Here is a 225,681-nt window from a genome sequence, read left to right as displayed (position 1 = left end):
CGGACGCGGTGACATGACAACCACCTTGTCCGACAGGATGATCGCTTCCGAAATCGAATGCGTGACGAGCAGCAGGGTTGCCTTCGTCTCGTTCAGAATGCGGAGAAGTTCGAAATTGAGCCGGTCGCGCAGCAATTCGTCCAGCGCGCCGAAGGGCTCGTCCATCAGCAGATAGGCGGGTTTGAGCGTCAGGGCGCGGGCAATGGCCGCGCGCTGACGCATGCCGCCCGAGAGTTCGGACGGATAGGCTTTCTCGAAGCCGCGCAGCCCCACCATGTCGATCGCTTCTTCCGCGCGGCGGCGGCGCTCGGCCTTCGGCACGCGGGCCACTTCCAGCCCCAGTTCGACATTGGCCAGAACGCGGCGCCAGGGCAGCATAACGGCGTGCTGGGAGACGAGGGCGAAGCGCCGCTGGGCGCGGGCCTCCGCTGGCGTCAATCCGCCCAGCAAAGCCTGGCCGGATGTCGGCTGCACGATATCGGACAGAATGCGCAGCAGGGTGGATTTGCCGCAGCCCGAAGCACCGATCAGCGACACCCAAGACCCGGCAGGGATATCCAGATCGCAGCCGGCCAGCGCCGTCGTCGTCTGGGCGCCACGCCGATAGACCATCTGCACGTCGCGGATGGAAATACCGTCGGCGCGGGCCCGCAGCGACGGCTGGGCGGCCAGCACCGCGCTCATGCCGCTGGGCGCAGATCGAAGGAGAGGCCGAAGCTTTTCACCAGATCGCAGGTCTCGTGATCGACGACATTGGTATCGTCCAGTTCCAGATTGAAGAAGCTCATCTGGTCAGATTCGAAATAGGGACCGGCATGCCAGGCACCCCGGTTAAGCAGCACCGCGACATGGCCGGGGATGGCGAAGGCGCGGATGGCGGTGGGGTCCGGCTTGACGCTGGCCGCATTGGCGGGGGCGACGGCGATGAACCAGGGCAGGCCGCCGACGGCGGCCAGAACCTGCGTCACCTGGGCGTGGCGGGTGATGCCGGCCACGGTCAGCGGCCGATGCTCCAGCGCCATGATATAGAAGCGGGGGCGGCCGCCGGAGAGGTCCAGCGCCTGGTCCACAACGCCGGCCGGCGTGCCGTCGGCAGTCGGTTCGATCAGCTTGCCGAAGGGCAGGAAATTCTCGGCCGTGATCGGTTCGGCAATGAGTGCGAGTGGTGCATTTGATGAAATAATGGGCATATTAACCGGTTCGGCTGTCGCCTGCATCACGCTATCCCCATATTTCTGCCTAACTCAGTGGCAGCAATTGGCATGCTGGCCCAGCGTGCTGAAAAAAGGAACAACCTTTTTGCGTGCGATGTGATGCCTATTTGGCAGCGGTCATAGCGGAAAAAGCATCGTATGGAGGTGCGGTCGCGGGCCTGTCGCCCGCCTGAGATGGAAGGCCTGATCGATGACCTTGCTCCCTTCGCATTGGTGGTGGGATCTCTCCACCCGGGACTTCGCCGGCCTCGACATGAGCGAAATCGTCGCCATCCTGCCTGTGGGCGCGGTGGAGCAGCACGGGCCGCATCTGCCGGTGCGCGTGGATGCCGCGATCAATGCCGGCATCGTCGCCCGCGCGGTGGAACTGATGGCACCCGATTTCCCGGCGCTGGTTCTTCCCATGATGCCGGTCGGCAAATCGAACGAGCATACGGCCTTTCCCGGCACGCTGACGCTGCCCTATGACCTGCTGACGCGGCTGTGGTTCGAGATTGCCAAAAGCGCCTGGCGCGCGGGCGTGCGCAAGATCATCCTGCTCAATTCCCATGGCGGCCAGCCGCAGGTGATGGAAATCGTCTGCCGCGAATTGCGCGTCGAACTGGGCATGTTCGCCGTCGGCGCCAGCTGGTTCCGCACCATCGATAGCAGCGATCTGTACTCGGCTGGTGAGTTGAAGCACGGCATCCATGGCGGCGAGTCCGAAACCTCCGTCATGCTGCATCTGCACCCGGACCTCGTGCATATGGAACACGCGCAGGATTTCGTCTCGCGCTCGGTTGCCATGGAAACCACGAACAAGCTGCTGGTGCCGGAAGGCGGTGTGGGTTTCGGCTGGCAGGCGCAGGATCTGCATCCTGCCGGCGCCTGCGGCAATGCGGCGGCGGCGGATGCCGCGCGCGGTGCGATACAGGTGGAACGCGCGGCGCAGGCCTTGATCGGCCTGATCGCGGAAGTGGCGGCCTATCCGATGGAGGCCGTCACGCAAAAGACGGCCTTCAACGGTTAGCGGCAGCCGAGACGCCGGGGCTTAGTCCCCGGTGGCCAGCGCCGGGCCATGTGTGGTCGGCGTGCTGGTCAGTGTCAGGCGGCGGCGCAGCCAGGCGCGTACCGGCTGGTCGTAAAGTCGGCGCGCGGCATAGGCGATGCCATAGACGGAAAGATACATCACCAGCCCGAAGACGATGTCGCCTTTCAGCGACAGATGATGGCGGCGCTGGAATTCCTCGCCCAGGCGCAGAATCGGATCCTGCAAAATGAAGACCGGATAGGACATGGCGCCCAGAAATTTGCAGATGCGCATCAGCGCTGTGCCGCCGATCCTGGCCGAGCCGACATAGATCCAGACAGGGAAGAACACGAACAGATAAGGCAGGCAGATCAGCCCATGATAGCCGAGCGGCAGGAACAAAGGCAGGGGGAAGAGCAGGGCCATCACCCAGGCCTGTTTCGGCATGACCCGCTGCGTCGCCGGGCGGATGCGGCACAGCATCACGCCTGCGAAGAAGGGGAATAGCACGCGGACAAAACCGCCGAAGAAATTGTCCTGATCATAGCCGGAATCAATGCCGTGATGGACGACGGCGAGGATCACGAGGCCGATGGCGAAAACGCCGACGCAGACGGCCAGCTTGCGCAGGCTGATGCGAAAGATGATGGCGGCGAAAACGACATTGGTGAAAAGCTCGAAGGTCAGCGACCAGCTCGCCATATTGAAGGGATAGGCGGTCGACCATTGCGGAAAGACGTAGGACGGCAACAGAAGCAGGCCGAGAATGCCGGCTTTGGTCACGTCGACGGCTGAGACATCGCCCTTCATCACCACGGCCAGGAAGCCGAGTGCAATTCCGGCCGATATGCCCAGGAAGGCAAGCGGATAAAGGCGCACGAGGCGCACGCGCATGAAGCCGCGAAAGCTCATGTCGCCGGCCCGCAACCGGTCTTCATAGGCGAAGGAAATGACAAAGCCGCTCAGCATGAAAAAGAAATCGACGGCGAGCGACGTGTAGGGAATGCCGTTATAGCCAAGATGCTGAAGGACATGGAACAGCAGCACGATAGCCGAGGCTGTACCGCGAAAGCCGTCGAGCAAAGTGAAGCGATGGCGCTGGACGCTGGTCATTTTTTATCGTTGCCGTTTAAGAATATGAACTAAATCCTCAGTCCAGGATCTAGATCAAAACGGCAATTATGTCCTTGGATTTGCGTCTCGGAAGATAGGCTGAGGCAGCGCCGCCCAATTGGGTTAGTGCTCATACGAAAAGATAGATCCTAACTGGCGGCCAGCCCGATAGGCTTAACCTTGCCTACCCGCCGGCCGTCGTCGTGATCGCGGCCTTGATCTGCTCGGCCATCAGACTGGTCAGCGCATCGACGCCACGATCCCGCCCGATCAGCATCAGCGTCTGCACGCGGCCGCGCAGTTCATGCACCGGCACATAAGCCAGCCTTCCGGCGCGCTTTTCCCATTCCATGTCGAAGGGCGTGAGGAAGGTGATGGCCTGGTCCAGCATCGCCGCGTGGCGCATCACCTCGATGGAATTGGTCTCCAGCGCCGGTTCCACCTGCAATTGCGTGGCGGCGAAAGCCTCGTTCAGATAAGGGCGGATGGCCATGCCTTCCTCCGCGATGATGAGCGGGTAATCCGCGCAATCGCTCAGGCGCAATTGGTTATGGCTCGCCAGCGGATGGTCCGGCGCCATCACCGCACCCAGCCGCCCGACGCCGGAGGCCAGCACGCGCAGGCTGGGGTCACGCGGAAAATCGAAGCCGAGGCCCAGATCGGCCTCGCCGGCCGAAACGGCGGCCATGATATCCTGGCCCGAGGGCAGCAGCCGCATCGTCAGCTTCACGCGGGGGGAGTTGCGGCGGAAATCGACCGCGATGCGCGGCACCATATTGGCGGCAAGCCCGCTCATGATGGCCAGCGTAATTTCGCCGCGCCGCAGGCCCTTCAATTCCTCGATGCGGCTCTGCACGCGCTCCATATCCTTCAGCACCTGCCGCACATGACGGATGACAATCTCGCCGGCCGTCGTCGGCATCAGCTTGCGCGGCAGGCGCAGAAACAGCGGCGTGCCAAGCTCGGCTTCCAACGCCAGAATCTGCCGGTTGATGGCGGAGGAGGCGACATTCAGCCGGGCGGAGGCTTTGCGCATCGATCCGGTGCGCGCCACCTCGTCCAGATAATGCAGCAGCCGATTATGCAGCATGGCGCGAACGATCCCCGGATTGGTTCACGGCTTGGCTGCGGCCATGGCCTGATGCAGCCCGTCCCAGTCGGGCGCCCAGTGCAGCGCTTCATGGTAGCGGGCGAGGGCCGCCTCCGGCCGATGCTCGGCCATCAGCGCATCGCCCCAATCCTTCAAGGGGTCAGCCCAATGCGGTGACTTTTCATGCGCCAGCCTCTCCCGCGCGATGGCGGTTGCCGGGTCGCCATGCCGCAGATAGGCGCGGCCCTCGCGCTCGAAGGCGAAGGAGAGATCGGGCGCCACAGCTTCGGCCGTGCGATAGGCGCGCTGTGCCACCGGCCAATTGCCGCTGGCATCCATGGCATCCGCCCAATAGGCGCGGCAGCGGACATAGCGCTGGCCCTGAAACAAGGGCCAGGCCTGGGCAAATCGCCCGTTCGCGGCATAGGCATGGCCGAGGTCGCACTCAAAGTCCGGGAAGAAGGCCTGCAATTCGCTGGATTTGTGCCAGAGCGCGTCGGCGGCAACATAATGGGTCAGGGCAGAATAGGTATCGCCGTCCTCCAGCGCGTGGGCGCCGGCCAGGGCCAATTGATCAAAACCGGTGGTCGGGTCATCCGCCGGGGATTCGGCCAGGAACAAGGCGACAGACGGCCAGTCATGCTGCACGGCCCGCTGCTCCGCGACCCAGGAACTGTCGTCGAACTCTGCCCCTTCGGCCTGCCCATAGTCGCGGTGCCATAGCAGGGCCGCGATCACCTTGGCCGGGTCCATCGTTAATTGCGCGAAATCGGCCTGTTCATAGAGCGACGGGCGATCGAAGCGGAACCAGGACTTGCCGATCCGGTCCATGGCGACGCCCAGGCGATAGGCCTCTTCCTCGTTCTCCGTGATGGGCAGATTGCTGATGAGATTGTTCCAGGCCGCCCAGTAATTCGGCTTGATCTGTAGGGCGAGGCGGAAACGGTCGATAGCGCCGGCCGGGTCATTGGTGATCAGCAGGGCCTCGCCCCAAAGATTGGCCAGCGCCGCACGCTGGCTGTCGGGGAATTTCGGGAAATTGGACTGAATGAAATGAATGGCGTGGTCCGTGCGCCCCTCGTCGATCAGATAGGTCGCATACAGCAGGGGCTGCGCTTCGCTGAAGACATATTCGGCGGCTTTGCGAAACATGCGGTCGAGGTCGGCCTGTTTGCCGGTGAAATTCGCGGGGGGAATGTCGTCGCCCCGGATGGACAGGTCGTAACCGTCGCCGTTTTGCACCAGCGTCCCGTCCAGATGCACGTCATGGCCGAAGAGGCGATGCAGCAGGTCACCGAGCTGGCTGATGGTGACGCCGGTTTCCGGCACGCCGACTTCGATGGAATCGGTCCAGGCATCGGTAATCTGCTCGGCCGCCGCCGCGCTGCGTGTGGCACTTTGGATATTGAGAAGGACATCCAGGATTTTGGTCGCCGCCACCTTGCCGGTCAGCCCTTCCGCCACCAGCGCCGTGGGCGCGCTGAATTCCCGCACCACGACCGAGCGGGAGGTCAGGGCGCTCCACCACATCGCGATGACGCCGCTGGCGACGGCGAGGCCAATGGTGAAGAAGGCGACTTGCGTCACGACGCGCAGCATGTCGCTTTTGCGCTTGAGCTTCGCGGCGCGTGTCGATTGTGCCTTTTCTTCGGGCAGATAGGCGATCTGCAGGTCAACCAGACGCTTGTGACTGAGGAGGAAGGCCGCCGCCGCCTTCTGTCCCTCCGGGTCGTTCAATGCATGATCAAGCGCATGGCTTGCGGCAAGGTCGGCCGAAAGCTGGCCGGTATCGCCGGCCTCCTCCTCAATGCCCTGCGGAAGAACCGATTCGGCCATGCCCTGCCCCTGGGGAGAAAACGAAATGCCCTGTTACGGGCATTAGGCTGGCAGGGCAGGGCAGTGCAAGCCGTCTCAGACGCGGTTGGCGCGAACCTGCACGGGCATGATATCGGTGAAATTGCCGACATCGGCGGCAAGGCCGGGCATGCCGGCCGAGGTGAAGCAGGCTTTCAGCGCGTCTTCGTCCTGATAGCGGCATTCGCAGATGGCGATGGTGCCGGTCTCCGTCACCGGTGGAAAGAAAGCCTGCGCGCTGGTCATGCCCAGCGGCCCGAACAGCCGCCGCAGCATGGGTACATGCCGTTCCACGTAATAGGTCCGGTCGAAGCGTGAGTCCGCATTGCCCTGATAGGTGACAAACATGATCACCTCGCCGTTACGGCCGTATTCCGTCATCTCTTGGTCCTCTGGGCTTATATCGCGCCTTAGCCTGGGCCAGTTGTGCGGCGCTTTGAAGGCATCGGCGAAGCGCAGCTGATACCGCCCGAACGCGGCCTTGCCGCCGCACGGCCGCGCTTGTGTCGTCTGCGCGCCCTCACTCTGTCGTGAACAGACAAAGACGCGCCCGGCAGAGATCGCTAGGCTTCGTAAATCAGATATGCGTTTGCCTCATGGCTCTGGTTTGGGCATGAAGCGTGCATGAGCTTATCCGCCCACCGCCTTTGAACGTCCAAATGACATCTCATCTCGGGAGCTGACTATGAGCAAGCCACAGTCCATGATCGATCGGCGTCAGTTTCTGGGTGCGACCGCCATGATAGGCGCGGCGGCGGGCCTGTCCTCCCTGCCGCTGATCGGGCAGGCGCGGGCGGCCGATATGCCGGTCTCCGGCGGCCATCTGCGCCTCGGCATGGGCGGCGGCAGCACCACGGACAGCCTGGACCCCACAACCTATCTGCAATGGGTGCCGGTCAATCTCGGCTACCAGATCATGAACGGTCTGATCGAAATCGATGAGCACAACAAGGCGACGCCCGAACTGCTCATGAACTGGGAATCGAAGCCCGGCGCGGCGGAATGGGTTTTCGATGTCCGCAAGGACATCACCTTCTCCAACGGCAAGACGTTGGACGCCGACGACATCATCTATTCCATCAATCTGCATCGCGGAAAATCGGCCTCGCCCGCCAAGCCCTTCCTGGCCGCGATCACCGATATCAAGAAGCTCAGCGCGAACCAGATCGGTATCACGATGAGCGCTGGCAACGCCGATCTGCCCTTCCTGCTCTCGGACTATCACATCCTGGTCGTGCCGAACGGTTTCACGGACTGGAAGAATCCCATCGGCACGGCGGGCTACGTGCTGGAGCATTACGAAGCCGGCGTGCGCTGCATCACCAAGAAGACGCGCCCCTATTGGAAGACCGGCTGCGGCAATGTCGACAGTATCGAAACGCTGGTCATCAACGACGTCTCGGCCCGTACGGCCGCTCTGCTCTCCGGTCAGGTGGATGCCATCAACCGTCTGGACGCGCGCACGGTTGACCTATTGAAGAAGCGCCCGAAGGTGCATGTCGTGCAAAGTGCGGCCGGCCAGCACGGCGTCTTCGTCATGAACTGCACCGATGCGCCCTTCAAGGACAATAATGTCCGCATGGCGCTGAAATACGCCATCAACCGCCAGCAGATCGTCGATACCGTGCTGCGCGGCTATGGCCGCGTCGGCAATGACCAGCCGATCCCGGTGACGAATGAATTCTACGATGCCTCCATCCCCCAGCACACTTACGACCCGGACAAGGCGAAATACTATCTGAAGCAGGCGGGACAGAGCGCGCTGTCGGTGGACCTCAACGTCTCCGACGTCGCCTTCACCGGTGCCACCGATTCCGCGCAGTTGTTCCAGCAATCCGCCGCTGCGTCAGGCATCACTGTCAATATCAAGCAGCAGCCGGCTGACGGGTATTGGGACAATATCTGGATGAAGCAGCCCTTCTGCGCCTCCTATTGGGGTGGCCGTCCGACGGCGGACCAGATGCTGACCATCGCCTATAAATCCGACGCGCCCTGGAACGATACCTTCTGGAAGAACGCCGATTTCGACAAGCTGCTGCTGGAAGCCCGCGTCGAGCTTGATCACAGCAAGCGCGCCGAAATGTATGGCCAGATGCAGAGCATGATTTCCTCCACCGGCGGCGCGCTCATCCCCATGTTCATCGACTATCTGGAAGCCGGATCGAACAAGGTGCACGGCCAGAAGCCCAATCCGATGTTCGACTTCATGGGCCAGCGCATCGGCGAAAAGGTCTGGCTGAGCTGACGGCCGGGCGGGTTCGGGGTTTTGGGCATTCTTCGCTTTGTCGCGGCACGGGCGGCCTTGGGGGTTCTCACCCTCATCGCCGTCTCCATTCTTCTCTATCTCGGCACGCAGCTTCTGCCCGGTGACGTGGCGAGCGCCTTGCTCGGTCAATCCGCGACGCCGGAGGCCTTGGCCGTGCTGCGGGCGAAGCTGGGCCTGAACGAACCCGCCTATCTGCGTTACCTGCATTGGCTGTGGGGCGTGGTGCACGGCAATCTTGGCAATTCGCTGACGACGGGCACGCCCATCGCCAGCGCGCTGATGCCGCGCCTGGGCAATACGCTGTTCCTGGCCGGCTATGCGGCGATTATCGCCGTGCCGCTGGCCGTGGGCCTGGGCATTCTGTCGGCCATCCGCGAGGGCAGCCTCATGGACCGGCTGGCGAGCATCCTCAGCCTCGCCACCATTTCCTTCCCTGAGTTTTTCGTGAGCTACATCCTCATCGTCGTCTTCGCCTCTGAACTCGGCTGGCTGCCGAGCCTCGCGACAGTCTATGGCGGCATGGACTTCTGGGACCGGGTGGATGCCACAACCTTGCCGGCGATCACGCTGACGCTGGTCGTCGTCGCCCATATGCTGCGCATGACCCGCACATCGACGCTGGCGGTGATGTCCGCGCCCTATGTCGAAACCGCCTTCCTGAAGGGCCTGTCGCGCAGCCGCGTGGTGCTGAGCCATGCGCTGCCCAATGCGCTGGGACCGATCATCAATGTCGTCGCCATCAACCTCGCCTATCTCGTCGTCGGCGTCGTCGTCGTCGAAGTCGTCTTCGTCTATCCCGGCGTCGGACAATTGATGGTCGATGCCGTCACCAAGCGCGATTTGCCCGTGGTGCAGGCCTGCGGCCTCGTCTTCGCCATCGTCTTCATCGGTCTCAACACCATCGCCGATATCTGCGCGGCACTCGCCAATCCGCGGCTGCGCAGCCGTAAGCGGCAATAGGGAGGAGCGGACCATGACAATCGCCGGTCGCAAAGTCCCTGTCACCGCCTATATCGGCGGCATCATCGTGCTTCTCGCGGTGATCATGATCCTGTTTGCGCCCTGGATCGCGCCCTATCCGCAAACCAAGATCGTCGGCGGGGTCTGGGATCTGCCCAATGCGAAGGATTGGCTGGGTACCGACAGTATCGGGCGCGACATGCTGTCCCGCCTCATCTATGGCGGCCGCACCTCGGTCAGCATCGCGCTGATCGCGACCTGTCTCACCATGATCATCGGCGTGGGGCTCGGGTTTGTCGCCGCCTCCACCAACAAGCTTGTCGACAATGTCATCTCCCGCATCGTCGATGTCCTGCTGGCCATGCCTATTCTGATCTTCGGCCTGATGGTCTTCGCGGTGCTCGGCACCTCCATCCCCATCATGATCATCACCATCGCTGTTCTGGAATCGACGCGGGTGTTTCGCCTTGCCCGCGCGGTCGCCATGAACATCACGGTGATGGATTACGTGCAGGTCGCGCGCCTGCGCGGCGAAGGCATCGGCTGGGTAATTTTCCGCGAAATTTTGCCCAATGCCTTGCCGCCGCTGGTGGCCGAATTCGGCCTGCGCTTCTGCTTCACCTTCCTCTTCATCGCCTCGCTGAGCTTCCTGGGCTTAGGCATCCAGCCGCCGGCGGCCGATTGGGGCAGCATGGTGCATGACAATGCCCAGGCCATCAGCTTCGGCGGCTTCGCGCCGCTGTTCCCGGCCGGCGCCATCGCCGTCGTCACCATCGGCGTCAATCTGGTGGTCGATTGGCTGCTCTCCATCCACGCCTTGCCGGCCGGCGCCGGCGCGGAGATTTGAGCATGAGCGCTGCCGCACAGGATATGCTGCTGCAAATCCGGGGATTGCGCATCGAGGCCAGCAATGGCGCGGTGCTGACCAATGGCATTGATCTGGACCTGCGCCGGGGCGAGGTTCTGGGGCTGATCGGTGAATCGGGCGCCGGCAAATCCACCCTCGGCCTGGCACCCCTGGTCTATGCCCGCGCCGGTTGCAGCATCACTGGTGGTGAGATTCTTCTAGCAGGGCAGGATTTGCGCAAGCTGGACGCCAATGGCCGCCGCAGCTTGCGCGGCGTGCGCGTGGCCTATGTCGCGCAAAGTGCCGCTGCGGCCTTCAACCCGTCGATGACGCTCATGGCGCAGGTCTGCGAAGGGCCGATCCGCCACGGGTTGATGGGACGGCGCGAGGCGGAAGCGAAAGCAGTGGAACTCTTCCGCGCACTGGATCTGCCGACCCCCGAAACCTTCGGCCAGCGCTATCCGCATGAAGCCTCGGGCGGGCAGTTGCAGCGCGCCATGGCGGCCATGGCCATGTCCTGCCAGCCGGATTTGCTGGTGCTGGATGAGCCGACGACGGCGCTGGACGTCACGACGCAGATCGAGGTTCTGGCCAAGCTGCGGGAGCTGATCCGCGAGCATAATACGGCAGCCCTTTACGTGACGCATGATCTCTCGGTGGTGGCGCAGATCGCCGACCGCATTATGGTTCTGCGCCACGGCAAGATGGTCGAGACCGGCACCACGAACGAGATTCTGCTCTCCCCGCGCGAAGCCTATACGACCGCGCTGGTGGCCGAGCGTCAGGCCGCCATGAGCGGCCATGGCGTGGCTGAGGCCGCGCGTGGAGAGACCGTGCTGACGGTCGATGACGTCACCGTCAAATACGGGCCGGTCGTGGCCGTGAAGGGCATTTCCTTCACCGTCAGCCGGGGTGAGACGGTGGCGGTTGTCGGCGAATCGGGCTCCGGCAAATCGACGCTCGCCTATGCCGCCATCGGGCAGATCGAAGCCGCGGGCGGCGCTTTCCGCTTCGGGCCGGCGGCCCTGCCGCCCTCCTTCAAAAACCGCAGCCTGGAACAGCGCCAGCGTATTCAGCTGATTTATCAGCTGCCCGATATCGCGCTCAATCCGCGCCAGAAGATCGGCGATATCCTGGGCCGCCCGGTCGCTTTCTTTGAAAAGACCTCGGCGGCCGCCACCAAGGCGCGCGTCGCGGAATTGCTGACCCTTGTCGGCCTGCCTTTGGATTACATCGGCCGCTTTCCCGGCCAGCTCTCGGGCGGGCAGAAGCAGCGCATCTGCATCGCCCGTGCGCTGGCCGCCCGGCCGGAACTCGTCATCTGCGATGAGGTGACGTCCGCGCTTGATCCCTTGGTGGCCGAGGACATTCTGAAACTGCTCAAGAAGCTTCAGGATGAGCTGGGGGTGTCCTACCTTTTCATCACCCATGACCTCGGCACCGTGAAGCGCATCGCCCATCGCGTCGTCGTCATGCTCAAGGGGCAGATGGTGGCCGAAGGTCCGACCGCCGATATTTTCGACACGCCGCCGGACGACTATACCCGCAAGCTGCTGCTGTCGGTGCCGGAAATGCGGACGGACTGGCTGGATGAAGCGCTCGCCCGGCGCGATATCTGGCGCGGCGGCATAGCTGCGGTCCCCGCCTAAGGCAGCCGTTCTTTTTTGAAAAAAGAACCAAAAAACTTTCTTCCATGAGTGAGTGCGGATCATGACTGTGACGGTGACCGAGCAAATCTGGGTGCCGATGACCGACGGCACGCGGCTCGCCGCGCGCCTCTGGCTGCCGGATGGGGCCGAGGCCAAGCCGGTGCCGGCCATCCTGGAATATATTCCCTATCGCAAGCGCGACGGCACCCGCGCGCGGGACGAGCCCATGCACGGCTATTTCGCGACCCAGGGCTACGGCGTGCTGCGCGTCGATATGCGCGGCTCTGGCGAGTCCGATGGTCTGCTGGAAGACGAATACGTCAAACAGGAACAGGATGACGCGCTGGAGGTGATCGCCTGGATGGCGGAGCAGGCGTGGTGTGACGGCGCTGTCGGCATGATGGGCAAAAGCTGGGGCGGCTTCAATTGCCTGCAAGTCGCCATGCGCCGCCCGCCCGCGCTGAAGGCCATCCTGACGGTCTGTTCCACGACAGACCGTTTCGCCAATGACATCCATTATATGGGCGGCGGCCTGCTCAACGACAATCACTGGTGGGGCGCGATCATGCTCGCCTTCCAGGCAAGGCCGGCCGACCCGCTGATGCGCGGCGCGGACTGGCGCAGCGAGTGGATCAAGCGGCTGAACCATATGCCCTTCTGGCCGGCGCTATGGCTGGCGCATCAGCGGCGTGACGCGTACTGGCAGCACGGCTCGGTCTGCGAGGACTGGAGCGCCATCCAATGCCCGGTCATGGCGGTCGGCGGCTGGGCCGATAGCTATACCAATGCCGTGCCGGAATTGCTGGAACATCTGAACGTGCCGCGTCTGGGCCTGCTCGGTCCCTGGGCGCATATCTATCCGCAGGACGGCGTACCGACGCCCGCCATCGGGTTTTTGCAGGAAGCGACGCGCTGGTGGGACCATTGGCTGAAGGGGCAGGATCGCGGTATCATGGCCGAGCCCATGCTGCGCGCCTTCGTGGAAGACGGGCAAAACCCGGTCTCCACCACCAAACCCGCCGTCACCGGAAACTGGCGTGGCGAGTCCGCTTGGCCCAGCAGGGCGATTGCGGAGACATCCTTCTACCCGCAGATGTCCAAAACCCTGTCGACGCAGCCGGGCAGCGGCACGGCCGCCATCCGCTCGCCGCTTTATACCGGCACGGCCTGCGGCGAATGGATGGGCACCGGCGTCATCGGCGATATGCCGGGCGACCAGCGCGGCGATGACGGGTTTTCACTGGTTTTCGACAGTGAGCCGTTAACCGAGGATGTCGAAATCCTCGGCAATCCCGTCATCGAACTGCTGCTTGCCAGCGACAAGCTGCTGGGCCAGATGGCGGTGCGCCTGTGTGACGTGTCACCCACAGGCGCCAGCCAGCGCGTCAGCTACGCCGTGCTCAACCTCGCCCATCGCGATGGTTCGGAAGACCCGCAGCCGATGGTGCCGGGCAAACCCACGCCCATGCGCCTGAAACTGAAGATGTGCGGTCATCGCTTTGCCGCCGGCCATCGCATCCGCTTCGCGATTTCCACGGCCTATTGGCCGATCCTGTGGCCGGCGCCGGAAGCCGCGACATTGTCGATAGACCTGGCCGGCAGCCGCTTCACGCTGCCGGTGCGCAACCTTGGCATCGCGCAGACGCCGGTGGCATTCCAGCCGCCCGCGCATGGTCCCTTCGCGCCGATCACGCAAACCAGCCAAAGCCGGCTGGGGCGCAGCGTCACCATCGACACGCTGACCGATACGGCCACCTATGTGACGGTGGGCGAGGGTGGTTTGTTCGGTGAAGGCGTCTTCCGTTTCGATGAGATCGATCTCACGCTCGACCACGGCCTCACCCGCAGGCTGACGGTGCAGGCGGATGACCCGCTCTCGGCGCGCTCCGCCATTTCCCAGTATTTCGATCTGGGCCGCGAGGGCTGGCGCATCCGCATCGAGACGGAGACGGAGATGACCGGCTCAGCCACGGATTTCCGTATGACAGGTCAAGTGCGCGCCTATGAGAATGGGGAGCTGGTCGTCGAACGCCTCTACGACCAGTCTTTCCCGAGGGATTGTTTGTAGGTGCAGGAATTTTGCACTGTCATCCCCGGCACAAGGCCGGGGATGACTTATAAGAAGCTACTACCTTAGCCGGCCCGAGGCGATGAGATCGGCCAGCGGCGCGGGCAATTCGCAATTGGCCGGCAGTTCCGGCGCCGGTTGGGCCGCGCCGAGCGTGGTCTGCATGGGAATGACGCCGGCCCAGACAGGCACGTCGCTCTCATCCCCGTCACCGGGCGGGGCGGCGCGCACCTTCACCGCCGCGTCCTCGATCTCCATCCACAGCACCGATGTCGCCTTCAGCTCCTGCGCCGTCATCGGGCGCAGGCTGTCCCAGCGGCCGGGAAACAGCCCGTCGGTGAAGTGCCGCAGCGCGTCCGCTGCCTCATCCGCGTCCTCGATCAGATGCGCCGTGCCGAAGGCCATGACGGAGCGGTAATTCACCGAATGGTTGAAGGCCGAGCGCGCCAGCACATAGCCGTCCATCAGGCTGACGGTCAGGCAGACCGGCCTGTCCTCCGAGGCGCGCAGGAAGCGGCTGGCGGAAGACCCGTGCCAGTAGATGCGGTTGCCGACGCGCCAATGGATGGTCGGCGTCACATAGGGCGCACCGTCGATGACATAGCCGACATGGCAAAGCGGCGCCGCGTCCAGCACCGCATAGGCGGCTTCCTTGTCGTAGCTGCCGCGTTTCGGGGACCGGCGCACACGGTTGCGCTCGGTGACGGGAAAGCTGGCATCGGCGGTGCTGTCGGGCATGGGCAGGCTCCTTGATCCCTCGCATCCTGGCGGATTTCCGGTATGGTAAACACTGCCAGTTCCAACAAAGTGGGCAGACCAGTTGGCAGCAGATACCAAGACGGCCCTTGTCGCCATCGACCGTGCGGCGGGCGATCTGGAAGGCCAGATCTATCGCGCCTTGCGAACGCGCATCATGAGCGGCGCCCTGGCACCGCAAGCGCGTCTGCCCTCCACGCGGCAACTGGCCCTCTCGCTGGGCCTCGCGCGGTCCACCATCGTCAGCGCCTATGACCGGCTGAAGGCGGAAGGCTTTGTCACCAGCACGGCGGGCGGGGCCAGTCGGGTCGCGTCCATCGCCGCCGCGATGGGGGCGCCGGGCGTCATTGTCGCGCCGCGCAAGGCCAGCCCGCTACCCGTGCCGCTGCTGCCTTTGACGCCGGGCGTGCCGGATCTGGCCTCCTTTCCCTCTGCGATCTGGGGAAGGCTGCTGGCCACCCGCGCGCGTAGACTCTCGGCCGCCGATCTCGGCTATGGCGCGCCGCTGGGCCTGCCGGCTTTGGCCGAGGCCATCCTGTCCCATATTGCCGTCAGTCGCGGCGTGTTGGCCGAACCCGATCAGGTGATCCTGTTTCCCTCAACCCGCGCGGCCATCGGCCTGCTAGCACGTCTCGTTTTGCATGACGCTGGTCCAGGCCAAAGAACAGCGTGGATGGAGGAGCCCGGCTATCTCAGCGCCCGGCAGATATTGCTCGATGCCGGGGCCGCGCTTGTGCCGGTGCCGGTTGACGACGCGGGCATGGATGTTGACCAGGCATCGGGGACGCCCAGGCTGATCTATGTCACGCCGTCCCATCAATACCCGACCGGCATGACCATGACCCTGGCGCGCCGCCTGGCGCTTCTGAGCGTCGCGCAAAAGACCGGCGCGCTGATCCTGGAAGATGACTACGACAGCGAGTTTCAGTTTGACGGGCGGCCCATCGCGGCGCTGCAAGGGATCGATCAGGCAGGCCATGTCGCCTATCTCGGCACGCTGTCCAAGGTTCTGGCGCCCGGTATGCGGCTGGCTTATGCGGTGGTGCCGCGCCGTCTATTGGGCGCGGTGCAGCAGGCAGTACGGATGCGGGGCCTGTCGGTGCCCATTCATATCCAGGCGGCCTTTCTGGACTTTCTGCGCGAAGGCCATTTCCGCGCCCATATCCGGCGCATGACGCCCATCTATGCTGGCCGCATGGCGGCCTTCCGCGCGGCCGTGCAGACCGCATGCGGTGCCGCCGTCGCCACCGGTCCCGGCAGCGGCGGGCTGCAACTGGCTGTATGGTTCAAGGATCAGTCGCGAGACGATCGGGCCTTAACGCAGGCTTTGCGCGCGCAGGGCTACGGCCCGCAGCCGCTGTCTTCCATGCATCTGGCAGCATCGCGCGCCGGTCTTCTTTGCGGCATCGCCGGGCTGGCGGAGGATCAGGCGGAAGCTGCCGCGCGCGTCATCGCGGCGGCGATTACGGCAATTTATGAACTGCGGATATAGGTTCATGCGATTTATGGGCGCTTATGGATTTATCCCGCTGTCCCTATCTTAGCCTGCGACAATGCCCATTACAGGCCACAGGACAATCATGACAAAGCGTAAGCTCGGAAACAGCGGCCTTGAAGTCTCCGCCATCGGCTTCGGCTGCATGGGGCTGAATTTCAGCTATACCCACGCGCTCAGCACCGAGGACAGCATCACCCTTATCCGCCAGGCGGTCGAACGTGGCGAGACCTTCTTCGACACGGCGGAAGTCTATGGTCCCTATACCAATGAAGAGATCGTCGGGCAGGCGCTGAAACCCGTCCGCGACCAGGTGGTGATCGCCACCAAATTCGGCTTCAATATCGCCGACGGAAAAATGGCGGGCATGAACAGCAGGCCGGAGCATATCCGCGCGGTCTGCGAAGCCTCGCTGGAGCGTCTGGGCATTGAGGTCATCGACCTGTTCTACCAGCATCGCGTCGACCCCGAAGTGCCGATCGAGGATGTCGCCGGCGCAGTCAAGGATTTGATCGCCGCCGGCAAGGTGAAGCATTTCGGCCTGTCAGAGCCCGGCGCCCAGACCGTCCGCCGCGCCCATGCCGTGCAGCCGGTCACCGCGCTGCAAAACGAATATTCGCTGTGGACGCGCGGACCCGAGACCAACGGCATCCTGCAAGCCTGCGAGGAACTCGGCATCGGCCTTGTCGCCTATAGCCCATTGGGTAAAGGCTTTCTGACGGGCGCGATGTCCAAGGATACCAAGATCGGCGAAAATGATTTCCGCCGCCTGCTGCCCCGCTTCACGCCGGAAGCGATGGAGCGCAACCAGGCGCTGATCGACCTGCTGGTCGGGATCGCGCGGGAGAAGAACGCGACACCCGCGCAGATCGCCCTGGCCTGGCTGCTGGCCCAAAAACCCTGGATCGTCCCGATCCCCGGCACCACCAAACTGTCCCGCCTGGAAGAAAATCTCGGCGCGGCCCAGATCACGCTCACGGCGGATGATCTGGCAAAGATCGGGGCCGCGCTCGCCCAAATCGATATCGAAGGGGACCGTTACCCCGCGCATCTGATGGCGACGACGGGCCGATAAGCATCTTGCCCCAGCATGACCACGGCCAGCCGACGCGCTGGTGGACCTTGGCGATCCTCAGCCTGCTGATGGGCTTCGCCTCGATTTCGACTGATCTCTACCTGCCGGCGATGCCGGCCATGGGGCGCTCTCTGGGCGCCTCTCCCGGCGTGATCGAATGGACGGTGTCCGGCTATCTGATCGGCTTCAGCCTGGGCCAGCTCTTCTGGGGGCCGTTCAGCGACCGCTACGGGCGACGGCTGCCGGTGGCGATCGGGCTTGTGCTCTTCGCCATCGGCTCGGCCGGCTGTGCGCTATCCCTGACGACCACGCAGATCATCGTCTGGCGTGTCGTCCAGGCGCTCGGCGCCTCGGCCGGCGTGGTTCTGTCGCGGGCCATGGTGCGCGATCTCTACACGGGGCATCGCGCGGCCCAGATGCTGTCCACCCTCATCACCGTCATGGCCATTGCACCATTGCTCGGCCCTCTGGTCGGCGGCCAGATCCTGGTGCTGACGGGCTGGCGCGCGATTTTCTGGACATTGGTGGGCGTGGGCTTCCTGACGCTTCTGGCCCTGACGACCCTGCCGGAGACGCTGCCGCCCGCGCGCCGCAGCCAGGACAGTCTCGGCCGCGCCATGCTGCGCTATGGCGAGCTGTTCCGCCATCGGCGGCTGCTGGGCTATACGGGGGCCGGTGCCTTCTTTTATGGCGGCATGTTCGCCTATGTTGCGGGCACACCTTTCGCCTATATCACCTACCATCACCTGTCGCCGCAATATTACGGCCTGCTCTTCGCGGTCGGCATTATCGGCATCATGGGGGCGAACCAGATCAATGCGCGTCTGGTGAAGCGCTTCGGCAGCGACCGCCTGCTGCATTTCGGCGCCGCTCTGGCCGCAACCGCTGCCATCCTCGTCGCTGTTGCGGCCGCAACCGATACGGGGGGTCTGCTCGGTCTTGTCCTGCCCTTGCTGGCCTTCATCGCCGCGACCGGATTTATCGTCGCGAATACGATCGTCGGCGCCATGGCGGATTTCCCTGAACGCGCGGGCGCGGTTTCCGCCCTGGTCGGCGCGTCGCAATATGGTTGCGGCATTATCGGGTCGGGCCTCGTCGGCGCCTTCGCGGATGGCACGCCCTGGCCAATGGGCTGGGTCATCGCCGCCGGAGGAATCGCGAGCTTGCTTTGTGCAAAACTGCTGGTCCCTGTCAGGCCCGCGATCCGTCCGGTGGCCAAGCCGGGCCGCTGATGGCGCCACCGTCACGCAACCCATGACGGGTCTGCGTGACGGGAGCGCCCGCTGGCAGGTCAGACCAGCAGCAGCGTCTTGATGGCGCGGCGCTCGTCCATGGCCTTATAGCCTTCGGCCACGTCCGCCAGCGGCAGAGCGAGGTCGAAGACCTTACCGGGATTGATTTCCCGCGACAGCACCTTGTCCATCAGATCCGGCAGCCAGCGCCGCACCGGGGCCGGGCCGCCGAACAGGCTTTTCTGCTGGAAGAACAGATGGGCGCCGTCGAAGTCCACGCCATGCGGCACGCCGACGAAGCCGATGGCGCCACCCGGCCGTGCGCAGCTCATGGCCTGGTCCATGGCCTCTTTGGTGCCCACGCATTCCAGCACCGATTCCGCGCCGACGCCGCCGGTCAGTTCCTTGACGCGCGCGATGCCCGCCGCACCGCGTTCGGACACGATATGCGTCGCACCATATTCCAGCGCCAGATCCTGGCGGGTCTTGTGGCGGCTCATGGCGATGATCCTGGCAGCGCCCATCTGCTTGGCCGCCAGCACGGCCATCAGCCCCACCGCGCCGTCACCGACCACGACCGCTGTGGAGCCCGTCTGCAAGCGCGCGGCATAGGCCGCATACCAGCCGGTGCCGAGGACGTCCGAGACGGCCAGCATGCTGGGAATGAGATCGTCGGCGGGAATTTCGGCTGTCGCGACCAGCGTGCCGTCGGCAAGCGGCACGCGCGCACGGGGCGCCTGCGCGCCGACCATGAATTCGCGATTTTCGCAGGAGGATTGGAAGCCGAAGCGGCAATGCGGGCAGGTATTGTCCGACAGGCAGAAGGAGCCGACGACGAACTGGCCCGGTCTGACGGTCGTGACCGCGTTGCCGACCTGCTCGACGATGCCGCAATATTCATGGCCCATCGCCTTCGGCGGGCCGGCCTCGTTCAGACCGCGATAGGGCCAAAGATCCGAGCCGCAGATGCAGGTCGCGGACAGCCGGATGATGGCATCGGTGGGGTGGAGGATTTCAGGCTCGGCGACGTCTTCGTATCGAACGTCGCCGGGCCCATGAAGCACTGTCGCTAGCATCGCACTATTCCTGGTTTGATGGGCGGCGTGGGGATGATGTCGCCTTGCTCAGCGCCGTCCGCATCGGGAACCGTCCGCTGACATGCGGCGGAACCTAGGCCGAAGCCAGTAATATGATTACACGCTATAAATCGCATGTAGTCATGAATTGAGGCCATTAATGCTGCGCGAAGACCTGGCCGACCTCAATGCCTTTCTGACAGTGGCCGAGGAGCAGAGTTTTACCCGTGCCGCCACCAGGCTTGGCACATCCCAGTCGACCCTCAGCCACACCATCCGGCGGCTGGAAACGCGCCTGGGTGTGCGCCTGCTGACCCGCACCACCCGCAATGTCGCGCCGACGGAGGCCGGGGACCGGCTGCTCGGCACCTTGCGGCCGGCGCTGGACAGTATCGGCGATGAGCTGGACCAGCTGACCGAGTTGCGGGACAAGGCGGCCGGAACCATCAGGATCACGGCCTCCGAACATGCGGTGCTGACCGTGCTTTGGCCGGCGCTTGCGCCGCTGCTGCCGCGCTATCCGGACGTGCATGTGGAATTGAGCCTCGATTCCGGTTTCACCGATATCGTCCATGACAAGTTCGATGCCGGCGTGCGGCTGGGTGAGTCACTCGCGAAAGACATGATCGCCGTTCGCATCGGCCCCGACCTGCGCATGGCGGTTGTCGGGTCACCGGGCTATTTCGCGAAAAACACACCGCCGGTTGTGCCCGGCGACCTGGCGGCGCATCGCTGCATCAATCTCCGTTTCCAGAGCAGCGGCGGATTATACGTGTGGGATTTGTCGAAGGACGGGCGTGAGGTGCGGGTGCGTGTGGAGGGCCAGCTCACCTTCAACAACACGACTATGATCATCCGTGCCGCCGCTGCCGGTTTCGGCCTCGGCTATGTCACGGAAGATCAGGTTCAGGCGCAATTGGCGACGGGAGAGCTGGTGCGGGTTCTGGAAGACTGGTGCCCGCCCTTTGCCGGCTATCACCTCTATTACCCCAGCCGCCGCCAGCCGACGGCGGCCTTTTCGCTGGTCGTCGAAGCCCTGCGGCAGCAGGCGCGGTCGGAATAAGTCTTCAGGCGTCAGACAGGCTGCCAGATGAAGCCTTCAGCACCGCGCGCCACACGGCCCGCGCCGCTGCCTGGAAAATGCGAAGGCAACAGCGTCACGGGCCGGTCCGCGGCATAGTCCAGCAGGCGGCGGCGCGTGGTCACGGCCGTTGCGGGGTCGACGCAGAAGACGGAACTCAGGTCAGGCCGCCCCACCTGAATGGGATTGTGCAAAGCGTCGGCGCAGAACAGTGCTTCCTGCCCCTCGCTCGTCAGCGAAATCGTCATCTGCCCGGCCGTATGGCCCGGGGCGGGCGCGAAGCTGAAAAGCCCCTCCACCGTGCCGCCTTCGGGCGGTATGGTTTCCCCCTGACCGGCGGCGATGATCGGCAGAATACTGTCCTCCAGCAGCGCCCGGCGCGGGCGTCCGGCTTCGGTCTCGAAGAAGGCCATTTCCGTCGCCGGAAAGACGTAACGGGCGCGGGGGAAGGTCGGCACCCATGCGGCACCCTCCAGCCGCGTGTTCCAGCCGATGTGATCGACATGCAGATGCGTCAGCAGCACGCAGTCCACATCCTCAGGCCTGATACCGGCCAAGGCGAGACGCTCGAGGAAGGGATTGTCCAGATTCTCGAAGAATTTCGAGAAGGGGCGGCTTTTGCCGTTTCCGGCCCCGGTATCAATCAGGATAACGCGGCCGTCCCATTCCACCAGCCAGGGATGAACGGGCAGGGGCACCGTGTTGCTGTCCGGCTTGGCACCGGTCATCAGCTTGCGTTCGGCGTCCGAAAGCGATGCCGGATCCAGACCCGGAAAGAGCCGTTCCGGTGCCATGACATCCAGAACGAATTCCGGGATGCGGGTTATCCGCGCGCTGCCCAGGGTAAGGGATGTCGGGATAGTTTCAGTCATCGTCTTTATTCCTTCGCCGGCGGATTGGTGCGCTGCAACCCATCCACCAGAACATCGACCAGCCGGGTCGCACTCGCCTGCCAGTCCGGCAGGTTGAACCCATAGGCAAGACCCAGCAGCGCATTCACCAGATCGAGCGGCTCGACATCCTCACGAATATCGGTCGTCGCGCGGGCGCGTTCCACCAGCAGCGTCACCGCATTGATGATCAGCGGACCGGATGCCGCATAAAGCTCGTCGGTGCCGCCCGGCAAGGCGTTCAGCGCCGGGGCGATGAGCTTTTTGGTCGCGATATAATCCACGAACAGGCGCATCCAGGCGCGCAGCGCCTCCAACGGCGGCTGGCGCTCCAACAGGTCGGCGGCGGCCTCGGCCAATTGCCCGACCTCGCGGCGATAGACATCGGCGATGATCGCATCGCGGTTGGGGAAATGCCGGTACAGCGTGCCGATACCGACCTCGGCGCGGCGCGCGATCTCTTCCAGGCTGACATCCGGCCCCTGCTCGGCAAAGGCCGTTTTGGCGACCGAAAGCAGCTTTTCCCGGTTGCGCAGGCTGTCGGCGCGCGGCTTGCGGATGGGGGCAGGGGGCGTCACGGCAAAATCTCTCTTGATAAACGGAGGGTTCCTCCGTATATAAATCGGAGACATCCTCCGTTTATATCATGCGTGCCAGCGCGGCAAAGGTTTTGCGCGTCATCGGGCGTATGCGGCGGGTGCATCAACCGGGTCTCAATGAGACCGGATAATGACAGGAGGCCAGAATGGCTCAGAATTTCGGGGCGACCTCGACGACGGAAGACGTGCTTGCGGGCGTCGATCTGGCGGGCAAGCGCGTGCTGGTAACGGGCGTGTCTGCCGGGCTCGGCGTCGAGACGGCGCGGGCCTGGGCGGCTCATGGCGCCGAGGTCATCGGCACGGTGCGCGATGTGGAGAAGGGTCAGCGGGCGACGGCGGGCATTCCCAATCTGACCCTGGTGCAGATGGATCTCGCGTCGCTGGCCAGCGTGCGCGCGGCGGCCGACAGGCTGTTGGCAGAGGGCAAGCCGCTTGACCTTATCATCGCCAATGCCGGTGTCATGGCCTGCCCCAAAAGCTTCACCACGGATGGGTTTGAGACGCAGTTCGGCACCAATCACCTGGGGCATTTCGTCTTCGTCAATCGCATTGCCTCTCTGCTGCAACCGGGGGGCCGCCTGGTTAATCTGTCGTCCTCCGGTCATCGCTTTTCCGACGTGAATCTCGACGACCCGAATTTCGAGCATACCGAATACACGGAATTTGGCGCCTATGGGCGATCCAAAACCGCCAATATTCTCTTCGCGGTGGAATTCGACCGCCGCCATAAGGCGCGCGGCGTGCGGGCGACGGCGGTGCATCCCGGCGGCATTCAGACCGAACTCGGCCGCCATCTGGGCTATGAGGTGATCGAGGGGCTGATCAAGCAGATGAATGAGTCCAACGCCGCTGCCGGCCTGCCGCCCTTCGAATGGAAGACGATCCCGCAGGGGGCGGCGACCTCCGTCTGGGCCGGTGTCGTCGCCCGCGCCGATGACGTCGGCGGGCTGTTCTGCGAGGATTGCCATGTGGCGGAATTTTCTGAAGGCGAGCAGCTCAGGAGCGGCGTTCGTGCCTATGCTCTGAATGCCGACAATGCAAAGGCGCTCTGGGCAAAAAGCGAAGAGATGGTCGGCGAGACTTTCTGATGCGATAGCCAGTTTTACTCAGAACCACCCCAACCGTCATGCCCGCGAAAGCGGGCATCTTCTATTCGCAGCCTATAGCAAAGAAGATTCCCGCTTTCGCGGGAATGACGCTGATTCAGTGAAAATGAGAAAATTTAGTTATACCGCGCAATCGCGTAATCCTCGGCCGCCAGATCGGTCGTCTGGCCGCCGATCACTTGCGTGATATGCCGTGCCGAGCCGCAACTCATCGTCCAGCCCAGGGTGCCATGGCCGGTATTGAGATAAAGCCCCTTGATCGGCGTCGCGCCGATCACCGGCGTGCCGTCCGGCGTCATCGGCCGCAGGCCGGACCAGAAACTCGCCTTTGACAGATCACCGCCCGGGAAAAGGTCGCTGACCGAATGTTCCAGCGTGCGGCGGCGGGCGGCCGGCAGATCGGTCGTAAAGCCGGAAATTTCCGCCATGCCGCCGACGCGAATGCGGTCACCCAGGCGGGTGATGGCAATCTTGTAGCTCTCATCCATCACCGTCGAAACCGGCGCGCGCGACGGGTCGGTGATGGGAATGGTGAGCGAGTAACCCTTCACCGGATAGACCGGCAGTTTCATCCCCAGGCGCTTGAGCAGGAAGGGGGAAAAGCTGCCCAGGCAATGCACCACGGCATCGGCCTGCTGCTGGCCCTTATCGGTCACAACCGCTTCCAGCTTGCCGGCGCTGATGATGAAATCCTTCACCACCGTGCCGTATTGGAAGACCACGCCCAGCGCCTGCGCCTTTTCGGCCAGGGCATTGGTGAATTTGAAGCAGTCGCCGGTTTCGTCCGTCGGCGTCAGCAAGCCGCCCTTGATCTTGTGGCGGACATGGGCCAGCGCCGGCTCGATGCGAATGCAACCATCGGCGTCCAGAACCTCATAGGGTACGCCGTCGGCGGCCAGCGCCTTGACGTCCTTCGCCATGGCCTCGACCTGCTCCTCCTTGCGGAAAAGCTGCACGGTGCCTTTCATGCCGGAATCATAGGCGATGCCGGTTTCGGCTCGCACCTCGGCCAGCGCCGTGCGGCTGAAATCGGACAGGCGCAGCATGCGGCCCTTATTGACGGCGTAGCGCTCGGTCGAGCAATTGGCCAGCATCTTGATCAGCCAGCTCAGCATGGCCCAATCGGGCTTCGGCCGAATGATCAGCGGCGCATGTTCCTCGAACAGCCATTTCAGCGCCTTCATCGGAATGCCGGGCGCGGCCCAGGGGCCGCAATAGCCGAAGGAAACCTGGCCCGCATTGGCGAAGCTGGTTTCCAGAGCCGGGCCCGCCTGCCGGTCGATCACCGTCACCGCGTGCCCGGCTTTCGCCAGCTGATAGGCGGTTGTCACGCCAACAACGCCTGCGCCGAGAACGGTAATTTTCATGCCAGATTCCAATGTCAGACGATCAGCGATAGTCCCGGCGATAGCGATGGCCGAGGCTGGTGAGAATTTCATAGGCAATGGTGCCGGCATCCGCCGCCAGCGCTTCCAGCGTCTGGTGCGGGCCGATGACCTCAGCCAGTGCGCCAAGTGTCAGCGCATCGGCGGGCAGGGCAGAAATATCGACCGTCATGCTGTCCATGGAGACCCGGCCGACGATGGGCAAGCGCTGGCCCTGAAAATAGACGGCGCCACGGCTGCTGAGTGCGCGGTGCAACCCATCCGCATAGCCGGCGGCGAGTGTGGCCAGGCGCGTCTCACCGGTCGTCACATGCGTGCCGCTATAGCCGATCGCGGTGCTGGCCGGCACGGTATGGGTCTGCACCACGGCGATGGACAGGCTGACGACAGGCTCCATCGGGTTGGCCGCGCCGGCATGGGGTGCGCCGCCGTAGAGTGCGATGCCGGGCCGGGCAAGGGCGCCGTGATAATCGGCGCCCATCAGCACGCCGCCGGAATTCGCGAAGCATAGCGGCAGCGGCGCGAATTCTTCTGCGACTTTGCGCATCTCACTGAGTTGGGATGCGTTCTGCGCGCTGTCGGGCTCATCGGCCGAGGCCAGATGGCTCATGACATACAGGATCTCGATATCCGGGCTGTTCTGGATTTCCGCATGCAGGGCGGCGCGGTCAGCGGGAGAAAAACCGAGTCGGGACATGCCGGTATCGAATTGCAGCAGCGCCTGAAGACGGCGACCTTCGATTTTCGCCTGTGCGCGCCAGCGGGCAAGCTGAGCGAAGGAATTGATGACGGGCGTGCAATGGGCGGCGGCGACAGCGGCTTCCGCGCCCGGCAGTAGCCCGTTCAGCACGCCGAGCATCGCGTCCTCGGGCAGATGCGGGCGCAGCGCGATGGCCTCGCCGGCATGGGCGACAAAGAAATGGCGGCAGCCGGCTTCGGCCAAAGCCTCGGCCACCCGCGTGGCACCCAGGCCATAGGCATCGGCCTTGACGACGGCGGAGACCGTGGCGGGCGCGGCCATGGCGACCAGCTTGCGGTAATTGCGGACAAGGGCGCCGAGATCGATCGTCAGATAGCCCGGATAGCCTGTGGTTTCGGCATTCATCAGCGTGCGCCAGTCAATGCTGTCCATGGCAGTTCCGGTTCGGGCTCTGTGTGGAAGAAGGTTAGGACAAGAATCACGGAAATTCCCACGAATTTGTGCTTGAAACTGCGAAGAAACCGTGCCGATTAGAAGAAACGATGACAGTTTGGAATATTCTGCATGACATCGGTGGATGCCATCGACCGCAACATTCTGCGGCTGCTGCGCGTGAATGCCCGCATGAGCAATGCCGCCCTGGCGCAGGAGGTCGGGCTGTCGCCCTCCGCCTGCCTGCGACGGATCAAATTGCTGGAAAATGCCGGCGTCATTCGCGGCTATACGGCGCTGGTCGAGACCGGCGCCAGCGAGCAGGGCATCGCCGTGCTGATCAATATCACGCTGGATCGGCAGACCGAGGAATATCTCAACCGTTTCGAAGCGGCGGTGCGCAAGCATCCCGAAATCCAGGAATGCTATTTGATGACCGGCGGGTCTGACTACTTCCTGCGCGTGGAAGTGGCCAGCGCCGGGGCTTTCGAGCGCATCCATAAGGAAGTGCTGTCAACCTTGCCCGGCGTGTCTCGCATCCATTCCAGTTTTTCGATCAAGAACGTGCTGGCGACACGGCCGAAGGGGCGGCGGTAGTGTCTGTTCGGTTTTGATTGCTGCACCGTCATTCCCGCGAAAGCGGGAATCTACTTTGCTGTGGTCCGCGATAAGCAGATGCCCGCTTTCGCGGGCATGACGGTTAAGCTGATTCCAACTGAATCCGACAACCTGCAGCAATTCAACCCGCCTGATAGATATCCGGTCGCAGGATTTCCATGAAGCGTTCCGGCCAGGCCAGCGGCTGAAAGCCGAACTGGCTGTAAAGGCCATGGGCATCGGCGGTCATCAGCAGATGCCGCCGCATGCCTTGCAAGTCGGGATGCGCCATCACGCTCTGCATCAGGCATTTGGACAAGCCAAGCCCACGATGGCCTTCCAGCACGAAAACATCCGAGACGAGCACGAACGTCGCCTTGTCCGTCACCACGCGGGCGAGCCCGGCCTGCGCCATGCCGTGATAGAGGCCGAAGCAAAGGGAATTCGCCACCGCGCGTTCGATGACCGCGCGCGGCGCGCCCCGCGCCCAATAGCTGTCCTCGGATAGAAAGCGATGGATGGCGTCGAGATCAAGGCGCGCAGCATCGGTCGAGATGTCATAGCCCGACGGTAGTGTCACGGTATTCATGAATGATCGGTCCATCGGACCGGCCGCAGCGCGGCCGGCCCTGGGTGGCAGCAATCAGGCAGCGCGCTTCAGCGCGTCACCCAGGATGGAGACGAGGGTCGCGATTTCCGCGCGCTCGATGATCAGCGGCGGGGACAGCGCGATGATATCGCCGGTCACGCGGATCAGAAGGCCCTTGTTGAAGCAATCGACGAAGACGTCATAGGCGCGGGCCCCCGGCGCGCCGGCGCGGGGCGCCAGCTCGATCGCGCCGACCAGGCCCAGATTGCGGATATCCACCACATTCGGCAGACCCTTGAGGGAGTGCAGCGCCGCTTCCCATTCCGGGGCGATTTCGGCGGCGCGGGTCAGCAGGCCTTCTTCCTCGTAGATTTCCATCGTCGCCAGACCGGCGGCGCAGGCCACCGGATGACCCGAATAGGTATAGCCGTGGAACAGCTCGATGGCGTTTTCCGGCCCGGTCATCATGCCGTCATAGACATGGCGGCCGGCAAAGACCGCGCCCATGGGCAGGCTGCCATTGGTGATGCCCTTGGCGGTGGTGATCAGGTCCGGCACGACGCCGAAGAAATCGGTGGCGAAGGGCGTGCCAAGACGGCCGAAACCGGTAATGACCTCATCGAAAATCAGCAGGATGCCGTGCTTGGTGGCAATGGCGCGCAGACGCTCCAGATAGCCTTTCGGCGGCAGGATGACGCCGGCGGAGCCCGACATCGGCTCCACCACAACGGCGGCGATGGTTTCGGCGCCATGCAGGGCGACCAGACGTTCCAGGTCATCGGCGAGGTCGGCACCCTGTTCCGGCATGCCTTTGGTGAAGGCGTTGCGCTCCACATCCAGCGTATGGCGCATATGGTCGGCCGGAATTTGCGGGAACATGCGGCGGTTGTTGACGAGTCCGCCGACCGAAATGCCGCCGAAGCCGACGCCGTGATAGCCCTTCTCGCGGCCGATGACGCGGGTGCGGGTGCCCTGGCCGATGGCGCGCTGATAGGCGATGGCGATCTTCAGCGCGGTATCGATCGATTCCGAACCCGAGCCGGTAAAGAAGATGCGGTCCAGCTTCGCATCCGGCCCGCCCGGCGCCATGGAGGCGAGCTTGGCCGCGAAATCGAATACGATGGGGTGGCCCATCTGGAAGGTGGGGGCGAAATCCAGGCTCATGAGCTGGCGCTGCACGGCATCCGCGATCTTGCGGCGGCCGTGGCCGGCATTGCAGCACCACAGGCCGGCGGTGCCGTCCATGACCTTATTGCCGTCGACATCGGTGTAATACATGCCTTCCGCACCGGCGAGCAGGCGGGGCGCCGCCTTGAACTGCCGATTGGCGGTGAAGGGCATCCAGAAATTGTCGAGGACAGGGGCGTTGGGGGTGATGTGGCTCATGGCGCGCTCCGATACAGATGATCAGACTTCGCGCATTTCGCTCCGTCAAAACAAGTCCCTTTCTTGCCTCTCGTAAGGCATTGAAATAATAGGATCAGATTGCCGATATGTTCGAAATATCGAACAGATGAAACGGGAGCTATGCGGTGGAAGTCGATATCGGCGGCAGGCTTCGCTACCTGCGCATGGCGCACAATCTGTCGCAGCGCGAACTCGCCCGAAAGGCGGGGGTTACGAACTCGACCATATCGCTGATCGAGAGCAATGCCACCAACCCCTCGGTCGGTGCCTTGAAGCGCATTACGGACGCGATCCCCATCGGCCTCGCGGAGTTCTTTTCCTTCGAACCGGACCGGCCGAAACAGGCCTTCTATACGGCGGAAGACCTCACCGAGATCGGCAAGGGGCCAATCTCCTACCGGCAGGTGGGGCATAATCTGTTCGGACGCGCTCTACAGATCCTGAAGGAGCGCTATCAGCCGGGCGCGGATACGGGAAAAATTCCTCTGACCCATGAGGGAGAGGAAGGCGGCATCGTGCTGTCCGGCCGGCTGGAAGTGACGGTGGAGGACGAGCGACGCATTCTGGGACCGGGCGACGCTTATTACTTCGACAGCCGCCGCCCGCACCGCTTCCGCTGCATCGGCACGGCAACTTGCGAAGTCATTAGCGCGTGCACGCCGCCGAGTTTTTGAGGCGCGTCCCGAATTCAGCGCTGACAGAGCAAGCTAACGCTTAAGGGTTACTTCATTCGAGGGGTAGATTTATACGTAAGCTTTTGCCCAGCTAGGTCTTAAAGCTTAGACTAACAGAGTTGATGGTGTAATTATCAAATTATTGCTAATGGACCACGAGTTCTTGGAGCGCGGGCATCCGTCGGTATGTCGATCGAATAGGCCTGTCGCGCGCGGGAGCAGGGTGACGCCTGAAGGAGGCCCGCGCAAGCCTCGCTGCGGCTGTCTGCGCGGCTAAATTTGTACGGTCGATTTGAGTTGTTAGCGTTTTTAGGTCTGTGTTCGTCGCGTCCGCGTCAGAATTTAGTTTGTCCCTGTACTCTAGACTGCAATTGAGAGATTGTAAGATGAAGGTGTGTTTCGTTTACGTCACTGACGAGCGGGGTTTTGACCTGACCACGCTTTCGGCCCTGTCATTGGGGCTGTCGCAGTCACGGCCTGACGTTCACATCCTGGGCCACAAGTTTTTGCCCCAAGCCAGTAAAGAATTCAAAGAAGCCGCTGCGAAGCTTGATATGCGCGTCACCTTTGGTTCGGTGGAGGATGCGGCGGCAGAGCGGCACGAAACATTTGACCATATCACGACGCCATCGCTGCTCAAGCTGGCCGCCGTCACGAGCCTCGTGTCCGACTATGACCGTATTGTCTATATCGACTATGATTTTCTGGTCTTTAAAAAGCTGGACATCGAAGGTTTGAATTTCGACGGCCGTCCCATTGCGGCCGTCGCGGACCTGGATCTGAATTATATCAACGGAGTGAAAAAGCTGGATTGGCGAGATCAATCCTCGCTCAGCGCCAGCCTTGGAACATATTTTAATTCAGGATTCATGATCTTCGATGCTGCCACCTGGCGCGTAGACTTTTTGCGCCAGTATCAAGCGGCGCTGGACGCCCATGCGCTGTCCTGTGATTATGTGGTGGATTGCACAACGCCCGATCAGTGCGCGTTGAACAAAGTGTTTTCCGACAACTGGCGGGAATTGCCGGCGGACTATAACATGCAGGCGGCCGGCAAGTTTACAAAAAGCTGGCAGACGGCAGCAACGCGCCATTACTGCGGTGCCCGCAAATTTTTGCCGCTGTCGCCTCTGCGGAGCGACTATCGCGACACGGGCCACATCAATGCGATCCATGACTTACTGGGCCGCCCGACGTCTCGGCTTGCCTTGGCCTACTGGGTTTTGTTCAAGCTGAATTGCATTCGTAAGTATCGGGCCAGTGAACCAGTCCGACATATTTTTTCTGCGCTCACATTAAGGCTCGGCGCTGACAGAAGATCCGAAATAAATCCAGTGAAAACTCCGGAGCCAATTCAGTTGGGAGATGTGTTATCATCTATTCCTGTTTTGGGTGATGTTTCGGCTCTCGAAAAGCAAGCATAGGCAAAATGGCGTCTTAGGCGGCCGGTTCAGAAAGACCAGCTGACAGGTCTACCCCCTTCGCACCGCCATCGCCGTCACCTCGACCTTCATCGCGGGGTCAGCCAGGGCGCTGACGCCGACCGCGCAACGGACGGGATAGGGTTTGCCGAAATACCGGCAATAGACCGCGTTGAAGGCCGGGCGTTCCGCCATATCGGTCATATAGATCGTGAGGTGAATGACGTCGGCAAGGCTGCTGCCGCATTTCTCCAGCGAGGTCTTGAGGCATTCCAAAGTGAGTTCGCTCTGGGCGGTAATATCCCCGTCCAGGCCCATTGTGCCGTCGGCATGCATCGGCACCTGGGTGGTGACCAGCAGGTTTCCGACGCCTGCGACATCGGCGGAGATGGCATCCTCATCCGTATCGGGCAGAAAGAACGGGGCGGTGTCTGTCGTCATGATCTGTCTCGGTTCGTGAAAATCGTCTTCGTGTGATGAGGGATAGAAGTGTCGCCTCTATAGATGCGATGCCAACCGGTCGCGGATGACATAGGCATGGGCGGCGGGCGGATAGACCAGAACGAAGGGCGCGGCCTGCGACGGCTGGCAGAAGGAGGCCGGCCTGGTCCAGAAGCAGACGGCAGGGCCCCTGGATTTGAAGGGTATCCAGCTTTGCTTGGCGCAAGACCCCAAAGTGAAGCCGGGCGGAATGGCGGTGCTGCCACGGCGGGCGACGACAGCGTCTGCCGCGTTTATGCCGGTCTCGTCCGTGAACTGCGTTCCGGCGCCGAAGACCGAGACGATGGGCCAGAAGCCCCGGTCGCGCGTCGCGATGGCGACAAGGCAAGGCTTATGGGCGGCCAATTCCGTATAGAAGGTTGAGGCGTTCTGCTGCCAGCCGAGAAACCTGAAAAAGGGCGGGCTGAGATATGGTCCGCTGAGCAGGGCGGCCAGAATGAGCGCATGGCGGCGCGTGGCGCCGGCCTGCCAGACGCAAGCAAGGCCGATGCCCGCCAATGGCACCAGCAGGGCCACGGCGGGAAAGACGAAGCGGAAGTCCTTATGCGAAATCAGGCTGTGTTCCGCAATAATAACGACGGCAACCCATCCCGCGATGGGCAGCATCCGGGCGCCGCGCCATGCCAGATAGGCGAGCGGAATGGTGCCCCATAGCCAGACATAGAAAAACTCGCCGAAGTAATAGAAGGGCGGGGATGACCCGAAAGACCCTCTGGCGATGCCGACAACGAGATTGAGATAGGGATCGAGCCAGAAACTGCGGAAGGGCTGGCCCCAGGTCACCCAGTCCAGCGCACCGGCGGCGATGACCGGCACCAGCGCCATGCCAACGGCCCAAACCCAGTTCCTGATCGGTCGGCCGCAGAGATAGATGCCGATGATGGCGATGGCCGGGGCCATCTGCTCGCGCAGAACGAAGGCCAGGCCGAGCAGGAAGCCCGACGCGAGAAGATGGGATCGCTGGGGCGACCGGCGATGCAGGATCGCCAGATACAGCGCCGGCACCATTGTATAGGCGGCGAAGGTCTCTTCCAACGGATGCGGCGCCAGCAGCCAGAAATCGGGCCATAGTGCCGCCAGAAGACCGGCAAGCCATGCGCCGCGCTGGCCTTGCGAAAGCGCCCCCAAGCGCACGGCGCACCAGACCAGCGACAGGGAGGCGATGCCGCACAGCACGCGGATCAGCACAAGGCCCAGCAGCGGCGTGGGCGTCAGCCAATGGCCGATTGCCATCGGCAGCGCGAGCACCAGGGGAATCAGCCAGGAGCGCAGCCCGACTTGAAATTCCCAAGGGATGACGCCCTGGTGAAAGACCAGCCGGTGGGCCTGCTCGATATACTGGAACAGTTCATCGGCCGTGTAATAGGTCTGCAGGCCAATGGCCGCGCCCAGGCGTGGGATCAGCGCGATGACAAGACAGCAGAGCAGCGGATGCGGTGCCAGCCGCGCGCGCCAGACCGCCATCCTCTCCGACAAGCTCGGTTTGGCTAGGGGGACGGTCGTTACGCTAGAGATCTTTGGCAAAGCGCAATCCATCATAAATCGCGGCATGGATATTGCGGCTGGCCACGGCGTCGCCGATGCGGAACAGGCGAAATTGCCCGTCCGGATGGCGCTGGATATCCTGCTTTCGCCCGGCCACCAAGGCCTCGTAATCGACCGCCCCCAGATTGCGGGAAAGAGGCTTCAGAGCCTCATACAAGCTCTCATCCGGCAGGGTGCCGTGATCGACGACGATCTGATCGACGCGCCTGTCCTGAAGGCTCTCGCCGTAATCGCTGCCGAGGCTGGCCACCAGTTCATTGCCCTCGCGCCGGGCCGAGAGCAGGCGGCTATTGATGGTGACGCGCACGCCATGCTGCTGAAAGCGTCGGGCGAAGGCGGCGTGGTTCAGCCCGCCCATTTCCGGCGCGAAGAAGCGTTCCGGCGTCACGATTTCAACGGCCGATCCGGCCTCGGCCATCATCTCGGCGGCCTGCATGGCGGGATAGGCGCCGTTATCGTCAAAGACCAGAACGCGCTCGGCCGGCTTCACCTGGCCTGACAGGATATCCCAGGCCGAAACGACGAGGTCATTGCCTGCGCGCAGGATGTCGGTATTGGGCATGCCGCCGGTCGCCAGGAAGACGATATCTGGCGTCAGGCTCAGCACATCCTCCGCCTCGGCATAGATGCCGAAGCGGATATCGACGCCCAGCCGCGCCAGTTCCTGCACGCGCCAGTCGATGATGCCGATGAGGTCGCGGCGGCGGCTGTGGCGCGCGGCCAGCAGCACCTGCCCGCCGGGCCTCTCGGTCGCTTCCAGCACGGTTACGGCATGGCCGCGTTCGGCCGCGACGCGGGCCGCCTCCAGCCCGGCCGGGCCGGCGCCGATCACCAGAACGCGCTGCGCGCAGGCTGTATCGCGCGCGATGACATGCGGCATAAACGCCTCGCGCCCCGTCGCGGCGTTGTGGACGCAAAGCGCATCATGCCCTTCATAGATGCGGTCCAGGCAATAGGTGGCGCCGACGCAGGGGCGGATGCGGTCTTCCTGCCCGGCCAGGATTTTGCGCATGATATGCGGGTCGGCGATATGGGCGCGCGTCATCCCCGCCATATCCAGCTTGCCTTCAGCGATGGCATGGCGCGCAGTCGCGACATCGCCGATACGGGCCGCGTGGAAGACCGGAATCTCTGCCGCGGCGCGAACTTCCCCGGCGAAATCCAGGCTGGGGGCCGAGCGCATGCCCATGACGGGAATGACGTCCATCAGCGCATTGTCGCTGTCGATATGGCCGCGAATGATATTGAGGAAATCGACCATACCGCTGGCCTTGAAGCGCCGCGCGATTGCGATCCCTTCGGCGCGGGACAGGCCGGTTGTCCAATCCTCGTCCGCCACCATGCGCAGGCCGATGATGAAATCCGGTCCCACGGCATCGCGCATGGCCTGCAGCACGCGCATGGAAAAACGCATGCGGTTGTCCAGCGATCCGCCGTATTCGTCATCGCGGCTGTTGGTGGCGGGGGACCAGAATTGGTCCATCAAATGCCCATAGGCCTCGATCTCGATCCCATCCAGCCCGGCCGCCTGCATGCGTTGGGCGCCGGCCGCGTAATCGGCAATGATGCGCTCGATATCCCAGTCCTCGGCGGCCTTCGGGAAGGCGCGATGGGCGGGCTCCCGCACGCGGGACGGCGCCAGCACCGGCAGCCAGTCCGCCTTGTTCCAGCCCGTGCGCCGGCCCAGATGCGTCAGTTGGATCATCACCGCCGTGCCATGCGCGTGGCATTCATCGGTCAGTTGACGCATCCAGGGTACGATCTCATCGCGCCAGGCGAGAAGATTTCCGAAGGCGGCCGGGGAATCGCGGCTGACGACGGCCGAGCCCGCCGTCATGGTCATCGCGATGCCGCCCTTGGCCTTTTCGACATGATACAGCCGGTAACGGTCCTTCGGCATGCCGTCTTCGGAATAGGCCGGCTCATGCGCCGTGCTCATCACGCGGTTGCGCAGTGTCAGATGTTTGAGCTGAAAGGGACGCAGCAGCGGGTCACGGGCGATGTCGGGCAAGGTTCTGTCCAGTTCCAAAGCAGCCACACTGCGATGATGACAGGTTTTAAAACCGCGTCACGCTGCCTCGATGTCGGTCCTAGAAAAATCGGTGCCGACGAACAGCAAAGGGCATCCGCGCGTCTTTGCCAGAACATAGGCGAAGCAATCGCCGAAATTCAGCCCCGCCGGGTGAAGGCCTTTGCCCCATTGCCGATAAGCTGCCCCCATCTGCCGCGCATCCTCCGCCGTCACCGGCACGATTTCAGCCTGCAAGCCGGCCAGAAGGTCATCGACGGCGGCGGCCACACCCAGCCTTTCGCTGACGATGATAATTTCGCTGAGCGTTCCGGCTGAAATCAAGATTGTCTCGGTCGCGGACAGGGCCGCCAGGCAGCGACCCGCCTCAGGCTCATCCTTCAGGATTGCGATCAGGGCCGATGTATCAAGGACGATCAAGCCGGCAGGCCGTGATCGTCATACAGGTCTGCCGCATCCTCGGCATGCGGGGCGGCTTTCGCGATGCCACGGGCCTTGGCCAGAGCGGCCAGTCGCCGGTCACGATCCGGTGCCAGGCTGACAAGCCGGGCGACGGCTTCGCCGCGCCGCGTGAGGATGACGTCTTCCCCCTTTTCGGCGCGCCGGACGAGATCGAGCAATTGCGCTTTGGCCTCGCTGACCGCGATCTTCATGGCTGTCTCCTGACACGTTCTGAAATTGGACCATGAGGATGGACCAAGTCAAACCCTATCCGGCCATCCGCCCGGTCGCGGGCGGCACGGCCAGACGCATGGCCGCGCGGGCGGCCAGCGGGCTCATCTGAAAGCGCTGGCGAAAGGCGCGGGCGAAGCCCGAAGGGGAGGTGAAGCCATGGGCGGCGGCCACCGCCGCCACGCTCATGGCACTCTGTTCCAGCATCCGCTTGGCCGAGGCCAGCCGCAGGTCTAGGTAATAGTCATACGGGGACTGGCCCAGTTGGGCGCGGAAGCGCATTTCCAGCGTGCGCCGCAGCACGCCGGACTGGGTGGCGATGCCGTCAATGCTCAAAGGCTCTTCCAGATGGCGTTGCATGAGCGTGATGGCGCGGGCCAGCGCCGGGTCGTCCCCCAGCAGACGGCCGAGGGAGACGACGGGCTGCGGGGTCGAACCCGGCAGCGTCTGGTCATAGACGAAGACGCTCGCGACATTCAGCGCCAGCGGCAGCCCGTGATCCTGCCGCAGCAGCGTCAGCATCATGTCCAGCGCCGGGGTGGCGCCGCCCGCCGTCCAGCGCTTGCGGTCCATGACAAAACGATCGTTGCGGACGGTGACTTTGGGGAAGCCCGCAGCGAATTCCTCCAGATCCTCCCAATGCGTGGTCGCGGCATAGCCGTCCAGCAGGCCGGCGCGGGCCAGTTCCCAGGATCCGGCCTCGACGGCGGCCATGACAGCGCCGGCGCGCGCTGCCTGGCGCAGACCAGCGCGCAGGCTCGGGTCCGTCACGCGGGTATTGAAGGAGCCGAGCAGGAACAGCACGTCCCGGCGGTCTGCTAGGGTGAAGACGCCGTCCATGCCGATGGAGAGGCCCGAGGTGCTCACCGCCGCCTGGCCGGTGCGGGACAGCAGCCGCCAGCGATACAGCGGCTGCACGGCCACGCGATTGGCGGCGCGCAGCGGCTCTATCACGGCGGCCAGGCACAGCAGCGAAAATTGGTCCTGCAACAGCACATCCACAAGCAGGGGGGCAGGGGCGGGCGGCCGCATGACAGCTCTTTCTCAAAACGGATGGAAAACTTCGTAAAATGTATAGCACGGTGCGAATGCCGGTAGCACCCTTTCGACCGACAGATCTCTACCGGAGCCTTCGCCCATGAATTGGGATGCCTTCATTACCTGCGCCGTCACCGGCGTCGGCGACAGCGCCGGCAAGAATCCGCATGTGCCAATCACGCCGGAACAGATTGCCGGTGCCGCCATCGAGGCGGCCAAGGCCGGGGCCGCCATCGCCCATATCCATGTGCGTGACACAGCGACGGGCAAGGGCGCGCGGGATGTGGCGCTTTATGCCGAAGTGGTGCGCCGCATCCGGGAATCGGATACCGATGTCATCATCAACCTGACGGCCGGCATGGGCGGCGATATCGTTTTCGGTAGCGTGGAACAGCCGCTGCCGCTGAACATGAAGGCGACGGATATGGTGGGCGCGGAGGAGCGTCTGGCCCATGTCACGGCCCTGCTGCCAGAAATCTGCACGCTGGATTGCGGGTCCATGAACTTCGCCGAGGGCGATTACGTCATGACCAATACGCCGGGCACGCTGCGGGCCATGGCCAAGCGCGTGCAGGCTTTGGGCGTGCGGCCGGAGATTGAGGTTTTCGACACCGGCCATCTCGTGCTCTGCAAGCAGTTGATCAAGGAAGGCCTGATCGATGACCCGGTGATGATCCAGCTTTGCATGGGCATCCCTTACGGCGCGCCGGATGACCCGCAGACGCTGATGGCCATGGTCAACAACCTGCCGCCGGGTGCCGTGCATTCGGCCTTTTCCATCGGCCGCATGCAATTGCCCTTCGCCGCCATGGCGCTGCTTTCGGGCGGCAATATCCGCGTCGGTCTCGAAGACAATATCTGGCTGTCGCGCGGTGTGCCGGCAACCAACGGCCAATTGGTGGAACGCGCCGTCGGCATTACGCAGGGCATGGGTGCGCGCATCATGGGCGCGGCGGAGGTTCGCGCCAAGCTGAAGCTGGAAAAACGCGTGGGAGCGATGGCATGACCGACATTCGTCATTGCGCCATCATCGGTGGCGGTGTCATCGGTGGCGGCTGGGCCGCGCGCTTCCTGCTGGCCGGGCTGGACGTCACGGTCTTTGATCCGCATCCCGAAGCCGAGCGGCGCTTGCGGGAAATGGTCGCACTCGCCGGCCGTGCCTGGGCGAAGCTGATATCGGCGCCCTTGCCGCCGTTGGGGAACCTGCATTTCGCCGTCAGCCTGCAAGAGGCGGTGCGCCATGCCGATCTCATTCAGGAATCCGCGCCGGAAGTCGAAAGCATCAAGCAGACCATTCTGGCGGAGATTGACCGTTTCGCGAAGCCGGATGCGCTGATCTGCTCTTCCACCTCCGGCTTGCTGCCGACGCAGATCACGGCGCGGATGACGCATCCCGAGCGCTTCACGGTCGCCCATCCCTTCAACCCGGTCTATCTGCTGCCGCTGGTGGAATTGTGTGGCGGTGAGAAGACATCCGTGGAGACCATTGCGCGGGCGAAGGCGTTTTACGCTGGCATCGGCATGCATCCGCTGCATGTGCGCAAGGAAATAGACGGTTTCATCGCCGACCGCCTGCTGGAAGCCTTGTGGCGGGAGGCGCTGTGGCTGGTGCATGACGGTGTGGCGACGGTGGAAGAGGTGGATGACGCCATTCGCTTCGGCGCGGGTATGCGCTGGGCCTTCATGGGCACCTTCCAGGTCTATCGCCTTGCAGGCGGCGAGGCCGGGATGCGGCATTTCATGGCGCAATTCGGCCCGACCTTGAAACTGCCCTGGACCAAGCTGATGGACGTGCCGGATTTCACCGACGAATTGGTCGATCTCGTCGCCGCGCAATCCGATGACCAGTCCGGCCATTGGAAATTCCGTGACCTGGAAGCCAAGCGCGATGATTGCCTGATCGGGATCATGCGTTCGCTGAAAACGCAGGATTTCGGAGCCGGCGCCACGCTCGCCGGATTCGAGAAAGTATTGCGGGACCGGGCAACGGATAGCGATGCCGAGGCTCTGCGGCTTTATGAAGGGCGCGTGCCGGCGGAATGGATCGACTATAACGGCCATATGACGGAAAGCCGCTATCTGGAGATTTTCGGCTATACGACGGATGCCTTGCTGGCTCGCATCGGCATGGATGACGCCATGCTGGCGAAAGGCTTCAGCTACTACACGGTCGAGACTCATCTGCGGCATCTGGACGAAGCGAAGCAGGGCGAGGCCTTTGTGGCCACAACCCAGCTTCTGAAACATGACGACAAGCGTTTGCATGTCTTTCACAGTCTGTTTCATGAAGATGGGCGTTTGCTGGCGACGGCCGAACAGATGCTGCTGCATGTCGATATGAAGGCGCATCGCGCCGCGCCTGCGGCACCCGAGGTTCTGTCTATTCTGGACGGCATTGCCGCCAGCCATTGCACGCTGCCCGTGCCGGATGGCGCTGGGCGCAGTATCGGCCAGCGCTGAGGCATGACGACAAGACGAAACAAGGCGGGACTGACTGGCTAGATAAAACTCAAGCCGAGGAAAAGAGCGATGTCGATCATCGAACGGACGGAAGCTGTGCCTGTCGCGCCGACTTTGCCGGCGTCGCTCTATCGTGACCCTGACCTGTTCGAGCGTGAGCGGCGTGAGATTTTCGCCCGCGAATGGCTGCTCTTCGCCCGCAGCGATCAATTGGCGAAAGCGGGTGACTTCATCACCGGCACCATCATCGGCTTTCCCATTATGCTGGTGCGGCAGGATGATGGGTCTCTGCGCGGTTTCCATAATGTCTGCCGCCATCGCGCGGCGATGCTGACGCAAGCGGCATGCGGCCATATGGCCGGCGGCGTCATCCGCTGTCCCTATCATAGCTGGACCTATCATCTGGACGGCGGCCTGGCCCGCGCGCCGGGTTTCGGGGCCGCCAAGGGCGCGGTGGAGCCAGCCGATTGGTCGCTGTTTCCGATTTCCGCCGATGAATGGCGCGGCCTGATCTTTGTCCGCATCGCGACCGAGGGGCCAAGCCTGACGGATTGGCTGGGGCCGATCGTGCCGCTGGCCGCGCATTATCCGCTGGAAGGTCAGACATTCTTTTCGGAAAAAAACCGCGACGTCGATGTCGACTGGAAGGCTTACGGCGAGAACTATCTGGAATGCTATCACTGCCCCAGCATGCATCCGGGCCTGTGCGAAAGCCTGGATATCAGCCGCTATACCATCGACAGTTTTCCGGAACACGGACTGTTCCATCTCTATGGGCCAAAGAAGGATGGCGGGCTGACGGACGGGCTTTATTTCTACCGTTTTCCCTTCCTTATGCTGAACCTTTACGAATGGGGCAGTTCCATCGCGACGGTGGAGCCGCTGGGCGCGGGCCGCCTACGCCATATCAACTGGTATCTGTTTTCTGATATCAGCCCGGAAAAGGCGGAGGAGAATGCGCGCTCGGCGGCGTGGTCGGCGCAGATCATCACCGAGGATCTGGATATCATCACGGGGGTTCAGCGCAATCTGAATACCGGCATCTATGATCGCGGCATTCTGTCACCCAGACAAGAAAAAGCCGTGCAGGCCTTTCAGGATATGGTGCGCCGCGCCATGCCGGGCCTGGAGGGCTGAGCATGGCGGACAGCACCATCGCCGCCGGCGCCCGGCAGTATGATGTCGTTGTCATCGGCAGCGGCCATAACGGCCTAGTCTGCGCCAATTATCTTGCGCGGAAGGGCATGAAGGTGGCGGTTCTGGAACGCCGCCATGTCATCGGCGGCGCGGCGGTGACGGAGGAGATCCATCCCGGCTATCGCGCCTCCATCTTCTCCTATCTCATGAGCCTGCTGCATCCGCGCATCATCCGCGATTTCGAACTGCGCCGGCATGGGCTGACGGTTCTGCCCTGTTCTGACATGATCTCTTCCGTGTCCTACGACGATTATATTTTGTTCTCGGAGGATATGAAGAAGACGCAGGCAAGCTTCGCCAAATTCTCTCTGCATGACGCCGAGATTTATCCGCAATTCGATGCCTATTTGCAGGAAGCCACCAAGATCGTGCGATCCCTGCTCTGGGAAACGCCGGTCGACCCGGCAAGGCGAGACTGGAAGAATTTTCGTGAGTCGGCCGCGCTGCTGTGGAAATATCGCAAGATCGGGCGAAAAATGTATCGCCTCGTCGATCTTCTGACCATGAGCGCTTATGACTATCTGCGCGAATGGTTCGAGGATGACCGGGTCATGGCCTGCCTTGCCTATTACGCCTCCATCGGCACCTTCGCCGGACCGAAAACCCCCGGCTCGGCCTATGTCATCATGCATCACATCATGGGCGAGCATGAGGGCGCGGGTGGCTGGGGATTCATCAAGGGCGGCATGGGGGCGATTACGCAGGCGCTGGCGTCATCGGCGCGCGAGAAAGGCGTAGAGATTTTCACCGAAACTGCGGTGGGCGAAATCCGCGTCGTCGGCGGCCGGGCGACAGAGGTGGTGACGACCCAGGGCGATGTCTTTCGGGCGAAAATCATCGCCTCGGGCGTCAATGCCAAGACGGTCTTTCTGAATATGCTGCCGCCCGCCGAGGTGCCGGCCGAGGTGCGGCGCGAGGCTGAGACCTACCGGACCTTTTCCACCGCCTTCAAGATGAACATCGCCTGCGAGCGGCCGCCGCAATACCGTATTCTGGACAAGGCCAAGGCCGACGGGTCACTCGGAAATTTCCCTTATCCCACCTATTGCCATATCGCGCCGGATATCGATTACCTTGAGCGTGCCTATGATGATGCCAAGCACGGCTGGTATTCGTCCAAACCCTTCATGACGCTGTGCACGCCGACCATCGTGGATGACACGCTGGCCCCGCCCGGCAAGCATGTGGTGAATGTCTTTGGCGGTCATGCGCCCTATAAGCTCAAGAATGGCGACTGGTCTGTGGAAAAGGAAAAATTCAAGCAGACGGTGTTCAAGGCGATCGACAATTACGCGCCCGGCTTTTCCAGCGACATCATTGCCGAGCAGACGCTGATTCCGCCTGACCTGGAAGCGATTGTCGGCCTGCCGCAAGGGCATATCTTTCACGGGGAACTGGCAGCCGATCAGTTGTTCTTCCAACGCCCCGTCTCGGGCTATGCCGATTACCGCACGCCGGTGAAGGGGCTTTACCTCTGCGGCTCGTCCAGCCATCCCGGCGGCGGCGTCTCGGGCATTCCCGGTCACAATGCGGCACGGGAGATTCTGCGGGATGTGAAGGCGCGGAAGGTTTAGAAGGCTTCACGAATGATTCGTCATCGCCGCGAAAGCGGGGATTTTCTGACCTTGATGTAACGCCGCGTAGAAGATGCCCGCTTTCGCGGGCATGACGATTGTGAATGGGCTGGGCGGTCTACCATACCAGCCATCGAAACAGGCTTCGACGGAGCAGGCCTACTCTCAACAAAGAATGAGGCCTGCTCAATAAAAATTAAGGCGAGGGGCCGGTCGTCGTCACCGTTGTCGTGCCGGGCTGGCCGGGCGACAGAACCGGCGGCGGCGGTGTCATCGGCTGGGTCTGCGTCGTCGTGCTTTCCGTCGTGCTGGTGGGGCCAGGCGGCGGTGGCGGCGCGATGATGCAGCCGCCGAGCGAGGCGGTGGCACCCAGCAGCGCCACGCCCATAACAAGTCGCGCTTTCAATCCGGTCATAGTGCTCTCCTCTGGAATTAGTTGGTGGTGGTCGTCGTCGTGCGTGTCGTGGTCGTCGCCATCGGCGGCGGCACCGGCTGCGTCACGGTCGTGGACTGGCTTTGCGACACGGTGCCGTTCACATCGCCATAGGTCGTCTTCTTCGACGTCTCGGAATTGCCGTAGGCGTCCTGGTATTTCTTTTCGGTCGTCACGCTCAGCGTACCGGGCGGGGGCGGCGCTTCCGGCTGAAAGCCGGGCTGCGGCGGGGCCGGCTGCATCACCATGGGCGGCGGCGTCGGCACGGTTGTCGTGGTGGTCTGATAGCTCGTCTGCGCGAAAGCCGGCGCGGCGACACAGGATGCGCCGATCACGGCGGCAAGTATTTGGCGTTTCATATTGTCCTCCTAGATTGAGAGGCCGAAGCGTGTTTCGTGATCGGATATGTAAGTGCCTGGATTTTCTTCAAGGATTGCACCGGGAAGGTGCTTCGCATGCGCAGCAGCCGGCGGAAATTCGTAAAATCATCTGCAAAAACAAAGGCATTGATCATCGTCTTCGGATCGCTGAGCATTTCCGGAGCCGCGTTTTATGCTTCACATCGCCGTGTCATGACCGCCATGGCTCAAGTCAAAGCATGAAATTCGGGAGCCCTATTTTTGCCCGATTTAATACTTGCGCATTTGCACTCGATTTAGTCTGCGATTTCATTTAGATCGCTTCCACGCCAGCCGCGCCGCCGCGCGCCATAGGGCCGTTTCCTCGCGAAGACGTGTGCGCCGAGCCGCCGCGTGAGCGGCTGTTACACAGCGAAACTCTCTTTGAATTCCGAATCCGGTTTGTTAAGAACGGCAGCTACCCTTTTGTTAGCAGAGACAAGATGCCGCTTCCTGATCAGACCCTGCTGCGCGCGTCACCCTGGTGGCAGCCGCGCCCCGAAACCACCCTCATCATCGAAGGCGGGCAAAAGCTGGTCGGCACCTATCCGATCAGCGGCGCCAAGAATGCCGTGCTGCCGCTGATGGTCTCGGCCTTGCTGACGCCGCATCTGGTGACGCTGCACAATATCCCGGCCAGCCTGGATGTCGCGGTGCTGGCCAATCTGCTGGAAGGGTTGGGCGTTAAACTGTCCTGGTCGCAGACGGCGAGCGGCCTGTCGGCTACCTTCGCGGCAGACCAGATTCACCCGGCGCGAATCGATGCCGGGCTGGTCTCGCGGATGCGCGCCTCTGTCCTTGTGTTGGGCGCGCTGCTGGGCCGCTCGGGCGAAGCCTGCCTGCCCATGCCGGGCGGCGACGCCATCGGCCTGCGCGGGATCGACTTTCATATCGCCGGCCTGACGGCAATGGGCGCCGAGATCACGCTGGAATCCGGCACCATCCATGCCCGCGCGCCGGGCGGCCTGCATGGCGCGGATATCCAAATGCCGCTGCCCTCGGTCGGCGCCACCGAAAACCTGATGCTGGCCGCTGTTCTGGCGAAGGGCCAGACCACCATCCGCAACGCGGCGCTGGAGCCGGAGATCGTCGATCTGGCCCTCTGCCTCACGGCCATGGGCGCGAAGATCGAAGGCGCGGGCACCGATGTCATTCGCATCACCGGCGGCGCGCCGCTGACGGGGGCGGTGCATACCGTCATGCCGGACCGGATCGAGACCGGCACCTTGGCCTGCGCGGCCGCGATGACGGACGGCGAATTGCATCTGACCAACGCGCGGCTGGACCTGCTGGGCGCTGCCGGCCCGGTCTTTCAGGCAGCGGGCGTTGAGCTGGAAGAAGTGCCGGACGGGCTCATCGCTCGCCGCGCGCCGGGCGGGCTGAAAGGCATTGCGCTGCAAACCCGTCCCTATCCCGGTTTCGCAACCGATTTGCAGGCGCCCGCCATGGCGCTGCTGACGGTGGCGGAAGGCGCCAGCGACATTACCGAGACGATCTTCGAGCAGCGTTTCCGCCATGTCGATGAATTGCGCAAAATGGGCGCCCGCATTCAGGTGCAGGGCCGCGTCGCCTTCATTCGCGGTGCCGAGCGACTGACGGGCGCGCGGGTGACGGGCCATGACGTTCGCGCCGCCGCCGCCGTCGTACTGGCCGGCCTGGTCGCGGAAGGGGAGACAGTGCTGGACGGTCTGGACCATCTCGATCGCGGCTATGACGGCATGGTGGAAAAGCTCATCGCCTGCGGCGCGCGCATTCGCCGCAGCGCCTGACCCGCACTGCGGCTCACGCGCCAGATACGAAAAAGGCCGGCCCCGCAAGGGACCGGCCTTTTTTCATCGCCGCGCGGGGATGATTACGCGAGGTAGGACGGGCGCTGGCTCGGCAGAACTTCGCCGCGCGAGGCGAGGTAAGCCGGACGCTGGCTCGGCATAACCGTAGAGTTGCGGGCAAGGTAGGCCGGGCGCTGGCTCGGCAGAACCGTGGAGTTGCGGGCGAGGTAGGCCGGGCGCTGGCTCGGCTCAACCTGGCTGTTGCGGGCCTGCTCGGTGCCGGCGAGGTTGTGGCGGATCGGGGCATCGGCCATGGCGGCGCCGGTCATGCCCAGGGTAACGGCGGCAACAGCCGCAAGGATCATGCTCTTCATAACTCTATCTCCAAACCGTGCCGGGCGCCTGTGCGTCCGGTCTCGACCGCCGTTTGAACACCGGCGATCGGCTTGGGTCTGAATTAGCCGTTGCGGCAGCGCAGCATAACGTCGCTGTAACTCATCTTTCTCATGCAAATGGCGCACATATGTGCAAGCCGCATTCATTTTATGCAAAGTCGCCGGGGCAAGCCGGGCTGGCCGGGGCGGCCTATTTGACCAAAGCCGTGATAGGGTCTCATAAATCCCTTAAGCGAAAGACATAGGGAAGAAACGCCACCGTGATTTACGAACTCCGCACCTATCACTGCCTGCCTGGACGCTTGCCTGCCCTGCTTCAGCGGTTTGAAACCATTACGCTGGGCTATTTCGAAAAATACGGCATCCGCCAGGCCGGTTTCTGGACGACGCTGGTGGGCGAAAGCAATCACGCTCTGACCTATATCCTGGCCTGGGAAAGCTTGGCCGAGCGCGAGCAGAAGTGGAATGCCTTCGCCGCCGACGCGGAATGGGTGGCCAAGCGCACCGAGACCGAGCGGGAGAAACCCATCGTCGCCTCGATCAGCAATCAGTTTCTGGCCCCGACCGCGTTTTCGAGCGTGAAGTAACGCGGATCAGCGGAAACCGACCAATCCCGCCAGCGCCGCCAGCCCGAGGAACCAGAGCGGGTGGCGTTTGGTGAAAAGGCAGCCCACGGCCACCAGCGCCGCCAACACCAGCGCCCGCCAGTCGGTGGCCGCATCCCGCACCAGAAGATAGGCGGCGGCCACCATCAGCCCGGCCGTCACCGGCACAAGCCCGGCCTGCACCACCTTGCGCCATTGCCGGTCGCGAAAGCGCAGCCACAGATGGCCCATGACATAGGCCAGCGCGCAGGCCGGCAACAGGAAGGCGAGGGTAGCGACGATCGCGCCGGGAATGCCGGACACTTCCCAGCCGAACAGCGTCACCGCCAGCATATTCGGCCCCGGTGCTGCCTGCGCCAGCGCGTAAAGGCGCACGAATTCCTGCGCGCTCATCCAATGCTGCTGATGGACGACCGCGCGCTCCATCGCCGGCAGCGTGGTCGAGGCGCCGCCGATGGCGAGGAAGGAGAGTTCGGCGAAGATCAGGGCGAGCGCCAGAAGATGGGTCATGCCCGCAGCCTCCAGCCGGCCAGCGCCATGCTCAGCGGCACGATGACGCAAAGGCTGGGCAGGAAGGGCAGGCGGAAGATGCCCAGCGCCGCGAAAGCCAGGGCGGCCACGGCCATATTGAGCACCGAATGGCGCAGTGGCATGGCGATCTTCAGCGCCGTCGCCAGAATAAGCCCGGCCGCACCGGCCGAAAGCCCCGTCACCATATGCCGCACCAGCGTCAATTCGCCGTAGCGGGCATAAAGCCCGGCAATGACCAGCACGATGGCTATCGGCGCACCCAGCAGGCCCGTCAGCGCGGCGATGCTGCCCTGGGGGCCGCAAACGCGGGAGCCGAAAATGACGGCCAGATTGGCGACATTCGCCCCCGGCAAAAACTGGCACAGGCTGATATGCTCGTTGAATTCAGCCGAAGTCAGCCATTTCCGGTCTTCCACCATCACCCGGCGGATCATCGGCAGCACGCCGCCGAATCCCATCAGCCCGGCTTGAAAAAAGGCCCCGAACAGGGCGAAGGAGGACAGGCGCAGCGGTTGTGCGGGCAAGCTTTCCATGAAGCGAAGCTTCTAGCCCGCAATGCGGACGTCTGAAAACCGGTGCCGGCCCATCACTGATCCTCATCTGCGGCACGGGACGGCTGTCCTAAAACCCCTGGACAGCGGCGGCCCGATTGCACAAAGGGGGGCCATGGCGAAACCTGACCTTTCCGAAGACATGCAATGTGCGGCCTTGCCGTATCGCCTGGGGCGGCATGGGCTTGAGATTCTGCTCGTCACCAGCCGCGAGACGCGGGGCTGGGGCATTCCCATGGCCGCGCCCTCGGAAGAGCGCCATCCGGACCGCACGGCCGAGATCGAGGCCTTTCACGCGGCCGGGGTCAAGGGCGCCATTTCCCGCAAGCCGATCGGCGATTATCCGTCCAGCCGGCGCTCCGCCGAGGGCGTGGACAGCGCCTGTGTGGTGGAGGTCTATCCGCTGCTGGTCTCCAACGAGGCCGCCACCTGGCGGGACAAATCGCATCGCCGGCGCATCTGGTTTCCGGGCAATGAGGCGGCGGAGAAGGTTGCCGATAGCGGTCTGGCGCAGATCATCCGCGAATGGCAGGAAAGCCGCATCACCTCCGGCCGCGGCACCGCCAAGATGGCGCGGGGCCGTGGCGGCAGCCGCCACGGCTGACGCTTTTCAGCACAGCGGCGGATTGAGGCGCGCGAACCCGCCCGGCCGGCGATAGGGGAAATAGGGATAGGGCGCAGTCACGTCGCTCGCCTTGTCCAGCGCCGCGATCTGCGCCGCCGTGAGGGACCAGCCGACGGCACCCAAATTCTGGCGCAGCTGCGCCTCGTTCCGCGCCCCGATAATGACCGAGCTGACGGTCGGCCGCTGCAAAAGCCAGTTGAGCGCGACCTGCGCCACGGTCTTTTCTGTTTCCTCTGCTATCGCCTCCAGTGCATCGACGACCCGGTATAGATGCTCGTCTTCCACCGGCGGCCCGAAAGATGCCGTTTCGTGCAACCGGCTTTCCTTCGGCAGAGGCTGGCCTCGGCGGATCTTGCCCGTCAGGCGGCCCCAGCCGAGCGGACTCCAGACCATGGCACCCACCCCCTGGTCCTGCGCCAGCGGCATCAATTCCCATTCGTAATCGCGGCCGATCAGCGCGTAATAGACCTGATGCGCGACATAGCGTGTCCAGCCATGGCGGTCCGCGATCCCGAGCGATTTCATCACCTGCCAGCCGGAAAAGTTGGAAACGCCGGTGTAACGCAGCTTGCCGTCGCAAACGAGCTGATCGAGCGTCTGCATGACCTCTTCGATCGGCGTTCCCGCATCGAAAGCGTGAAGCTGCAACAGGTCGATGTAATCGGTGCCAAGGCGTTTCAGCGCATCCTCGACCGCGCGGATAAGCCGCGCGCGTGACGTGCCGGCGTCGTTCGGGCCGTCGCCCATCGGCAGGCCCAGCTTCGTCGACAGCAGCACGCTGGAACGGCGGCCCTTGATGGCCTCACCCAGCACGGTCTCGGACGCGCCGTCGGAATAGACATCGGCGGTGTCGAACATCGTCAGGCCGGCGTCCAGGCAGATATCGACCAGGCGCCTGGCTTCATCGGCCTCGGTATTGCCCCAGGCCCCGAATAGCGGGCCGCTGCCGCCGAAGGTGCCGGCGCCGAAGCTGAGCACGGGCACTTTCAAGCCCGATGCGCCGAGATGACGATAGTCCATGGGATAGATCCTTTAGGAGCGGGTTTGCAGGTGATGGCGGGGGGTGGCGCGCAGGCAGGCGGCAGCCGCCACAGCCAGCGCCGCCAGGGGAAAGAGAGCCGCGACCCAGGTCACGGACCCGAGGCCCAGCCTGTCGAGCGCGACACCGCCGGCCCATGCACCGATGGCATTGCCCAGGTTGAAGGCGCCGATATTGAAGCTGGATGCCAGGCTTTCGCCGGCCCCCTGCGCATTGCGCATCACCCAGCTTTGCAGCGGGGCGACGGTCGCGAAGGCGGCGAAGCCCAGGGCGGCGACGGTGAGGATAGCGCCGGTCTTGAAGGCCAGCAGCGGCCCCGATGCGACAAGCGTCACCAGCAGCAAAGCCAGGGTGCCGAATATGGCGGGCATCAACGCCTTGTCGGCAAGCCGGCCGCCGGCGAGATTGCCGAGCACCAGACCCAGGCCGAACAGCAGCAGGATCGGCGAAATCGCGGCCTCGCCGAAGCCGCTGACGCGCGTCAGCAAGGGCGCGATATAGGTGAAGACGGCAAAGACACCGGCATAGCCCAGCGTGGTGGTGGCCAGGCCCAGCAGCACGGCGGGTTTGGCGATCACGCGCAGGTCTGCGGCCAGATCTGAAGATGGCCGCCCTTCCGCATCGCGCGGCACCAGCCAGGCGATGACGCCGAAGGCCAATAGGCCGATGGCCGCGACAATCCAGAAGGTGACGCGCCATCCGGCAAGCTGGCCGATCCAGGTGCCGAAAGGCACGCCCAGGATATTGGCGACGGTCAGGCCGGTGAACATGATGGCGATGGCCGAGGCGCGGCGATTGGGCGCCACCAATTGCGTGGCGACCACCGAGCCGACGCCGAAGAAGGTGCCATGGGCGAAAGCGGTGATGATGCGGGCCAGCATCATCAGCCCATAGGTCGGGGCGATGGCGCAGCCGATATTGCCAATGACGAAGATGGCCATCAGGGCCAGCAGCACGCGCTTATGCGACCAGCGGCCGGTCAGGATCGTCAGCACCGGCGCGCCGACCACGACGCCGAGCGCATAGCCGGAGATGAGGAGCCCGGCCATGCTGGTGGAGACGCCGAAACTGGCGCCCACCTGCACCAGCACGCCCATGATGACGAATTCGGTGACGCCGATGCCGAAAGCACCGACCGCCAGGGCCAATAAAGGCAGGGGAAACGCGGAATGAGTCTTCATGCCCTGATCATGGCGCGGATCGGTTGGATGAATTAGACTTCGGGCAGGAACTTTATTCGTGAAGTGAACGTCAGGAATGCGGCAAGAACCCAATCGCGCCGGGGAAATGGCGGCCTTCGTCCGGGTGGTGGAGCAGGGCGGTTTCGCGCGCGCCGGCAGCGTGCTGGGCCTGTCGCCCTCGGCGGTCAGCAAGCTGATGACCCGGCTGGAACAGCGCCTGGGCGCCACGCTGCTGCGCCGCTCCACCCGCAGAATTGCCCTGACCCCGGAAGGGGAACAGTTTCATGCGCGGGCCTTGGCCATCCTGGCCGAGATCGAATTCGCGGAGCGTGAGATCGGTGCCGCCAGGCTTCCCGCCGGGCGTATCCGCATCAATAGTTCCATGAGCTATGTGGCCCATGTGCTGGCCGATATTCTGCCCGCCTTTCTGGAGCAGTATCCCGATATCAGTGTCGACATCATCCAGACCGATGCCGTCGCGGATCTTTTGAAAGATGGCAGCGATATCGCCATCCGCGCAGGCGCGCTGCCGGCATCCAGCCTCGTTGCGCGGTCATTGGGGGAGACGCCTTTGGTGGTCGTGGCGGCCCCCGCCTGGATCGCGCGCAACGGTCTGCCGGTGGACGCCGACGATTTAGCGGCGCGCGACCGCGTCGGCTTTGCCTATACGCGCGCGTCGGGCGATTGGCTGCGGACAGGGGAGACCAGTCCCGCGCGCGTCAGGGTCAGCGACGGCGAAGGCATCCGGCGTCTGGTGCTGGCCGGCGTCGCCCCGGCGCGGCTGGCGGAATTCACCGTGCGCCACGAAGTCGCCTGCGGCCGCCTGGTTGTTCTGCCAACAAATCCGGGCGCGGCCAGGCAGGAGCCCTTCCACGCCGTCTATGTCGGGCAATCCGGACAATTGCCGGCCCGCATGCGGGTGCTGCTGGACTACCTGGCCGTGTCGGGACGCGTGGACGGCGCTGCCGGGGGATTGCAGATGGTCTGTTTTGAATGGAATGCCACCTAGATCGAACAATTCCTTGTCTCCCTAGGTCAAGTTAAGCCCCCCGTCTGAGAGTAAAATCTCGCCGGTCAAATAACTGGACTCGACCAACATCGCGACTGCCTGTGCGATATCATCCGGCGTCGCCGGTCGGCGCATTGGTGAGCGCGTGCGCCACAAATCCTGTGCCACCGTCCAATCCGCCGTCAGAGGGGTATCCACGAGGCCAGGTGCAACAGCGTTCACTCGAATATCCGGGGCAAGCGACACCGCCAGTAAGCGCGTCATGTGATTCAGAGCGGCCTTGGTCGCTGCATATGGGATAGAGGCTCCCTTTGGGCGAACCCCTGCGTGTGAGCTAATGTTGACGACATTCCCAGACGAGCCAAGGCTTGCTGCTGCGCGCAATGAAGCTTCGGCTTCAGAAATAAGATGAAATGCCGCAACAACGTTAACTTCATATAATTCATGCCAGATTTCTGACGTTGCTGCTTTAAGATCGGAGTGCGGAATGATGCCGCTGATCCCGGCATTGTTGACCAAAACGTCCAGGCGGCCCCACAAAGAGACAGCTTCACGAACAAGGCGCGTTCGGTCTTTTTGTTGAGCTAAATCGGCTTGAAGATAGTTAGCAGAACCGAGCTCCTTGGCGATCTCCAGACCGGCGCTTACTGAACTTCGGGAGTGGATGACGACTCTATAGCCTTCGCGCACAAGCCGCCGAGCTACAGCGAGCCCGATGCCGGAGGTTGAACCCGTGACAAGTGCAACGGGCTTGTTTTCTGTTTCAGGCAACTCTCAACCCTCGCGTTTCAAAAAGCTTTGGCCGATCGACTACTATGGAGCATGCGCGCAATGTCGGCTTTCAGCAACGTGGAGAACGGGTTGGAATATCTTCGTCGGGTTGAAATCCACCAGCCGTTTTCTTGTCTTCGTGGATCGCGCTTCACAAGCTCTTGCATGATGCGAGCGGCGTTGGCGCAAAGAATGGAACTTCCTGCCTTAGCGCGTATGCCCTGCACGCGCGTATTGTGCAGGCGCGATCCCTACGTGTTTTGAAAATGCCACACTGAATGAGCTGGCTGACCGGTAGCCAACTTGCGCAGCAACTGCCGCGATACCTCCTCCGTTTCCCTGCAAAAGGTCTTTGGCCAGCGCCATTCGCCAATTAAGCAGGTATTCCATAGGTGTCATGCCAACCTCCCGGCGGAAGCGGTCGAAGAAGGCTGAGCGCGACAAAGCTGCCTCTTTCGCAAGCTCTGCCATCGTCCATTCATGGCCCGGCGCCCTGTGCATACACCTGATAGCTGCGGCAAGACGCTCGTCCGCCAGTCCACGGATAAGGCTTGGCATCGTTCCTAGATTTGCCGTCGAGCGAAAGGCCTCGATGAGCATCAGCTCAAGAAGGTGCCCCAGCGCGACTTCCTGACCCGGCCGATTGCCCTTAGCTTCCTCACCCAGAAGAGAGACCAAAGTCGCCAGCCTCTTTTCCCCCTTCACATGCACCATGGCTGGCATCAAGGACATCAGAAGTGCCGCGTCAGGGGATGTGAAGGTGCAGTGGCCAACCAAATTGCGCACATTGACGGGCTGATCCCGATCTCCAAGCCAGAACTCACCCGTTGGCAACTGGTTGGGCTCCGACAAGGGCATGGTCCCGGAATCTGGGTGCAGGCTGCTCATCGAGAATCCTGTTGCAGCCGTTGTCAGAACGAAGTCGCTGACTTCAAGGGTAAGCTCGTCTTGGCCATCTAATCGGATACGGCAGCCACCTTCCACCACAACGCAATAGAACAAGTGCCCATCGCTCTCTTTGCGGAGCCTCCATGGCCCCGCACCACTAGCGACCTTCGTGAAAGCAATCTTCGGACGAAGGAGAGAAATAATCTCGGCGAGCGGGTCGGACACGTCTGGACTCATTCGAATGAAAAATGGACTTTATATTATATGGCGTCCGGACATTCAACGCTATGTCTATCCGACACCCTTAAAGGAGCGACGGCGCTTATGAAATCCGTCCTGATTACTGGCTGCTCTTCCGGCTTTGGCCTGGAAACAGCAAAGCTTTTCCTTGAGCGCGGATGGCGCGTTGTCGCGACCATGCGGACGCCGAGCAATGACGTTCTTCCGCCTGCACCGAATCTCCTGCTTCTTAAGCTGGATGTGACGGACCCTGCCAGCATTGCCGAAGCCATCAGCGCCGCCGGTGACATCGACGTCTTAGTCAATAACGCTGGCATTGGATGGTTGAACGCCCTCGAAGGGACATCCATCGACACAGCCCGCCGCATCTTCGAGACCAACACATTCGGCACGATGGCCATGTGTCAGGCAATCCTGCCGCAATTTCGGGATCGTACATCCGGGACGATCGTCAACGTCACATCAACCGTTACGTTGAAGTCTTTGCCGCTTCTCTCGATCTACACGGCTAGTAAAGCGGCCGTGAACGCATTCAGCGAATCCTTTGCCATCGAGGTTCAGCCTTTCAATATCAAGGTAAAGATTGTGTTGCCGGGCTTGGCGCCAGATACCCAGTTCGGCGCGAATGCTTTCGCTCAGATGCCGGAGGGCCTGAATTTCCCCGAACCCTATGCAGAGCTTGGCCAAGCAGTCATGGCTGGCTTCAGTGGTCCCCACGAGGAGATCACCCGCGCAATTGACGTCGCTGAAGCCGTTTGGGAAGCGGCGACCAATGACGCTGCTCCAGGTCGCATTCCAGCAGGCGCTGACGCCGTGACCGTGTTTAACGAAGCCTGATGATGGGCGCCCGTCTGTGGCATCACTTGCGGGTGCGATAAGCTTTGACCCGGCCAAGGCGTTGTCGAGTGGCAGCGACTAAGTGATTCTCGCCGTAAATGCCAAGCGAGACGATGAAATGTCTGGATTGAGGCAGCCCAAAACTGTCCTCAATCTAACGTTGCCGATGTCTGCTTTCGGGTGACCGTTAACATGTGCTGATCGTCTCCCATGGGTCGAAAGCCGCCTATCGGTTGGGAGCCATCGTTAGAGCCTTGGATCAGTAGCAGCTTAGGCGAGTTCTTTGAAACCATGCCTTCGCCAGTTAGGTTTGGCGAAAGGCGATCCGTGCGGCATAATTGGCCCGCAACGACATTCCGGCATTCCTCATGATTCAAATTCTGGGTAAGGCAACATCTATAAATGTTCGCAAGGTTCTCTGGACTTGTGCAGAGATCGGGCTCGAATTTGACCGGCAGGATTACGGAAGCGGCTTCGCTCGGACTGATACGGCGGAGTTCCTTGCACTGAACCCCAATGGATTGGTGCCTGTGGTTATCGATGCCGGAGGTCCATTGTGGGAATCGAACACGATCTGCCGTTACCTTGCTGCAAATGCAGGGCGGGTTGATTTACTACCGCCCGACCCACGAGGACGTGCCCACGTTGAACAATGGATGGACTGGCAGGCAACGGAGTTAAACCCGTCCTGGCGAACGGCCTTCCTCGGTCTTGTCCGGCTCGACCCGGCCAGCGCCGACCGCAGCGGCATTGAGGCTAGCGTCCGCGCCTGGAACAAAAAAATGGAAATTCTCGAGCACCGTCTCGTAGTCACTGGTGCTTATGTTGCTGGGGCAAATTTTACGCTTGCTGATATTGTTCTCGGCTTGTCGGTCAACCGCTGGCTGAGTACGCCCATGGATCGTCCCAACTATCCTGCGGTCGATGCTTACTATCAGCGCCTTTTACAACGGCCCGGATTCCGTGAGCATGGTGCAAATGGAATTCCATGATTAGTCAGTGGTGCGATATCCCGACCGAAGGCGAGTTTGGTCTGCTTTAGCGTGCCTTCCGGCAGTCTTATGAATGGATGAGGGGGAAACTGGCCGATATCTCGGTCTGGAACGTCCATCTGCGCAAAGCCGACCCGTACCTACAATTCGACCTGCCGGCCGACTTCCAGAAAGCGATCGGCCGGCAGGTCGAACCGGTCCGAGGACCGCACGGCATTGCGATACATCACGCTGAAAATGGCGCGGCGCCAGGCCGGCAGGCGATGACTGGTCGCCCCCCGCACCACATGGTCCCGCGCGGCGAAAAACACCGCCTCATCCAGATCGACCGGGCAGCCATGGGCGCGCGCGCTGGCCAAGGCCACCATTGCATTGGGCACTTCCACGAAGCCGAAATGCACCCGCACATGCCAGAAGTCGGGGGCTACCTGTTCCACCTGCGCGCGGTCCGCCGCTGACACGCGCGGCACTTCCTCAAAAACCAGGGTCAGCGTCACGACGGTTTTTTGCAGCGCGCCCATCTGCGCCACATGCCGCGTCAGCATGATGGGAACGGCCGTGCCGGTGCGGCTGAGAAAGACCGCCGTGCCGGGTACGCGCGTAATGCGCCCGGCGGCCAGATCGGCCATGAGCTGGTTGGGCGCGCGCTCCTCCTCGTCGATTTTCGCCTTCATGGCGCGCACGCCGCGCCGCCAGGTGCGCATGGCGATGAAGATGGCCGCTCCCAGCACCAGCGGTATCCAGCCGCCTTCGGCGATCTTGAGGATATTGGCGGTGAAGAAGCCCAGATCGACCACCAGGAACAGCGCGCTGAGGCTGGCCGCGACCCAAAGCGGCCAGCGCCAGACATCCCGCATGGCATTGAACAGCAGGGCCGTCGTCAGCAGCATGGTGGTGGAAACGGCCGTGCCATAGGCGCCGGCCAGCTTGGCGGAACTGCCGAAACCCCAGGTCAGCGCCAGCGTCGCCACCATCATCAGCCAGTTCACCGAAGGCACGTAGATCTGCCCATATTCCTCGTCCGAGGTCTGGCGGATGACGACGCCCGGCAGCCAGCCGAGCTGAATGGCCTGGCGGGTGAGGGAGAAGGCGCCGGTGATGATCGCCTGGCTCGCGATGATCGTGGCCAATGTCGCCAGCACGACCAGCGGGATAATCGCCCAGCCGGGGGCCAGCATGAAGAAGGGATTGCCGGTCAGACCAGGGTTGGAGATGATGAGCGCGGTCTGCCCGGCATAGCTCAGCAGCAGGGCCGGCAGTACGATGACGGTCCAGGCGGCGCGGATGGGCGCGCGGCCGATATGGCCCATATCGGCATACAGCGCCTCGCCGCCGGTAATGGCCAGAAAGACGCCGCCCAGCACGAACAGGCTGTGCATGCCGTGCCGGGCCAGAAAGCCGATCGCATAGGCCGGGTTGACGGCCACCAGCACGCCGGGGTGGCGGATGACGGCCATCAGGCCCAGCAGGGCGATGGCGATGAACCAGATCAGCATGATGGGGCCGAAAAAGCGGCCGATCTTGCCCGTGCCCAGGCGCTGGGCCGCAAACAGCAGCAACAGAATGACTAAGGCGGCAGGCAGCACATAGGGTTGCAGTTTGCTGGTGACGACCGTCACCCCTTCCAGCGCGCTCAGGACGGAGATGGAGGGGGTTATGATGCCGTCGCCGTAAATCAGCGCCGCGCCGAACAGGCCCATGACGATCAGGGCCGCCGTGGTCCTGGCCCTGGCCCCGCCGACCTGCCGCGTGACGAGGGACATCAGCGCCAGAATGCCGCCTTCGCCGTTATTATCCGCCCGCATCACGAAGACGCAGTATTTGACGGATACCGTGACGATCAGCGCCCAGATGACCAAGGACAGCAGCCCCAGCGCCACATGCGCCGAGGGGTGGCCGCCAGCATCCGAGACGATGGTCTGATAGGTATAAAGCGGGCTGGTGCCCAGATCGCCGTAGACGATGCCGAGCGCCGTCAGCGCGCCGATGGCTTTGGCCGGCCGGTGGTCCGCCGGGTTTGTGTCGCCGCTGTCCAAGCCCTGCTCCTCGTCGCGCCTATCGGCCTCTGTCCTGCCCAAGATCGGCTTTTGCCCGGCTAAGGCAAGGGCCAGGGATTTAATTCCGCTTTAATGCCCGGCCGCCCTTTCGCGAATGGCGCTTTAACGCGGCTCTCCGGCACGCTCCGCAGGTTAGCAAGAGTGAGGTCTCATCATGGGAGACGTGATCACGGTCGCCTATATGGCGGTCATTTTCATCCTTCTGATCGGTTTCGTTACATTTTGTCGAAAGGTCTGAGCTGTGCTCGATCTCATCCTCGGCGGCGGCGTTTCCGCCGGCCTGCTCGTCTATCTCGTCTGGGCCTTGCTGCGCCCTGAAGATTTTTGATTCTCCCGGCCACGGATCAACCACATCATGACAGTCTCGGGTTGGGCCTATATGGCCCTCGTCTTCGTGCTGGTTTTGGCCAGCGCCATACCGCTCGGCCTTTATATCGCGCGCATCCTCAAGGGCGAGGTGCGGTTTCTGGCGCCCGTCGAGCGCGGCATCTACGCCATTTGCGGCATCAAGCCGGATCGGCCGATGCATTGGCAGGACTATACGGTCGCCTTGCTGCTGCTGAGCGTCATTCACGTCGTGCTGCTCTATGCCATGCTGCGCTTGCAGCAGTATCTGCCCTTCAATCCGCAACATATCGCCGGCATGTCGCCACGGCTGGCCTTCAATACCGCCGTCAGCTTCGCCACCAATACCAATTGGCAGGCCTATGTGCCGGAAGCGCAGATTTCCAATGGCGCGCAGATGTTCGGCCTCTGCGTGCATATGTTCGTCTCGGCCGCCGCCGGCATCGCGGTCGCCGGCGCCGTCATGCGCGCCTTCACGGCGTCCAATCTCGGCTCGCTCGGCAATTTCTACGCCGACCTGACGCGCATCACCCTGTATCTGCTGCTGCCGGCGGCCATCGTCGTCGGCCTCGTGCTGGTCTGGGCCGGCGTGCCGCAGACCTTCGCACCCTTCGCGACCGTGCATCCCCTCATCGGCGGCGCGCAGACCATCGCGGTCGGCCCCATGGCCTTGCAGGAAGCGATCAAGGAACTGGGTACCAACGGCGGTGGCTTCGTCAACGCGAACTCAGCCCATCCTTTCGAAAACCCGACGATCTGGACGAATATTCTGGAAACCTGGGCGCTGCTCGTCATCGGTTTCGCGCTGCCCATTACCTTCGGCAGCATGATCGGCAAGCCGCGCCAGGGTTTCGTTCTTTATACCGCCATGGCCGCCATCCTCATCGCCGGCAGTATCGGCGCCTATGCCGCCGAGGCCCATGGCAATCCGCTGCATGTCGCGGCCGGCATCAGTGCCGCACCCGGCAATATGGAAGGCAAGGAGATGCGTTTCGGCATCGCGGCTTCCACCACCTTCAACGTCGCGGCCACTGGCACATCCACCGGCGCCGTCAACAGCTTTACCGACAGCTATATGCCGCTCGGCGGACTGGTGCCCATCTTCATGATGCAGCTGGGTGAAATCGCGCCGGGCGGCGTCGGCTCGGGCTTCTACACCATCATCGTCTTCGCGCTGCTCAGCGTCTTCGTGGCCGGGCTGATGGTCGGACGAACGCCCGAATACTTGGGCAAGAAAGTGCAGGCGAAGGAAATCAAGCTCGCCATGCTGTCCTTCCTGATCCTGACCTTCTTCATCCTCGTCGGCACCGGCTATACCGTCATCAGCAAGACCGGCCTCAGCTCCATGGCCAATGCCGGGCCGCATGGCCTGTCTGAGATGATCTATGCCTGGACTTCGGCGACGCAGAATAACGGTTCCGCCATGGCCGGCATCACGGCCGACACGCCCTGGCTGGATTACGGCCTCGGCACCGCCATGCTGTTCGGGCGCTTCGCCTTCCTGATCCCGGTTCTGGCCATTGCCGGCTCGCTCGCCGCCAAGCCGAAACTGCCGGCCTCGTCAGGCACGTTCCCGACCGACACGCTTCTCTTCACCGGCCTTCTTATCGGCGTGATCGTCATCCTCGGCGGCTTGCAATTCATGCCGGCGGATACGCTGGGCCCGGTCGCGGAGCATTTCGCGCTCTTCTCCGGCAAGACTTATTGATCCGGCAATCTTACAGAAGCCATAGAACATGACGCAGAATGCAGAACAGATCGCGCTGTTTGACCGCACGATCCTCACCCGCGCCACGCGTGACGCGTTTTTCAAACTCAACCCGCGCACGCTGATGCGCAATCCGGTGATCTTCGTCACGGAAGTCGTGGCCATGCTCACCACCATCGTCGGCATCGAGGAGATCGTCCACGGCCATGGCGCGGCCTTCTCATTCGCGGTCGCCGTATGGCTGTGGCTGACGGTGCTTTTCGCGACCTTCGCCGAGGCCATGGCGGAAGGGCGCGGGCGGGCGCGGGCGGAAAGCCTGCGCCGGGCGCGCACCGACACGATGGCCAAGCTCATCCTCGATCCGCGCGAGCCGCATATCTTCAAGCCGACCCCGGCGCCCGATCTGCACCAGGGCGACCTGGTTCTGGTGGAAACGGGTGATCTCATTCCGTCGGACGGCGAGATCGTGCAGGGCATCGCCTCCGTCAATGAAAGTGCCATTACCGGTGAAAGCGCGCCCGTCATCCGTGAATCGGGTGGTGACCGCTCGGCCGTCACCGGCGGCACGCAGGTCGTGTCAGACTGGCTGGTGGTGCGCATCACTGCTGAACAGGGCTCGACCTTTCTGGATCGTATGATCGCGCTGGTGGAAGGGGCGGAACGCCGCAAGACGCCGAACGAAATCGCGCTCGATATTCTTCTGGCGGGCCTCACCATCATCTTCCTCATCGCCGTCGTCACCATCGTGCCGCTCGGCCTCTATTCCGGCACCAATCTGGGTGTGGCCGTGCTGGCGGCCCTGCTGGTCTGCCTGATCCCGACGACCATCGGCGGCCTGCTCTCGGCTATCGGCATCGCCGGCATGGACCGGCTGATCCGCTTCAATGTCATTGCAACCTCGGGCCGCGCGGTGGAGGCAGCGGGTGACGTCGATGCGCTGCTGCTCGACAAGACCGGCACCATCACCTTCGGCAACCGCATGGCGGCGGGGCTCTATCCGGTGCCGGGTATCGCCGAGCGCGACCTGGCGCAATTCGCGGCGCTCTCCTCGATGGGGGATGACACACCCGAAGGCCGCTCCATCCTGTCCTTCGTGCGGGACCGCTACGGCATCACGGTCGCAGCACCCGAGCAGGCGACTATCGTGCCCTTTTCCGCCAATACCCGCCTGTCGGGGATTGACCTGCCGGGGCAGAGCATCCGCAAGGGCGCGGTGGATTCCGTGCTGCGCGCCATCGGCATCACCGAGCCGCCGGCGGCCTTCACGGATGCCGTGCGCCGCGTGGCCGGTGCCGGCGCGACGCCTCTGGCCGTCAGCGTCGACAAGCGCCTGCTCGGCGTTCTTGAACTGAAGGATATCGTCAAACCCGATATCAAGGAGCGTTTCGCGGCCCTCCGCCGCATGGGCATCCGCACCGTCATGGTGACGGGCGACAACCGCATCACTGCCGCCGCCATCGCGGCGGAAGCCGGCGTCGATGATGTGATTGCCGAGGCAACGCCGCAGGACAAGCTCGACTACATCAGGAAAGTGCAGAACGAAGGCCGGCTTGTCGCCATGTGCGGTGACGGCACCAATGATGCGCCGGCCTTGGCCCAGGCCGATGCCGGTGTCGCCATGCAGACCGGCACGCAGGCGGCGCGCGAGGCCGGCAATATGATCGACCTCGACAGCGACCCCACCAAGCTCATCGAAATCGTGGAAATCGGCAAGCAGCTGCTCATCACCCGTGGTGCGCTGACAACCTTCAGCATCTCGAACGATATTTCCAAATACTTCGCGATTCTGCCGGCCATCTTCGTCGGCGCCTATCCGGGCCTGCAGGCGCTCAACATCATGCGCCTTGCGTCACCGGAAAGTGCCATCCTGTCCGCCGTCATCTTCAATGCCGTCATCATCGTGGCCCTGGTGCCGCTGGCGCTGCGCGGCGTGAAATTCCGGCCCATCGGCGCGGGCGCGCTGCTGCGCCGCAATCTGCTGATCTACGGGCTGGGCGGCATCCTGGCACCCTTCATCGGCATCAAGGCAATCGACGTCATCCTGCACGCCTTCCACATCTTTTCTTGAATTGAGAGATCATTCCATGATCCGCGAAATACGTCCGGCCCTGTCGCTGGTGGTGCTGTTCACCCTGGCGCTCGGCTTCATTCTGCCCGGCATCTTCACCCAGGTCTCCCAGGCGGTCTTTCCCTTCCAGGCCGGCGGCAGCCTGATCGTGCAGAACGGTCAGCCTGTCGCCTCCGCCATCATCGGCCAGAACTTTACGGGGCCGAGCTGGTTCGCATCGCGCCCTTCTGCGCTGATGGGAACGGATGCCAAGGGCAATGCCATTGCCACGCCCTATGACGACAGCGAGTCCGGCGCCTCCAACCTGGCGCCGACCAGTGCGGCGCTGCTCAAGACCATCCAGGCGCGCATCGCCGCCTGGCACAAGACCTATGGCGCGGGCGAAGTGCCGGCAGATGCGGTGACGACCTCGGGGTCCGGCGTCGATCCGGATATCTCATTGGCCAATGCGCTGGCCCAGGCGCCGGTTGTGGCGGCCGCGCGGCATATGCCGGTGGATGACGTGGTCGCGCTGGTCAACCGTATCGCGACGCAGCCGGCGCTGGGCTTCATCGGCACGGCCAATGTCAATGTCGTGCAGCTGAACCTGGCGCTCAGCACGATGCGCTAATGCGTTTCAGGCCGGGATTGAAGCGCTTTCCCCATCGTCATGCCCGCCTTCGCTGGAATGACGTCGTTTCAGTGAAAGCCTGAACGGAGCAGGGGCGGGGCCTTACAGCCCCGTCTCGACCGGCGTCAGGGTCCAGGGCTGGCCTTCGGCGGCCGGCGGCTCGCAGAAGATCGGCATGGCATTGGGCGTGCGCACATTGGGCTCCAGCCCCATGGCGGCCCGCACGGCGCGGAACAGCGCGCCATGGGCCACGACCAGAACCGGGGCCGGCTTTTCCAACGCACGGTTGATGGCCAGCGTCACGCGCTCGCGCAGGCCCGCGAAGGTCTCGGCCCGGTCGGGCGTATAGGTGCCGGCGATCCAGTCGTCATACCAATCGCCCATCGGCTGGCCTTCCTGCTCGCCGAACTTCACTTCCCGCAGCCCGTCATCGGTCTGCACGGCGATGCCGGTGACGGCGGAAACGGCTTCCGCCGTATCCCGCGCCCGCGACAAAGTGGAGGAGACGATGGTCGTGATCGCGTGGCCCTGCATCAGCGCGGCCGCGCGCAGCGCCTGCGCCCGCCCGGTGGCGTTCAGAGGGATGTCGATATCCCCCTGGCTCAGGTTCTGGGCGTTCCAATCCGTCTCGCCATGGCGAAGGAACCAGAAGGGGACCGGCGTCAGCTGCGTCATAGGGGAATGATCCTCAGTCGAAGAGCGAGCTGACGGAGCTTTCGTCAGAGATGCGGCGCATGGCTTCCGCCAGCAGCGGCGCGATGGTGACCTGGCGCACATTCGCGGCCAGGCGCACGGCTTCCGTCGCCAGGATGCTGTCCGTGATCGTCATCATCTCGATGGGGGAGGAGGCGATGCGGGCGACGGCGCCGCCCGAGAGCACGCCATGCGTGGTATAGACGCTGGCGGAGCGCGCTCCCTGCTTGATCAGCGCGGCGGCGGCATTGCACAGCGTGCCGCCGGAATCGACGATATCGTCGATCAGGATGCAGTCGCGGCCATCGACGTCACCGATGATGTTCATCACTTCCGAGACGCCGGCGCGCTCGCGCCGCTTGTCGATGATGGCCAGATCGACGTCCAGGCGCTTGGCCAGAGCCCGGGCGCGCACCACGCCGCCGACATCGGGCGAGACGATCATCAGGTCGCGGCCGGCATAACGTTCCTGAATGTCGCGCGCGAAAAGCGGCGCGGCATAAAGGTTATCGACCGGAATATCGAAGAAGCCCTGAATCTGGGCGGCATGCAGGTCCATGGTCAGCACGCGGTTGGCGCCGGCCTCGGTGATGAGGTTCGCCACCAGCTTGGCGCTGATCGGCGTGCGCGAGCCGGATTTGCGGTCCTGCCGCGCATAGCCGAAATAGGGGATGACGGCGGTAATCCGCTTGGCTGACGCGCGGCGCAGCGCATCCAAAGTGATGAGCAGCTCCATGAGGTGATCATTCGCCGGATAGGCGGTCGACTGCACCACGAAGACATCCTCGCCGCGGACGTTTTCGTGAATTTCAACGAAAACCTCCATATCGGCGAAGCGCCGGACCGATGCCTTGGTCAGTGGCAGGCTGAGAGCAGCGGCCACGGCTTCCGCCAGCGGGCGGTTGCTGTTGCAGGCAACGATTTTCATGCGGCAGATTCCGTCAGCAGCGCCGGATTGGCTTCGTGCGGCGGCTTCTAGCAACGGGACAGCTTTGTGTCCACGCAGTTACAGGCACTCCACGATCCCGCATGAAGGTGTCAAGCGACGCCTTCATGACTATTCGTCGCCGCTATAGGGCGGAAACATGAAATCCACGCCTTTGACGGTCGCCCCTTGCACGGGCGTCGGTATGGGAATCGCGCTCGTCGTCGCCGGCTTGGGTGTGGCCGGCACAGGCGTCGCGGCTTTCGGCGCGGCAGGCTTCGCATAGGCGCGCTTGCCGATATTGTTATCCAGCACTTCCTTCACGCCGCCGGCGGCCTGCTGCGCCGCCACCACGGCGACATCGCCCCAGAAACTGTTCAGCGAGCCTTTCGCGATGTCATGCAGCTGCGCCACGCGGCCGACTTCCTTGCCGTCCACGGTATCGACGATCCAGTAGATTTCGATGCGCTGGGTCTTGGCATCGACGTTTACGACTTTGACCTGGCCGCGCATGGTGAAATCGGCGTCGCGCTTCTGGCTGACGACAACCACGCCAAGCGCGCCGATATCCTTCGTCATCTCGCGGGCGAGAGAGGTATTGCCGTCGCCCGGCGCGCCGGCCACCGTCGTGAAGTCCAGCTGCGCCGGCCGGTTGTAGAGACTGTTCGGGTCGTTCTCCTTCAGCGCCGCGTCGATATTCGACAGCAGGCTGGAAATCTTCGGCCCGGCGTCATTGGCCTCCGCCGTCAGCGCCGTCGGGTCGCCGTTAGACCAGGCCTGGCTGGAAACCGGCAGGCCGCTTTCCTTGCCCTGAAGATGGCCGCGCGGATCGATGACACTATAGGTCGGCGTCACCTGGTCGCCGGCCATGGTGGCGGAGATGCTCAGCACCCAGTCGCCGCGTTGCGGCTTCTGCGCCATGGCCGGCACGGTCTGCGCGGCGAGGGCATTGGCGACGTCATTCGCGAAAACGCCGGCCGATGTGTCGTCCAGCAGCGCGCCGGTCGGTGTCGGCACGACAATGCGCTGCGGCGGCGGATGCGCCAGGATCGCGCCCATCCGGCCGGGATAGCCCTGCATCGGTTGCGGAAAGGCGCCGCAGGCGGCCAGCGCCAGCGGCAGGGCCATCAGGCCGTAACGGAAGGACAGAGACAAAGTCACGCGTCGCATCGAATTCCCGAAATCTGATGTCCGATCGAGCCGCCGCCGGCCAGCGTGCGCCGGCGGTGGCTGAAAAACCGATCCGCTTCCGCCGCCGTGTCGCCGGGGGTGATCGCGATCAGGCCAACCCCTGCCTGGGTCAGCCGGCCGGCGCAATAGCCGGCCAGATCAAACATCCAGCGTTCCGGCCGTCCAGGCTGGAAGAAGCGCGCGTTCGCCGCGTCATGCGCCAGCACGGCATTCCGCATATCGGCCGCCACCTCGTAGGAGTTCTGGCGAATGCAGGGGCCGACAACGGCCGCGATTCGCGACCGATCGGCGCCGATGGCGACCATGGCGTCGATCGTCGCTTCCAGGATGCCGGCCACCGCACCGCGCCAGCCGGCATGGGCGGCGCCGACGATGCGGGTGACGGGATCGGCGAACAGGATCGGCCCGCAATCGGCGGTGATGACGCCGAGCGCGATGCCCGGCGTGCCGGTCACCATGGCATCCGCGCGCGGGCCTTCACCGGGGGCCCAGGGCGTCGTGACCGTCGCGACCTCTATCCCATGCACTTGCGTCAGGCCGACGAAATTCTCCGGCGCGGCACCCAGGGCCTGGGCCACGCGAGACCGGTTCACCAGCACCAGCGCGCGGTCGTCGCCGCCCGACAGGCTGCAGTTGAGGCTGGCATAGGGGCCGGTGGAAACGCCGCCGTCCCGCGTGAAAAAGCCGTGCGGGACGGGCAGGGCAGGGTCTGTGACCGAAGGCAGGGTCATGCGGCTAATCCTGGCAAAGGCGGAAAACCATGCGGCGTAACGGCAATGGCCTTGAACAATCGGCCCATCGCGGCGGGTTCGGCAAGGCGGCGGGCCGCGCCCAGAACGGCTGCGGCCTCGGTCTCGGGCCTTCCGGCCGCGAGCTTGACGGCGCGGGGCATCAGGCCAAGGGCGTTGAGGAAAGCGCCTTGCGTCACCGGTCCTTGAATGGATGCGCCGCCGCGCTGGGCCGCGCGGGCGACCGCCCCGAAATCGACGAGGGCGGTGAGATCTGCCTCACCGGCCTGTTCCAGTGCCGGGGCCATGCGGCGGGACCGGATCGCCTGTAGGCTGTCGCCCGGATTCTGCGCCGATCCATAGTCGATCAGCAGGCCGACCCCGCCGTGCGCGGCAAGGCGCCGCGCCAGGCTGGTCACGAAATCCTCCGCCGGCTCGTTCCGTTCCAGATAGCCTTGCTCATCCGCCTCATCGACCGGCAGGCCGCTTTGCGGCGGACAGGAGATCTCCACAAAGTCGGAGCCGGCGACATGCCGCTCGGCCCATTGGCCGTCCTGGACCCGAAACTGGCGGATCGGCAGCGCGTCCAGAAACTCGTTCCCGATCAGGATCAGCGGGCCATCCGGCAGGTTGCTCAGGTCATCGTGCCAGGCGGCATCGGGTACGCGCTTGGCTTGCTCGGTGCGCAGGCGGGGCGAGGTTTCGATGAAATGGACCTGCGCCGCCGCATGGAAATCGGGCGCGACGCGGGCCGTCACCCGGCGTGCATCCGCCATCAGGCTGCCGCGACCCGGGCCGGCTTCGGCCAGGATAATGCGGTCAGGGCGTCCCATCAGCGCCCAGGCGACCGCCGCCCAGGCCCCGATCAGCTCGCCGAACATCTGGCTGATTTCGGGCGCCGTCGTGAAATCGCCGAAGGGATCGTGATTCGCGTAATAGGCCGCGTTGGCGCGGCCCATGAAGCGGTCCAGCCGTTCCGGCAAGGCTTCCGTCAAGCGGCCACCGGGATCGGCCGGCTGCGATAGGCGACCACCAGCAGGGCGATGCCGGCCAGAAGCATCGGCACGCAGAGAAGCTGGCCCATGGTCAGGCCCCGGAACAGGAAGCCCAGGAAGGCATCGGGTTCGCGAAAGCATTCCCCGGTGCTGCGGGCGACGGCATAGCCGACCAGGAAGAAGCCCGTCAGCGCGCCGGCACGGCGGCGGCGCTTCTCCGACTGGGCCATCAGGATCATGAAGATGAAAAGGCAAAGCCCTTCCAGAAAGGCTTCGTATAGTTCGCTGGGGAAGCGGGGAATCTGGTCGACGCGCGGAAAGATCATCGCCCCCGGCCAGCCGGCGGGTGCCGGGCGACCCCAAAGCTCGCCATTGATGAAATTGGCGATGCGCCCGAAGCCGAGGCCGATAGGCGCCACGATGGCGATGCGGTCGGCGAAGGCCAGCACGTTGAGCTTGTGCTTGAGGCAGAACCAGATGATGGCGACCGCCACCCCCAGCATGCCGCCATGGAAACTCATGCCGCCGTCCCAGACCGCGAAGATGCTCAACGGATGGGTAAAGAAAGCGACAGGCTGATAGAACAGCACGTAGCCGCTGCGGCCGCCCAGCACGACACCAAGCGTCGCCCAGGACAGAAAATCGTCGACCAGAAGCGGCGTGCCGGCAACAGGGGCCCAGGTCACGAAGCGGCGCACCAGCCGCCAGCCGATCACCAGCCCGGCGATATAGGCGATGGCATACCAATGGATGGCGAAAGGCCCGATCTTGACCAGGATCGGGTTGAAGTCAGGAAAAACCAAGGGTTTCATGGCAAAGTCACGCCTCTCGCGCCAGGAATGCTGCGGCCGCTCTTGGCCGGGGGCCGGTCACAACCCATCTCTACTGCCCTCGGCGACACAAGTCTGTTAGGAACACGTTTGGTCGCCAAGGCTTGGACCCGAGGTTCGGGTTCCCCGGCGGCGGCTTATACGCAACCCACCCTTGGGGTGGAAGGCAGGAGGACGGATATGAAGGAGCGCGGCCGCTTCATGGATGATCTGGCAGGAGTGGCGCAGGGCGCCTTCTCCGCCTTTACCGGCCTGCGCGACGAGGCTGAAGCCGTCTTCACCGCGCGGGTTGAGGCAGTCATTCACAAACTCGATATCGCGCGTGGCGAACAATTGGCCGCCGTGCAGGATCTGGCTGCCAATACGCGTCTGGCGCTGGAAACCGCCGAGGCTGAGATCGCGGCGCTGAAGGCCCGCATTGTGGTCTTGGAAGGCGGAAAAGCGGCGGAAACGCCGGTTGTCGTCGATCCGATCACGGCTTTCCCGCAGGACGTGCCGCCGGCGTCGCCCAGCGACCTGCCGCCGGGCGCCTCAAACGATAGTCATGGCGGCAACCCGCCTACGCCGATTGTCTGATGAGGCTTTTGTGGCAGTTTGCCTCATAAGCCTTTGCACCAGCGGGCTTTACTTGCGGTTTGCGCAACAGAGCCCCTAGTGTTTTACACGGAGGCGGCGATTCGCGACGTCGGAACTGGGATCCATCGGGGAATCCATCATCCGGCAGCGGCAACGTCTCACCGCCGATCCGGCCTTCCTCTCAGCACCGAGGAGACCTTCGATGTCTGCAAGCAGCATTGCCGCTCACGCTAGCGTCAAAAATCCGCTCGATGTCATCGAGCAGATCGTATCCACCAATGAATGGGCCTTCGAACGCCGCAACGATGCCGAAATGGCAGCCGAAGCGCCGGGCCAGTGGTCGGATTACGGTCTCTATTTCAATTGGTCTTCCGAAATTTCGGCCATGCATTTCACCTGCGCCTTCGACATGAAGGTGCCGGAGAAGCGCCGGGCCGATTTCTACAAGCTGCTCGCTCTGGCCAATACCCATCTCTGGATCGGTCATTTCGGCATGGATGCCGATGACGGCATGCCGGTCTTCCGCCATGCCGTGCTGCTGCGCGGCGCGCCGGGCGCGTCGCTCGAAAGCATGGAGGATATGGTCGATATCGCGATCACGGAATGCGAGCGCTTTTTCCCCGCCTTCCAGTTCGTCATCGCCGGCGGCAAACCGCCGGAAGAGGCGCTGCGCGCCGCGATGCTGGAATGCGTGGGCGAGGCCTGACGGCCAAAATTTAAGTCTCGCATCGCAAGGGGCAGGGGTGGCAACGCCTCTGCCCCTTCTTTGTGGCGGCATGAATGCCAAGATTAAACGACCGTGACGGAAGGCAGATCAGCATGACCGACAATGAATTCGACGCGGCCCTGGTGGCGGCAGTCTTTGCCCAGGCGGGAGAGCGCGGCTGGGCTCGCGTCAGCATCGTCGAGGCGGCGCGCGCGGCGGCGCTGGATCTGTCCCGTGCCCGCGCCCGCTTTCCGACGAAGCTGCATGTGCTGATCCGCTTCGGTAGCATCGCCGATCAGGCGGCGCTGGCGGGTGCGACAACGGAAGGCCCGATCAAGGACCGTCTGTTCGATATCATCCTGCGCCGTTTCGACGTGCTGCAAGCGCATCGCGCCGGTGTCATCGCGGTCCTGGACGCCGCCCGCTTCGACCCCGCGCTGGGGCTGATCCTGACTCGGCTCTCCACCCGCAGCATGGGCTGGCTGCTGGAAGGGGCGGGCATTCCGGCCGGCGGGCTGCGCGGCCTGCTGCGCACCAAGGGCCTGCTCGGCGTCTGGCTTTACGCCGTGCGCACCTGGACCCAGGATGACAGCCCCGACCTTACCAGCACCATGACGGCGACCGACAAGGCGCTGGACCGTGCCGGCATGCTGGCGCGCTATATCGGCGACAAGACGCCCGAGGAGGAAGCGGAGGCCGCGCCCGGTGCGGGCGGGGACGAACTGCCCTTCACCGCGCCGCCGCCGGGCGATGCGACTTTCTAGACGGCGCGGGGGCGCGGTCACGTCCTTGTTGACGGTTCCAAGTCATGGCCGCCGCAGGCTTGCCAGAGAGGCCCATCCGGGTGCGATATGCGGGCGGAGACGAGGCCAACTCGTCCCGCATTCAGAAGCGGCGTGTCTGTCCTGAAATCCTGCCCAAGGAGGTAACACGATGTCCGATCTGCCGAATTTCCCCGGTGACCTCACCAAGTATTTCGCGTCGCTCAATATGCTGCCGGCCTTCCCGGCCGTGACGGCGCTGATGGAGACCCAGAAGCGCAATCTGGCGGCGCTGACCGCCGCCAATAAGCTGATTTTCGAGGGCGCCCAGGCCATCACCCAGCGCCAGGTGGACGTCGTCCGCCGCCAGGTGGCGGACGCGACCGAAGCGGCCCGCCTGCTGGCGACCACCACCAATCCGCAGGAGCGCACCGTGCTTCAGACGGAAATGCTGAAATCCGCCTATGAGAAGAGCGTGTCCGACCTGAAGGAGGTCGAGGATCTGCTGCGCAAATCCAGCGCCGAAGCGCTGGGCCTGGTCCATAGCCGCTTTCTGGAAGCCGTCGACGAAGTCAAGGCGGCCGTCGAGAAGAAGGCCTAGGCGCTTTAGACCGATACACCGTCATTCCCGCGAAGGCGGGAATCTTCTGTCTTTGGCACTCAGACAAGGCGCAGAAGATGCCCGCCTTCGCGGGCATGACGGGTGAGGGCGACCCCGCCCAACTTTGAGCGAGGCTAGACGATCGCGGGCGTGCGTTCGGCGGCGGCGCGGCCCCAGGCATCGGCGCCGCCGGTCTCGTCGAACAGCGCCGTCAACTGGCGCATCATGGTGCCGCCCAGTTCCTCGGCGTCCACAATGGTGACGGCCCGGCGGTAATAGCGCGTCACGTCATGGCCGATGCCGATCGCGACCAGTTCCACCGCCGAGCGGCTTTCAATCTCGTGGATCACCTGACGCAGATGCTTTTCCAGGTAATTGCCGGGATTGACCGACAGCGTTGAGTCATCCACCGGCGCGCCGTCGCTGATCACCATCAGAATGCGGCGATGCTCGGGCCGTGTCAGCAGACGGCGATAGGCCCAGGACAAAGCCTCGCCGTCGATATTCTCCTTCAGCAGCCCTTCGCGCAGCATCAGACCCAGGTTGCGGCGGCTGCGGCGCCAGGGCGCGTCGGCGGATTTGTAGATGATATGGCGCAGGTCGTTCAGGCGGCCGGGATTGCGGGGCTTGCCGTCCTGCACCCAGCGCTCGCGGCTCTGGCCGCCCTTCCAGGCGCGGGTCGTGAAGCCCAGAACTTCCACCTTCACCGCGCAGCGTTCCAGTGTGCGGGCCAGGATATCGCCGCACATGGCGGCCACCGTAATCGGCCGCCCGCGCATGCTGCCGGAATTGTCGATCAGCAGCGTCACCACGGTATCGCGAAAGTCCGTATCGCGCTCGCGCTTGTAGGACAGGGACGCGGTCGGCGTCGTCACCACACGGGCCAGACGGCTGACATCCAGCAGCCCATCTTCCAGGTCGAAATCCCAGGCGCGCGTCTGCTGGGCCAGCAGCTTGCGCTGCAAGCGGTTGGCGAGTTTGGACACCACGCCCTGCAAATGCTGCAACTGATGATCAAGCTGCTGGCGGAGACGAGACAATTCTTCCGGGTCGCAGAGTTCCGAGGCTTCGATTTCCTCGTCGAAATTCTTGGAATAGGCGCGGTACTGCGTGTCTTCCTGGCCGCGATCCTTCGTCTGCTGCTGGCCGCCGGGGCGTTCGTCGCCCTCGGCTTCCATGGCTTCGTCTTCCTCGCCTTCGGTCGCTTCCTCGGCCGAGGCCTCGCCTTCCATGTCCTGCGGATCGGCCGACATGCTGGCTTCGGCTTCGGATTCGGACTGGCTTTCGCCTTCGGAGGAGGCGTCCTGCTGCGGGCTCTGCTCCGGTGCTTCCTCGCCGCCCTCGGGCTGCTCCTCGGGCTGGGATTCAATCTCGGCATCGGCCAGATCGTAAGCCTGCAACAGCTTGCGGGCGGCGCGCGTGAAGGCCTGCTGGTCGTCCGCATGGGCCGCCATATCGGTCAGCGCGGCGGTGGCGGTATCGCCCATGGCCTCGCGCCACTGGCTCAGCACGCGCTCGGCGCCGGACGGCACCGGCTGGCCGGACATCCGCTCCCGCGCCAGCAGCGACAGGGCGGAGGCAAGCGGCAGCTGCTCCATCTTGGTCATGCGGTCGAAGCCCTCGGCCTCGATCTGCTCGGCCAGCTTCTGGTGCAGATTGGCGGCAACGCCGGCCATATGGCGGCTGCCGACGATTTCGATGCGCGCCTGTTCCAGCGCGTCATACACATCCCGCGCCTCGCGGCTGGCCGGCGAGCGGGACGCATGGACGGCGCTGTCGTGGTGCTTCAGGCGGAGCGCCACGGCGTCTGCCGCGCCACGGATGCGGGTCATTTCGGCCGGGGGCAGGCCACGCGTGGGGGAGGGCAGTCGGGCGCGCTTGCCGGTCAGGCTGGCCGGGCCGGCCTGGAAGGCGACTTCCAGCTCCGGCTGGCCCGCGACCGCGCGAATGGTGCCGGCTGTGGCCCGCTTGAACGCTTCCGCGCGTTCCTGTCCGTCCTTGGTCCCGCTCAAAGCCTACCCCTAGCGAAAGTTTTCGCGTCCTGTGCCAGGACGCGAGTCCAGCCTTCCTTAGCTTGCGCGGCGCAGGCCGGTCGGCAGTTCCTCGTTGAAGCAGCGCTGGTAGTATTCCGCCACCGTCTGCCGCTCGGCCTCGTCGCACTTGTTCAGGAAGGTGACGCGGAAGGCATAGGTGATGTCGCCGAAGATATTGGTGTTCTCGGCCCAGGTGATGACCGTGCGCGGCGACATGACGGTGGAGATATCGCCCGCGATGAAGCCGGCGCGCGTCAGATCGGCCAGCGCCACCATGCTTTCCACGCGGCGGCGGGCCGGGCCATCCTTGGGGTCGATGCCGAGCTTGGCCATGACGATCGCCGTCTCCTGCGCATGGGGCAGGTAGTTCAGGGTGGCGACGATGCTCCAGCGGTCCATCTGACCCTGATTGATCTGCTGGGTGCCGTGATAGAGGCCGGTCGTATCGCCCAGGCCCACCGTATTGGCCGTCGAGAACAGGCGGAAAGACGGATGCGGATGAATGACGCGGTTCTGATCCAGCAGCGTCAGCCGGCCCGCCACTTCCAGCACGCGCTGGATGACGAACATGACATCCGGGCGGCCGGCATCATATTCGTCGAAGACCAGGGCGACGGAATGCTGCAAGGCCCAGGGCAGGATGCCTTCGCGGAATTCCGTGATCTGCTGGCCGTCCTTCAGGACGATGGCGTCCTTGCCGATGAGGTCGATGCGGCTGATATGGCTGTCCAGATTGATGCGGATGCAGGGCCAGTTCAGGCGGGCTGCCACCTGCTCGATATGGGTGGACTTGCCCGTGCCGTGATAGCCCTGGACCATGACGCGGCGATTGAAGGCAAAGCCGGCCAGGATGGCGAGCGTCGTCTCCCGGTCGAACTGATAAGTCGGGTCGACATCCGGCACATGCTCGGTGCGGGTGCTGAAGGCGGGCACGACCATGTCGGATTCGATGCCGAAAACCTCACGCACGTTCAGCGTGATGTCGGGCGTACCGAGATCGCTGATGCTCTTCGCATAATCGGTTCCGGAATTTGCGCCATTCATCATCGAAAAGACTGTCCTGTCATGCTCATGTCAGATTAGCGGAGTAGGGGCGCACCGCAACCCGGCGAGGCCACAGAAACCCAATGTCAGATCAGCCAAGCGCCCTTCGGTCCTTAGCCGGTTGATGCCGGCTGTCAGGATGTAGCGGCCGCCGGTTGCCGTTCATCGGCCGGCCAATGCCGTTTCAAGGCCGTATAGGCGCCGTTGATCAGCTTGATCTGTTCCTCGGCGGCGCCGTCGCCACCGCCGGTCGCGTCCGGATGGTGCTTCTTGGCCAGCGCCTTGTAGCGCGCCTTCACCGTATCCATCGTAACCGGCCAGGTCAGGCCCAGCACGCCCAGGGGCTGACGCAGTTCCGACGGCGCTTCGATGGCTTCGCGAAAGGCGTGGCTGCGCGGTGGCCGGCCATCCATATGCAGCAGCGGATCGCGCAGCAATTCCTCCTGCGCCGCATGCGTGCCGCCATTGCTGCCCAGCCGCCATGTCGGGCGCTGCCAGGAAATATCGGCGCGCAACTGGGCTTCGATCTGCCCAGGCGTCATGTCCTTATAATAGTCCCATTTCGCGTTATAGGCGCGGACATGGTCCAGGCAGAACCAGAAGTAGCTGTTCAGCGCGAGACGGGATTTGGGCGCGCGATAGCTGCCCAGCTCTTCGCAGCCAGGATGGTCGCAGAGCCGGCCCGGCGCATCCGGGTCGGGCGCATAAGCCCTGGCTCGGGGGGCGCGTCGTTGTGTCATGGCCGCTATATGGTGAAAAGCGCCGGCGATTGGCAACACCGCTCTTGCACGGCAGGACGGCAAACGGCGGTGTTGAAATGACCCATGCTTTTCGGCGAAAATCACTTCCATGAGCCGCCAGACCCGCATGACCGATACGCTCGCGCGCGCTTTCGCGCCGCTGTCCCTGGCGGTGGAGGATGATAGCGCGCGCCATGCCGGTCATCGCGGCCATGAAGGCGGGGCCGGACAGGGCGGCGAGACCCATTTCAACGTCACCATCGTCACGGATCGCTTCACCGGCATGAACCGCGTGGCCCGTGCCCGCGCCGTGAACGAGGCGCTGGCCGATGAATTCGCCGGCGGCCTGCATGCGCTGTCGCTGACGCTGCGCGCCCCGGCCGAGGTCGCCTGACCTGGCGGCACTCTGCCGCAAAGGGCGCAGCCCTTCTAAAATTCCTGCTAATTCGGCCTTATTTCTCTCATCCATGCCGGAAATGGGCAGGGCAGGAGAATAATATGTTTCCGTCAGCGCGATTATCTGTTGCAATGATCGCGCGGAGCCGTGACGGCGTCCCGATGATGGAAGAGTCAATTGCCCATGGCTTCAGCAGTGCCGATGGACGAAACCGATAAGGCCATCCTGCGCCTGATCGCGCGCGATGCCTCCCTCTCGCTCGCGGAAATCGCGGCGGAAGTGCATCTGACGCCCACCCCCTGCTGGAAGCGCATTCGCCGGCTGGAAAAGGACGGCGTCATCAAGGCCCGCGTCGCGGTGCTGGACCAGCAGGCGCTGGGCCTGCCGGTCTCCGTCTTCGTATCGGTGGAAACCGCCGACCATTCCGCCGAATGGCTGACCAAATTCGCAGATCTGGTCGAGAAAACGCCTGAGATCGTTCATGCATGGCGCATGGGGGGCGATGTGGATTATGTTCTGCATGTCGTAGTGTCCGACATCAGCGCCTATGACGCCTTCTACCGACGCCTGATCGCGGCGGTGCCTTTACGCAACGTGACCAGCCGCTTCGCCATGGAGCAGATCAAGGCGGCGCCGCTGCCGCTTTAGCCGATCATCCGGCAGGATCGGCATCAGACAGGGAGACCGATCCTGAGCGATAACAGCGAAGACCCCTCTCCGGCCGATCAGGGTGACGCGGCGGTGATCCGCGCCGCGCTCGACGCTGTGGGTCAGCTGCCCGACAGCGAAATCGCCCTGGCCGATACCGCGCTGCTGCTGGCCCGGCTGGACCAGCCGGATGCCGACTGGCGGCGGGCGCAGAAACATCTCAGCCAGCTCGCTCGGGACTGCATCCATCTGCGCGACACCTCGGGCTCATGGGCCGAGGAACAGGCACAGGCGCTGGCTGCCATGCTGGTGTCCCGCTACGGCTATAGCGGCGATTACGAGACCTATGACGATTTGCAGAACCTGAACCTGATCGCGGTGACGGAGCGCCGGCGGGGCATGCCGATCGGCCTCGGCATCATCTGGCTGCACTGCGCCGAGGTCGCCGGGTGGGACTGCTATGGCATCAATTTTCCCAGCCATTTCGTGCTCGGCCTGGACGGCGATGACGGGCAGATTCTGCTCGATATCTTTGCTGACGGCCGCGTTCTGGAGCCTGAGGATCTGGAAGGCATGCTGGCCCGCATCGGTGACGGTCGGCGGCGGCAGAAGGCGGCACCCGCGCTGACCGTGCGGATGACCAAGCGGGAGGTGTTGATCCGCTTGCAGCAGAATATCAGCTACCGGCGCGAACAGTCGGGCGATCTTGCCGGTGCGCTGCGCGCGGTCGAGGACATGCTGCGGTTCGCGCCCTCCGATATCAACCTGTGGCAGCAGGCGGCGGGCATCCATCAGCAGATGGGGCAGATCGCGGCGGCGGTGCGCTGCATGGGCCATGTGGTGGAACTGATCCCGCCGGGCGCGGATTTAACACGGGCGCGGGCCGTCATGCGCCGGCTCAGAAGCAGCCTGAACTGATCTGTGCCATTGCCGATTGATCCGCTTTAGTTGCGAATAATTCGCAACGAAACGGTCAGCTCTGCGCCCTTCGGGCCTCGACGTCGGCGCCAAGCATCGCCAAATCTCTCATCGAATATGATGGATGGAGTTTTGGGAATGCCGGCCAAGGGCAAGCCGTATCAACTGGTGATCGTGGGCGGCGGCGTCGCCGGCATTGAGATTGCGACGAGCCTCGGCCGAAAATGGCGTGGCGCACGGCGTCGCGGCCAATCTGCGCCCGAGATTACCCTGGTCGATGCCGATTTCGCCCATGTCTGGAAGCCGATCCTGCATACCATCGCGGCCGGCACGCGGGACGTGGCGCAGCAGAATCTCGCCTTCGTCCTGCAAGCCCGCGACGCCGGTTTTGCCTATCAGCCGGGGGCGCTCACCGGCCTGGACCGTGCGGCGAAGGAGATCGTCGTCGCGCCATTGATGGCACCCGATGGCCGTACCGTCATTCCCGAACGGCGCATTGCCTATGACACGCTGGTGCTGGCCATCGGCAGCGAGGCTAATGATTTCGGCACGCCGGGCGTGAAGGATCACTGCCGTTTCATCGATTCGCGGCGCCAGGCCATTGCCTTCAATCACGAGGTCCGCACGCGCATGCTTCAGGCTGTGGCCTTCGAGCAGCCCTTGTCCATCGCCATCGTCGGTGGCGGCGCTACGGGCGTGGAACTGGCGGCCGAGCTGATCCAGCTTCTGGATATTTCCACCGGCCTGGGCGCCAAGGGCCTGGCGGGGCTGATGACGGTGACGCTGATGGAAGCCGGGCCGCGCCTGCTGCCGGCCTTCCCCGAGGATATTTCGGCCGCGACCGAGCGCCGGCTGACCTCCATCGGCATCAAGGTGATGACCAACGCCAAGGTCGCCGCCGCGACGGAAACAGGCTTCACCCTGGCCGATGGATCGGAAGTGACGGCAGGACTGAAAGTCTGGGCGGCCGGCGTGAAGGCGCCTGGCTTGCTGGCGTCGCTGGACGGGCTGGAGACCGGCCGCAACAACCAGCTCAGGATCGAGCCCAATCTGGCCACCACGCGCGACCCGTCCATCTTCGCGGTGGGGGATTGCGCCAGCCTGCAACCGGCAGGCGCGTCACATCCTTTGCCGCCGACGGCGCAGGTGGCCCACCAGCAGGCGCATCACCTCGTCACCTATCTACCCTATTGGATCGCCAGCGGCCGGCCGCCGCCGCCCTTCCATAACAAGGACATGGGCGCCATCGTCTCTCTGTCGGAATACGACGCCTTCGCGTCGCTTGGCCGCCTGGGCCTGTTCCGGGGCGTCACCTTCCGGGGGCGGCTGGCGCAGTTCAGTCACGAGATGCTGTATCGCGGCCATCAGCAGAAGATTTTCGGCTTCTGGCGCGGCGGTATCGTCTGGTTCCTGGACTGGCTCAACGCCCGCGTGCGGGCGCCGGTGAAGCTGGACTAGGGGAACAGGGGCCTGTCAGGACGCGGCAGCGCCCATGTCGGGCAGCTTGCCGCTGCCGCCGGCTTTCAGCCGGCGGAATTCCAGATACTGCCATAGCAGCAAGGCCGGCAGGCCGATGACAAGGTCGCGGGCGCGGGTCAGCAGCGATACTGCGACCGAAATTTCGATCGGCAGGCCGAAAATGGCGCCGATGCCGGCATAGGCCGCTTCCTGCACGCCGGCGGCGCCGGGAATGAAGAAGGTCATGCTCAGCGCCGCGCGCAGCAGCGCTTCGATCACCAGCGCCTGGCTGAGGGTGATCGGCGCACCGAGCAGATGATAGGCGAGCCAGGACTGTGCGGCGGAGCCCAGCCAGGCCAGGAAATGCAGCAGAACCGCGCCGATGATGGCGGCCTTGCGCGCATAGATGGCGTCGAACTGGCTGGCCATGCTGTCCAGCGACCCCAGCGCGCGCCCTTCGCCCTTGCCGATGCGCGCCGCCAGCTTCTGCACCAGCCTTGTGCCTTGGCCGGGCAGGGCAATGAAAATCGCGGCGGCGACCGCCGCGACCACAATGCCGGCGCCGACGGGTAGAATGAGGTCCGAATGCGGTTGCCAGACCAGCAGGATGGCGAGCCCGAGGGCCGCGAACATGACCTCGGCGGTGAATTCGGCGGCGACATCCACCAAGGTGGAGGCCGCCGACAGTGCCATCGGCAGGCCCACCAGCGTCATGGCGCGGGCGCCGATGACAAAGCCGCCGACCGGCAGGAAGGGCAGAAAGCGCCCGCCGGCCTCGCGCACCAGCCGTCCCCAATACAGACGCGGCAGCATCGGCCAGGTCCGGCAGGGCAGAATGACCAGCCAGGCGAAGGCGAGGGGGATGGAAATGGCAAGCTGCGCCACAATCAGTTCGGCGAAGCCCAGCCAGCCGACAGACAGCGTCGCTTCCAGCACATGCCGCGCGCCGAAGCCGAAGACGATGGCAATACCCAGAAGGATTCCGCCCAGCATGAATACGAAGGAAAGCCGTTTCATGCCGAAGCCGTCATGCCCGCGAACCGGGCCTTGGAATGGTCAATCAATTGTCTCTTGCCTTGGATACGCGCTTGCGCCAGGGGCGTCGGTGGCTTCTATACCGGCCCCATGAGGGCGCGCCAATTCATGTCCATCGATGCAGCATTGAGGAGGAAGCCTTGGCCCGAGACAATCTGACCCTTGTCACCGGGGCGAGCGGTTTCGTGGGTGCGGCGGTCGCCCGTGCGCTGGCCGCACGCGGCCATCCGCTGCGGCTGCTGGTGCGCGGCTCATCCATACGCAAGCACCTGACGGACCTGCCGGCGGAATTCGCCGAGGGCGATCTGAATGACAGCGACAGCCTCGCGCGCGCTGTGAAGGATTGCCGCTATGTCTTTCATGTTGCGGCAGATTATCGTATCTGGGTGCCGAACCCCGAGGCGATGATCGCGACCAATGTGCAGGCGACCGAAAATCTGCTGCGACTGGCTTACGCCGCCGGTGTCGAACGCATCATCTATACCAGCAGCGTCGCGGCGCTCGGCCTCAACCCCAAGGGCGGCCCGCCCGCGACCGAGAATACGCCGATCACCTATGACAAGGTCGTCGGCACCTATAAGAAGTCCAAATTCCTCGCCGAGCAGATGGCGCTCAAGCTGTCCGACGAAGGCATTCCGGTGGTCATCGTTAATCCCGCCGCGCCCATCGGCCCGGGTGACGTCAAGCCGACTCCGACCGGCGTGATGATCCGTGACGCCGCGCTCGGCCGCATGCCGGCCTATGTCGATACCGGCCTCTCGGTCGTGCATGTCGATGACTGTGCCGCCGGCCATCTGATGGCGCTGGACCATGGCGAAATCGGTGAGCGCTATATTCTCGGCGGCCAGAATATCCCCATGAGCGAAGTGCTGGGCCTGGTCGATACGGTCGTCGGCAAAACCTCCCGCCGCGTGCGCCTGCCCATTGCGCCGCTGATGCCGGCGGCGGTGATCGCCGAGCAGGTCGCGCGCGTCACGGGCAAGGAACCGCGCCTGACCCGCGACCATCTCAAGATGGCGAAGAAGATGATGTATTTCTCCTCCGCCAAGGCCGAGCAGACGCTGGGCTATACCTATCGCCCGGCCATCGAGGCCGTGCGCGATGCCATTCTCTGGTTCGAACAGCACGGCTATCTCAAGGCATGACTTTGCTCGCGGCGCTCACGCTTCTCGCCTTGCTCATCTGGTGCGGGATGATCTTCTGCCACGGCCGCTTCTGGCAGGCGGGGCCCATCCTGCCGCCGGCGCCCATGGGCCTGCGGCTGCCCGCCGTCGATATCGTCGTCCCGGCGCGGGACGAGGCCGAGAGCATCGCGGCTGCCATCGGGTCGCTGACGCGGCAGGTCATGCCGGGTGGGGCGGCGATCAGGGTCTTTCTGGTCGATGATGGCAGTTCGGACGGCACGGCCGCTATAGCGCGCACGGCGGCGGACGGCGCGCCCAACCCGCTGACGGTCATCACCGGTACCGACAAGCCCGCGGACTGGAGCGGCAAGCTCTGGGCCGTACGCCAGGGCGTGGCCGCAACCTCCGCCGATCTCATCCTGCTGACGGATGCCGATATCGCGCATGACCCCGATCATCTCGCCCGGCTCGTCGCCAAGGCCGAGGCCGGGCGCTACGATATGGTGTCCGAGATGGTGCTGCTGAACTGCGACAGCTTCGCCGAACGCGCGCTGGTGCCGGCCTTCGTCTATTTCTTCCAGCTTCTGTATCCCTTCGCCAAGGTCGATGACCCCGCTAGTCGTGTCGGCGGCGCGGCCGGCGGCACGGTGCTGATCCGCCGTTCCGCGCTGGACCGTATCGGCGGCATCGAGGTTATGCGCGGTGCGCTGATCGATGACGTGACGCTGGGCCGGGCGGTGAAAAAAAGCGGTGGCCGTACCTGGCTCGGCCATACCAAGCGCGCGCGCTCCATCCGCCTCTATCCGCATTTCAGCGATATCTGGGCGATGGTCGCCCGCTCGGCCTATGTCCAGCTCGGCTTCTCGCCCCTCAATCTGCTCGGCACCATTGTCGGCATGCTGCTGGTCTGGCTGCTGCCGCCGGCCGGCGCTATTTTCGGCCACGGCGCGGCTCGCGCCTTCGGCCTCATCGCCTGGGTGCTGATGGCGGGCAGCTATGTGCCCAGCATCCGCCGCTATGGCCTGTCGCCGCTCTGGGGGATCTTTCTCCCGCTCATCGCCCTGTTCTACATGGCGGCAACTGTCGGCTCCGCCGTCAATCATATGCGGGGGCGCAGCGTGATGTGGAAGAACCGGGTCTATGTCGAGGGCGGATCGTGAGCGCTGACCTGATCGCGACCGATATCGAAAATGTCGAAACCTGGTCCGGCAAGGACAAGGCGGACGAGAATTTTCCGGTGGGCGCGCTCATCCGCGCCGATCTGCGCCGCCACGTTCATGCCTATTACGATTTCGCGCGCAACGCCGATGATATCGGCGACAGCCCGGACCTGTCGGCGGAGGAGAAAATCCGCCGGCTGGATCATATGGAAGACGTGCTGCTGGGACGCCGCACGGGTGGGTCTCCCAGCGCCGCCAAGCTGCGCCTGTCGCTGGCCGAAACCCGCGTCGATCCGCGTCATGCGACCGATCTGCTGATCGCCTTCCGCCAGGACGCCACCAAGACGCGCTACGCGACCTGGGACGAGCTGTATGATTACTGCCGCTTCTCCGCCATGCCGGTCGGCCGCTACATGCTGGCGGTCCACGGCGAAAACGAGACGACGACCTTTCCGCCCTCGGACGCGCTTTGTGCCGTTTTGCAGGTGCTGAACCATCTTCAAGACTGCCAGAAGGATCTGGCGGCGCTGGACCGTTGCTACCTGCCTCAGGATCTCATGACAGCCTATTCCGCCCAAATCTCCGATCTTCCCGGCCATGCCGAAACTCCTGGCCTGCGGCGGGTCTTCGATGACCTTCTGGCGCAATGCGCGCGGCTGAATGCCGAAGCCGTCGCCCTGCCGCGCCGTGTGCGTGACCGCCGCCTGCGGCTGGAAACGGCGGTGATCCTGAAAATCTCCCGCCGCCTGACGCAGCGCCTGCGCGGGCAAGACCCCATCGCCGGCCGCGTGAAGCTGTCGAAGATCGACGCGGCTTTCGCGCTCATCGCCGCGCTGGGCTACGCGCTATGAGCCTCGCCAAGCTGCCGGTGCCGCCGCTGGGCGCACGGCCCGCCGACCTCGCCGAGATCGAAACCATCGTGCGCCGCTCGGGCTCGTCCTTCTACTGGGGCATGCGCATGCTGCCGCCGGACAGGCGGGCGGCGGTCTATTCCATCTATGCCTTCTGCCGCGTGGTGGACGATATCGCCGACGAGCCCGGCGCACTGGTCGCCAAGCGCGAAATGCTGGACGGCTGGCGCGACCGCGTCAGCGCGCTGCTGGAAGGCCGCACCGATAGCGCGCTGACCCGCATGATGCTACTCTCCACGCGCGCCTTCGACCTCCGCGCCATCGACTTTCAGGCCATCATCGACGGCATGCAGATGGATGCCGAGCGTGAAATCGTGGCGCCCCCCATGGCCGTGCTGGATCTGTATTGCGATCGCGTCGCCAGCGCCGTCGGCCGTCTCTCCGTCCGTGCCTTCGGCGACAGTTCCCCCGCCGCCGACCGCGTCGCCTATTGCCTCGGTCGCGGCCTGCAACTCACCAATATCCTGCGTGACGTGGGCGAGGACGCCGAGCGTTCGCGCCTTTATCTGCCGCGCGAGTGGCTGGCGGAGGAGGGCGTGCCGCCCAATCCGCAGGCGGCGCTGAAATCGCCCGGCCTGCCGCGCGTCTGCCAGCGTGTTGCCGCCCTGGCGCGCGACCATTATGCCGGGGCCGAGGAAGCGATGCGGCTTTGCGACCAAAAGGCCATCAAGCCGGCGCGGCTGATGGCGGCACCCTATAAGGCCATGCTGACGCAGATGGAGCGCACGGGTTTCGCGCGGCCGGCCGAGCGTGTCAGCCTGCCGAAATGGAAGAAGCTGGCCTTCGCCATACGGATGCTGACGGCTTGACCGTGGCGTCTGCCGGAAAAGCAGGCCGCGTCCACGTTATCGGCGCTGGGCTCGCCGGTCTTTCGGCCGCCATGGTACTGGCCGAGGCGGGCCGGGACGTGACGGTGCATGAGGCCGGTCCGCAGGCCGGCGGGCGCTGCCGCTCCTATTTCGACCGTGAACTCGGCTGCCGCATCGACAACGGTAATCACCTTCTTCTGTCGGGCAACCCAGGCGCTATGCGCTATCTCAACCGCATCGGCGCGCGGGCGACGATGGTCGGGCCGAAGACGCCGGTCTTCCCCTTCATCGACCGGGCAGACGGCGCGCGCTGGCTGCTGAGGCTGGATAGGGGCCGCATTCCCTTCTGGATTTTCGACCGCAGCCGTCGCGTGCCGGGCACGACCTGGCGCGACTATCTGTCGCTGCTGCGTCTGAGGGGCGCGAAAGGGTCGGTCGCCGAGGCCATCGGCGATGCCGGGCCGGTTTATCGCCGGCTGCTGGAGCCGCTGGCCATTGCCGGCCTCAATACCATGCCGGAGGAGGCCTATGCGCCGCTGATGCAGGCGATTGTGGCGCAGACGCTGGGTGCCGGTGGAGCCGCCTGCCTGCCGCTGGTGCCGGCCGAAGGCCTGTCCGAAAGTTTCATCGACCCCGCCATCGCCTGGCTGGCCGCCCGTGGCGCGTCTGTTGGGCTTGGCCGCCGCCTGACCGCGCTCGACCGCGCTGATGGCCGAGCCTCGGCGCTGCATTTCGCCGATGGCGTGGTGACGCTGGGATCAGAAGATGCCGTGGTCCTCGCCGTGCCGGCGCCCGTCGCGGGCGGTTTGCTGCCGGACCTGACGGTGCCGGACGCTTTCCAGGCCATCGCCAATATCCATTTCCGGGCCGAGGCGCGGCCGGCTGAGGCGCTGTTTACCGGAGTCGTCGGCGGCCTGGCCGAATGGGTCTTTGTCCGGCCCGGCATCGTCTCCGTCACCATCAGCGCCGCCAACCGCTGGGCGGCGATGCCGAACGAGGAGATGGCCGCGCGATGCTGGGCCGATTGCCGCGCCGCCTATCCGGCTTTGCCCGCGGCGATGCCGGCCTATCGCCTGGTGCGGGAGAAGCGCGCCACCTTCGCTGCCACCGCACTGCAACAAAAACGCAGGCCAGCCGCCAGCGGCTCAGGACTTGCAAACCTTGCCCTGGCGGGCGACTGGACCGATACAGGTCTGCCCTCGACGATTGAAGGCAGTATTCTATCCGGCGAATCCGCCGCTCGCATGCTGATGAGGCATATATAAAACCACGATGCCGCACGATATTCTGCTCGACACCACAACTGCGACCGAGGATCTGACGGCAGCGATTGCCCGCGCCGAAGCCGCCCTCACGTCACGCCAGAACGGCGACGGCCATTGGGTCTTCGAGCTCGAGGCCGACGCGACCATTCCGGCCGAATATGTGTTGCTGGAGCATTATCTCGACCGCATCGACGACCCGCTGCAACAGAAGATCGGCGTGTATCTGCGGCGTATCCAGGGCGAGCACGGCGGCTGGCCGCTGTATCACGGCGGCGCGTTCAATATCTCAGCGAGTGTCAAAGCCTATTTCGCGCTGAAGGCCATCGGCGACGATATCAACGCCCCGCATATGGCCCGCGCCCGCCGCGCAATCCTGGCCGCCGGCGGCGCCGAGCGCGCCAATGTCTTCACGCGCATTCAGCTGGCCCTGTTCGGGGAAGTGCCCTGGCGCGCCGTGCCGGTGATGCCGATCGAAATCATGGGCCTGCCGCAGTGGTTTCCCTTCCATCTCCTCAAGGTCAGCTATTGGTCGCGCACCGTCATCGTGCCGCTGCTGGTGCTGATGTCGCTGAAGCCGCGCGCCCGCAATCCGCGCGAGATTCACGTGGCCGAGCTCTTCGCGACCCCGCCGGAGCAGGTGACGGACTGGATGCGCGGTCCCTATCGCAGCAATTGGGGCCATCTCTTCAAGGCCATCGACACCGTGTTGCAGAAGGTGGACCCGAAGGTCGCACCCGCGCGCCGGCAGAAGCATGTGGATAGCGCGGTCGCCTGGGTGCATGAGCGTCTGAACGGCGAGGACGGGCTGGGCGCCATCTACCCGGCCATGGCCAATTCCGTGATGATGTTCGATGTCCTGGGCTATGCGCCGGATCACCCGGATTTCGCCATTGCCTGGAAATCGGTGCAGAATCTCGTCACCGTCAAGGACGGCGAAGCCTATTGCCAGCCCTGCTTGTCGCCGATCTGGGATACCGGTTTGGCCGCCCATGCCATGGCCGAGTCCAAGGGCCTGGGCGCGGCCGAGGTGGAAGCCGCCGCCAATTGGCTTCTGGGCAAGCAGATCACCGAGGTGCGGGGCGACTGGGCCGAAATCAAGCCGGATGTGCCGCCCGGCGGCTGGGCCTTCCAATATAATAACGATCATTACCCCGACGTCGACGACACGGCGGTCGTCGGCATGCTGCTGCACCGCAACGGTGACCCGGCCCATGCGCAGTCAGTCGCGCGTGCGCGTGAATGGGTCATCGGCATGCAGAGCAAGAACGGCGGCTGGGGCGCTTTCGACGCCGACAACAACCATGACTTTCTCAACCATATTCCCTTCGCCGACCACGGCGCCTTGCTTGATCCGCCGACGGCGGATGTGACGGCGCGCTGCGTGTCCTTCCTGGCCCAGCTCGGTCATGCCAAAGACCTGGCGGTGATCGCCCGCGCCTTGGACTTCCTGCGCGCCGATCAGGAAAAGGAAGGCTGCTGGTTCGGCCGCTGGGGCACCAATTACATCTACGGCACCTGGTCGGTTCTTTGCGCGCTCAACGCCGCCGGCGTGCCGCAGGAAGACCCGATGGTGGCGCGCGCGGTGGCCTGGCTGATGTCCAAGCAGCGGCCCGAGGGCGGCTGGGGCGAGGATGCCGCCAGTTTCGAAGGCGCGCCCAAGGGCGAATATCATGAAAGCCTGCCCAGCCAGACGGCCTGGGCCGTGCTGGGCCTGATGGCGGCGGGGCAGGCCGATCATCCGGCCGTCGCGCGCGGCATCGCCTGGCTGCAATCGGTGCAGAAGCCGGATGGGGAGTGGGACGAAGCGCCCTATAACGCCGTCGGTTTTCCGAAGGTCTTCTACCTCCGCTATCACGGCTACCGGCTGTTCTTTCCGCTGATGGCCATGGCCCGCTACCGCAACCTGCAACAGGGCAATAGCCGTCAGGTGCAGTGGGGTTTCTGAGGGGCGCGCTCTGCGCTGCTAGCTGTCGCCCGCGGACTTGTTCCGCGGGCTGCGCGCCCCGGGCCTACCCCCTTGCGGCGCCATGACGGCGTGTGGGCGCCAAGACGGGTAGATCCCCGGCACAAGGCGCGGCCGGCAAGGCCGGGGATGACTAAACAAGTGTCTACCTTCTCCGGGTAATCCAGATCAGCGGCACCATCGCCGCCGTGACGATCAGCGCACTGGCCACCAGCCCGGCCGGGGTCGCGCGGGCCGTCGCGGACAGGCTGATCTTGTCGCCGATGCGCAAGGTCACGCTGGCGCGCAATTCCTCCGGATGCGTTGGCACGCTTTCCGCTGTAGGCGGCACGGCAGCGGCCTCCGTCGCCTCATCGCCATGCGGCGGCGTGTCTGCGATCGTCGCCAGGGTTTTTGCCGCCTCGGCTTCCGCCAGACGCTGCTTTTTCTTCTCACCCATGGGTCTTGCTCGTCTCCCGCAGGGTCCGCTGTGTCGTCAACGCATCCAGCGCATCGGCATTCCGCCGCGCCCAGCCGTACAGCAGTTCCAGCGGCTCGACGAAGCGATGCCCGAGCGGCGTCAGCGTATAATCGACCGCCGGCGGCACGGTGCCATAGACGCGCCGGCTGACAAGGCCGGATGCCTCCATATCCCGCAGCGTCTGGGTCAGCATCTTTTTGGAAATGCCGGGCAGGCTGCGCAGCAGCACGCCGGTGCGCGCGGTGCCGCCATGCCGGGCGTCCAGCGCATGCAGGATCATGCTGGTCCATTTGCTGGCGAAAATCTCCAGCACGCGGCGCGGCGCGCAATCCTCCCGCCACTCATCATCGGCCGGTGGCGCCATCATTATGGAATCTGGCATGGTTACCTCCAGGTATCTATGTCCCGTCCGGGTGCCTTCTAGCCCGATGCCGAATGCCTGACTATGTGAAGCAAGAACAAGAAAACAGGAGTTGCCATGACAGGCCAGGCTTTGATCGCGGGCGTCAGCGGTATCATCGGTGCGGCGACGGCCGAGGTGCTGACGGATGGCGGCTGGCAGGTCGCGGGTCTCGCGCGCCGGCCGGAAGGCCCTGCCGGCATGGCGAAGGTGGCGGCCGATCTGCTCGACCCGGCCTCACTCAAAACAGCGCTGGCCGGCCAGACGCCCAGCCATGTCTTCATCACGTCCTGGCTGCGCCAGCCGACGGAAGCCGAGAATATCCGCGTCAACAGCGCCATGGTCCGCAACCTGCTGGATGCGCTGCGCCCGGCGGGCTCGGTGCGCCATGTCGCCCTCGTCACCGGCCTTAAGCATTATCTTGGGCCGTTCGAGGCCTATGGCAAAGGCACATTGCCCGCGACGCCCTTCCGGGAGGAGCAGTCGCGGCTGGATATCGAGAATTTCTATTACGCGCAGGAGGATGAGGTTTACGCCGCCGCCGCGCGGGACGGCTTCACCTGGTCCATTCATCGGCCGCATACCGTCATCGGCAAGGCCGTGGGCAATGCCATGAACATGGGGACCACGCTCGCCGTCGATGCCACCATCTGCCGCGTGACAGGCCGGCCCTTCCAGTTCCCAGGTTCGCCCGCGCAATGGACCAGCCTGACCGATATGACGGAAGCGCATCAGCTGGCCCGCCACATGCTATGGGCGTCAACAACCCCGGCCGCATTCAATGAGGCGTTCAATGTCGTGGACGGCGATGTGTTCCGCTGGAGCTGGATGTGGCAGCGGATCGCGGGCTGGTTCGGCATTGAAGCCCAGCCTTTCGACGGCACCATCCGCCCGCTGGAAAGCCAGATGGCCGGTGACGCGCCGATCTGGGCCGACATCGCGGCCAAGCACGATTTGGCGGAAGCCGATATCAACCGCCTCGTCTCGCCCTGGCATACGGATGCCGATCTCGGCCGGCCGATTGAGGTGGTGACGGATATGTCCAAAAGCCGTCGCCTGGGATTTCTGGACTATCAGCCGACCGACGATGCTTTCTTCACGCTCTTCGAGCGGCTGCGGGCCGACCGTCTGATCCCGTAAGGCCGGGCCAAGTTGGTCGCTCGTCATCCCCGTGACAGGCACGGGGATGACGGTGTTTCAATCGAAACCTAACAAAACTAAAGCGGCTGCTATTTCCGGCCCTTGGTGTCGATGAGGCCGGTGGAGCGCAGCACGCGGCCCAGCACGGTATCGGGTGCGGTCAGCTCGGCCGTCATCTCCTTCAGCACCGTCATCCCGCCGGGCATCAGATTCTGCCACAGCTGATGTCCGCCGAAGGGCGTTCCCGGTCCCTTGTCCCAGGCGCTGTCGCGGCGGCGGGACAGGCCTTCACCCGTCAGGCCCCAGCTTTCGGCGATGCGATAGGTCGACGATATGCCGGCCGGCAGAATATAGCGGCTGGCGGTCACCGAGCCGCAGCGGGCGACAGCGGGCCGCGCCATCGGGTCGATCGGCGTTGCATGGCCGAAACCGGGAATGCGATACAGCTCGACCGCCATCTGGCCTTTGCCGTTACGCCAGACCTGATGGCTGACCGGCCCGATCATGCTTTGCTCCGGCGCCTGGCCGTCGATGCCTTGGACATCCGTCCATTGCTTCACCAGTTCGGTAGCATTGACCGGATTGACGGTCGTATCGGCCTCGCCCTGCCAGATCGAGACCGTCGGCCAAGGGCCGTGATGGCGGGAGGCCGCGCGCACGCGATCCCCCAATTCCCGCGCCGGGCGGATGCGGCCCTGGCCCATCGCGCCGAAGGCTTCATGCACGCCATTGGCGCTGCCGAAGGGCAGGCCGGCGATGATGGCGCCGCCCGCGAAAAGCTCCGGGTAAGTTGCCAGCATGGCGGCCGTCAGGCCGCCGCCGGCGGACAGGCCGGTGATGAAGACGCGGCCGGCATCCAGCCGCTCCTCCCGCAGCAGGAAACGGATCATGCTGGCGATGGAGGCGACCTCGCCCTCGTCCCGGCTGACATCCTCGGGCTGAAACCAGTTGAAGCAGCCTTGCGGGTTGTTCAGGCGCCGCTGTTCCGGCAGCAGCACGGCGAAGCCGAATTCCTGCGCCAGCTGCGACCAGCCGGCACCACGGTCATAGGCGCCGGCGGTCTGCTTGCAGCCATGCAGCACCACCACAAGCGGCGCACCATCCGGCAGCCCGGCCGGGCGAAAGGACAGCATGCGCAGATTGCCGGGATTGGCGCCGAAATCGCGGGTCACGGTCAGATCCTGATCATCCTCTGCCTCGCTGCCGCCATCCAGCATGGCCTGGACCAGCGGGTGCGGGGTGAAGTTCAGCAACTGACCGAAGATGCTATCCTGACCGAGGAGGAGAGCCATCAAGAACTCTGACTGTCATGGGTTTGGGCGGCACAGATTGCCGCTATTCGCTACAGCGAAGATGGTGCACTGCAACAAAAGCCGCAAGCGTTTGGTGGGGCATCTGCCCTGCGCGCCTGACCTGACTTAAACGGTTTTGAACCCGAAATCAGCCGGTCAATTGAAGATTTTATGGTCGATCCCCGCGAGGAGAATCACCGTCCCGTCCGAAAGGGTGATGAGGTCGGACCCCTTCACTACGCCTTCCGATGTGATGGGGGTGGCGCCGTAACCGCCGAAGGCAATGACGTCGTTCGCCTTCAGCCCGACGATGATGTCGCTGCCGCCGGCATGGCCATTCACGAAGCCATAAACATCCGGCCCGCTGCCGCCGATGATGCTGGCGACACCGCTGCCGCCGAAGGCGGAATCGGCCCCGCTGCCAAGCGCGATGATGTCGCCCCCCGATCCCGCGAAGACGGCTTCCGGCCCGCTGCCGTACAGGCCGTTGACGGTGCTGGCGCCGGACCCGGCGACGATCTCGTCCGGGTTCGCGCCATTGGCCATCAACAGCGTGGGGCCGCTGCCGCCGACCAGGGTGGAGGCACCGCTGCCGGCCACAAGCGTTGAGGCACCTGCGCCGCCATAGAGCTGATTGCTGTTGCTCGATCCGCCGACCAGAAAGGTGGTGGTCGTGCTGCTGGTTGATCCGTACAGCGTCGCGGCCCCGCTGCCGCCGATGACCGACACCGCGCCGGACCCGCCGATGAAGGTCAGCGGGGCGCCGTCGCCCTGGATGGTGGCGCCATTGCTGCCGCCAAACACGATGCCGTCGGACGCCGCGCTGAAGCTGATCGTCGTCCCGCCCTGGCCGTCGCTTTGCAGGCTGAGATTGATCAAGGGGTTCAGCAGTGGCAGTGAGGCATTGGGGGTGACAGAGGGAAGCGTCAGCCCGGCTGCGGACACGGTGACCGCACCCGGCGCCGTCAGGTCGGCGCCCGATACGTTCAGCGCGCCATTCGGCAAAACGGTGACGCCGGGAATGCTGCCGAAGAGGCCGGCAATCAGGGCTGTGCCGCCGTCGGCCCCATCGGTCGAGCCGCTGGCACCGGTGATGGTGACGCCGAGGTCACGGGCATAGGTTGTCAGCGCATGATATTCGACGGCCGCCTTGTAAAGCGTGGCCGCCGCCGCGGCGATGCCGGCGACTTCCTCAGCCTTGGTCGGCGCATTGATGGCCGCGACATAGGTCGCGTCGGCGGCATAAATCAGAGCCGCGCTTTCATAGCTGCCAAGGACAACCGCCGTGCCGAAATGCTGCACGTCCTGGGCCTGCAGCAAGGGCTGATCATTCCAGCCGACCGCGTAATTGCCGACCGGATCGCCGCGTTCCACGTAATCGGTCATGACGGACGTGGTGCTGGCCGGGATATCGCCTGTCGGGATGCCGGGCGTGCCGAAGGTGGTGCCGGAAAGCCCGGTCTGCGTTGCGACATATTCCGCTTCGGCCGCGCCCAGGGAATGCCCGGTGACGAAGATATTCGACACGCTGTACCCAGCGGCTTCCGCATCGGCCAGCACGGTCTGGGTGAAGGTCAGCGCCGGCTGATAGGATGGGGCATTGATGCCCTCGACGATGGACGCATCGTCCAGGATCTGCGCGGCGGTGAATGTGTCATTGCCGGTATGGACGTTCGTACCTTCGAAGGTCACCAGCAGATTGCCCGAAGAATCGATGACCGCAGCGGCATACAGGCCGACAGCCGGGTCGTATTCGATCAGGTTCTGGCCATTCACGGTGAAATAGCTGAAGCCGGTTGGCAGCGTCGTGTCGCGATCGGGATAGGGCGTGCCGGCCTGGGAATAGGCCCAGTAGGACGCGTTGAGATAGTCCGAAACGCTCGGCGCGCCACTGATGGTGTCGGACATGCTCGGCCCCTCACGAAAGGCCGCAGCTTTGCCGGGCCGTCATTATTCCAGTGTGAGACTGAACCTTGCCATTCCGCCGGTCAATCTCACGGCACAGTCTCGGTGGTGGGTGCCGTCGCACCGCGCCGGCCCCGCAGCATCCGCTTCAGCTCGCGCGGATGGGCGACGCCAAGGACCAGACATAGCAGGGCGAAGACTGCCATTCCGCTGCCGACAAGTGACGAAAGTGCAATCAATCGCAGCAGAAGATGATGTGCGTTCAGGCCCGGCTGCAATAGATGCTGCACGCCGATCAATGCCGCCCCCATGCCCATGGCGGCCAGCAGAATGCGGGGGATGCTGCGGCGGCTGCGCTGGTCCAGAGAGAAATGCCGGCGGCGGGAGGAGATCACCATCAGGCTGCCGGCATTGACCCAGCCGGCGATGGAGGTCGCCAGCGCGATGCCGACATGGGCCAGGCCGGAATAAAGGCCGAGCGTAATCGTCAGCACGATATTCACCGCCATGGCGCTGGCCGCGACCTTGACCGGCGTCAGCGTGTCGTGCCGCGCCAGGAAATCGGTGATGACGACCTTGATGAGCACGAAGGCGGGCAGGCCGAAGGCGTAAGCGGCCAGGGTCGGTGCCACCTCGGCCACCTGATGCGGGCCGAATTTTCCACGCTCGAACAGCACCTGCAAAATGGCATGGCTTTCCAGCAACAGGGCCACCGCTGCCGGCAGGGTCAGCAGCAGCGCCAGTTCCAGGCCCCGGTTCTGCGTATGCAGGGCGGCGCTATCCTCGCCGCGGCGGATGTGGCGCGAGAGGGTGGGCAGAATGGCGGTCGCGACCGCGATGCCGACGACGCCGAGCGGCAGTTGGTTCAGCCGGTCGGCATAGGCGAGATAGGAGACCGAGCCCACGGGGGCCAACGAGGCGATGGCGGTCGAGACCATCAGGTTCAGCTGCGTCGCCCCGGCACCGAAGACGCCGGGCAGCATGACGCGCATCAGCCGGCGCAGTTCGGGCGACAGATGCAGGCGCGGCATGCCCAGCTTCAGGCCCGCGCGGCGGCAGGACCAGGCCAGCCACAGGCATTGCGCGATGCCGGCCAGCGTCACCGACAGCGACAGGTTCTGGCCTGTCACCGGATGGATCAGCAGGGCCGCGATGATGAAGACATTGAGCAGGATGGAGGTCGCGGCGGTGGCCGCGAAACGATCGACCGCGTTCAGCAGGCCCCCCTGGAAGGAAGCGAGAGAGATGAAGGCGAGATAGGGAAAGGTGATGCGCGTCAGCTCCACCGTCAGGCGGAAATGCGCGGGGTCGGCGTCGAAGCCGGGCGCCACCACATGCAGGATGGCGGGGGCGAAAATCTCGCCCAGAATGGTGAAAATGGTCAGCGCCGTCAGCAGGCCCGAGAAGGTATCCTGGGCGAAGCGCATGGCGACGTCTCGCCCGTCCTTCGCGATCATGCCGGAAAACAGCGGCACGAAGGCGGCCGAAAAGGCGCCTTCCGCGAAGAGCGTGCGGAACAGGTTGGGCAGGCGCAGCGCCACGAAGAACGCGTCGCTGGTGGCCCCCGCACCCAGCGCCGAGGCGGTGAGGATTTCGCGCACGAAGCCGAGCACGCGGCTGATCATCGTATAGCCGCCGACGGTGGCGACCCGGCGGAGCAGGGCCATGGATGTCCTTAGGGTTGAGCGAGAGTCGCGGGCTTTCCTCAGCCAGCAATGGCGCATCGCGGGGTAAATCCCCTGGACAAGCCCGGGGATGACGATTGTTTACGTGTCATGCCCGGCTTCATGCCGGGCATCTACCCGATAGAGCGCCACTACATGTCAGTGGCCGTCATGATGGACGAAGCCTAATGCACCACAGAAGGCCCGATCTCAAGCTGCCGCAGCGTCACCTCGATCAGCGCCTGCGCCTTGGCCAGGTTCTGGGCGATGGCCGCCGGCTGCTCTTCGGATGTTTCGGACAGTTTTTGCTGCACCGACTGGATCAGCTCGGCCGCTTCCAGCGAATGCTGCAATTCCTCGACCGCTTCAGGTTCCATGGCGATGGCAACATCGAATAATTCGCTGGCCAAGGTCACCAGGCCAGCCGCCGCTGCGGCGGCTTCGTCCGGCTTATCGAGCAGATCGAGCAGGCTGCGCATATCCTGCACATAGGACCGGAAGACGCGTTCGGTGACGCGGTCGGGCAGGGAATACCAGTCGGGCGGGGTCTCCTCCTTCCGCCATTCCGTCAGGATGGCGGCGGCGACGCTGAGGTCCATCCGCTCGTCCCGCGCGAAATGCCGATGCAGCACCACGCGCCAGTCATCCCAGGCCGGGCCTTCGGCGGCGGTCGCGGCGATCACTGCCAGGATGAGGCCTTCCGTCGTGCGCCGGCTGCGCGCGCCGAGCGTCGCGAAATGCGTGGCCAGGCTGGTTTCCAGCTCCTTCGGTCCGGCTTCCGCGATGGCCGCCAGGAGGGCGGCCCATAGCGTGGCCAGTTCCTCGTCGTCACCAATGGTATTGGCCCATTGGTCCATATCGTCGGCTTCGTAGTTATCGCCAGACCCGTCGCTCACTCTCTGTTCCTCGCTCGCTCATCGGCCCCTCTATACCCGGCCGCTTTCGCCGCCGCCAAGAAAGCTGTCGCAGCGTCAGCTGGGCTTGCCCGGCAGGGTCTTCAATGCGGCGCCTGATGCAGGGCACGGATGAAGGCATAGGCGACGATGGGAATGGCGATCAGCACATAGACGCGCAGCAGATACAGCAGCGACAGCGCGAAGCGACCGAGCTTGGCACGGGGCAGCGGTGCCAGCGATCCATCCGGGCGGCGGGCGGTCATCATCGGGTCTGGGGTCATGGCAATGCTCCTCAGCCCAGGACATTCGGAAAGACGGTGATCAGCCCATACAGCGCGCCGACCAGCGAGATGGCGATGACGATGGTGCCGCCGGCCAGATTGGCCAGCCGGCCATTGGCGAGATTGCCCATGATCATGCGGTCGTTCACCAGCAGCAGCAGAAACAGCAAAGCGGGCGCCATCAGCAGGGTGGCGATGACGTTCACCGTCAACGTCATCGCCAGCAGAGGCGCGCCGGGGATCAACACCACGCTGCCGGCGACAACGGCGGAAACGATAGCCGCGCCATAGAACAGCTTTCCGTCCCGGAAATTGAGATTGAGGCTGTGCCGCGCGGAAAGCGTTTCCGCGAAGGCATAGGAGGAACTGGTCGAGATCGTCATCGCCGCCACCAGCCCGGCCTCGATAATGCCGAGTGCGAAGAGCGTCGCGCCGGTCGAGCCGATATAGGGTCGCAGCGCCGTCGCGAAATCGGCGCCGCTGGCGAAGCTGGAAATGTCGACGTGATGGAGGAACAGCGGGGCGGTCGCGACGACGGTCGCGATGGCGGCGATGGCGGCGATAAAGGCGCCCATGGCCGTATCCAGCCGGCCCTGCGGCAGGTCGGCTTCCGTCAGCCCCTTATCCACGACCGCGCTTTGCTGGAAGAAGACCATCCAGGGCGTCACGGTGGCACCGATATTGGCAAGGATAAGGGTGACGAAGGCGGTATTGAAGCCGCCGGGCAGCGGACCCCAATGGGCCAGCGCATGGGTCAGCGCATGGCCGTCCGGATGGGCCAGCAGGGCGGCGGGGATAAACAGCAGGTTGAACCCGGCCAGCACCATCAGCACCCGTTCCCAGGTCGCATAGCGGCGTAGGCCGAGGGAGGCGACGATGACGACGATGCCGCATAGGACGGACAGCCAGGCGGGCAGGCCGAAATAGAGGCCGCCGGCCTGGATGGCGATGAATTCCGTCACCAAAGTCAGCACATTGCCGAAGACGAGATCGGCCATGGCGAAATAGCCCCAGAAGGGGCCGAAGCGCTGAAAGATCAGCTCGGCATGGCCGCGCCCGGTGGCGATGCCCAGGCGTACCGTCATTTCCTGGACGATGAAGGACATGGCGAAGGTCGCCACGATGAAGGGCACGAAAAAGCCGACGCCATAGGTCGCGCCCGTGGTGGCGTAGGAGACCATCGACGGGCCGTCATTTTCGCCCAGCATGACGAGCACGCCGGGGCCGGCCAGCAGCCACAGCAGGCGCCAACTGCGGCCGGCCGCGCGTATGCGAAGAATCTTCAGCTGGTCGAGGCTGCGCTGGCGCTCATCGGCCGCGATGGCCACCGCGCCCCCGGACGTTTCCTCACAGCTCATGCGAAAAGCCAGCCCATGCGAAACTCTACCCGCCACATCTGTGTGTTTCCGAATGTAGCCAAGGGTACAATTCAGTCAATGGGCTTTGAGGTCACGCCCCGGCATTGTCATGATGGCATGGCTTGAGATTGACGCGATGCGGCCCGGATCGGCTAGAAGGGGTCTCTGTCAATTGAGCGTGGTGCAGGCGGCGTGGCTGACGACCCATCCGAAATTCCGGCCGACATGCCGGAGGAGCCGACCCAGGCCGAGCGTTTCGGCAAGGCGCGCTCCGCCCGGTCCGGGGTGGTGCAGGAAGATTATGTCGAGCTGATCGCCGATCTGATGGCCGCCCATGGCGAGGCGCGGGCGACCGATATCGCCAAGCGCATGGGCGTCACCCATCCGACGGCGCTGAAATGCGTCGCCCGGCTGAAGCGGGAAGGGCTGGTCACCTCGCGTCCTTATCGCGGCATCTTCCTGACCGAGGCCGGGCAGGAACTGGCCCAGCGCGTGCGCGCCCGGCATCGGCTGATGGTGGAATTCCTTATCGCCATCGGCGTTCCGGAGGAAGCGGCGGAGGAGGACGCGGAAGGCATGGAGCATTACGCGTCCGAGGCGACACTGGCGGCCTTCAGCCGCTTTCTGGCGGGCGAGCCGCCGCGCAACTGACAGGGGCCGGGCGCGTGCGCGCCCCATTTTCGCCGTAATGTCACAAGCCTGCGATGTCACGGATTCCGGCGCGCGGGATCAGGGGCGGATCCTCTATAACGGCAGAGCTAGTTATTCGAGGGTCTGCCATGAAAACCTTGCACGGCGTCTTGCTCGCCGCTTCCGCTGCCTGCCTTGTGGCCGTCTCGGCCCAGGCGGCAACCGACAAGCCTCTGGCGGATCGCTGGATCGAAACCGGTGCCCATAAGGACGTCACGCGCTATGTCGCGGCCTCGGCTTTGGTGCGTCAGGACGATTACGCCGTGATCTGGCGCATGCAGAATTACAGTTCCAACCGGATGGTCAACAATAAGCCGGTCGGCTCGATCAAGTATCAGGTCGAATATAATTGCGCCTCGCATCAGCGGCGCGGTCTTTATTACGAGATGTATTCGGGGCCGATGGCGACCGGCTCCCTCATCGCCGTCGGCTATGACAGCGATCACTGGCGGGCGCTGCCCATCAGCCCGTCCAATGCCTATCAACAGGCCTGTGGGACGGCCGGTGCCGCACCGGCGGTCGTCGCCTCGGCGCCCTGATTTGTCAGCCCGTCTGTAGACAGATGGCGCGGCATGGGGCGTTCTGGGCCTTTCTGACGGACGGAGACCGACCCATGCCCCATGCCATCATCAAGATGTTCCCTGGCCGCGATCAGGCCCAGAAGGATGCGCTGGCGCGCGCCATCAATGACGCGATCATCGCCACACTCGGCAGCAAGCCGGAATCGGTTTCGGTCAGCATCGAGGATGTGACGCCTGAAGCCTGGGGCCAGGACGTCTATGGGCCTGAGATTGCGGATAAGCCGGCGACGCTGTTCATCAAGCCGGGCTATGCCGACCCGCGGTGACCGGCGGGCACGTCTTGCGCATTTAAGTTGCCCTGCTCAGCGACCGATGTAGGGTGCTGACGCTCAAGCGCGCGGAAAGCGCCGCCACATGCCATCGGGGAGGGACGCGACGATGGGGGTATGGGTCTGACCAAAGCAGCGGGCAAAGTCTTTGACGTCATGGCGCATTGGGACGCTGAGGCTTCCGTTTGGTGGGCGGAAAGCAATGACCTTCGCGGACTCGTCGCCGAATCCGATACAATCGAAGGGCTGATCGCCGATGTGCGCGAGATCGTGCCGGAACTTCTCCGCCTGAATGGGGATGGGCACGGTAGCAGTGTCATCTTGCGTTTTGCGGCTGATCGCTCCGAAGAAATCACCTTCGCCTGACCCGTGCCGCATGATTTTTACCGCGATGTCGTCCAGCTGCTCAAAGCGGCTGGCTGCATGCAGGTCCGCACAGGCGGAAAGCATCAGATCTGGTTTAGTCCCATGACCGGGGTCAATTTCTCAGTGCCCAATCCAATCAAGGGACGGCACACCGCGAACGAAATCCTCAAGCAAGCTGGTTTGCCCAAGAATTTCTGACGCCAAAGGCCGTTACGCCATTTTACGCCAAACCATCTGTAGAGCGTTGATTTCAAAGGGAAAATGGTGCTGCTGGAGGGGATTGAACTCTCGACCTCTCCCTTACCAAGGGAGTGCTCTACCACTGAGCTACAGCAGCGCCGTGTGGCGTGGCGCGCTTCATAGGGGGTCGCGGCAAGCCGCGCAACCCCCCTTGAAACGTGGCGTCAATGCCGGTCGCGCCGATCCTTATCCTCATCCCTGTCGAAGATGCGGCGGGTGAGCGTGGCCGAGGGCAGGGAGGAACTCTCCACCTCGGCGCGCCGGTGCAGCAGGATCCAGCCGAGAGCGAGAATGATCGCAAGAACCGGGATGGCGGCCACCGTCACAGTGCCGTCCGGATAGTCGAAACCCATCACCACCACGACCGCCAGGAGAAAGGCGAGGGTCAGCCATGAGGTGAAGGGCGCCCAGGGCATGCGGAAGGAAACGGCCTCGTTCTCGCCCCGGTTGATCGAGCTGCGCAGCTTCATCTGGCAGACGACGATGAAGGCCCAGGTGCTCAGCACGCCGATGGAAGCGATATTGAGAACCAGCTCGAAGACCTGGCTCGGCACCACATAGTTCAGCACGACGCCGATGAGATAGACGACGACCGTCACCATAATGCCCTTATAGGGCACGGCCTGGGCGTTCAGATGGGCCAGCTGCGGCGGGGCGGACCCGCCGATGGCCAGCGAGCGCAGCACGCGCCCTGTGGAATAGAGGCCGGAGTTGAGGCTTGAGAGGGCGGCGGTGATGACGATGATATTCATCGCCGTGCCGGTGCCTTCGATGCCGAGCGCATGGAAGAAGGTCACGAAAGGGCTTTGCCCGGCGTGATAGGCGTTCCAAGGCAGCAGCATGACCAGCAGCACCACCGAGCCGACATAGAATATGGCGATACGCCAGATGACGCTGTTGATGGCGCGCGGCAGGATTTTGCGGGCGTCCTGAGCCTCGCCGGCGGCCACACCCAGAATTTCGACGCCGGCATAGGCGAAGATGACGCCCTGGGTCAGTACGATCGCTGGCAATAATCCATGTGGGAAAATGCCGCCATTATGAGAAATCATGGCGAAGCCGGGCGTATGGCCGTCGACATGGATACCCGCGCCCAGCACCACCACGCCGACGATCAGGAACAGAACCAGCGCCGCCACCTTCAGGATGGCGAACCAGAATTCCATCTCGCCGAACCATTTGACGCCGACCATATTGATGGCGGTGACGATCACGAGCGCGATGAGCGCGAAGGCCCATTGCGGCACATCGCCGAAAATATGCCAGTAGTGCATATAAAGGGCGACGGCGGTGATATCGACGATGCCGGTCATCGCCCAGTTCAGAAAATAGAGCCAGCCGGCGACATAGGACGCGCGCTCGCCCAGAAATTCACGGGAATAGGAGACGAAACTGCCCGAGGTCGGGCGGTGCATCACCAGCTCGCCCAATGCCCGCAGGATCAGGAAAGCGACGACGCCGCAGACCAGATAGACGATGGCCAGCGCCGGCCCCGAGACTTGCAGCCGCGCGCCCGCGCCGAGAAACAGGCCGGTGCCGATGGCGCCGCCGATGGCGATCATCTGGATCTGCCGGTTGCTCAGCCCGTGTTTCAGCCCGGCTTCGGCGGCATCGATCCGGGCGATATGGTCCAACTGCTCCTTGCTGGCGGTCATGTGGTCTCCCATGGAGTGGTTACGGCCGGATGAACTTGATGCAATCCTTGAACTCCCCCCGCTCAGCCGCAAGCAGGAATCGGCCAAGATCGGCGGATCGAGCATCACATATCGTGTTACCGGCGGCGCCGTTAAAATTGACTTTCCCCTCCGCCCGTCGCAGATGCGGTTCCTGTGAGCGACAGGGACAAAAGCCAGCCCCCCATCGGGCCTGCGGCGGAAGCCGCCAAAGCCGCGCGTGACGCGCGCCGTGCCGAGGCGCTGCGCGCCAATCTGCGCCGCCGCAAAACCCAGGCGCGCGGGCGGGATGAGGACGGCCAGCCGCTGCCGGCGACCGAGGACGGTGCCGCATCCCACAATATGTTTCCCCCTATTTCAGACTGAGCTAGAGGGAAGTATTGCGCGGCCCGGCCGTGCCCCCTTTTACCTCGAGTCCCGGAGTCTCTTCCTATGTCCGTCCTGCCCGACCATGAGATTCGCCGCCTCGCGACCGAGCGCGGCATGATCGACCCCTTCGTAGAGACCCAGAAGCGGGACGGCGTGGTCAGCTTCGGCCTGTCCTCCTACGGCTATGACGCGCGGGTGGCGGATGACTTCAAGGTCTTCACCAATGTCGATTCGGCGGTGGTCGACCCCAAGGCCTTCAACCCGTCCAGCTTCGTGGACCGCAAGGTGCCGGTCTGCATCATCCCGCCCAACAGCTTCGCGCTGGCCCATACGGTGGAATATTTCCGCATCCCGCGCGACGTGCTGGTGATCTGCCTGGGCAAATCCACCTATGCCCGCTGCGGCATCATCGTGAACGTGACGCCGCTGGAACCGGAATGGGAAGGCCAGGTCACCATCGAGATCAGCAATACCACGCCGCTGCCGGCCAAGATCTACGCGGGCGAGGGCATCTGCCAGTTCCTCTTCCTGCGGGGCGAGGGCGCGCCCGAAATCAGCTATGCCGATAAGGCCGGCAAATATATGGGCCAGCGCGGCGTCGCGCTGCCCCGCATGTAACGCAGCAGCGACAGCGGATAGATCGGGCCTTCATGGATCGCATCAGGATTATCGGTGGCCAGCCGTTGGCGGGGGAAATCCCCATCGGCGGCGCCAAGAACGCGGCCTTGCCGCTGATGGCGGCGGGCCTGCTGACCGACGAGCGCCTGGTGCTGACGCGGGTGCCGCGTCTGGCCGATATCGCGACCATGGCGGACCTGCTGGCCGGCCACGGCATCGCGGTCGAGCAGACCGACAGCGACGGCCGCGTGCTGTCGCTGGGGGGCGCCATCACCAGCACCGAAGCGCCCTATGACATCGTGCGCAAGATGCGCGCCTCCATCCTCGTGCTCGGGCCTTTGCTGGCCCGCTGCGGGGAAGCGCGGGTGTCCTTGCCCGGCGGCTGCGCCATCGGCACGCGTCCGGTCGATCTCCACCTCAAGGGGCTGGAGCAGATGGGTGCCATCATCGAGCTGGACGCGGGCTATGTCATGGCCCGCGTCATCGGCCGCCTGAAGGGGACGACCATCATCTTCCCCATGGTCTCGGTCGGTGCGACCGAAAACCTGCTGATGGCGGCCAGCCTCGCGGACGGCCAGACCGTGCTGCGCAATGCCGCGCGCGAGCCTGAAATCATCGACCTCTGCCATTGCCTCGTCGCCATGGGCGCGCGCATCGGCGGCATCGGCACGGGCGAACTGGTGATCGAGGGTGTGGAGCGCCTGCATGGCGCGACCCATGCCATCATCCCGGACCGGATCGAGACCGGCACCTATGCCTGCGCGGTCGCCATGACCGGCGGCTCCGTCGTGCTGCGCGATGCGCGGATCGACCATCTGGGTGCCGTTGCGCGGGTGCTGGAAGAAGCGGGCATCGATGTTGCCGAAGTGCCGGGCGGCGTGCGCGTGCAGCGCCGCAACGGCTTGCATGGCGTGGACGTCATGACGGAACCCTATCCCGGCTTCCCGACCGATATGCAGGCGCAGTTCATGGCGCTGATGGCGGTGGCCGATGGGGCCTCCATGATCACCGAATCGATCTTCGAAAACCGCTTCATGCATGTCTCGGAACTGACCCGCATGGGCGCGCGGGTGAATGTGCATGGCGCGTCCGCCATCGTGCGCGGCGTGCCGCAATTGGCCGGTGCGCAGGTGATGGCGACGGATTTGCGCGCCTCCTCCTCGCTCATCCTTGCGGGGCTGGTCGCGAAGGGGGAGACCGTCGTCAGCCGGGTCTATCACCTCGATCGCGGCTATGAGGATGTCGAAGGCAAGCTCTCGGCCGTCGGCGCCAAGATCGAGCGCCTGCGCGACTGATTTTTCCCCGCCCGGCGTCTTTTTCGTCATTCGTGCACGTTGCGCGGGCTGGGCGCCCCGGATCTACCCGTTGAGGCGCCCGGCCGGGTAGACCCGCGGACCAAGTTCGCGGGCGACAGAAACAGCGGGAAGCGGCCGGCCTAGAGTGTGTCAGCCTGAGTAGAAATCACCCTCAACCGTCATTCCCGCGCAGGCGGGAAATGACGGTTGGGGGAGGCGTTACGGTGAAAACTTGACGGCTGCCTAATGCAGCCGGGAATTCTGGTGCGGGCTGTCCAGGCTGAAGGCCGGAATGGCGACTTCAAAGCCGTCGCCCGTCGCCTGCACCACCATCTCGTAGCTGCCGGCCATGAAGCCGGTCGGCGTGTCCAGCGGCGTGCCGGACGTATATTCGAAGCTTTCGCCCGGATCGAGCACCGGCTGCTCCCCCACCACGCCGTCGCCATGCACGCGCTGGATTCGCCCGGCGGCATTGGTGATGCGCCAGGTGCGGCGCAGCAACTGCACCGTCTGCTGGCTCTGGTTTTCAATCGTGACCCGATAGGCCCAGACGAAGCGGCCCTCATCGGGCTGGGACTGATCATCCAGGTAGAAGGCGCGAACGGTAACGCGGATGCCCCGCGTGATTTCGATATAGGCGTCAGTCATGGCGTCCCGCCCTGTTAAGCGGCCTTCTCGGCTTGGGCTTGCTGCTGGGCTGCCGTTGAGGCCGCCCCGAAGGGATAGCCTACGCCGCCCCGCGAGGGGCGGCAATCACAGGCTTATCCCGCAGGGGTCAGGCTTTGATGCGTTGGCGTCCGGCCGCGATTTCGGTGATCTCGGCGGCGGGCGTCTCACCGGTAATGGCGCGGGCCGCCAGTTCGCCCGTCAGCGCGCCCAGCTTGAAGCCATGGCCGGAACAGGCGCTGATCAGCCAGCCCTTCGGCCCCAGCGGCTTCTGGATGAAATGCTCATCCTCGGTCACCGTATAGAAGCAGGCCTTGCGCTCCAGAATCTGATAGCCCTCGTAGTTGCGCAGCACTTTCGGCAGCACGCGCATCAGGCGCGCCACGTCCTCGTCCGTCGCGCGGCGGTCGCCGTCCGGGTCGCCGCGATGGGTGAAGACATGGTCACCGATCTTCAGGCGCATGCCCCGGCGCGGCGGCAGCACGTAGCAGCTGGTCTCATCGCCCAGATCGGCCATCACCCCGGCCTCGTGCCAGGCTTCCGTCAGCTCCGGCGGGGGCGCCAGGAAGATGACGGCCTGGCGGGAGGCATGGGCGTCGCGGCGCAGGTCCGGCACCAGCCTGTCGGCCCAGGCACCGGCGGCGATGACGACGTAATCGCCGCTGAAAGTCTTGCCATTGGCGGTGACGGTACCCTTTTCGGCGTCCAGCGCGGTGACCTGATGCAGGGCATGGAAGGTGACGCCATGAGCGCCCAGGAAGTTCACCAGCCCGCGCACGATGCGATAGGGGAACAGCACGCCGGCGCCGTCGGTCTCCACGATGCGCGTCACGGTTTCCAGATTGAACATCGGGAAGCGGTCAGCTGCCTTGGACAGCGGAATGTCGCGGTAGCGGATGCCCATTTCCGACAGGGCGGTTGAGGTGCCGTGATACCAGGGCGTCTCCTCATGGATGAAATAGGTGGCGCCCGTCGGCTCGTAATGGGTGGCGCCCAGATCCTTCCACAGCTTGTCCCACATCTTGAAGGCATAGGGCATCAGATGCGCATAGCCTTCGAACTCGCCGTAAGCGTGGCGGGTGATGCGATGCTCGTCCCAGGAGGAGCTGATCGGATTGGGAATCGGCCCCTGATCGAAAATTTCGATGTCGTAACCGCGCCGCTTCAGATTCCACGCGGTCGACAGACCCGCGATGCCCGCACCGACGATCAGAACCTTGCCCTTGGCCGCCATTGCCTTTGCCCTTCTCAAGCCTGCGCCATCTGCGCACGTGCATCCGAGTCATAATCCGGCAGGATAGGCGGAACCCAGCCCTGCCGCACGCGCCAATCGCGCGGCAGGTTCGCGAATCGGTGCAGGCCGAGCTTGTCGATATCCGCAAAGCTGCATGCGCCGTCGATCACCAGATCGCGGATCGCGTGGCCGGTGGCCGGTGACAGGCCAAAGCCGACGCTGCTCATGGTGGTGACGGTCAGGTTGTCGGGCTCCGACAGTCGGTCGATCACCGGGCGGCCGTCCGGCGTATTCTCGATGATCCCGGCCCAGGAGCGGATGACGCGCACATGGCCGGCTTTCGGGAAAAGCTCCACCAGCCGCTTGGACAGGTTTTGCAGCAGCTGCGTGGACGGGCGCGTCACCGGGCCGCCCTGGGCGGGCGTATCGGCCAGCCATTCATGCGGGCCGCCGCCATAGGCGAGGTTGCCGCGCAGCGTCTGCCGGCCATAAAGGCCATTACCGTCAACGCCGCCGATCTTCATCAGCGGCAGCGGCTCGGTCACGATCATCTCGGCCCGCGCCGGGGCCACGGGCAGATAGATGCCGATCGATTCCAGCAGCGCGCCGGTCTGCGGCCCGGCGGCGAGCACCAGATGGTCGCAATCGAAGCGGCCGAGCGAGGTCTCCACGCCCTTGACGCGGCCAGCCTCGACGATGAGGGAGGAGACGGCGGTGTGTTGCAGAATGCGGCCGCCGAGATCCTGCAAGGCCCAGGCATAGGCCTGCACCGTGCGCTGCGGATTGGCCTGGCCGCCGAAATGGTAATAGACCGACCCGACGACATTATCGCCCGCGAGCGGCACCAGTTCCCGCGTCTGCTTCGGGTCCAGCGTCTCATACCGGTAGCCCATGGCGGCGCAGATATCGCCATGGTCCTTGTATTGCGACAGCTGCTGCTCGGTCAGCGCCATGATAACGCGTTCCGGCCGATGCTCGGTCGGATAGCCCAGCAACTCGTCCATCTGCGGCCAAAGCCGCTGCTCCTCATGGAAAAGCGGGCTCTGGTAATGGGTGCAGCCGCCGCCATTGCGGCCCGATGCCTCCCAGCCGACGATGCCCTTGTCGATGACCAGGACATCCACCCCGTCCCGCGCCAGCCACCAGGCGGCGCTGAGGCCGGTGACGCCGCCACCGATGACGATGACCGACGCGCTCTTTTTAATCTCTGACATTCCGCGCGCCTCTCAGAAATGGGCCATGCGGCCGGCGCGCTCAATCTCGCGCTCCGTGCCGATATCCTCGTAGGGCACCCATTGCGTGCGGATGCCGAACCAGACGTTCCAGCCTTCGACCATGCCCGGCGTTTCGGAGGCCGCCGCCAATACGCCGAGCGGCAGCGGGCGCACGGGGGCGCGGTAGCCGGCGAGTGCGATGGAAGACAGCGGCCGGTCCGCGCCGATGGCCATGATCATCGCCACCTGCTCGCGGCAGCGGCGGGCCTGGCAGGGGCCCATGCAGGCGCGCGTCAGCCGCTTGATCTGGTCCTGGTTGACCGGCCCATCTTCCGCCAGCTGCGCCAGGCTGTTGTGCTTGTCCGTCGGCGCGGCAAGGTAGCGCGGCGGTTGCACGTCCAGCAGGTCGCGGCGGGAGACCTCCTCGCAGGAACAGGCGATGACGTCCTGTCCGCCGGTCGTCATCAGGGCGCGCATCCAGTCCATGCGATAGGCGTCGGCATCGGCGGGCAGCGCATCAGGGCTCAAGCCTGCGGCATCACCCACGACGGAGACACCCTCGGGAAGGCTGCCCGGCACGAAGGCGCCGGCTTGGTTGCGCGTGATCTTGGCGCCCACGACATCGGCGATATCGATCACCGGCACGGCGCCGATGGCGAGGCAGATGGTGTCGCAGGCGAGGCTGTGCGCATCGCCACCCGCGACGGGAGCCAGCCGCGCGGCGGTGACGCCCTCGGCATTGCCCTCCGCTTCCAGAATGGCATGGCCGGTGACGATCGCGACGCCACGCGCGACGAGGGCGGAGACATCGGCCTGCGGCGCATCCCGCACCTCCACCAGAGCCGCCACGTCATAGCCGGCATCCAGCGCCATGGCGGCGGTCGCGATAGCAAGGTCGCCGCTGCCGAGGATGACGATGCGCTGGCCGTTGAAGGCGGCATAGGTCTGGATGAGGGATGTCAGCCCCAGCGCGCCGACCACGCCCGGCGTCTCGAAGCCCTTGAAGGAATAGACCAGATCGCGCGCGCCGGTCGCGATGATCAGGCGGCGGAAACCGACCAGCCAGGAGCGGGTTTCGTCCGCGAGGCCAACGACGGGTTCCGGTAGGGACCGCAGATTGGGGCCACCGGTGAAGGCACCCCAGGCATAGGTGCCGAGCCTGACATCGATCCCGAGCTCGAAGGCTTCTTCCAGACCGGGATTGGCGGTCAGCACCTGTTCCAGCATACGGCCCTGGTTCTGCACGGCGGCTGTCCAGCGATTGCCAAACAGCAGCGGCACATCCATGCCGATCAGCCCGGCGCCGAGCGGGTTTTCATCCACCAGCATGACCTGCGCCCCGGCCTTCGCGGCCGTGATGGCGGCGGCGAGACCGGCAGGGCCGGCACCGATAACGAGGATGTCGGTATGCTCGTCGGCCTTGGTATGTTTCTCGCCGATGGCGTGAAAGTCGGATACGACGTCTTCGTCTTCCATCAGACGACCTCCAGCGCTTGGGTCAGATCGGCAATGAGATCGGCGGCGGTTTCGATACCGACGGAGACGCGCATGGTGGCCGGGCCGATATGCACGGCCATGCGGTTTTCTTCCGGCACGGCGTAATGCGTGGTCGTGGCCGGGTGACAGATCAAGGTCTCCGCCCCGCCAAGGCTCACGGCGAAGCGCAGCAGCTTCAGACGGTCGAGAAAGCGGAAGGCACCGGCCTCGCCACCCTCCACGTCGAAGGAGAAGGTGGAGCCAGGCCCCGCGCATTGCCGGTCATAGACCGCGCGGGCGGCGGAACCCTCTTCCAGAAAATCGAGATAGGTGATGCGGATCACTTTCGGGTGGTCGCGCAGAAAGACAGCGATCTGCTTTGCATTGGCAACCGCGCGTTCCGTACGCAGCGCCATGGTTTCGACGGATCGCAGCAGCATCCAGCAATTATGCGGATCGGCATGATTGCCCAGCAGCGTGCGCAGCTTTTTCAGGCGGCCCACCAGGGCTGCCGAGCCGCTGACGCTGCCGCCCATGAAGTCGCTATGACCGCCGGCATATTTGGTGAGCGAGGTCAGGCACAGATCGGCACCGTGTTCCAGCGGGCTTTGCAGGAAGGGGCCGAGGAATGTGTTGTCGACCGAGATGATCGGCCGCCGGCCTTGCGCCAGCGCGATACGATCCGCCAGTCGGCTGATCAGCGCGATATCGGCAATGGCGCAGGTGGGGTTGGCCGGGCTTTCCACCATGATCAGCGTCAGCGGGCCTTTGGCCATGGCGGCATCCGCCACCTGGATCAGCGATGCCTCATCCACGCCATCGGTAAAGCCGAAGGGATGGACGCCCATTTCCGTCATATGGGTATTGAGGAACATATCCGTGCCGCCATAGATCGGGCGGCTATGCATCACACTGTCGCCCGGCCGCAGGAAGCATTGGGCGAGGGTGGAGACGGCCGCCATGCCGGAGGAGAACAGCGCGCTGTCCTCGGCCCGGTCCAGCGTCGCGATACGCGTCTGCGCCATGACCAGATTGGGATGATCGAGGCGCGCATAGATGAAGCCGTTCTTGCCCGAGCGCTCCGGCACGTCGCCGTCGAAAAACGCCTGATGCACCGCCCGCGCCACGGCGGCCGAGGGATAGACGAAGGTGGACGTCATATAGATCGGCGGCTTGGCGGCCCCATTATGATCGGCCGGGTCATATCCCGCGCCAATCGCCAGCGTCTCCAGTGACAAGGCAGGGCCGGTTTTGGGGTCAGCCATGGTCAGACTTTCACGACAAGATTGGAGCGGGGATAGGCGCAACAGGCCAGAATTTCGCCATCGGCGACTTCGTCATCCTCGATGCCGCCCTGATGGGTCATCTCAACCGCGCCTTCCAGCTTGGTGATGCGGCAGGTGCCGCAGATGCCGTCGCCGCAGGCATAGGAGATGGGAATGCCGAGCTTGCCGGCGGCGGTCAGAACCGTGTCCTCCGGCCCGATGGTGGTGGTCTTGCCGGAGGGCTGGAAGGTCACGGTAAAGCTGCCGGTCGCAGCCTCCGCCGTGTGCGTGGTCGCCAGTTCAGGGATGGAAATGCCCACGAAAGCCTCCTTGCGGAAGGCGTCAGCCGTGCCGCCGGCCTGAGCGTGAGCGGTCTCGATCGCCGCCATGAAGCCGGCCGGGCCGCAGCAGAAGACCTCCCGATCGGCAAGATCGGGGGCCATTGCCGCGAAGGTCTCGGCAGAGGGGCGACCCTGCTCGGCGCTCGTCAGCCAGTCAAGCTTCCAGCCGCCGAGTTCGGCCGCAATCGCCTCGATCTCGGGCCTGAACAGACAATCGGCTGGGCTGCGGGCGAGGTGGATGTAATGCACCGGGGTGCGGTCGCCGATATCGCGCAGGAAGCGGGCGATGGCGGCCATGGGCGTGGCCCCGCTGCCGGCCGAGACCAGCAGCAGCGGCCGCTCCGGCGGGTGCATCAGGCAGAAGGGGCCGGTGGGCGCACGTGCCGCCAGCGTCATCCCGGCATGAAGGTGATGATGCATCCAGGCCGAGCCGGAGGCGTTGATGGTATCCGCGTCCCCCAGCGCCTTGATGGTCAGGTCGATGGCGTCCTCCTGCAAAGGGGAGGAGGCGATGGTGAAGCAGCGCCAGACGTCGCCGCCCGCCAGCGGCAGGCGCAGCGTCACGAATTGCCCGGCATGAAAGCGCACCGCCGCGCCGCTGGCGGGCGCGAAGCGGAAGGTTTTGACGCCAGGGGCCTCCTGGGCGACGCTGAGGCAGCGCAGCAGGTCGTCGCCGCCGGGCCAGATCGGTCTCTCCGTCACGCTCAATCGGCTGCCATGGCGGCAAGCTGTCTTTCGCCCTCAACCGCGTCGATATAGTCCAGCGCCTTCGTGACGTAATAGTCGGTGAAGCGCAGCACCAGGGACTCGGCCACTTCGGAATAGGGGCCGGGGCGGTAGGCCGGGCTGTCGACGCCACGCTGATTGAGTTCGCAAAGATCGCGATCCTCCATATTGGTGACGTCCCAAAGCTTCACCAGGTTGTCCAGGTCGTAATCCACCCCTTCCACCGCATCCTTATGGACAAGCCATTTGCCGAGTACGAGGGTTTCCTTCGTGCTGATGGGAATGCAGGTGAACATGAATGTGAAGTCACCGGAGGAGTGGCAGAAGCTGTGCGGCTCCAGCGCCCAGCGCAGGCTGCCGATATCGCCGTCGCCGATCGGACACATCAACTTCGCGACGGCGGGCTGCCCGTCCATGGTCATGGAGACCATGCCTTCGTTGAGCGGGAAACGCGCCGCCTGCCACCAATCGGCCTCGACCGGGGCGCTGGGCAGGCCCAGTTCGGCCATGCGCGCGTCGAAATTCGCCTCGTGATCACTGACCGTCTCGAAATTGCCCTTGGCATAGATCGGGAAGGTAACGGCAAGTTCGGGGTGGCGGCCGGCGCAGTGATAGCATTCCCGCGCGTTTTCCATGACCAGCTTCCAGTTCGCCTTTTCCATCAGGGTCGCCTCATGGGCGATCTTGGCGTCCTTCAGATTATGGGCGGCCAGCATCGGCGCCACGGCTTTGGCATAGGGTTCGAAATCGGGCGCGTCCTCGGCCAGGCAGACATAGACCGTGCCTTCCAGCGTCTGGACATGGACCGGCGCCAGACCGTGGTCGGCGGCATTGAAATCATCGCCCATGCGGCCGGCGAAAATCAGCTTGCCGGCGGTGTCGTACGTCCATTGATGATAGGGACAGACCAGACGGGCGCTTTTGCCTTTGCCTTCGGGGCAAAGCTCGGCACCGCGATGGCGGCAGGTGTTGTGGAAACCACGCAGCACGCCGTCCTTGCCGCGAATGACGAGAATGGGCGCGCCGCCGATTTTCAGGGACTGGTAGCTGCCGGCCGTCGGGAATTCGACCTCAAAACCGATCAGGATCCAGCTGCGATGGAAGATCGCCTTCTGGTCGAAGGTGAAGACCGCATCATCATTGTACAGATATTGCGGCAGGGAATGGCGCGGCGGGCGCGCTTCCAGGGCAGCCTTGATCCGACCATACTCAGCCATCATCAATTCTCCGCTTTCCTACGCAATCCTGATCGGGCGCAGTGACCGACCAAGATGACATGATCTGGGGGCAGGCCTGCAAATCGCATTTGTGCATATGGTTATCGAATTTCCGTACCGGGTCGTTTTTTCCGCCGTCGCCCCGCGATTTCCACCTAGCCATCGGCTGCGGAACCGGTCATAGATTCGGGCGGCGCTTTTGATCCTGGGCTACAAGTGTTTCGGTATGCGGGTTTCCGCGCGCCGCGCCTCCCCCCAAAGCAAAAGTCAGTTCGGCCCGCATGTTGCGGGTTGCCAGGTGCGAGGAGAGACCCGATGTCGGTTGGCACGGTTAAGTGGTTTAATGCGACCAAAGGCTATGGCTTCATTCAGCCGGAAGACGGCGGCGCCGATGTGTTCGTGCACATCTCCGCCGTTCAGCGCGCCGGTCTTGGCGGTCTGAATGAAGGCCAGCAGGTCAGCTTCGATCTAGAGCGCGGCCAGAAGGGCAAGATGGCAGCCGTGAACCTCAAGGTCTGATCCATCAAGGAAAGCGGCCCGTGGCGCGCCGCCGCGGGTCGTAATTCTTCCGGATTTTGCAGAATAATTTCGCGTGTTTTATTAGCTGGTTCGAGAAGTCTCACGTCTCGGCAGGCTCAATTACTTCAAGTCAAAGCATAGAATTCGACAGAGATAAGACCGGCGGCCGAAAGGCCCGCGTCACGCATTCTCGTCGTCATCCCCGATTGATCGATATCAAGGCGACATCCATTGCGCGGATGTAGCAATCCTATGCGCGCGCGGGATCGGTTTCCCGCTGCGGCCAAGGAGGGGATGATGCTGCAAGCCCGCGATATCATGACGTCGCCTGTCGAAACGGTCGGGCCCGAGGCCAGGATCGATGCCGTGATCGGCCTTATGGTCGCCGGGCGTGTGTCCGGCGTGCCGGTGGTGACGAAAACCGGGGCCATTGCCGGCATCGTCACGGAAGGCGACCTGCTGCACCGGATCGAGACCGGGACCGAGCAGGGTTCCAAACGCAAGCATACGCATTTTCTGGAACTTCTCATGGGCGGTGGCGAGGAGATCACGCACTATATCCGCAGCCACAGCCGCCGGGTCAGCGATATCATGACCGAGGTCGTGGTCACCGTGACAGGCGATACACCGTTGCCCGAGGTGATCCGGTTGATGGAACAGCATCGCATCCGCCGCGTGCCGGTGGAGCAGGGCGGCCGGCTGATCGGCATCGTCTCCCGCTCCGATCTGGTAGCGGCTTTGGGCCGCCGCCTGGCGGCCATCGAGCCGCCGGGCGCCACGTCGGACGCCGAGATCGAGGCGCGAATCCATGCTGCCCTCGATGCCGCGCCCTGGTTCGCGCAGAGCAATGTCGATCTTCGCGTCGATGCGGGCATCGCCACTCTGGAAGGCGTCATCCATGACGAAAGGCTGCGCACGGCCATCCGCGTGGCGGTGGAGACGGTTCCAGGCGTGATCAGCGTGGAAGACAAGGTGGTCTTTGTGGAGCCGATGACGGGGTCCATCTACGCACCATGATGGAGGCGGGACTGTCACGGCTGGCCAAAGGTTGCGCCTCAGCCAGGGCTGTGCGGCAGGGCGGGCGCCGTCTATAGGCAGTGCTCACGCTCGTTTCTGTATCGGACCTGCCTTATGTCTTCCGGCGATCTGCGCCCGCTTCTGGTCACCCATAGCGGCAAATTCCACTGTGACGAAGTCTTTGCCTATGGGGTGCTCAAGCTTGCGCTCGGCCTGACGGCGCCAGGGCAGGACCACCGCCTTGTGCGCACGCGCGACTCCAAGATCATCGAATCGGGCGATATCGTCTGGGACGTCGGCACCATCTTCGACCCTGCGGTCAGCCGCTTTGACCATCACCAGCGCGGAGCGCCGACGCGCCCCGACGGCACGCCTTATTCCGCCGCCGGCCTGATCTGGCAGGTCTACGGCGTGCGGGCGATTGCCGCCCTGCTGGGCCCCGATGCCGTTCCCGGCATGGCCGAGGCCATCGCGGGCGAGCTGGACGAAAGCGTGCTGCGCCGCATCGACGAGCTGGACAATGGCGTCTCCACCCGTGGGCCGTTGCAGGATGATGGCCTCAGCCTCGGCCGGCTGATCGGCGATTTCAATCCGACTTGGGACAGCCCTTCCGCCAATGGTCCGGGGGCCGGCGACGCCGCCTTCCTGGAAGCGACAGAGTTCGCGGCCGGTTTCCTGCGCCGTCGGGTGGATGGGCTGCGCGCCCGCCATCTGGCCGATGGCCGCGTGCTGGCCGCCCATGCGGCGGGCGAAGATCCCCGCATTCTGGTGCTGGACCAGGGCATGCCCTGGAAGAACACGGTCTTCAGCCACGACCTGCCGGTCATCTATTCCGTCAGCCAGGCCTCCAACGGCAATTGGATGGTCGATACCATGCCGCCGGAGAAGGGGTCTTTCGCCCAGCGCGTGCCGCTGCCGGCCGCCTGGGCGGGGCTGGAGCCTGCCGCTTTGGCCGCCGCGTCCGGCGTGCCGGATGCGGTCTTCGTGCATGTGCGCCGCTTCGTGGCCTCGGCCAAAAGCCGTGACGGCGCGCTGACCATGGCCCGCCTTGCGCTGAAGATCGGCGAGGCGGAAGCTGCCGCCGCCGCCGATACGGCGCCCGACGCCGGCTGAACGTCCATCGGCGTGGCGCTGGGGGATCAGACGGGCGGCATGATCAGGTTTTTGCGACGCCTCTCCCTGGCTCTCCTGGCTGCGATTCTGCTGGCAGTCGGTGCCGTCAGCCTGATCGGTCCGGCGCATTTTCCGCGCCTGATGGCCCTGTGGCGCCAGGGTGCGGGTACGGGTCTTGCGGTCGGCGGTCCCTTTGCCCTGGTCGACGCCGCCAGCGGCAAGCCCTTCACCCAGGATGACCTGCTCGGTCACTGGACGCTGCTGTATTTCGGCTACACCTTCTGCCCGGATATCTGCCCGACCGATCTGGCCAAGGCCGTGCAGGCATTGGCGGCACTCGGCCCCGCCGGCAATGCCGTCACGCCGGTCTTCATCACGGTGGACCCGGCGCGCGATACGCCCGCTGTCATGGCCCGCTATGTGGCGCTGTTCAGCCCGCGCCTGCGCGGCCTGACCGGCAATCCGGGCGCAGTCGCGGCGGCCGAGGATGATTTCCGCGTTTTCGCCGAAAAGCAGCCGATCCCGAATGGCGGGGGCGCCTATTTGATGAATCACTCGGCGTTCTTCTATCTCATGAACCCGCGCGGGGAGGCCGTCGCCATCCTGCCGCCCCAGCTGGACGCGGCCGGCATGGCCAAGGCCATCCGCGAGGCCATGGGCAAAGGGACGGCCAGCTAGGCCGCGCTGCGGCGCAGGTCTATTGCTGCGCCCTCGCGCAGAACGGCATGGGCGGCCAAGGTGAAGGCCGGTCCGTCATGCAGGGTCAGCCCCGGCAGCATCCGGCATTCCGCCCGGCCACCCTTGATCGCCTGGATCAGCAGCATCTTCGCCTCGCGTCCCGCACGCGGCCAGAGCGGGAACAGCACCAGCGACCCGCAGCCCCCGGCGCCGAGCGCCGTCATGGCTTCGGGGACTGCACGGGCCGGCAGGATCAGCGTCATGCTGCCGCGCGGCTTCAGGCGAGGGGCCAGACGGCCGATCCAGCGGTCCAGCAGCCCATCCTCGGCCATTTTCGCCCGCTCGCGCAGCATATCCGCCGGATGCGTGCCGGACGCGTCATGCCAGGGCGGATTGCTGAGGATATGGTCGAAGGGTTCGGCACCCAGCAGGCGGGGCAGCGGGCTTGCCGCGACATCGGCGCAGACGACGGTCAGGTCGCGGCAGGCATTGGCCGCGAAATTCTCGGCCGCCAGCCGGGCCATGGCGGGCTCGATCTCAAGCCCGGTGCCGTGCAGGCCACCGACCCGATGCGCCAAGCATAACAGACCCGCGCCAGCCCCCGTTCCGGCTTCCAGCACGCGCTCGCCCGGCCGGGCCGGGACGCTGGCGGCCAGGAATACCGGCTCGATCCCGGTGCGATAGCCATCTTTCGGCTGGGCGTAGCGCACGCGGCCGCCGAGCAGAAATCCCTGGGTGGCGGGGGCCTCCGCCGTGTCATCCGTCATGGCGCACCGGGGCCACGCGGCTGCGAACAACACCTACCGGGCGCGGGGTGGTAGCGACAGCGGCCGTTTTGTGCGATGGCGAACGCGGCCGGCGATGAGCCGGCAGGCGGAGCCCACCGATTTCGGGCTTCCGTCGATTTGCGTCAGGAAGGGCTTCAGTTTGGACATGAGTGCCGAGGTTACACCCTCCAACCACGACCAGGCCGCACCGCGCGACGCTTTGACCAAGCTGGCGGGCCTGCTTCAGGCGGATATGGAGGCCTGCAGCAAAGCCATCGTCAGCCGCATGGATAGTCCCGTGGCGCTGATCGGCCAGGTGGCGGCGCATATCGTGGCGGCCGGCGGCAAGCGCCTGCGCCCGCTGCTGACGCTCGCCGCGGCGCGCATGTGCGGCTATGCCGGCGGCCAGCGACACGTCCATCTCGCCGCCTGTGTCGAATTCATCCATACCGCGACCCTGTTGCACGACGACGTCGTGGATGAAAGCCGGCTGCGCCGGGGGCTCGACTCCGCCAATGCCATTTTCGACAATAAGACGCCGATCCTGGTGGGCGATTTCATGTTCGCCCGCGCTTTCCAGCTAATGGTGGAAGACGGGTCGCTGCATGTGCTGCGCATCCTTTGCACCGCCTCGGCCACCATTGCCGAGGGCGAGGTGTTGCAGCTTGTCACCCAGCATGACCTGACGACGACGGAAGAGCGCTATCTGGATGTCGTGCGCGGCAAGACGGCGGCGCTGTTCTCGGCCGCCGCCCAGGTCGGTGCGGTGGTGGCGGCCCGGCCGCTGGCGGAGGAAGACGCGCTCGCCAGCTACGGCCAGGATCTCGGCATCGCCTTCCAGCTGGTCGACGACGCGCTCGACTACGCAGCCGATCAGGCTGTGCTCGGCAAGACGGTGGGCGACGATTTCCGCGAAGGCAAAGTGACCCTGCCGGTCCTGATCGCCTATGCCGATGGGACCGAGGAGGAGCGCGCCTTCTGGCGCCGCGTGCTGGAAGACGGCACCCAGACCGACGAGGATCTGCCGCATGCGATGCAATTGCTGGAGCGTCATCGCGCCATCGCCAGAACGGTGGAGCGCGCGGCCGGCTTCGTGCGCAGCGCCCAGGCGGCTTTGAGCATTTTTCCGCCCTCCGCGCTGCGCGATGCACTGACGGATGTCGCGACCTACACGATTCAGCGGGTCCATTGACGCGACCGGATTGCGGACCCACCTTTGCCTGAGCTTCGCTGACCGCTTTTGAAAAGGGTGACTTCCATGGCTGCCAAGCCGATGCATAACCACAAAACTCGTAATGATCTCGAAAGTAATGCCAAGACGGTGGCGATCGAGATCCTCAATGCGCGTCTGGCCGATATGATCGACCTCGCGCTGATCACGAAGCAGGCGCATTGGAACCTCAAGGGTCCGCGCTTCATCATGATCCATGAGCTGCTGGACGGTTTCCGCGACCAGATCGACGAGCATGTCGATACGGTTGCCGAACGCGTCGCCCAGCTTGGCGGCACCGCGCTTGGCACCACGCAGGTGGTGGCGGCGCAGTCCACCGTTCCGGCCTATCCGACCAATATCTACAAGATCGAGGATCACCTCGCGGCGCTGATCGAGCGTTACGGTCTGGTGGCCAATGCGACCCGCAAGGCGATCGACGACACCGCCGAAGCCGGTGACGCCGATACCGCCGATATCTTCACGGCCGCGTCGCGCGACATGGACAAGGCGCTGTGGTTCCTGGAAGCGCATACGCAGGAACCCGCGTAACGCCGTCAGGCTTTCACGCTGGCTGTTGTCGGACGGGCCGGATCGCAAGATCCGGCCCGTTTCGTTTGGCGTGACGTCATGGGGGCTTTCACCCCAATTCGTATCGTTCCGCCCCGTAACCTAACCATATTGTAGCAAAATCACCCGATGGGAGCGCTGGGCAGGCCGGGCGCTTCGCGCTATGCCCAAAGCATGGACGCAAAAAAGAAAGCTGCAACCGCCTGGCTGCGCCAGCAGAGCGCGCAGGGCCGCAAGGCGGCGTCGGGCGCGATCGTGTTCGGTCTCCTCGGCACGCTTTTCGGCGTCATTCAGGCCGCCGCCGCCGCCGATCTTCTGCGCGCGCTCATCGTGCGGGACGATCAACCGGTGCTTCTGGCCGCCATCATCTTCGGCATCGCCGCTGTGCTGCGCGGCCTGATGATGATGGGCGCCGACGCGGCCGGATTCGCGGCTGGCGCCGCCGGCCGGCGTCGTTTGCGCAGCGAAACCCTGAACCGTTTGCTGTCCATCGGTCCCAGCCTGCTGCGCCAGGGCCATAGCGCCCATCTGGCCGGCATCGTGGTCGACCGTATCGAGGCGCTGGACGGCTTTTTCGCGCGCTGGATTCCGGCGGCGCTGATGGCCATCCTGGCGCCGGTGATGATCGTCGTCGTCGCGGCCATCGCCGACCCCGTCTCAGCCCTCATCCTGGCCGCCTGCGGCATTTTCGTGCCCTTCGCCCAGGCGATAGCCGGCATCGGCGCCGGCTTGGCCGCGCGGTCGCAGCTGGCCGCCATGATGCGGCTGGAATCCCGCTTTCTGGATCGTATTCGCGGCATCGGCACCATTGTGCTGGCAGGCCGCGCCGAAGACGAAGCGGCCGCCCTGCGCGTCGCCGCCGACGAGCTTCGCGTCCGGACCATGCGCGTGCTGCGCACGGCCTTCCTGTCCTCGACCGCGCTGGACCTGGCGGCGGCCGTGGCGCTGATCGGCATTGCCATCCAGCAGGGCGATCTCATCCTGCACGCTGCCCATGGGGCGGAGATGGCGGCGCAATCGGGCCGGGCCTTGTTCCTGCTGCTGCTGGTGCCTGAGATGTTCGCGCCGCTGCGCGCCTTCGCGCTCGCCTATCAGGATCGCGGCGCCGGCATCGCGGCGGCGGAAGCGCTGATCGTGCTGCCCGAGGGTGAAACCGATCCCCGCTTTGTCGCGGAACCGCCGGCCGCCGCCCCGGTGACGGTCGCGGCGCATGGCATCAGCGTCGCTTTCGAGGATGTGCATCTGACCTGGGACAAGGCGCGCGGTCCGGCGCTGGACGGTGTCAGCTTTCGTCTGCCGGCGGGTGGCGCCGTCATTCTGGCCGGGGCTTCGGGCGCCGGCAAATCCACCGTCATCGAAATCCTGCTCGGCTTCGTCCGCCCCGATAGCGGGCGCGTTCTGCTGAACGGCATGGATATGACCAGCATCGTGCCACAGGCGCTGGCGCGCCTGACGGCCTGGATCGGCCAGAAGCCGGTGATCTTCGCGACCACGATCGGCGACAATATCCGCTTCGCCAAGCCGGAGGCGAGTGCGACTGAACTCGCCGAGGCCGTGCGGCTGGCCAGCATGGACAGCGTCATCGCGGAATTGCCGGACGGGTTGGACACCATGGTGGGCGAGGGCGGTTTCGGCCTTTCGGGCGGACAGGTGCAGCGCATCGCCATTGCCCGCGCCTTCCTCAAAAACGCGCCGCTGCTGCTGCTGGATGAGCCGACGGCGCATCTGGACCCGGCGACCGAGGCGGAAGTGCTGGAAAGCCTGAAACGGCTGGCCGTCGGCCGCACCGTCATCATGGCCAGCCATTCCACCCAGGCGCATATGCTGACCGGCCGCCGCCTCAATATGGCGGCGGGCCGCCTGCTGCTGGGCGACGCGCAGAAGGGAGTCGCCTGATGCAGGATATTCTGCCGATCTTCCGTCTGTGGAAGGCCAGAACCGGCTGGATGGCGGCGGGCATCATTCTGTCGCTGCTCGCGGTGCTTGCCGGCCTGCTGATGATGGCTTTGGCCGGACGCCTGACGGCGGCGGCGGTCGTGGCCGGTGTTATCGCCGCCCCCGTGCTGCTGCGCGTCACCGGCGTCGCCCGCGTCGTGCTGCGCTATGCCGAGCGCGTGGTGACGCATGAGGCGACCTTCCGCGCGCTGGCCGATGTCCGCGTCTGGTTTTTCTCCGGCATTGCCCAGCGCCTGGCTGGCGGGCTTGGCCTGGCCCGCAGCGGCGATGTGCTGAGCCGCGCCGTCAGCGATGTCGAATCCCTAGACGGTCTGTATTCCCGCATCCTGGTGCCGCTGGCGGGCGCGGTTCTGGTGCTGCCCGTGCTGGTCGTGGTGCTGGCCTTGCATAGCGCGATTCTGGCCCTTGTCGTCGGCGTGCTGTTCGCGGTCTCGGCCTTCCTGCTGCCGGTTCTGGCAGCACGCGCGACGGCTGCGGCCGGGGAGCGGCTGGCGGTCAATCTGTCCAATCTGCGCGTCACGGTGCTGGACGCCATTACCGGCCTGCGTGAGGTCCGCGTCTTCGGAGCCGAAGGCCGCATGCTGGCGGCCGTGCAGGCGCGGGAGGCCAATCTGCTGGCGGCCCAGCGCGATGTCGCGAAATCCGCCCGGCTCGCGCAGCTTGCCTCCTTCCTGCTGGCCCAGGCCGCCATTCTGTCGGTGCTGGTCGGTCTCGGCGCTCCGGCGCCCGCCGCTGTCGCGGCGGCCTTCCTGACCATTGCGGCTTTCGAGACCGTGGGCGGCCTGCCGCGCGCCGGCGCGCTCGCGGGCTATGCTATGGCCGGCGCCCGTCGCGTGCGGGCGACCGCGACGGCGCCGCTGACCTCGGCCGACCTGGATGAGCCGCAGCCGCTGCCGCGCGATTCGACTCTGCGCTTCGAAGGCGTGCGCTTCCGCTGGCAGGCCGCGCGCACGCCGGTGCTGGACGGGCTGACGATGGAGATTCCCAGCGGATCGCGCGTCGCCATTCTCGGGCCATCTGGCTCCGGCAAATCGACCCTGGCGCAGCTTGCCCTGCGGCTGGTGCAGCCCGAGGAAGGCCGCATTCTGCTCGGCGGCGTCGATATCACCGAGCTGAAAGCGACGGAGCTCCGGTCCCGCATCGCTTTGCTGAGCCAGGCGACGCATCTGTTCGACGATACCATTCGCGCCAATCTGCTGCTGGCCCGGCCGGACGCCGATGAGCGCGCGCTATGGGCGGCGCTGGATGCCGCGCAGATCGGCGACATGGTACGTGCGCTGCCCGAAAAGCTGGATACCTGGGTGGGCGAGGGCGGCTATCGCTTCTCCGGCGGCCAGGGCCGGCGCATGGCGCTGGCGCGCGTGCTGCTGTCCCCCGCCCTGGTGGTGATCCTGGACGAGCCTTGCGCCGGGCTGGATATGGAAACCGAGCAGGCCTTCCTCTCCACTTTGAACGATCTCGGCCGTGGCCGCACCTTCGTTCTCATCGCGCATCGGCTGCTGGGGGTGGAGAAGCTGGACCGCATCTGGCGCCTGTCGGGCCATCATGCCGTGGCGGCAACGGCCTGACGTCGCAACGGATCAGGCTTTAGTTCCTTCAAACCGCACGGTTTTACGCGGGCCTCCCTTGACGGAGGGCGCGCAGTCAGGCCCCATCGCGCCAACCCAGTATGGAGCCTGTTTCATGCGCCGCAGAGCCGCCTTTCTCGCCTTGTCCCTGATCGGCCTCAGCGGCTGCGCTGCGGTCAGCCAGCAATATCATCCGGCCGAGCCGAAATTCGTCGTCTTCTACAGCCCCTGGGGCGCCACGCTGGACGCCAAGGGGCTGGCCGTCGTTTCCCAGGCCGCGCAGGCCGCTTTGAAAGACCCGGCCGCGACCGTGCAAGTGGTGGGCTTTGCCAGCACCATCGGGACGGATGCCGCCAATCAGGCGCTGTCCGAGCAGCGGGCCAGCAATGTGCTGAACCAGATCGTGGCCGACGGCGTGCCGGCGGCGCGCGTCACCAGCATGGCGCGGGGTGCCACCAGCTACGAGCTGAGCCCGATCGAGGCGCGGCGGGTGGAGATCGACATCATCCACGCCGGTTTTTAAACATTTCCTGATCGCGTTGCGGGCGCCGGCCTTATTGCAGGCTTGCGCCCGGCACCCCGAAAACGGCATGAAGGCAACAGGATAGCGCGTCTTCCTGGAGTGGAACCTTATGTCGTTTGCGGTCTCGATCAAGCGGCGCGTGCGGGCCGGCATTCCGCCCCTCATTTTCCTCGCGCTGGCGGGCTATTTCGCCTGGAACGCGACGCGCGGCGATCGCGGTCTGGTCGCCCAGCAGCAGGACCGGCTCGATCTACAGGCGGCCCAGGTGCAGCTGGCCCATGCCAATCAGGACGTCGCGCAATGGCAGAACCGTATCCAGGGCATCGGCGGCCGCACGCTTGATTTGGACGCGCTGGATGGCCAGGCCCGCAGCATGCTCAACCTCGTCGACCCCGCCGACCGCGTGGTGATGATGGGCAACGGCACGCCCGCCAATGGCCTGCCCGCCGCCGACCCTGGCTCGGTGACGGCGCCCGTGCCCATGCAGCCGACAACGGCCGGGCAGTAGCTTCCGCTTTGGATTGATGCGACTCCCAGCCGTCATGCCCGCGAAGGCGGGCATCTTCTCCGCCTTGTCGCACTGCCAAAGGGAGAAGATTCCCGCTTTCGCGGGAATGACGGTGTTTCAGTGACAACCTGATGAGTGCTCGACCATAGAAAAAGGGGCCTTGCGGCCCCTTTTTGCTGTCGGATGCGGCGGCTGATCAGCCCTCCATATCCTCGGCGATCAGGCGCAGGGTCTGCGGCGACTTGCTTTTGAGGATGGAGAACCAGATGAAGCCGATCACCATATAGGCGACGAAGATCGGCGGCAGCCAGTTATAGGGTGCTTCCGGGTAAGGGACGACGCTGCCGTAGATGACGAAGGCCATCAGGGCGGTGCCGACGATGCCATACAGCATATGCTGCGCTTGCAGCTTGCCGGCACGGTAGAGATCGACCGGGGCCGTCACGCAGACGCCCAGATAGACGACGACGAAGCCGTAGGTCGCGATGGTGCCGGTGAGACCGAACCCGTTCAGAAAGCCTTCCGGCAGCAGCGCCAGAACCAGGACGAGAACAATCGCCGCCGAGGCAAGAACGGCGACATGCGGCGTCTTATGCACGCCATGGACGAGACCCATGGAGCGGTGCAGGAACTGGTAGCGGCCCATGGAATAGAGCATCCGCGAGCTGGCATTGATGCAGGCCAGCGCGCAAGCGAAGCCCGAGATCATGGCGGCGAAATAGACCACGGCGGCGGCCCAGGACAGGCCGGCCTTGTTCGTCATATCGGCGAAGGGGGAGGAGCTGCTGCCGATGGCGGCGGCATTGTCGCCCATGCCCATCACCATGCAGTAGGACAGGATGCAGAAAAAGGTGCCGGCCACGGCCGCGCTGCCGATGATGGCGATCGGCACGTTGCGCTGCGGATTGGCCGATTCCTTCGCCAGCGTGGCGGCACTTTCGAAGCCCACGAAGCTGAAGACCGCGAAGGTCAGCGCCGACATCACGCCGCCGAACTTGAGGTGGGTAATGTTCAACTGGGTGGAGTCCACAACCGTGCCGTGCTTGCCGACGACGACGGCGGTGATGAGGATGATGATGCCGATGGACAGCGTCTCCATCACCAGGCCGACGCGCGACGACATCTGGATATCGCGATAGGCGGCATAGGTGACGAGGCCGAGGAACAGCACGGTGAACAGCACCAGCACCGGCATCGACAGGCTGGCGTGGAAGACCGTCAGGAAGTTCGACAGGAAGATGGGGAAGCCGAAAACGACCGCGACGGCGGTGGTGAGATAGGCGAGGATCATCGCCCAGCCGGCCAGAGCCCCGGTCATCGGGCCGAAATTGCGGCCGATATAGACGAAATAGGAACCGGCTTCTGGGTGGCGCTTCGCAAGGGACGCGATGCAGGCACCGACGAAGACAAGGCCAATCGTCGCGATGAGATAGGAGAGCCAAGACCCGACGCCGGCCAGGCCGGCCACGACGGTGATGTTCAGTGCGGGCGTCAGCGTCGGAGCGATATTGGCGATGGACTGGCCGATCGTTTCGAGCAGGCTCAAGGCACCATGCTTCAGCTGCGCTTTAGCCGGAGCGCCATTTATGTCGGTGGCGGCCACCATTAGATTGTCTCCTCAAAAAATGGCGTGATGACGATGGGAGTATCGGTTTTCGGGTTTCTCGAATGCAAGAAAAATTTTTCGTCTGCGAAAATTATGCGCAGCATGAACCCGCATGTCGGCTTTCGCTATTGACGGATTCCGCGACATTGATCGCCGGATTGCCGTTGAAGAAGCCCGTCGGCATCAGCTTGAAACCGGTGGAAATGCAGGGCTGAACAGGGAAGTCCTCCACACGCACGGAGTGATGCAGCCCGAACACATGCCAGAGCGTGACGCTCGCATTCTCGATGGCGCGGTCTTGCGCCACGAAGTCCTTGATGCCGCCGCGCCCATCCGAATGGTTCATGAAATCGCCGGCCGGATAACGTTCTTCCGCGTCATGTGCCGAAACCCAGAGATGGTTTTCGACGAAATTGGAACGGCTTCCGGAAGGCCCTGACGGCACCAGGAAAGACGTCACGGTATTCGTCGGCATCAGCTTATAGGCGGTGGGCTGGCCGACGGCATTGGTGACACTGGGATTGGTCACTTTCCAGTAGCGCTGGCTGGCCGGATTGGCGCGGCGGCTGCCCTCCTGTTCGGTTTTGAAGGCCGTCTGTGTCTCAAAGAAAGCATTTCCGTACGGATTGCTCTCAGCCGGCTCCGCCTGCGTATTGCATTCGACGACGGTGTTCTTCTCGCCGTCGATTGCCATGTCCAGCCGCGCGCAGAAGATATGCTGATGGATCTGCCCGGCGACGCCGGGCGACACCTCGGTCTCGTATTTGCTGGGCTTGCCGGGTTCGATGCCGACGGTATTGATGATGCCCGTCGCCTTCATCTCGAACTCGATTTCGCCGGACTGGTTGAAATACCAATATTGCGCATATTCGTAATTGCCGACGGTGCAGATGCAGGAGACGACAAGCTTGCGGCCACGGCGCACCTGCGTGCGCTCGGTGCGGAAATCCCAGTGCTTCCACAGGATGCCGCTGTCTTCTTCATGAATGCATATCGCCTTCTCGATCGAGAAGATGTCGCCGGTCATGGTATTCATATGCGCGTCCAGATACTGGATCACGCCCAGGCAGTCGCAGCCGAGCTTCAGCGAATTGGCGAGCTTGCCCAGGCCGTATTCGCCGATATCGAACACGTTCTTGCGGAAATGCCCGCGATCGGGCGAGCCGTAAGGCACCACCATTTCGACCAGCGAGGCGCGATTGACGAGCGGCCGTCCGTCGAAACGAATGTCATGCAGCGTCAGGCCTTCGCGCGCATTGAAGCCGATATTGAAGGCCCAGCGATCCCAGGCCAGGTGATGGCCGGTGAGCGTGAAGCTGACGCCGTCCGGCTGCACGATGTTCAAAGGCTTCAACGGCGGCAGCGTATCGGTCAGGAATTTGCTGTCGTAATTGACTTCCGTCATCGGGATCGGCGGACCGGGGCGGTCATCGACGCGAATGACTTCTCCGCTCTTGACGTCCACCACCGCATTCAGCCCCTCGATGGGATGGGCGTAGAAGGCTTCGTCTTCGTAAAGACGCAGCCAGGCGAAGGTATGGCACAGCAGGCGGCCGTCTTCCTCGGCATAGCCGAAATTGCCGGCCGACCACGGATCGACGCAGACCTTTTCCATATCGGTAATGCCGCGCCCGGCGCAGGCGGCGATGAAACGCGGATCGGCCTTCACCCAGCCTTCCACCTGCATGAACTGCTCAAGCTGGATCATCGGCCGCGCGGTCGGCACATAGGCGCGTGTCAGGATGGCTTTGTCGTCGAGCGAGACGGTCAGTTTCCAGACGCCGTCCACGTCGCCGTGAAAGACATTCGCCCGCGCGCGGCGGCTGATCGGGGCGCCGCTTTCATCCAGCGGCGATCCGTTCACGACCGCGCTTTTCGGCGGGTCCATCGCCTCGATCGTTTCGAACAGAACGGCATCGCCGAAAGCGGCATCGGCCTTGATGATGGCGACAACGGCGCGGATCTCGGCCGGGTTCAGCGGTTCCAGCAGCGCGCGATAGGCGGGGATTGTCGCCGCAGAAAAGGACGCGACAGACGCGATGTCATCCACAGGCCGTTCTCCTCACGAACAGAAATCCGCCGCAGCGGTCAAACTGTATCCAAGCAAAGCCCGTGCCATTCGTTGTGCGGGCGGTCCTGATAACGGGCCGAACCCCTGGCAAAGCGCTGGCATGCGCCCATATCGAGAGCGTTCCAGCTTCAGGAGACTCTTGCCATGACAGCCAGTTCAGATCGCGCGAGCCACCAAAAGGCGCATGGAGCGCCCAAATCCGACCATCAGCCGCAGGCGGAATCGGCGGGTGGCGAGTCTGACAGCCGGCCGACCCCGGTGCATCACGCGCCGCAGGTGAAGCCCGAGGATGAGCCGAAGGGCCAGCCGAACAGCGACCGCTTCCGCACGGAGCAGGCGGCGCGCCCGGCGAAGGGCAGGCACTGACGCCTGCCTAGTCCGGCGGCGGCACTGCCTGACAAAGAAGCGTTGCGCGGTTTCGCGCAGCCTGTGGCTGCGCGAAATGCATGGGCGACGAGACAGGGCAGCCGTGCCACTATAGCGCCATGAGCCCGACCGCCCTGGCCCAGCCCGACGGAGCTGCCGCCATCACCGTTCTGCTTGTCCGCGTCGCGGGGCATAGCCTTGCCCTGCGCCAGAGCGAGGTGGTGGAAATCCTGCCGCTGCCGCGTCTGGCCGCCGTGCCGGATGCGCCGCCGATCCTGGCCGGCGCCTTTTCTCTGGCCGGGCAGGCCGTTTTCGTGCTGCCGCTGGCGGGCCTGCTCGGCCTGTCGGGACCGGCCGAGGGTACCGCTCTCTATCATCACCTTCTCCTGCTGCCGGCCAAGGGCAGCGACGCGCGCTTCGCGCTCTGCGTCGACCGCGTCACCGACAGGCTGGCGGCCGAACCGCCCCAGCCGGTGCCACCTGGCGAGAGTTTCAACGGCTGCGTGGAAGCCGAAATCAGGCATGGCGATGCGCTGGTGCCGCTTCTGTCGGTCCAGCGCCTGCTGACCTTTTACGAGCGCGAAAAGCTACTGGCCTTCGCCGCCCGCGCCAGCAGCCGGGATGCGCTCTTTCAACCGGCGGAGCCAGGCTGATGCTGGCGCCCAAGCCAGACCCTGCGGAGGATCCAGGCTTCGCGGCGCTGAAAGACGCCATCATCGCCCGCACCGGCCATCACTATTATATCGACAAGGACTATCTGCTGCGTGACCGGCTGGACCGCCGGCTGCTCGCGACCGGCTGCGGCAGCTTCTCGGACTATCTGGCGCTGCTGCAACAGCCCCGGCGCGGGCCGGCCGAGTGGCAGGAACTGGAAGCCGAGATCACCATCGGCGAAACCTTCTTTTTCCGCCATCAGGACCAGTTCGCGGCGCTGCGCGACGTCATCTTTCCCGACCTCATCCGGGCCAATGCCCATCGCCGTTCGCTGAGGATCTGGAGTGCGGGCTGCGCCGTGGGCGCTGAACCCTATTCCATCGCCATCCTGCTGGAACGCCTTCTGGGCAAGGATCTGCGCCATTGGACGATCGAGATCGTCGGCAGCGATCTCAGCGCTCGCGCGCTGGACCAGGCCAGGGCCGGTATCTTCAGCGACTGGGCCTTGCGGGGCATGCCGCCGGCCGAGCGCGCGCGGGATTTCACGGCCATGCCCGACCGCCGCCATTGGCGGATCGCGGACCGTCATCGCCTGCGGCTGCGCTTCGCCCAGCATAACCTGCTCGATTTGCCGGTGGAGGGCGGGAGCGTCGACTGGGCCAATTTCGACCTCATCCTGTGCCGCAATGTGCTGATCTATTTCAGCCCGGCCCGGATCGCGCCGACGCTGGCCGCGCTGGCCCGCTGCCTGTCCCCCACCGGCTGGCTGATGGTGGGGCATTCGGACGCCATCGCGGCCCTGCCGCGTCACCTGCGCATCGTCGAGCTGAAGGGCACCATAGCCTTTCGGCATCCGGACCAGCCGGAAGCGGCGGCGGCGCCCGTTCCTTGGCAGCCCATCCTGCCGCCCGAGCGGCCGGTGCCGCCCGCATCGTCAGGGCCGCCTTTGCCGATCTCGCCGCCACCGGCCGGTCGGCCCACAGCCGAACCCGGCCGCCGCATGGCGCCGCCGCTCGCCGTCATTCGGGCTCTGGCCAATGGCGGCCGTCTGACGGAGGCCGCCAGCGCCTGCCGGCTGGCGATCGACGCCGATCCGCTGGACGCCCGGCTGCATCTGTATGACGGCATCATCGCCCAGGCCGGCGGTCAGGCAGCCGTTGCCGAGGCCGCGCTGCGCCGGGCGGTCTATCTTGCTGGCGACATGGTCCTGGCGCATTACCATCTCGGCCTGCTGCTGCTCGACGGTCCTGTGCCGCAAAGCGGCCGGCGCAGCATGGCGCAGGTCATCAGGCTCTGCACGGATCTGCCGCAGGATGCGGTTCTGCCCGAAAGCGATGGGCTGACCCCGCGTGAACTGGTCGAGCAGGTCAGATTGCGACTAAGGGCATGGCGCGGCTGATGAACAAGGAGGGGCAGGTTTCGTGAATCGACAGGAAGAACGCGCGGCCCTGATCCTGGACCGCCGCACCCGCGCGCTGGCCGAACGCAAGGACGGGCAGGGCCAGACACAGGCGCTTCGCGCCCTTATCATCGCCTCCGTGGGGTCAAACCTGCTTGGCTTCGACGTTGCCGAGGTTGCGGCCGTCATTCCCTTCGAAGGCTGCGCGCGGATGCCGGTGAGCGACCCTGCGGTGCTGGGTGTCGTCGGCCGGGCCGGCCGCTTCTATAGCGTCATCGGTCTGGCCCGCGTCGTCACGCAGCCGGCGGGAGAGGCCGGCGGCCCGGCACCGGCCCCGGCGCATCTGTTGCTGCTACGCGGCAGCGCGCCGCATATGGCGCTGGCCGTCGACCGCGTGCTCGGCCGCTTCGATCTGGCCGGTGACACGACGTTCGACCTCGACGGCCAATGGGTTGCCCTTTTCGACCCCGAAAGCTTGCGCCGCCGCTTCGGCCGCGCCAGCGCGGGCGGGCATCCCTGACCTTTGCTCATAACCGATCATCCTTCGGCAGCGCGCTGCTGTTTCAGACGAGTGGAGTGACTGCCGTGACCATCGCCGCCCGCCTTTTCCTCGGCTTCCTGATCAGCATCCTGCTGCTGATCGGCGTCGGCGTCTTTGCGCTCAACCGCATCGGCACGGTGCGGGATACGACGGTCGCCATCATCAACCACGATATCTGGGCCTATCGGTCCTTTCAGAACATCCTTCAGGGGCAGATCACGCTGCTGGAAGGCCGGCGCGCCATCATCGTCGATTTCATGCAGGAGAAGGAAACGGTGGCGCCGGTCAATCCGGATGCCACGCCCTCGGCCATCGCAGAAGCGATCACGCAATGGCAAAGCCTGGCGGCCGGTTTCAGCGCGCAGCTGAACCAGACCGTGACCGTCACCACGGAGAACGAACAGCAGGCGGCCGCCCTCGGCAATACCATCCGGGCCGATAGCTGGCGCAGCATCACGGCCATTCTGCAACAGGCGCAGCGCCAGTTCGAGCAGTTGCAGGTGGATTCGACGACCGAGTTCAATGCCGTCGAACAGGGCGATTCCCTGAGCGTCATGGGGGCGGAACCAAAGCTCGTCGATGACAACAAAGTTTTTGGAAAGACGCTGTCCCAGGCGGTTGATTCGCTGGCGGCGGGCAGCACGGCCGGCATTGCCCGCATCAGCGAACTTTATGCGGAAGGCCGCACGCTGCTGATTTGGGCGGTCATCGTGGCGGTTCTGCTGCTAGTCCTGGTCGCCTGGATCATCCTGCGGTCCATCATCCGTCCGCTGGAAGCCTTCATCGGCTTTGCCGACCGCATCGGCCGGGGCGATCTTACCGGGGAGCCATTGCGCGTCGGCCGTGATGAACTGGGCCGGCTCGGCCGCACGCTGAACGGCATGGCCGACAGCCTGCGCGACCTCAGCCTACAAAGCCGGCAATTGACCAGCACGCTCAACGCCTCCGCCGCGCAGATACGCGCCTCGACCCAGGAACAGGCGGCGAGTGTGGAGCAGCAACTGGCGGCGTTGCAGGAAACGGCGGCGACGGCGGATGAAATCACCCATTCCGGCGCCCGCATTTCCGCCCGCGCGCAGGAGGTCATTCAGGTCGCGCAACAGGCCGTGCAGACCAGCGCCAACGGACTCAATGCCGTGGGCGAGGCCGTGCGGGCCATGGATGCGATCCGCGAACAGGGAGAGGTCGTGGCCACCAATATCGTGGCGCTGAGCGAAAAGACCCAGGCGATCGGGGAGATCATCTCGACCGTCAACGACGTCTCGGAACGCGCGCATCTGCTGGCGCTGAACGCCGCCATCGAAGCGGCGGCGGCCGGCGAAAACGGGCGCAGCTTCGCGGTCGTCGCTTCCGAACTGAAGGTGCTGGCCGATCAGGCCAAGGAAGCGACCTTGCAGGTCCGCTCGCTGCTGGGTGAAATCCAGCGCGGCATTAACGGCTCGGTCATGATGACGGAAGAGGCGGTCAAGCGCGTGGCGATCGGGCGTGAGCGGTCGGACGTGACGGAACGCTCCATCGAGGCGATCACCGCCAGCGTGCAGGAAAGCGTGCAGACCTTCCAGCAGATCGTCGCCTCCACCAATCAGCAGCAGATCGGCATCGAACAGGTCATGGGCGCGTTGCAGAATATCCGTCAGGCCAGCCAGCAGACGGCGGCCGGCACGCGGGAACTGGATGTCGCCGCCAGCAGCCTGGCGGAACTGGCCGGCCAGCTCATGATCCTCGGCGACCGCTACAAGATCTGAGCGGCGAGGGACGCCGATGCCGCCCGTCAACCCCGCCGATCTGCGCCAGGAACTGCTCGACGCCTTCGCGATCGAGTATCGCGACCATCTGACGGTGGTGCGCGCGGCGCTGAGCGCGGCGCGGCGGGGCGAGCGCGCCGATCTGAAAGATATCTTCCGCCGCCTGCATTCCCTGAAAGGGGCGGCGCGCGCCGTCGACCTGCCCGAGGTCGAAAGCCGCGCGCATGAGCTGGAAGCGCAGATGGCCAGCGTGATCGAGGCCGGGCGCGGTCTGTCGCGCGACCGCATCGCAGCGCTCGAAAACGGGCTCGATGAGGTCGAGACGGTGATCGAGCTGGCCTTCGGCGACGGCGAGGCAGAACCGGATGCCGGCGCTGGCGGCCGGGACGAGACGGTGCACGGCTATCTGCGGATCGAGGCCGGGCAGGTGACGGATCTGATCGTCGCCGCCACCCAGCTCGCGCAGGCGGTGGAACGGCAGGACGGCTTGCAGCACCGGCTGGCGGGGATCGAAGCACTGGTGCGCCGCGCGCGCCGCGCCATCGAACCCATGCTGGGTCGCGCCGACGCACCGCCGCAATTGCTGGAAGTGGTCAGCGAACTGGCGCAGGCCACCCGGCAATCCGCCCTCATGCGGCATGACCTCAGGGATTCCGCCTGGGCCTTGGATGAGGCGCTGCGGCGCGTGCGCGAGGATGTCGAGCGCATGAGCCTGGTGCCGGCCGAGACCATCTTCGGCCCGATGGCGCGCATGGTGCGCGAAATCGCGCGCGACGAAGGGGTGGAAGCCGAGCCGGACTTTCAGGGTCTTGGCCTGCAGGCCGATCGGCGGGTCTTACAGACGCTGAAAGATCCGGTTCTGCAGCTTCTCCGCAATGCCGTGAGCCATGGCAGCGAGACTGTCGCCAAGCGTCGTGCGCGGGGCCTGCGGGCCGCGACCCGCATCACACTCGCCCTGCAAAGCGGTGGCGACACCCTGACCGTGCGCGTCACGGATGACGGGCCGGGGCCGGATCTGGCGGCCATTCGCGCCCGCGCCGTCGATCTGGGTCTGCTGACCGAAGCCAGTGCGCGCAATGCCGGCGCCGATCAGCTGCTGGCGCTGGTCTTCGAACCCGGCTTTTCCACCCGCGCCGATGTCGGCCAGCTGTCGGGGCGGGGCATGGGCCTGTCCATCGTCGCCGAAGCCGCGCGTGGCCTGGGTGGCGCGGCGCGGATGATGCCGGTTGCCACCGGCCGGGGCACGACGGTCGAAATCACCGTGCCGCTGCTGCTGGTCCGCCAATATGCCATCCTGCTGGATGTGGCCGAGGTCACGGTCGCCATGCCCGCCGCGGCGCTGGTCCGCCTGCTGCGCGTGCCGGTGGGCCGGATCGAACCTCTGGCCGGCCAGATGTGCGTGGCGGTCGACGGTCCGGGTGGTTCCCCGCAACTGGCGCCCGTCGCGGTGCTGGGCGATCTGCTAGGCATGGGCCGCGCCAGCCTGCCGATCCATGACGGTCATGTGAAGCTCGCCGTCATTCAGAGCGGTGCTATGAACCAGTGCCTGGCCCTGGCGGTCGATCAGTTTCAGGACGCGCGGCGCTTCCTGTCCCATAGCGCCGATCTGCTGGGGCTGGATACCGAACTCGTGGCCGGACTGGTGATGGTCACAAGCGGTCTGCCGGCGGCGCTGCTGTCACCCGACGGACTGTTCGCGCGCTGGGGACGGCGCGGCGGCTGGCTGGATGCGGCCGGCACCGCCGAGACCGCGCCTGTGGATGTGGTCGGCCGGGTGCGGACCATTCTGGTGGCGGATGATTCGATCACCAGCCGGACCTTGGAGAAATCGATTCTGGAAGCACATGGGTATCGTGTGGTTGTTGCGGTCGATGGCATGGACGCGCTCGAGGTTCTGCGACGGATGGGCAGCCGGAGCGCGGATCAGGATGAAGCGGGTGCCGGCGGCATCGACCTGGTTCTGGCCGATGTCGAAATGCCGCGTATGGATGGACTGACGCTTTTGCAGATCATGAAGGGCGATGCCGCCCTCAAAGACATTCCGGTCATCATCATGACCTCGCGCAACGCGGCCGACGATATCCGGCGCGGGCTCGATCTCGGGGCCGGTGCCTATATCGCGAAGCAGAGCTTCGATCAGCAGGATCTTCTGGGTGCGATCGGGCGGCTGTTGTGATGTCTGACGCTGGCTTTCTTCCCGGCCGTCCGGTTCGCGTCATGGTGGTGGAGGACAGTCCCGTCATCCAGGGGCTGCTGCGCATGATCATCGCGGCCGACCCAAGGTTGGAGGTATGTGCCGTCTGTCCCTCGGGCGAGGCCGCCATCGCGGCGCTGAGCGAGGTCTGTCCGGACGTCATTTCCATGGATATCCGCCTGCCGGGCATGGATGGGCTGGAAGCGACCCGCACCATCATGTCGCGCATGCCGACGCCCATCGTCGTCATCGCCGATGCGGTGGAGGATTCCTCGCTCCGCATCTCCATGAACGCGCTGCGCTCGGGCGCGCTGTCGGTGGTGGAAAAGCCGGCGGGTTTCAGCCACGTCCATCACGCGGAAATTGCCGAGACCATCTGCACGCAGCTTTTCATCATGAGCCAGGTGCCGGTCATCCGGCAGCGGCCGTTGCGCGCTCCGGCCGTTCTGTCCGGCCAGTTGCCGTATCCGGAACCGGGACGGCGGCGCGTGCCGACCATTGCCGGCCTTGTCGCTTCCACCGGCGGCCCGGCCGCTCTGGCCCGCGTGCTGGGCGGATTGCCGGCTGATTTTCCTATTCCCATTCTGATCGTCCAGCATATGGGCGCGGCTTTCATGCCCGGCTTTGCCGCCTGGCTGGACGGGATCGTGCCTCTCCAGGTGGGGATTGCGACCGCCGGCCAGATGCCGATGCCCGGTCAGGTCTATGTCGCGCCCGGCGACCAGCATCTGACGCTGTCGCCTGACGGCACGCTGCGCCTGGGGCGGGAAGCGCAGGTCAGCAGCCAGCGCCCTTCCGGCACTGTGCTGTTCCGCTCGCTGGCGGAGGTTTGCGGCGCCCGCGCGCTGGGCGCGCTGCTGACGGGCATGGGGGAGGACGGCGCCGAGGGCCTGCTCGCCATGCGGCACAGCGGCGCGCTGACGCTGACCGAAGATGACAGCACCGCCGTCGTCTACGGCATGCCGCAGGCGGCGGTCAGGATCGGTGCCTCGTCCCTGTCGCTGCCGCTGGACCGCATCGCCGACACCATGCGCCGCGCGGTGGCGGAGCCCGCGTCGTGGTGACGGCCCCGCTTCCGGAACGGGTCTATAACCTGCTGGTGGTCGAGGATTCCGAGACCCAGGCGATCATGATCCGCCGCATGCTGGAGGCCCACGGCTTTCAGGTGGAGCGCGCGGCCTCGGGGGAGGCGGCGCTCGATCTGCTCAATGCCCGGCTGCCGGATATGATCATCGCCGATTTCCATCTGCCGGGCATGTCGGGCGGTGAATTGTCGCGCCAGTTGCGGCTGAACAGCCGCACGCGCTCCATTCCGCTGCTGATGCTGACGGAAGCGGCGGAGGTCGAGACCGAGCGGGAGGGGCTGGAAAGCGGCGCCGACGCCTATATTTCCAAGGCGGCCGACCCCGATTTCCTGATCCTGCGCATTCGCGCCCTGCTGCGCGAACGCCCGGCGATGCAGGAGGAGCCGGGCGACGAGATGCCGCATTTCCGGCGCCTGCGCTTCCTGGTGCTGGATGACGATCCGGCCGGGCTTGCGGACCACAGCGCGACCCTGCTGCGCGAAGGCTATTTGGTGGAAGCCGCATCGGACGTGGAGGGCGCGCTCGCGGCGCTCGGCAATGCCGATCTGACGGTTGACTGCGTGCTGATCGGCCTGCCGCCGCGTCGTTTCGACAGCGTGGACGCCTGCCGCGTGCTCAATGCCCGGCGCGAGGAGGAGCGGGCGCAGCAGGCCGAGCGCAGCACCGCGCCCTTCCTGATGATCGGCATCGAGCGCGACGGCGCGGTGTCGAAGGAAAAGCTCGCCCGCGCCTTCGATGCCGGTCTCGACGAATTCATCCCGACCTTGAACGATCATCTGCTGCTGCGCGTGCGCCTGCGCGCCATCGTGCGCCGCAAGATGATGCAGGATGAGATGGCGCAGGCGGATGCCGACCGCCGCGACCGCGCCATCACGGTCGAGCGCGCCCGCATGACGGAAGCGCTGACCCAGGCCAATGCGGAACTGGGTGCTGCCAATGACAAGCTGATCGAAACCCAGGCGAAACTTGTGCAGGCCGCCAAGATGGCCTCGCTCGGCGAGCTGGTGGCCGGCATCGCGCATGAGATCAACAATCCGCTGGCCTTCATCCTGGCGCATCAGGCAACGGTGCAGCGGGTTCTGGGCCAGATCGGCAGTCAGGACGTCACCACCGAAAAAGCGCGCGGCTATATCGCCAAGGCGCAGGACCGGGCGACCGCCATGGGGGCGGGCCTGAAACGTATTCGCGACCTCGTGCTCAACCTGCGTCAGTTCTCGCGCCTGGATGAAGGCGGTTTCCAGAGCGTCGACATCTTCGAGGCGATCGACACGGTCCTGACCTTGCTGCGCCCGAAACTCGGCGACCGCATTCATGTCGGCCGGCATTATGACGCGCCGCCGACGCTGTGGTGCTCGCCGGCGCTGCTCAATCAGGTGGTGATGAATATCGTCAGCAACGCCGCAGACGCCATCGAGGGCGAGGGGCGGATCGACATCACCGTGACGCTGGATGGGCCGGACTATGTCATCCTGATCGAGGATTCCGGCCCAGGCGTGCCGGAGGCCGTCGAGGCGCGTATTTTCGAGCCCTTTTTCACGACCAAGCCGATCGGGTCCGGGACCGGGCTGGGGCTGGCCATCGCCTATTCGGTCGTGAAGGCGCATCAGGGTGCCATCACCATCGGCCGCTCGCCTTTCGGCGGGGCCTCCTTCAAGATCGCGGTGCCTCTGATGGATGAGACGGGGCAACCTCTGCCTCAGGCCTCTGCCATGGGCGCGGCAGGCTTGACCGAAGCGCCGCGCCAGCCGATTGCAGGAGCATGACCGATTCCATGAGAGGCACTGTTCTCATCGTCGATGACGAGCCGGAAATCCTCACGGCGCTGCGCGACCTGCTGGAAGACGAGTTCGACGTCTGGAGCGCGGTCTCGCCCATCGCCGCGCTGGAAATCCTGGCCGATGAGCCGTCAATTTCGGTGATCGTCTCGGACCAGCGCATGCCCGAAATGACCGGTGACGTTTTCCTGTCGAAAGCACGCGGCATTTCGGATGCGCAAACGATTCTGCTGACCGGCTACGCCGATCTCGGCGCGGTGGTGAATGCCGTCAATCATGGCCGCATCTCGGCCTATATGCAGAAGCCGTGGGAACCCTCTCTGCTGATCAGCATGGTCGGCAATGCGCATGAGCAATGCCAGCTGCGCCGGTCGCTGGCCGAGGAACGCGCGCTCCTGCACGGGCTGATGGACGGCAGCCAGGATGCCTTGTCCTTCAAGGACGCGGCGGGTCGCTTCGTGCGCCTCAACCGGGTCAAGGCCGAGGCTCTGGGCCTGGCGCCCGAGGCCGCGCTGCGGCGGCGGGAGGCCGATCTGTCGGACCTGGTGGACGGCGAACAACTGGCGGCCGTCGAAACCGACACTTTGGCGACAGGGCGGCCGAGCGAGCATCTGGAGGAGCGCGGGTCCGGGCTGTCGCCGCGCTATCTGCAGGTGACGCGCGTGCCCATTCCGGGGGCCGACGGCACGCCGCGCTACCTCGCTGTGCTGGAACATGACGTGACGGACCGGCGGATGATGGAAAACCGCCTGCATCAGGCGGAAAAGATGCAGGCGCTGGGCACCATGGCCGGCGGGGTCGCGCATGACTTCAACAATCTGCTGACCGCGATCCTGGGCAGCTTGGAACTCGCCGTGCGCCGCAATGACGGCGACGCGCGGCTGCAGCGGCTGCTGGAAAACGCGACCATGGCGGCCGAGCGCGGCACGGCGCTGACGCAGCGCCTGCTGACCTTCAGCCGGCAGCGCGACCTTGCCTTACGGTCTGTTGCGGCCAATGAGGTGATCGGCGAGATGCAGGATCTTATCCTCCGCAGCATCGGGCCGGGCATCGTCGTCAATCAGGATATGGCCCAGGATCTATGGCTGGCCCATGTCGATCCGGATCAGCTGGAACTGGCGCTGCTCAACCTCTGCATCAATGCGCGCGACGCGATGGAGCAGCAGGAGGGCGGCAGTCTGACGCTGGTCACCCGCAATCTTGCCGTGGTCGAGGATGATGAGGTTGACCTGGCAGCCGGCCATTATGTGTCGGTCGCCGTGCGCGATACCGGTCCGGGCATTCCGCCCGAGGTTCTGGCCCGCGTCTTCGAACCCTTCTTCACCACCAAGCCGGTGGGCAAGGGCACGGGCCTGGGCCTGTCCATGGTTTATGGCCTGGCCCAGCAGGCGGGCGGCCTGGCCCGCGTGCATTGCCCCAAGGGCGGCGGCACGACGGTGGAGATTATCCTCCCCCGCGCGCCTGAAGCCTCCGCCTGACCCGTCCCCTTACGCCGCCGGGCGGCGCTTCAGCCGGTCCAGAAACTCCTTCCGCATCTTCGCGACTTTCGGCGCGATGATGACGCGGCAATAGCCGGCATTGGGATTCCGGGCGAAATAATCGTCGTGGTAATCCTCGGCCGGGTAGAAAACGTCCAACCCCTCGATCTTGGTCACGGCCGGCGCGCCCCAGGCGCCGCGTTCGTTGATCTCTGCGATCACCGCGCGGGCCGTCTCGGCCTCTTCCGGCGTCACCGGCATGATGGTGGAACGGTATTGCGTGCCGACGTCATTGCCCTGGCGGTTCAGCGTCGTCGGGTCATGTGTCGCGAAAAAGACGCGCAGCAGATCGGCGTAGGAAACGACCTCGGGGTCATAGGTAATCTGGATCACCTCGGCATGGCCGGTGCGGCCGGTGCAGACTGCCTCATAGGTCGGATTGACCATATGGCCGCCGGCATAGCCGGATTTGACGCCGGAGACGCCCGCCAGTTCCTGGAACACGGCTTCCGTGCACCAAAAACATCCGCCGCCGACGGTGGCCGTTGCGGTTGTCATATATGTCTCCCATTTTGACCAAATGTGCGGATCAGCATATCGGCATCCGCACACGACCGTAAAAGATGTCGTCCAGCAAGGGAACGTGATTACATGAGTATGGCAGACGGCACGGTAACGCCGGGCGGCATCGTCACCATCGGTGAGATACTGGTCGAGATCATGGCGACGGAACCCGGCCAGGGCTTCCGCGAACCGATCGGGCTGATCGGGCCTTTCCCCAGCGGCGCCACCGCCATCTTCATCGATCAGGTCGGCAAGCTCGGCTTTCCCTGCGGCATCGTCAGCTGCGTCGGCGAGGACGATTTCGCGACCGTCAATATCGAGCGCCTGGCGCGCGACGGCGTCGATGTCAGCGCCATCGCCATCGACCCGTCCTATGCGACCGGCAGCGCCTTCGTCCGCTACCGGCCCAATGGCGACCGCGATTTCGTCTATAACATCCGCCACAGCGCGTCGGGTCAGACGCAGCTGACGGAGGCCGCGCAGGCGCTGCTGCGGCGCAGCCGTCACCTGCATATCATGGGCTCCTCGCTCGCTTCGCCGCGCATCATCGAAGAGACCAAGGCCGCCATCGCGCTGATCAAGGCGCAGGGCGGCAGCATTTCCTTCGATCCCAATATCCGCAAGGAAATGCTGGGTGCGCCGGGCATGCGCGAGGCGCTGACCTATATGCTGAGCATCTGCGACATCTTCCTGCCCAGCGGCCAGGAACTGACCCTGCTGACGGAAGCCAAAAGCGAGGGCGGCGCGGTCGCCGAAATCCTCGGTCTTGGCGTCTCGGCCATCGTCATCAAGCTGGGCGCCGAGGGTGCGGTCTATCATGACGGGCGGGAGCATCGCCGTCAGCCGGCCTTTGCCGTCACCGAGATCGACCCGACCGGGGCGGGCGATTGCTTCGGCGCCACCTTCGTCACCTGCCGCCTGCAGGGCCGCAGCGTGTCGGAATGCCTGCGCTATGCGGCGGCCTCCGGCGCGCTGGCCGTCACCCGCAAGGGGCCGATGGAAGGCACCGCGAGCTTCGCCGAGCTGGACGCCTTCATCCTCTCCCAGCGCCGCGGCCTGGTGCCGGGCGCGCCGCCGCTGCCGCCCTCCGGCGCCGATATCCTGGCGGAACTGGCCCCGGCCCGCGCCGCCGGCCAGCCCTTCGGCATCACCTCGGTCTGCTCGGCCAATCCCTTCGTCATCGAGGCTGCCCTGTTGCAGGCGAAGGAAGACGGCACCACCGCGCTGATCGAGGCGACCTGCAATCAGGTCAATCAATATGGCGGCTATACCGGCATGACGGCGGCCGATTTCCGCGACTATGTCTATGGCATCGCGCAGAGCGTCGGCTTCCCACAGGCCCGCATTATTCTGGGCGGGGACCATCTCGGCCCCAATCCCTGGAAGTCGCTGCCCGCCGAGGCCGCGATGGCCGAGGCCGAGATCATGGTGGAAAGCTTCCTGCGCGCCGGCTTCCTGAAAATCCATCTGGATTGCAGCATGGGCTGCGCGGGCGAGCCGGTGGCGCTCGCCGATGCCGTGGTCGCGGAACGGGCCGCGCGCCTGGCTTCCGTCGCCGAACGGGTCGCCGCCCAGGTCGGCACCAAGCCCTATTACATCATCGGCACCGAGGTGCCGACGCCGGGCGGTGCGCTGGAAGCGATCCCTGAGACCGAGGTGACGGACCCGGAAGCGCCGCTCGCCACCTATGCCGTGCATAAGCAGGTCTTTTCCGAGCGCGGCCTGGGCCGGATGCTGGACCGCGTCGTGGCGCTGGTGGTGCAGCCCGGCGTGGAACACGGCAATGAAAGCGTGACGCGCTATGTCTCCGACGCCGCGCGTGACCTGACCGGCGCCTTGGCGCATCTGCCGGGGCTGATCTTCGAGGCCCATGCGACGGATTACCAGACGGCGGACGCGTTGTCGGACCTCGTGCGCGACGGCTTTCCGATCCTGAAGGTCGGCCCCTCCCTGACCTTCGCGCTGCGCGAGGCGCTGTACGGGCTGGATGAGATCGCAGCGGTGATCGCGCCGGAAATCGACCCCGCGGTCGAGTCCCTGGCCGGGGCGATGGAACAGCTGATGATGCTGAAGCCGGAATACTGGCGCGCCCATTATCACGGCAATCCGGCGCAGCTGCGTATTCTGCGCCATTACAGCTACAGCGACCGCATTCGCTATTACTGGCCCGAGCCCGAAGCGGTCACGGCAGTGGCGCGGCTGTTCGCCCGCCTTGACGGCGTTACCATCCCCGAGCCGCTGATCAGCCAGTATCTGCCGCGCTTCTATGATCGTGTCGCGGCCGGCACGCTGCCCGCGACGGCGCGGGGCCTGGCGGTCGAATCGGTGCGGGATGTGCTGCGCGTCTATGCGGCGGCCTGCCGCCCGGCCAATTGACGGTCAAACCGCTGCAAGGGATTTATTTAATCGTTTGATTAAATAAATCCCTTGACCGGGACGGCATCCTCTATGCGAAGTCATCCCGGTCAGGATAGCTGCGCTGCAACATAATGGCTTGGCCAGGGTTGCGGCGCCGCCTTATGTGACAAGACGCGGAAGTTAGAAGTTAGAGAGCGAGTAACGGATGTCGGCCTTCAATTCGGAAACGGTCACCCATGTCCATCACTGGACCGACCGGCTGTTCAGCTTCAAGGCGACCCGCGACCCGTCCTTCCGCTTCCTGAATGGCCAGTTCACCATGATCGGCCTGGAAGTGAACGGCAAACCGCTGATGCGCGCCTATAGCCTGGCCAGCGCCAATTACGAGGAAGGCCTGGAATTCCTGTCCATCAAGGTTCAGGACGGCCCGCTGACCTCCCGCCTACAGCATCTGAAGGTGGGCGACACCATCCTGGTCGGCCGCAAGCCGGTCGGCACGCTGGTCTCCGACAGCCTCATTCCCGGCAAGACGCTGTATCTTCTCGGCACCGGCACCGGTCTCGCTCCCTTCATGGCGATCATCAAAGACCCCGAAATCTACGAAAAATTCGAGCATATCGTGCTGGTGCACGGCGTGCGGCAGGTGGCGGAACTCGCCTATGCCGACTTCATCGAGACCGAGCTGCCCAATGACGAACTGCTGGGCGATATCGTGCGCGGCAAGCTGCTCTATTACCCCACCGTGACGCGCGAGCCCTTCCGCAATCGCGGTCGTCTGACCGACCTGATCGGCAATGGCGCCATCGCCTCCGAACTCGGCCTCGCGCCGATCGACAAGGCGGATGCCCGCTTCATGCTGTGCGGCAGCCCGGAAATGCTGGTCGATATGACCGCCTGGCTGCGGGATAACGGCTTCGAGGAAGGCAGCCACGCCAAGCCCGGCGAATTCGTCGTCGAAAAGGCCTTCGTCGAGAAATAAGCCCCATGGCGGGCAGCGCTCATCCCCAGGGCGCTCGGCCCGCCTCCGGTGCGATCGAGGCGGTGCTGGAAAAGATCCAGCACGGCACGCCCGCCTTCCTGAAGACCCAGGTGGCGCTGGCCATTGCCGGCTTCTCGACCTTCGCGCTGCTCTATTCCATCCAGCCGCTGCTGCCGGTCTTTTCCCTGGTCTTTCACAAGACCGAAGCGGGGGCGAGCCTGGCGCTCTCCGTCACCAGCGGCCTGATGGCCGTCTGCATGCTGGTCGCCAGCAGCATATCGGAAAGCATCGGCCGCAAGCCGGTGATGGTCGCCTCCGTCGTCTCCTCCTCGGTGCTGATGATCCTGTCCGCCTTCGTGCCGGAATGGTGGCAGTTTCTGGCCATCCGCGCGCTGATGGGCGTCACGCTCAGCGGCCTGCCGGCGGTGGCCATGGCCTATGTCGCCGAGGAAATCCATCCGCGCTCCACCGGCCTGTCCATGGGCCTCTATATCGGCGGCAATGCCTTCGGCGGCATGGTGGGGCGGCTGGTGATCGGCGTGCTGACCGCCCATATCGGCTGGCGCGATGCGGTGCTGGTCATCGGCCTTGTCTCGCTCGTCGGCAATCTCACCTTCTGGCGCCTGCTGCCGCCCTCGCGCTTCTTCCTGCCGCGCCGGTTCTCGCCGGCGGCACTCGGCAGCGCCTTCGTCATGCATCTGCGCGACCGCGCCTTGCTGATGCTGTACGCCGAGGGCTTCCTGCTCATGGGCGGCTTCATCGTCATCTACAATTACCTCGGCTACCGGCTGCTGGCGCCCCCCTTCAATCTCAGCCAGACCGTCGTGGGGCTGATCTTCTCCTGCTATCTCATCGGCATCTTCAGCTCGGCCTGGATGGGCAATCTGGGCAATAAGCTCGGCCGCCGCCGCGTGCTGTGGGTGGGTTTCGCGATCATGCTGGCCGGCACCGGGCTGACGGAGACGCATAGCGTCTTCCTTATCATCCTGGGTGTGGCGCTGGTGACCTTTGGCTTCTTCGGGGCGCATTCCGTCGCCAGCAGCTGGGTGGGGATGCGGGCGCGCCACGCCCGCGCGCAGGCGTCATCGCTGTATCTGTTCTTCTACTACCTCAGCGCCAGCGTCGTCGGCACCACGGGCGGCGTCTTCATGCAGCACTGGCACTGGCATGGCGTGGTTGCGCTGACCTGCCTGCTGCTGGTGATCGGCCTGTTCCTGTCCTGGCGCCTGAGCCGCATGCAGCCGCTGCCGCCGGCCTGACCGCCTCAGGCGGCCTCCGCCATCCGCGCGTCATAGCCGGCCTGGGCATCCGCCAGCGCGCCGCCATGGGCCAGCGTCCAGGCCAGAAGGGCGGCGAAGGGTTCGCGCAGCGTCTGCCCAAGCGGGGTGATGGCATATTCCACGGCCACCGGTGAGGTCGCGATCACCCGCCGCGTCGCCAATCCATTCCGTTCCAGCCGCCGCAGCGCCTGGGTCAGCGCCTTATGCGTGATGCCGCCGCCCAGACGGCGCTGAATGGCATTGAAGCGCGCCGGCTGGGTGCAGAGCACCGACAGGATCATGATCGACCACTTATTCGCGATCTGATCCAGGATCAGCTGCGCCGCCTGTGCTTCCGGGAAGGCTTGGGCGGTAAAATCGGGCATGGCGGTTTCCCTTGGTATACCTAGGCGACTTCAGGTGCGTAATTGACCCTAGATATACATCATATACCTGGATGGCTCCATTTTACGGAGCAGTCACATGTCTCGACTTCACGGCAAACTGGCCGTCGTCACCGGCGGCAATAGCGGCATCGGTTTTGCCATCGCCCAGCGCTTCGCGGCCGAAGGGGCCGCCGTCACCATCACCGGCCGCCGGCAGGCGGCACTCGACACCGCCGTGGCCGCAATCGGCCGGGGCGTGACGGCGGTGCAGGGTGACGTCACCAGCGAGCCTGATCTGGACCGTCTGGCGGCGGCCGTGCAGGCGCAGGGCCGCAAACTCGATATTCTCGTCGTCAATTCCGGCGTGGCCGAGCCTGCCGCTTTGGGCGAAATCGAGCCCGCGCATTTCGACCGGATTCTGGACACCAACACGCGCGCGGCCCTGTTCACGGTGCAGAAGCTGCTGCCGCTGATGGGGGAAGGTAGCGCCATTGTGCTGGTGGGGTCCATTGCCGGCTTCATCGGCACGCCGGGTTTCACGGCCTATAATGCGAGCAAAGCCGCCATCCGGTCCTTCGCACGGACCTGGGCGCGGGAACTGGCGCCGCGCGGCATTCGCGTCAATACGCTCAGCCCCGGCCCGATCGAGACGCCGATCTTCGACACCGCCAATGACGAATTCCGCGAAATGATCCGTCAGATGGTGCCGATGGGCCGCTTCGGCCGGCCGGAAGAAACAGCGGCGGCGGCTTTGTTCCTGGCCTCCGACGACAGCAGTTTCGTCACCGGGGCCGAACTCTGCGTCGATGGCGGTGCCGCTCAGGGCTGAGGCTGTCCAAACTGTGGGGGCAGGCGACTGCCCCCACATAAAGGCGTCACACAGGCGCGCGAAGCCTTAGGCCGCAGTGCCTGTCCGGCAGCTAACGCTCCGACTTCGGCGGGAAATACCATTGGCCGTGGCGCAGCGGCAGGAAGGCGCCGTCATCGACGCCGACCTCTTCCGCGATCCGCGTGTTCAGCACCGTGTTCATCGCGAGAACAAGGTCTTTATGCGCGGGCGTTACCGCAAGATTGTTGATTTCATCGGGGTCGTTCTGAAGATCATAGAGTTCCAGATCGTTATGCTGTGTCAGATCCTCATAGGTCGCGGGTGTATTGAAATCGAGCGGCGCGAAATAGCGGCTGAAGCGATAGCGCCCGTCGAAGACGCTGCGGATGGCGCAGCGATCATGGAAATCGGGTTCGGTCTTAAGCAGGGCAGCCAGCTTGTCCTTGATGGGCGCTGTGGACTCCATGAAGTCATCCATGCGTTTCGCCCATTTGGCATCCTGAAAGGACAGCATATTGTAGTTGAACAGTGACGCCGGGCGCAGTGACTGCGGCACGGCCTTTTCCGGCGCGGCGAGCAAGGCCGAGAAATCGCGGCCCTTCAAGCCAGCGCTGACCGTTTCCAGCTTCTCCGCATCCGCCCCCGTCAGCGCCAGCAAGGTCGGCACCAGATCGATCTGCGATGTCACTGCCTGACAGGCGACACCACCCGGATAGGCTGGATGCACGATCATCAGGGGCAGGTGGTTCTGCTGCCAATAGGCGCAATTGCCCTTGCCGCGCATCTGGTGATTGCCCCCAAGCTCACCATGGTCGGCGGTGAAGACGATGATGGTGTTCTTGTCGAGATCATTGTCTTTCAGGGAAGCCAGCACGCGCGCTACCTGCCGGTCGCAGTCGCGAATGCAATTCAGATAGTAGTTGCGCAGCACCCGCCAGCGCCTGTCCTCATCCGGCCAAGGCCCGACGAGCACGTCCTGCACGCCCTGATAGATCTTCTGGCCACGCGGCCGTCCAGGGTCGTCGAAGGATTGGCCGCGCGTCGCGGGCAAAGGCAAATCCCAGTCCGCCTGATAGATTTTGTCCGCCGGCGGCCGCGCGATCGGCATGGCATGGCTTTTCCCTTGCACGGTTTCACCCGGCAGGTCGGAATTGACATACATCACGTCATGCGGATTGACGAAATTGACGGCCAGGAACCAGGGCTTGCCGGCCGCCCGCAAATCCTCGCCGATGGTGCGGAACCAGCGCGTGGTGAAGGCGGTTGTCGTATCATCGTAATTGTAGCCGCCCAGCGTGGTGTCGATGATATCGCCGACGCCAAAGAAATCGTCGAAACCGTAGGATTGGATGATCTTGCGATAATCGGCCAGGGGCGCGTCGATCGCCTCCCGCGTCTGGTCCAGATTGGCGCTGAGATGCCATTTGCCCTGATAGGCCGCGTGGTATCCGAGTGACGCCATGCGATGGCCGATCGTCTGCACATCGGTCGGCATGTCGGGCTGCCACAGCGACCCGGCATTATCGAAGACGCCGGTCTGCTGGATATGCTGGCCGGTATAGATCGTGGATCGCGCGGGCGAGCAGACGCAGGACGCGGCCTGATGATTGAGGAAGGAAATCCCCTTCGCCTTCAGCCAGTCACGGGCGGGGACCGGCATCGGCCATTGCGGGAAGAAATGTTCCTGATCGACCAGAACGAAGAGGATATTATAGCCGCCGGGCGGCCTGTCCGGCGGCACGATGGGCGGGGACAGCGATGGTGTGTCTTCCGCTGCTGCGGGGCCGATCAGGGGCGGCAGAAGGCTGCCCGCGCCGAGCATGGCGGCACCGCTGGCAATCAGCCGGCGGCGCGACGGATTGGGCGCATCGTCTTTGGGCTGGTCCGCCATAGCCAAGCCTCCGTCCAATGCCGTAACGCTATCATTCTCATCTCGGATTGGTAAGAGGCGCGGTCTCGCCCGGGGCTGAGCCGCGGCGCTGCCGTCTGTTGACCGCGCCCGGCCAGCCTCGTACCCCAGACGGTGCCGCGCGTGACGATTACGGGAGACACAGCCGATGCCGGACGATACCAACCCGCACAGAGGCCAGTGCCATTGCGGCACGGTGCGCTTTACCGTGACGCTCAGTGATGGAGTCCGGTCCATCCGCCGCTGCACCTGTTCCTATTGCCGCATGCGCGGCGCCGTCATGGTCATGGCGGAAGCGGGCGGCATCACGATCCTGCAAGGCGAGGCGGCTTTGACGCGCTACCGCTTCCACACCGGGGCGGCGCAGCATTTCTTCTGTTCGCGTTGCGGCATCTATACGCATCATCAGCGGCGCTCGGATCAGAATCTTTACGCCGTCAATGTCGCCTGCCTGGACGGGATGAGCCCCTTCGACTTCCCGGAAGTCCCCGTCATGGACGGCATCAATCACACCAATGACACCGGCAGGCCGACGCGGCGTGCCGGCACCTTGCGCTTCATCCCGGCGGAGGAAGACTGACGCCCGTCACCAGGGCAGCGGACCGGCGCTGTTGGAGAAGCTGCCGTGCGGGCCGTCATCGCCGATCAGCGCCAGGCGCACGGGCTCGCGCGCGCCTTCTTCCAAGGTCTGCGTGCCGGAGTAGTTGTTGAGATTGGTCTTGGTATAGCCGGGGCAGGCGGCATTGACCTTGATATTGGTGCCTTCCAGCTCGGCCGCCATGGCGACCGTCATGGCGTTGAGAGCGGTCTTGGAGGCCGGATAGACCGGGCCGAAGATCGGGCGATAGGGGTAGGCCGGGTCCGAATTCAGCGTCAGCGACCCGACGCTGCTGGAGACATTGACGATGCGGGCCGAGGGCGCTTCGCGCAGCAAGGGCAGCAGCGCCTGCGTCACGGCCACGACGCCGATGACATTGGTCTCGAACACCGCGCGTATTTCATCAAGCCTGACGTTGCTGACACGGGTTGACTGCACATACTCCATCACCGTCATGTTGGGGTCGCGGCCCGTATTGGAAATGGCAGCGTTGTTGATCAGAACATCAAGACGGCCGAATTCGCTGCGGATGCGCGCGGCGGCACCGGCGATTGACGCCGTATCCGTCACGTCCAGCTGAAGAGCATGGGCGTCTGTCCCGAGTTCGGTGGCGGCGGTCTCGCCGCGCGCGACATCGCGCGATCCGACCAGCACCGTGAAGCCGTGGCTCAGCAGATCCTTCGCGATCTGAAAGCCGATTCCTTGATTGGCCCCGGTGACCAGGGCGACGGGCTTGTTCTGCATGGCGTTTTCCTTTGTCTATCCGGGATTGGCCAGGGACAGCGCACTGCGCTAGTCTGACCAATCGGAACGGCATTCCGTTTTATATGGAACTATGTTCCGTTTATCAAGTGGGGCGATGGTGAGCGGCGATACGGATGTGAGGATCGAGGGGGGAGAGAAGCGGGTGCGCGCGGATGCGCAGCGCAATCTCGACGCCATTCTTCAAGCGGCCAAGGCGGTTTTCGTGACCTCGGGCGTCGATGCCCCGGTGCGGGAAATCGCGGAAAAGGCCGGGGTCGGCATCGGCACGCTGTATCGGCACTTTCCGCAGCGGGCTGACCTGATCGCCGCCGTCTTCCGTCGGGAGATGAATGCCTGTGCCGAGGCCGCGCCCATTCTGGCCGCCGAGCATCCACCCTTCGAAGCCTTGGCGCTGTGGATGCAGCGCTATGCGCTGTTCGTGGCGACGAAAAAGGGCCTCGCCCCGGCGCTGCATTCCGGCGACATGGCCTATTGCACGCTCCGCACGCATTTCGATCAGAACGTGACGCCGGCCTTGCGCACGCTTCTGGCGGCGGCGGTGGCGGCTGGCGCGGTTCGCCCGGATGCCGATGCCGATGACCTCATCAGCGCTGTCTCCAGCCTCGCCAGTTCCGGCTATCTCAGCCGGCCGGGCCAGACGGAGCGCATGGTGGCGCTGCTCGCCGATGGGCTGCGCCTGCGGCCGTAAGGCCGTTGCGTCACGGCCAGAACCGGTTCAGGTTTGCCGCCGCAATCATGAAGGATCGTGCCGGATGGCCAATGAGATGACGCGTGCGCTGATGCAGGAAATGGGCGCACCCCTGGTCCTCGGCTGCGAGGCTATCCCGACGCCCGGTCCGGGCGAGGTGCTCATCCGCGTCTTCGCCTGCGGCGTCTGCCATTCCGACCTCCATATCGTCGACGGAGACTGGGGCCTGCCGCCCAAACTGCCGCTGATCCCCGGTCATGAAGTGGTGGGTGAGGTCGTCTCCTACGGCCCAGACACCACCGGCCCGGCGGTCGGCGCGGTAGTGGGGGTGGCCTGGAACGGCGGCGCCTGCGGCCATTGCCGCGCTTGCCTCGAAGGCGACGAGACGATCTGCCGGGAATCCGAGGGGACCGGCTTTAGCCGCGACGGTGGCTATGCCGACTATATCGTCGCGCGCGCCGCGTTTGTCGCGGAACTGCCGAAGGATATCGATGCCGCGCGCTTCGCCCCCGTGCTCTGTGCCGGCGTCACCACCTATCGCGGCCTGAAGCGCGCGCAGCTGCGGCCGGGTGCCTATGTCGCCGTCATCGGTTGCGGCGGCCTCGGCCAGATGGCCGTGCAATATGCCCGCGCCATGGGTTTTCGGCCCATCGCGGTCGATCTGGACGCCGGCAAGCTGGAACTGGCGACGCGCCTGGGTGCCGTCGCGACCGTGAAGGGCGATGTCGCCGACCTGCCGGCGGAGTTGCGCGCCATTGCTGGGGACGCCGGCCTGCGCGCCGCCATCGTCGTGGCCCCCGCGCTCAGCGCCTTCACGGCAGCCATTGCCGCCATCTCGCCCGGTGGCGCGGTCATCTTCATCGCCCTCCCGGCCAAGGACCGCGACACGCTGCCGGTCTCCATCTCCACGCTCGCGAATTTCGAAAAGCGGCTGATCGGCTCCAATGTCGGTACGCGGGCCGATCTGCTGGAAGCGGTGGAGCTCGCGCTCACTGCCGGCATTCTGGCCGATGTCGAAACCCTGCCGCTGGCAGAAGCCAATACGGCGCTGGACCGGTTGCGGCGCGGTCAGGTGCCGGGTCGACTTGTTCTGACAACCTGATCGGCGGCGCGCAGCATCGCGGCGATGCTGAGCTGGACATCGGCGTCTGTGGTTGACCAGTTGCTGACGCTGATGCGCATGGCGGTGCGGCCCTGCCATACCGTGCCGCCGCACCAGCAGACCCCGTCGGCCTGAATTTGGCCGATGACGGCGCGCGTCTCCTCCGGTGTTCCGAAGGAGACGAGCACCTGATTCAGCGCGACATCGTTGAGGATTTCATACCCGGCTTCGCGCAGGCCCTGCGCGAAGCGCTGCGCGTGGCGGCAGGTGCGGCCGATGAGTTCCGCGAGACCATCTCGGCCGAGGTTAAGAAGCGCGGCCCAGATTTCCACGCCCCGCGCGCGGCGGGAGGATTCCGGCGTGTAATGCGCGGGCTCGCGCGCGTCCGTCGTGTCTTGCGCATGATAGACGGCGGTGGCCGCCATGGCGGCGCGCAGATGGCCAGCCTTGCGCACCAGAACGATGCCGCTGTCGTAAGGCACGTTCAGCCATTTATGCCCGTCCGTCGCCCAGGAATCCGCATCGGCAAAACCGGCGGCTAAGCCAGCATGGGCGGGGCTTGCCAGCGCCCAGAGGCCGAAGGCGCCGTCCACATGCACCCAGGCGCCAGCCTTTCGGGCGACGGCGCAAATTTCCGCCGCAGGATCGAAAGCGCCGGTATTCACATTGCCGGCCTGAAGGCAGAGGATTGTGCGGTCATCGAGATAGGGCAGGCTGTCCGCCCGCATCCGCCCTTGCGCGTCGGTCGGCACGCGGATGACGCGGTCTCGGCCCAGGCCAAGCAGCGACAGTGCCTTCAAAACCGTGACATGCACTTCATCACTGACGACGATGCGCAATTCCGGCGCGCCATACAGGCCCTGCGCTTCCACATCCCAGCCGTGTCGTGACAGGATCGCGTGGCGGGCGGCGGCCAGCGCCGCGACATTGGCCATGGACGCGCCGGTGACGAACGCGCCGCCCGTATCCTGCGGCAATCCGAACAGGCCCGTCAGCCAGCCGAGTGCGACATCTTCCAGTGTGGCGGCAATGGGTGAGGTCGCGCGGAAACAGGCATTCTGGTCCCAGGCCGTTGCCAGCCAATTGGCGGCGACGGTGACAGGCAGGGCGCCCCCAATGACGAGGCCGAAATAGCGCCCGCCAGCGGTCGCGACGGTCGCCGGTGACCCGATATCGTCCAAAAGCCCGATGATCGCCGTCGCATCCAGTCCCCGCTGCGGGAAGGGATGGTTGAGATCACCCAGGCGCAGCACGGCTTCTGCCGTGGGTGCGATACGGCGGTCGCGAATATTGCGCAGATAGTCTGCGGCGCGGGTTGCGGCATCCTGTAGTAATTGGTCGTCCGGCTTAGTGTCCATGGCAAGGCGCACCTCGGTCATCGCAGCCTATTGTGCCGCTATTTCGGGATGCGCTGACCAAAGATCGCCGTCAATATTCGCGTCACCCGCGGCTTTATGCCGCAGGTGACGATAGTCAGAGGGCCGTCCGGTTCAGCCAGCCGCCTTCAGGATCAGTTCGGCGATGGTATCGGCGTGCGAGATCATCGACAGATGGCTCGACTTCACCTCGATCGTATGCGCGCCCATGCGCTTGGCCATGAAACGCTCCAGATCGGGATTGATGGTCCGGTCCTGGGTGGAGACGGCATAATAGCTCGGCTTGTGGCGCCAGGCGGCCTGCGTCACCTGGCCCGCCAGCAGCGCCTTATGGAAGGGTTCCTGCACCGCATACAGAACCTTTGCTTTCACGGCCGGAATATCGCCCGCGAAATCGCGCAGGAAGGCCTCTTCCGTCAGGCGGCCCTCGTCGCCGTCGAAGACGATCCCGGCCGAGGCCGGCGGCGTCGGATAGGTTTTGGCGAGGGCGGTATAATTCTCGCCCGCATCCGGCGCGCGCGCCGCGACATAGACGAGCGACGCCACATTCGGGTGCATGCCGGCTTCCGTCACGATCATGCCGGAGAAGGAATGGCCCACCAGAACGGTCGGGCCGTCCTGGCGGTTCAGCACGCGCTGGGCGGAGGCCACGGCATCCGGCAGGGTGGTCAGCGGATTCTGCACCGAGGTCACGTTCAGCCCGGCCGCCTGCAGGCGGGGGATGACGCCGGTCCAGCAGGATCCGTCGGCGAACAGCCCGTGAACCAGCACGATATTGCGGGCCTTCGCCCCCGGCGCCACGGGTGTGGCCGGGACGGTCGCAGTGGCAGCCGTCTGAGCATTGGCCTTGCTGGCGATGACGGTGGCAGCGGCGCCCGCCATGATGGCGGTGGAGAAATGGCGGCGGTTCAACATGGCAATCGATCCTGTTTTTGCCGGGCGCGCTCTGCTGTCCGGCTTCATAGGTGGTTTCGCTTTGCCTTGGGCGAACGCATCATGCGGCGCGCGCATTCCCACGCGCGGCAGGGCTGTGGAAGTTTTTTAGGCGAGCGCGTGACAAATCCGGCTTTCGATCGAATGAGCGTCTGATGAGCGTGACGGAGGAACGATGGTCCGCCGCCATGCGGGCCGAACGCGCGGGCGATAAGGCTGCCTATGACTGGCTGTTGCGGGATGTCAGCCGGGTGTTGCGGCCCTCCGTCCGCAGTCGGGTCGCGGCTTTGGGCCTCGCATCGGCCGAGGTGGAGGACATTCTGCAGGAGGTGCTGATCGGCCTGCACAGTATGCGGCAGCGCTGGGATGAGACGCGGCCCTTCCTGCCCTGGGTCTATGCGATCCTGCGCTACAAGCTGACGGATGCCGTGCGCCGCCGGTCGCGGGAGCGCAGGCGGCAGACCGATCTCTCCGAGGATGAATGGGGGCAGATCGTCGATCAGGCGGTGGCGGCGGATGAGGCTTTGTCGGCCACGCGCGGGCTGGAGCAGGCGATGTCGGCTCTGCCGGACGGTCAGCGCCAGGTGGTGGAGGCGCTGGCAATCGACGGCGCCTCCGTGCGGGATACGGCGGCGGCGCTGCATGTCACCGAAGGCGCGGTGCGGATGACGATGCATCGCGCCATCAAGCGGCTGGCCGGTTTGGCGGGCGGTCGCGTAAAGGAAGACGAGTGATGAGCGACACGGATTTCATAGCGAAACTGGCGGGTGAGGCCGGGCAGGGACGGGGATCGGCCCGCTTCGGCCGGCCCCTGCTGCTGAGCACGCTCGCCGCCTTCGTGCTGGCCATCGCGATCATCCTGGCCGTCTTCGCCGGCACCTTCGATGCCGGCAGCGTGCTGCGCTCCTACTCCTTCCATTTCAAGGAAGCGACCATGCTGCTGCTGGCGGCCGGGGCCTTCTGGCTGCTGCGCCAGCAGGGCATTCCCGGCACCAGCCATAAGGCGGCCTGGGCGATTCTGCCGGGTCCGCTGCTGCTGGCTTGCCTCGCGATCACCGATAGCAGCGGCTACCCATTGCTGGGGCGCGATTCCGTCTCCGTCCCGATCTGCTATTTCGCCATCCTGGGCGCGTCCGTGCCGGCGCTGGCTATTCTTCTCTATGTGACGCGCAAGGGCGTTGTCACGCGGCCGTGGCGGGCAGGGGCTGCGGCCGGCTTGCTGGCCGGCGCGCTGGGGGCTGCCGCCTATGCCATCGCCTGCAAGAATGACGGCGCGCGCTTCGTTATCCTGTGGTACGGCGCGGCCGTCGGCACTCTGACCTGCGCGGGGGCCGTCATCGGTCAGCGCTTTCTGCGCTGGTAGGAGAGACGGCTGGCCTTTGTCTGCCTTGGTTGGACCGGCCCTTAACCGTCATTCCCGCGAAAGCGGGAATCTTCTCATCCTGGCGGCACCTGACCCAGAAGATACCCGCTTGCGCGGGTATGACGGTGTTTCAGTCAAAACCTGACACACCCTATCGGATCAGGATGGCGCGGAAATCGTTCACATTCGTCAGCGTCGGGCCGGTGACGACCTGGGTACCGAGCGCCTCGAAAAACCCATGACCGTCATTGCCGTCGAGCGCCGCTTGCGGCGACAGGGCGAGTTTTAGGGCCTTGGCGAGTGTCCCGGGGCCGATGACGGCCCCGGCGATCTCCTCGGCGCCGTCCACGCCATCGGTATCGCCCGCAATCGCAGAGATACCGGCGCTGCCTTTAAGGGCGATAGCGAGGGCGAGCAGAAACTCCACATTCCGGCCGCCACGGCCTGACCCGCGCACCGTCACCGTCGTCTCCCCGCCTGACAGCAGCACGCAGGGCGCGCCCGCCGGCTGGCCGTGACGCGCCGCCTGCAAGGCGATCCCGGCCATGACGCGGCCAACCTCGCGGGACTCGCCTTCGATGGCGTCACCCAGAATGACGGGCGTGATGCCGGCGGCGCGCGCCACAGTGGCTGCCGCTTCCAAGGCAGCCTGGGGTGTCGCGATCATCCTTGTCTCGGCATGCGCGAAGGCGACGTCACCCGGTTTGGGCGGTTCGTAACGTGCGTTTGCCAGCACGGCCGCAACGGCAGGCGGCAGGTCGATCCCGTAGCGCGCCAGCACGGCCCGCGCATCCGCCTGGGTGGTGGCGTCGCCCACCGTAGGGCCGGACGCGATGACGGAAGGGTCATCCCCCGGCACGTCGGAAATCACCAGCGTCACCAGCGGCGCGGGGGCGGCGGCCTGTGCCAGCCGGCCGCCTTTGACGGCCGACAGATGCTTGCGGACGCAGTTCATCTCCTCGATGGCGGCGCCCGAGCGCAGCAGCGCGCGATTGATGGCCTGCTTGTCGGCCAGCGTCACGCCAGGCAGGGGGGCGGCCAGCAAAGCCGATCCGCCGCCGGAAATCAGGCAAAGCACCAGATCATCCGGCGTCAGGCCGCGCACCAGATCCAGAATCCGCAAAGCGGCGGCCTCTCCCGCCGCGTCCGGCACGGGATGGCTGGCCTCCACCACCTCGATCCGGTCCAGCGGCCCGACGCCATGGCCGTAGCGGGTCACGACCAATCCGCTCATGGGCTTATCCTGCGGCCAGGCGCGTTCTACGGCCTGCGCCATGCTGGCGGCCGCCTTGCCGGCGCCGACCACGATGGTGCGGCCCCGGGGCGGCGCGGGCAGATGGGCCGGCAAGGTATGCGATGGCGAGGCCGAGTCTATCGCCGCCTGAAACATCTGCCGCAGAAGCGTCTCATCATCCGTCACGGTCTGTCCTTAGGCCAAAAGCAAGATTAAGGCCCCAGCTTGCACCGGTTCGACGGTCACGAGAAGCACCGAGGCTTGAGGCAGCAATTGAGACATTGCTCCCATAACTCTGCGACATTTTGTGCGGATGGAGTTGTCTTCCGGGCAAGATATGATATGGATGTCGCAAGAGACGGTTCATATTTTGAATGGCCGCATGGAATCCGACAGAGATTCCAAGGAGGAAACGATGACAGCCGAAGGCAAAAGCCTTGGCCTTGCGGAGCATTGCGCGTGAGCGCGGCAGCAATTGCGGACATGCCGCAAGCCGCCGGCGATATCGCTGTCGATTGCAGCAGCCTGACCAAATCCTATGAAGGCGTGCCGGTTCTGCGCGATATCTCGGCGCGCTTCCTGCGCGGTACCGTGAATGTGCTGGCCGGGGAAAACGGCGCCGGCAAATCGACGCTGTTCAAGATCATTTCGGGCCAGGTGACGCCCGATAGCGGCCATCTGTCGCTGTTCGGCGAGGGCATTCGCCGCTTCGATGCGCGCCACGCCCAAGGACTTGGCGTCTCCATCATTCCGCAGGAACTCGCCCCCATTCCCGATATGAAGGTGTGGCAGAATCTGATGATCGGGCGGGAGAAGTCGGGCTTCGGCCTGCTGCGCCGCCGCCAGATGATCGAGGAAGCGGCGGCGATGATGGAAGGCGTCGGCCTGTCGGTTGACCCGAACCTGCCGATGAAGCGCCTCAATGTCGCGACCACGCAGATGATCGAAATCCTGAAAGCGACATCGCGCCAGGCCAAGATCATCCTGATGGATGAGCCGACATCCTCGCTCAGCGGGCGGGAGGTGGAACAGCTGTTTCGCGTCATCCGCCGCCTGCGCGCGGACGGCGTCTGCATTCTTTATACCAGCCATCGCATGGAAGAGATCGAGGCGATTTCGGACACCGTCGCCATCATGCGTGACGGCGCCATCATTCGTCATGCCCCGACCTCAACGCTGACCGAACGCGCCATAATCGCCGATATGGTCGGGCGCGAAATCACCGAACTCTTTCCCGATCGCCAGATTCTGGAAAGCGACAAGCCGGTTCTGGAAGTCAGCAATCTTGCCGTGAAGGGCTATAAGTCTTCGGTCTCCTTCACGGTCAAGGCGGGCGAAATTCTGGGCCTCGGCGGGCTTGTCGGCGCTGGCCGGTCCGAAATGCTGGAAGCCATCTACGGCATGCGCAAGGCCACCGGCTCTCTGCGCCTGGACGGCCGCGATCTGCCGCTGGGCCATATGAAGGAATCGATCAAGTGCGGCATCGCCATGGTGCCGGAAGATCGCAAGATTTCCGGCATCCTGACCTCGCTGTCGATCATCGATAATGTCACCCTGCCGCATCTGAATTCCTTCGTGACGCCGGGCGGTTTGCTGGAAAACGGCAAGCGCCGCACGCAGGCATTGGATGTTCTGAAGCGCACCAAGGTTGCCTATGCGACGCTGGGCCAGAAGGTCGGCCATCTTTCGGGTGGCAATCAGCAGAAGGTGGCGCTGGCCCGCTGGCTCGTCACCGGCACGCCGCGCCTGCTCATTCTGGATGAGCCGACGCGCGGCATCGATGTCGGCGCCCGCAGCGAACTCTATCGGCTGATCAACGATCTGGCGGCGCAGGGTGTGGCGGTTCTGCTAGCATCCTCCGACATGCCGGAACTTATCAACCTCAGTCACCGTGTGCTCGTCATCCGCGAAGGAGCGATCATGGGTGAATTGAAGAAGAACGAGCTGGAACAGGAAGCGATCCTGCGTCTGGCGATGGGAAGGTCATCCAATGGCAAGCAATAGCATCACCCCAGCGGTTGCCAATGCGGCGGAGCCGAAAGGCCTGCCGTCACCCCGGCAGATCGGCCGCTTCGCGCTGCGCTATGCGCTGGTGATCATCCTGGCCGTGTTCCTGGTGACGCTGGCCATTTCCAACCATACCTTCCTGACCTTCTCCAATATGAACGTCATCCTGATCCAGGTGGCGGCCAATGCGCTGCTGGCGACGGGCGCGACATTCGTCATCCTGACCGGCGGTATCGATCTCTCCGTCGGCAGCATCGTCGGCCTGTCCGGTGTCGTTGGCGCGCTGTTTGCGCAGGATGACGGCGTGCTGACCTGCACCGAGGCCGTCATCCTCGGCATCGCCGCCGGCACCGCCATCGGCGCCTTCAACGGCGCGCTGGTGGCCTTCGCCCGCGTGCCGCCTTTCGTGGCCACACTCGGCAATATGACGGTCGCCTCGGGCCTTGCTTTCGTCGCCAGCGACGGCCAGCCGATTTCGGGCCTGTCCGATCAGTTCCTGGCGCTGAGCGGCAAGGTCTTCGGCCTCTCCATTCCGGTGGCGGTGATGATCGTCGTCGTCGTGCTGGCCTGGATCATTCTGGCCCGCACCAAATTCGGCATGCATATCTATGCGGTCGGCGGCAATCCGCAGGCGGCGCGCGTGGCGGGCGTCAGCCTCCGCAGCAATCGCTTTCTGGTCTATACCATCTCGGGCTTTCTGGCCGGTGTCGCCGGTGTCATCCTGGCCGCGCGTGCGACCGCCGGCATTGCCACCAACGGCACGGGTTACGAGCTGAACGCCATCGCGGCTGCCGTCATCGGCGGCATCAGCCTGGCCGGCGGCCGCGGCTCCATCATCGGCACCGTCTTCGGCTTCCTGATCATCGGGGTGCTGGATAACGGCCTCAACATCATCAACGTTTCGCCCTTCTACCAGCTCATCGTCAAAGGCCTGATCATCATCGGCGCCGTCTTCGTCGACAGCGTCATGAACCGCGGCGACGACTGAGCCTGAAGGGGACGTGCCTTGCCTGCGCCGTCGCCTGAAGGCGGCGGCGTTTAAAAAAACGACTACACAAAAGGGATTGAGAAATGTCGTCCAAATTTCTGAAGATTCTTCTGGCGGGCGTGGCCCTCTCGGTCGGCACCGCCGGCGCCGCCCCGGCTTTCGCGGACGCGAAGAACCCGGTCATCGGCTTCACCGTCTATGACATGTCCTCCTTCATCTCGCTCGGCAAGCGCGGCGTGGAAGCGGTGGCTAAGGCCAATAACGCGACCCTGCTGTGGAACAGCGCCGGCATGGACGTGAACGCCCAGATTTCGCAGTTCCAGCAGTTCATCAACCGAAAGGTCGATGCGATTGTGGTGGCGCCGGTGAATTCCGCGACGCTGACGCCGCAGATCAAGGCCGCCAAGGAAGCCGGCATCGCCGTCATCGTCACCAACCTGACGGCAAGCCCCGACGCGACGCCGTACCTCACCTCCTATGTCGGCCCGGATGACGTGATGGCCGGCGCGAACGAGGCGAAGCACATGATGACGGCGCTGGGCAGCAAGGGCAATGTCGTCGTGCTCCAGGGGCCGCTGGGCCAGTCCGGTGAAATCGACCGCACCAAGGGCATCAAGCAGGTTCTGGCGCAGAACCCGAATGTGACGGTGCTGGCCATCCAGCCCGGCAACTGGGCGCGTAATCAGGCCTACAGCATCACGCAGGATTGGCTGTCGCGCTACGGCAGCAAGATCGATGGCATCATCGCCGAGAATGACGACATGGCCATCGGCGCGATTCAGGCGCTGAAGGAAAAGGGTCTGGCCGGCAAGATCCCGGTCACCGGCACGGATGGCATCAAGGACGGCATGCGCGCCGTGCGCGACGGCACCGAGCTGGAAAGCAACCTGCAGGATGGCCCGCTGGAACTCGGCATGGCCGAGCAGGTCGCCATCAACCATGTTCAGGGCAAGCCGGTTCCGGCCACCGCCATGTTCATCATGCCGGAACTGACCAAGGCGAATGTCGATCACTACTACACGCAGATGTACGGCGACTTTAACGGCTTTCTGAAGACGCTGCCGGCGCTGATCAACGCCAACCTGGCGTCCGGCAACTACGGCAACCAGTAACACCTGCCGCAGACTGTAGAGGCGCCCGGCTCATGCTGATGAGCCGGGCCGCTTTGCCCCTTTTGGAGCCTGAGCCCCATGGGAGATGACAGTCAGAAGGTGCGCGGGGTCGATGGACGGCGCCAGCGCATTCTGAATTACCTTCTGCAAGAGACGGCAGCCCAGGTCGATGAACTGGCGGAGCGCTTCGGCGTCAGCCGCATGACGGTGCATCGCGATCTGGATGCGCTGTCGGAACTGGGTTTCGTCCGCAAGGTTCATGGCGGCGCCCGCGTGCAGTCCTTCACGCTGGTGGAAACCGACTTCGCCCAGCGCGGCACCATCGCCACACCCGAAAAGCGCGCCATCGCGCGGCTGGCGGCCGAGCTTGTGCAGCCGGGCCAGATCATCGCGCTGGATGATTCCAGCACCTCGACCTTTTTGGCGGAACAATTGGCGCCCATTTCGCCGCTCACCGTCATCACCAACGGTCTGGGCCCCCTGGAGCGGCTGCGCGGTGACCCCGGCAAGACCGTGATCTGCCTGGGTGGCACCTATTACGAGCATTTCCATGCCTTCTTCGGCCTGGTCTGCGAACAGGCCATTCGCGGCCTGCGGGCCAATATGGCGTTCATTTCCGCTCAGAGCATCTGGGAGAATACGCTCTATCACTCGGAAGAAGACGTCGCGAAGATCAAGCTGGCCATGGCCTCCGTCGCGACCGAGCGCGTGCTGATGGCCAATAGCCAGAAATTCGGTGTGACGGCCCTGCATCGCTTCGGCGATGTCTCCGATTTCGACACCATCATTACCGATCGCGGCCTGTCCGGCCCCGATCTGGAAAAGTTGCGGGAGACGAAGCTGCAGATCAAACTCGCCGATCTGCAAGCGAGCTGACGCAATGTCCCATCCCTCACCAGGATCAGAAACATGACCTCCAATTTCGCCAAAGCCTATGATCTGTCGGGCCAGGTCGCCATCGTCACCGGCGGCGCGCAGGGCATCGGCCTCGCCATTTCCACCATGCTGGCCGAGCAGGGCGCGCGCATCGTCATCGTCGACCAAAATCCGCAAGTGGGTGACATCGCCGAGGGCTTAGGCAATGGCAGCTACGGCCTGGCCGTCGATGTGCGGGACGATGCCGCCGTCCATGCGGCGGTGGATGAGATTGCGGGTGAGAATGGCCGCATCGATATCCTGGTCAATAATGTCGGCATCGCGCCGATTGCGCTGGCGACCGATCTGACGGTCGGGCAGTGGGACGCGACTTTCGCCATCAATCTGCGCGCGGCCTTTCTGTTCGCGCAGGCGACGGGCAAGCACATGATCGGCCGCAACTATGGCCGCATCATCAGCCTGGCCTCCCAGGCGGCGATCGTCGCCCTGGAAGGCCATATCGCCTATACGGCCAGCAAGGCGGGCGTCATCGCCATGTCGAAGGTGCTGGCGCTGGAATGGGGGCCGCACGGCATCACCGCCAATACGATTTCGCCGACTGTCGTCAATACCGCCATGGGCCGTGAAGTCTGGGCCGGTGAGAAGGGTATCGCCTTCCGCGCCAAGATCCCGGTCGGCCGTTTCGGGGAGGTCGAGGAAATCGCCCATGCCGTGCTGTATCTGGCGAGCGCCGCGGCCGGGCTGATCAATGGCGAAAACCTCGTCATCGACGGCGGCTATACGGTGGTTTGATCACCCATTAGTCATGCGCGGGCTTGACCCGCGCATCTACCCGCCTGGGCGCCATGACGGCGTTTCGGCGCCTAGACGGGTAGATCCCCGGGACAGGCCCCGGGATGACGATTTTTTGGCCTCATCGCTTTTGTAGTTGCGGCGTCAATCCATCGCCACATGCGCCTCGCCGGGCTCGGCGGGCTTGGGTTGCGCCTTCGGCTTGCGCATCAGAAACAGCAGCAGCAGGCAGGGCGCGGAACTGATTAGCAGCGCCATGAAGGCATCGCCATAGCCGATGATGCTGGCCTGGCGCTGGATCATCTGGTCCATCTGCTGTGCGCCCAGCGCCGTCGTCGGGTCCAGCATCCGCATCGCATTGCCGGTGAAGGGATGGGCGAAGGGCGTCACGAACCAGCTCAGCACCGCATGTTCGTATTGCGACATCTGCGTCACGATGGCCGAGCTGACGGAGGTGCCGATGGCCATGCCGATATTGCGCGTCAGGCTCATCGCCGCTGCGCCATCGCCGCGCAAAGCCGGGTTCAGCGTCGCGAAGGCGATCATCTGCAAGGGCATGAACACCGCGCCGATGCCGAAACCCTGCACGACGATGACGGTGATGATCCAGCTGCTGGACACGTCCGGCGTCCACAGCGTCATCCAATACAGCGACAGCAGCAGCAGCACGATGCCGACGAACATCTGCAATCGCACATCGACCTTGGTGCCAAGGCGTCCGCAAATCATCATCGCCGCCATGGTGCCGAAGCCGCGAGGGGCCATTTCCAGGCCGGCCGAGCGCACGGAATAGCCTGACAGGCGCTGCAAGTATGGGGCGAGCAGGGCGGAGCTCGACAGCAGCACCAGCCCGACCAGAAACATCATCAGGATGGCGCTGAGCATATTGCGATCCGTGAAGATGCCTTTGGGCAGCAGCGGCTTGTCAGAGGTCAGCATATGGACGGTGAAAAGATAGAAGCCGAGAGCGGCGATGATGCTCTCGCAGATGACCTCGTTCGAGCCGAACCAGTCCTTGGTCTCGCCCCGGTCCAGCGCCAGCTGCAAGCCCGTCAGCGCGATGCCGAGGATGGCAAAGCCGGTCCAGTCGAAACGCGGCACCGGCTTGTCGTCATCCTTCATCATGAAGATGAGAACGCCGACCGTCGCCAGAATGCCGAAGGGCAGATTGACGAAGAAGACATAGCGCCAGTTGTAGAGGTCGGTCAGATAGCCGCCCAGCGTCGGGCCCAGAATAGGCCCCAGCATCACGCCCATGCCCCAGATCGACATGGCGCTGCCGCGCTTTTCGATCGGATAGATATTGAGCAGGATCGACTGCGACAGCGGCACCAGGGCCGCGCCGAACACGCCTTGCAGGAAGCGGAACAACACCATTTCGCCGATGCTGCCGGCGATGCCGCAGAGCATGGAGGTGACGGTGAAGCCGATCAGGCTGATGAACAGCACGTTTTTGGTGCCGAAGCGTGCGCTCATCCAGCCGACCGGCGCCGTCATGATGGCGGCGGCGACGACATAGGAGGTCAGCACCCAGTTGATCTGGTCGGAATTGGCCGACAGCGTGCCTTGCATATAGGGCAGGGCGACATTGGCGATGGTGCTGTCCAGCGCCTGCATCAGCGTCGCCAGCATGACGCAGATGGTGATGATGGTCCGCGTGGCCGGCGTTATGCGCTCATGCAGCGGAATGGCGGAGGTCGCGGCGGACATCGACGGCGCTTTCCGCTTACCAGAGATCGGACAGGTGGCGTTCGTGATGGGTGTCGACCGAAACCTCGACGCTCATGCCCGCGCGCAGAACCAGATCCTTCGGACCGCCGGTGATCTGCACGCGCATCGGAATGCGCTGCACGACCTTCACCCAGTTGCCGGAGGAATTCTCCGCCGGCAGCAGGGAGAACTGGCTGCCGGAGGCCGGGGAAATGCTTTCCACCTTGCCGGTCCATTTCGCACCCGGATAGGCGTCCACCGCAATCGTCACATCCTGGCCCGTCCGCACATTGGTCAGCTGGGTTTCCTTGAACTGCGCGGTGACGAAGACGTCGTCGGTCGAGACGATGCCGAAGGCCGCCGCCGAGGCGGTCAGATACTGGCCGCGCTGGAGGTTTTCCACATTCGTCACGATGCCGTTGAAGGGCGCGCGGACAATGGTGTGGTCAAGCTGGCGCTGCGCTTCCGCGACATCGGCCTGGGCGCTGAGATAGTCCGGCAGCTGATCGACCGGGGTTGTGATATCGCCGCCCAGTTTGGCGAGCTGCGTCTTCGCTTGTTCCTGCAAGGATTCCAGGCGCGACTGGTCAGCCATCAGCTTGAAATGGGCGTCGTCATATTCGGCGCGCGTCACGCCGCCGCTATGGATGAGCGAGGCATAGCGGCCGAAATCCGCCTGATCCTGCTGCACCTGGGCCTGGGCCGTATCCACGTCCTTCAGCATGCGCTGATAGTCTTCCTTGGATGCGTTCAATGTTTCGGCGGTCTGCGCCAATTTGGCCTTCGCACCATCCAGCATGATCTGGAAATGATGCTCGCCCAGGTGGAACAGAACCTGGCCGGCGGTCACATGCTGGCCCTCATGAACCAGAACCTCAGACACCAGACCCGATACATCTGTGGTGGCATTGGTCTCGGCCGCCTGCACATAGGCGTCGTCGGTCGAAATATAGCGGCCGCCGGTCAGCCAGACATAGCCGCAGCCGACGATGACGACGGCGATGCCGCCCAGCATCAGGATGGGGCGCAGGACGCTGCGCTTGCGGCGGGCGGGCTTGGCCGGGATGGACTGTGCCGGCGGCGGGGCGCTGCTTTCGGGCTTCCGGGCGTCACCGGCATCGGCGGTGGTACGATCGCGCGTCGAAATCTGGTTCATGCTCAGACTGCTGCTTTGGTGCTATTGGTTATGGCTTGGGCTGCGCCGTCGCCGCCCTTCAGCGCGTGTGAAATATTCGCTTTGACCCGTGCCATGCCGGCCTGCATGGTCGCCAGCGTTGCGGCATCAATACCTTCGCTGATTAGCGTGACGATTTCGCGGCGGCGCTCGGCCAGCTCTGCCAGAACGGGTTCGGCGGCGGGCAGAAGCTGCAACCGCCAGATGCGGCGATCCTGCTCGTCCGGCAGGCGTTCCACCAATCCCGAATTTTCCAGCCGGTCGACCAGGCGGCCGACCGTGATCGGCTCCACCGCCATCATCTGCGCGAGGTCTTTCTGGGACAGGCCCGGATTCTGGGCGAGCTTGATGAGCAGAACCCACTGTGCCTTGGACATGCCGCGCGTCCGCGCGATGCGGTCGGCATAGACGCCGACCAGCCGCGCGGTATCGCCGATGAGGAAGAGGAGATCCTCCTCGTGGGGGTAATTGGCCATCCCGAGATATTATAACGCCCGTTATTATAACGATAGATGCGGCGCGGTTATGAGCGCTCTCGCAACGATGATATGAATGACATAAGCAAGACAGACGGAGAGAGGGGGAGGGCCATGCGCTGCCGGCCCTTGCCCCCTGCCGCCGTCGATGATGAGTCTGATGCTGCAAGAGCGGAGTGGATATTCATGAGTGACGGTCGGCTTGTTATCGGCTCGCGACGCTATTCCTCCTGGTCCATGCGGGGCTGGCTGCCCGTGGCCGCCGCCGGCCTGGACGTGTCCGAAATCGTCATCCCGTTGCAGGGCGGCAATACCGAGGGCGTGAAGGCGCAGTCGCCCAGCGGGCTCGTGCCCTATCTGGAGCATAACGGCGCTCGCATCTGGGAAAGCCTTGCGATCATTGAATATTGCGCGGAATTCGATCAGACGCTGTGGCCCAAGAAGCGCCGGGCGCGGGCTTTGGCGCGGGCCATCGCCGCCGAAATGCATGCCGGCTTTCGCGCGCTGCGCCAGGCCATGCCGATGAATCTGGGCCGTGACGACTATGCGGGTTTGGGCCAGACGGAATTCGCGCTCGAGGATATCGCGCGCATCGAACATGTCTGGGCGGAAGCCAAGGCCGAGTTCGGCCAGGCCGGACCCTATCTTTTCGGGGAGCGGTTCACCGGTGCCGATATCATGTTCGCGCCCATCGTCGCCCGGTTCCTCACCTATCAGCCGCCGCTCAAGACGCTCAGCCAGGATTATTGCCAGGCCGTGCGCCAGCATCCGCTGGTCGATGCCTGGTACAAGGCGGCGGCCGAGGAGCCGGACGAATGGAAGATCGAGAAATACGAAACACTCCGTTAAACGCGGCCGAAAGCCGGGCTGGCAGGGAAGGGCGCTGCGGCGCCCTTTTTTGTGACTTGATTAGGAAATGATCGTTTCTTAATATCCCGCCATGACGCAGATGATCGATGACACTGGCGCGCGCAGCCCCGGGCGGCCGCGCAATTTCGATATGGCCGAGGCGGTGGATCGCGCCGTGCTGGTCTTTCGGGAGCGCGGCTATCAATCGGCCTCCATCGACATCATCAGTCGCGGCACCGGGCTGACGGCCGGCAGTCTGTACAAGGCCTTCAAGGACAAGAAGGCCATCTTCGCGGCGGCCTTCGCCCGCTATCAGGCGCAGCGGCTGGCGGCCATCGCGGAGAGGCTGGCGGACGCGGAGAGTGGGCGCGCGCGCATCGCGGCGCTGCTGGACCTGTATCTGGATGCGGCCAGCGGCGCGGAAGGCGAACGCGGCTGCCTGGTGGTCGCCAGCCTTGCCGAAGCTTCCGGCCTGGATGCGGATCAGCGCGCCGCGCTGGCGGCGGCCATCGGCGCGAATGAAGCGCGGCTGCGGGATTTGCTGCGCCAGGGGCAGGCGGATGGCTCTGTCCGCGCGGATCTCGATGTCGCAGCGGCGGCCGATGTGTTGCTGGCGCTGCTTCAGGGCATTCGGCTGTTGGGCAAGCTCAGGCCGCCGCGCAACCGCGCGGGCTTCATCGCGGCGGCACTCAAAATCCTCGACTAAAAACAGACAGAATGGGACGGATCATGCGTGAGCGAGCGGCGGCGCCGGACGGCTTCAGCCATCACTTTGAAACGATGCAGGGGCGGCGGCTGCATTATGTCGCCGGCGGGGATGAGCGGGCAGACCCGCTGGTCCTGATCGCCGGCTATCCGGAAAGCTGGTACGCGTGGCGGCGGGTGATGCCGCTGCTGGCGGGGCGCTTTCGCGTCATCGCCATAGACCTGCCGGGCCAGGGCGATTCCGACAGGCCGATGGACGGCTACGATACCGGGACAATAGCCGGCACGGTGCATGACCTGCTGCGGCAAATCGGCCTTTCCCGCACGGGATACGGATTGGTGGCGCATGATATCGGCGCCTGGGTCGCCTTGCCCTATGCGCTGCGTTTCGCCTCTGAAGTACGAAAGCTGGTGCTGATGGATGCCGGCATTCCGGGCGTGACCTTGCCGGACAGCCTGCCGACGGCGCCCGATCGCGCCTGGCGGACCTGGCATTTTCCCTTCCATGCCGTGCCTGACCTGCCGGAACTGCTGATCGCGGGCCGCGAGCGCGTCTATCTGGATTGGTTTCTGCGCCGCAAGGCGGCTGATCCCTTCACCTTCAGCGAAGCCGATTTGGATGAGTATGAGCGCGTCTTCACCCAGCCCGGCGCCTTGCGGGCGGGTCTGGCCTTCTACCGCGCCGCCGCCCTGTCGGCCGAGCAGAACCGCGACCTGACGGCACAGGGCAAGTCGCTTGTGCCGGTCCTGGCGCTGAGCGCGGATCAGGGGTCCATTCCCGATATGGCCGCGCCTTTGCAGCCTTATTTCACCGATGTCACCGGCGCCCGTTTGGTCCGCTGCGGGCATTTCCTGCCCGAGGAACAGCCGCAGGCGGTGGCCGATCATCTGCTGCGTTTCTTTGGGTAAACCAAGTTCGGGTGGCGGTTTCGGGCGCTGTCATCCGGGGTGCCTTGCAGGGCGGCCGTGCGCGAGACCCTTTCTCTTCTAGCGCAGTCATGCTCTAGCAACGAAGCACTTGGAAAGAACGGTTCGCTTGATCACCCAGGCTGGAGTGACGAAGGGCATTGGCCCGCGCTATATGGCGGCACGATGCTTTGTCATCCTGGCGGTCGCCATCGCCATGGTCGGCAGCAGCGCTCCTTCGCCCATCTACGGCGTCTATGCGCAGCATATGCATCTCAACCATATGATGCTGACGGTGATTTACGGCTTCTATTCGCTGGGCACCGTCGCCGCACTCTTTCTGCTCGGCCGTATTTCCGACCGTATTCCGGATCGTCGCGTGCTGCTGATCGTGGCTTTGTGCTGCGCCATCCTTGGCGGCATCCTGATGGCCTTGGCAGGCAATGTGCCTGTCATGCTGATCGGCCGTTTCTTCGCCGGCATGGGCACGGGCTGCATCATCGGCCCGGCGACGGCGGCCCTGGTCGAACTCGACCCCGCGCGGGACCGCGTGCGTGCCGCCATTGTCGCGACAGTCGCCGTCACCGCCGGCATTACCAGTGGCGTCGTCATCACGGCGGCGGCGCTGGAAGAACGCTTCGCGCCGACGCTGACGTCTTTTGTCGTCATCATCGTCGTTGCCAGCATCACCATCGCGGCCCTGCTTCTGGTGCGCTGGGTGCCGCACGACGTGGCACCCGCGACTGTGCATCCAACCGCGCAGGCCAAGTCCTCGATGGGGGCGATGATCCGCGAGGCCGGCGCCGGTTTCTGGATTTCCTGCGCCGGCATGGTGACGGCCTGGATGGTCGGCGGCTGCTTCCTGGCGCTGGGCGCGATCTTCGCGCGCCAATTGGCCGGTATTCATGATCCGGCCATCGCCGCGCTGACGGTTGCGGTCTTTCAGGTCGTCGCCGGCTGCGTGCAGCTGGGCGGCCGCAACCAGCCGCCGCGCCGGCTGCTGATGGCGGGCGCCGTCTTCATGATGACGGGTCTGGTTCTGGCGACGCTGGCGGCGGCGATCGACAGCGCCGTTCTGTTCTGCATCGGCGCGCTGTTTACCGGCATGGGCTATGGCGGCGGCTTTTCGGCCTCCGCCGCCATCGGCAATCGCAGCGCCCCGGCGCGGGCGCGGGCCGCCATCGTGTCGCTCACCTATATCGCGGGCTATCTGGGCAATTTGATCCCCGTCATCTTGCTGGGCGTGATCGCCGATCTGTTCGGGCTGTTTGCGGCGATCACGGTGCTGGCGGCCGGTGCGGTGCTTCTGGGCGGGTCGCTCATCCTCGCCGTGCGCCGGCTGCCCGCCGAAACCTAGCGTTTGAGTTGATCCAGCATATCGCGGCAGCCGCCTTCAGCGGCGCGTGGAATGGACCTTCACGTTCGCTGGCTGCCGCATGGACTGCCAGGAGGCGGCAGCCGTTATGCCGGCCAGCAGGATCAGGCTGCCGGCATAGGCATCGGTCACGGTTTCAAGACCGAGATGACGCACCAGGGTTCCGGCCAGCATCGCGGGAATGCTGAAGGCCAGATAGCTCATCACGAAATAGGCGGCCATGAGGCCGGCGCGCTCATGCGCCTCCGCCTGCGGCAGGACGGAGCGCAGCGCGCTTTGAAAGACCAGGCCCAGCCCCATGCCCGAGCAGAAGGTTCCGGCGATCAGGATGCCCGTCAAAGCCGCATGAACGCCGAGCAGGGTGATGGCCAGCCCCACCGCCAGCGCGCCTGAACCCAGCAGCAGCGTGACGGCCGGGGTCATGGTGCGGAACAGAAGAATGGCGAGCGTCGCGCCCGCCGTCAGCGTGAAGACGACCGTGCCGCCTAGGATGACGCTATGGCTGCCCGTGACCATGGCGGCCAGCGACGGCCCGAGCGACAGATAGAATCCGCCCAGGGCCCAGGCCGCGATATTGGCGGGTGCGACCCGGACCATGATGCGATGCGCGGCGCGGGGAATACGGATGCTCGGCACCAGGGAGGCCAGCGCGCCGGCCCGGCGGCTGATGGTTTCCGGCAGCCAGGCTACAATCGCGGCGAGGAGCAAAAAGAGAAGCAGGAGAAGGATAAAGATCAGGCGTAGGGGGAAGGGCGCGTATGTCACCAGAAAGCTGGTGCCGAGCGCGCCGCAGCCCATGCCAAGGACCGGCGTGAGGCTGTTGAGCAGCGGGGCGCGGGAATGGCCCACATCCAGGACAGCGGCCGGCACCACGCTGGCCGCCGCACCGCTCGCCAGGCCCTGCAGCAGCCGGGCTGCGATCAGCATGCGCAGGTCGGACGCCTCCGCGAAGACCAGCATGGCGACGGCTTCAAGTGCCAAAGACCCCAGCATGACCGGGCGGCGGCCGAGATGGTCGGACAACGAACCCGTCACCAGCAGCGCGGCCAGGAGCGCCAGCGCATAGATGCCGAAGACCAGCGTCAAGGCGGCTGGGGAAAAATCCCAGGCCTTGCGATACAGGCTGTAGAGCGGCGTCGGCGCGCTGGAGGCGGCGAAAAACCCCCAGGATGTCACCACATAGGTGATAAGGGCGATACGCTTTGCCAGCGGGTGGCGGGCTGGCATTGGATGATGCGTCATTCAAGGGTCTCTGGAGACAGGGGCTAGTGCGGGAGCATGAAATCCCAGCCTAGCCTTTTCCGGAGACCGTTGCGAATGACAGTCAGCGACCGAGCGCTACCAGCGCCTGCCGGGTCGCTTCCGTCAGCGGGGTCGGCAGGTCATCCAGCGCGAACCAGCCGAGGTCTGACAGCGCTTCCGGCTCCTGCAAGACAGGCTCGCCGTCATAGGTTTCGATCAGGAAAACGGGCGAAACCCAGTGCTCGCCGGCCGCCCGGTCAATTTGGTTGACAACGCATAGCAGGCGTTCGGGGCGGATGCTGATGCCGATTTCTTCGAGAATTTCACGGGCGGCGGCATCCTCCACGCGCTCGAAAGCATCGACCTTGCCGCCCAGCAGACCCCAGCAGCCGGCTTCGGGCGCGCGCCGGCGTTTTGCCAGCAACAGCCGGCCATCCTTCAGAATGGCCGCGCCGCAGCCGACACGCGGTAGAGACATGGATCGTCAGGCCGCCTGCGCGAGGTTCTGATGCAGGGTGAAGGATGCCTGGGTCTTTTCACGCACCTCGTCCACCGTCACGCCCGGCGCCAGATCAACCAATGTCAGTCCAGGACGGCCTGACGCGGCCCGGCCGACGTCAAACACGCAGAGATCGGTGACGATCAGGTCCACCACGCCCTTGCCGGTCAGCGGCAGGGTGCATTCGGTCAGGATTTTGGCCTCGCCCTTGGCGGTATGTTCCATCAGCACGACAACGCGCTTGACCCCGGCGACGAGGTCCATCGCGCCACCCATGCCCTTCACCATCTTGCCCGGCACCATCCAGTTCGCAAGGTCGCCGTTCTCGGCCACCTGCAAAGCGCCCAGGATGGACAGGTTGATATGTCCGCCCCGGATCATGGCAAAGCTTTCGGCACTGTCGAAGAAGCTGGTCGTCGGCAGTTCCGTCACCGTCTGCTTGCCGGCATTGATGAGGTCTGCATCTTCCTCGCCCTCGTAAGGGAAAGGCCCCATGCCGAGCATCCCGTTCTCGCTATGCAGAACGATCTGCATGCCTTCGGGGATGAAATTCGCCACCAGCGTCGGAATGCCGATGCCGAGATTGACGTAGAAACCGTCCTGCAATTCCCGCGCGGCGCGGGCTGCCATTTCGTCGCGTGTCCAAGGCATGGTGTCACCCCCGTTTTGCTGTCATCCACGGACTTGGTCCGTGGATCTACCCGGTTAGCTAGATGCCCGGCATGAAGCGCGGCCGGCTAGGCCGGGCATGACGATAATAAAGCAGGCGTCGCTGTCGTCAGGCCGCGCGCTTGCGCGTGGTGCGTTGCTCGATCCGCTTGTCCACGGCATCCAGTTTCACGATGCGCTGCACATAGATGCCGGGCGTGATGATATGGTCCGGGTCGAAGCCGCCGGGTTCGTGCAGCTCCTCAACCTCGGCGACCGTCGCTTTCGCCGCTGTCGCCATCATCGGGTTAAAATTGCGCGCCGTCTTGCGGTAGATGAGATTGCCCTCGGTATCGCCCTTCCAGGCATGAATGACGGCGAGGTCACCGAAGATGCCGCGTTCCATGACATACCAATGGCCGTCGAATTCCCGCGTCTCCTTGCCTTCCGCGACGGCCGTGCCGTAGCCGGTGCGGGTGAAGAAGGCGGGAATGCCCGCGCCGCCGGCGCGGATGCGCTCGGCCAGCGTGCCCTGCGGGTTGAATTCGATTTCCAGCTCATTGGCCAGAAACTGCTGCATGAACAGCTTGTTTTCGCCCACATAGGACGAGACCATCTTCTTAACCTGCTTGGTTTCCAGCAGCACGCCCAGGCCCACGCCGTCGATGCCGGCATTGTTGGAAACGATGGTCAGCCCCGTCACGCCGGCCTCACGGATGGCCGCGATCAGCGCGCTCGGGATACCGCAGAGGCCAAAGCCGCCGGACAGGATCAGCATGTCGTTCTTGAGGAGGCCGGCCAGGGCTTCCGTCGCGGAGGCATGAACTTTGGACAAGGCCATCAGCCAACTCTCCCGTCGATGTCCCGCCTTTCCGGCGGATAGTGCCTTAGCAGGTAGACCATCACCGCGATGGAGGGAAGCGTCGCCAGCGCCGTCATGATGTAGAAGCCGTGCCAGCCGAGCGCCGGCACCATGAAGCCCGACAGGCCGCCCACGGTGCGGGAAGCCAGCGCCGCGATGGAGGACAGAAGCGCATATTGGGTCGCGGTATGGGCCAGGGAACAGAGGGAGGAGAGGTAGGTGAGGAAAGCAGCGTCGGCCAGGCCTTCGGCGAAGGATTCCACCACGGCGGTCGCAGTCAGAATGTGGTGCTGCCCGGCCGAATAGGACAGCAGCACATACATGAACATGCAAAGCGTCTGAAAGCAGCCGGTGATGAGCAAAGCGCGGCCGGTGCCGATGCGCGCCACCAGCCACCCGCCCAGCAGCGCGCCGATCAGCACGGCGGCGAGCGAGATCGGGCCATTGGCGACGGCGACCTGCACGCGGTCGAAGCCGAGATGCCGGTAGAGCGGCACCAGCATGGTGCCGGCCAAAGCCTCGCCCAGGCGGAACAGCACGATGAACAGCAGGATGACCACCGCGCCCCGGCGCGTGAGGAATTCCTGCAAGGGCTCGATCACCGACCGCGCGAAGCGCTGCGCGAAGGACACATGATCCGCCAGCATATGGACGACGGTCGCGTCCTGCTTCGGCTCCCGCGCCAGCAGGGTGACGACAGGCCCTACCAGCGTCAGCGCCGCCATGGTCGCGAAGACGCCATGCCAGCCTAAGTGCGAGACCAGCGCGATAGCGCCGGACCCGGAAATCAGCATGGCCGCGCGATAGCCCCAGACATAGCCGGCCAGCGCCGTGCCTTGCCGGGCCTGGGGAAAGGTTTCGATACGCCAGGCATCGATGATGGTGTCCTGGCTTGCGGAACAGAAGGCGAGGATGGCGGCGAAGGCGATGAGCAGCGCGGGCTGCGCCGGGCTCGCCAGCACCATCAGCAGGCAGGACAATGTCAGCAGCGGCTGCACCGCCATCAGCCAGCCGCGCCGGCGGCCGAGGCCGCGCAGAAATCCCGGCGCGCCATTGTCGAAGACCGGCGACCACAGGAATTTCAGGGAATAGGCGAGGCCGATTTCAGCGGTCAGGCCGATCAGCTTGAGGCTGACGCCGCCTTCCGACAGCCAGTAGCGCAGCGTGAAGCCGGACAGCAGCAGCGGCAGGCCGGAGGCGAAGCCGAAACCGATCATCAGCCATAGCCGGCGGTCGGCCAGCATGGCGGCGAAGGTCGGTCGGGACTCGGCGGGAGAAATCGCGGATTCGGTCATTCGCGTAAGGTGTCATGGGGCCTCCCATGATGTCATCCGCGGACTTGTTCCGCGGATCTACCCAGCGTCGCGCCCCGACGTTGTCCTGGCGCCGCAGCGGGTAGGTCCCCGGCATGAAGCCGGGGACGACGATTGTAGGTGTGGTTGGAAAAGAATCAGCTTTTCCAGCCGCCGCCGAGAGCCTTGTAGAGGGTGACGAGGTTTTGCTGCTCGGCGAGTTGCAGCGTGATCAGGTTCAGCTTGGCGCTGAACAGGCTTTCCTCGGCCACCAGGACGGTCAGATAGGCGTCGATCCCGGCCTTGAAGCGCATCGAGGACAGGTCGTAGTTTTTCTGATCGGCCGCGACCAGCGCCTGCTGGGCCGCGATCTGGTCGGCATAGGTCTGGCGCGACACCAGGGCATCCGAGACGTCGTGGAAGGCGGTCTGGATGGTCTTCTGGTAATCCGCGATCTCCACCCGCTTTTCGACTTTCGCGATGTCGAGATTGGCGAAGTTCGATCCCGCGTCGAAGATCGGCAGCGTGATCTGCGGCTCGAACAGCCAGCTGCCTTGTCCTGCGCTGAACAGATCGTTCAGCGCATTGCTGGCCCGGCCGCCGTTGGCGGTCAGAGAGATCGAGGGGAAGAAGGCAGCTCGCGCAGCGCCGACATTGGCATTGGCGGAGAGCAGCGTGTGTTCCGCCGCGCGGACGTCCGGCCGGCGCGTCAGCAGGTCGGACGGAACGCCGGCCGCAAGTGCCGGGAAGGTCGGCTCGGAGGAGAGGACGTTCACGGCCTCCATCCGCTGCTCGACATCGGCCGGGATCGGCGCGCCGACCAGCAGCACCAGCTCGTCCATGTCTTCCGCCACGGCGCGCTGATATTGCGCGACACTGGCCTGGGCGGTGCGCAGCGTCACTTCTGCCTGTGCCTCGTCCAGCGCCGTATCCGTGCCGTTGGCCAGCAGAAGCTGGGTCAGGCGCACGGAATCCGCCTCGCTTTTCACGGTATCCTGCGCGACGGTCAGGCTCTGCCGGTCGGCCAGCCAGGCGAGATATTCGGAGACGACCTCGGCCTGTAGCGTCAGCTGCGTGCCGATTACCGTCTGCTCATTCGCGAAGGCGGTTTCGCGGGCCGATTTCGCCTTGCTGCGGATCTGGCCGAACAGGTCCAGCTCCCAGGAGACGGCTTCCGCGCCCAGGCTGTAGTCGCGGGTGTTCAACTGGCCGCTGGTGCCAGTGATATTGCCCGGCGTCTTCGAGGCCTCATAGCCGGCATCGGCGTCGATGGCGGGGAAGAGGCTGGCGCGGTCCACCCCGTACTGCGCCTGGGCGCTCTGCACGTTCAGGGCCGCGACGCGCAGGTCACGGTTATTCTCCAGCGCCAGGCGGATGAGGTCCTGGGCCACCGGATCGGTGAAGAACTGCGACCAGCCAAGATCGGCGGCATTGGCGCCGCCGATTGCGGTAGCCGACTGGCTGGCGGGGCCCGCCGGCCAGGTCGGGGCGACCGAACTATCGGGACGGTGATAGTCCGGGATCAGGCTGCACCCGGCAACGGAGAGCAGGAGAAGGCTGCTGAAGCCTAGGCGGCGCACGCTCATGCTCAATGCTCCTTCGCCGGGATAGGATGATGCTTGCCCTCGATCGGCCGCGGCTTGACCCGGAAGAGGCCGAGAACGGTGACGAAGAAGACGGGCACGAAGAAGATCGCGAGCACGGTCGCCGACAGCATGCCGCCGACGACGGCGGTGCCGATGGCGATGCGGGAGGAAGCACCGGCCCCCGTCGCGATCGCCAGCGGGAAGGTGCCGCAGATGAAGGCGATGGAGGTCATCAGGATCGGTCGCAGACGTTCGCGGGCCGCTTCCAATGCCGATTCCACCAGGGACATGCCGCTGTCGTAGAAATGCTTGGCGAATTCCACGATCAGAATGGCGTTCTTCACCGCCAGACCGACCGTCGTCAGCATGCCGACCTGGAAGTAGACGTCGTTGTCCAATCCACGCAGCGCCGTCGCCGCCATGGTGCCGATGAGACCCAAAGGCACCACCAGCATCACCGCGAAAGGCACGGGCCAGCTTTCATAAAGCGCGGCCAGGCAAAGCAGCACGACCAGGACCGAGATGGCGTAAAGCGGCCCGGTCTGCGATCCCGCCTGCACCTGCTCGTAGGAGAGGCCCGTCCACTGGAAGGTGATGCCCTTGGGCAGTTTCGCGACCAGCTTCTGGATTTCGGCCATCGCCGCACCCGAAGACACACCTGGCGCAGGCGCACCCTGGAACTCGAAGGAGGTGAGGCCGTTATAGATCTCGACCTTCTGCGGGCCTGTCACCCAATGGCCGCTGACGAAGGTGCTGAGAGGCACCATGCCGCCGCTGCTGTTGTTGACATACCATTTGCCGATGTCGGAGGGCAGCATGCGGGCGCTGGCGACACCCTGGACATAGACCTGCTTCACGCGGCCGCCGCGCATGAACTGGTTGACGTAGTCGGAGGCGAGCGCGCCCTGGATGGTGTCGTTGATCGCCGCGATCGAGACGCCATAGGCCGAAGCCTTTTCGCGGTCGATATCGAGCTGGTACTGCGGCGCGTCGTTCAGGCCGTTGGGACGCGTCGCCATCAGCAGCGGGTCTTTCGCGGCCATGCCGAGCAGCTGGTTGCGGGCGGCATAGAGTGCCGCATGGCCGAGATTGCCGGCATCCTGCAACTCGAAGTCGAAGCCGGAGGCATTGCCGAGTTCCAGCACCGCCGGCGGCTCTAGAACGAAGACCTGTCCTGCGCGATTGCCGAAGAAATGCTGGTTGATCGCCATGGCCACGGCAGCCGGCGTCTGGTCGGGGCGCGTGCGCTTTGACCAGTCTTCCATACGGATTGCGATGAAGCCGGCATTCTGCGCGCGACCCGCGAAGTTGAAGCCGGTGACGGTGAAGACGAGCTGCACGGTGCCTTTTTCGTGCTCCAGCGTCCATGCGGTCACGTCATGAAGCAGTTCCGAGGTTTGCTCGGCCGTCGCCCCCGCCGGCATGGACACCTGGCCGAGCAGAAGACCCTGATCTTCGTTCGGCAGGAAGCCTGACGGCATATGGGTGAACAGATAGCCGGCGCCGACGACGATGGCCGCGAAGACGAACATGGTGATGGGCGAACGGCGGATCATGCCGCTGACGCCGCGGCCATAGCCTTTCCGCGCCCGCTCGAAACCACGGTTGAAGATGGCGGCAGGGCTATTGCCGACCAAGGGGTCGCTGCGGCGGGGTTTCAGGATGGTGCCGCAGAGCGCCGGGGTCAGGATCAGCGCGACCAGCACCGAGAGCGACATGGCCGAGATGATGGTGATGGAGAACTGGCGGTAGATGACGCCGGTGGAGCCGCCGAAGAAAGCCATCGGCAGGAACACGGCGGACAGCACGAGGGCGATGCCGACCAGCGCGCCGGAGATTTCCTCCATGGACGCGATGGCCGCCTCGCGCGGCGACAGTTTCTTTTCCTCCATCAGGCGCTCGACATTCTCGACGACGACGATCGCATCATCGACGAGCAGGCCGACCGCCAGAACCATGGCCAGCATGGTCAGCGTATTGATGGAATAGCCGAGGATATTGAGGACGCCGAAGGTGCCGAGCAGCACGATGGGTACGGCGATGGTCGGGATGAGCGTCGCGCGGAAGTTCTGCAGGAAGATGAGCATAACGACGAAGACAAGGGCGATGGCTTCCGCCAGCGTCTTGATAACGTCTTCAAGCGACAGCGTGATGTAAGGCTTGCTGTCGATCGGGTAGGTCATCTGGACTCCCGGCGGGAATCGCGTTTGCAGCGTGGCCAGTTCGGTCTTGACGGCCTTTTCGACGTCAAGCTGGTTGGCGCCCGGCGTCAGCTGAAGACCGATACCGGAAGCCGGATGGTTGTTATAGAGAGCGGTTGCGCTGTAGCTCTGCGCGCCCAATTCGACATCGGCGACATCGCTCAGCAGCACGCGGGAGCCGTCGGTCTCGACCTTCAGCAGAATGGACTTGAACTGGCTGGGATCGGTGAAGCGGCTGGGGCCGACGATGAGCGCATCCAGGCGCTGGCCCTTGGTGGCCGGCAGGCCGCCCAATTCGCCCGAGGAGACCTGGACGTTCTGCGCGGTGATGGCCGCCGTCACGTCGTCGATGGTCAGGCCGTATTTATAGAGCTTGTCGGGATCGACCCAGATGCGCATGGCATATTCGGAGCCGAACAGCGTGTAATTGCCGACGCCCGTAATCTGGGTTAGCGGCGTTTCCAGGTTGGACGCGATGTAGTCGGCAAGGTCATGCTGATCCATGCTGCCGTCGGTCGAAACCAGGCTGACGATCAGGAAGAAGTTGCGCGACTGCTTGACGACCGAAATGCCTTCCTGGGTCACCTCTGTCGGCAGGACGGACTCGGCCAGCGACAGCTTGTTCTGTACCTGCACCTGGGCAATGTCAGGGTTGGTGCCCTGCTTGAAGGTGAGGTCGATTTCCATCGTGCCGTTGGCCTGGGCCTGGGAATTGACATATTCCAGGCCGTCCAGACCGGTCATGTCCTGCAAGATGGGACGGATGACGGTATCGGCGACCGTCTCGGCGGAAGCGCCGGGATAGGTCACGGTGATGGCGATTTCAGGCGGAGCGATGGAGGGGAACTGCGAAATCGGCAGCTGCAGGATGGAAATGGCACCCATCATCATAATGACGATGCCGATGACCCAGGCGAAGACTGGGCGATTGATAAAGAAACGTGACACGGTGTTCTATCTCGCCCCGATCAGAACTTGGCTGTTTCGTCGACAGGCGCGACGGTGCCCCCATCCGAGACGCTGAGCAGCCCGTCGACCGCGACGCGGTCACCGGGCTTTAGCCCGCCGGTCACGATCCAGTTGGCACCGACGGCGTCACCGGTCTGGATGACGGTCAGATGCGCCTTATTGCCGCTGTCGAGGATAAAGACCGTCGGCTCGCCTTTGGTGTTGTGGGAGACGGCCTGCTGCGGCACCAGGATGCCCTTGGCGTCCACGCCCTCCGTCAGCTCGCCGCGCACGAACATGCCGGGCAGAAGAACGCGCTTCGGATTGGCGACGAGTGCGCGCAGGAGGACGGTGCCCGTGGTCGGGCTGACCGTCACTTCGCCGAATTGCAGCTTGCCCTGGATGGGATAGGCGCTGCCGTCGTCAAGCTTGATGGAGACGGGGGCGGTGCCGTCGGCCTCAAGCTGGATCTGTCCGCTCGCTGCCGCCGCTTCCAGGCTCAGCAGCGCGGTCGCGGGCTCGTTGACATCGATATAGATCGGGTCGAGCTGGGTGACGGTCGCCAGCGCCGTCGTCTGGTTGGCGGTGACCAGCGCGCCGGGCGTCACGGCAGAGGCGCCGATATGGCCGGCGATGGGGGACAGAACCTTGGTATAGGTCAGGTTGATGCGGGCCTGTTCCAGCGCCGCCTTGGCGATCAGGATCTGCGCCTCGGCTTCCTTGGTGGCGGCGACGGCATCGTCATAATCCTGGCCGCTGACGGCCTGGGCCTGAGCCAGCGGGCGGTAGCGGGCGGATTTGGCGCGCGCGGCCACAAGCGACGCCTGGTCATAGGCCAGCGTCGCGACATCGCTGTCATAGGTCGCCTGATAGGTGGCCGGGTCGATCTGATAGAGCTGCTGCCCTTCGGTGACCTCGCTGCCTTCGGTGAACAAACGTTTCAACAAAACGCCGGTCACCTGCGGCTCGATGGCGGCGGTCATCACCGCTTCGGCGCGGCCGGGCAGTTCGATGGTGCGCGTCACCGGCTGCGTTTTGATGGTGACGAAGCCGACCTGGGGCGGCGGCGGGGCGCCCTGTGCGGCGGTTTTCTTGTCGCAGGCCGAGAGGGAGAGGGCGATCGCCGACAGGCTGACGGCAGCCCGCAGTCCAAAGCGGCGTGACGAAGACGGAGTAACAAAATTCAACATTCGTCACCTTTTGGGCAAAAAATTTTCATGAGGCCACGGTGCGGGCGAGCAGGCGGAGCTGACGCTCCAGCCGTTCTTCAGCCGCTTCCGCGGTGATCCCGATCAGCATGACTGGTTTGATGGAGGAGGCGAGGCAATCTAACAGGGTAGCTGCGGTCATTGATGCGTCATCGACATGAAGACCATCCTTCTCCACACCTTCGCGCAATAGGTTCGCGAGTTCAAGTCTGAGTGTGCATTGCAGGAACTCGCCGATGAACATCCAGCGCTGTTCGCGCTTCATGATCTCGAATTCTATTAAGTTTTGAAAAAACTGTGCGCCGTGTCTCGTAACATTCGCTTCAATCATATCGATGAAGTGACGGTTGACTGCGCGAATGACGTCTTCAAGTCTTGTCCATGCTGGCTTTTCTTCAGCACGGATCAGAGGAAGAAGCTCAAGATGAAGCTCGCGCATGAAGTGCTCGCCGACAGCTTCGATCAGCGCATCCTTCGTCTGGAAGAACTTGTACACATTTGCGGGAGACATGTGCAGTTCGCGTGCAATGTCAGCCACCGACGTGCGGCGGGGGCCAAATCGCGAAAAAAGCTCCTTGGCTTTTTCGAGAATGAGACGATGGGTTTCAGCCTTCGGGGCCATCAGAGATCACCATGGTGATGAATGACGTATTTCATCACCTCAACAGCGTCAATCTGATTGCGGTGCAAAGGCTGCCTTGCGTGACTGCGATTATCCAGTATAATGGACGAATGTAGTTTATAGGAAACGTCGACACCGTTTCCGTGAGGAGCATCCTTCATGGTCATCCGCCCTGCCTCCGAAGCCGATATTGCCGGCATTCTCGTTATTTATAATGAGGTCGTCCGCACCTCCGCCGCCGTCTACACGGAGGAGGAGGCCAGTCTCGACAATCGTCTGAAATGGTACGCGGATCGACGGGCGCTCGGCTACCCCGTTCTGGTTGCGGAAGATGATGCGGGCGAAATTGCGGGCTTTTCCAGCTTCGGCGATTTTCGCCCCTGGCCGGGTTTTCGCCTGACGGTCGAGCATTCCGTCTATATCCGCACCGATTGCCGTGGCCAGGGCCTGGGCTGCGCGCTCATCACCCCGCTCTTCGATGAAGCGCGGGCTCTGGGCAAGCATGTCATGATCGGTGGCATCGACGCCGGCAATCCGGCCTCGCTGCGCCTGCATGAAAAGCTGGGTTTCGAGCGCGCCGGCACCCTGCGCGAAGTCGGCACCAAATTCGGCCGCTGGCTAGACCTCGTCTTCATGCAGCGCATTCTATGACCGGACAATTGGCCGAGGCCGAGGCGCGGATCGCCCGCCGCATCCGGCTGGAACGTGACGCGCGGGGCTGGTCGCTGGCCGATCTGGCCGACCGGTCCGGTCTCGCCAAGGCCACCATCAGCAAGATCGAGCGGATGGAGATGAGCCCTACCGCCGTGACCCTGCTGAAGCTCGCCACGGCCTTCGATCTCACGCTCGCCGGGCTGCTGTTGCGCGCGGAGGAGGCGGGGGATCGCGTTTCGCGCGCCGCCGACCAACCGCTATGGCGCGATCCTGAGACAGGGTATCTGCGCCGGCAAATTTTCAGCCGGTCAGATTTTCCGCTGGAACTGGTCCGCGTGGAAATGCCGGCCGGTCAAAGCGTCATGCTGCCGGCGGCCTCCTTCGCGCGCATCCGGCAATTGCTGATGGTGCAATCGGGCTGTCTGGTTCTGACGGAAGCGGAGGCCGAGCGGCATGAGCTAGCGGCCGGTGACTGCCTCGCCTTCGGGCCGCCCGGCGACGTCACCTTTGCCAATGAGAGTGCGGAACCCTGCACCTATTTCGTTTTTCTCCAGCGGAGCTGAGCCTTGTCCGACATCGCGATCACGCAGCTTGATCAGTCACCCGAGACCATCATGCAGCTGGCAGCCCTTCTTGTGGAGACCGTGGCCCATGGCGGCTCCGTCAGCTTCATGCATCCGCTGGCGCCAGAAGCGGCGCGGGCCTTCTGGGACTCAGCGCTTGCTTCCGCCGGGCGGGGGCAGCGTGTGGTCTTCGGCGCCTGGCACGGGAACAGTCTTATCGGCACGCTGTCGCTGGTCACGGCCTTGCCGGAGAATCAGCCCCATCGCGCGGAAATCGCGAAGATGATGGTCGCCGTCCGGCATCGTGGGCAGGGCATCGCCTCGGCGCTGCTGCGCGCGGCGGAAGCGGAGGCGGCGCGCCTGGGCCGCACGCATCTGATGCTGGACACGGCCAGCGACGGCGGCGCGGCCGGCCTTTACGAACGGCACGGCTTCATCTTCGCCGGAGAGATTCCGGATTTCGCGCTGAAACCCCAGGGCGGCCTCACCGGCACCCGGCTCTACTGGAAACGGATTTAGAACGGCTCAGGATCGCTCTGACCAGATTTTCGTCGTCGCCCCCGCGGACTTGTTCCGCAGGCCCACCCCCTTCGACGCCACGACGCGGTTTGGGCGCCCAAACGGGTAGGCCCGCGTGACGAGCACGCGGGCGACAATAGGGGGCGCTCACAATCCAAAACGCACTCCAATGAAAAAGGCCGCAGCGGTTGCCCGCTGCGGCCTTTTTTTAATCTGACGTCGCCAGATTACGCGGCGCTGGAATCCGAGGAGCGGTCGGCGCGCTTGCGCGCGTTGGGGTCCAGGTGGCGCTTGCGGATACGCACGGCGGACGGCGTCACTTCCACCAGCTCGTCGTCTTCGATGTAGGCAATCGCCTGTTCCAGGGACATGCGGCGCGGCGGGATCAGCAGCATCGCCTCATCCTTGCCGGCGGCGCGGATATTGGTGAGCTTCTTTTCCTTGATGACGTTCACGTCGAGGTCGTTCTCGCGGCTATGCTCGCCGACGATCATGCCGGTGTAGACCTTGTCGCCCGGATCGACGAAGAGCGTGCCGCGCTCCTGCAGATACCACAGCGAATACTGCACGGCTTCGCCGTCCAGGTTCGAGATCAGGCTGCCGTTGCGGCGTCCTTCGATGGCGCCGGTCCAGGGACCGTAGCCGGCGAAGAGGCGGTTCATGATGCCCGAGCCGCGCGTATCGGTGAGGAATTCCGAGTGATAGCCGATCAGGCCACGGCTCGGCATGCGGAAGGTGAGGCGAACCTTGCCACCGCCGGAGGGGCGCATGTCCTGCAACTGCGCCTTGCGGCGGCTCAGCTTCTCGACGACGACGCCGGTATAGGGCTCGTCGACATCGGCCAGCACGTCTTCCATCGGCTCTTCGCGTTCGCCGGTCTCTTCATTGATGCGCGTCAGCACGCGGGGACGGCCGATGGTCAGCTCGAACCCTTCGCGGCGCATCGTCTCGATGAGAACGCCCAGCTGGAGTTCGCCACGGCCCGCGACTTCGAAGGCGTCCGTCTCGTTGCTGATCGTCACCTTCAGGGCGACGTTGCCCTGAATTTCGAACATCAGACGGTCACGGATCTGGCGCGACGTGACCTTCTTGCCTTCGCGGCCGCCGAGCGGGCCGTCATTGACGCGGAAGGTCATGGAGAGGGTCGGCGGATCGACCGGAATGGCCTGGATCGGCGTCGTCAGTTCCGGTGCGCCCAGCGTGTCGGGGATGGTGGCGTCCGTCAGGCCGGCAATGGCGATGATGTCGCCAGCCTGGGCTTCTTCGACCGGCACGCGGTCAAGGCCGTTGAAGGACATCAGCTTGGTCAGGCGGCCGGTTTCAACCACGGTACCGTCGGCGCGCAGCACCTTCAGCGGCATGTTGAGCTTGGCGCGGCCCTGCTCGACGCGGCCCGTCAGCACGCGGCCGAGGAAGTTGTCATAGTCGAGAATGGAGGCGAGCATCGCGAAGGGCGCTTCCAGATCGACCTTCGGCGCCGGCACATGGCTGACGATGAGGTCGAACATCGGCGTCAGATCCTTGCGGGCGCCTTCAACCTCAAGATCCGCCCAGCCCTGACGGCCGGACGCAAACAGCGTCGGGAAGTCGAGCTGCGCGTCATTCGCGTCAAGCGCCGCGAAGAGGTCGAAAACCTCGTTATGGACTTCGTCGGGGCGAGCGTCGCCACGGTCGATCTTGTTGACGACGACGATGGGGCGAATGCCGCGCGCCAGCGCCTTGCCGAGCACGAACTTGGTCTGCGGCAGCACGCCTTCGGCGGCGTCGACCAGAAGGATCGCGCCATCCACCATGCTCAGAATACGCTCCACCTCGCCGCCGAAATCGGCATGGCCAGGGGTATCGATGATGTTGAGGCGGATGTCTTTCCAGACGACGCTCGTGCACTTGGCAAGAATGGTAATGCCGCGCTCGCGCTCGAGGTCGTTACGGTCCAGCGCGCGTTCGGCGACCTGCTGGTGCTCACGGAAGGCGCCGGATTGCTTCAGCAGCGCGTCGACGAGCGTGGTCTTGCCATGATCGACGTGGGCGATGATGGCGATATTGCGAATGTCCATGACGTCTTCCGGTTCTGGACCCGGTAATGAGCCCGTAGAGTCTTGCGGTCCGATTCGGCGCAGGCCTTATGCAAGGGCGCATAGACATGCGACGTACGTTAAACGCCCCGCCGGTGGCGGATGGCCGCCAGGGGCAGGGCGCTTTTGTTGCGGCGCACAGATAACTGAACTTTTGCGCGGATGCGAGAGTAAAGAAACGGCGCCGCCCGCGTCAGGCAGACGGGCGCCATGCGGCCAAGGCGGTGCAACCGGCGCGCAGGCCCGTCAGGCCGAGGCCTGATCTGGCTGCGGCGGCGCTGCGGACTTAGCGGAAGCTGACGTCGTCCCGGTCGGACTGCGCGTCGAGCGCCAGGCTGACCAGACGATGAATGGCCTCGGACCGGTCATCGATATGATGCGCGGCAGACCAGCTGTCGATGGCGCGCGCCTCGTCTGCGGTCACGGTCAGCGATACCGCCTCGCCCTGGGCGGCGTCACGATGATCGTCCGAACGATAAGCCATGGGAAATGGTCTCCTGCCAAAACTTTTGCTCAGAGAAAGATAACCTCTCCGGCCGGCGGGGCGGTGTACAAAAAGCCCATGGCTGCTTTGTTGTTGTTTTGGCAACGGCGTAGCCCCTGAAATCCTTCAATTTCAGGGGCTTTCACGGTCCCGTGAGCGGTAAAGGGCCGATTCCCGCCATGCTTGCGTCACAATCGCGGCGCCAAGTGACAGGGCACGCAGCACGCGGCTCTGTCACGCTGTCAGAGACGCCGCAGACGGGCGATGAAGAAGCCGTCCAACCCGCCTTCCTCCGGCCAAAGGGCGGGATGCGTCCGCACATAGCCCTCACGCGTCACCGCTGATTCGAGCCCCGGCACTTCCGAGCGCCGGATGGGATCGATTTTCACAGGCAGCCAGCTCAGCGCTGCGGCGATGCGGTCCGGCCCTTCCTGCGGCTGCATGGAACAGACGGCATAGACCAGCCGGCCGCCGGGCTGTAGCAGGCCCACGGCCGCCGTCAGCAGACGGTCCTGCATCGCGGCCAGGTTCTGCACATCGCCCTGCTGCTTCAGATAAGGCACGTCCGGGTGGCGGCGAATCGTGCCGGTGGCACTACAGGGCGCGTCGAGCAGAATGGCGTCCAGCTTGCCTTCGGGCTTCCAGGTGGCCGCGTCGCCCGTGATGATCCGGGCCGACAGGCCCAGCCGTTCCAGATTGGCGGTCAGGCGCGGCACGCGGGCGGAGAGCAGTTCGATCGCCGTCACATGGGCGCCGGCGGCCGCCATCTGCGCGGTCTTGCCGCCGGGGGCGGCGCAAAGATCGGCGATATGCTCGCCCGGCTGGGCGTTCAGGATGCGCGCGGGCAGGGCGGCGGCGGCATCCTGCACCCAGGCGCGGCCGGCGACGAAGGCCGGAATATCGGCGACGCGGGTGCCGGCCGGAAAGCGGACGGAGCCGGTCGGCAGCAACTGGCCGTCTTCGGGCACCGGCTCGCCGGGCAGCAGGCTGATATCGAGCGGCGCTTCCGTCTGATGGGCGATGGCGATGGCCCGCGCATCCTTGTCCCAGCCCTTCCACAGCCAGGGCGGGGTATCCAGGCGGGGGCTGTCCAGCTCCTCAAGCGCGGCCTGACCGCTTTCGGAGACGCGGCGCAGCACGGCATTCACCAGGCCGGCGAATTTTTCCAAATTCTTGGCGCGGGCGAGGCCGACGGCGGTGGCGACCGCCGCATGGGCCGGCGTGTCCAGAAACAGCAGCCCGGCCGCGCCCAGGCGCAGCACATGCATCACCAACGGCGGCGGCACCCGCTTCAGATAAGGATCCAGCACCGTGTCGATGGTGCCGCGCCGGCGCAGCGCGGTCGCGGCCAGCCGGTGGGCGGCCGCCTTGTCCCGCGAATCTATGGAGGGCAAGGAATCCAACGCCTCCTCCATCGACCGGTGCCTGTCCAGCACAGCCGAAAGGAGAGAGAGGGCAGCCGAACGCGTGGGATCGGAGGAGAGGGGGGAGGTATTATCGTCGTGCTTCACACTCTGCCTATACCGCGTTCTGATGATTGCGACCTGCGCGAAGCGCGCTATGAAGACCGGCCGTAAGGAGAAGGCTGAGCATGGATCCGATACAAGCGATCGTCATTGCCGTGGTGCAGGGCGCGACCGAGCTTTTCCCGGTCAGCAGCCTGGGCCATGCCGTTGTACTGCCCGCGCTTCTGCATTGGCATATGGACCAGCACGGCGACACCTTCCTGCCCTTTTTGGTCATGCTGCATGTCGGCACCGCTTTGGCTCTGCTCGGTTTCTTCTGGAAAGATTGGATGGCCATCCTGCGCGGCCTCATCGGTATGGGCTCGGCCCATGAGGTGCGCGAGGCGCGGCGCGTCTTTCTGTTGATCGTCATCGCCACGATTCCGGTCGTCATCCTGGGCGGCGGGTTGGAGCATCTGCTGCGCCGGGTTTTCGCGACGCCGTTGATCGCCGCCGTCTTCCTGATCGTCAACGGCCTGGTTCTTCTGGTGGGCGAGAAGCTGAAGGGCAGCAGGACCAGCACGCTGGCGCTGTCCAAGCTCGGCGCCCGCGACGCCTTCATCATCGGCTGCTGGCAGTGCCTGGCGCTGATCCCCGGCATGTCCCGGTCCGGCGCCTCCATTCTCGGCGGCGTGCTGCGCGGCCTGGACCATGAAGACTCGGCGCATTTCTCCTTCCTCATCGCTTTGCCGGTCATCGTCGCGGCGGCGGTGCTGGAAGTGCCGAAACTGATGCATGACCATGCGGCGCATGGCGCGATGGGCCTGGCCGTGGCGGCGGCGGTCGTGGCCGGCGTGACAGCGCTTGCCAGCACCGCCTTCCTCATGCGTTGGTTCCGTGGGCATGACAGCTGGGGCATGGCCCCCTTCGCCATCTATTGCATCGTCGCGGGTGCGCTATCCGCCGGCTATCTCTTCATCACAGGTTAAAGACGCGTCTCATGAAACGGTGGATTCTGGCAGCCAGCCTCTGTCTGCCCCTGGCCTTCGCCGCACCGGTGAAGGCGGCGGAACCGGCGGCGACTCCGGCCCGACCGGCGGTCGATCTCGCGACCGCGCCCATCGGCCGGATGGAATTGCCCTGGTGGCGGCAGCGGTTCGAGCACAGCCTGGAGCGTGTGCGTCAGGGCCATGTGAACCTGATCTGGCTGGGCGACTCGATCACCCAGAACTGGGAACTGGCGGGGCCCGAGCCTTTCGCCGATTACCGCCCGATCTGGAACCGCTTCTATGGCGACCGCGAGGCCGTCAATATGGGCTTTCGCGGCGATACCACGGCCAGCGTCATCTGGCGGCTGGACCATGGCGAGGTCGCGGGGCTGAACCCGCGCGCGCTGGTGTTGCTGGTCGGCGCCAATAACTTCGGCCATGTCCACTGGAACGCGGAAAAGAGCTTCGCCGGCATCAATTCCATCGTCCATATGCTGCGGCAAAAGCTGCCCAATACGCAGATCCTGCTGCTGGCGGTGCTGCCCAGCGAGCGCTCGCCCTGGATCACGCAGAATACCGAAGCGCTGAATGCCATGCTGGCGTCGTCCTACCGTGACCGTCCGTACGTCACCTTCATGAATGTCGGCGGCCTGTTCTACCGGGACGGCCATCTCAACCGGGCGCTGTATCTGGACCCGCATCAGGCGGTGACGGCCAGCCACGAGCCGGGCGTGACAACGGCGACAGTGAACAGTGTCGCGCTGCATCCGGACGCGCAGGGCATGGCCATGATCGCCGAAACGATCGAGCCGGTGCTGCACAGGCTGATGGCGGACCGTGATCACCGGCGTCCGCCAGCCGGCTGAACGTTTCAGGTTTAGAGAGAAGCGTCTCCCTAACCGTCATGCCCGCGAAGGCGGGCATCTTCTTGCCCAGGCTGTCGCAAAGAAGATTCCCGCCTTCGCGGCAATGACGACGTTTAAGTGAAAACCGGAAGCGCTCTGACGGACTCTCGGCGCGCTACAGCCAGCCGCGGAACTTGAACCACACCATGGGAAGCACCGCCGACAGCACGATCATGGTGATGCCGTAGGGATAGCCGAAGCTCCAGTTGAGTTCGGGAATATCCTTGAAGTTCATGCCATAGATGCTGGCGATCAGGGTCGGCGGCACGCCGACGACGGACACGACCGTCAGAACCTTGATGATATTGTTCTGGGCGTTGTTGATGAAGCCCAGCGTCGCATCCAGCAGGAATTGCAGCTTGTTGTTGAGATGGCCGTCATAGTCGCTGAGCGAGGTGATGTCCTGGCGCAGTGACTTCAGCCGTTCGCGGTTCTCGCGGTCGATCCAGGTCGCGGCGATCTGGCCGACATAGGGCAGGATACGGCCGACGCCGAGCAGGCTGTCGCGGATGCTGGACATAAGGTCGGCGGCGCGGCCCAAGCGCTTCAGCACGTTTTGCAATTCGTTGTCGAGCTTGCGCCCGTGCTTCGCGCCGGTCCCCGCTTCGCTGAAGATCTGCTTCGAGATCGCGTCCAGTTCGTCGCGCATATTCTCGAGAAGGTCCGACATCCGATCGCTGACCGCTTCCAGTAGCGACAGGAAGATGTCGATCGGCTCGCCCGATTCCATCGGCTTGCGGTGTTGTGACTCCAGGAAGTTGTGGAAGGCGCGGCTGCGGTTGAAGCGGATGGTGACCAGCTTTTCCCGGCTGAGGATGAAGCCGATAGGGCGGACATCGGCCGGCATGCCGTCCATTTTCGCGACCAACGGCATGCTGAGATACATCGCCGTGCCGTCGTAGAAGAGACGGCTGGAGGTCTCGATCTCGCCCAGTTCGTCTTCGGTCGAAACCTCTAACCCGGTTGCGGCCTGAACGCGCGCTTTCTCTTCCTCGGTCGGATTGAGAAGGTCGATCCATGTCGCCTGGGACAGGTCGCCGTCGAGGGGAAAGTCACAGAGGGGAATCCCTTCCCGCGCGGCATAGGCACCCAGCATAGAGCAGTCCTTAATCAGAGAAACCAAAGGCCAGCCGGCCTTACCCTAGCGGTGGTGCGGTGACAGGTGACAAATTCGGGTCATAGGCGGGAGAGGGCGGGGTAGCAATTTCCGATTGCGCCGGAAAACGGCTTTGTGACGGTCAAGGCCGGTGCGCGCGCTCCGGTCTGGGAGCGCGCGTCTGCTGTCGCTCAGGCGTAAGGCGGCTTGGTATGACCGGCCGGGGATAGCGTGAAAATCTCGCAGCCGGTTTCGGTAATGCCGATCATATGCTCGAACTGCGCCGACAGCGTGCGGTCCCGTGTCACGGCGGTCCAGCCGTCGTCCAGAATCTTCACTTCGGGACGGCCGCCATTGATCATCGGCTCGATGGTGAAGACCATGCCGGCGCGCAGCTTGGTGCCCGAGCCGGGGCGGCCGTAATGCAGGACATTCGGCGGCTCGTGAAAGCGCAGGCCGATGCCGTGGCCGCAGAAGTCGCGCACGACGCTCAGGCGCTGCGGCTCGACGAAGCTCTGGATGGCGTGGCCGATATCGCCCAGCGTATTGCCGGGCTTGGCGACGGCAATGCCGCGCATGAGCGATTCGTAGGTGATATCCATCAGCCGTTTCGACTTGGTGCTGGGCGTGCCAGCCGCATACATGCGGCTGGTATCGCCATACCAGCCGTCCAGAATGACGGTTACGTCGATATTCAGGATGTCGCCCTCTTCCAGCTTTCGCGGACCCGGAATGCCGTGGCAGACGACGTGATTGATGGAGGTGCAGATCGATTTCGGATAGCCGCGATAGTTCAGCGGCGCCGGCACGGCGTTATGATCCAGGATGAAGTCATGGCACAGCTGGTCCAGCCGCTCGGTCGTCACGCCCGGCACGACGAAGGGCGCGATCATGTCCAGCGTCTCGGCAGCCAGCCGTCCGGCGGCATGCAAAGCCGGAAAATTCTCCTGCGCGTAAAGACTGATCTGCCGCGCGTCCGTCTCGCCATCCATTATCTGATCTCCAACGCCTTTCTCGGCCCATAAAGCGGCGGAGAATGCGCCGCGCGCAAAGCCGGACGCAAGGGCGATGCGGGCAGGGCAGAGTTATCGCGGTTCGCGGTCGGCCCGGGCCAGGTGACAATCCCGTCAGTTGCTTGCCGGCGCTGCCTCTGGCAGAGAGCGAGCATGCGCCGCCGCACCCTGCTTCATGCGATTCCCGCCGCTTCCGCAACGCTGCTTCTGGGCAGCGAAGGGGCGGCCATGGCTGCGACAGGCAGCTTCCAGAGCTTTCTGGTCGAGGTTGATCGGCTGGCCGCCGGCCAGGGGGTCAGCTACGCCACCCGCCGCGCCGCGCTGGTGGGCCTCCAGCCCAATTCCGACGTCATCCGGCTGGACAATTACCAGCCCGAATTCACCCAGACCTGGGCGCAGTATTCCGCCAAGCGTTTGTCCACCGCCCGCGTTGCCGCCGGGCAGCAGAAATACGCGCAGAGCCAGCAGGTTCTGGCCGCCATCCGCACGGAATACGGTGTCGACCCCGGCGTCATCCTCGGCATCTGGGGGCTGGAGACCAATTACGGCAGCTATACCGGCGGATTTTCGGTCGTGCAGGCTTTGGCGACGCTGGGCTGGACCAGCCATCGCCCGGCTTATTTCCGCTCCGAACTCATCGCCGCTTTGCGCATCATCGACAGCGGCGCGGTTTCGCCCCAAGGCATGACCGGCTCCTATGCCGGGGCCATGGGCCAGCCGCAGTTCATGCCCAGCGTTTATCTGAAGCTTGCCGTGAGTTTCTCCGGCCAGGGCCGCCCGAATATCTGGACCGATATTCCGGACAGCCTGGCCTCCATCGGCAATTACCTGCACGTATCGGGCTGGAAACAGGGCCTGCCCTGGGGCGAGCAGGTTATCCTTGGCCCCGGCGTCGACGCGCCGGCCATCGACCCCGATCAGGCCATGCCGCTGTCGCAGTTTCTGTCCATGGGCGTGCGCCGCCTGCCGGGCCACCCCTACGCGCCCAGCACGCTGCCCACGCGTCTCATCCAGCCGGACGGCGCGGGTGGCGCGGCCTATCTGGTCTATCCGAATTACAAGGCGATCCGGCGCTATAACCCGTCCGACTTCTACGCGCTGTCGGTCGGCCTGCTCGGCAATCTCGTCACCGCATGAAGCCGCTTCCGCTCGCCGCGCTCGGCGCCCTGCTGGCCGTCTCGGGCTGCGTGAAAAGCGGCCCGCCGGTCGTCTCGCACCCGCATTACGTCATCGGCGACGGCTATCAGGCCAATGGTGCCTGGTACTATCCGCGCGAGGATTATGGCTATGACCGCACCGGTCTGGCCTCCGTCTATAGCGATGACGGCGCGCCGTCCGTGACGACGGACGGCGAGGCCTATGACGCGGCGGCGCTGACCGGGGCCAGCCAGATTCTGCAACTGCCCTGCATCGTGCAGGTGACGAACCTTCAGACCGGTCGGCAGATCCTGCTGCGGGTGAATGACCGCGGACCGGCCAATCCCGGCCGCATCCTGGCGGTGACGCCGCGTGCCGCGCAATTGCTGGGCATTCCGGCCGGTGGCTTGGCCGAAGTGCGGGTGACGATCCAGAAGGATTCCAGTCAGTCTTTGGCCGACAGCCTGGGCGGCGGCATCAAGATCGCGGCCGCGCCGGTCGGCACCTTCCAGGCTGAAAGCCTTGCGCCTCCCAGCGGTGTCGCCTCTGCCAGCGGTGCCGCCGTCGTGCAGACTGACCGTGCCAGTAGCGATTCCGTCGGCGCGGCGGTGCCGCCTTTGCGCCTGCCCGAGCGGGTGACGCAGCTGCCGCCCAGCCCCGGCGCGCTCTATATTCAGTCGGGCAGCTTCGGGCATCGCTACGACGCCTATCGCCAATCCGCGCGTCTGGCCGGATTACCAAATGCTCATGTGATCGCGATCACAGGGGGAGGGCGCATGCTCTACGGCGTCCAGAGCGGACCTTATTATACGGTGCCGCAGGCCGATTCGGCGTTGTCCTCCAGCCTTGCCGCTGGCGCCGTGGACGCCACTATTATCGTGCAGTAAGCCGGGCGGGCCGGCAGTCAGGCCCGCTCGTGCTCCGGATCGGAACCGCCTCATGAATACTCGTCGCTTTTTGCTTCTTTCCGGCGCTGCCGTCTCCAGCCTTGCCGCTGTGCCCGCCTGGGCAAAGCGCAAGAAGCCTGTCGCGAAAGCGGCGGCCGCCGCCGGTGACGATGGCGGTCCCGGCACCGCAACCGCCGTCGTATCCGCCCCGGCCGATACGCCGGTCGGCCCGCTCGACACGATCGCGGGCCATGCCATCGTCATTGATTTCAATACCGGCGCGGTGCTGCTGACGAAGGACGCGGATACGCCCAGCCCGCCGTCTTCGCTCACCAAGCTGATGACGATCTACATCACCTTCACGCAATTGAAGGAAGGCAAGCTGACGCTGGGCCAAACCTTCACCATCAGCGAACATGCCTGGCACATGGGCGGCAGCCGCATGTTCGTGCAGGTCGGCACGCAGGTCACGATCGAGGATCTGATCCGCGGCATCTTCGTCGATTCCGGCAATGACGCGGCGGTCGCCCTGGCCGAAGGCATTGCGGGATCGGAGGATGCTTTCGTTGCCATGATGAATGCCGAGGCGAAGAAGCTCGGCATGACCAATACCCATTACATGGACGCGTCCGGTTGGCCGGTGGATGGGCATGTCATGTCGGTGCGGGATATCGCGACGCTGGCGACCCATATCATCAAGGAATTCCCGGACTATTATCATTACGCGGGCGAGCAGACCTTCACGTATAACAAGATCACCCAGCAGAACCGCAACCCGCTGGTCGCGGCCGGTGTCGGCGACGGGTTGAAGACCGGTCATACGGATGAGGGCGGCTATTCCGAATGCGGCTCGACCGAGCGCAACGGCCGGCGCGTCATCGTCGTGCTCAACGGCCTGCCGACCTGGAGCTCGCGCGTCACGGAATCGAAGCGCCTGATGGATTGGGCCTATAATACCTTCCAGGACGTGCCGGTCTTCACGGCCGGCCAGGTTGTCAGCCAAGCGCCGGTCTGGCTCGGGCAGGTTCCAAGCGTGCCGCTGACAGTGCAGACCGGCCTGACCGTGACGCTGCCGAACAATTGGCGCGATACGACCAAGATCGCCGTGGATTATCCGGCGCCGCTGCCGGCCCCGGTCATCAGCGGCCAGAAAGTCGGTCAGATCACGCTCAGCGGCACCAGCGTTCCGCCCGGTCAGACCCTGACCGCCGATCTGGTGGCTGGCGGTGACGTGCCGCGCCTGGGCCTGCCGGGCCGGGCGATGGCCCGCCTGAAGCACTTCATCACGGGTGCCTGATCATGGCAGGTCGGCCCGGCCGCTTTATCGTCTTCGAGGGCGGTGACGGCGCCGGCAAAGGCTCTGTCCTCGCCGCCGCTGCCGAAGCTTTGCGCGCCGACGGGTTCGACATTCTGACGACCCGCGAACCCGGCGGCACGCCGGAAGGCATGGCGCTGCGGGCGCTGCTGTTGTCGGAAGCTGGCGAAGTCTGGGATCAGGGTTCGGAACTGCTGCTGATGACGGCCGCCCGCGTGCAGCATATGACGCGCGTCATCCGCCCGGCGGTGGCCCAGGGCCAGATCGTGCTCTGCGACCGCTATGTCGGCTCGACGCTCGCCTATCAGGGCGGCGGACGCGGAATTGCGCCCGCGCTTATTCGTCAGTTGCATGCGGATTTCGTCGGCGATTATTGGCCGGATCTGACGGTCCTGCTGGATATTCCGCCCGCCGAGGGGCTGCGCCGCAGCCAGCGGCGGCTGGCCGATACCGCGACGGACGAAGGCCGCTTCGAAGGTCTGGCGCTCGATTTCCATGAGCGCGTCCGGGCCTCCTTTCTGGCGCAGGCCAAGGACATGCCGGATCGCTTTCTGGTCGCCGATGCCGCGCCACCGCTGGCCTCCGTGCAGGCCCATGTTCTGGCCGGGCTCCGGGCCTGGCTGCAAACATCACTTACGACGGGATAATGCCCATGCGACGTTTTCTTCTGCCCCTCGCCGGATTGACGATGATGGCGGTTTCCTCTGCCGCCATGGCTGCCGCGCCTGCCGGCTACACAACGCTGTCCGACGGCGTCATGGAACATGACGATGTCGTTGGCACCGGCCCGGTCGCGCAGCCCGGCCAGACGGTCGTGGTGAATTACACCGGCTGGCTGTATCAGGACGGCCAGAAGGGCCAGAAATTCGACAGTTCCTATGACCGCAACCAGCCTTTCAGCTTCGTCCTGGGCAATGGCCAGGTTATCGCCGGCTGGGATGCGGGCGTTGCCGGCATGAAGGTCGGCGGTGAGCGCACGCTGATCATTCCGCCCGACCAGGGTTATGGCGACCAGGGCGCCGGCGGCACCATTCCGCCGGGCGCGACGCTGATGTTTGACGTCAAGCTGATAGGCGTGAACTGACCTACCCATCGCCCCGCGATAATCCCGACCTGCTCGGCCATGCGGCGGCCGAGCAGCTGTGGCGTACCGCGCGCGCTGCCGGACGGCTGCACCATGCCTGGCTGATCACCGGCACGCGCGGCATCGGCAAGGCGACGCTCGCCTTCCGCCTCGCGCGCAGCCTGCTGGGCGGCCTGCCGCCCGAGGCCAATCTGCGGATGGACCCGGCCGACCCGGTCTTCCGCCGCATCGCCGCCGGCACCCATGCCGGGCTGATGGTGCTGGAACGCGGCGCGGACGAAAAAACCAAGCGCATGCGCCGCGACATCGTCGTCGACGAAGTGCGCGGGGTGACGCAGTTCCTGCGGCGCACGGCGGGCGAGGGCGGCTATCGCGTCGTCATCGTCGATGGCGCCGAGGACATGAATACCAATGCGGCCAATGCGCTGCTGAAACTGCTGGAAGAGCCGCCGCCCGGCGCTTTGCTGTTTCTGGTCTGCCACGCGCCCGGCCTGCTGCCGACGACCATTCGCAGCCGCTGCCGCCGCCTGCGCCTGTCGCCGCTGGCCGAACCCGATGTCGAGACGCTGCTGGGCCGCTACCTGCCGGAGAGCGGTGTCGAGGAACGGGCCGAAATGGCGCGGCTGGGCGAAGGCTCCATCGGCCGGGCGCTGACGCTGGCCGCCGGTGACGGGCCGGCCATGGCGGCCGAGGTGCATCGCGTGCTGGCCAGCTTGCCGACCGGGCAGGCAGCGCTGAGCGTGGCGGACGGCGTGGCGCGGGACGAGGAGAGTTTCGGCCTCTTCATGGACCTGCTGCGCCAGGCCATATCGGATGTCGTGCGCCAAGGCGCGCGCGGGGCGCTGTCCAGCCATCAGACCGGCCTGCTCGCCCAGCGTTCCCTTGAGGGCTGGGGTAAGGTATGGCAGGCCCTGACTCAAATCCAGGATGAGACGGAACGCTTTGCTTTGGATCGCCGACAGGCGGTGCTCGCGGGGCTGAGCCTGATGGCGGGAACATGACCAAAAGCTTCTACGTGACGACGCCGATCTATTACGTGAACGGGGCGCCCCATATCGGTCACGCCTATACCTCCATCGCCGCCGATGTGCTGGCGCGGTGGAAGCGGCTGGACGGGTACGACGTCTTCTTCCTGACCGGCACGGATGAGCACGGCCAGAAGGTGGAGAAGGCGGCGCTGGATGCCGGCGTCGATCCGCAGACCTTTACGGATCAGGTCGCCGAGCAGTTCCAGACCCTGGCCGTGGCACTCGGTCTCTCGAATGACGATTTCATCCGCACGACGGAGGAGCGCCACAAACGCGCCTGCGCCGCGCTGTGGACCAAGCTGCTGGATGCCGGGCATATCTATCTGGACCATTACGAGGGCTGGTACGCCGTCCGCGACGAGGCCTTCTATGCCGAGGATGAGCTGACGACGAATGTCCACGGCATTCGCGTCGCGCCCTCCGGCGCGCCGGTGGAATGGGTGCGCGAGCCCTCCTATTTCTTCCGCCTCTCGGCCTGGCAGGACAAGCTGTTGGCGCATTACGAGGCCAATCCGGATTTCATCGGCCCCAACGCCCGCCGCAACGAGGTGCTGAGTTTCGTGAAGGGCGGCCTGATCGATCTTTCCGTCAGCCGCACCAGCTTCACCTGGGGCGTGCCGGTGCCGAACGACCCCGCCCATGTCATGTATGTCTGGCTGGACGCGCTGACCAATTACCTGACCGCGACCGGCTATCCTGATGCCGATGCGCCGCGCGCCCGTTTCTGGCCGGCGGACGTGCATATGGTCGGCAAGGACATCATCCGCTTCCACGCCGTCTATTGGCCGGCTTTCCTGATGGCGGCCGATATTCCTTTGCCCAAGCGCGTCGCCGCCAATGGCTGGTGGACGGCGGAGGGCGAGAAGATGAGCAAGTCGGTCGGCAATGTCGTCGAACCCAATGCGCTGATCGGCGAATTCGGCCTGGATGCCGTGCGCTTCTTCCTGCTGCGCGAAATGCCGTTCGGCAATGACGGTGATTTCAGCCGCCGCGCGCTGATCTCGCGCCTCAATGTCGAATTGGCCAATGACCTCGGCAATCTCTGCCAGCGCAGCCTGTCGATGATCGCCAAGAATTGCGACGGCAAGCTGCCGCCGCTGCCCACGCCGCTGACCGAGGCCGATATTGCCCTGCTGTCCCAGGCGCAGGCGCTGCCGGCGCTGCTGGGCGCCGCGATCGAGGCCCAGGCCTTCCATGTCGCGCTTGAGGAAGCTTGGAAAGTCATTCGTGCCGGCAATGCCTATATCGATCATCAGGCGCCTTGGGCGCTGAAGAAGACCGATATCGTCCGCATGGCCAGTGTGCTGCGCGTGCTGGCCGATGTCATCCGTCATGTCGCGACCGTCTTGCAGCCCTTCATGCCCGACAGCATGGGTCGGATGCTCGATCAACTGGTCGTGCCGGCTGATGGCCGCACGCTGGCCGGTCTCGCGACGCCTTTGGTGGATGGCACAAGCTTGCCGGCGCCGCAGGGCATCTTCCCGCGTTTCGTGGAAGAGGTTGCCTGAGCGTGCTGATCGATAGCCATTGCCATCTCGACTATTTCAAGGACGAGGAACTGGACGCCGTCATTGCCCGCGCGCGTGACGCGGGCGTGGGTGAAATGGTGTCCATCGGCACCAGCCTGGAACAGTCCCGCCGTATCCTTGCCCTTGTCGAGGACAAGCCCGGCATCTGGTGCTCCATCGGCATTCATCCGCAGCACGCGCATGAAGAGCCGGTACCGGCGGTCGAAACCCTGGTCGCGATGACCAAGCATCCGAAAGTCATCGGAATCGGTGAAACCGGGCTCGACTATTTCTATGATACCGCGCCGCCCGAAGTGCAGAAGGCGGGTTTCCGCGCCCATATCCGCGCGGCGCGCACTGCCGGCGTGCCGCTGGCCATCCATGCGCGCGACGCCGACGATGATATCGCTGCCATTCTGCGCGAGGAGCGGGAGGAGGGCGGTGCCTTCGACTTCCTGCTGCATTGCTTTTCCTCCGGCCGGGGCCTGGCGGAAGCCGCGATTGCGATGGGCGGCTATCTCAGCTTCTCGGGCATCCTGACTTTCCCGAAATCGACGGAGCTGCGGGAGATCGCGGCCGATGTGCCGGCCGAGCGGCTGCTGGTGGAAACCGACAGCCCTTACCTGGCGCCCGTGCCGTATCGCGGCAAGCGGAATGAGCCGGCGCATGTCGCGCATACGGCGGCCAGGCTGGCCGAAGTGCGCGGCCTGTCTGCCGAGGCGCTGGCCGAGCTGACATCGGCCAATTTCCGCCGCCTCTACCCCAAGACGGTCGCGGCATGAAGGCCATCGTTCTCGGCTGCGGGGGGTCGGCCGGCGTGCCGATGATCGGCGGCCCGGACGGCCGTGGCGATTGGGGCGCCTGCGACCCTGCCGAGAAGCGCAACCGCCGCACCCGCTCGTCCATCGTTCTGCAAGGCAATGACGGCCGCCGCATCCTGGTCGATACCTCGCCCGATATGCGCAGCCAGCTCGTCGATCACGGCATCCGCTCCATCGACGCGGTGCTGTACACGCATTCCCATGCCGACCACATCCTGGGCCTGGACGATGTGCGCATCCTCAACCGCATCATAGACCGGCCGATGCCGGTGCGGGCGGATGCCCATACCTTGGCGGAACTCCAGCGGCGCTTCGACTATGCCTTTCTGCCCTGGCGTCCGCCCGGCTTCATCCGTCCGGTGCTGGAGGCCGAACCCGTGCGCCCCGGCGACAGCATCACGCTGGCGGGGATGGACCTCTCGGTTTTCGAGCAGGACCATGGTTTCGGCAGCACGCTGGGCCTGCGCCTGGGCCGTTTCGCCTATTGCACCGATGTCGTCGACCTGGATGCGGCGGCCTGGGACATCCTGGCGGGGGTTGAGACCTGGATGGTCGACTGCTTCCAGCGCGAGCCGCACCGAACCCATGCCTGGCTGGCCCTCGTCATCGAATGGGCGGCCAAGCTCGGCGTGCGCCGCACGATCCTGACCCATATGGGCAATGACATGGATTGGGGCTGGATGATGCGCAACCTGCCGCGCGGCTTCGAGCCCGCCTATGACGGGATGGAAATTTCTATCCCCGAATAGCCGGATGAATTCGTTTCGGATCTGTTGAAACCGGTCGGAGTCCGGCTCATAATAAGGTCATCAGGAGGCGAATATCATGTCCGACGCCACCGCCGAACATGGCCTTGATATCCGCGAGCAGATCGTTCGTATCGATCGGGCTTTGGCGGAGAGCCGCAAGTTTCAGGCAGAGCAGAGCAAGCTGATCGCCGAAGCGGCAAAATACGATCGCGAACGTAAACTGGCGCCCTTCGTGCTCGCCATTTCGCTGAGTGCCGGGGTCAGCGCGGCGCTGGTCAGCCTGCTGGGCCGGCTGATCCACTGATGTCCTCGCCGGTCATTGTTACGCAAATTTGCGGTACTACCCCGCTGGGCATCGCTTCGCTCTATGCTGGAGCGCCGGAGACAGCGTAAGCTCCCCCCGTGATCATCGCTCGTATCCTGTCTGTGCTCGCGGCCATCTTCCTGGTGTCGGCTTTCGCCGTCGCCAGCATCTGGCCGCCAGATATGCAGCTGAAGACCTTGGTTGCCATGGCCGACCCGAATTTCGTACCGGCCTTCCAAAGTTTTGTGACTGGCAATCTGCCGCCCTGGGCCTGGACGGATCTGGCCTGGCCGCTGTTGCAGCGCCCGGCCTGGCTGCTGCCGACGGCGATCGGCCTCATCCTGTTCGGCGGCGCCATTAGCCTGTCTGGCCCGAAAGGCAGCCGGACAAGGCCACGCCGCTGGCGCGGCTGACGGTCGCACACCATATAAGACCGAGGCGGCGCCATAAGCCGCCCGTTAATCATAATCGGGAGACCTTCAGCCATGGTGCAATCCCTGGAGCGGGTAACGGCAACGCCGGAAGCCCTTGATCTCATCGCGACACTGACCGGTGAAAACGGGTCCATCCTGTTCCATCAGTCGGGCGGCTGCTGCGACGGGTCATCTCCCATGTGCTACCCGCGCGGCGATTTCATGATCGGGGACAATGACGTGCGGCTGGGAGAGATCGGCGGCGCGCCCTTCTTCATGAACCGCGCGCAATTCGACTACTGGAAGCATACGCAGATCATCGTCGATGTCGTGTCCGGGCGCGGCGGCATGTTCTCGCTGGAAAACGGGCGTGGCGTGCGGTTTTTGACGCGCTCCCGCGTTTTCACCGATGATGAGGTTTCCGCCCTTCTCCCTGTCTAGCCGGAAGGAAATCCGCTTGTATCTGCCCCGCCAATTCCGCGAAGACCGCACCGACGTCCTACATGGCGCGATCCGCGATTATCCTATGGCGCAGCTCGTCACCTTCGGCACCGAGGGACTGGAGGCGACACCGCTGCCGCTGCTGCTGGACCTGTCGGATAACGGCCAGGGCGTGTTGCTGGGCCATCTGGCGCGGGCCAATCCGCAATGGAAGACGGCGGATCGATCCGTCGAGGCGCTGGCCATCTTTTCCGGCCCTGACAGCTATATCTCGCCCGGCTGGTACGAGACCAAGCGCCAGACCGGCAAGGTGGTGCCGACCTGGAACTACGTCACCATCCAGGTGCGGGGACGGATTTCCTTCTTCGAGGAAGCCACGCCGCTGCTGGACATCGTGCGGCGGCTGACGGAGACGCATGAAGCCGGGCGTGACGCGCCCTGGGCCGTCTCCGACGCGCCGGAGGATTATGTCGCCAGCCAGTTGCGCGCCATTGTCGGCCTGCGGATGGAGATCACCGATATCACCGGCAAATGGAAGATGAGCCAGAACCGCAGCGAGGCAGACCGTGGCGGCGTCATCGAAGGCCTTCGTGCCGAGGGCAAGCCCGACGCCGATGCCGTGGCCGATCTCGTTGCCGAGGCGATGGGCGAGGATTGAGTCTCTAAGTAAATGCTAGAATTTTTTGGGAACTACCTTTAAATGACTACTGTAGTCACCTGAGGTCGGCGATGCGCGAAATTCAACTGAGAGACGCAAAGGCGGGACTGTCTGCGGTTGTTGATGCCGCTGTAGCCGGGCATCCCTCAGTCATCACGCGCCATGGTTCACCGCAAGCTGTCGTCATCAGCTTCGCCGAATGGCAACGTTTGAACCGTGTGCCATCCTTTGCTCAGCTTTTGATGGCCGCGCCACTAGAAGACGGGGACATTGCAGAGCGGCAACCTATGCCTGAAAGCGCGCTGGAGTTTTGATCAGTGTATCTGGTCGATACGAATGTCATCTCCACACTCGCTCCCACAAAAGTCGTAAAAGATCGTTGTGCCAACTGGATTGAGTTGAATTCAGATCGACTATTTATTTCTGCAATAACGATCATGGAAGTCGAAGACGGTATCGCCAAGGCGGCCCGGACGGGTGCGACGCAAAAGGCCAAAATTTTAGCGGCTTGGTTGGAAGCGCTACTTCACCTTTATGGTGACAGGGTTATTGCCCTGGACGCGAGGGCTGCTGCGGCCGCAGGACGCTTGATGGACAAGGCGAGAGGGCTTGGAATAGCACCGGATTTTGCGGATCTCGCCATAGCGGGCACGGCTGAAGCAGCTAATCTCACGATCTTGACCCGCAACCTGCGGCATTTTGTGCCGCTTGGGTTGCGGGTTCTGGATCCCTGGCACTTTACGCCGTCTTCGCCCCCAGCGCCGTCATAATGCCGCGCAGTTCCGCCAGGCCCTTCAGCCGCCCGATATAGGAATAGCCCGGATTGCTGCGGCGTTCGGTGTCGAAGCCCAGCAGATGGCCGTGGTCGGGGCGCATGGGGATGGGCGCGCTATCGCCCGCCGCCGCGCGGCGGCTTTCCTCCCGCAGCAGCACGCCGATCAGCGCCACCATATCGACATCCCCCGCCAGATGATCGGATTCGTTGAAAGACCCGTCAGGCTCTTTCGCGACATTGCGGAGATGGACGAAATTGATGCGCGACGCGAAGCGTTCGGCCATGCCGACCACGTCATTGTCGGGGCGTGACCCGTATGACCCGGCGCAGAGCGTCAGACCATTGGCGGGCCGATCGACCGCCGCCAGAATGGTTGCGGCGTCATCCGCCGTGGAGACGATGCGCGGCAGACCGAACAGCGAGAATGGCGGGTCATCCGGATGGATGCCGAGCTTGACGCCGAATTCCTCGGCCACCGGCACCACCTCTTCCAGAAAGGCCACCAGATTGGCGCGCATATCGGCGGGTGTCACACCGTGGAAGGAGGCGATGCGGCGGGCGATGGCGTCACGCGTATAGGTGTCCTCGCCGCCCGGCAGGCCGGCGATGATGTTTTTTTCCAGTATCGCGATTTCGGCTTCCGTCTTGCGGGCGATGACGCCACGTGCGCGGTCCAGCACCGCCGCCGGATAATCGCCCTCGGCGCCCGCGCGTTTCAGCACGAAAGCGTCATAGGCCACGAATTCCAGCATATCGAAACGCAGCGCATGGCCGGTGCTGGGCATGGCATACATCAGGTCCGTGCGCGTCCAGTCCACAACGGGCATGAAGTTGTAGCAGATGACAGGAATGCCGGCGCGGCCGAGCTCGGCCAGGCTGTCCTTCCAGGCGTCGATATACTGCCGGTAGGGGCCGCTGCGCAGCTTGATGGAGGTATGGACCGGGATCGATTCGCAGACATTCCAGGAGAGACCTGCCGCTTCGATCATGGCCTTGCGGCCGCCGATATCATCGGCCGTCCAGGCGCGGCCGTCATAGATGTGATGGAGCGCGGTGACGATGCCGGTCGCGCCCGCCTGTCGTACATGGGCCAATGGAACCGGATCATCCGGTCCAAACCAGCGCCAGCTCTGTTCCAAGATCGCCTCCATTCTCTAGTCTTATTAACGGGGAGGCTCGTCACTTCCTGGCGTCGCGTCAACCGTTGCGGCGCGCTTCCAGCTAGGCGAGAACGGCATATAAAAGCGGGGGACGAAAAAGATGCATGGGTCGCAGAACAAGGTGGCGCTGATCACGGGCACGACCGGGATCGGCCGGGCGACGGCGCTGGGCCTGGCGCGGGCAGGCTATGCCGTCATCGCGCTCGGTATCGACCCGCAGGGCAATGACGGGCTCAGCCAGCTTGCGGTGGAGGAGGGGCTGACGGTGACGGTGCTGCGCACCGATGTCAGTGACCCGAAGGCGGTGGCGGAGGCTGTGGCCGAGGCCGTGCACCTCCATGGCGGGCTGGATGTCATCGTCAACGCGGCGGCCGTCCATCCCTACGGCGATGCGGTTGAAACCGACCACGCCACCTTCATGCGCTGCATGGCGGTCAATGTCGGGTCCATCCATTTGACGGCGCAGGCGGGCGTGCCGGAAATGCGCAAGCGTGGCGGCGGCGTCATCGTCAACCTGTCGAGTGTGCAGGGTTTCGCCTGTCAGGCGGGGGTGATGGCTTATGTCGCATCCAAGGGCGCCATCCATGCCATGACGCGCGCCATGGCGCTGGATTTCGCGGCTGACCAGATTCGCGTCGTCTCGATCAGCCCGGGCTCGATCCGCACGCCCATCCTGACGCTGGCGGCACAGACTTTCGACGGACCGGACGCGGATATCGACGATGCTTTCGCCCGGTTCGGCGCGGCGCATCCGCTGGGCCGCATCGGCGAGCCCGAGGAAGTGGCCGATCTGGTCGCCTTCCTGGTCTCAGACAAGGCCGGCTTTGTCACCGGTGCCGATTTCAAGATCGACGGCGGGCTGACCGCCGGCATCGGCGTGCGCTGACATAAAAAAGGCGGAGCCCGGTGAGGCTCCGCCTTTTTCAGTCTTCGTCGAGGTTGTGGCGATTAGCCAGCCTGGCCCGGCGCCAACAGCTGGAAGGAACCAGCCTGCTCGTGATGCACGGCGGTCGCGCCGAAATCCTGGGCGCTGGCGGTGTTCACCGTCTCGCCCGGCTTCAGGGAGATGATGCTGACATTGGCCTGCGGCGCGGCAACCGGGGCAGCGGCGACGGGTGAAGCGGCCTGGCCGGGCTTCAGAGTCACGGCGTCGGGCGCTGCATATTGCTGCGCGAAGACGGCGGTGCTGCCCAGAAGCATCAGGCTGGCGGTAGCGGAGAACAAAAGACCGGATTTCATAGCGATGGCTCCAAAGCTCAAATTTTCGACGTCTTGCTTAACAAATGTGCAACGGCGTTTGAGCGACATATGGTGCAGTGCGACAGATGGAGAAATGGAACTCGCGGCATATCATTCATGACTCTGCCGAAAGAGGAATGCGTAAATCGGGGGCATCGCAGGCCGGTTTCTGTCGCGGGAAAAGGGCGAATTCCCCCTGGATTGCCAAGGCGATACGGTTGGCCTGAGCTTGGAGCGCATGCCGGTCGGCGGGATGCGCCGTCCGGCGGTGACGGGCTGACAGGGCAGCCATGACGATGGTCCGCAAGGCGACGGTCTCCGCTTCATACTGATCTGCCATCCTGCTCTCCATCGCGATTACGAATGCGAACAAAACAAGAACTTACTGTCATGGCAAGAGCGGTGATGAGCGTTCCGCTGTGTCATCACGCAGCCATGATGCGCACAAAATCGGGAAGACTCTGGATGAAGGCCGCCTTTGCACCGAGGTGAAAGGCCAGAAATCAAGCATTTGGAACAATGTGATGAAACGGACCTGGTCTTTCGCCACGCTTGCCTTGGGCCTGCCGCTGGGCCTCGCCGGCTGCGACATGATGGGGTCGTCGCCTTCCGTGCCGCCGCCGACAGCGCCGGCCGCGACGACCAGCGCCAATCCCATGACCGGCGCCTTTCAGAACGGCGGCGGCACCCAGACCGGGCCGAGCGCCGGGCCGGAAGGTGGTGCGACGCAGGCCGGCATCGGCGCGGGCAATACGGTCGGCTCGGCGCCGTGACCGATACGGTTCGAAGTCCGAAACACTTTTGACGGCGTTTAAATTGCCATGTCATCTTCGCTCCACGGGGCAATCGGATGGATGGCATGGGCTGTTTTCGCTGGCGGGTTTGGATGCTGTTTGCAGCCGCCGCACTGGTCATGGCGGCCGGGCGGCCAAGCCTTGCCGACACACCCATCGATACCGCGCTCAACCCTGATCTGATCCCACCCCTGGCCATGCAGCAGCAGGTGATGATGTTGCCGGCTGACCCGGATCGTCCCGCCCGGCTGGAAGTGACCTTGCTGACACCGGAGGGCGCGGGGCCTTTTCCCCTTGTCGTGCTGAACCATGGCACACCCCTTGCCGGGGATAAGCTAAGAACGATGCAGCGCTACATCTACACTTTTTCTGCCTATTACTTTTTATCTCGCGGCTATGCGGTGGCGATGCCGATGATGCGCGGCTTCGCGGCGTCCGAAGGGCAACTCCCCAATACCGGCTGCAATCTGGCAGCACTGGGGACGGCTGACGCGCGCGACATTCTGGCGATCATCCAGGACCTGTCAGGCGATCCTGATCTTGATACGCGTCGTGTCGTCGTCGGGGGCCAGAGTTTTGGTGGCTGGAATACGCTGGCGATTGGCGCCCTGCATCCCCGCAACATCGTCGGGCTGGTCAGCTTCGCGGGCGGTATTCGCTCAAGCGCTTGCGACGGGGAAGCGACCGGACCCGGCGACCTAGCGCTTCTATCCGGATTGCGCGCGTTGGGCGCCACGACCTCGATCCCGTCGATCTGGTTCTTCGGTGACAATGACAGTCTGTTCCCGAAACCGCTGTGGCAGGCCATGTTTCGGACCTATACCAAGGCCGGCGGCCAAGCCGTGTTGATCCAGATCGGCCGTTTTAGGGATGACTCACATCAAGTCTTGAGTTTTCCGGAAGGATTGCCGCTCTGGACTTCGCCTCTGGACGCCTTTCTGGGCCGCATCGGCATGCCGCACCGTGCGATCTTTCCTGCGTATCTGCCCTTGCCCGCGCCTGCCACCACGCATTTCGCGGCGGTGAGCGACGTGGCGGCGGTGCCTAATCTCTCTGAGGACGGACGTGCCGACTACCGGCACTTTCTGTCCCATGCGACGCCGCGGGCCTTTGTTCTGGCGCCAGACGGGCGGTCAGCCGCGAGCTTTGGAGGCTTCGATCCGTTGGGCCGGGCGCTCAATCTGTGCCGTGCCTATGGCTTCACATGCCGTCCCTATGCCGTTGACGACCGCATGGTCTGGGTTGCGGCGCCGGCACCGGTTCCCTCCGGCTTTGCGGCGCTCACGAATATAAGCGCCGTGCCTTATCTTAATGCTGGGGCATTGGCCGGCTATCGCAAGTTTCTGGACGAACCGCTGCCGCGAGCCTTCGTCATTTCGCCGGACGGGTCCTGGGTCTCATCTTCGGGCCCTGATCCGGCGTCCCACGCCTTGCACTATTGTCAGATGTCCCATCCGGATTGCGGGGTTATGCTGTCGACAGGACGGTTGTTTGGCGCGGTCCGGCACAATGAGGCCTTCTGACCCTTGCATATCGCGGGTTTGGGGAAATCTTTTGCCAAGACTGCAACGACGTTGCCGTCCGCACCCGTTTATGGCCTATAATCGCCCAGCCGATGGGAAAGGGTGAACCCATGCCATTCGATGGAACGAATTTCCATGAGCGGCCCTCGCAACCGGGCCCTGAAATGCCGAGCGACAAGGTGCTCAGCCGCTTCGTGCTTTTTCTGGCGGTCGCACTCTTCGTCATGCCCTTTTCGATGTTCGGCCTGGTCGATCTCGTCCATTTCATTTTCGGCAAATAAGCGCGGCCCTCAGGCGCCGCTATTTGTGCAGCAGCGCCGCGCGGCCCATCAGGCGCTGGGCCAGCAGTACGGGCAGGATCGTGAGCAGGATCACGACGCAGACAACGACATTCACTTCCGGCAGATGCTGGCCCAGGCGGATGGCGCCGAAAATCCACAGCGGCAGGGTGGTCTGCGCCCCGGCCGTAAAGGTGGTGACGATGACCTCGTCGAAGGACAGCGCGAAAGCCAGTAGGGCACCCGCACCCAGCGCGCTGCCCAACATGGGCAGCGTGATGAGCCGGAAGGTCCGCCAGGGACCGGCGCCGAGATCGCCCGAGGCTTCCGCCCAGGAGGGCGGCAAGCGGCGCAGCCGCGCAATGACATTGTTATAGACGATGACGGTGCAGAAGGTGCCGTGGCCGATAACAATGGTCCAGAAGGACAGATTGATCCCCCACAGCACGAAATAGGAATTCAGCGCCATGCCGGTGAGGATGCCGGGCAGGGCGATGGGCAAAACGACCGCGAAGGCGATGGCCTCGCTGCCCGGGCCGCGCAGCCGGTAGACGGCGAGTGCGGCCAGCAATCCCATCAGCATGGCGAGAGCCGTCGCAACCACCGCCACTTCAACGGACAGAAAAAGTGCGGCCCGCACTTCGTCATCCGCGAATGTCCGGGCAAACCACTGAAGAGAGAAGCTCTGGATCGGCCATCCCTGAATATTCGAGGCCGAAAAGGCATAGACCATGATGATGGCCACGGGGACGAACAGAAACAGCAGGATTACGATCACCGAGGCCCAGAGCAGGGTTTTGGCCAGATCAAAGCGCATCGAAGGCCCCGAGCTTGCGGGCGATCAGCAGGTAGCCGGCCATGACCAGCAGCGGCAGCACGGCGAAGGCCGCCGCGAAGGGGATGTTGTTGGATACACCGACATTCGAATAGACGACATTGCCGATGAAATCCGAACCCGGACCGCCGACCAGCAGCGGCGTGATGTAATCGCCCAGCGTCAGCGAGAAGGTGAAGATAGACCCCGCGACCAATCCGGGCATGGCCAGCGGCACGATGACGCGCCGAAACGTTCGCCAACCGGCTGCTCCCAGATCCGACGAGGCTTCCAGCAGCGAGGGCGGAATGCGCTCCAGCGCCGCAAACAGCGGCAGGATCATGAAGGGCAGCCACAGATAGGTGAAGACGATCCACATCGCCCAGTTGGAATAGCCGATGGATGCTGCCGGCAGGCCCAGCCCATGCAGCAGCCAGTTGAGCGCGCCGTCATGCGCCAAGATCAGCCGCCAGGCATAGACGCGGGCCAAATAGCTGGACCATAGCGGCAGCATCACCAGCGCCATCAGCGCGGGTCTCAGCCGGGGGCCGGCATAGCGGGCCATAACATAGGCGAAGGGCCAGGCCAGCAGCCCATCCGTCAGCGTCACGGCGGCCGCAATGCCGACGGTGCGCAGCGCGATGCGGCCATAGGTCCAGTCGCCCAGAAGCTGGCGGAAATTATCCAGCGTCCATCCGGGCTGAATCTGCCCCGACAATTCATCCACCGTATGGAAGGAGGAGACGAACATCGCCGCCAGCGCCGCCAGATAGAACAGCACGAACCAGATTGCGGGCAGGGAGATCAGCGCGGCGACGCGCCAAGCCGGGCGCCGCCACAGAAGACCGGAAAGGGAGGCGGAAGCTGGCATCTCAGCCCTTGATTTCCTGCCAGGCGCGCTGCCAGGCCCCGTAATCCAGGCAATTGCTCTGGCCATTGCCGCAGGCCTTCAGCGGCGTCTTCCAGAAATGGATCTGGTCGAAATAGCTCGCCCCCGCATCGGCATGATACTGCTTGCAGGATCCGGCCTGCTGCTTGTCCATCTCGGCGCAGGCCAGTGTATTGGCGGGCGTTTCCCCGAAATAGATTGCCTGCTGCGCCTGCACATAAGGCGTCGTCACGTAATTGATCCATTCATAGGCGCAGTTCGGGTGCGGCGACTTGGCCGAGACCATCCAGGTATCGGCCCAGCCGGTGACGCCTTCGGTCGGCAGCGTATCGGCCACCGGCACTTTGGCCGCTTGCAGCGTATTGGTCTGATAGGGCCAGGCCGCGCCCAGCGTGACGTCGCCATTGCGGAAGAGGTCGATTTCGTCTGAGGCCAGCGCCCAGTATTTACGGATCAGCGGACGCTGCTTTTTCAGAAGCGTCACCACCGCGTCCATCTGCGGCTGCGTCAGCTCGTAAGGATCGGTGATGCCGAGGCTGGGATCGGTCTTGGACAGATAGAGCGCCGCATCGGCGATCTGGATGGGATTGTCCGGCACCGTGATCTTGCCCTTATTGGCCTCGTCATAGATGACGGACCATGAGGTCGGCACCGGCGTCACCTTCTGCGTATTGTACAGAAGCGTATTCGGCCCCCATTCGTAGGAGACGCCGTAATGCACGCCCTTCACGGTATTGAAGGACGGGCCTTGCAAAGCGGGGATGAAATTCGTCCAGGCCGGAATCAGGGCTATATTGATGGGCTGCACGTTATGGCCGTAGATCAGCCGCAGCGTCGCGTCGCCCGAGGCCGAGACGAGGTCATACTGGCCGCCGCCACCGGAGCGCATCAGCGCCACCATCTCATCCGAGGAGCCCGCGTATTTGCGATTGACCTTGCAACCGGTCTTGGCCTCGAAGGGCTTTACCCAGTCATCCTGCGCATAGCCTTCCCAGGCCACGATATTGAGCGCGCCTTCGCCCTTGCCGATGGCCGACAGCGGCTCGGCGGCGGAGGCTGCCTGGGCGAAGGGCAGCGCCAGGCTCACGATCATCGCGGCGGCTTTGGTCAGGCACGTCATCGAGACTTTCATGATCCGGCTCCTGTGGCGGGTGAAGGTTAAGCGGCGAGTGGCCAGGGGGCTTCGGCAGACCAGGCGGCGAGGACTGGGCTGCCCTGGGCCAGGCGTGGCGCTTCCGCGCCATGGGCCATATTCTGCTCCACGGCCGTCAGCCGGCTGCCATCCGCACAATCGAGCAGGAAGCGCGTCGACATGCCCAGATAGCTGACCGCGGCAATGGTGGCGGGCATCGTCTCCCACCCTGCCGCCGGCGCATCGGGCGACAGCAGGCGGATCTTTTCCGGGCGCAGCGCGCAGGCTGTGCCGTCGCGCGCGATGATATTGGTGATGCCGACGAAGCCGGCCACGAACGCCGTCTGCGGCTGTTCGTACAGCATCCAGGGCGAGGCGATCTGCTCGACGCGGCCATGGTTGAAGACGGCGATGCGGTCGCTCATGGTCAGCGCCTCATCCTGGTCATGCGTGACATAGATGAAGGTGATGCCCGTCTGCTGCTGCAAGGCCTTTAGCTCCACCTGCATCTGATGGCGCAGCTTCAGGTCCAGCGCCCCCAACGGCTCATCCAGCAGCAGCACGCGCGGGCGATTGACGATGGCGCGCGCCAAGGCCACGCGCTGACGCTGGCCGCCCGACAATTGGCCGGGCCGCCGGGCACCGAAGTCGGCGAGTCGCACGGAGGCGAGCGCCGCTTCCGCGCGCAGTATCGCGTCCTTGGCCGGGATTTTCTTGGCACGCAGGCCGTAAGCGACGTTTTCCAGCAAGGTCAGATGCGGAAACAGCGCGTAATCTTGAAAGACCGTGTTCACGTCCCGCTTATGCGGCGGCAGGCGGGACAGATCCTGTCCATCCAACGCAACCGTTCCGGCATCGGGCAGTTCGAAGCCGGCGATGATGCGCAGCGTCGTGGTCTTGCCCGAGCCTGATGGCCCGAGGAAGGTGAAGAACTCACCGGCATGGATCGCAAGGTCGAGGTTTTCGATCGCGGCCGTGCCGCCGAAAACCTTGCGCACGCCTGAAAGCCGGATAAGGGGTGCCGGCTCGCTACTCTGTCGCACCCAGGCCCCCGTTTCTGTCCGGGGCTATCTTGTCTTGGCTGAAACGAGTTTGTCCAGAGCCCGCGCCACCGAGGCTAGACGAGCAGTCTCTTGCGTTTCGACCCCAGGAGAATCTCCGTCATCATCTCGGCGCTGTCCGGACTGCCGAAGAAATAGCCCTGCGCCAGACCGCATCCGAGCCCGGCCAGGCGGCTGGCCTGGCAGGCGGTCTCAACGCCTTCCACCAGCAATTGCATGTCGAGGGTCCGCGTCATGCCCAGCAAGGTCTTGATCAGGGTTTCGCCGCTTTCTCCGGGGGAAAAACGATCCAGAAGGCTGCGGTCGGTCTTTATGATATCGACGGGCAGGGTGAGAAGATGATCCAGCGAGGCGTATCCGGTTCCAAAATCGTCGAGTGCGACTTTCACCCCTGCGGCCCGCAACTGCTCCAGCGTATTTTGCACATCGCAGCGCTGGTCGGCGAAGTCGACCGTCTCCGCCACCTCGACAAGAAGATGGCCGTGCGGAATTTTCTGCCGCGACAGCGCGTCGATAATCCTCTCGCACAGATCGCCCTGCAGGAAGTCCGGCATGCCAATGTTCAAGCTGACATGCCGCAGGGTAATGCGCTGGTCGAGCCACCGGCGCATATCGCTCGTGACCAAGTGCAGCATACGTTCGGTGACCCGCGTGCCGATCGACGGATCCTTCAGAGCCTCAGAAAATTGCACGGCGGGCACGATATGGCCTTGCGGCGAGCGCAGGCGGCACAAGGCTTCCAGCCCGATCACCTCCTGCGTATCCAGGCGAACCAGCGGTTGATAATAGGCCTCAACCCGGTCTTCACTCAAAGCCTTCGCGACATATTGCAGATTCGGAACGTCGCGCTTGTGCTGGATGGCGGGTTTCTTGTCGAAATGCACGAACCGCCCGAAGCGATTGTCCTTTGCATGCTGAAGCGCCATATCCGCTTTGCGACGGAGCACGTCGGGGTCGCGTGGCCGGTCGGCATCAAAGATGGCGCCGCCGCAATTGACGACGGGAGAGACGGAATAGGGTCCGAACCATAGCGGCGGGCTCATCTTCGCCAGAATGGTTTTGGCGATTCCTGATCCGTCCTGATCCGCCTTGTCGTGGCGCAGCAGCACGGCGAACTCGCCGCCATTGATTCTGAAGGCTTGCCCCGGCGAGGTCACGCTGCTCAGCCGCCGACCCATCTCTCCAATCAGGAGGTCGGCATCCGCATAGCCAAGATCGTCATTGATGCTTCTAAGGTCGTCAATATTGAGCAGAAGCAGGCTGAGATGATCGGTTCCGCGCGACGCGTCCTCGATTGTCTTTTCGAAAGCAGCCCGATTGCCCAGGCCGGTCAATGGATCCTGATAGGCCAGCCGACGATTGTCCGATCGCAACTGTTTGCGGTCGAGCAGGATGGCCGACAGGTTCAGGCATTCTGCGACGATAGTCCGTTCCTCGGCGCTCGGCCCACGGCTATCCTTATAGTAGAAGCCGAAGGTGCCGAGCGTATGGCCGTCACCGGCCAGGATGGGGCTGGACCAGCAGGCTTTGACGCCCAGAGGCTCAGCCAGATCCCGAAAGGCCTGCCAACGCTGATCGACAAAGATATCCGTGACGGCAACGTCCTGGCGCAGGAAGGCGGCCGACCCGCAGGAGCCGACATTCGGCCCGATTTGCAAGCCGTCCAATGCCGCCGAATAGGCAACGGGAAGACTGGGACCGGCGAGAGGATGCAGCAGGCCAGCGCGGTCCACCGTCAGCATGGAGCACAGCACGCCCTGGGAAAGGCTCTCTACTTCACGGCAAATCAACTCTGCCGTCGTTTCAGCCTCTTCATCTCGCGCGATCTTGTCGAGAAGCACATGTTGAAATTGCGTCAGCATGAAAATCCATCGAGTCTTTGATGAATGGCTATGAGGTTTTTACCTAGACATTCATCAAACCAGTGCAAGCCGGTCCCGTCAAACGCCTTGGCCCTGCTCCGCATGATGTGATCCGTGAGGGGAAAGCCGTCTGGATTTGCCAGACGGCTTTCCCGGTTAGGCCGCCTTGCGGGGCAGGAACTTGGCGCGGACATTGCCCCATTGCTGGTCCACGGTGATGCCGATGAGAATGACGCCGCCCATGACCGCGAAATTGAGCGAGGAGGGGATGCCGAGCAGGTTAACGAGATTTTGCAGTTCCTGTAGCAGAACGACCCCCAAGACGACGCCGACGATGGAGCCTTCCCCGCCGCGGAGCGAGAAGCCGCCCAGCACGGCTGCTGCGATGGCATAGAGCTCGTAGAAATTGCCCTGGCTGGCCGGGGTGATGGAGCTTGTATACATCGCGAAATAAATGGCCGCGATGGCGGTCAGAATCTGACAGATGACATAGGCCCAGATGATGACCAGCCCGGTGCGGATGCCGGAATAGCGCGCCGCTTCCTCGTTCTTTCCGACCGCGAACAGATAGCGGCCGAAGACCGACCGGTGCAAAACCACCCACATGATGATGGCCACGATGAGCATGGCGACGAAAGAATGCGGCACGCCATGGCTGCGCCCCACCGTCAGCCAGTTCAGCGCCGGGAAGTTCTGGCCGAAGCCGAAACCCGCCGTGCCGTCCTGCGTGTAGAAGCGCGCAATGCCGCGATAGATCAGCAGGCCGCACAGCGTCACGATGAAGGGCTGCAATTTCAGTTTCGTGATCAACAGGCCGTGGATCAGCCCCAGCAGCGTGCCGAGCGCGATCATCAGCACCAGGGCGACCGGCCAGGGCACGCCTTCATTGGCGACGAAATCCACGAAGAGCACGCCGACCAGCGCGATGGCCGAGCCGACCGAGAGCTCGATGCCGCCGGTGATGATGACGATGGACTGGCCGATGGCGGACAGTCCGAACAGCCCCACCAGATTGGCGGTATTGGAGATATTGATCGGCAGCAGAAAGCGCGGATTGAGCGTCGCGACGACGATGCCGACGACGACGATGAGGATCAGGAGGCCAAGGTCTTTTTTGTTCATGCCGCTGCCGTATGGTTCATCTGCTTGCCGACAGCGAGGAGAAGCACGTTCTCCTCACTGAAATCGGGACGGTCGAGATAGCCGGCGATCGCACCCTCATGCATGACCGCGATCCGGTCGGAGGCCCCGATGACCTCCTCCATGTCGCTGGAAATCATCAGGATCGCGACGCCCTGTTCCGCGAGGCCGCGCATCAGGCGGTAGATTTCCGCCTTGGCGCCGATATCGATGCCGCGCGTGGGTTCGTCGAAGATCATGACGCTGGGCGTCATGGCCAGCCATTTGGCGAGCACAACCTTCTGCTGATTGCCGCCCGACAGCGACCGCGCCGGGGTCGCCAGCCGGTCTGCCTTGATGGCGAGATTCTTGCGCTGCGTCTCCGCCGTCCTGTTTTCCAGGGCGCGCGAGACAAGGCTGCGCCGGGCATGGGCGGGCAGATTGGGGAGGGAGATATTCTCCGATATCGGCAGGTCCAGCAGCACGCCGTTGAGCTTGCGGTCCTCCGGCACCAGGAAAATGCCCTGCTTCACGGCGTCCGTCGTCGTCTTCAGGCGCAGCGGCTGGCCGCGCAGCGACAGGCTGCCGCCGAGCGGCTTGTCGATGCCGAAGAAGACGCGGGCCAGTTCCGTGCGCCCGGCGCCGACCAGCCCGGCGAGACCCAGAATTTCGCCGGCGCGCAGGTCCAGATCGACCGGAGCGGCTGGGCGGCTCGGCGTGCGGATGCCGCGCGCCGACAGCACGATATCGCCGACCGGGCGGTTGCTGCGCGCCTCATCCAGCTTGAGGTCGCGGCCGATCATCAGCTTGACCATGGCATCATGCGTGATTTCGGCGCGGGACAGATGCCCGGCAAGCCTGCCGTCGCGCAGCGCCACCACGCGGTCCGCCGCACGTTCGATTTCATGCAGGCGATGGGTGATGAAAATCACCGCAATGCCCGAACGCTTGAGATCGGCGATGACGTCCAGCAGCTTGTCGGTCTCGGCCAGCGGCAAGCTTGACGTTGGCTCGTCAAGGATAACGAGCCGTGCGTCCACCGACAGCGCCTTGGCGATTTCGACCATCTGACATTGCGCGATGGACAGAGACGAGACCGGCGTATTGGGCGCAAAATTGGCGCCGACGCGGCGCAGCAGCGGGGCCACCGCGTCCCGCTGGGCGCGGCGGTCGAGAAGGTTGAGGAATCCACCCTGCCGCTTCTCCCGCCCGATCAGCACATTCGCGGCTACATCGAGATTGTCGAAGAGATTGAGTTCCTGATGCACGAAGGCGATGCCCGCGCCCATGCTGTCGGCGACCGTAAAGCCGCTATGCGGCGTGCCGTCGACGGTCAGCGTTCCGGCGTCCGGCGCAACCACGCCGCCCAGGATCTTCATCAGGGTCGATTTGCCGGCACCATTCTCCCCGATGATGCCGATAACCTCGCCACGCGCGACGGTCATGGAAAAATCGATGAGCGCATTCACCGGGCCGTAGGATTTACTGAGATTGGCCAGGACCAGCCAGGGCGGTTCCGCCCTGTGTCCGGCGCTTTCGGCGTCAGCCGCCATGGTTGCTCCTGTAGCCAAAGACAAGGCCGTCAAAGACAAGGCAAGATCAGGCGCCGGCACCTAGTGGCACCGGCGCCATTGCGGTCGTTACTGCATCGCCTTCTGTTCGGCGACATAGGCATCGACATTGCTGCTGTCGACGATCTTGGTCTGGATGATGTCAAGGCCGTTCGCCGGGATCGAGGACTTGTCACCCTTCAGATAGGCCGCAATCATCTTCATGCCCTGATAGGCCCATTCGTAAGGCTGCTGCACCACGGTGCCCGCGATCGAGCCTTCCTTGACGCCGCCGAGCGTGACCGGATCACCGTCGAAGCCGACGACGGTGATCTTACCAAGCTCGCCGCCTTCCTTCAGCGCCGCATAGATCTGCGGCGTATTGTAGGAATAGAAGCCGACCAGACAGGTGACGTTCGGGTCAGCCACCAGCGTGTCCGATACATTGGATTTCGCGCGCGCCTGATCGATATCGTCGCCGCGCACGTCAACCAGCGTGATGCCGGTGCCGGCCAGACCCTGCTTGAAGCCCTGGATGCGCTCACGCGCATTATCGGCGCCCAGGAGGCCGACGAAGCCCATGCACTTGCCGCCCTTCGGCATCGCCTTCTTGGCGATTTCAGCGGCCTGTTCGCCCGCCAGGATGTTCGACGAACCGATATAGGCGATGCGCTTGGTCTGCGGCGCGTCGCTATCCGTCGTGAACAGCGCGGTCTGGCCGGCAAGCTTGTCGAATTCGCCGGTCGAGTTCTTGGGGTCCACCGCCGAGACGATGATGCCCTTGACGCCGGCGCTGACCAGATTGTCCATCAGCGCGTTCTGCGAGGCGACGGTCGCCTGATCCGGGTATTGCAGTTCCAGCTTGTAGTCGGGCAGTTCGCTCTGCGCCTTCTTCACGCCCGCCTGCGCCGCCTTCCAGAAGTCCGAGGCGCCGTTGGCCACGAAGACGATGGTCGGCTTGCTTTGCGCATGCGCGCTCATCAGGGCCGAACTGCCGAACAGCATTCCGACGGTGGCGAAAGCGGCAAGATAATATGTGAAAGCCATGGTCGAAGTTCCTCCTGCCGCTTCATGTCGAGCGGCTTCTGTCGTTGGTGTGACGCGATCAAAGCTAGCACCGACTTATATCTGCCGCTTGCTGTGCTACTCAGCCATGAAATCATCAGACCATTACTTTGTAGAGAGGTTCAAATCGCCCTGTCAACGGAGAGAGTGCTTTCGATATCGCTATCTTTTCCTTTAAATTTGAACAATTGGGATCGCTTCCGACATCTGTATGGCTTGGCTCTGGCACCGCCCCTCCGTCTGGCCTAGACCCGGTAGGGTAGGGATGACGGGCGAGGCGAGCGACGGTGGCTGGGCAGGATCTATGGGGCCGCGTCGAGCGGCGCGGCATCGGCTTCATTCCCGAGACCGAACGGCATTCCAGCCCGCGCGCAATGGGCTTCGTCTTCTTCGGCACCCAGATGACCTATGGGTCGGTCGCCATCGGCGCGCTGCCGGTGGCGTTCGGCCTCGGCTGGCTTTCCAGCGTCATGGCCATTCTGATCGGCACGGTGATCGGCGCCGTCTTCGTGGCGCTGATGGCCTTCATGGGCCCCAAAACCGGCACCAACGGCACCGTCACCAGCGTCGCCTTCTTCGGACTGCGCGGCCGCTATATCGGTTCCTTCATCACCCAGATCATCGATCTGGGTTTTTTCGCGATGATCCTTTGGGTCAGCGCGCCGCCTTTGGTTCAGGCCGGGCACGCGCTGTTCGGCTGGGGCACCGGCACGGGCGCTTTGACGGTCGCCCTGCTGCTGACGGCGGCACTGGTTTTAACCCTGGGCATCTTCGGCCATGCGACGCTGGTCGCGTCCGAGACCTTCGTCTCCTATGCCAGCCTGATCGGCCTGCTGGTGCTGGCGCTGTTCTGCCTGCCGCATGCCGCAGCCTTTCCCGATCCCAAGACCAATCCCCTGGTCCTGGGCCGCTACTGGCCCAGCCTGATGTTGGCGGTGACGGTCACTATCGCCAATGCCATTTCCTACGCGCCCTTCGCGGGCGATTACGCGCGCTATCTGCCTGCTCGCACGCGGGCGGCGCCGCTGTTTTTCTGGCCCTTCGGCGGCATGGTGCTGGGCTGCCTGTTTGCTTGTCTCTGCGGCGAAGTCATTGGGCTGGCGGTGCATGACCCGTTCAACCCGAATGCGCAGATGCTGGCCTTCGTGCCGCCCGTGCTGATCGTGCCGGTGGTGGTCATCGGTCTGGCCGGCAATGCCGCCAATGGTGCCATGGTCGTGTATAACGGCATGCTGGATTTGCAGGCGATCCTGTGGCGGCTCAGCCGGCCGCAGGTGGGTGTCATCTTCGGCCTCGGCGGATTCGGGCTCGCCTATCTCGGCCTCATCGTCTTCAGCGCCGCCAATGCCATTCTGGCACTCTGTTCCATCGTGACGGTCTTGGTGACGCCCTGGAGCATCATCAATATCCAGGGCTATCTGAAACAGCGTGGCCGCTTTCAGCCGGCCGCCTTGCAGGCGTTTGGTGCGGATGGGCCGGCCAGCCGCTACTGGTTTCGCGCCGGTTTCAACCCGGCCGCTGTCCTGGCCTGGGTGGTCGCGAGCGTCACCGGTCTGCTCTTTTCCGACACCGCGCTCTTCGTCGGCCCTTTGTCCCAGGCGGCGCACGGCGTCGATTTGTCCTTTCTCACGGCGGCGATACTGGCCGGTGTTCTCTATCCCGTGCTGGGGCGCGTTTTTCCTGATCGGGACGAACGGGCGGCGGCTGCCCAAAAAGCCGCGCAGGGCCTATAAGACCGTCAGACAACACCGTCGGCGTGCCAGACATGCCGCAATACCGAGGATGAGATACCGCATGGTCCAGGCTCCGAGCTTCCGTCTTCGCGCTCTCCCGGCCCTGGGCGCGCTGTGCCTGCTGTCGGCCGGCTTCGTCGGCCAGGCCCATGCCAGCACCGCCACCGCCCAGGCTTGCGCCGCCAAGCTGACGCCCGAGGCGAAAACGATCTACGATCGCGCGGCGCCGAGCGTGACGCCGACCACGGATCTGGCGCCCCTGCTGAAATCCATCGTGCCGGGCATGGTCTTTTCCGGCGACGTGAAGGCCGGAACGGCAAGGGACTCGGCCATTGCCGCGGCGCATTGCCTGCGAGACCTCAAAAGCAACTGATCGGCCTGCACGTCCGACTCGGCCGTCGATTGTGTTTTGATAAAGCAATAAAATTGATCGACTCTGGCGCGTGACCGGATGCCAACGCCGCTTTTGGGCGGCATCCGGTCAAGGCGGATGTCGCAAACGCGCAGGCGTCGCTGCTGCGCTTGATATTAGAGCTCTCATGAAAGTGTCACGCTCGTCCGGCGGCGTTCGGCGGCAGTCTGCTGTGTTAGGGATTCGAGAACTTGGTTCCGCTTGAATTTCCGACAGGCAGACCTAGTCCGAGAGGCTGAATTCTGGCCTGAGACATCTAGACAATCGGAAATGAGCGCTTGATAAAACTGCATGGCTAAGTCCGACCGCACCGCTGACACGCAATATGCTGCGCTGCCCTATCGACTGGAAAAGGGCGAGCTTGAAGTGATGCTGATCACCAGCCGCGGTCGCGGCCGCTGGGTGATTCCCAAGGGCTGGCCGATGATCGGCCATAAGCCGCATGAGGCGGCCGAGATCGAGGCCTTTCAGGAGGCCGGGGTCAAAGGCAAGGTCGCCAAGAAGGCCATCGGCACCTATGCCTATTCAAAACGCCTGCCGAGCGGCGAGGAGCGGCTGTTTTTTGTCGTCGTCTATCCCCTGCGCGTGACGCTAGAAGCCGTGAAATGGCGGGAACGCGCGGAACGCAAGCGCGTCTGGTTCGCACGCGACGACGCGGCGGCGCTGGTGGAAGAGGGCGGTCTGGCGGAGATCATCGCCGCCTGGCGATAAATCAGCTGGCGGCGGGGCGGCGCAGAAGCGCGCGCAGCTGACTGTCCAGGCTACCCGAAAAAACCACGCCCGCAGGGCTGACCGGAACCCCGCCGGCGGCCAGCGCCTCGGCGCTCCAGCGATTGCAGGTATGGGTCAGGCCATAGTCCTGGGCCGCATCGTAGAACTGGCTGCCGGGCCAATTGCCGACGGCGATATAGGCAGGGGCGCCGGCAGGGGTTTTGGCGATTGCCGCCCATAAAAAATCAGAGAGGCCTTCCGCGCCACCGGGCGGTAGCGGCAAGGTCAGCACATGCGCGGCGCCATAGGCAGCGGCGGCGTCGCCGCTGATGGCGCTGACCTCGATGGCCGCCGGACCGGGAAAGGGACCGATGATCCATTCGCCGATTGTATGGGCCGGGGCGATCATGAAGGTCCGCTTGCCATAGCCGAAGACGAGGGTGCGGGCGCCGGGAAAAACCGCGCGAAAGGCCGCCAGCCTGCCGGTAGCTTCCGCCGCCGGCAGGGCGATGTCGGTGTGCCAGCCATGGGTGACGAGGCTGACGCTGCCGTCCGCCACGGCAGGGGCCGGCAACGCCGCGTGCGGACGCGGCGCATCGGCGCAACCGGCCATCATAGCCGGACAGAGCAGGGCGGCGAGAAGCCGAAGCGCCTGCCGCCCGTTTGGGATCATGGAAAGAGGCGCGGGCTTAGCAGCTGGCGCCGTTGCTCTTCTGGCAGCTACCGACCTGACCATTCGGCATGACGATATAGGTCTTGGACGGTCGTGCGCCGCCACCGCCGCTGGACGAACTGCAACCGGCGACTGCCAGGCCGAGAAGGGAAAGCACCAGAACGGCAAAGCGCATGAAGGACAGTCTCCGGCATCCGTTGGAACGGGATAATCAGCGTCGTCTCAAGGGTTCGATACGCTGGATCGGGGCAGGCAGGCAAGCGCCGGAAGGCCGGTGGCCAGGCGCAATTTGAAGCCGATTTGGTTGACGCGGCAATCGACGGCCGTGGCGCCTGCAACCAAACTGTCACGACATCAAAACAGCGTGATGGTTTGACGCTGCTTTGTAACAATGCATGTCTTTCCATGTAATGAGCCGCTTTTTGGGCCATGCGCTGAGCGTAACGCAGTATTCGTTGTATGAGTCCCATGCGGTCACCCGTAGAAGCGCCGGGTGACTTTGCCGGGCATTATACTGGCCAAAGCACACGGCAAAAAACACATGGACTTTATCGATCTGGAAATGGGCGAGCAGGAAGATCATCCTGTGGTTCATCTCGACACCACGGCCATCAGCCCGGCGGCGCTACCGTTCACCGCCCTTGTCGGCCAGACTGTCATGGCCGCCAACCAATTGGTGAGTGCCTGGGCCATGCTCTACGGCGCCATTTCCGGCCACAGCCTGCCCTATGTGGGCGGGCAATTCGACAAATGGGCGCGGGAAAGCGTGCAGCGCGACCATATTGCGGAACTCGCCGGCGAGTTTCTGGGCAAGCTGCCCCGCGAATTGGAACAGGTGGAAACCCTGCTGGAACGTGCCGAGACCCTGGCGCATGAGCGGGATCTTCTGGTCAACCAGCCGTGGAGCATCAGCCAGCTGCATGAGATGCGGCAAGGCCAGCCCGTCGATTCCTCAGGGCATCTGCCCGTCCGGCGGGAATTCCTGCTGGAGCATATCGCCCAGTTCGAGCTTCTGTTCGAGGCGCTGGAGCGGCTGCACGGCGATGTCATGGCGCTGGCGGTTGAATTCAGCCAGTCCCGCGACGTCGAAAAGACCCGTGTCCTAAACCGCAGCGCGGTGCTGGCGGCGGAGCTGAAATCCGGGCAGAAGGGGCGGCGCGCCAAGGCCGGCTCGCGGCAGAAAGTCTGGCAGCAACCGCTCGGCGCCTAAGGCATTCCCAACGATCACGGGGCGGTCACGGCCTTAAAGGCAGTGTGACCGTCCGGCAGGCCATAGCGCGGCTCGAGCCATGTCTTGAGATCGGCGCTCGTGATGGGCCGGCTGAAGCCGTAGCCCTGCACCTCATCGCAGCCGGCCGCCAGCAACTGGGCTGCGATATCCATGGTTTCCACGCCTTCCGCGACGACGCGATGGCCAAGCTCATGGCATAGGCTGATGGTGGAGCGCACCAGCCCGTGCTTGCGGCGATCCTCACGCATGCCATGAATGAAGCTTTGGTCGAGCTTGACCGTATGGGCCGGCAATTTCTCCAGATAGGCCAGACTCGAATAGCCGGTGCCGAAATCGTCGATCGCGATGCGAACCCCGGCGCCGGCCAGCGCATGAAGGGTCGCCATCACGATGCGGTCGTCGAGGATGAAAGTGCCTTCGGTGATTTCAATCTCAATCGCTTGCGGCGGCAGCGCGCGCCTGTCGAGATTGGCCAGAAGGCGGGCCATAAAACCGTGCTCGCGCAGGTTATGGGCCGAGACATTGATCGCGATGATGAACTCCGCGAAGCGCTGACGCATCTGTGCCAGATGATCCAGCGCCGTCTGCATGACCCAATCCGTCAGGGCGTGGATCAGCATGGTGGGATCGATCAGCGGGATGAATTCGCCCGGTGAGATCGGCCCAAGATCGGCATGGGTCCAGCGCAACAGCGCCTCGGCCGCGTAGTACCGCCCGGATGCAAGATCGACCCGGGGCTGGTAGAGCAGATAAAGCCCCTCGTTCTGTTCGAGCGCCGTCGCGAAACTGCGCACGATTTCAAAACGGCGCTGATGATCACGATCCTCCGTAGACGAGTAAATGCCAACATCGTCATGCGCTTGTCGCGCATCCTGCGCGGCACTGCTGGCCATGCGCAGCAAGTTGGGCGCGTCGGTTGCACCGAGGATGAAGGGCACGATGCCTGCCGCAACCGTGGCGGCAAATCGCGTCAGCTGGCTGCGGTTAACGCCGGTCAGATGCCGGCGCAGCAGACGAAGCAGATGATCGAGATCTGTGCCCATGGGGGGCAAAAGCGCCAATTGCTTGGCGGAAACCTGATAAAGCCTATAAAAATCGTCAGTCAGGATTCGAAATGAATTCACAACGTTTACGATGGCCTGATCCAGGTGCGCCGGTCCCAGCGCACGCATGATGGCATCGACCTGATGCGGCGGCACGATATCGATCAGAACCGCGATGGCTGGCGTATCAGCGTGCTGCGCCGCCATATCCGCGATATCGAGAATAAACTGGGCGCGGTTTGGAAGCCGTGAGACAGGGTCGATCGTGCCGACGACGACGTTTATTTCCAGCTGCAAAACAGCGAGAGAGGCGAGCTCGTTCAGAAGAGCGAGGTCCAGGCTGCCGGCATCCCGTGGCGCGGGGTCGGCAAGCGCCAGGCAGCCGATGGCAAAGCCATCAGGCAGGATCAGCGGCACGCCCGCGAAAAATCGGGTCTCAGGCGCATCGAAATCGTCGGATCGGTAGCGTGACTGCTGAGCCAGATCGCCGATGACGATCGCTTCGCGTTTGGCAATGATCTCGTAAGTGGGTGATGTGTCGACCGGGTGCAGGCGGTCGCCCAGCCCGTGATTGGCGACCATGAACTGGCGGTCGAAGTCCGCGACCGTCAGGGATGTCGCGGCCACGCTGAAAATCTTCGCGGCAAGTGCCACGATATGATCGAAGGATCTGTTGTCCGCGATATCCGCCGCGTGAACGTGCCGCCGCGCCAGCGGCAGAAGAGCGTCATACGGTTTCATCGGTGCGCCATTATCCGGCCGGGCAATGGCAGCTCCTGAACAATAACACTAAATCGAACTGATCGTTAGCATCGGAAAACCGGGCCGTCTATGTCCAAGCGATGGACTTTCGAAAGTGTCGCACCCAATCCGGGCGGCGTGCCGCCTGCTTGACAATGCTTGCCAAGCCAACGGTCGGACAATCCATGGCCCTGAGAATTCATGAAAAAGAAAACGGATAAGAAATCATCCAGTGGTTGTGTCATCTTTTAGGCAGGCTTCGATCCTACAGGCATCTGCGCTGCGATGTCACGAAGGCAAGCTTCCGCTCACGCGAGCTTGTGTCGTGGGCGCGTGCTGCCGTGCGATCGAGGATGCTTGCCGGCGCGCGCCGATGCCGCCATCCTGACCCCTCCATCAGTGAAGGAGGCAGCGGATGACGGGCGACTGGGCAGTATACGGCCGGGCCATTCATGCGCCGGATCGCGTCGAAGACTTGCGCGAAACATTGATGATCGTCGGGTCCGACGGCGTTATCGCATCCGTCGAGACCGGCGTTTCGCCTCGGGATCCGCGTCTGGCCGCGCTGCGGGATGGCGATGCCTTGATTGAAATCGCGGGTGATGAGGTTCTGATTCCGGGTCTGGTCGATCTTCACGTCCATGCGCCCCAATTCCCGCAACTGGGCATGGCGCTGGACATGCCGCTGCAAGACTGGCTGCAACACTATACGTTTCCGCTGGAGAGCCGCTACGCCGACCTGGGCTTCGCGGAGGCTGTCTATACCGATCTGGTCGATACCTTGCTGGCCCATGGCACCACGACCGCCCTGTATTTCGCCACCATCCATCTGCCGGCGACGCAGCGTCTGGCAGAGATTTGTCTAGGCAAAGGACAGCGCGCTTTTGTCGGCCGTGTCGGCATGGATCATCCCGAGCAATGTCCGGATTTCTATCGCGACGTTTCCGCCGAGGTTGCGATTGCGGAAACCCGAGCGCTGATCGCGCATATCCGCGCCTTGCCGGGCAATGACGCGGCCCTGGTGCGTCCCATCATTACGCCGCGCTTCGTGCCGGCCTGCACGGATGCCCTGCTGGACGGGTTGGGCGCGCTGGCCGCCGAGACCGGCTGCGCCGTGCAGACGCATTGTTCGGAAAGCGACTGGGAACACGCCCATGTGCAGGACCGCTGCGGTTGCAGCGATACCGTGGCGCTGGACCGGGCCGGGCTGCTGCGGCGTGGCAGCGTGCTGGCGCATGCCAATTTCATCTCGGACGCCGATGCCGGCCTGATCCGCGAGAGGGGGGCAGCGGTCGCGCATTGTCCGCTGTCCAATATCTATTTCGCGGGCGCCGTCTTTCCGCTGCGCCGCATGCAGGCGCTGGGCCTGCATATCGGCCTGGGCTCCGATATCGCGGGCGGTCCCAGCGCATCGCTGTTCGAGGCGGCGCGGCAGGCGGTCGCCGTCTCGCGCCTGCTGGAAAGCGGCACCGACGCGCGCAAGCCGCCGGCCGAGCGCGGCCAGCCCGGTGCGCGGATCGACGCGCCGACCGCCTTCCGCCTGGCGACGGCCGGTGGCGGCGAAGCGCTCGATCTGCCGATCGGCCTGTTTCGCCCGGGCTATGCCTTCGATGCTCTGTTGCTGCGTGCCAATCTGCCGGACGGCAATCTGCGCGTGGCGGCAAATGAGGCGGCGGACCGGCTGATGGAAAAAATCGTCATGACGGCCGGGCGCGGCGATATTGCCCATGTCTGGGTCGGCGGCAGGCTCGTCAAATCGCGCTGAGTATGAGATCAGTCGGACTTGCCCTCACGGATTCGTGTGTGGCATGGAATTTGCGTGATTTGGCAGTGCGTTGACCGGCAGAATAGGAAAAAATCTTGGCTTTTGAGGCGATCCCGATCATCGATTTCGCGCCGATGCTGGGCGATGACGCGGCGGCGAAGCGCGCGCTTGCCGCCGAACTGCGCGCGGCCTGCACCGAAATCGGCTTCTTTTATATCAAGAACCACGGTGTCGCGCAGAGCCTGATCGACGATACCTTCGCCCAATGCCCGCGCTTCTTCGGCCTGCCGCTGGACGAAAAGATGGCGATGCATGTCCGCACCTCCGTCAATAACAGCGGCTATACCCCGCTGCTGGAAGAGAATACCGACGCGACGGGCAAGGGCGATCTGCACGAGGCTTTCGACATGGCGCGCGAACGGCCGGAAGGCGACCCGGACCGCGCCGCCCATGCCAACCATTACGGCCCCAATCTCTGGCCGGCTGACCTGCCCGGTTTCCGCGCGCAGGTGGAAGCCTATTACGCGGCCATGCTGGGGCTTGGCCGCCGTCTGTTCGGCGCCTTTGCGCTCGCGCTCGATCTGCCGGAAGACTATTTCACGCCGCTGACGGATAAGCACACCGCCATCATGCGGCTGCTCTCCTATCCCAGCCAGGACGGGCCCATCGACCCGAAGCAGATCGGCATCGGCGCCCATTCCGACTACGAGTGCTTTACCATTCTGTGCCAGGAATCGGTGCCGGCGCTGCAAGTGCGCAATACCGACGGGCAATGGATCGACGCGCCGCCCATCCGTGGCACCTTCGTCATCAATATCGGTGACCAGATGGCGCGTTGGACGAATGATCTTTTCGCCTCCACCCTGCATCGCGCGATGAATACCTCGGGCCGCGCCCGCTATTCCATTCCCTGTTTCGTCGGCTCCAATGTCGATACCCGGATCGAGGCGCTGCCCGGCACCGTGACGGCAGACCGTCCGGCCAAATATCCGCCCGTTCTGGCAGGCGACTATGTCCAGGGCCGGCTGGATGCGACCTACGCCTATCGCCAGGAAGGAACCGAGCCGGTTGGCTGAGCATCGCTCAACCGCCAGTTTGCAACACCCTATCGCCTTAAATCCTAGGAGGATCTCCGTGAAACGGCTTTCCCTGCTTGCTTCGGCCTTTGGCCTTGTCGGTGCTGTCGGTTTCGCCACCCATGCTCAGGCGCAGGTCAAACTCAGCGGTCCGCCGAAGATCGCCTTTATCTATCTCGGCGCCATCAGCGACGGCGGCTGGACCGGCGCACAGAACCGGGCGCGCCTGGTTCTGCAGAAGGAATTCGGCGTCAAGATTCCCTATGTCGAGAATATCCCCGAGCAGACCGAGAAGGTTGAGCAGACGATCGATCTCTTCGTCAATCGCGGCTATAACGTCATTATCGGCGGCACATATGGCTATGGCGATGCCTTCAAGGCTGAGGCCAAGGCGCATCCGAATGTGGCCTTCGTGAATATGGCGGGTGTGACCACCGCGCCGAATCTGGAAAGCCCGTACCCCAAGACCTATCAGGGCTGGTATCTGGCCGGCTACGCGGCGGGTTCCGTGACCAAGTCCAAGGTCATCGGCATGATCGAAGGCTTCCCGATCCCGACCGTGCTTTGGGATATCAACGCCTATGCCAAGGGCGCGGCGGATGCCAATCCCGGTACGGTCGCCAAGGTTGCCTTCGTTAATTCCTGGTCTGACCCGGTGAAGGAAGGCCAGCTGGCCAACGCCATGCTGGAACAGGGCGCGGACGTCATCGCGACCGACATGGATAGCCCTGCTGCCATCGTGCAGTCCGAAAAGGCCGGGAAGTTCTCGGTTGGCTATGAGAATGACATGTCCGCCGCCGCCCCCAAGACCATCATGACCTCGATCGTCTTCCACTGGGACAAGATGCTGGTGCCGATGATCAAGGCGCTGAAGGCCGGCACCTGGACCAGCGCGGGCGCCAGCCTTTACGGCATGGATGACGGCATGGTGGCGATCACCGAACCCGTCAACCACGTGACGCCGGCAGTGCAGAGCAAGATCGACGCGATGAAGGCCGAGATGGTCGCCGGCAAGTTCGAGCCCTTCTCCGGCCCGATCAAGGCGCAGGACGGCTCCACGAAGGTCGAAGCCGGCAAGGTCATGACCGTCGACCAACTCTTCGGGATGAACTATCTGTTCAGCAACGTTCAGGGTTCGATCAAGTAGGCATGACTGTCACGACCACCGACCGCGCGGGTCCGGCCGCGGAGCATCGTTTGCCCGCATCCAGTGGCGCGGTCGCTGTTCGCATGCAATCCGTGCGTAAGGCCTTCGGAGACCGCATCGCCCTTGACGGTGCGGATCTCTCGGTCGCCTGGGGGGAGGTTCACGCCCTTCTGGGCGAGAATGGGGCCGGCAAATCCAGCCTCATGAACATCCTTGCCGGTTTCTACGGTGCGGATAGCGGGGTGGTGGAGGTCGACGGCCGGTCCGTCGCCTTTGCGGAGCCCCGGGCGGCCTCGGCCGCCGGCATCGGCATGATCCATCAGCATTTCAAGCTGGTCGGTCCGCTGACGGTCTTGGAAAACCTCCGCCTAGCCTGCGGCAAGCGGGCCGGGTGGACATCCCATGAAGCCGCGCTCTCGGCCAGCCAGACCATGGCGCGCGATCTCGGCTTCGTGCTGCCGATGGATGTCCGGGTCGACCAGCTCTCGGTGTCCGAGCAGCAGAAGGTCGAAATCCTGAAAGTGCTGTTGGGTGGCGCGCGCATCCTGATCATGGATGAACCGACCGCCGTTCTGGCCGAAAGCGAGGCCGCCGGCATGCTGGACCTGGCCCGGCGGCTGGCCGATGACGGGCGGGCCGTCATCCTCATCACCCATAAGCTGCGCGATGTGAGTGCGACGGCCGACCGCGTCACCGTCATGCGGGCCGGCAAAACCGTCATTGACGGCGCATCGGCGCGCGGCCTGTCCTCGGCCGAACTCGCCCGCGCCATGGTGGGCGGGGAGACGGCCGTGGTCCGTCGCGGCGCCGCCAGCCTGTCGGCTCAGGTCGTGCTGGAACTGAAAGGCGTCGGCACCGCCGCCGCCGAGCATGACGTACCGCTGCGCGACCTCAACCTGCGGCTGCATAAGGGCGAAATCCTGGGCGTCGCCGGTCTGGGCGGCAACGGCCAGTCCGAACTCCTGGAAACCATCATTGGCCTGCGTGCGCCTATCGCGGGCGATATTATCATGCATGGCGAAACGGCGCCGGTGCAGCCGGCCGAGCGGCGGGAGGCCGGTTTGCGCTTCGTGCCCGCCGACCGCTTTCATCTCGGTCTTTTCGGCAGCCTGTCGCTGGCGGAAAATCTGGCCGTGCCGGCGCTGTCCGGCCGCCGCCCGGAAAAGCGCTGGTGGGTGACAAAGGGCTGGATGCGCGGCCGGGCCGAAACTTCGATCCGCGATTACGAAATCGCCGGCGGTGTGGCCGATACCCAGGCGCGGCTGCTCTCGGGTGGCAATGCCCAGAAGCTGATCCTCGCGCGGGAATTCGAGGGCGAGTTTTCCATCCTCATCGTCCATTCGCCTGTGCGCGGGCTGGATGTGCGGGCGGCGGCGGCGGTGCAGAACCGTCTGCTGGCGGCCGCCGCGCGCGGTGTCGGCGTGCTGATGATTTCCGAGGATCTGGACGAGGTGCTGGCGCTGTCCAGCCGCGTCGCCGTCCTCTCTCACGGCCGGCTGTCCGATGCCATGCCGATCGAGCAGACTGACCGAGCCGAGCTTGGCCGGCTGATCCTGGAAGGTCACTGAGTGTCCGTGATGCCCTATCGCCTTGTCTTGTCGCCGCGTCTGGCGGTGCCGCGCTGGCTGACGGCCGCGACGCTGATCGGCGGCATCGTCTTCGGGCTGATCTGCTGCGCCATCTTCCTCATCGCCTTCGGCGTGCCGGCCAGCGACCTCGGCAATGAATTCATCCTCTATGTCTTCGGCAATAGCGCCGGGCTTGACCAGACATTGACGCGGGCGATTTCGCTCACCCTCGTCTCGATGTCCGTCGCACTTTGTCTGCGCATCCGTTTCTGGAATATCGGCGTCGAGGGCCAGCTCTGGATGGGGGCGCTGGCGGCGACCGCCGTCAGCATCTACCAGATCGGGCCGTGGTTTCTGCGCATGCCGCTGATGATCGTCGCCGCCATGGTCGGTGGCGCGCTGTGGTGCGGGCTGGCCGCTGTCGCCAAGGTGCGGCTGCGTGCGGACGAGGTCATCACCACGCTGCTGCTGAACTATGTCGCCTATCTGCTGGCGCAGGATCTGCTCTACGGCCATTGGCGCAACGCGGCCGACCAGTTTCCGATGACGCCGGTTTTCCCCAAATACGAGCAGCTGCCGAATTTCGGCACCTGGCATCTGCATTACGGCCTCTTCATCGCGCTGATCGTCGTCGTCTTCTGCTGGTGGCTGTGCCGCTACAGCCGCTTCGGCCTGCTGTCCAAGGCGGTATCCGAGAACCGCACCGCGTCCCGCGCGCTCGGTATTCCCGTCGCACGCATCACGCTGACGACCGCTTGCCTCGCGGGCGCCGTCTCGGGCCTCGCCGGGTTCAGCATCATTTCGGGCGAGGAGCACAAGCTGACGCAATTCGTCGGCAATGACTTCATCTTCCCGTCCATTGCCATCGCCTATCTGGGCCGCGCCAATCCCATCGGCGTCTTCATCGCCGCTCTCGCCGTTGCCGGCCTCTATACCGCCGGGGATTCGCTGAAAGCCTTCTACCAGTTGCCGGATACGGTGGTGGTGACGATGGAGGCCTTCCTGCTGATGACCGTCGCGGCCTGCGACGTTTTCGTCCGCTACCGCATTTCCATCCTGCGCCAGCGCCCCAAGGTGGCCACCGAGGGGCAGAAGGCATGAACGGCTTCGTGACGGGCTTCCTGGGGGACTGGATCGGCGCCATTCCGGTCTTCGCCGCGCCCTATCTTCTGGCGACGACCGGCCTGATCATCAATGAGCGTGCCGGCGTCATGAATCTCGGTGCCGAGGGCATCATGTCCATGGGGGCGGTCGCGGCCGTCATCGCGATGCTGTCCGGCCTCGGCCTGCCGATGGCGGTCCTGATGGGCTGCCTCGCGGCGCTGGGCATGACGCTTCTTTTCGCGTTGCTGACGGTGGTGCTGCGGCTGGAACAGGTTCTGTCCGGCCTTGTCATCTTCGCCTTCGGCGTCGGCCTGTCCGGCGTTATCGGCGACAGTTTCGCCAATCAGCCGATCAAGGCGCTCGGCCCGATCTATCCTGCCGCCTTCACCGGCTTGCCGCGCTGGCTGGCCCGTTTCACGGACCAGGATCCACTGACCTATTTCGCTTTTATTCTGCCCTTCATCGTCTGGTGGGTGCTGGAAAAGACCGAGCTTGGCCTGCGCCTGCGTTCGGTGGGCGAGAACGCGCCGGCGGCGGACGCGGCGGGCGTCAATGTCATGCTCATGCGCCTTGGTGCCGTTCTGGTGGGCGGCATCATTCTGGGTCTGGCCGGCGCGCATCTCAGCCTCGTCGGCAGTCAGGTCTGGGTGACGGGCATGGTCAGCGGCCGAGGCTGGATTGCCGTGGCGCTTGTCACCTTCGCGCGCTGGAACACGCTGCGGGCGATAGGTGCCGCCGTGCTGTTCGGCGCGGTGCAGGCCGTTATCCCGCTGCTGCTGTCGAGCGGGCTGCATGTGCCGATCTATCTGATCCAGATGATGCCCTATCTGGCCACCATCGCTGTGCTGGCGGCGTCCGGCATGGGCCGGCTGCGCGCCAGCGCCCAGCCCGAGGATCTGGCCCGGCCTTTCCTGCGCGAAGAGCGGCGTTAACGTCCATCAGGTTTTCGTTGAAGCGCCCTTTATCGTCGCCCCCGGACTTGTTCCGGGGGCCTACCCAGTAGGGCGCCCAAACCTCGTCTGGGCGCTCGAAGGGGTAGGTGCCCGGCATAAAGCGCGGCTGGCTAAGCCGGGCACGACACAGTGAAGGGTGCTTCGGCCTTAACCTGAAACGCTCTCTTCAGCGCGGGCGGCGGCTGCGCTCCGACACCGCATCGTCGGGCGTCGTGCTATAATAAGTCTGCTTCGCGTCATACATGGCCTGGTCGGCGATGCGGATGGCCTGTTCCAGCCGCATGCCCTCGCGCGCCGTGGCGCATCCCATCGCGGCGCGCAGCGGCGTGGTGTAGAACTGATTGTTGATCGCGAACAATTCCTCGATCTGCATCATCAGCGTATGGGCCGCCGCTTCATCCGCCTTGGGCATGAGAATGGCGAATTCATCGCCGCCGATGCGGCAGGCGAAATAGGGTTCGGCGGCGGCCTTGTTGAGCACTTCACCGGCGCGGCGCAGCAGCGCGTCACCCGCCTGATGGCCCCATTCGTCATTGACTTCCTTCAAGCCGTTGAGATCGACCATGATGATGGAAATCGGGTATTGGCCCCGCCGTTCCAGCCGGTTGATTTCCTCGACATGGAAGGAGCGGTTATAGAGTTTCGTCAGCTCGTCATGCTTGCCGAGGAATTCCAGATAGGCCTCGGCCTTCTTGCGTGCCGTGATATCGGTCAGCGCGATGAGCACCATGCCCCAGTCATCCTCATGGCCGGGCATGACGGAGAATTGCAGGTGCAGATAGATTTCCTCGCCGGTCAGGCTGTAATTGACCACCTCAAGCTGATGGAACAGGTTGCCGTCCCATAGATGCTTCAGCTGCTCGGCGAAGGGCCGTTCCATCTTGTCGCGAAAGATGTCGCGCGTGTTTTCCAGCAGGGTCTGCCGGTCCGGCGCGCGGAACAGGCGCAGCGTATAGTCATTGACGTCGAGAACGCGAATTTCGCTGATGCAGCGGTGAATGAATTCGTTGTGGACATCCAGGAAGACAGGGAAATCGACGATGCCGCGCTGCCGCACATCGGCCAGCAGACGGCGGATGGCGCTGAAATCCTCGACCCAGAGTGAGACGGGAGAGAAGGCGAAAAGCCCCCGCGCGTAACGCTCGCTTTCCAATAACAGACGGCGGCTCTGCTCGCGCTCGGTCACGTCCTGCACGGCCACCAGCACGCGCCCGAAACTGTCCTCATAGCCGGGCAGCAGGATGCCGGTGATCTCCACATCCAGCCGCCGTCCGGTGAGCGTATAGTTCACCGTGCGGCTGGCAAAGCGGGCATGCCCGTCCCACAGCGCCACCAGCTCCGTCGCATGAACGGCGAGGGAGTCGGTGCCGAAAATGCGGTCCAGATTGCCGATGAGCTCGTGAAAGCCCTTCGCCTCATACAGATCCAATGTGCATTGGTTGACCTTGATGACATGCAGAAGGGCGGCGCAGGCGCTGATGCGCGCGCTGTCCTCGGCAAAGTAATCGGCCAGCGACGTGACGCCCTGCGCACGCAGGTCGCCGAAGAAAGTTTTGAGGGCGCTGTAATCTTCCAGCAGGAGCGAGACGGGCGCGAGGTCGAAGGCGTCTGTATCGATGGAAGCAAGGAGGGCGGATGTCAGGGGTGCGCCCGGCTCGTCAAGGACTTGGTCAACCATAACGCCGTTTCATTCAAATGAAGACTGAGGGGATTAATAGCATTCCCGTTGGCATTAGGCCAACGGGACTATGCTTCTAACCCAAAGTCTAATTGAAACGGTTCGTGTCGGATCGAGTTCAGACCTGGCAGGGACGGATCAGGCTCGCGCAATCCTCGGCGCATAGGCGGCGGGGTTCACCACGGCCGGGCGGCCGGGCAGGGACAGGCTGGCCGCACGGGCCGGCGTGCGTGCGATGACACGGCCGGCGCGAATGACGGCGAGGCGCGTCGCCCTGAGCCGGATCGCCTCCACGGGGCTGGCCGCCTGTAGCAGCACCATATCGGCGCGGCAGCCGGGCGCGATGCCATAGCCGTCCAGGCCCATGGTCTTGGCGGAATGCGTCGTCACCGCCTCGAAACAGGTTGCCATGGCATCTTGCGAGGTCATCTGCCCCACATGCACGGCCATATGCGCCACTTCCAGCATGTCGCCCGACCCCAGAGAATACCATGGGTCCATGCAGCAATCCTGGCCGAGCGAGACATTCACCCCGGCAGCCAGCAGTTCAGGCACCCGCGTCAGGCCACGGCGCTTGGGATAGGTGTCGTGCGGGCCTTGCAGCGTGATGTTGATGAGCGGATTGGCAATGACGTTCATGCCGCTTTCCGCGATCAGCGCGATGAGTTTCGACGCATAGTAATTGTCCATCGAATGCATCGAGGTGCAATGCGATGCGGTGACGCGGTCGCCGAGGCCGAAGCGCACCGTCTCGGCCGCCATGGTCTCGACATGGCGGGACAGCGGATCGTCGCTTTCGTCGCAATGGATATCGACGCGCAAACCACGGTCGGCGGCGATGCGGAACAGCGCTGCCACCGATTGCCGGCCGGCCTCCATTGTGCGTTCGAAATGCGGAATGCCGCCGACGATCTCGATGCCGCGATCCAGCGC

The 225,681-nt window shown here is 64.3% G+C and carries 222 protein-coding genes and 1 tRNA gene (2 of these 223 cut by a window edge); 123 read left to right on the top strand and 100 right to left on the bottom strand.

Annotation, left to right across the window (positions count from 1 at the left end; genetic code table 11):
- Together ASILVAE211_RS14120 and ASILVAE211_RS14115 are read right to left on the bottom strand one after the other, a co-directional pair.
- Positions 1-684: the 5' portion of an ABC transporter ATP-binding protein gene (locus ASILVAE211_RS14120; RefSeq protein WP_227321969.1), read on the bottom strand. Its footprint begins 138 nt before the window's first position; the window shows 684 of its 822 coding nt (coding positions 1-684); its start codon is at positions 682-684; its stop codon lies off the left edge, out of view.
- A complete protein-coding gene (locus ASILVAE211_RS14115) occupies positions 681-1,217 on the bottom strand; it encodes an ureidoglycolate lyase (protein WP_227321968.1) in 537 nt (178 codons plus the stop codon). The genes ASILVAE211_RS14120 and ASILVAE211_RS14115 overlap by 4 nt, the downstream gene beginning before the upstream one ends.
- A gap of 187 nt (positions 1,218-1,404) precedes the next feature.
- Here ASILVAE211_RS14115 and ASILVAE211_RS14110 point away from each other — a divergent pair, with 187 nt between their 5' ends.
- The gene (locus ASILVAE211_RS14110; RefSeq protein WP_227321967.1) at positions 1,405-2,223 is read left to right on the top strand and encodes a creatininase family protein; all 819 of its coding nucleotides are present in this window, start codon (positions 1,405-1,407) and stop codon (positions 2,221-2,223) included.
- Positions 2,224-2,244: 21 nt separating this feature from the next.
- On the opposite strand, the gene ASILVAE211_RS14105 is transcribed toward ASILVAE211_RS14110, so the two are convergent.
- The 4 genes from ASILVAE211_RS14105 to ASILVAE211_RS14090 form a co-directional block, all read right to left on the bottom strand.
- Entirely contained in the window at positions 2,245-3,336 is a 1,092-nt protein-coding gene (locus tag ASILVAE211_RS14105; protein ID WP_227321966.1) for an acyltransferase family protein, read from the bottom strand.
- A 184-nt stretch (positions 3,337-3,520) separates the two neighbouring features.
- Positions 3,521-4,426, bottom strand: a complete 906-nt coding sequence (locus ASILVAE211_RS14100; protein ID WP_227321965.1) for a LysR family transcriptional regulator — start codon at positions 4,424-4,426, stop codon at positions 3,521-3,523.
- A gap of 24 nt (positions 4,427-4,450) precedes the next feature.
- Complete coding sequence (locus tag ASILVAE211_RS14095; RefSeq protein ID WP_227321964.1) at positions 4,451-6,262, bottom strand: UDP-N-acetylglucosamine--peptide N-acetylglucosaminyltransferase SPINDLY family protein; 1,812 nt, start codon at positions 6,260-6,262, stop codon at positions 4,451-4,453.
- Between the two features lie 75 nt (positions 6,263-6,337).
- Positions 6,338-6,661 carry an EthD family reductase gene (locus ASILVAE211_RS14090; RefSeq protein WP_227321963.1) on the bottom strand — a complete coding sequence of 108 codons (324 nt, stop codon included), beginning with the start codon at positions 6,659-6,661 and terminating at the stop codon, positions 6,338-6,340.
- A 304-nt stretch (positions 6,662-6,965) separates the two neighbouring features.
- On the opposite strand from ASILVAE211_RS14090, the gene ASILVAE211_RS14085 reads away from it, so the two are divergent.
- The 5 genes from ASILVAE211_RS14085 (at position 6,966) to ASILVAE211_RS14065 (ending at position 14,070) form a co-directional block, all read left to right on the top strand.
- Positions 6,966-8,525 carry an ABC transporter substrate-binding protein gene (locus ASILVAE211_RS14085; RefSeq protein ID WP_227321962.1) on the top strand — a complete coding sequence of 520 codons (1,560 nt, stop codon included), beginning with the start codon at positions 6,966-6,968 and terminating at the stop codon, positions 8,523-8,525.
- A gap of 21 nt (positions 8,526-8,546) precedes the next feature.
- A complete protein-coding gene (locus tag ASILVAE211_RS14080) occupies positions 8,547-9,506 on the top strand; it encodes an ABC transporter permease (RefSeq protein WP_227321961.1) in 960 nt (319 codons plus the stop codon).
- Positions 9,507-9,519: 13 nt separating this feature from the next.
- Complete coding sequence (locus ASILVAE211_RS14075) at positions 9,520-10,353, top strand: ABC transporter permease (RefSeq protein WP_227321960.1); 834 nt, start codon at positions 9,520-9,522, stop codon at positions 10,351-10,353.
- A 2-nt stretch (positions 10,354-10,355) separates the two neighbouring features.
- Complete coding sequence (locus ASILVAE211_RS14070; protein WP_227321959.1) at positions 10,356-12,002, top strand: ABC transporter ATP-binding protein; 1,647 nt, start codon at positions 10,356-10,358, stop codon at positions 12,000-12,002.
- A gap of 61 nt (positions 12,003-12,063) precedes the next feature.
- A complete protein-coding gene (locus ASILVAE211_RS14065; protein WP_227321958.1) occupies positions 12,064-14,070 on the top strand; it encodes a CocE/NonD family hydrolase in 2,007 nt (668 codons plus the stop codon).
- 60 nt (positions 14,071-14,130) lie between these two features.
- On the opposite strand, the gene ASILVAE211_RS14060 is transcribed toward ASILVAE211_RS14065, so the two are convergent.
- Positions 14,131-14,808, bottom strand: a complete 678-nt coding sequence (locus tag ASILVAE211_RS14060) for a pyridoxamine 5'-phosphate oxidase family protein (RefSeq protein ID WP_227321957.1) — start codon at positions 14,806-14,808, stop codon at positions 14,131-14,133.
- Between the two features lie 82 nt (positions 14,809-14,890).
- Between ASILVAE211_RS14060 and pdxR the strand changes: the two genes are divergently transcribed.
- The 3 genes from pdxR (at position 14,891) to ASILVAE211_RS14045 (ending at position 18,628) form a co-directional block, all read left to right on the top strand.
- Entirely contained in the window at positions 14,891-16,318 is a 1,428-nt protein-coding gene (gene pdxR / locus ASILVAE211_RS14055; RefSeq protein WP_227321956.1) for a MocR-like pyridoxine biosynthesis transcription factor PdxR, read from the top strand.
- 88 nt (positions 16,319-16,406) lie between these two features.
- Entirely contained in the window at positions 16,407-17,396 is a 990-nt protein-coding gene (locus ASILVAE211_RS14050; RefSeq protein ID WP_227321955.1) for an aldo/keto reductase, read from the top strand.
- A gap of 5 nt (positions 17,397-17,401) precedes the next feature.
- The gene (locus tag ASILVAE211_RS14045) at positions 17,402-18,628 is read left to right on the top strand and encodes a multidrug effflux MFS transporter (RefSeq protein WP_227321954.1); all 1,227 of its coding nucleotides are present in this window, start codon (positions 17,402-17,404) and stop codon (positions 18,626-18,628) included.
- 59 nt (positions 18,629-18,687) lie between these two features.
- On the opposite strand, the gene ASILVAE211_RS14040 is transcribed toward ASILVAE211_RS14045, so the two are convergent.
- Complete coding sequence (locus ASILVAE211_RS14040; protein ID WP_227321953.1) at positions 18,688-19,704, bottom strand: zinc-dependent alcohol dehydrogenase family protein; 1,017 nt, start codon at positions 19,702-19,704, stop codon at positions 18,688-18,690.
- A gap of 160 nt (positions 19,705-19,864) precedes the next feature.
- Here ASILVAE211_RS14040 and ASILVAE211_RS14035 point away from each other — a divergent pair, with 160 nt between their 5' ends.
- Positions 19,865-20,767 (top strand): LysR family transcriptional regulator, encoded by a 903-nt coding sequence (locus ASILVAE211_RS14035; protein ID WP_227321952.1) that lies wholly within the window; start codon positions 19,865-19,867, stop codon positions 20,765-20,767.
- Positions 20,768-20,778: 11 nt separating this feature from the next.
- Here the strand turns inward: ASILVAE211_RS14035 and ASILVAE211_RS14030 are convergent, their stop codons facing one another.
- Both ASILVAE211_RS14030 and ASILVAE211_RS14025 read right to left on the bottom strand, forming a co-directional pair.
- The gene (locus tag ASILVAE211_RS14030) at positions 20,779-21,657 is read right to left on the bottom strand and encodes an MBL fold metallo-hydrolase (RefSeq protein ID WP_227321951.1); all 879 of its coding nucleotides are present in this window, start codon (positions 21,655-21,657) and stop codon (positions 20,779-20,781) included.
- A gap of 5 nt (positions 21,658-21,662) precedes the next feature.
- A complete protein-coding gene (locus tag ASILVAE211_RS14025; RefSeq protein ID WP_227321950.1) occupies positions 21,663-22,253 on the bottom strand; it encodes a TetR/AcrR family transcriptional regulator in 591 nt (196 codons plus the stop codon).
- Positions 22,254-22,420: 167 nt separating this feature from the next.
- On the opposite strand from ASILVAE211_RS14025, the gene ASILVAE211_RS14020 reads away from it, so the two are divergent.
- Positions 22,421-23,362, top strand: coding sequence for an SDR family NAD(P)-dependent oxidoreductase (locus tag ASILVAE211_RS14020; protein WP_227321949.1), 942 nt, complete (start codon positions 22,421-22,423; stop codon positions 23,360-23,362).
- 134 nt (positions 23,363-23,496) lie between these two features.
- Here the strand turns inward: ASILVAE211_RS14020 and ASILVAE211_RS14015 are convergent, their stop codons facing one another.
- Positions 23,497-24,747 (bottom strand): D-amino acid dehydrogenase, encoded by a 1,251-nt coding sequence (locus ASILVAE211_RS14015; protein ID WP_227321948.1) that lies wholly within the window; start codon positions 24,745-24,747, stop codon positions 23,497-23,499.
- A 22-nt stretch (positions 24,748-24,769) separates the two neighbouring features.
- Positions 24,770-25,897, bottom strand: a complete 1,128-nt coding sequence (gene alr / locus ASILVAE211_RS14010; protein ID WP_227321947.1) for an alanine racemase — start codon at positions 25,895-25,897, stop codon at positions 24,770-24,772.
- Positions 25,898-26,029: 132 nt separating this feature from the next.
- Between alr and ASILVAE211_RS14005 the strand changes: the two genes are divergently transcribed.
- Positions 26,030-26,494, top strand: a complete 465-nt coding sequence (locus ASILVAE211_RS14005; protein WP_227321946.1) for an Lrp/AsnC family transcriptional regulator — start codon at positions 26,030-26,032, stop codon at positions 26,492-26,494.
- Between the two features lie 142 nt (positions 26,495-26,636).
- Here the strand turns inward: ASILVAE211_RS14005 and ASILVAE211_RS14000 are convergent, their stop codons facing one another.
- A complete protein-coding gene (locus tag ASILVAE211_RS14000; RefSeq protein ID WP_227321945.1) occupies positions 26,637-27,083 on the bottom strand; it encodes a GNAT family N-acetyltransferase in 447 nt (148 codons plus the stop codon).
- A gap of 54 nt (positions 27,084-27,137) precedes the next feature.
- A complete protein-coding gene (locus tag ASILVAE211_RS13995) occupies positions 27,138-28,469 on the bottom strand; it encodes an aspartate aminotransferase family protein (protein ID WP_227321944.1) in 1,332 nt (443 codons plus the stop codon).
- 146 nt (positions 28,470-28,615) lie between these two features.
- On the opposite strand from ASILVAE211_RS13995, the gene ASILVAE211_RS13990 reads away from it, so the two are divergent.
- Complete coding sequence (locus ASILVAE211_RS13990; RefSeq protein ID WP_227321943.1) at positions 28,616-29,164, top strand: cupin domain-containing protein; 549 nt, start codon at positions 28,616-28,618, stop codon at positions 29,162-29,164.
- A gap of 386 nt (positions 29,165-29,550) precedes the next feature.
- Entirely contained in the window at positions 29,551-30,588 is a 1,038-nt protein-coding gene (locus ASILVAE211_RS13985) for a glycosyltransferase family 8 protein (protein WP_227321942.1), read from the top strand.
- A 48-nt stretch (positions 30,589-30,636) separates the two neighbouring features.
- Here the strand turns inward: ASILVAE211_RS13985 and ASILVAE211_RS13980 are convergent, their stop codons facing one another.
- Genes ASILVAE211_RS13980 through ASILVAE211_RS13955 form a run of 6 tightly spaced genes read right to left on the bottom strand, consistent with a single transcriptional unit; the run spans position 30,637 to position 36,364 of the window.
- Positions 30,637-31,026, bottom strand: a complete 390-nt coding sequence (locus ASILVAE211_RS13980; RefSeq protein ID WP_227321941.1) for a RidA family protein — start codon at positions 31,024-31,026, stop codon at positions 30,637-30,639.
- Positions 31,027-31,083: 57 nt separating this feature from the next.
- Positions 31,084-32,550 carry a glycosyltransferase family protein gene (locus tag ASILVAE211_RS13975; protein WP_227321940.1) on the bottom strand — a complete coding sequence of 489 codons (1,467 nt, stop codon included), beginning with the start codon at positions 32,548-32,550 and terminating at the stop codon, positions 31,084-31,086.
- Positions 32,551-32,593: 43 nt separating this feature from the next.
- Positions 32,594-34,642: an NADH:flavin oxidoreductase gene (locus ASILVAE211_RS13970; protein WP_264478856.1), complete on the bottom strand. Its 2,049-nt coding sequence runs from the start codon at positions 34,640-34,642 to the stop codon at positions 32,594-32,596.
- 57 nt (positions 34,643-34,699) lie between these two features.
- Positions 34,700-35,080 carry a type II toxin-antitoxin system VapC family toxin gene (locus tag ASILVAE211_RS13965; RefSeq protein ID WP_227321939.1) on the bottom strand — a complete coding sequence of 127 codons (381 nt, stop codon included), beginning with the start codon at positions 35,078-35,080 and terminating at the stop codon, positions 34,700-34,702.
- Positions 35,077-35,313 carry a type II toxin-antitoxin system Phd/YefM family antitoxin gene (locus ASILVAE211_RS13960; protein WP_227321938.1) on the bottom strand — a complete coding sequence of 79 codons (237 nt, stop codon included), beginning with the start codon at positions 35,311-35,313 and terminating at the stop codon, positions 35,077-35,079. The genes ASILVAE211_RS13965 and ASILVAE211_RS13960 overlap by 4 nt, the downstream gene beginning before the upstream one ends.
- Positions 35,314-35,368: 55 nt before the next feature.
- Positions 35,369-36,364, bottom strand: a complete 996-nt coding sequence (locus ASILVAE211_RS13955) for a GlxA family transcriptional regulator (RefSeq protein WP_227321937.1) — start codon at positions 36,362-36,364, stop codon at positions 35,369-35,371.
- Between the two features lie 106 nt (positions 36,365-36,470).
- On the opposite strand from ASILVAE211_RS13955, the gene ASILVAE211_RS13950 reads away from it, so the two are divergent.
- From ASILVAE211_RS13950 to ASILVAE211_RS13935, 4 genes are all read left to right on the top strand, one after another.
- Complete coding sequence (locus ASILVAE211_RS13950) at positions 36,471-37,376, top strand: BKACE family enzyme (protein WP_227321936.1); 906 nt, start codon at positions 36,471-36,473, stop codon at positions 37,374-37,376.
- Positions 37,373-38,830: a carnitine 3-dehydrogenase gene (locus tag ASILVAE211_RS13945; protein WP_227321935.1), complete on the top strand. Its 1,458-nt coding sequence runs from the start codon at positions 37,373-37,375 to the stop codon at positions 38,828-38,830. Before ASILVAE211_RS13950 ends, ASILVAE211_RS13945 begins: the two co-directional genes overlap by 4 nt.
- A 69-nt stretch (positions 38,831-38,899) precedes the next feature.
- Positions 38,900-39,967, top strand: coding sequence for an aromatic ring-hydroxylating oxygenase subunit alpha (locus tag ASILVAE211_RS13940; RefSeq protein WP_227321934.1), 1,068 nt, complete (start codon positions 38,900-38,902; stop codon positions 39,965-39,967).
- A 2-nt stretch (positions 39,968-39,969) separates the two neighbouring features.
- Positions 39,970-41,601, top strand: coding sequence for a phytoene desaturase family protein (locus ASILVAE211_RS13935; protein WP_227321933.1), 1,632 nt, complete (start codon positions 39,970-39,972; stop codon positions 41,599-41,601).
- 196 nt (positions 41,602-41,797) lie between these two features.
- On the opposite strand, the gene ASILVAE211_RS13930 is transcribed toward ASILVAE211_RS13935, so the two are convergent.
- Both ASILVAE211_RS13930 and ASILVAE211_RS13925 read right to left on the bottom strand, forming a co-directional pair.
- Positions 41,798-42,016 carry a hypothetical protein gene (locus tag ASILVAE211_RS13930; RefSeq protein ID WP_227321932.1) on the bottom strand — a complete coding sequence of 73 codons (219 nt, stop codon included), beginning with the start codon at positions 42,014-42,016 and terminating at the stop codon, positions 41,798-41,800.
- A 17-nt stretch (positions 42,017-42,033) separates the two neighbouring features.
- On the bottom strand, positions 42,034-42,393 hold the full coding sequence (locus ASILVAE211_RS13925; RefSeq protein WP_227321931.1) for a hypothetical protein: 360 nt from the start codon (positions 42,391-42,393) through the stop codon (positions 42,034-42,036).
- Between the two features lie 96 nt (positions 42,394-42,489).
- Here ASILVAE211_RS13925 and ASILVAE211_RS13920 point away from each other — a divergent pair, with 96 nt between their 5' ends.
- Positions 42,490-42,636, top strand: coding sequence for a hypothetical protein (locus ASILVAE211_RS13920; RefSeq protein WP_227321930.1), 147 nt, complete (start codon positions 42,490-42,492; stop codon positions 42,634-42,636).
- Between the two features lie 239 nt (positions 42,637-42,875).
- Entirely contained in the window at positions 42,876-44,201 is a 1,326-nt protein-coding gene (gene murA / locus ASILVAE211_RS13915) for a UDP-N-acetylglucosamine 1-carboxyvinyltransferase (RefSeq protein WP_227321929.1), read from the top strand.
- An 83-nt stretch (positions 44,202-44,284) separates the two neighbouring features.
- On the opposite strand, the gene ASILVAE211_RS13910 is transcribed toward murA (ASILVAE211_RS13915), so the two are convergent.
- Positions 44,285-44,575, bottom strand: coding sequence for a hypothetical protein (locus ASILVAE211_RS13910; protein ID WP_227321928.1), 291 nt, complete (start codon positions 44,573-44,575; stop codon positions 44,285-44,287).
- Positions 44,576-44,856: 281 nt separating this feature from the next.
- Between ASILVAE211_RS13910 and ASILVAE211_RS13905 the strand changes: the two genes are divergently transcribed.
- A complete protein-coding gene (locus ASILVAE211_RS13905; RefSeq protein WP_227321927.1) occupies positions 44,857-45,183 on the top strand; it encodes an NIPSNAP family protein in 327 nt (108 codons plus the stop codon).
- A gap of 6 nt (positions 45,184-45,189) precedes the next feature.
- Here ASILVAE211_RS13905 and ASILVAE211_RS13900 read toward each other — a convergent pair whose 3' ends face one another.
- Positions 45,190-45,711, bottom strand: coding sequence for a chromate transporter (locus ASILVAE211_RS13900; protein ID WP_227321926.1), 522 nt, complete (start codon positions 45,709-45,711; stop codon positions 45,190-45,192).
- On the bottom strand, positions 45,708-46,265 hold the full coding sequence (locus ASILVAE211_RS13895; protein ID WP_227321925.1) for a chromate transporter: 558 nt from the start codon (positions 46,263-46,265) through the stop codon (positions 45,708-45,710). The genes ASILVAE211_RS13900 and ASILVAE211_RS13895 overlap by 4 nt, the downstream gene beginning before the upstream one ends.
- Positions 46,266-46,398: 133 nt before the next feature.
- Between ASILVAE211_RS13895 and ASILVAE211_RS13890 the strand changes: the two genes are divergently transcribed.
- Complete coding sequence (locus tag ASILVAE211_RS13890; protein ID WP_227321924.1) at positions 46,399-46,887, top strand: NUDIX hydrolase; 489 nt, start codon at positions 46,399-46,401, stop codon at positions 46,885-46,887.
- A gap of 6 nt (positions 46,888-46,893) precedes the next feature.
- Here ASILVAE211_RS13890 and ASILVAE211_RS13885 read toward each other — a convergent pair whose 3' ends face one another.
- Together ASILVAE211_RS13885 and ASILVAE211_RS13880 are read right to left on the bottom strand one after the other, a co-directional pair.
- A complete protein-coding gene (locus ASILVAE211_RS13885; RefSeq protein WP_227321923.1) occupies positions 46,894-47,928 on the bottom strand; it encodes an aldo/keto reductase in 1,035 nt (344 codons plus the stop codon).
- Positions 47,929-47,940: 12 nt separating this feature from the next.
- Positions 47,941-49,128, bottom strand: a complete 1,188-nt coding sequence (locus tag ASILVAE211_RS13880; RefSeq protein ID WP_227321922.1) for an MFS transporter — start codon at positions 49,126-49,128, stop codon at positions 47,941-47,943.
- A 76-nt stretch (positions 49,129-49,204) separates the two neighbouring features.
- Here ASILVAE211_RS13880 and ASILVAE211_RS13875 point away from each other — a divergent pair, with 76 nt between their 5' ends.
- A complete protein-coding gene (locus ASILVAE211_RS13875; protein ID WP_227321921.1) occupies positions 49,205-50,137 on the top strand; it encodes a LysR family transcriptional regulator in 933 nt (310 codons plus the stop codon).
- Between the two features lie 21 nt (positions 50,138-50,158).
- Here ASILVAE211_RS13875 and ASILVAE211_RS13870 read toward each other — a convergent pair whose 3' ends face one another.
- Together ASILVAE211_RS13870 and ASILVAE211_RS13865 are read right to left on the bottom strand one after the other, a co-directional pair.
- Positions 50,159-50,908, bottom strand: coding sequence for an SDR family NAD(P)-dependent oxidoreductase (locus ASILVAE211_RS13870; RefSeq protein ID WP_227321920.1), 750 nt, complete (start codon positions 50,906-50,908; stop codon positions 50,159-50,161).
- 207 nt (positions 50,909-51,115) lie between these two features.
- Positions 51,116-52,021: an AraC family transcriptional regulator gene (locus ASILVAE211_RS13865; protein ID WP_227321919.1), complete on the bottom strand. Its 906-nt coding sequence runs from the start codon at positions 52,019-52,021 to the stop codon at positions 51,116-51,118.
- Positions 52,022-52,120: 99 nt separating this feature from the next.
- Here ASILVAE211_RS13865 and ASILVAE211_RS13860 point away from each other — a divergent pair, with 99 nt between their 5' ends.
- Together ASILVAE211_RS13860 and ASILVAE211_RS13855 are read left to right on the top strand one after the other, a co-directional pair.
- A complete protein-coding gene (locus ASILVAE211_RS13860; protein ID WP_227321918.1) occupies positions 52,121-52,873 on the top strand; it encodes an SDR family oxidoreductase in 753 nt (250 codons plus the stop codon).
- A 338-nt stretch (positions 52,874-53,211) separates the two neighbouring features.
- Complete coding sequence (locus tag ASILVAE211_RS13855; RefSeq protein WP_227321917.1) at positions 53,212-53,865, top strand: glutathione S-transferase family protein; 654 nt, start codon at positions 53,212-53,214, stop codon at positions 53,863-53,865.
- Positions 53,866-54,005: 140 nt separating this feature from the next.
- Here the strand turns inward: ASILVAE211_RS13855 and ASILVAE211_RS13850 are convergent, their stop codons facing one another.
- On the bottom strand, positions 54,006-55,901 hold the full coding sequence (locus ASILVAE211_RS13850; protein WP_319799570.1) for a potassium transporter Kup: 1,896 nt from the start codon (positions 55,899-55,901) through the stop codon (positions 54,006-54,008).
- A 262-nt stretch (positions 55,902-56,163) separates the two neighbouring features.
- On the opposite strand from ASILVAE211_RS13850, the gene kdpF reads away from it, so the two are divergent.
- The 4 genes from kdpF to kdpC are packed head-to-tail and all read left to right on the top strand — an operon-like array spanning position 56,164 to position 60,653.
- On the top strand, positions 56,164-56,250 hold the full coding sequence (gene kdpF / locus ASILVAE211_RS26475; RefSeq protein WP_227322000.1) for a K(+)-transporting ATPase subunit F: 87 nt from the start codon (positions 56,164-56,166) through the stop codon (positions 56,248-56,250).
- 27 nt (positions 56,251-56,277) lie between these two features.
- Entirely contained in the window at positions 56,278-57,975 is a 1,698-nt protein-coding gene (kdpA, locus tag ASILVAE211_RS13840) for a potassium-transporting ATPase subunit KdpA (RefSeq protein WP_227321916.1), read from the top strand.
- 28 nt (positions 57,976-58,003) lie between these two features.
- On the top strand, positions 58,004-60,043 hold the full coding sequence (kdpB, locus tag ASILVAE211_RS13835) for a potassium-transporting ATPase subunit KdpB (protein WP_227321915.1): 2,040 nt from the start codon (positions 58,004-58,006) through the stop codon (positions 60,041-60,043).
- Positions 60,044-60,059: 16 nt separating this feature from the next.
- A complete protein-coding gene (gene kdpC / locus ASILVAE211_RS13830) occupies positions 60,060-60,653 on the top strand; it encodes a potassium-transporting ATPase subunit KdpC (RefSeq protein ID WP_227321914.1) in 594 nt (197 codons plus the stop codon).
- A gap of 102 nt (positions 60,654-60,755) precedes the next feature.
- Here the strand turns inward: kdpC and ASILVAE211_RS13825 are convergent, their stop codons facing one another.
- From ASILVAE211_RS13825 to lgt, 6 genes are all read right to left on the bottom strand, one after another.
- A complete protein-coding gene (locus tag ASILVAE211_RS13825; protein WP_227321913.1) occupies positions 60,756-61,328 on the bottom strand; it encodes a histidine phosphatase family protein in 573 nt (190 codons plus the stop codon).
- A 13-nt stretch (positions 61,329-61,341) separates the two neighbouring features.
- Positions 61,342-62,274: a ribose-phosphate pyrophosphokinase gene (locus tag ASILVAE211_RS13820; RefSeq protein WP_227321912.1), complete on the bottom strand. Its 933-nt coding sequence runs from the start codon at positions 62,272-62,274 to the stop codon at positions 61,342-61,344.
- Positions 62,275-62,403: 129 nt separating this feature from the next.
- Positions 62,404-63,441 (bottom strand): hypothetical protein, encoded by a 1,038-nt coding sequence (locus ASILVAE211_RS13815; RefSeq protein ID WP_227321911.1) that lies wholly within the window; start codon positions 63,439-63,441, stop codon positions 62,404-62,406.
- On the bottom strand, positions 63,429-64,193 hold the full coding sequence (gene pgeF, locus ASILVAE211_RS13810; protein ID WP_227321910.1) for a peptidoglycan editing factor PgeF: 765 nt from the start codon (positions 64,191-64,193) through the stop codon (positions 63,429-63,431). The genes ASILVAE211_RS13815 and pgeF overlap by 13 nt, the downstream gene beginning before the upstream one ends.
- Complete coding sequence (locus tag ASILVAE211_RS13805) at positions 64,190-65,185, bottom strand: class I SAM-dependent methyltransferase (RefSeq protein WP_227321909.1); 996 nt, start codon at positions 65,183-65,185, stop codon at positions 64,190-64,192. The genes pgeF and ASILVAE211_RS13805 overlap by 4 nt, the downstream gene beginning before the upstream one ends.
- Positions 65,182-65,997 (bottom strand): prolipoprotein diacylglyceryl transferase, encoded by an 816-nt coding sequence (lgt, locus tag ASILVAE211_RS13800; protein ID WP_227321908.1) that lies wholly within the window; start codon positions 65,995-65,997, stop codon positions 65,182-65,184. The genes ASILVAE211_RS13805 and lgt overlap by 4 nt, the downstream gene beginning before the upstream one ends.
- A 198-nt stretch (positions 65,998-66,195) precedes the next feature.
- Here lgt and ASILVAE211_RS13795 point away from each other — a divergent pair, with 198 nt between their 5' ends.
- The 4 genes from ASILVAE211_RS13795 (at position 66,196) to ASILVAE211_RS13780 (ending at position 68,659) form a co-directional block, all read left to right on the top strand.
- Positions 66,196-66,591: an accessory factor UbiK family protein gene (locus tag ASILVAE211_RS13795; protein ID WP_227321907.1), complete on the top strand. Its 396-nt coding sequence runs from the start codon at positions 66,196-66,198 to the stop codon at positions 66,589-66,591.
- Between the two features lie 202 nt (positions 66,592-66,793).
- Positions 66,794-67,297, top strand: coding sequence for a type III secretion system chaperone family protein (locus tag ASILVAE211_RS13790; protein ID WP_227306635.1), 504 nt, complete (start codon positions 66,794-66,796; stop codon positions 67,295-67,297).
- Between the two features lie 113 nt (positions 67,298-67,410).
- Entirely contained in the window at positions 67,411-68,061 is a 651-nt protein-coding gene (locus ASILVAE211_RS13785) for a TetR family transcriptional regulator (RefSeq protein ID WP_227321906.1), read from the top strand.
- Positions 68,062-68,230: 169 nt separating this feature from the next.
- Positions 68,231-68,659 (top strand): phasin family protein, encoded by a 429-nt coding sequence (locus tag ASILVAE211_RS13780; RefSeq protein WP_227321905.1) that lies wholly within the window; start codon positions 68,231-68,233, stop codon positions 68,657-68,659.
- A gap of 134 nt (positions 68,660-68,793) precedes the next feature.
- On the opposite strand, the gene cobT is transcribed toward ASILVAE211_RS13780, so the two are convergent.
- The 3 genes from cobT to ASILVAE211_RS13765 all read right to left on the bottom strand — a co-directional run bounded on the left by cobT (position 68,794) and on the right by ASILVAE211_RS13765 (position 72,476).
- A complete protein-coding gene (gene cobT, locus ASILVAE211_RS13775) occupies positions 68,794-70,671 on the bottom strand; it encodes a cobaltochelatase subunit CobT (RefSeq protein WP_227321904.1) in 1,878 nt (625 codons plus the stop codon).
- A gap of 57 nt (positions 70,672-70,728) precedes the next feature.
- Positions 70,729-71,739 (bottom strand): cobaltochelatase subunit CobS, encoded by a 1,011-nt coding sequence (cobS, locus tag ASILVAE211_RS13770; protein ID WP_227321903.1) that lies wholly within the window; start codon positions 71,737-71,739, stop codon positions 70,729-70,731.
- Between the two features lie 131 nt (positions 71,740-71,870).
- Complete coding sequence (locus ASILVAE211_RS13765) at positions 71,871-72,476, bottom strand: J domain-containing protein (RefSeq protein WP_227321902.1); 606 nt, start codon at positions 72,474-72,476, stop codon at positions 71,871-71,873.
- Between the two features lie 109 nt (positions 72,477-72,585).
- Between ASILVAE211_RS13765 and ASILVAE211_RS13760 the strand changes: the two genes are divergently transcribed.
- The 4 genes from ASILVAE211_RS13760 to ASILVAE211_RS13745 all read left to right on the top strand — a co-directional run bounded on the left by ASILVAE211_RS13760 (position 72,586) and on the right by ASILVAE211_RS13745 (position 75,897).
- Positions 72,586-72,870, top strand: a complete 285-nt coding sequence (locus ASILVAE211_RS13760) for a BolA family protein (protein ID WP_227321901.1) — start codon at positions 72,586-72,588, stop codon at positions 72,868-72,870.
- 186 nt (positions 72,871-73,056) lie between these two features.
- Entirely contained in the window at positions 73,057-73,521 is a 465-nt protein-coding gene (locus ASILVAE211_RS13755; protein WP_227321900.1) for an Lrp/AsnC family transcriptional regulator, read from the top strand.
- 93 nt (positions 73,522-73,614) lie between these two features.
- Positions 73,615-74,439 carry a transglutaminase family protein gene (locus tag ASILVAE211_RS13750; protein ID WP_227321899.1) on the top strand — a complete coding sequence of 275 codons (825 nt, stop codon included), beginning with the start codon at positions 73,615-73,617 and terminating at the stop codon, positions 74,437-74,439.
- 138 nt (positions 74,440-74,577) lie between these two features.
- Positions 74,578-75,897, top strand: a complete 1,320-nt coding sequence (locus ASILVAE211_RS13745) for an NAD(P)/FAD-dependent oxidoreductase (RefSeq protein WP_227321898.1) — start codon at positions 74,578-74,580, stop codon at positions 75,895-75,897.
- A gap of 15 nt (positions 75,898-75,912) precedes the next feature.
- Here the strand turns inward: ASILVAE211_RS13745 and ASILVAE211_RS13740 are convergent, their stop codons facing one another.
- Positions 75,913-76,914, bottom strand: a complete 1,002-nt coding sequence (locus ASILVAE211_RS13740; RefSeq protein ID WP_227321897.1) for a lysylphosphatidylglycerol synthase domain-containing protein — start codon at positions 76,912-76,914, stop codon at positions 75,913-75,915.
- 158 nt (positions 76,915-77,072) lie between these two features.
- Here ASILVAE211_RS13740 and hpnA point away from each other — a divergent pair, with 158 nt between their 5' ends.
- Genes hpnA through shc form a run of 6 tightly spaced genes read left to right on the top strand, consistent with a single transcriptional unit; the run spans position 77,073 to position 84,146 of the window.
- Positions 77,073-78,077 (top strand): hopanoid-associated sugar epimerase, encoded by a 1,005-nt coding sequence (gene hpnA, locus ASILVAE211_RS13735; RefSeq protein ID WP_227321896.1) that lies wholly within the window; start codon positions 77,073-77,075, stop codon positions 78,075-78,077.
- 2 nt (positions 78,078-78,079) lie between these two features.
- Positions 78,080-79,216, top strand: a complete 1,137-nt coding sequence (locus ASILVAE211_RS13730; RefSeq protein ID WP_406566065.1) for a glycosyltransferase — start codon at positions 78,080-78,082, stop codon at positions 79,214-79,216.
- Positions 79,213-80,067: a squalene synthase HpnC gene (gene hpnC, locus ASILVAE211_RS13725; protein ID WP_227321894.1), complete on the top strand. Its 855-nt coding sequence runs from the start codon at positions 79,213-79,215 to the stop codon at positions 80,065-80,067. Before ASILVAE211_RS13730 ends, hpnC begins: the two co-directional genes overlap by 4 nt.
- Complete coding sequence (gene hpnD / locus ASILVAE211_RS13720) at positions 80,064-80,936, top strand: presqualene diphosphate synthase HpnD (protein ID WP_227321893.1); 873 nt, start codon at positions 80,064-80,066, stop codon at positions 80,934-80,936. The genes hpnC and hpnD overlap by 4 nt, the downstream gene beginning before the upstream one ends.
- Positions 80,933-82,201: a hydroxysqualene dehydroxylase HpnE gene (gene hpnE, locus ASILVAE211_RS13715; protein WP_227321892.1), complete on the top strand. Its 1,269-nt coding sequence runs from the start codon at positions 80,933-80,935 to the stop codon at positions 82,199-82,201. Before hpnD ends, hpnE begins: the two co-directional genes overlap by 4 nt.
- A gap of 7 nt (positions 82,202-82,208) precedes the next feature.
- Positions 82,209-84,146, top strand: coding sequence for a squalene--hopene cyclase (gene shc, locus ASILVAE211_RS13710; protein WP_227321891.1), 1,938 nt, complete (start codon positions 82,209-82,211; stop codon positions 84,144-84,146).
- Between the two features lie 163 nt (positions 84,147-84,309).
- Here the strand turns inward: shc and ASILVAE211_RS13705 are convergent, their stop codons facing one another.
- On the bottom strand, positions 84,310-84,603 hold the full coding sequence (locus ASILVAE211_RS13705; RefSeq protein WP_227321890.1) for a hypothetical protein: 294 nt from the start codon (positions 84,601-84,603) through the stop codon (positions 84,310-84,312).
- A complete protein-coding gene (locus ASILVAE211_RS13700) occupies positions 84,596-85,006 on the bottom strand; it encodes a winged helix-turn-helix transcriptional regulator (protein ID WP_227321889.1) in 411 nt (136 codons plus the stop codon). The genes ASILVAE211_RS13705 and ASILVAE211_RS13700 overlap by 8 nt, the downstream gene beginning before the upstream one ends.
- Before the next feature lie 96 nt (positions 85,007-85,102).
- Here ASILVAE211_RS13700 and ASILVAE211_RS13695 point away from each other — a divergent pair, with 96 nt between their 5' ends.
- A complete protein-coding gene (locus ASILVAE211_RS13695; protein ID WP_227321888.1) occupies positions 85,103-86,164 on the top strand; it encodes an SDR family oxidoreductase in 1,062 nt (353 codons plus the stop codon).
- Positions 86,165-86,253: 89 nt separating this feature from the next.
- On the opposite strand, the gene ASILVAE211_RS13690 is transcribed toward ASILVAE211_RS13695, so the two are convergent.
- From ASILVAE211_RS13690 to ASILVAE211_RS13665, 6 genes are all read right to left on the bottom strand, one after another.
- Positions 86,254-87,456 (bottom strand): extracellular catalytic domain type 1 short-chain-length polyhydroxyalkanoate depolymerase, encoded by a 1,203-nt coding sequence (locus ASILVAE211_RS13690; RefSeq protein WP_227321887.1) that lies wholly within the window; start codon positions 87,454-87,456, stop codon positions 86,254-86,256.
- Positions 87,457-87,612: 156 nt separating this feature from the next.
- Positions 87,613-89,364: a beta strand repeat-containing protein gene (locus ASILVAE211_RS13685; protein WP_227321886.1), complete on the bottom strand. Its 1,752-nt coding sequence runs from the start codon at positions 89,362-89,364 to the stop codon at positions 87,613-87,615.
- Positions 89,365-89,450: 86 nt separating this feature from the next.
- Complete coding sequence (gene murJ / locus ASILVAE211_RS13680) at positions 89,451-91,028, bottom strand: murein biosynthesis integral membrane protein MurJ (RefSeq protein WP_227321885.1); 1,578 nt, start codon at positions 91,026-91,028, stop codon at positions 89,451-89,453.
- A gap of 182 nt (positions 91,029-91,210) precedes the next feature.
- The gene (locus ASILVAE211_RS13675) at positions 91,211-91,921 is read right to left on the bottom strand and encodes a hypothetical protein (RefSeq protein ID WP_227321884.1); all 711 of its coding nucleotides are present in this window, start codon (positions 91,919-91,921) and stop codon (positions 91,211-91,213) included.
- A 101-nt stretch (positions 91,922-92,022) separates the two neighbouring features.
- The gene (locus tag ASILVAE211_RS13670) at positions 92,023-92,202 is read right to left on the bottom strand and encodes a hypothetical protein (protein WP_227321883.1); all 180 of its coding nucleotides are present in this window, start codon (positions 92,200-92,202) and stop codon (positions 92,023-92,025) included.
- A gap of 11 nt (positions 92,203-92,213) precedes the next feature.
- Complete coding sequence (locus ASILVAE211_RS13665) at positions 92,214-93,560, bottom strand: NRAMP family divalent metal transporter (RefSeq protein WP_227321882.1); 1,347 nt, start codon at positions 93,558-93,560, stop codon at positions 92,214-92,216.
- A gap of 225 nt (positions 93,561-93,785) precedes the next feature.
- Between ASILVAE211_RS13665 and mntR the strand changes: the two genes are divergently transcribed.
- The 5 genes from mntR (at position 93,786) to ASILVAE211_RS26465 (ending at position 95,664) form a co-directional block, all read left to right on the top strand.
- A complete protein-coding gene (gene mntR, locus ASILVAE211_RS13660; RefSeq protein WP_227321999.1) occupies positions 93,786-94,211 on the top strand; it encodes a manganese-binding transcriptional regulator MntR in 426 nt (141 codons plus the stop codon).
- 128 nt (positions 94,212-94,339) lie between these two features.
- Positions 94,340-94,789: a surface-adhesin E family protein gene (locus ASILVAE211_RS13655; protein WP_227321881.1), complete on the top strand. Its 450-nt coding sequence runs from the start codon at positions 94,340-94,342 to the stop codon at positions 94,787-94,789.
- A 74-nt stretch (positions 94,790-94,863) separates the two neighbouring features.
- Positions 94,864-95,097, top strand: coding sequence for a tautomerase family protein (locus ASILVAE211_RS13650; RefSeq protein WP_227321880.1), 234 nt, complete (start codon positions 94,864-94,866; stop codon positions 95,095-95,097).
- 120 nt (positions 95,098-95,217) lie between these two features.
- Entirely contained in the window at positions 95,218-95,466 is a 249-nt protein-coding gene (locus ASILVAE211_RS26470; protein ID WP_227321879.1) for a DUF1902 domain-containing protein, read from the top strand.
- Between the two features lie 57 nt (positions 95,467-95,523).
- A complete protein-coding gene (locus ASILVAE211_RS26465; protein WP_406566064.1) occupies positions 95,524-95,664 on the top strand; it encodes a type II toxin-antitoxin system HicA family toxin in 141 nt (46 codons plus the stop codon).
- 64 nt (positions 95,665-95,728) lie between these two features.
- On the opposite strand, the gene ASILVAE211_RS13635 is transcribed toward ASILVAE211_RS26465, so the two are convergent.
- Together ASILVAE211_RS13635 and ASILVAE211_RS13630 are read right to left on the bottom strand one after the other, a co-directional pair.
- Positions 95,729-95,803: transfer RNA gene (locus ASILVAE211_RS13635), tRNA-Thr, on the bottom strand.
- Between the two features lie 67 nt (positions 95,804-95,870).
- On the bottom strand, positions 95,871-97,361 hold the full coding sequence (locus ASILVAE211_RS13630) for an amino acid permease (RefSeq protein WP_227321877.1): 1,491 nt from the start codon (positions 97,359-97,361) through the stop codon (positions 95,871-95,873).
- Between the two features lie 174 nt (positions 97,362-97,535).
- Between ASILVAE211_RS13630 and ASILVAE211_RS13625 the strand changes: the two genes are divergently transcribed.
- From ASILVAE211_RS13625 to murA (ASILVAE211_RS13615), 3 genes are all read left to right on the top strand, one after another.
- Positions 97,536-97,745: a hypothetical protein gene (locus tag ASILVAE211_RS13625; RefSeq protein WP_227321876.1), complete on the top strand. Its 210-nt coding sequence runs from the start codon at positions 97,536-97,538 to the stop codon at positions 97,743-97,745.
- Positions 97,746-97,811: 66 nt separating this feature from the next.
- Entirely contained in the window at positions 97,812-98,366 is a 555-nt protein-coding gene (gene dcd / locus ASILVAE211_RS13620) for a dCTP deaminase (RefSeq protein WP_227321875.1), read from the top strand.
- 32 nt (positions 98,367-98,398) lie between these two features.
- On the top strand, positions 98,399-99,661 hold the full coding sequence (gene murA / locus ASILVAE211_RS13615; protein WP_227321874.1) for a UDP-N-acetylglucosamine 1-carboxyvinyltransferase: 1,263 nt from the start codon (positions 98,399-98,401) through the stop codon (positions 99,659-99,661).
- 243 nt (positions 99,662-99,904) lie between these two features.
- On the opposite strand, the gene apaG is transcribed toward murA (ASILVAE211_RS13615), so the two are convergent.
- The 7 genes from apaG to ASILVAE211_RS13580 all read right to left on the bottom strand — a co-directional run bounded on the left by apaG (position 99,905) and on the right by ASILVAE211_RS13580 (position 107,800).
- On the bottom strand, positions 99,905-100,309 hold the full coding sequence (gene apaG / locus ASILVAE211_RS13610) for a Co2+/Mg2+ efflux protein ApaG (RefSeq protein ID WP_227321873.1): 405 nt from the start codon (positions 100,307-100,309) through the stop codon (positions 99,905-99,907).
- A gap of 127 nt (positions 100,310-100,436) precedes the next feature.
- A complete protein-coding gene (locus ASILVAE211_RS13605; RefSeq protein WP_227321872.1) occupies positions 100,437-101,561 on the bottom strand; it encodes an NAD(P)/FAD-dependent oxidoreductase in 1,125 nt (374 codons plus the stop codon).
- 14 nt (positions 101,562-101,575) lie between these two features.
- A complete protein-coding gene (locus tag ASILVAE211_RS13600) occupies positions 101,576-102,775 on the bottom strand; it encodes an NAD(P)/FAD-dependent oxidoreductase (RefSeq protein WP_227321871.1) in 1,200 nt (399 codons plus the stop codon).
- A gap of 12 nt (positions 102,776-102,787) precedes the next feature.
- A complete protein-coding gene (locus tag ASILVAE211_RS13595; protein ID WP_227321870.1) occupies positions 102,788-104,251 on the bottom strand; it encodes an FAD-dependent oxidoreductase in 1,464 nt (487 codons plus the stop codon).
- The gene (locus ASILVAE211_RS13590; RefSeq protein ID WP_227321869.1) at positions 104,251-105,516 is read right to left on the bottom strand and encodes a cystathionine gamma-synthase family protein; all 1,266 of its coding nucleotides are present in this window, start codon (positions 105,514-105,516) and stop codon (positions 104,251-104,253) included. Before ASILVAE211_RS13590 ends, ASILVAE211_RS13595 begins: the two co-directional genes overlap by 1 nt.
- A 2-nt stretch (positions 105,517-105,518) precedes the next feature.
- Positions 105,519-106,559: a flavin reductase family protein gene (locus ASILVAE211_RS13585; protein ID WP_227321868.1), complete on the bottom strand. Its 1,041-nt coding sequence runs from the start codon at positions 106,557-106,559 to the stop codon at positions 105,519-105,521.
- Positions 106,560-106,561: 2 nt separating this feature from the next.
- On the bottom strand, positions 106,562-107,800 hold the full coding sequence (locus tag ASILVAE211_RS13580; RefSeq protein WP_227321867.1) for an aromatic ring-hydroxylating oxygenase subunit alpha: 1,239 nt from the start codon (positions 107,798-107,800) through the stop codon (positions 106,562-106,564).
- 315 nt (positions 107,801-108,115) lie between these two features.
- Here ASILVAE211_RS13580 and ASILVAE211_RS13575 point away from each other — a divergent pair, with 315 nt between their 5' ends.
- The 4 genes from ASILVAE211_RS13575 (at position 108,116) to ASILVAE211_RS13560 (ending at position 111,127) form a co-directional block, all read left to right on the top strand.
- Entirely contained in the window at positions 108,116-108,319 is a 204-nt protein-coding gene (locus ASILVAE211_RS13575) for a cold-shock protein (protein ID WP_227321866.1), read from the top strand.
- Between the two features lie 297 nt (positions 108,320-108,616).
- Positions 108,617-109,336, top strand: a complete 720-nt coding sequence (locus ASILVAE211_RS13570; RefSeq protein WP_227321865.1) for a CBS domain-containing protein — start codon at positions 108,617-108,619, stop codon at positions 109,334-109,336.
- A 114-nt stretch (positions 109,337-109,450) separates the two neighbouring features.
- Positions 109,451-110,449 carry an MYG1 family protein gene (locus tag ASILVAE211_RS13565; protein ID WP_227321864.1) on the top strand — a complete coding sequence of 333 codons (999 nt, stop codon included), beginning with the start codon at positions 109,451-109,453 and terminating at the stop codon, positions 110,447-110,449.
- 51 nt (positions 110,450-110,500) lie between these two features.
- Positions 110,501-111,127 carry an SCO family protein gene (locus tag ASILVAE211_RS13560; protein WP_227321863.1) on the top strand — a complete coding sequence of 209 codons (627 nt, stop codon included), beginning with the start codon at positions 110,501-110,503 and terminating at the stop codon, positions 111,125-111,127.
- On the opposite strand, the gene ASILVAE211_RS13555 is transcribed toward ASILVAE211_RS13560, so the two are convergent.
- Entirely contained in the window at positions 111,124-111,894 is a 771-nt protein-coding gene (locus ASILVAE211_RS13555; RefSeq protein WP_227321862.1) for a tRNA1(Val) (adenine(37)-N6)-methyltransferase, read from the bottom strand. The two genes, ASILVAE211_RS13560 and ASILVAE211_RS13555, sit on opposite strands and share 4 nt — an antisense overlap.
- 166 nt (positions 111,895-112,060) lie before the next feature.
- On the opposite strand from ASILVAE211_RS13555, the gene ASILVAE211_RS13550 reads away from it, so the two are divergent.
- The 6 genes from ASILVAE211_RS13550 to ASILVAE211_RS13525 all read left to right on the top strand — a co-directional run bounded on the left by ASILVAE211_RS13550 (position 112,061) and on the right by ASILVAE211_RS13525 (position 118,229).
- The gene (locus ASILVAE211_RS13550) at positions 112,061-113,086 is read left to right on the top strand and encodes a polyprenyl synthetase family protein (RefSeq protein WP_406566063.1); all 1,026 of its coding nucleotides are present in this window, start codon (positions 112,061-112,063) and stop codon (positions 113,084-113,086) included.
- A 66-nt stretch (positions 113,087-113,152) separates the two neighbouring features.
- A complete protein-coding gene (gene dps / locus ASILVAE211_RS13545; protein ID WP_227321861.1) occupies positions 113,153-113,656 on the top strand; it encodes a DNA starvation/stationary phase protection protein Dps in 504 nt (167 codons plus the stop codon).
- A gap of 192 nt (positions 113,657-113,848) precedes the next feature.
- A complete protein-coding gene (gene cydD / locus ASILVAE211_RS13540; protein WP_227321860.1) occupies positions 113,849-115,570 on the top strand; it encodes a thiol reductant ABC exporter subunit CydD in 1,722 nt (573 codons plus the stop codon).
- On the top strand, positions 115,570-117,198 hold the full coding sequence (cydC, locus tag ASILVAE211_RS13535) for a thiol reductant ABC exporter subunit CydC (protein ID WP_227321859.1): 1,629 nt from the start codon (positions 115,570-115,572) through the stop codon (positions 117,196-117,198). Before cydD ends, cydC begins: the two co-directional genes overlap by 1 nt.
- 115 nt (positions 117,199-117,313) lie before the next feature.
- Entirely contained in the window at positions 117,314-117,721 is a 408-nt protein-coding gene (locus ASILVAE211_RS13530) for an OmpA family protein (RefSeq protein ID WP_227321858.1), read from the top strand.
- 109 nt (positions 117,722-117,830) lie between these two features.
- Entirely contained in the window at positions 117,831-118,229 is a 399-nt protein-coding gene (locus tag ASILVAE211_RS13525) for an FtsB family cell division protein (RefSeq protein ID WP_227321857.1), read from the top strand.
- Positions 118,230-118,425: 196 nt separating this feature from the next.
- Here the strand turns inward: ASILVAE211_RS13525 and ASILVAE211_RS13520 are convergent, their stop codons facing one another.
- On the bottom strand, positions 118,426-119,835 hold the full coding sequence (locus ASILVAE211_RS13520; RefSeq protein ID WP_227321856.1) for an APC family permease: 1,410 nt from the start codon (positions 119,833-119,835) through the stop codon (positions 118,426-118,428).
- A gap of 91 nt (positions 119,836-119,926) precedes the next feature.
- Positions 119,927-121,885 carry a primary-amine oxidase gene (locus ASILVAE211_RS13515; protein WP_319799569.1) on the bottom strand — a complete coding sequence of 653 codons (1,959 nt, stop codon included), beginning with the start codon at positions 121,883-121,885 and terminating at the stop codon, positions 119,927-119,929.
- A gap of 165 nt (positions 121,886-122,050) precedes the next feature.
- Between ASILVAE211_RS13515 and ASILVAE211_RS13510 the strand changes: the two genes are divergently transcribed.
- The 9 genes from ASILVAE211_RS13510 (at position 122,051) to ASILVAE211_RS13470 (ending at position 133,143) form a co-directional block, all read left to right on the top strand.
- Entirely contained in the window at positions 122,051-122,272 is a 222-nt protein-coding gene (locus ASILVAE211_RS13510; protein WP_227321855.1) for a hypothetical protein, read from the top strand.
- A gap of 80 nt (positions 122,273-122,352) precedes the next feature.
- Positions 122,353-122,925: a chemotaxis protein CheW gene (locus ASILVAE211_RS13505; protein ID WP_227321854.1), complete on the top strand. Its 573-nt coding sequence runs from the start codon at positions 122,353-122,355 to the stop codon at positions 122,923-122,925.
- A complete protein-coding gene (locus ASILVAE211_RS13500; protein ID WP_227321853.1) occupies positions 122,925-124,325 on the top strand; it encodes a CheR family methyltransferase in 1,401 nt (466 codons plus the stop codon). The genes ASILVAE211_RS13505 and ASILVAE211_RS13500 overlap by 1 nt, the downstream gene beginning before the upstream one ends.
- A gap of 22 nt (positions 124,326-124,347) precedes the next feature.
- Positions 124,348-124,845, top strand: a complete 498-nt coding sequence (locus ASILVAE211_RS13495; protein WP_227321852.1) for a chemotaxis protein CheW — start codon at positions 124,348-124,350, stop codon at positions 124,843-124,845.
- A gap of 65 nt (positions 124,846-124,910) precedes the next feature.
- The gene (locus ASILVAE211_RS13490) at positions 124,911-126,611 is read left to right on the top strand and encodes a methyl-accepting chemotaxis protein (protein ID WP_227321851.1); all 1,701 of its coding nucleotides are present in this window, start codon (positions 124,911-124,913) and stop codon (positions 126,609-126,611) included.
- A 16-nt stretch (positions 126,612-126,627) separates the two neighbouring features.
- A complete protein-coding gene (locus tag ASILVAE211_RS13485; protein WP_227321850.1) occupies positions 126,628-128,787 on the top strand; it encodes a hybrid sensor histidine kinase/response regulator in 2,160 nt (719 codons plus the stop codon).
- Positions 128,787-129,869: a chemotaxis-specific protein-glutamate methyltransferase CheB gene (gene cheB, locus ASILVAE211_RS13480; protein ID WP_227321849.1), complete on the top strand. Its 1,083-nt coding sequence runs from the start codon at positions 128,787-128,789 to the stop codon at positions 129,867-129,869. Before ASILVAE211_RS13485 ends, cheB begins: the two co-directional genes overlap by 1 nt.
- Positions 129,866-131,653, top strand: coding sequence for a response regulator (locus tag ASILVAE211_RS13475; RefSeq protein ID WP_227321848.1), 1,788 nt, complete (start codon positions 129,866-129,868; stop codon positions 131,651-131,653). The genes cheB and ASILVAE211_RS13475 overlap by 4 nt, the downstream gene beginning before the upstream one ends.
- Before the next feature lie 8 nt (positions 131,654-131,661).
- Positions 131,662-133,143, top strand: coding sequence for an ATP-binding response regulator (locus tag ASILVAE211_RS13470; RefSeq protein WP_227321847.1), 1,482 nt, complete (start codon positions 131,662-131,664; stop codon positions 133,141-133,143).
- Positions 133,144-133,152: 9 nt separating this feature from the next.
- Here ASILVAE211_RS13470 and msrA read toward each other — a convergent pair whose 3' ends face one another.
- Complete coding sequence (gene msrA, locus ASILVAE211_RS13465; protein WP_227321846.1) at positions 133,153-133,701, bottom strand: peptide-methionine (S)-S-oxide reductase MsrA; 549 nt, start codon at positions 133,699-133,701, stop codon at positions 133,153-133,155.
- A gap of 93 nt (positions 133,702-133,794) precedes the next feature.
- On the opposite strand from msrA, the gene ASILVAE211_RS13460 reads away from it, so the two are divergent.
- The 3 genes from ASILVAE211_RS13460 (at position 133,795) to ASILVAE211_RS13450 (ending at position 138,303) form a co-directional block, all read left to right on the top strand.
- Entirely contained in the window at positions 133,795-136,083 is a 2,289-nt protein-coding gene (locus ASILVAE211_RS13460) for a D-tagatose-bisphosphate aldolase, class II, non-catalytic subunit (RefSeq protein WP_227321845.1), read from the top strand.
- 187 nt (positions 136,084-136,270) lie between these two features.
- Entirely contained in the window at positions 136,271-137,044 is a 774-nt protein-coding gene (locus ASILVAE211_RS13455; RefSeq protein WP_227321844.1) for a ferredoxin--NADP reductase, read from the top strand.
- A gap of 5 nt (positions 137,045-137,049) precedes the next feature.
- The gene (locus tag ASILVAE211_RS13450) at positions 137,050-138,303 is read left to right on the top strand and encodes an MFS transporter (protein ID WP_227321843.1); all 1,254 of its coding nucleotides are present in this window, start codon (positions 137,050-137,052) and stop codon (positions 138,301-138,303) included.
- 5 nt (positions 138,304-138,308) lie between these two features.
- On the opposite strand, the gene ASILVAE211_RS13445 is transcribed toward ASILVAE211_RS13450, so the two are convergent.
- Positions 138,309-138,689, bottom strand: a complete 381-nt coding sequence (locus tag ASILVAE211_RS13445; RefSeq protein ID WP_227321842.1) for a winged helix-turn-helix transcriptional regulator — start codon at positions 138,687-138,689, stop codon at positions 138,309-138,311.
- Positions 138,690-138,786: 97 nt separating this feature from the next.
- On the opposite strand from ASILVAE211_RS13445, the gene ASILVAE211_RS13440 reads away from it, so the two are divergent.
- A complete protein-coding gene (locus tag ASILVAE211_RS13440; protein WP_227321841.1) occupies positions 138,787-139,518 on the top strand; it encodes an SDR family NAD(P)-dependent oxidoreductase in 732 nt (243 codons plus the stop codon).
- Between the two features lie 91 nt (positions 139,519-139,609).
- Here ASILVAE211_RS13440 and ASILVAE211_RS13435 read toward each other — a convergent pair whose 3' ends face one another.
- The gene (locus ASILVAE211_RS13435; protein WP_227321840.1) at positions 139,610-141,409 is read right to left on the bottom strand and encodes a sulfatase-like hydrolase/transferase; all 1,800 of its coding nucleotides are present in this window, start codon (positions 141,407-141,409) and stop codon (positions 139,610-139,612) included.
- A gap of 166 nt (positions 141,410-141,575) precedes the next feature.
- On the opposite strand from ASILVAE211_RS13435, the gene ASILVAE211_RS13430 reads away from it, so the two are divergent.
- Positions 141,576-142,007: a GFA family protein gene (locus ASILVAE211_RS13430; protein WP_227321839.1), complete on the top strand. Its 432-nt coding sequence runs from the start codon at positions 141,576-141,578 to the stop codon at positions 142,005-142,007.
- 6 nt (positions 142,008-142,013) lie between these two features.
- Here ASILVAE211_RS13430 and ASILVAE211_RS13425 read toward each other — a convergent pair whose 3' ends face one another.
- Entirely contained in the window at positions 142,014-142,769 is a 756-nt protein-coding gene (locus tag ASILVAE211_RS13425) for an SDR family oxidoreductase (protein WP_227321838.1), read from the bottom strand.
- Positions 142,770-142,887: 118 nt separating this feature from the next.
- Here ASILVAE211_RS13425 and ASILVAE211_RS13420 point away from each other — a divergent pair, with 118 nt between their 5' ends.
- Together ASILVAE211_RS13420 and ASILVAE211_RS13415 are read left to right on the top strand one after the other, a co-directional pair.
- Positions 142,888-143,478: a TetR/AcrR family transcriptional regulator gene (locus tag ASILVAE211_RS13420; RefSeq protein ID WP_227321837.1), complete on the top strand. Its 591-nt coding sequence runs from the start codon at positions 142,888-142,890 to the stop codon at positions 143,476-143,478.
- A 64-nt stretch (positions 143,479-143,542) separates the two neighbouring features.
- Entirely contained in the window at positions 143,543-144,580 is a 1,038-nt protein-coding gene (locus ASILVAE211_RS13415; protein ID WP_227321836.1) for an alcohol dehydrogenase catalytic domain-containing protein, read from the top strand.
- Here ASILVAE211_RS13415 and ASILVAE211_RS13410 read toward each other — a convergent pair.
- Both ASILVAE211_RS13410 and ASILVAE211_RS13405 read right to left on the bottom strand, forming a co-directional pair.
- Positions 144,547-145,959: a pyridoxal phosphate-dependent decarboxylase family protein gene (locus ASILVAE211_RS13410; RefSeq protein WP_227321835.1), complete on the bottom strand. Its 1,413-nt coding sequence runs from the start codon at positions 145,957-145,959 to the stop codon at positions 144,547-144,549. The genes ASILVAE211_RS13415 and ASILVAE211_RS13410 overlap by 34 nt on opposite strands.
- A gap of 111 nt (positions 145,960-146,070) precedes the next feature.
- Complete coding sequence (locus ASILVAE211_RS13405; protein WP_227321834.1) at positions 146,071-146,871, bottom strand: alpha/beta fold hydrolase; 801 nt, start codon at positions 146,869-146,871, stop codon at positions 146,071-146,073.
- Between the two features lie 173 nt (positions 146,872-147,044).
- Between ASILVAE211_RS13405 and ASILVAE211_RS13400 the strand changes: the two genes are divergently transcribed.
- Together ASILVAE211_RS13400 and ASILVAE211_RS13395 are read left to right on the top strand one after the other, a co-directional pair.
- Positions 147,045-147,623 (top strand): sigma-70 family RNA polymerase sigma factor, encoded by a 579-nt coding sequence (locus tag ASILVAE211_RS13400; RefSeq protein WP_227321833.1) that lies wholly within the window; start codon positions 147,045-147,047, stop codon positions 147,621-147,623.
- Entirely contained in the window at positions 147,623-148,252 is a 630-nt protein-coding gene (locus tag ASILVAE211_RS13395; RefSeq protein ID WP_227321832.1) for an NrsF family protein, read from the top strand. The genes ASILVAE211_RS13400 and ASILVAE211_RS13395 overlap by 1 nt, the downstream gene beginning before the upstream one ends.
- 151 nt (positions 148,253-148,403) lie before the next feature.
- Here the strand turns inward: ASILVAE211_RS13395 and ASILVAE211_RS13390 are convergent, their stop codons facing one another.
- Entirely contained in the window at positions 148,404-149,642 is a 1,239-nt protein-coding gene (locus ASILVAE211_RS13390; protein ID WP_227321996.1) for a glycerate kinase type-2 family protein, read from the bottom strand.
- Positions 149,643-149,945: 303 nt separating this feature from the next.
- Between ASILVAE211_RS13390 and ASILVAE211_RS13385 the strand changes: the two genes are divergently transcribed.
- The 5 genes from ASILVAE211_RS13385 to ASILVAE211_RS13365 all read left to right on the top strand — a co-directional run bounded on the left by ASILVAE211_RS13385 (position 149,946) and on the right by ASILVAE211_RS13365 (position 155,261).
- Positions 149,946-151,490, top strand: a complete 1,545-nt coding sequence (locus ASILVAE211_RS13385) for a sugar ABC transporter ATP-binding protein (RefSeq protein WP_227321831.1) — start codon at positions 149,946-149,948, stop codon at positions 151,488-151,490.
- Entirely contained in the window at positions 151,477-152,481 is a 1,005-nt protein-coding gene (locus ASILVAE211_RS13380; RefSeq protein ID WP_227321830.1) for an ABC transporter permease, read from the top strand. Before ASILVAE211_RS13385 ends, ASILVAE211_RS13380 begins: the two co-directional genes overlap by 14 nt.
- Before the next feature lie 83 nt (positions 152,482-152,564).
- Positions 152,565-153,593, top strand: a complete 1,029-nt coding sequence (locus tag ASILVAE211_RS13375) for a substrate-binding domain-containing protein (protein ID WP_227321829.1) — start codon at positions 152,565-152,567, stop codon at positions 153,591-153,593.
- A gap of 78 nt (positions 153,594-153,671) precedes the next feature.
- A complete protein-coding gene (locus tag ASILVAE211_RS13370; RefSeq protein WP_227321828.1) occupies positions 153,672-154,469 on the top strand; it encodes a DeoR/GlpR family DNA-binding transcription regulator in 798 nt (265 codons plus the stop codon).
- 33 nt (positions 154,470-154,502) lie between these two features.
- Entirely contained in the window at positions 154,503-155,261 is a 759-nt protein-coding gene (locus ASILVAE211_RS13365) for a GolD/DthD family dehydrogenase (protein ID WP_227321827.1), read from the top strand.
- 144 nt (positions 155,262-155,405) lie between these two features.
- Here ASILVAE211_RS13365 and ASILVAE211_RS13360 read toward each other — a convergent pair whose 3' ends face one another.
- From ASILVAE211_RS13360 to ASILVAE211_RS13350, 3 genes are read right to left on the bottom strand one after another with little or no spacing between them, the layout of a single operon-like run.
- Entirely contained in the window at positions 155,406-156,971 is a 1,566-nt protein-coding gene (locus ASILVAE211_RS13360) for a DHA2 family efflux MFS transporter permease subunit (protein WP_227321826.1), read from the bottom strand.
- Positions 156,972-156,987: 16 nt separating this feature from the next.
- Positions 156,988-158,127, bottom strand: coding sequence for an HlyD family secretion protein (locus ASILVAE211_RS13355; RefSeq protein ID WP_227321825.1), 1,140 nt, complete (start codon positions 158,125-158,127; stop codon positions 156,988-156,990).
- Between the two features lie 2 nt (positions 158,128-158,129).
- A complete protein-coding gene (locus tag ASILVAE211_RS13350; protein ID WP_227321824.1) occupies positions 158,130-158,621 on the bottom strand; it encodes a MarR family winged helix-turn-helix transcriptional regulator in 492 nt (163 codons plus the stop codon).
- A gap of 186 nt (positions 158,622-158,807) precedes the next feature.
- On the opposite strand from ASILVAE211_RS13350, the gene ASILVAE211_RS13345 reads away from it, so the two are divergent.
- The 4 genes from ASILVAE211_RS13345 to ASILVAE211_RS13330 all read left to right on the top strand — a co-directional run bounded on the left by ASILVAE211_RS13345 (position 158,808) and on the right by ASILVAE211_RS13330 (position 162,438).
- Positions 158,808-159,470 (top strand): glutathione S-transferase, encoded by a 663-nt coding sequence (locus tag ASILVAE211_RS13345; protein WP_227321823.1) that lies wholly within the window; start codon positions 158,808-158,810, stop codon positions 159,468-159,470.
- A gap of 91 nt (positions 159,471-159,561) precedes the next feature.
- Positions 159,562-160,176 carry a TetR/AcrR family transcriptional regulator gene (locus ASILVAE211_RS13340; RefSeq protein ID WP_227321822.1) on the top strand — a complete coding sequence of 205 codons (615 nt, stop codon included), beginning with the start codon at positions 159,562-159,564 and terminating at the stop codon, positions 160,174-160,176.
- A 23-nt stretch (positions 160,177-160,199) separates the two neighbouring features.
- Entirely contained in the window at positions 160,200-161,084 is an 885-nt protein-coding gene (locus ASILVAE211_RS13335; protein WP_227321821.1) for an alpha/beta fold hydrolase, read from the top strand.
- A gap of 127 nt (positions 161,085-161,211) precedes the next feature.
- Positions 161,212-162,438 (top strand): MFS transporter, encoded by a 1,227-nt coding sequence (locus ASILVAE211_RS13330; RefSeq protein WP_227321820.1) that lies wholly within the window; start codon positions 161,212-161,214, stop codon positions 162,436-162,438.
- 36 nt (positions 162,439-162,474) lie between these two features.
- On the opposite strand, the gene ASILVAE211_RS13325 is transcribed toward ASILVAE211_RS13330, so the two are convergent.
- From ASILVAE211_RS13325 to ASILVAE211_RS13285, 9 genes are all read right to left on the bottom strand, one after another.
- Positions 162,475-163,698, bottom strand: a complete 1,224-nt coding sequence (locus tag ASILVAE211_RS13325; RefSeq protein WP_227321819.1) for an MFS transporter — start codon at positions 163,696-163,698, stop codon at positions 162,475-162,477.
- Between the two features lie 82 nt (positions 163,699-163,780).
- The gene (locus ASILVAE211_RS13320; RefSeq protein ID WP_227321818.1) at positions 163,781-164,176 is read right to left on the bottom strand and encodes an NUDIX hydrolase; all 396 of its coding nucleotides are present in this window, start codon (positions 164,174-164,176) and stop codon (positions 163,781-163,783) included.
- Positions 164,177-164,182: 6 nt separating this feature from the next.
- On the bottom strand, positions 164,183-164,848 hold the full coding sequence (locus ASILVAE211_RS13315) for a CoA transferase subunit B (protein WP_227321817.1): 666 nt from the start codon (positions 164,846-164,848) through the stop codon (positions 164,183-164,185).
- Between the two features lie 127 nt (positions 164,849-164,975).
- Entirely contained in the window at positions 164,976-165,686 is a 711-nt protein-coding gene (locus tag ASILVAE211_RS13310; protein ID WP_406566062.1) for a CoA transferase subunit A, read from the bottom strand.
- Positions 165,686-167,002: an AmpG family muropeptide MFS transporter gene (locus tag ASILVAE211_RS13305; RefSeq protein WP_227321816.1), complete on the bottom strand. Its 1,317-nt coding sequence runs from the start codon at positions 167,000-167,002 to the stop codon at positions 165,686-165,688. Before ASILVAE211_RS13305 ends, ASILVAE211_RS13310 begins: the two co-directional genes overlap by 1 nt.
- Positions 167,003-167,157: 155 nt before the next feature.
- Complete coding sequence (locus ASILVAE211_RS13300) at positions 167,158-168,585, bottom strand: efflux transporter outer membrane subunit (protein ID WP_227321815.1); 1,428 nt, start codon at positions 168,583-168,585, stop codon at positions 167,158-167,160.
- Between the two features lie 2 nt (positions 168,586-168,587).
- Positions 168,588-171,734, bottom strand: coding sequence for an efflux RND transporter permease subunit (locus ASILVAE211_RS13295; protein WP_227321814.1), 3,147 nt, complete (start codon positions 171,732-171,734; stop codon positions 168,588-168,590).
- 20 nt (positions 171,735-171,754) lie between these two features.
- Complete coding sequence (locus ASILVAE211_RS13290; RefSeq protein ID WP_227321813.1) at positions 171,755-172,921, bottom strand: efflux RND transporter periplasmic adaptor subunit; 1,167 nt, start codon at positions 172,919-172,921, stop codon at positions 171,755-171,757.
- A 28-nt stretch (positions 172,922-172,949) separates the two neighbouring features.
- Complete coding sequence (locus tag ASILVAE211_RS13285) at positions 172,950-173,564, bottom strand: TetR/AcrR family transcriptional regulator (protein ID WP_227321812.1); 615 nt, start codon at positions 173,562-173,564, stop codon at positions 172,950-172,952.
- A gap of 159 nt (positions 173,565-173,723) precedes the next feature.
- Between ASILVAE211_RS13285 and ASILVAE211_RS13280 the strand changes: the two genes are divergently transcribed.
- Genes ASILVAE211_RS13280 through ASILVAE211_RS13270 form a run of 3 tightly spaced genes read left to right on the top strand, consistent with a single transcriptional unit; the run spans position 173,724 to position 175,300 of the window.
- On the top strand, positions 173,724-174,215 hold the full coding sequence (locus ASILVAE211_RS13280; protein WP_227321811.1) for a GNAT family N-acetyltransferase: 492 nt from the start codon (positions 173,724-173,726) through the stop codon (positions 174,213-174,215).
- Positions 174,212-174,781 (top strand): helix-turn-helix domain-containing protein, encoded by a 570-nt coding sequence (locus ASILVAE211_RS13275; protein WP_227321810.1) that lies wholly within the window; start codon positions 174,212-174,214, stop codon positions 174,779-174,781. The genes ASILVAE211_RS13280 and ASILVAE211_RS13275 overlap by 4 nt, the downstream gene beginning before the upstream one ends.
- Positions 174,782-174,784: 3 nt before the next feature.
- On the top strand, positions 174,785-175,300 hold the full coding sequence (locus ASILVAE211_RS13270) for a GNAT family N-acetyltransferase (RefSeq protein ID WP_227321809.1): 516 nt from the start codon (positions 174,785-174,787) through the stop codon (positions 175,298-175,300).
- 227 nt (positions 175,301-175,527) lie between these two features.
- Here the strand turns inward: ASILVAE211_RS13270 and typA are convergent, their stop codons facing one another.
- The 3 genes from typA to ASILVAE211_RS13255 form a co-directional block, all read right to left on the bottom strand.
- Positions 175,528-177,357 (bottom strand): translational GTPase TypA, encoded by a 1,830-nt coding sequence (gene typA / locus ASILVAE211_RS13265; protein ID WP_227321808.1) that lies wholly within the window; start codon positions 177,355-177,357, stop codon positions 175,528-175,530.
- 304 nt (positions 177,358-177,661) lie between these two features.
- On the bottom strand, positions 177,662-177,859 hold the full coding sequence (locus ASILVAE211_RS13260) for a hypothetical protein (RefSeq protein WP_227321807.1): 198 nt from the start codon (positions 177,857-177,859) through the stop codon (positions 177,662-177,664).
- A gap of 242 nt (positions 177,860-178,101) precedes the next feature.
- Positions 178,102-179,370: an RsmB/NOP family class I SAM-dependent RNA methyltransferase gene (locus ASILVAE211_RS13255; protein ID WP_227321806.1), complete on the bottom strand. Its 1,269-nt coding sequence runs from the start codon at positions 179,368-179,370 to the stop codon at positions 178,102-178,104.
- 80 nt (positions 179,371-179,450) lie between these two features.
- Between ASILVAE211_RS13255 and ASILVAE211_RS13250 the strand changes: the two genes are divergently transcribed.
- Together ASILVAE211_RS13250 and ASILVAE211_RS13245 are read left to right on the top strand one after the other, a co-directional pair.
- Positions 179,451-180,293 (top strand): undecaprenyl-diphosphate phosphatase, encoded by an 843-nt coding sequence (locus tag ASILVAE211_RS13250; RefSeq protein WP_227321805.1) that lies wholly within the window; start codon positions 179,451-179,453, stop codon positions 180,291-180,293.
- 11 nt (positions 180,294-180,304) lie between these two features.
- Positions 180,305-181,159, top strand: coding sequence for a GDSL-type esterase/lipase family protein (locus tag ASILVAE211_RS13245; protein WP_227321804.1), 855 nt, complete (start codon positions 180,305-180,307; stop codon positions 181,157-181,159).
- A gap of 154 nt (positions 181,160-181,313) precedes the next feature.
- Here ASILVAE211_RS13245 and ASILVAE211_RS13240 read toward each other — a convergent pair whose 3' ends face one another.
- Positions 181,314-182,294, bottom strand: a complete 981-nt coding sequence (locus tag ASILVAE211_RS13240; RefSeq protein WP_227321803.1) for a magnesium transporter CorA family protein — start codon at positions 182,292-182,294, stop codon at positions 181,314-181,316.
- A gap of 191 nt (positions 182,295-182,485) precedes the next feature.
- Positions 182,486-183,286 (bottom strand): type I methionyl aminopeptidase, encoded by an 801-nt coding sequence (gene map, locus ASILVAE211_RS13235; protein WP_227321802.1) that lies wholly within the window; start codon positions 183,284-183,286, stop codon positions 182,486-182,488.
- A 174-nt stretch (positions 183,287-183,460) separates the two neighbouring features.
- Between map and ASILVAE211_RS13230 the strand changes: the two genes are divergently transcribed.
- The 15 genes from ASILVAE211_RS13230 (at position 183,461) to ASILVAE211_RS13160 (ending at position 194,422) form a co-directional block, all read left to right on the top strand.
- Entirely contained in the window at positions 183,461-184,444 is a 984-nt protein-coding gene (locus ASILVAE211_RS13230) for a lytic murein transglycosylase (protein WP_227321801.1), read from the top strand.
- On the top strand, positions 184,441-185,331 hold the full coding sequence (locus tag ASILVAE211_RS13225) for an RlpA-like double-psi beta-barrel domain-containing protein (RefSeq protein WP_227321800.1): 891 nt from the start codon (positions 184,441-184,443) through the stop codon (positions 185,329-185,331). Before ASILVAE211_RS13230 ends, ASILVAE211_RS13225 begins: the two co-directional genes overlap by 4 nt.
- A 52-nt stretch (positions 185,332-185,383) precedes the next feature.
- Positions 185,384-186,628, top strand: a complete 1,245-nt coding sequence (locus tag ASILVAE211_RS13220; protein ID WP_227321799.1) for a D-alanyl-D-alanine carboxypeptidase family protein — start codon at positions 185,384-185,386, stop codon at positions 186,626-186,628.
- 2 nt (positions 186,629-186,630) lie between these two features.
- A complete protein-coding gene (gene tmk / locus ASILVAE211_RS13215) occupies positions 186,631-187,293 on the top strand; it encodes a dTMP kinase (RefSeq protein ID WP_227321798.1) in 663 nt (220 codons plus the stop codon).
- 5 nt (positions 187,294-187,298) lie between these two features.
- The gene (locus ASILVAE211_RS13210) at positions 187,299-187,730 is read left to right on the top strand and encodes an FKBP-type peptidyl-prolyl cis-trans isomerase (RefSeq protein WP_227321797.1); all 432 of its coding nucleotides are present in this window, start codon (positions 187,299-187,301) and stop codon (positions 187,728-187,730) included.
- Positions 187,727-188,731 (top strand): DNA polymerase III subunit delta', encoded by a 1,005-nt coding sequence (locus ASILVAE211_RS13205; protein WP_227321994.1) that lies wholly within the window; start codon positions 187,727-187,729, stop codon positions 188,729-188,731. The genes ASILVAE211_RS13210 and ASILVAE211_RS13205 overlap by 4 nt, the downstream gene beginning before the upstream one ends.
- A complete protein-coding gene (gene metG, locus ASILVAE211_RS13200) occupies positions 188,728-190,266 on the top strand; it encodes a methionine--tRNA ligase (RefSeq protein ID WP_227321796.1) in 1,539 nt (512 codons plus the stop codon). The genes ASILVAE211_RS13205 and metG overlap by 4 nt, the downstream gene beginning before the upstream one ends.
- A 2-nt stretch (positions 190,267-190,268) precedes the next feature.
- Positions 190,269-191,048: a TatD family hydrolase gene (locus ASILVAE211_RS13195; RefSeq protein WP_227321795.1), complete on the top strand. Its 780-nt coding sequence runs from the start codon at positions 190,269-190,271 to the stop codon at positions 191,046-191,048.
- A complete protein-coding gene (locus ASILVAE211_RS13190) occupies positions 191,045-191,836 on the top strand; it encodes an MBL fold metallo-hydrolase (RefSeq protein WP_227321794.1) in 792 nt (263 codons plus the stop codon). Before ASILVAE211_RS13195 ends, ASILVAE211_RS13190 begins: the two co-directional genes overlap by 4 nt.
- A 76-nt stretch (positions 191,837-191,912) precedes the next feature.
- The gene (locus tag ASILVAE211_RS13185; protein WP_227321793.1) at positions 191,913-192,140 is read left to right on the top strand and encodes a hypothetical protein; all 228 of its coding nucleotides are present in this window, start codon (positions 191,913-191,915) and stop codon (positions 192,138-192,140) included.
- A gap of 98 nt (positions 192,141-192,238) precedes the next feature.
- Positions 192,239-192,553 (top strand): hypothetical protein, encoded by a 315-nt coding sequence (locus tag ASILVAE211_RS13180; protein WP_227321792.1) that lies wholly within the window; start codon positions 192,239-192,241, stop codon positions 192,551-192,553.
- A gap of 72 nt (positions 192,554-192,625) precedes the next feature.
- Positions 192,626-192,994 carry a DUF779 domain-containing protein gene (locus ASILVAE211_RS13175; RefSeq protein ID WP_227321791.1) on the top strand — a complete coding sequence of 123 codons (369 nt, stop codon included), beginning with the start codon at positions 192,626-192,628 and terminating at the stop codon, positions 192,992-192,994.
- Positions 192,995-193,010: 16 nt separating this feature from the next.
- Positions 193,011-193,652: an FMN-binding negative transcriptional regulator gene (locus tag ASILVAE211_RS13170; protein WP_227321790.1), complete on the top strand. Its 642-nt coding sequence runs from the start codon at positions 193,011-193,013 to the stop codon at positions 193,650-193,652.
- Positions 193,653-193,723: 71 nt separating this feature from the next.
- On the top strand, positions 193,724-193,966 hold the full coding sequence (locus ASILVAE211_RS13165) for a type II toxin-antitoxin system Phd/YefM family antitoxin (RefSeq protein WP_227321789.1): 243 nt from the start codon (positions 193,724-193,726) through the stop codon (positions 193,964-193,966).
- Positions 193,967-193,969: 3 nt separating this feature from the next.
- On the top strand, positions 193,970-194,422 hold the full coding sequence (locus ASILVAE211_RS13160) for a PIN domain-containing protein (protein ID WP_227321788.1): 453 nt from the start codon (positions 193,970-193,972) through the stop codon (positions 194,420-194,422).
- Here ASILVAE211_RS13160 and uxuA read toward each other — a convergent pair.
- Positions 194,391-195,566, bottom strand: coding sequence for a mannonate dehydratase (gene uxuA, locus ASILVAE211_RS13155; RefSeq protein ID WP_227321787.1), 1,176 nt, complete (start codon positions 195,564-195,566; stop codon positions 194,391-194,393). The two genes, ASILVAE211_RS13160 and uxuA, sit on opposite strands and share 32 nt — an antisense overlap.
- Before the next feature lie 121 nt (positions 195,567-195,687).
- On the opposite strand from uxuA, the gene ASILVAE211_RS13150 reads away from it, so the two are divergent.
- Positions 195,688-196,473 carry an SDR family NAD(P)-dependent oxidoreductase gene (locus ASILVAE211_RS13150; protein ID WP_227321786.1) on the top strand — a complete coding sequence of 262 codons (786 nt, stop codon included), beginning with the start codon at positions 195,688-195,690 and terminating at the stop codon, positions 196,471-196,473.
- A 62-nt stretch (positions 196,474-196,535) separates the two neighbouring features.
- On the opposite strand, the gene ASILVAE211_RS13145 is transcribed toward ASILVAE211_RS13150, so the two are convergent.
- Both ASILVAE211_RS13145 and ASILVAE211_RS13140 read right to left on the bottom strand, forming a co-directional pair.
- Positions 196,536-196,826, bottom strand: coding sequence for a hypothetical protein (locus tag ASILVAE211_RS13145; protein WP_227321785.1), 291 nt, complete (start codon positions 196,824-196,826; stop codon positions 196,536-196,538).
- A 115-nt stretch (positions 196,827-196,941) separates the two neighbouring features.
- The gene (locus tag ASILVAE211_RS13140) at positions 196,942-197,166 is read right to left on the bottom strand and encodes a hypothetical protein (RefSeq protein WP_227321784.1); all 225 of its coding nucleotides are present in this window, start codon (positions 197,164-197,166) and stop codon (positions 196,942-196,944) included.
- Positions 197,167-197,350: 184 nt separating this feature from the next.
- On the opposite strand from ASILVAE211_RS13140, the gene ASILVAE211_RS13135 reads away from it, so the two are divergent.
- The 3 genes from ASILVAE211_RS13135 (at position 197,351) to ASILVAE211_RS13125 (ending at position 199,424) form a co-directional block, all read left to right on the top strand.
- On the top strand, positions 197,351-197,599 hold the full coding sequence (locus ASILVAE211_RS13135; RefSeq protein ID WP_227321783.1) for a hypothetical protein: 249 nt from the start codon (positions 197,351-197,353) through the stop codon (positions 197,597-197,599).
- A 113-nt stretch (positions 197,600-197,712) separates the two neighbouring features.
- Complete coding sequence (locus ASILVAE211_RS13130; RefSeq protein WP_227321782.1) at positions 197,713-199,143, top strand: alpha/beta hydrolase family protein; 1,431 nt, start codon at positions 197,713-197,715, stop codon at positions 199,141-199,143.
- Positions 199,144-199,253: 110 nt separating this feature from the next.
- Positions 199,254-199,424 carry a hypothetical protein gene (locus ASILVAE211_RS13125; RefSeq protein WP_227321781.1) on the top strand — a complete coding sequence of 57 codons (171 nt, stop codon included), beginning with the start codon at positions 199,254-199,256 and terminating at the stop codon, positions 199,422-199,424.
- A gap of 19 nt (positions 199,425-199,443) precedes the next feature.
- On the opposite strand, the gene ASILVAE211_RS13120 is transcribed toward ASILVAE211_RS13125, so the two are convergent.
- From ASILVAE211_RS13120 to ASILVAE211_RS13085, 8 genes are all read right to left on the bottom strand, one after another.
- Positions 199,444-200,238 carry an ABC transporter permease gene (locus ASILVAE211_RS13120; RefSeq protein WP_227321780.1) on the bottom strand — a complete coding sequence of 265 codons (795 nt, stop codon included), beginning with the start codon at positions 200,236-200,238 and terminating at the stop codon, positions 199,444-199,446.
- A complete protein-coding gene (locus tag ASILVAE211_RS13115; protein WP_227321779.1) occupies positions 200,228-201,106 on the bottom strand; it encodes an ABC transporter permease in 879 nt (292 codons plus the stop codon). The genes ASILVAE211_RS13120 and ASILVAE211_RS13115 overlap by 11 nt, the downstream gene beginning before the upstream one ends.
- 1 nt (position 201,107) lies before the next feature.
- On the bottom strand, positions 201,108-202,256 hold the full coding sequence (locus tag ASILVAE211_RS13110; protein WP_227321778.1) for an ABC transporter substrate-binding protein: 1,149 nt from the start codon (positions 202,254-202,256) through the stop codon (positions 201,108-201,110).
- A 26-nt stretch (positions 202,257-202,282) separates the two neighbouring features.
- Positions 202,283-203,299: an ABC transporter ATP-binding protein gene (locus ASILVAE211_RS26335; RefSeq protein ID WP_227321777.1), complete on the bottom strand. Its 1,017-nt coding sequence runs from the start codon at positions 203,297-203,299 to the stop codon at positions 202,283-202,285.
- Between the two features lie 74 nt (positions 203,300-203,373).
- On the bottom strand, positions 203,374-205,179 hold the full coding sequence (locus ASILVAE211_RS13100; protein ID WP_227321776.1) for a putative bifunctional diguanylate cyclase/phosphodiesterase: 1,806 nt from the start codon (positions 205,177-205,179) through the stop codon (positions 203,374-203,376).
- 156 nt (positions 205,180-205,335) lie between these two features.
- Positions 205,336-206,301: an ABC transporter permease gene (locus tag ASILVAE211_RS13095; protein WP_227321775.1), complete on the bottom strand. Its 966-nt coding sequence runs from the start codon at positions 206,299-206,301 to the stop codon at positions 205,336-205,338.
- The gene (locus ASILVAE211_RS13090) at positions 206,298-207,851 is read right to left on the bottom strand and encodes a sugar ABC transporter ATP-binding protein (protein WP_227321774.1); all 1,554 of its coding nucleotides are present in this window, start codon (positions 207,849-207,851) and stop codon (positions 206,298-206,300) included. Before ASILVAE211_RS13090 ends, ASILVAE211_RS13095 begins: the two co-directional genes overlap by 4 nt.
- A gap of 87 nt (positions 207,852-207,938) precedes the next feature.
- Positions 207,939-208,895 carry a sugar-binding protein gene (locus tag ASILVAE211_RS13085; protein WP_227321773.1) on the bottom strand — a complete coding sequence of 319 codons (957 nt, stop codon included), beginning with the start codon at positions 208,893-208,895 and terminating at the stop codon, positions 207,939-207,941.
- Positions 208,896-209,200: 305 nt separating this feature from the next.
- Between ASILVAE211_RS13085 and ASILVAE211_RS13080 the strand changes: the two genes are divergently transcribed.
- The 3 genes from ASILVAE211_RS13080 (at position 209,201) to ASILVAE211_RS13070 (ending at position 211,769) form a co-directional block, all read left to right on the top strand.
- Positions 209,201-210,646 carry a purine-cytosine permease family protein gene (locus tag ASILVAE211_RS13080; RefSeq protein WP_227321772.1) on the top strand — a complete coding sequence of 482 codons (1,446 nt, stop codon included), beginning with the start codon at positions 209,201-209,203 and terminating at the stop codon, positions 210,644-210,646.
- A 61-nt stretch (positions 210,647-210,707) separates the two neighbouring features.
- On the top strand, positions 210,708-211,019 hold the full coding sequence (locus ASILVAE211_RS13075) for a hypothetical protein (RefSeq protein WP_227321771.1): 312 nt from the start codon (positions 210,708-210,710) through the stop codon (positions 211,017-211,019).
- A 330-nt stretch (positions 211,020-211,349) separates the two neighbouring features.
- The gene (locus ASILVAE211_RS13070; RefSeq protein ID WP_227321770.1) at positions 211,350-211,769 is read left to right on the top strand and encodes an NUDIX hydrolase; all 420 of its coding nucleotides are present in this window, start codon (positions 211,350-211,352) and stop codon (positions 211,767-211,769) included.
- Between the two features lies 1 nt (position 211,770).
- Here ASILVAE211_RS13070 and ASILVAE211_RS13065 read toward each other — a convergent pair whose 3' ends face one another.
- Together ASILVAE211_RS13065 and ASILVAE211_RS13060 are read right to left on the bottom strand one after the other, a co-directional pair.
- The gene (locus tag ASILVAE211_RS13065) at positions 211,771-212,328 is read right to left on the bottom strand and encodes a DUF2459 domain-containing protein (protein WP_227321769.1); all 558 of its coding nucleotides are present in this window, start codon (positions 212,326-212,328) and stop codon (positions 211,771-211,773) included.
- A gap of 130 nt (positions 212,329-212,458) precedes the next feature.
- A complete protein-coding gene (locus ASILVAE211_RS13060; RefSeq protein WP_227321768.1) occupies positions 212,459-212,617 on the bottom strand; it encodes a hypothetical protein in 159 nt (52 codons plus the stop codon).
- A gap of 366 nt (positions 212,618-212,983) precedes the next feature.
- Between ASILVAE211_RS13060 and ASILVAE211_RS13055 the strand changes: the two genes are divergently transcribed.
- Positions 212,984-213,652 (top strand): hypothetical protein, encoded by a 669-nt coding sequence (locus ASILVAE211_RS13055; RefSeq protein ID WP_227321767.1) that lies wholly within the window; start codon positions 212,984-212,986, stop codon positions 213,650-213,652.
- 14 nt (positions 213,653-213,666) lie between these two features.
- Here the strand turns inward: ASILVAE211_RS13055 and ASILVAE211_RS13050 are convergent, their stop codons facing one another.
- On the bottom strand, positions 213,667-215,457 hold the full coding sequence (locus ASILVAE211_RS13050; RefSeq protein WP_227321766.1) for a bifunctional diguanylate cyclase/phosphodiesterase: 1,791 nt from the start codon (positions 215,455-215,457) through the stop codon (positions 213,667-213,669).
- Between the two features lie 415 nt (positions 215,458-215,872).
- On the opposite strand from ASILVAE211_RS13050, the gene guaD reads away from it, so the two are divergent.
- The 6 genes from guaD to ASILVAE211_RS13020 all read left to right on the top strand — a co-directional run bounded on the left by guaD (position 215,873) and on the right by ASILVAE211_RS13020 (position 223,049).
- Positions 215,873-217,222 (top strand): guanine deaminase, encoded by a 1,350-nt coding sequence (gene guaD / locus ASILVAE211_RS13045; protein WP_227321765.1) that lies wholly within the window; start codon positions 215,873-215,875, stop codon positions 217,220-217,222.
- A 95-nt stretch (positions 217,223-217,317) separates the two neighbouring features.
- The gene (locus tag ASILVAE211_RS13040; protein WP_227321764.1) at positions 217,318-218,298 is read left to right on the top strand and encodes an isopenicillin N synthase family dioxygenase; all 981 of its coding nucleotides are present in this window, start codon (positions 217,318-217,320) and stop codon (positions 218,296-218,298) included.
- A gap of 58 nt (positions 218,299-218,356) precedes the next feature.
- Positions 218,357-219,445 carry a BMP family ABC transporter substrate-binding protein gene (locus tag ASILVAE211_RS13035; protein ID WP_227321763.1) on the top strand — a complete coding sequence of 363 codons (1,089 nt, stop codon included), beginning with the start codon at positions 218,357-218,359 and terminating at the stop codon, positions 219,443-219,445.
- Positions 219,446-219,495: 50 nt separating this feature from the next.
- Entirely contained in the window at positions 219,496-221,013 is a 1,518-nt protein-coding gene (locus tag ASILVAE211_RS13030; RefSeq protein WP_227321762.1) for an ABC transporter ATP-binding protein, read from the top strand.
- A 9-nt stretch (positions 221,014-221,022) separates the two neighbouring features.
- On the top strand, positions 221,023-222,114 hold the full coding sequence (locus tag ASILVAE211_RS13025) for an ABC transporter permease (protein ID WP_227321761.1): 1,092 nt from the start codon (positions 221,023-221,025) through the stop codon (positions 222,112-222,114).
- Positions 222,111-223,049, top strand: a complete 939-nt coding sequence (locus tag ASILVAE211_RS13020; protein ID WP_227321760.1) for an ABC transporter permease — start codon at positions 222,111-222,113, stop codon at positions 223,047-223,049. The genes ASILVAE211_RS13025 and ASILVAE211_RS13020 overlap by 4 nt, the downstream gene beginning before the upstream one ends.
- 187 nt (positions 223,050-223,236) lie before the next feature.
- Here ASILVAE211_RS13020 and ASILVAE211_RS13015 read toward each other — a convergent pair whose 3' ends face one another.
- Together ASILVAE211_RS13015 and ASILVAE211_RS13010 are read right to left on the bottom strand one after the other, a co-directional pair.
- Positions 223,237-224,748, bottom strand: a complete 1,512-nt coding sequence (locus ASILVAE211_RS13015) for a GGDEF domain-containing protein (RefSeq protein ID WP_227321759.1) — start codon at positions 224,746-224,748, stop codon at positions 223,237-223,239.
- Positions 224,749-224,886: 138 nt separating this feature from the next.
- Positions 224,887-225,681, bottom strand: partial view of an amidohydrolase family protein gene (locus ASILVAE211_RS13010; RefSeq protein ID WP_227321758.1) — the 3' portion only. Its footprint extends 501 nt past the window's final position; 795 of the gene's 1,296 nt are visible here — the last part of the coding sequence; its start codon lies off the right edge, out of view — the gene reads right to left on this strand; its stop codon occupies positions 224,887-224,889.

The organism is Acidisoma silvae (assembly GCF_020618775.1).
Taxonomy (GTDB): domain Bacteria; phylum Pseudomonadota; class Alphaproteobacteria; order Acetobacterales; family Acetobacteraceae; genus Acidisoma; species Acidisoma silvae.
The sequence above is the reverse complement of the archived record's forward strand: the minus strand, read 5'-3'. Positions and strand labels throughout refer to the sequence as shown.

Coding starts and splice junctions, on each gene's coding strand:
- ASILVAE211_RS14115 (WP_227321968.1), bottom strand. CDS start 1,217: ATGCAGGCGACAGCCGAACCGGTTAATATGCCCATTATTTCATCAAAT.
- ASILVAE211_RS14110 (WP_227321967.1), top strand. CDS start 1,405: ATGACCTTGCTCCCTTCGCATTGGTGGTGGGATCTCTCCACCCGGGAC.
- ASILVAE211_RS14105 (WP_227321966.1), bottom strand. CDS start 3,336: ATGACCAGCGTCCAGCGCCATCGCTTCACTTTGCTCGACGGCTTTCGC.
- ASILVAE211_RS14100 (WP_227321965.1), bottom strand. CDS start 4,426: ATGCTGCATAATCGGCTGCTGCATTATCTGGACGAGGTGGCGCGCACC.
- ASILVAE211_RS14095 (WP_227321964.1), bottom strand. CDS start 6,262: ATGGCCGAATCGGTTCTTCCGCAGGGCATTGAGGAGGAGGCCGGCGAT.
- ASILVAE211_RS14090 (WP_227321963.1), bottom strand. CDS start 6,661: ATGACGGAATACGGCCGTAACGGCGAGGTGATCATGTTTGTCACCTAT.
- ASILVAE211_RS14085 (WP_227321962.1), top strand. CDS start 6,966: ATGAGCAAGCCACAGTCCATGATCGATCGGCGTCAGTTTCTGGGTGCG.
- ASILVAE211_RS14075 (WP_227321960.1), top strand. CDS start 9,520: ATGACAATCGCCGGTCGCAAAGTCCCTGTCACCGCCTATATCGGCGGC.
- ASILVAE211_RS14070 (WP_227321959.1), top strand. CDS start 10,356: ATGAGCGCTGCCGCACAGGATATGCTGCTGCAAATCCGGGGATTGCGC.
- ASILVAE211_RS14065 (WP_227321958.1), top strand. CDS start 12,064: ATGACTGTGACGGTGACCGAGCAAATCTGGGTGCCGATGACCGACGGC.
- ASILVAE211_RS14060 (WP_227321957.1), bottom strand. CDS start 14,808: ATGCCCGACAGCACCGCCGATGCCAGCTTTCCCGTCACCGAGCGCAAC.
- ASILVAE211_RS14050 (WP_227321955.1), top strand. CDS start 16,407: ATGACAAAGCGTAAGCTCGGAAACAGCGGCCTTGAAGTCTCCGCCATC.
- ASILVAE211_RS14040 (WP_227321953.1), bottom strand. CDS start 19,704: ATGCTAGCGACAGTGCTTCATGGGCCCGGCGACGTTCGATACGAAGAC.
- ASILVAE211_RS14035 (WP_227321952.1), top strand. CDS start 19,865: ATGCTGCGCGAAGACCTGGCCGACCTCAATGCCTTTCTGACAGTGGCC.
- ASILVAE211_RS14030 (WP_227321951.1), bottom strand. CDS start 21,657: ATGACTGAAACTATCCCGACATCCCTTACCCTGGGCAGCGCGCGGATA.
- ASILVAE211_RS14020 (WP_227321949.1), top strand. CDS start 22,421: ATGGCTCAGAATTTCGGGGCGACCTCGACGACGGAAGACGTGCTTGCG.
- ASILVAE211_RS14015 (WP_227321948.1), bottom strand. CDS start 24,747: ATGAAAATTACCGTTCTCGGCGCAGGCGTTGTTGGCGTGACAACCGCC.
- alr (WP_227321947.1), bottom strand. CDS start 25,897: ATGGACAGCATTGACTGGCGCACGCTGATGAATGCCGAAACCACAGGC.
- ASILVAE211_RS14005 (WP_227321946.1), top strand. CDS start 26,030: ATGACATCGGTGGATGCCATCGACCGCAACATTCTGCGGCTGCTGCGC.
- ASILVAE211_RS14000 (WP_227321945.1), bottom strand. CDS start 27,083: ATGAATACCGTGACACTACCGTCGGGCTATGACATCTCGACCGATGCT.
- ASILVAE211_RS13995 (WP_227321944.1), bottom strand. CDS start 28,469: ATGAGCCACATCACCCCCAACGCCCCTGTCCTCGACAATTTCTGGATG.
- ASILVAE211_RS13985 (WP_227321942.1), top strand. CDS start 29,551: ATGAAGGTGTGTTTCGTTTACGTCACTGACGAGCGGGGTTTTGACCTG.
- ASILVAE211_RS13980 (WP_227321941.1), bottom strand. CDS start 31,026: ATGACGACAGACACCGCCCCGTTCTTTCTGCCCGATACGGATGAGGAT.
- ASILVAE211_RS13975 (WP_227321940.1), bottom strand. CDS start 32,550: ATGGCGGTCTGGCGCGCGCGGCTGGCACCGCATCCGCTGCTCTGCTGT.
- ASILVAE211_RS13960 (WP_227321938.1), bottom strand. CDS start 35,313: ATGAAGATCGCGGTCAGCGAGGCCAAAGCGCAATTGCTCGATCTCGTC.
- ASILVAE211_RS13955 (WP_227321937.1), bottom strand. CDS start 36,364: ATGCGGCCGCCCGCCCCTGCCCCCCTGCTTGTGGATGTGCTGTTGCAG.
- ASILVAE211_RS13950 (WP_227321936.1), top strand. CDS start 36,471: ATGAATTGGGATGCCTTCATTACCTGCGCCGTCACCGGCGTCGGCGAC.
- ASILVAE211_RS13945 (WP_227321935.1), top strand. CDS start 37,373: ATGACCGACATTCGTCATTGCGCCATCATCGGTGGCGGTGTCATCGGT.
- ASILVAE211_RS13940 (WP_227321934.1), top strand. CDS start 38,900: ATGTCGATCATCGAACGGACGGAAGCTGTGCCTGTCGCGCCGACTTTG.
- ASILVAE211_RS13935 (WP_227321933.1), top strand. CDS start 39,970: ATGGCGGACAGCACCATCGCCGCCGGCGCCCGGCAGTATGATGTCGTT.
- ASILVAE211_RS13930 (WP_227321932.1), bottom strand. CDS start 42,016: ATGACCGGATTGAAAGCGCGACTTGTTATGGGCGTGGCGCTGCTGGGT.
- ASILVAE211_RS13925 (WP_227321931.1), bottom strand. CDS start 42,393: ATGAAACGCCAAATACTTGCCGCCGTGATCGGCGCATCCTGTGTCGCC.
- ASILVAE211_RS13920 (WP_227321930.1), top strand. CDS start 42,490: ATGCGCAGCAGCCGGCGGAAATTCGTAAAATCATCTGCAAAAACAAAG.
- murA (WP_227321929.1), top strand. CDS start 42,876: ATGCCGCTTCCTGATCAGACCCTGCTGCGCGCGTCACCCTGGTGGCAG.
- ASILVAE211_RS13910 (WP_227321928.1), bottom strand. CDS start 44,575: ATGAAGAGCATGATCCTTGCGGCTGTTGCCGCCGTTACCCTGGGCATG.
- ASILVAE211_RS13900 (WP_227321926.1), bottom strand. CDS start 45,711: ATGACCCATCTTCTGGCGCTCGCCCTGATCTTCGCCGAACTCTCCTTC.
- ASILVAE211_RS13895 (WP_227321925.1), bottom strand. CDS start 46,265: ATGGAAAGCTTGCCCGCACAACCGCTGCGCCTGTCCTCCTTCGCCCTG.
- ASILVAE211_RS13890 (WP_227321924.1), top strand. CDS start 46,399: ATGGCGAAACCTGACCTTTCCGAAGACATGCAATGTGCGGCCTTGCCG.
- ASILVAE211_RS13885 (WP_227321923.1), bottom strand. CDS start 47,928: ATGGACTATCGTCATCTCGGCGCATCGGGCTTGAAAGTGCCCGTGCTC.
- ASILVAE211_RS13880 (WP_227321922.1), bottom strand. CDS start 49,128: ATGAAGACTCATTCCGCGTTTCCCCTGCCTTTATTGGCCCTGGCGGTC.
- ASILVAE211_RS13875 (WP_227321921.1), top strand. CDS start 49,205: ATGCGGCAAGAACCCAATCGCGCCGGGGAAATGGCGGCCTTCGTCCGG.
- ASILVAE211_RS13860 (WP_227321918.1), top strand. CDS start 52,121: ATGAAATCCGTCCTGATTACTGGCTGCTCTTCCGGCTTTGGCCTGGAA.
- kdpA (WP_227321916.1), top strand. CDS start 56,278: ATGACAGTCTCGGGTTGGGCCTATATGGCCCTCGTCTTCGTGCTGGTT.
- kdpB (WP_227321915.1), top strand. CDS start 58,004: ATGACGCAGAATGCAGAACAGATCGCGCTGTTTGACCGCACGATCCTC.
- kdpC (WP_227321914.1), top strand. CDS start 60,060: ATGATCCGCGAAATACGTCCGGCCCTGTCGCTGGTGGTGCTGTTCACC.
- ASILVAE211_RS13825 (WP_227321913.1), bottom strand. CDS start 61,328: ATGACGCAGCTGACGCCGGTCCCCTTCTGGTTCCTTCGCCATGGCGAG.
- ASILVAE211_RS13820 (WP_227321912.1), bottom strand. CDS start 62,274: ATGAAAATCGTTGCCTGCAACAGCAACCGCCCGCTGGCGGAAGCCGTG.
- ASILVAE211_RS13815 (WP_227321911.1), bottom strand. CDS start 63,441: ATGCGACGCGTGACTTTGTCTCTGTCCTTCCGTTACGGCCTGATGGCC.
- pgeF (WP_227321910.1), bottom strand. CDS start 64,193: ATGACCCTGCCTTCGGTCACAGACCCTGCCCTGCCCGTCCCGCACGGC.
- lgt (WP_227321908.1), bottom strand. CDS start 65,997: ATGAAACCCTTGGTTTTTCCTGACTTCAACCCGATCCTGGTCAAGATC.
- ASILVAE211_RS13795 (WP_227321907.1), top strand. CDS start 66,196: ATGAAGGAGCGCGGCCGCTTCATGGATGATCTGGCAGGAGTGGCGCAG.
- ASILVAE211_RS13790 (WP_227306635.1), top strand. CDS start 66,794: ATGTCTGCAAGCAGCATTGCCGCTCACGCTAGCGTCAAAAATCCGCTC.
- ASILVAE211_RS13785 (WP_227321906.1), top strand. CDS start 67,411: ATGACCGACAATGAATTCGACGCGGCCCTGGTGGCGGCAGTCTTTGCC.
- ASILVAE211_RS13780 (WP_227321905.1), top strand. CDS start 68,231: ATGTCCGATCTGCCGAATTTCCCCGGTGACCTCACCAAGTATTTCGCG.
- cobS (WP_227321903.1), bottom strand. CDS start 71,739: ATGATGAATGGCGCAAATTCCGGAACCGATTATGCGAAGAGCATCAGC.
- ASILVAE211_RS13765 (WP_227321902.1), bottom strand. CDS start 72,476: ATGACACAACGACGCGCCCCCCGAGCCAGGGCTTATGCGCCCGACCCG.
- ASILVAE211_RS13760 (WP_227321901.1), top strand. CDS start 72,586: ATGAGCCGCCAGACCCGCATGACCGATACGCTCGCGCGCGCTTTCGCG.
- ASILVAE211_RS13755 (WP_227321900.1), top strand. CDS start 73,057: ATGGCTTCAGCAGTGCCGATGGACGAAACCGATAAGGCCATCCTGCGC.
- ASILVAE211_RS13745 (WP_227321898.1), top strand. CDS start 74,578: ATGCCGGCCAAGGGCAAGCCGTATCAACTGGTGATCGTGGGCGGCGGC.
- ASILVAE211_RS13740 (WP_227321897.1), bottom strand. CDS start 76,914: ATGAAACGGCTTTCCTTCGTATTCATGCTGGGCGGAATCCTTCTGGGT.
- hpnD (WP_227321893.1), top strand. CDS start 80,064: ATGAGCCTCGCCAAGCTGCCGGTGCCGCCGCTGGGCGCACGGCCCGCC.
- shc (WP_227321891.1), top strand. CDS start 82,209: ATGCCGCACGATATTCTGCTCGACACCACAACTGCGACCGAGGATCTG.
- ASILVAE211_RS13705 (WP_227321890.1), bottom strand. CDS start 84,603: ATGGGTGAGAAGAAAAAGCAGCGTCTGGCGGAAGCCGAGGCGGCAAAA.
- ASILVAE211_RS13700 (WP_227321889.1), bottom strand. CDS start 85,006: ATGCCAGATTCCATAATGATGGCGCCACCGGCCGATGATGAGTGGCGG.
- ASILVAE211_RS13695 (WP_227321888.1), top strand. CDS start 85,103: ATGACAGGCCAGGCTTTGATCGCGGGCGTCAGCGGTATCATCGGTGCG.
- ASILVAE211_RS13690 (WP_227321887.1), bottom strand. CDS start 87,456: ATGGCTCTCCTCCTCGGTCAGGATAGCATCTTCGGTCAGTTGCTGAAC.
- ASILVAE211_RS13685 (WP_227321886.1), bottom strand. CDS start 89,364: ATGTCCGACACCATCAGTGGCGCGCCGAGCGTTTCGGACTATCTCAAC.
- murJ (WP_227321885.1), bottom strand. CDS start 91,028: ATGGCCCTGCTCCGCCGGGTCGCCACCGTCGGCGGCTATACGATGATC.
- ASILVAE211_RS13670 (WP_227321883.1), bottom strand. CDS start 92,202: ATGACCCCAGACCCGATGATGACCGCCCGCCGCCCGGATGGATCGCTG.
- ASILVAE211_RS13665 (WP_227321882.1), bottom strand. CDS start 93,560: ATGAGCTGTGAGGAAACGTCCGGGGGCGCGGTGGCCATCGCGGCCGAT.
- mntR (WP_227321999.1), top strand. CDS start 93,786: ATGCCGGAGGAGCCGACCCAGGCCGAGCGTTTCGGCAAGGCGCGCTCC.
- ASILVAE211_RS13655 (WP_227321881.1), top strand. CDS start 94,340: ATGAAAACCTTGCACGGCGTCTTGCTCGCCGCTTCCGCTGCCTGCCTT.
- ASILVAE211_RS13650 (WP_227321880.1), top strand. CDS start 94,864: ATGCCCCATGCCATCATCAAGATGTTCCCTGGCCGCGATCAGGCCCAG.
- ASILVAE211_RS26470 (WP_227321879.1), top strand. CDS start 95,218: ATGGGTCTGACCAAAGCAGCGGGCAAAGTCTTTGACGTCATGGCGCAT.
- ASILVAE211_RS26465 (WP_406566064.1), top strand. CDS start 95,524: ATGCAGGTCCGCACAGGCGGAAAGCATCAGATCTGGTTTAGTCCCATG.
- ASILVAE211_RS13630 (WP_227321877.1), bottom strand. CDS start 97,361: ATGACCGCCAGCAAGGAGCAGTTGGACCATATCGCCCGGATCGATGCC.
- dcd (WP_227321875.1), top strand. CDS start 97,812: ATGTCCGTCCTGCCCGACCATGAGATTCGCCGCCTCGCGACCGAGCGC.
- murA (WP_227321874.1), top strand. CDS start 98,399: ATGGATCGCATCAGGATTATCGGTGGCCAGCCGTTGGCGGGGGAAATC.
- apaG (WP_227321873.1), bottom strand. CDS start 100,309: ATGACTGACGCCTATATCGAAATCACGCGGGGCATCCGCGTTACCGTT.
- ASILVAE211_RS13605 (WP_227321872.1), bottom strand. CDS start 101,561: ATGGCGGCCAAGGGCAAGGTTCTGATCGTCGGTGCGGGCATCGCGGGT.
- ASILVAE211_RS13600 (WP_227321871.1), bottom strand. CDS start 102,775: ATGTCAGAGATTAAAAAGAGCGCGTCGGTCATCGTCATCGGTGGCGGC.
- ASILVAE211_RS13595 (WP_227321870.1), bottom strand. CDS start 104,251: ATGGAAGACGAAGACGTCGTATCCGACTTTCACGCCATCGGCGAGAAA.
- ASILVAE211_RS13590 (WP_227321869.1), bottom strand. CDS start 105,516: ATGGCTGACCCCAAAACCGGCCCTGCCTTGTCACTGGAGACGCTGGCG.
- ASILVAE211_RS13580 (WP_227321867.1), bottom strand. CDS start 107,800: ATGGCTGAGTATGGTCGGATCAAGGCTGCCCTGGAAGCGCGCCCGCCG.
- ASILVAE211_RS13575 (WP_227321866.1), top strand. CDS start 108,116: ATGTCGGTTGGCACGGTTAAGTGGTTTAATGCGACCAAAGGCTATGGC.
- ASILVAE211_RS13570 (WP_227321865.1), top strand. CDS start 108,617: ATGCTGCAAGCCCGCGATATCATGACGTCGCCTGTCGAAACGGTCGGG.
- ASILVAE211_RS13565 (WP_227321864.1), top strand. CDS start 109,451: ATGTCTTCCGGCGATCTGCGCCCGCTTCTGGTCACCCATAGCGGCAAA.
- ASILVAE211_RS13555 (WP_227321862.1), bottom strand. CDS start 111,894: ATGACGGATGACACGGCGGAGGCCCCCGCCACCCAGGGATTTCTGCTC.
- ASILVAE211_RS13550 (WP_406566063.1), top strand. CDS start 112,061: ATGAGTGCCGAGGTTACACCCTCCAACCACGACCAGGCCGCACCGCGC.
- dps (WP_227321861.1), top strand. CDS start 113,153: ATGGCTGCCAAGCCGATGCATAACCACAAAACTCGTAATGATCTCGAA.
- cydD (WP_227321860.1), top strand. CDS start 113,849: ATGGACGCAAAAAAGAAAGCTGCAACCGCCTGGCTGCGCCAGCAGAGC.
- cydC (WP_227321859.1), top strand. CDS start 115,570: ATGCAGGATATTCTGCCGATCTTCCGTCTGTGGAAGGCCAGAACCGGC.
- ASILVAE211_RS13530 (WP_227321858.1), top strand. CDS start 117,314: ATGCGCCGCAGAGCCGCCTTTCTCGCCTTGTCCCTGATCGGCCTCAGC.
- ASILVAE211_RS13525 (WP_227321857.1), top strand. CDS start 117,831: ATGTCGTTTGCGGTCTCGATCAAGCGGCGCGTGCGGGCCGGCATTCCG.
- ASILVAE211_RS13520 (WP_227321856.1), bottom strand. CDS start 119,835: ATGGTGGCCGCCACCGACATAAATGGCGCTCCGGCTAAAGCGCAGCTG.
- ASILVAE211_RS13510 (WP_227321855.1), top strand. CDS start 122,051: ATGACAGCCAGTTCAGATCGCGCGAGCCACCAAAAGGCGCATGGAGCG.
- ASILVAE211_RS13505 (WP_227321854.1), top strand. CDS start 122,353: ATGGGCGACGAGACAGGGCAGCCGTGCCACTATAGCGCCATGAGCCCG.
- ASILVAE211_RS13500 (WP_227321853.1), top strand. CDS start 122,925: ATGCTGGCGCCCAAGCCAGACCCTGCGGAGGATCCAGGCTTCGCGGCG.
- ASILVAE211_RS13485 (WP_227321850.1), top strand. CDS start 126,628: ATGCCGCCCGTCAACCCCGCCGATCTGCGCCAGGAACTGCTCGACGCC.
- cheB (WP_227321849.1), top strand. CDS start 128,787: ATGTCTGACGCTGGCTTTCTTCCCGGCCGTCCGGTTCGCGTCATGGTG.
- ASILVAE211_RS13470 (WP_227321847.1), top strand. CDS start 131,662: ATGAGAGGCACTGTTCTCATCGTCGATGACGAGCCGGAAATCCTCACG.
- msrA (WP_227321846.1), bottom strand. CDS start 133,701: ATGACAACCGCAACGGCCACCGTCGGCGGCGGATGTTTTTGGTGCACG.
- ASILVAE211_RS13460 (WP_227321845.1), top strand. CDS start 133,795: ATGAGTATGGCAGACGGCACGGTAACGCCGGGCGGCATCGTCACCATC.
- ASILVAE211_RS13455 (WP_227321844.1), top strand. CDS start 136,271: ATGTCGGCCTTCAATTCGGAAACGGTCACCCATGTCCATCACTGGACC.
- ASILVAE211_RS13450 (WP_227321843.1), top strand. CDS start 137,050: ATGGCGGGCAGCGCTCATCCCCAGGGCGCTCGGCCCGCCTCCGGTGCG.
- ASILVAE211_RS13445 (WP_227321842.1), bottom strand. CDS start 138,689: ATGCCCGATTTTACCGCCCAAGCCTTCCCGGAAGCACAGGCGGCGCAG.
- ASILVAE211_RS13440 (WP_227321841.1), top strand. CDS start 138,787: ATGTCTCGACTTCACGGCAAACTGGCCGTCGTCACCGGCGGCAATAGC.
- ASILVAE211_RS13435 (WP_227321840.1), bottom strand. CDS start 141,409: ATGGCGGACCAGCCCAAAGACGATGCGCCCAATCCGTCGCGCCGCCGG.
- ASILVAE211_RS13430 (WP_227321839.1), top strand. CDS start 141,576: ATGCCGGACGATACCAACCCGCACAGAGGCCAGTGCCATTGCGGCACG.
- ASILVAE211_RS13425 (WP_227321838.1), bottom strand. CDS start 142,769: ATGCAGAACAAGCCCGTCGCCCTGGTCACCGGGGCCAATCAAGGAATC.
- ASILVAE211_RS13415 (WP_227321836.1), top strand. CDS start 143,543: ATGGCCAATGAGATGACGCGTGCGCTGATGCAGGAAATGGGCGCACCC.
- ASILVAE211_RS13410 (WP_227321835.1), bottom strand. CDS start 145,959: ATGACCGAGGTGCGCCTTGCCATGGACACTAAGCCGGACGACCAATTA.
- ASILVAE211_RS13405 (WP_227321834.1), bottom strand. CDS start 146,871: ATGTTGAACCGCCGCCATTTCTCCACCGCCATCATGGCGGGCGCCGCT.
- ASILVAE211_RS13400 (WP_227321833.1), top strand. CDS start 147,045: ATGAGCGTGACGGAGGAACGATGGTCCGCCGCCATGCGGGCCGAACGC.
- ASILVAE211_RS13395 (WP_227321832.1), top strand. CDS start 147,623: ATGAGCGACACGGATTTCATAGCGAAACTGGCGGGTGAGGCCGGGCAG.
- ASILVAE211_RS13390 (WP_227321996.1), bottom strand. CDS start 149,642: ATGTTTCAGGCGGCGATAGACTCGGCCTCGCCATCGCATACCTTGCCG.
- ASILVAE211_RS13380 (WP_227321830.1), top strand. CDS start 151,477: ATGGCAAGCAATAGCATCACCCCAGCGGTTGCCAATGCGGCGGAGCCG.
- ASILVAE211_RS13375 (WP_227321829.1), top strand. CDS start 152,565: ATGTCGTCCAAATTTCTGAAGATTCTTCTGGCGGGCGTGGCCCTCTCG.
- ASILVAE211_RS13370 (WP_227321828.1), top strand. CDS start 153,672: ATGGGAGATGACAGTCAGAAGGTGCGCGGGGTCGATGGACGGCGCCAG.
- ASILVAE211_RS13365 (WP_227321827.1), top strand. CDS start 154,503: ATGACCTCCAATTTCGCCAAAGCCTATGATCTGTCGGGCCAGGTCGCC.
- ASILVAE211_RS13360 (WP_227321826.1), bottom strand. CDS start 156,971: ATGTCCGCCGCGACCTCCGCCATTCCGCTGCATGAGCGCATAACGCCG.
- ASILVAE211_RS13355 (WP_227321825.1), bottom strand. CDS start 158,127: ATGAACCAGATTTCGACGCGCGATCGTACCACCGCCGATGCCGGTGAC.
- ASILVAE211_RS13350 (WP_227321824.1), bottom strand. CDS start 158,621: ATGGCCAATTACCCCCACGAGGAGGATCTCCTCTTCCTCATCGGCGAT.
- ASILVAE211_RS13345 (WP_227321823.1), top strand. CDS start 158,808: ATGAGTGACGGTCGGCTTGTTATCGGCTCGCGACGCTATTCCTCCTGG.
- ASILVAE211_RS13340 (WP_227321822.1), top strand. CDS start 159,562: ATGACGCAGATGATCGATGACACTGGCGCGCGCAGCCCCGGGCGGCCG.
- ASILVAE211_RS13335 (WP_227321821.1), top strand. CDS start 160,200: ATGCGTGAGCGAGCGGCGGCGCCGGACGGCTTCAGCCATCACTTTGAA.
- ASILVAE211_RS13325 (WP_227321819.1), bottom strand. CDS start 163,698: ATGACGCATCATCCAATGCCAGCCCGCCACCCGCTGGCAAAGCGTATC.
- ASILVAE211_RS13320 (WP_227321818.1), bottom strand. CDS start 164,176: ATGTCTCTACCGCGTGTCGGCTGCGGCGCGGCCATTCTGAAGGATGGC.
- ASILVAE211_RS13315 (WP_227321817.1), bottom strand. CDS start 164,848: ATGCCTTGGACACGCGACGAAATGGCAGCCCGCGCCGCGCGGGAATTG.
- ASILVAE211_RS13310 (WP_406566062.1), bottom strand. CDS start 165,686: ATGGCCTTGTCCAAAGTTCATGCCTCCGCGACGGAAGCCCTGGCCGGC.
- ASILVAE211_RS13305 (WP_227321816.1), bottom strand. CDS start 167,002: ATGACCGAATCCGCGATTTCTCCCGCCGAGTCCCGACCGACCTTCGCC.
- ASILVAE211_RS13300 (WP_227321815.1), bottom strand. CDS start 168,585: ATGAGCGTGCGCCGCCTAGGCTTCAGCAGCCTTCTCCTGCTCTCCGTT.
- ASILVAE211_RS13285 (WP_227321812.1), bottom strand. CDS start 173,564: ATGGCCCCGAAGGCTGAAACCCATCGTCTCATTCTCGAAAAAGCCAAG.
- ASILVAE211_RS13280 (WP_227321811.1), top strand. CDS start 173,724: ATGGTCATCCGCCCTGCCTCCGAAGCCGATATTGCCGGCATTCTCGTT.
- ASILVAE211_RS13275 (WP_227321810.1), top strand. CDS start 174,212: ATGACCGGACAATTGGCCGAGGCCGAGGCGCGGATCGCCCGCCGCATC.
- typA (WP_227321808.1), bottom strand. CDS start 177,357: ATGGACATTCGCAATATCGCCATCATCGCCCACGTCGATCATGGCAAG.
- ASILVAE211_RS13260 (WP_227321807.1), bottom strand. CDS start 177,859: ATGGCTTATCGTTCGGACGATCATCGTGACGCCGCCCAGGGCGAGGCG.
- ASILVAE211_RS13250 (WP_227321805.1), top strand. CDS start 179,451: ATGGATCCGATACAAGCGATCGTCATTGCCGTGGTGCAGGGCGCGACC.
- ASILVAE211_RS13245 (WP_227321804.1), top strand. CDS start 180,305: ATGAAACGGTGGATTCTGGCAGCCAGCCTCTGTCTGCCCCTGGCCTTC.
- ASILVAE211_RS13240 (WP_227321803.1), bottom strand. CDS start 182,294: ATGCTGGGTGCCTATGCCGCGCGGGAAGGGATTCCCCTCTGTGACTTT.
- map (WP_227321802.1), bottom strand. CDS start 183,286: ATGGATGGCGAGACGGACGCGCGGCAGATCAGTCTTTACGCGCAGGAG.
- ASILVAE211_RS13230 (WP_227321801.1), top strand. CDS start 183,461: ATGCGCCGCCGCACCCTGCTTCATGCGATTCCCGCCGCTTCCGCAACG.
- ASILVAE211_RS13225 (WP_227321800.1), top strand. CDS start 184,441: ATGAAGCCGCTTCCGCTCGCCGCGCTCGGCGCCCTGCTGGCCGTCTCG.
- ASILVAE211_RS13220 (WP_227321799.1), top strand. CDS start 185,384: ATGAATACTCGTCGCTTTTTGCTTCTTTCCGGCGCTGCCGTCTCCAGC.
- tmk (WP_227321798.1), top strand. CDS start 186,631: ATGGCAGGTCGGCCCGGCCGCTTTATCGTCTTCGAGGGCGGTGACGGC.
- ASILVAE211_RS13210 (WP_227321797.1), top strand. CDS start 187,299: ATGCGACGTTTTCTTCTGCCCCTCGCCGGATTGACGATGATGGCGGTT.
- metG (WP_227321796.1), top strand. CDS start 188,728: ATGACCAAAAGCTTCTACGTGACGACGCCGATCTATTACGTGAACGGG.
- ASILVAE211_RS13190 (WP_227321794.1), top strand. CDS start 191,045: ATGAAGGCCATCGTTCTCGGCTGCGGGGGGTCGGCCGGCGTGCCGATG.
- ASILVAE211_RS13185 (WP_227321793.1), top strand. CDS start 191,913: ATGTCCGACGCCACCGCCGAACATGGCCTTGATATCCGCGAGCAGATC.
- ASILVAE211_RS13175 (WP_227321791.1), top strand. CDS start 192,626: ATGGTGCAATCCCTGGAGCGGGTAACGGCAACGCCGGAAGCCCTTGAT.
- ASILVAE211_RS13165 (WP_227321789.1), top strand. CDS start 193,724: ATGCGCGAAATTCAACTGAGAGACGCAAAGGCGGGACTGTCTGCGGTT.
- ASILVAE211_RS13150 (WP_227321786.1), top strand. CDS start 195,688: ATGCATGGGTCGCAGAACAAGGTGGCGCTGATCACGGGCACGACCGGG.
- ASILVAE211_RS13145 (WP_227321785.1), bottom strand. CDS start 196,826: ATGAAATCCGGTCTTTTGTTCTCCGCTACCGCCAGCCTGATGCTTCTG.
- ASILVAE211_RS13140 (WP_227321784.1), bottom strand. CDS start 197,166: ATGGCAGATCAGTATGAAGCGGAGACCGTCGCCTTGCGGACCATCGTC.
- ASILVAE211_RS13135 (WP_227321783.1), top strand. CDS start 197,351: ATGAAACGGACCTGGTCTTTCGCCACGCTTGCCTTGGGCCTGCCGCTG.
- ASILVAE211_RS13130 (WP_227321782.1), top strand. CDS start 197,713: ATGCTGTTTGCAGCCGCCGCACTGGTCATGGCGGCCGGGCGGCCAAGC.
- ASILVAE211_RS13125 (WP_227321781.1), top strand. CDS start 199,254: ATGCCATTCGATGGAACGAATTTCCATGAGCGGCCCTCGCAACCGGGC.
- ASILVAE211_RS13120 (WP_227321780.1), bottom strand. CDS start 200,238: ATGCGCTTTGATCTGGCCAAAACCCTGCTCTGGGCCTCGGTGATCGTA.
- ASILVAE211_RS13115 (WP_227321779.1), bottom strand. CDS start 201,106: ATGCCAGCTTCCGCCTCCCTTTCCGGTCTTCTGTGGCGGCGCCCGGCT.
- ASILVAE211_RS13110 (WP_227321778.1), bottom strand. CDS start 202,256: ATGAAAGTCTCGATGACGTGCCTGACCAAAGCCGCCGCGATGATCGTG.
- ASILVAE211_RS13100 (WP_227321776.1), bottom strand. CDS start 205,179: ATGCTGACGCAATTTCAACATGTGCTTCTCGACAAGATCGCGCGAGAT.
- ASILVAE211_RS13095 (WP_227321775.1), bottom strand. CDS start 206,301: ATGAACAAAAAAGACCTTGGCCTCCTGATCCTCATCGTCGTCGTCGGC.
- ASILVAE211_RS13090 (WP_227321774.1), bottom strand. CDS start 207,851: ATGGCGGCTGACGCCGAAAGCGCCGGACACAGGGCGGAACCGCCCTGG.
- ASILVAE211_RS13085 (WP_227321773.1), bottom strand. CDS start 208,895: ATGGCTTTCACATATTATCTTGCCGCTTTCGCCACCGTCGGAATGCTG.
- ASILVAE211_RS13075 (WP_227321771.1), top strand. CDS start 210,708: ATGGTCCAGGCTCCGAGCTTCCGTCTTCGCGCTCTCCCGGCCCTGGGC.
- ASILVAE211_RS13070 (WP_227321770.1), top strand. CDS start 211,350: ATGGCTAAGTCCGACCGCACCGCTGACACGCAATATGCTGCGCTGCCC.
- ASILVAE211_RS13060 (WP_227321768.1), bottom strand. CDS start 212,617: ATGCGCTTTGCCGTTCTGGTGCTTTCCCTTCTCGGCCTGGCAGTCGCC.
- ASILVAE211_RS13055 (WP_227321767.1), top strand. CDS start 212,984: ATGGACTTTATCGATCTGGAAATGGGCGAGCAGGAAGATCATCCTGTG.
- ASILVAE211_RS13050 (WP_227321766.1), bottom strand. CDS start 215,457: ATGAAACCGTATGACGCTCTTCTGCCGCTGGCGCGGCGGCACGTTCAC.
- guaD (WP_227321765.1), top strand. CDS start 215,873: ATGACGGGCGACTGGGCAGTATACGGCCGGGCCATTCATGCGCCGGAT.
- ASILVAE211_RS13025 (WP_227321761.1), top strand. CDS start 221,023: ATGCCCTATCGCCTTGTCTTGTCGCCGCGTCTGGCGGTGCCGCGCTGG.
- ASILVAE211_RS13020 (WP_227321760.1), top strand. CDS start 222,111: ATGAACGGCTTCGTGACGGGCTTCCTGGGGGACTGGATCGGCGCCATT.
- ASILVAE211_RS13015 (WP_227321759.1), bottom strand. CDS start 224,748: ATGGTTGACCAAGTCCTTGACGAGCCGGGCGCACCCCTGACATCCGCC.